This is a genomic window from Erythrobacter sp. S57(2025), from assembly GCF_057365055.1.
The window spans coordinates 2800690-3025354 of the sequence record NZ_CP200299.1 but is presented as its reverse complement, the minus strand read 5'-3'; the positions used below and the strand labels follow the sequence as shown (position 1 = coordinate 3025354).

233 protein-coding genes, 3 tRNA genes and 1 pseudogene (2 of these 237 running past the window's edge) are annotated in these 224665 nt (G+C 56.9%); 110 read left to right on the top strand and 127 right to left on the bottom strand.

Translation table 11 applies throughout. From position 1 onward, the window contains the following. On the bottom strand, positions 1-14 hold the 5' portion of the coding sequence (locus tag AC0V6N_RS14520; protein WP_486172250.1) for a cold-shock protein. Its footprint begins 769 nt before the window's first position; 14 of the gene's 783 nt are visible here — the first part of the coding sequence; it begins with the start codon at positions 12-14; its stop codon lies off the left edge, out of view. Between the two features lie 275 nt (positions 15-289). Between AC0V6N_RS14520 and AC0V6N_RS14515 the strand changes: the two genes are divergently transcribed. Continuing rightward, entirely contained in the window at positions 290-721 is a 432-nt protein-coding gene (locus AC0V6N_RS14515; RefSeq protein WP_486172249.1) for a protein tyrosine phosphatase family protein, read from the top strand. Positions 722-724: 3 nt separating this feature from the next. Here AC0V6N_RS14515 and AC0V6N_RS14510 read toward each other — a convergent pair whose 3' ends face one another. Further along, on the bottom strand, positions 725-2179 hold the full coding sequence (locus tag AC0V6N_RS14510) for an amidohydrolase (RefSeq protein WP_486172248.1): 1455 nt from the start codon (positions 2177-2179) through the stop codon (positions 725-727). A 79-nt stretch (positions 2180-2258) separates the two neighbouring features. On the opposite strand from AC0V6N_RS14510, the gene AC0V6N_RS14505 reads away from it, so the two are divergent. From AC0V6N_RS14505 to AC0V6N_RS14495, 3 genes are read left to right on the top strand one after another with little or no spacing between them, the layout of a single operon-like run. After that, positions 2259-2657: a hypothetical protein gene (locus tag AC0V6N_RS14505; protein WP_486172247.1), complete on the top strand. Its 399-nt coding sequence runs from the start codon at positions 2259-2261 to the stop codon at positions 2655-2657. A gap of 9 nt (positions 2658-2666) precedes the next feature. Beyond that, entirely contained in the window at positions 2667-3629 is a 963-nt protein-coding gene (locus tag AC0V6N_RS14500; protein WP_486172246.1) for a sterol desaturase family protein, read from the top strand. Positions 3630-3665: 36 nt separating this feature from the next. Next, a complete protein-coding gene (locus AC0V6N_RS14495; RefSeq protein ID WP_486172245.1) occupies positions 3666-5261 on the top strand; it encodes a GMC family oxidoreductase in 1596 nt (531 codons plus the stop codon). A gap of 163 nt (positions 5262-5424) precedes the next feature. Here AC0V6N_RS14495 and AC0V6N_RS14490 read toward each other — a convergent pair whose 3' ends face one another. The 15 genes from AC0V6N_RS14490 to AC0V6N_RS14420 all read right to left on the bottom strand — a co-directional run bounded on the left by AC0V6N_RS14490 (position 5425) and on the right by AC0V6N_RS14420 (position 19569). Continuing rightward, positions 5425-6756: an ammonium transporter family protein gene (locus AC0V6N_RS14490; protein ID WP_486172244.1), complete on the bottom strand. Its 1332-nt coding sequence runs from the start codon at positions 6754-6756 to the stop codon at positions 5425-5427. 16 nt (positions 6757-6772) lie between these two features. Continuing rightward, complete coding sequence (locus tag AC0V6N_RS14485) at positions 6773-7111, bottom strand: P-II family nitrogen regulator (protein ID WP_486172243.1); 339 nt, start codon at positions 7109-7111, stop codon at positions 6773-6775. A 222-nt stretch (positions 7112-7333) separates the two neighbouring features. Beyond that, positions 7334-7903, bottom strand: a complete 570-nt coding sequence (locus AC0V6N_RS14480) for a pyridoxamine 5'-phosphate oxidase family protein (RefSeq protein ID WP_486172242.1) — start codon at positions 7901-7903, stop codon at positions 7334-7336. 15 nt (positions 7904-7918) lie between these two features. After that, a complete protein-coding gene (locus tag AC0V6N_RS14475; protein ID WP_486172241.1) occupies positions 7919-8788 on the bottom strand; it encodes an alpha/beta fold hydrolase in 870 nt (289 codons plus the stop codon). A 36-nt stretch (positions 8789-8824) separates the two neighbouring features. Beyond that, positions 8825-10345 (bottom strand): peptide chain release factor 3, encoded by a 1521-nt coding sequence (locus AC0V6N_RS14470; protein WP_486172240.1) that lies wholly within the window; start codon positions 10343-10345, stop codon positions 8825-8827. A 21-nt stretch (positions 10346-10366) separates the two neighbouring features. Beyond that, entirely contained in the window at positions 10367-12781 is a 2415-nt protein-coding gene (pheT, locus tag AC0V6N_RS14465) for a phenylalanine--tRNA ligase subunit beta (protein WP_486172239.1), read from the bottom strand. Next, the gene (gene pheS, locus AC0V6N_RS14460) at positions 12778-13878 is read right to left on the bottom strand and encodes a phenylalanine--tRNA ligase subunit alpha (protein ID WP_486172238.1); all 1101 of its coding nucleotides are present in this window, start codon (positions 13876-13878) and stop codon (positions 12778-12780) included. Before pheS ends, pheT begins: the two co-directional genes overlap by 4 nt. Before the next feature lie 75 nt (positions 13879-13953). Next, positions 13954-14850, bottom strand: coding sequence for a helix-turn-helix domain-containing protein (locus AC0V6N_RS14455; protein WP_486172237.1), 897 nt, complete (start codon positions 14848-14850; stop codon positions 13954-13956). Positions 14851-14939: 89 nt separating this feature from the next. Beyond that, complete coding sequence (locus tag AC0V6N_RS14450; protein ID WP_486172236.1) at positions 14940-15866, bottom strand: helix-turn-helix domain-containing protein; 927 nt, start codon at positions 15864-15866, stop codon at positions 14940-14942. 184 nt (positions 15867-16050) lie between these two features. Continuing rightward, complete coding sequence (rplT, locus tag AC0V6N_RS14445) at positions 16051-16410, bottom strand: 50S ribosomal protein L20 (RefSeq protein ID WP_486172235.1); 360 nt, start codon at positions 16408-16410, stop codon at positions 16051-16053. 23 nt (positions 16411-16433) lie between these two features. After that, a complete protein-coding gene (gene rpmI / locus AC0V6N_RS14440) occupies positions 16434-16637 on the bottom strand; it encodes a 50S ribosomal protein L35 (RefSeq protein ID WP_486172234.1) in 204 nt (67 codons plus the stop codon). Positions 16638-16998: 361 nt separating this feature from the next. Further along, positions 16999-17451 (bottom strand): gamma-glutamylcyclotransferase family protein, encoded by a 453-nt coding sequence (locus AC0V6N_RS14435; protein ID WP_486172233.1) that lies wholly within the window; start codon positions 17449-17451, stop codon positions 16999-17001. Then, positions 17448-17843, bottom strand: coding sequence for a hypothetical protein (locus tag AC0V6N_RS14430; RefSeq protein WP_486172232.1), 396 nt, complete (start codon positions 17841-17843; stop codon positions 17448-17450). The genes AC0V6N_RS14435 and AC0V6N_RS14430 overlap by 4 nt, the downstream gene beginning before the upstream one ends. A 170-nt stretch (positions 17844-18013) precedes the next feature. Then, positions 18014-18775 carry a preprotein translocase subunit SecD gene (locus tag AC0V6N_RS14425; protein ID WP_486172231.1) on the bottom strand — a complete coding sequence of 254 codons (762 nt, stop codon included), beginning with the start codon at positions 18773-18775 and terminating at the stop codon, positions 18014-18016. Next, the gene (locus AC0V6N_RS14420; RefSeq protein WP_486172230.1) at positions 18775-19569 is read right to left on the bottom strand and encodes an inositol monophosphatase family protein; all 795 of its coding nucleotides are present in this window, start codon (positions 19567-19569) and stop codon (positions 18775-18777) included. Before AC0V6N_RS14420 ends, AC0V6N_RS14425 begins: the two co-directional genes overlap by 1 nt. Positions 19570-19691: 122 nt before the next feature. Between AC0V6N_RS14420 and AC0V6N_RS14415 the strand changes: the two genes are divergently transcribed. After that, positions 19692-20669: an AraC family transcriptional regulator gene (locus AC0V6N_RS14415; RefSeq protein ID WP_486172229.1), complete on the top strand. Its 978-nt coding sequence runs from the start codon at positions 19692-19694 to the stop codon at positions 20667-20669. A gap of 5 nt (positions 20670-20674) precedes the next feature. Here AC0V6N_RS14415 and AC0V6N_RS14410 read toward each other — a convergent pair whose 3' ends face one another. From AC0V6N_RS14410 to glpX, 4 genes are all read right to left on the bottom strand, one after another. After that, positions 20675-21610: a ribose-phosphate pyrophosphokinase gene (locus AC0V6N_RS14410; RefSeq protein ID WP_486172228.1), complete on the bottom strand. Its 936-nt coding sequence runs from the start codon at positions 21608-21610 to the stop codon at positions 20675-20677. A gap of 119 nt (positions 21611-21729) precedes the next feature. Next, positions 21730-22173, bottom strand: a complete 444-nt coding sequence (locus AC0V6N_RS14405) for a hypothetical protein (RefSeq protein ID WP_486172227.1) — start codon at positions 22171-22173, stop codon at positions 21730-21732. Positions 22174-22285: 112 nt separating this feature from the next. After that, positions 22286-23074: a hypothetical protein gene (locus tag AC0V6N_RS14400; RefSeq protein ID WP_486172226.1), complete on the bottom strand. Its 789-nt coding sequence runs from the start codon at positions 23072-23074 to the stop codon at positions 22286-22288. A gap of 25 nt (positions 23075-23099) precedes the next feature. After that, complete coding sequence (gene glpX, locus AC0V6N_RS14395; RefSeq protein WP_486172225.1) at positions 23100-24134, bottom strand: class II fructose-bisphosphatase; 1035 nt, start codon at positions 24132-24134, stop codon at positions 23100-23102. 61 nt (positions 24135-24195) lie between these two features. On the opposite strand from glpX, the gene AC0V6N_RS14390 reads away from it, so the two are divergent. From AC0V6N_RS14390 to AC0V6N_RS14380, 3 genes are read left to right on the top strand one after another with little or no spacing between them, the layout of a single operon-like run. Further along, the gene (locus tag AC0V6N_RS14390) at positions 24196-24825 is read left to right on the top strand and encodes a hypothetical protein (RefSeq protein ID WP_486172224.1); all 630 of its coding nucleotides are present in this window, start codon (positions 24196-24198) and stop codon (positions 24823-24825) included. Next, a complete protein-coding gene (locus AC0V6N_RS14385; RefSeq protein ID WP_486172223.1) occupies positions 24822-25406 on the top strand; it encodes a hypothetical protein in 585 nt (194 codons plus the stop codon). The genes AC0V6N_RS14390 and AC0V6N_RS14385 overlap by 4 nt, the downstream gene beginning before the upstream one ends. A 27-nt stretch (positions 25407-25433) precedes the next feature. Continuing rightward, positions 25434-25877 (top strand): hypothetical protein, encoded by a 444-nt coding sequence (locus AC0V6N_RS14380; protein WP_486172222.1) that lies wholly within the window; start codon positions 25434-25436, stop codon positions 25875-25877. A gap of 27 nt (positions 25878-25904) precedes the next feature. On the opposite strand, the gene AC0V6N_RS14375 is transcribed toward AC0V6N_RS14380, so the two are convergent. Then, on the bottom strand, positions 25905-27293 hold the full coding sequence (locus AC0V6N_RS14375; RefSeq protein WP_486172221.1) for a homoserine dehydrogenase: 1389 nt from the start codon (positions 27291-27293) through the stop codon (positions 25905-25907). Between the two features lie 33 nt (positions 27294-27326). Further along, positions 27327-28187: a hypothetical protein gene (locus tag AC0V6N_RS14370; RefSeq protein WP_486172220.1), complete on the bottom strand. Its 861-nt coding sequence runs from the start codon at positions 28185-28187 to the stop codon at positions 27327-27329. Positions 28188-28654: 467 nt separating this feature from the next. Between AC0V6N_RS14370 and AC0V6N_RS14365 the strand changes: the two genes are divergently transcribed. From AC0V6N_RS14365 to AC0V6N_RS14345, 5 genes are all read left to right on the top strand, one after another. Then, on the top strand, positions 28655-29329 hold the full coding sequence (locus tag AC0V6N_RS14365; protein WP_486172219.1) for an energy transducer TonB: 675 nt from the start codon (positions 28655-28657) through the stop codon (positions 29327-29329). A 76-nt stretch (positions 29330-29405) separates the two neighbouring features. Further along, positions 29406-30182 (top strand): MotA/TolQ/ExbB proton channel family protein, encoded by a 777-nt coding sequence (locus AC0V6N_RS14360; protein WP_486172218.1) that lies wholly within the window; start codon positions 29406-29408, stop codon positions 30180-30182. A 157-nt stretch (positions 30183-30339) separates the two neighbouring features. Further along, the gene (locus AC0V6N_RS14355) at positions 30340-30876 is read left to right on the top strand and encodes an ExbD/TolR family protein (protein WP_486172217.1); all 537 of its coding nucleotides are present in this window, start codon (positions 30340-30342) and stop codon (positions 30874-30876) included. A 32-nt stretch (positions 30877-30908) separates the two neighbouring features. Continuing rightward, entirely contained in the window at positions 30909-31346 is a 438-nt protein-coding gene (locus AC0V6N_RS14350) for an ExbD/TolR family protein (RefSeq protein WP_486172216.1), read from the top strand. A gap of 182 nt (positions 31347-31528) precedes the next feature. After that, positions 31529-31969 (top strand): ExbD/TolR family protein, encoded by a 441-nt coding sequence (locus tag AC0V6N_RS14345; protein ID WP_486172215.1) that lies wholly within the window; start codon positions 31529-31531, stop codon positions 31967-31969. 35 nt (positions 31970-32004) lie between these two features. Here the strand turns inward: AC0V6N_RS14345 and AC0V6N_RS14340 are convergent, their stop codons facing one another. The 7 genes from AC0V6N_RS14340 to AC0V6N_RS14310 form a co-directional block, all read right to left on the bottom strand. Next, entirely contained in the window at positions 32005-32712 is a 708-nt protein-coding gene (locus tag AC0V6N_RS14340; RefSeq protein ID WP_486172214.1) for an aminoglycoside adenylyltransferase domain-containing protein, read from the bottom strand. Between the two features lie 62 nt (positions 32713-32774). Continuing rightward, on the bottom strand, positions 32775-35237 hold the full coding sequence (locus AC0V6N_RS14335) for a ligase-associated DNA damage response DEXH box helicase (protein WP_486172213.1): 2463 nt from the start codon (positions 35235-35237) through the stop codon (positions 32775-32777). 5 nt (positions 35238-35242) lie between these two features. Then, positions 35243-36061, bottom strand: coding sequence for a DUF2059 domain-containing protein (locus AC0V6N_RS14330; RefSeq protein WP_486172212.1), 819 nt, complete (start codon positions 36059-36061; stop codon positions 35243-35245). An 86-nt stretch (positions 36062-36147) separates the two neighbouring features. After that, positions 36148-37494 carry a hypothetical protein gene (locus AC0V6N_RS14325; RefSeq protein WP_486172211.1) on the bottom strand — a complete coding sequence of 449 codons (1347 nt, stop codon included), beginning with the start codon at positions 37492-37494 and terminating at the stop codon, positions 36148-36150. After that, positions 37442-38869, bottom strand: coding sequence for a phosphoglucomutase/phosphomannomutase PgmG (gene pgmG, locus AC0V6N_RS14320; RefSeq protein WP_486172210.1), 1428 nt, complete (start codon positions 38867-38869; stop codon positions 37442-37444). Before pgmG ends, AC0V6N_RS14325 begins: the two co-directional genes overlap by 53 nt. A 77-nt stretch (positions 38870-38946) precedes the next feature. Further along, positions 38947-39249: a J domain-containing protein gene (locus tag AC0V6N_RS14315; protein WP_486172209.1), complete on the bottom strand. Its 303-nt coding sequence runs from the start codon at positions 39247-39249 to the stop codon at positions 38947-38949. 16 nt (positions 39250-39265) lie between these two features. Next, complete coding sequence (locus AC0V6N_RS14310) at positions 39266-40078, bottom strand: division plane positioning ATPase MipZ (protein WP_486172208.1); 813 nt, start codon at positions 40076-40078, stop codon at positions 39266-39268. A gap of 106 nt (positions 40079-40184) precedes the next feature. Between AC0V6N_RS14310 and panC the strand changes: the two genes are divergently transcribed. From panC to AC0V6N_RS14280, 6 genes are all read left to right on the top strand, one after another. After that, on the top strand, positions 40185-41045 hold the full coding sequence (panC, locus tag AC0V6N_RS14305; protein ID WP_486172207.1) for a pantoate--beta-alanine ligase: 861 nt from the start codon (positions 40185-40187) through the stop codon (positions 41043-41045). Between the two features lie 14 nt (positions 41046-41059). After that, positions 41060-42109: a DUF475 domain-containing protein gene (locus AC0V6N_RS14300; RefSeq protein WP_486172206.1), complete on the top strand. Its 1050-nt coding sequence runs from the start codon at positions 41060-41062 to the stop codon at positions 42107-42109. Between the two features lie 43 nt (positions 42110-42152). Continuing rightward, a tRNA-Gly gene (locus AC0V6N_RS14295) sits at positions 42153-42226 on the top strand. Between the two features lie 35 nt (positions 42227-42261). Next, the gene (cysD, locus tag AC0V6N_RS14290) at positions 42262-43194 is read left to right on the top strand and encodes a sulfate adenylyltransferase subunit CysD (protein WP_486172205.1); all 933 of its coding nucleotides are present in this window, start codon (positions 42262-42264) and stop codon (positions 43192-43194) included. After that, positions 43194-45110, top strand: coding sequence for a sulfate adenylyltransferase subunit CysN (gene cysN / locus AC0V6N_RS14285; RefSeq protein WP_486172204.1), 1917 nt, complete (start codon positions 43194-43196; stop codon positions 45108-45110). The genes cysD and cysN overlap by 1 nt, the downstream gene beginning before the upstream one ends. A gap of 8 nt (positions 45111-45118) precedes the next feature. Further along, positions 45119-45853: a 3'(2'),5'-bisphosphate nucleotidase CysQ gene (locus AC0V6N_RS14280; protein ID WP_486172203.1), complete on the top strand. Its 735-nt coding sequence runs from the start codon at positions 45119-45121 to the stop codon at positions 45851-45853. Here AC0V6N_RS14280 and AC0V6N_RS14275 read toward each other — a convergent pair. The 8 genes from AC0V6N_RS14275 to pepN form a co-directional block, all read right to left on the bottom strand. Beyond that, a complete protein-coding gene (locus tag AC0V6N_RS14275; protein ID WP_486172202.1) occupies positions 45836-46438 on the bottom strand; it encodes an OmpA family protein in 603 nt (200 codons plus the stop codon). The genes AC0V6N_RS14280 and AC0V6N_RS14275 overlap by 18 nt on opposite strands. A gap of 12 nt (positions 46439-46450) precedes the next feature. Further along, on the bottom strand, positions 46451-48304 hold the full coding sequence (locus tag AC0V6N_RS14270; protein ID WP_486172201.1) for a cation:proton antiporter: 1854 nt from the start codon (positions 48302-48304) through the stop codon (positions 46451-46453). Positions 48305-48372: 68 nt separating this feature from the next. Further along, positions 48373-48909 (bottom strand): adenine phosphoribosyltransferase, encoded by a 537-nt coding sequence (locus AC0V6N_RS14265; protein ID WP_486172507.1) that lies wholly within the window; start codon positions 48907-48909, stop codon positions 48373-48375. Between the two features lie 122 nt (positions 48910-49031). Further along, positions 49032-49886 carry a cytochrome c1 gene (locus AC0V6N_RS14260; RefSeq protein ID WP_486172200.1) on the bottom strand — a complete coding sequence of 285 codons (855 nt, stop codon included), beginning with the start codon at positions 49884-49886 and terminating at the stop codon, positions 49032-49034. A gap of 52 nt (positions 49887-49938) precedes the next feature. Further along, positions 49939-51264 (bottom strand): cytochrome b, encoded by a 1326-nt coding sequence (locus AC0V6N_RS14255; RefSeq protein WP_486172199.1) that lies wholly within the window; start codon positions 51262-51264, stop codon positions 49939-49941. A 62-nt stretch (positions 51265-51326) separates the two neighbouring features. Beyond that, positions 51327-51875 (bottom strand): ubiquinol-cytochrome c reductase iron-sulfur subunit, encoded by a 549-nt coding sequence (gene petA / locus AC0V6N_RS14250; RefSeq protein ID WP_486172198.1) that lies wholly within the window; start codon positions 51873-51875, stop codon positions 51327-51329. Positions 51876-52099: 224 nt separating this feature from the next. Then, a complete protein-coding gene (pgeF, locus tag AC0V6N_RS14245; protein ID WP_486172197.1) occupies positions 52100-52747 on the bottom strand; it encodes a peptidoglycan editing factor PgeF in 648 nt (215 codons plus the stop codon). Positions 52748-52878: 131 nt separating this feature from the next. Beyond that, the gene (gene pepN / locus AC0V6N_RS14240) at positions 52879-55536 is read right to left on the bottom strand and encodes an aminopeptidase N (protein ID WP_486172196.1); all 2658 of its coding nucleotides are present in this window, start codon (positions 55534-55536) and stop codon (positions 52879-52881) included. Positions 55537-55589: 53 nt separating this feature from the next. Between pepN and AC0V6N_RS14235 the strand changes: the two genes are divergently transcribed. Beyond that, complete coding sequence (locus AC0V6N_RS14235; protein WP_486172195.1) at positions 55590-56405, top strand: Rossmann-fold NAD(P)-binding domain-containing protein; 816 nt, start codon at positions 55590-55592, stop codon at positions 56403-56405. On the opposite strand, the gene AC0V6N_RS14230 is transcribed toward AC0V6N_RS14235, so the two are convergent. Together AC0V6N_RS14230 and AC0V6N_RS14225 are read right to left on the bottom strand one after the other, a co-directional pair. Next, entirely contained in the window at positions 56382-57302 is a 921-nt protein-coding gene (locus tag AC0V6N_RS14230; RefSeq protein ID WP_486172194.1) for a DMT family transporter, read from the bottom strand. The genes AC0V6N_RS14235 and AC0V6N_RS14230 overlap by 24 nt on opposite strands. Continuing rightward, the gene (locus AC0V6N_RS14225; RefSeq protein ID WP_486172193.1) at positions 57299-58306 is read right to left on the bottom strand and encodes a threonine aldolase family protein; all 1008 of its coding nucleotides are present in this window, start codon (positions 58304-58306) and stop codon (positions 57299-57301) included. Before AC0V6N_RS14225 ends, AC0V6N_RS14230 begins: the two co-directional genes overlap by 4 nt. Positions 58307-58358: 52 nt before the next feature. Here AC0V6N_RS14225 and AC0V6N_RS14220 point away from each other — a divergent pair, with 52 nt between their 5' ends. Further along, the gene (locus AC0V6N_RS14220) at positions 58359-58664 is read left to right on the top strand and encodes a GNAT family N-acetyltransferase (RefSeq protein ID WP_486172192.1); all 306 of its coding nucleotides are present in this window, start codon (positions 58359-58361) and stop codon (positions 58662-58664) included. Here the strand turns inward: AC0V6N_RS14220 and AC0V6N_RS14215 are convergent. The 3 genes from AC0V6N_RS14215 to AC0V6N_RS14205 all read right to left on the bottom strand — a co-directional run bounded on the left by AC0V6N_RS14215 (position 58661) and on the right by AC0V6N_RS14205 (position 61120). Then, on the bottom strand, positions 58661-60217 hold the full coding sequence (locus AC0V6N_RS14215; RefSeq protein WP_486172191.1) for a PH domain-containing protein: 1557 nt from the start codon (positions 60215-60217) through the stop codon (positions 58661-58663). The two genes, AC0V6N_RS14220 and AC0V6N_RS14215, sit on opposite strands and share 4 nt — an antisense overlap. Positions 60218-60228: 11 nt before the next feature. Further along, positions 60229-60972, bottom strand: coding sequence for a PH domain-containing protein (locus AC0V6N_RS14210; RefSeq protein WP_486172190.1), 744 nt, complete (start codon positions 60970-60972; stop codon positions 60229-60231). Between the two features lie 73 nt (positions 60973-61045). Next, positions 61046-61120: transfer RNA gene (locus AC0V6N_RS14205), tRNA-Thr, on the bottom strand. Positions 61121-61209: 89 nt separating this feature from the next. Here AC0V6N_RS14205 and AC0V6N_RS14200 point away from each other — a divergent pair. From AC0V6N_RS14200 to AC0V6N_RS14160, 9 genes are read left to right on the top strand one after another with little or no spacing between them, the layout of a single operon-like run. Then, positions 61210-61359, top strand: a complete 150-nt coding sequence (locus AC0V6N_RS14200; RefSeq protein ID WP_486172189.1) for a hypothetical protein — start codon at positions 61210-61212, stop codon at positions 61357-61359. Between the two features lie 53 nt (positions 61360-61412). Continuing rightward, the gene (gene gpmA, locus AC0V6N_RS14195) at positions 61413-62099 is read left to right on the top strand and encodes a 2,3-diphosphoglycerate-dependent phosphoglycerate mutase (RefSeq protein WP_486172188.1); all 687 of its coding nucleotides are present in this window, start codon (positions 61413-61415) and stop codon (positions 62097-62099) included. A gap of 13 nt (positions 62100-62112) precedes the next feature. Then, positions 62113-62604 (top strand): 5-(carboxyamino)imidazole ribonucleotide mutase, encoded by a 492-nt coding sequence (gene purE, locus AC0V6N_RS14190; protein ID WP_486172187.1) that lies wholly within the window; start codon positions 62113-62115, stop codon positions 62602-62604. Further along, positions 62601-63683 (top strand): 5-(carboxyamino)imidazole ribonucleotide synthase, encoded by a 1083-nt coding sequence (locus AC0V6N_RS14185; RefSeq protein WP_486172186.1) that lies wholly within the window; start codon positions 62601-62603, stop codon positions 63681-63683. Before purE ends, AC0V6N_RS14185 begins: the two co-directional genes overlap by 4 nt. An 8-nt stretch (positions 63684-63691) precedes the next feature. After that, positions 63692-64207 (top strand): dihydrofolate reductase, encoded by a 516-nt coding sequence (locus AC0V6N_RS14180; RefSeq protein ID WP_486172185.1) that lies wholly within the window; start codon positions 63692-63694, stop codon positions 64205-64207. Continuing rightward, on the top strand, positions 64207-65145 hold the full coding sequence (locus AC0V6N_RS14175; RefSeq protein ID WP_486172184.1) for a bifunctional riboflavin kinase/FAD synthetase: 939 nt from the start codon (positions 64207-64209) through the stop codon (positions 65143-65145). The genes AC0V6N_RS14180 and AC0V6N_RS14175 overlap by 1 nt, the downstream gene beginning before the upstream one ends. Next, positions 65138-68035 (top strand): isoleucine--tRNA ligase, encoded by a 2898-nt coding sequence (ileS, locus tag AC0V6N_RS14170; RefSeq protein ID WP_486172183.1) that lies wholly within the window; start codon positions 65138-65140, stop codon positions 68033-68035. The genes AC0V6N_RS14175 and ileS overlap by 8 nt, the downstream gene beginning before the upstream one ends. Beyond that, entirely contained in the window at positions 68035-68571 is a 537-nt protein-coding gene (lspA, locus tag AC0V6N_RS14165; protein ID WP_486172182.1) for a signal peptidase II, read from the top strand. The genes ileS and lspA overlap by 1 nt, the downstream gene beginning before the upstream one ends. Beyond that, a complete protein-coding gene (locus tag AC0V6N_RS14160; protein WP_486172181.1) occupies positions 68564-68974 on the top strand; it encodes a DUF3035 domain-containing protein in 411 nt (136 codons plus the stop codon). The genes lspA and AC0V6N_RS14160 overlap by 8 nt, the downstream gene beginning before the upstream one ends. Here the strand turns inward: AC0V6N_RS14160 and AC0V6N_RS14155 are convergent. Beyond that, positions 68971-70290, bottom strand: coding sequence for a hemolysin family protein (locus AC0V6N_RS14155; protein WP_486172180.1), 1320 nt, complete (start codon positions 70288-70290; stop codon positions 68971-68973). The two genes, AC0V6N_RS14160 and AC0V6N_RS14155, sit on opposite strands and share 4 nt — an antisense overlap. 193 nt (positions 70291-70483) lie before the next feature. Between AC0V6N_RS14155 and AC0V6N_RS14150 the strand changes: the two genes are divergently transcribed. Beyond that, complete coding sequence (locus tag AC0V6N_RS14150; RefSeq protein ID WP_486172179.1) at positions 70484-71179, top strand: YiaD family glycine zipper/OmpA-like lipoprotein; 696 nt, start codon at positions 70484-70486, stop codon at positions 71177-71179. Between the two features lie 50 nt (positions 71180-71229). Here AC0V6N_RS14150 and AC0V6N_RS14145 read toward each other — a convergent pair whose 3' ends face one another. Then, the gene (locus AC0V6N_RS14145; protein WP_486172178.1) at positions 71230-72006 is read right to left on the bottom strand and encodes a 3'(2'),5'-bisphosphate nucleotidase CysQ; all 777 of its coding nucleotides are present in this window, start codon (positions 72004-72006) and stop codon (positions 71230-71232) included. 149 nt (positions 72007-72155) lie between these two features. On the opposite strand from AC0V6N_RS14145, the gene sucC reads away from it, so the two are divergent. Beyond that, the gene (gene sucC, locus AC0V6N_RS14140) at positions 72156-73370 is read left to right on the top strand and encodes an ADP-forming succinate--CoA ligase subunit beta (RefSeq protein ID WP_486172177.1); all 1215 of its coding nucleotides are present in this window, start codon (positions 72156-72158) and stop codon (positions 73368-73370) included. A gap of 7 nt (positions 73371-73377) precedes the next feature. Here the strand turns inward: sucC and AC0V6N_RS14135 are convergent, their stop codons facing one another. Further along, positions 73378-74283, bottom strand: coding sequence for a DUF6265 family protein (locus AC0V6N_RS14135; protein ID WP_486172176.1), 906 nt, complete (start codon positions 74281-74283; stop codon positions 73378-73380). 196 nt (positions 74284-74479) lie between these two features. Here AC0V6N_RS14135 and AC0V6N_RS14130 point away from each other — a divergent pair, with 196 nt between their 5' ends. The 3 genes from AC0V6N_RS14130 (at position 74480) to AC0V6N_RS14120 (ending at position 77140) form a co-directional block, all read left to right on the top strand. After that, complete coding sequence (locus tag AC0V6N_RS14130; protein WP_486172175.1) at positions 74480-75226, top strand: electron transfer flavoprotein subunit beta/FixA family protein; 747 nt, start codon at positions 74480-74482, stop codon at positions 75224-75226. A 31-nt stretch (positions 75227-75257) separates the two neighbouring features. Next, positions 75258-76190, top strand: a complete 933-nt coding sequence (locus AC0V6N_RS14125; RefSeq protein WP_486172174.1) for an electron transfer flavoprotein subunit alpha/FixB family protein — start codon at positions 75258-75260, stop codon at positions 76188-76190. A 110-nt stretch (positions 76191-76300) separates the two neighbouring features. Then, a complete protein-coding gene (locus AC0V6N_RS14120) occupies positions 76301-77140 on the top strand; it encodes a TonB family protein (RefSeq protein WP_486172173.1) in 840 nt (279 codons plus the stop codon). Between the two features lie 17 nt (positions 77141-77157). Here AC0V6N_RS14120 and AC0V6N_RS14115 read toward each other — a convergent pair whose 3' ends face one another. From AC0V6N_RS14115 to AC0V6N_RS14090, 6 genes are all read right to left on the bottom strand, one after another. Then, positions 77158-78384 (bottom strand): DUF445 domain-containing protein, encoded by a 1227-nt coding sequence (locus AC0V6N_RS14115; RefSeq protein WP_486172506.1) that lies wholly within the window; start codon positions 78382-78384, stop codon positions 77158-77160. Positions 78385-78514: 130 nt separating this feature from the next. Beyond that, a complete protein-coding gene (locus tag AC0V6N_RS14110) occupies positions 78515-82021 on the bottom strand; it encodes an efflux RND transporter permease subunit (RefSeq protein ID WP_486172172.1) in 3507 nt (1168 codons plus the stop codon). Between the two features lie 95 nt (positions 82022-82116). Next, entirely contained in the window at positions 82117-83355 is a 1239-nt protein-coding gene (locus AC0V6N_RS14105) for an efflux RND transporter periplasmic adaptor subunit (protein WP_486172171.1), read from the bottom strand. A gap of 263 nt (positions 83356-83618) precedes the next feature. After that, complete coding sequence (locus AC0V6N_RS14100; protein ID WP_486172170.1) at positions 83619-83885, bottom strand: GlsB/YeaQ/YmgE family stress response membrane protein; 267 nt, start codon at positions 83883-83885, stop codon at positions 83619-83621. 183 nt (positions 83886-84068) lie between these two features. Further along, the gene (sciP, locus tag AC0V6N_RS14095; protein ID WP_218316081.1) at positions 84069-84368 is read right to left on the bottom strand and encodes a CtrA inhibitor SciP; all 300 of its coding nucleotides are present in this window, start codon (positions 84366-84368) and stop codon (positions 84069-84071) included. Continuing rightward, on the bottom strand, positions 84368-84787 hold the full coding sequence (locus tag AC0V6N_RS14090) for a hypothetical protein (protein WP_486172169.1): 420 nt from the start codon (positions 84785-84787) through the stop codon (positions 84368-84370). The genes sciP and AC0V6N_RS14090 overlap by 1 nt, the downstream gene beginning before the upstream one ends. Before the next feature lie 184 nt (positions 84788-84971). Here AC0V6N_RS14090 and mnmA point away from each other — a divergent pair, with 184 nt between their 5' ends. Then, positions 84972-86144: a tRNA 2-thiouridine(34) synthase MnmA gene (gene mnmA, locus AC0V6N_RS14085; RefSeq protein WP_486172168.1), complete on the top strand. Its 1173-nt coding sequence runs from the start codon at positions 84972-84974 to the stop codon at positions 86142-86144. Between the two features lie 21 nt (positions 86145-86165). On the opposite strand, the gene AC0V6N_RS14080 is transcribed toward mnmA, so the two are convergent. Next, the gene (locus tag AC0V6N_RS14080; protein ID WP_486172167.1) at positions 86166-86513 is read right to left on the bottom strand and encodes a hypothetical protein; all 348 of its coding nucleotides are present in this window, start codon (positions 86511-86513) and stop codon (positions 86166-86168) included. 35 nt (positions 86514-86548) lie between these two features. Here AC0V6N_RS14080 and AC0V6N_RS14075 point away from each other — a divergent pair, with 35 nt between their 5' ends. Then, positions 86549-87703, top strand: coding sequence for a serine hydrolase domain-containing protein (locus tag AC0V6N_RS14075; protein WP_486172166.1), 1155 nt, complete (start codon positions 86549-86551; stop codon positions 87701-87703). Positions 87704-87720: 17 nt separating this feature from the next. Here AC0V6N_RS14075 and AC0V6N_RS14070 read toward each other — a convergent pair whose 3' ends face one another. Continuing rightward, the gene (locus AC0V6N_RS14070; RefSeq protein ID WP_486172165.1) at positions 87721-88515 is read right to left on the bottom strand and encodes a PhzF family phenazine biosynthesis protein; all 795 of its coding nucleotides are present in this window, start codon (positions 88513-88515) and stop codon (positions 87721-87723) included. A gap of 7 nt (positions 88516-88522) precedes the next feature. Next, positions 88523-89176 carry a pyridoxamine 5'-phosphate oxidase gene (gene pdxH / locus AC0V6N_RS14065; RefSeq protein WP_486172164.1) on the bottom strand — a complete coding sequence of 218 codons (654 nt, stop codon included), beginning with the start codon at positions 89174-89176 and terminating at the stop codon, positions 88523-88525. 224 nt (positions 89177-89400) lie between these two features. On the opposite strand from pdxH, the gene AC0V6N_RS14060 reads away from it, so the two are divergent. The 3 genes from AC0V6N_RS14060 to fabI are packed head-to-tail and all read left to right on the top strand — an operon-like array spanning position 89401 to position 92299. Continuing rightward, a complete protein-coding gene (locus AC0V6N_RS14060; RefSeq protein ID WP_486172163.1) occupies positions 89401-90390 on the top strand; it encodes a DnaJ C-terminal domain-containing protein in 990 nt (329 codons plus the stop codon). Positions 90391-90416: 26 nt separating this feature from the next. Beyond that, positions 90417-91496, top strand: a complete 1080-nt coding sequence (locus AC0V6N_RS14055; RefSeq protein ID WP_486172162.1) for a YihY/virulence factor BrkB family protein — start codon at positions 90417-90419, stop codon at positions 91494-91496. Continuing rightward, positions 91493-92299, top strand: coding sequence for an enoyl-ACP reductase FabI (gene fabI / locus AC0V6N_RS14050; protein ID WP_486172161.1), 807 nt, complete (start codon positions 91493-91495; stop codon positions 92297-92299). The genes AC0V6N_RS14055 and fabI overlap by 4 nt, the downstream gene beginning before the upstream one ends. A gap of 6 nt (positions 92300-92305) precedes the next feature. Here fabI and AC0V6N_RS14045 read toward each other — a convergent pair whose 3' ends face one another. Continuing rightward, the gene (locus AC0V6N_RS14045) at positions 92306-92668 is read right to left on the bottom strand and encodes a hypothetical protein (protein WP_486172160.1); all 363 of its coding nucleotides are present in this window, start codon (positions 92666-92668) and stop codon (positions 92306-92308) included. Between the two features lie 199 nt (positions 92669-92867). Here AC0V6N_RS14045 and AC0V6N_RS14040 point away from each other — a divergent pair, with 199 nt between their 5' ends. The 8 genes from AC0V6N_RS14040 to AC0V6N_RS14005 are packed head-to-tail and all read left to right on the top strand — an operon-like array spanning position 92868 to position 103444. Further along, positions 92868-94274, top strand: a complete 1407-nt coding sequence (locus tag AC0V6N_RS14040) for an O-antigen ligase family protein (RefSeq protein WP_486172159.1) — start codon at positions 92868-92870, stop codon at positions 94272-94274. A 2-nt stretch (positions 94275-94276) separates the two neighbouring features. Further along, a complete protein-coding gene (locus tag AC0V6N_RS14035) occupies positions 94277-95047 on the top strand; it encodes a polysaccharide biosynthesis/export family protein (protein WP_486172158.1) in 771 nt (256 codons plus the stop codon). 29 nt (positions 95048-95076) lie between these two features. Next, positions 95077-97254 carry a GumC family protein gene (locus tag AC0V6N_RS14030; protein ID WP_486172157.1) on the top strand — a complete coding sequence of 726 codons (2178 nt, stop codon included), beginning with the start codon at positions 95077-95079 and terminating at the stop codon, positions 97252-97254. Between the two features lie 41 nt (positions 97255-97295). Beyond that, a complete protein-coding gene (locus AC0V6N_RS14025) occupies positions 97296-98513 on the top strand; it encodes a hypothetical protein (RefSeq protein WP_486172156.1) in 1218 nt (405 codons plus the stop codon). A gap of 11 nt (positions 98514-98524) precedes the next feature. Then, the gene (locus tag AC0V6N_RS14020; protein ID WP_486172155.1) at positions 98525-99844 is read left to right on the top strand and encodes an oligosaccharide flippase family protein; all 1320 of its coding nucleotides are present in this window, start codon (positions 98525-98527) and stop codon (positions 99842-99844) included. Next, positions 99841-101256, top strand: a complete 1416-nt coding sequence (locus tag AC0V6N_RS14015) for an asparagine synthetase B family protein (RefSeq protein WP_486172154.1) — start codon at positions 99841-99843, stop codon at positions 101254-101256. The genes AC0V6N_RS14020 and AC0V6N_RS14015 overlap by 4 nt, the downstream gene beginning before the upstream one ends. A gap of 35 nt (positions 101257-101291) precedes the next feature. Further along, entirely contained in the window at positions 101292-102347 is a 1056-nt protein-coding gene (locus tag AC0V6N_RS14010) for an EpsG family protein (protein ID WP_486172153.1), read from the top strand. Beyond that, complete coding sequence (locus AC0V6N_RS14005) at positions 102344-103444, top strand: glycosyltransferase family 4 protein (protein WP_486172152.1); 1101 nt, start codon at positions 102344-102346, stop codon at positions 103442-103444. Before AC0V6N_RS14010 ends, AC0V6N_RS14005 begins: the two co-directional genes overlap by 4 nt. A gap of 9 nt (positions 103445-103453) precedes the next feature. On the opposite strand, the gene AC0V6N_RS14000 is transcribed toward AC0V6N_RS14005, so the two are convergent. After that, a complete protein-coding gene (locus tag AC0V6N_RS14000; RefSeq protein ID WP_486172151.1) occupies positions 103454-104686 on the bottom strand; it encodes a sugar transferase in 1233 nt (410 codons plus the stop codon). Positions 104687-105030: 344 nt separating this feature from the next. On the opposite strand from AC0V6N_RS14000, the gene AC0V6N_RS13995 reads away from it, so the two are divergent. Next, positions 105031-106044: an NAD-dependent epimerase/dehydratase family protein gene (locus tag AC0V6N_RS13995; RefSeq protein ID WP_486172150.1), complete on the top strand. Its 1014-nt coding sequence runs from the start codon at positions 105031-105033 to the stop codon at positions 106042-106044. A gap of 3 nt (positions 106045-106047) precedes the next feature. Here the strand turns inward: AC0V6N_RS13995 and AC0V6N_RS13990 are convergent, their stop codons facing one another. From AC0V6N_RS13990 to AC0V6N_RS13950, 9 genes are all read right to left on the bottom strand, one after another. Beyond that, a complete protein-coding gene (locus tag AC0V6N_RS13990) occupies positions 106048-106635 on the bottom strand; it encodes a hypothetical protein (protein WP_486172149.1) in 588 nt (195 codons plus the stop codon). A gap of 103 nt (positions 106636-106738) precedes the next feature. After that, on the bottom strand, positions 106739-107260 hold the full coding sequence (locus AC0V6N_RS13985) for a demethoxyubiquinone hydroxylase family protein (protein ID WP_486172148.1): 522 nt from the start codon (positions 107258-107260) through the stop codon (positions 106739-106741). 32 nt (positions 107261-107292) lie between these two features. Beyond that, positions 107293-107745 (bottom strand): disulfide bond formation protein B, encoded by a 453-nt coding sequence (locus AC0V6N_RS13980; RefSeq protein ID WP_486172505.1) that lies wholly within the window; start codon positions 107743-107745, stop codon positions 107293-107295. A gap of 47 nt (positions 107746-107792) precedes the next feature. After that, complete coding sequence (locus AC0V6N_RS13975) at positions 107793-109136, bottom strand: S41 family peptidase (protein WP_486172147.1); 1344 nt, start codon at positions 109134-109136, stop codon at positions 107793-107795. A gap of 149 nt (positions 109137-109285) precedes the next feature. Further along, on the bottom strand, positions 109286-110521 hold the full coding sequence (locus AC0V6N_RS13970) for a murein hydrolase activator EnvC family protein (protein WP_486172146.1): 1236 nt from the start codon (positions 110519-110521) through the stop codon (positions 109286-109288). Between the two features lie 5 nt (positions 110522-110526). Then, complete coding sequence (locus tag AC0V6N_RS13965) at positions 110527-110949, bottom strand: 23S rRNA (pseudouridine(1915)-N(3))-methyltransferase RlmH (RefSeq protein ID WP_486172504.1); 423 nt, start codon at positions 110947-110949, stop codon at positions 110527-110529. Between the two features lie 65 nt (positions 110950-111014). Next, positions 111015-111377, bottom strand: a complete 363-nt coding sequence (gene rsfS, locus AC0V6N_RS13960) for a ribosome silencing factor (protein ID WP_486172503.1) — start codon at positions 111375-111377, stop codon at positions 111015-111017. A gap of 156 nt (positions 111378-111533) precedes the next feature. Beyond that, positions 111534-112196 (bottom strand): nicotinate-nucleotide adenylyltransferase, encoded by a 663-nt coding sequence (locus AC0V6N_RS13955; protein WP_486172145.1) that lies wholly within the window; start codon positions 112194-112196, stop codon positions 111534-111536. Between the two features lie 15 nt (positions 112197-112211). After that, entirely contained in the window at positions 112212-113501 is a 1290-nt protein-coding gene (locus AC0V6N_RS13950) for a glutamate-5-semialdehyde dehydrogenase (RefSeq protein WP_486172144.1), read from the bottom strand. 317 nt (positions 113502-113818) lie between these two features. Here AC0V6N_RS13950 and AC0V6N_RS13945 point away from each other — a divergent pair, with 317 nt between their 5' ends. Beyond that, positions 113819-114964, top strand: coding sequence for a M23 family metallopeptidase (locus AC0V6N_RS13945; RefSeq protein WP_486172143.1), 1146 nt, complete (start codon positions 113819-113821; stop codon positions 114962-114964). Between the two features lie 16 nt (positions 114965-114980). Next, a complete protein-coding gene (locus tag AC0V6N_RS13940; RefSeq protein WP_486172142.1) occupies positions 114981-115364 on the top strand; it encodes a bactofilin family protein in 384 nt (127 codons plus the stop codon). 62 nt (positions 115365-115426) lie between these two features. Here the strand turns inward: AC0V6N_RS13940 and AC0V6N_RS13935 are convergent, their stop codons facing one another. The 3 genes from AC0V6N_RS13935 to AC0V6N_RS13925 all read right to left on the bottom strand — a co-directional run bounded on the left by AC0V6N_RS13935 (position 115427) and on the right by AC0V6N_RS13925 (position 119175). Then, positions 115427-117103, bottom strand: coding sequence for a long-chain-fatty-acid--CoA ligase (locus AC0V6N_RS13935; RefSeq protein WP_486172141.1), 1677 nt, complete (start codon positions 117101-117103; stop codon positions 115427-115429). 114 nt (positions 117104-117217) lie between these two features. Then, the gene (locus AC0V6N_RS13930) at positions 117218-118018 is read right to left on the bottom strand and encodes a cell cycle transcriptional regulator TrcR (RefSeq protein WP_486172140.1); all 801 of its coding nucleotides are present in this window, start codon (positions 118016-118018) and stop codon (positions 117218-117220) included. Between the two features lie 134 nt (positions 118019-118152). Then, positions 118153-119175 (bottom strand): NAD(P)H-quinone oxidoreductase, encoded by a 1023-nt coding sequence (locus AC0V6N_RS13925; protein ID WP_486172139.1) that lies wholly within the window; start codon positions 119173-119175, stop codon positions 118153-118155. 139 nt (positions 119176-119314) lie between these two features. Between AC0V6N_RS13925 and AC0V6N_RS13920 the strand changes: the two genes are divergently transcribed. From AC0V6N_RS13920 to AC0V6N_RS13910, 3 genes are all read left to right on the top strand, one after another. Continuing rightward, complete coding sequence (locus tag AC0V6N_RS13920) at positions 119315-119515, top strand: DUF1192 domain-containing protein (protein ID WP_486172138.1); 201 nt, start codon at positions 119315-119317, stop codon at positions 119513-119515. A 104-nt stretch (positions 119516-119619) separates the two neighbouring features. Next, on the top strand, positions 119620-122028 hold the full coding sequence (clpA, locus tag AC0V6N_RS13915; RefSeq protein ID WP_486172137.1) for an ATP-dependent Clp protease ATP-binding subunit ClpA: 2409 nt from the start codon (positions 119620-119622) through the stop codon (positions 122026-122028). A 67-nt stretch (positions 122029-122095) separates the two neighbouring features. After that, on the top strand, positions 122096-123127 hold the full coding sequence (locus AC0V6N_RS13910; protein WP_486172136.1) for a ligase-associated DNA damage response exonuclease: 1032 nt from the start codon (positions 122096-122098) through the stop codon (positions 123125-123127). A gap of 25 nt (positions 123128-123152) precedes the next feature. Here AC0V6N_RS13910 and AC0V6N_RS13905 read toward each other — a convergent pair whose 3' ends face one another. Continuing rightward, positions 123153-123455 (bottom strand): hypothetical protein, encoded by a 303-nt coding sequence (locus AC0V6N_RS13905; protein WP_486172135.1) that lies wholly within the window; start codon positions 123453-123455, stop codon positions 123153-123155. Between the two features lie 95 nt (positions 123456-123550). Here AC0V6N_RS13905 and AC0V6N_RS13900 point away from each other — a divergent pair. Next, positions 123551-125169: pseudogene (locus tag AC0V6N_RS13900) on the top strand (cisplatin damage response ATP-dependent DNA ligase). A 51-nt stretch (positions 125170-125220) separates the two neighbouring features. Next, positions 125221-125733, top strand: a complete 513-nt coding sequence (locus AC0V6N_RS13895; protein ID WP_486172134.1) for a DUF1993 domain-containing protein — start codon at positions 125221-125223, stop codon at positions 125731-125733. Between the two features lie 10 nt (positions 125734-125743). Here AC0V6N_RS13895 and AC0V6N_RS13890 read toward each other — a convergent pair whose 3' ends face one another. The 4 genes from AC0V6N_RS13890 to AC0V6N_RS13875 are packed head-to-tail and all read right to left on the bottom strand — an operon-like array spanning position 125744 to position 129499. Continuing rightward, positions 125744-126310 carry a gamma carbonic anhydrase family protein gene (locus tag AC0V6N_RS13890; RefSeq protein ID WP_486172133.1) on the bottom strand — a complete coding sequence of 189 codons (567 nt, stop codon included), beginning with the start codon at positions 126308-126310 and terminating at the stop codon, positions 125744-125746. After that, the gene (locus AC0V6N_RS13885; RefSeq protein ID WP_486172132.1) at positions 126307-126855 is read right to left on the bottom strand and encodes a GNAT family N-acetyltransferase; all 549 of its coding nucleotides are present in this window, start codon (positions 126853-126855) and stop codon (positions 126307-126309) included. The genes AC0V6N_RS13890 and AC0V6N_RS13885 overlap by 4 nt, the downstream gene beginning before the upstream one ends. After that, the gene (gene hemB / locus AC0V6N_RS13880) at positions 126848-127843 is read right to left on the bottom strand and encodes a porphobilinogen synthase (protein ID WP_486172131.1); all 996 of its coding nucleotides are present in this window, start codon (positions 127841-127843) and stop codon (positions 126848-126850) included. The genes AC0V6N_RS13885 and hemB overlap by 8 nt, the downstream gene beginning before the upstream one ends. A 33-nt stretch (positions 127844-127876) precedes the next feature. Continuing rightward, on the bottom strand, positions 127877-129499 hold the full coding sequence (locus AC0V6N_RS13875) for a peptidoglycan DD-metalloendopeptidase family protein (RefSeq protein WP_486172502.1): 1623 nt from the start codon (positions 129497-129499) through the stop codon (positions 127877-127879). A gap of 277 nt (positions 129500-129776) precedes the next feature. On the opposite strand from AC0V6N_RS13875, the gene AC0V6N_RS13870 reads away from it, so the two are divergent. From AC0V6N_RS13870 to AC0V6N_RS13845, 6 genes are all read left to right on the top strand, one after another. Then, a complete protein-coding gene (locus AC0V6N_RS13870; protein ID WP_486172130.1) occupies positions 129777-132437 on the top strand; it encodes a helicase-related protein in 2661 nt (886 codons plus the stop codon). A gap of 29 nt (positions 132438-132466) precedes the next feature. Beyond that, on the top strand, positions 132467-132724 hold the full coding sequence (locus tag AC0V6N_RS13865) for a S4 domain-containing protein (protein WP_486172129.1): 258 nt from the start codon (positions 132467-132469) through the stop codon (positions 132722-132724). A 71-nt stretch (positions 132725-132795) separates the two neighbouring features. Continuing rightward, positions 132796-133134, top strand: coding sequence for a ferredoxin FdxA (gene fdxA, locus AC0V6N_RS13860; protein WP_486172128.1), 339 nt, complete (start codon positions 132796-132798; stop codon positions 133132-133134). 266 nt (positions 133135-133400) lie between these two features. Beyond that, positions 133401-133934 carry a CarD family transcriptional regulator gene (locus AC0V6N_RS13855; RefSeq protein ID WP_486172127.1) on the top strand — a complete coding sequence of 178 codons (534 nt, stop codon included), beginning with the start codon at positions 133401-133403 and terminating at the stop codon, positions 133932-133934. Positions 133935-133974: 40 nt separating this feature from the next. Then, entirely contained in the window at positions 133975-134871 is an 897-nt protein-coding gene (locus AC0V6N_RS13850; RefSeq protein WP_486172126.1) for a head GIN domain-containing protein, read from the top strand. 45 nt (positions 134872-134916) lie between these two features. Beyond that, positions 134917-135261 (top strand): hypothetical protein, encoded by a 345-nt coding sequence (locus tag AC0V6N_RS13845; protein ID WP_486172125.1) that lies wholly within the window; start codon positions 134917-134919, stop codon positions 135259-135261. Here the strand turns inward: AC0V6N_RS13845 and AC0V6N_RS13840 are convergent. Further along, entirely contained in the window at positions 135258-136214 is a 957-nt protein-coding gene (locus AC0V6N_RS13840; RefSeq protein ID WP_486172124.1) for an L-threonylcarbamoyladenylate synthase, read from the bottom strand. The two genes, AC0V6N_RS13845 and AC0V6N_RS13840, sit on opposite strands and share 4 nt — an antisense overlap. 37 nt (positions 136215-136251) lie before the next feature. Between AC0V6N_RS13840 and AC0V6N_RS13835 the strand changes: the two genes are divergently transcribed. Next, positions 136252-138039 carry an acyl-CoA dehydrogenase family protein gene (locus AC0V6N_RS13835; RefSeq protein ID WP_486172501.1) on the top strand — a complete coding sequence of 596 codons (1788 nt, stop codon included), beginning with the start codon at positions 136252-136254 and terminating at the stop codon, positions 138037-138039. Positions 138040-138046: 7 nt separating this feature from the next. After that, complete coding sequence (locus tag AC0V6N_RS13830) at positions 138047-138880, top strand: DUF815 domain-containing protein (RefSeq protein ID WP_486172123.1); 834 nt, start codon at positions 138047-138049, stop codon at positions 138878-138880. Here AC0V6N_RS13830 and AC0V6N_RS13825 read toward each other — a convergent pair. After that, positions 138870-140393: a PQQ-dependent sugar dehydrogenase gene (locus AC0V6N_RS13825; RefSeq protein ID WP_486172122.1), complete on the bottom strand. Its 1524-nt coding sequence runs from the start codon at positions 140391-140393 to the stop codon at positions 138870-138872. The genes AC0V6N_RS13830 and AC0V6N_RS13825 overlap by 11 nt on opposite strands. Here AC0V6N_RS13825 and AC0V6N_RS13820 point away from each other — a divergent pair. After that, positions 140392-140889 (top strand): GAF domain-containing protein, encoded by a 498-nt coding sequence (locus tag AC0V6N_RS13820; RefSeq protein ID WP_486172121.1) that lies wholly within the window; start codon positions 140392-140394, stop codon positions 140887-140889. The two genes, AC0V6N_RS13825 and AC0V6N_RS13820, sit on opposite strands and share 2 nt — an antisense overlap. 158 nt (positions 140890-141047) lie before the next feature. Beyond that, complete coding sequence (locus tag AC0V6N_RS13815) at positions 141048-141965, top strand: glycine zipper 2TM domain-containing protein (RefSeq protein WP_486172120.1); 918 nt, start codon at positions 141048-141050, stop codon at positions 141963-141965. 65 nt (positions 141966-142030) lie between these two features. Here AC0V6N_RS13815 and AC0V6N_RS13810 read toward each other — a convergent pair whose 3' ends face one another. From AC0V6N_RS13810 to AC0V6N_RS13785, 6 genes are all read right to left on the bottom strand, one after another. Continuing rightward, positions 142031-142993: a ParB/RepB/Spo0J family partition protein gene (locus tag AC0V6N_RS13810; RefSeq protein ID WP_486172500.1), complete on the bottom strand. Its 963-nt coding sequence runs from the start codon at positions 142991-142993 to the stop codon at positions 142031-142033. Between the two features lie 26 nt (positions 142994-143019). Next, entirely contained in the window at positions 143020-143796 is a 777-nt protein-coding gene (locus tag AC0V6N_RS13805) for a ParA family protein (protein WP_486172119.1), read from the bottom strand. Positions 143797-143851: 55 nt separating this feature from the next. After that, on the bottom strand, positions 143852-144487 hold the full coding sequence (rsmG, locus tag AC0V6N_RS13800; RefSeq protein ID WP_486172118.1) for a 16S rRNA (guanine(527)-N(7))-methyltransferase RsmG: 636 nt from the start codon (positions 144485-144487) through the stop codon (positions 143852-143854). Continuing rightward, on the bottom strand, positions 144484-146337 hold the full coding sequence (mnmG, locus tag AC0V6N_RS13795; protein ID WP_486172117.1) for a tRNA uridine-5-carboxymethylaminomethyl(34) synthesis enzyme MnmG: 1854 nt from the start codon (positions 146335-146337) through the stop codon (positions 144484-144486). Before mnmG ends, rsmG begins: the two co-directional genes overlap by 4 nt. Positions 146338-146413: 76 nt before the next feature. Next, positions 146414-147697, bottom strand: a complete 1284-nt coding sequence (gene mnmE, locus AC0V6N_RS13790; RefSeq protein ID WP_486172116.1) for a tRNA uridine-5-carboxymethylaminomethyl(34) synthesis GTPase MnmE — start codon at positions 147695-147697, stop codon at positions 146414-146416. Between the two features lie 31 nt (positions 147698-147728). After that, positions 147729-147995, bottom strand: a complete 267-nt coding sequence (locus tag AC0V6N_RS13785; protein ID WP_486172115.1) for a DUF6489 family protein — start codon at positions 147993-147995, stop codon at positions 147729-147731. Between the two features lie 140 nt (positions 147996-148135). Here AC0V6N_RS13785 and AC0V6N_RS13780 point away from each other — a divergent pair, with 140 nt between their 5' ends. Continuing rightward, positions 148136-148558 (top strand): nuclear transport factor 2 family protein, encoded by a 423-nt coding sequence (locus tag AC0V6N_RS13780; protein WP_486172114.1) that lies wholly within the window; start codon positions 148136-148138, stop codon positions 148556-148558. A 47-nt stretch (positions 148559-148605) separates the two neighbouring features. Here the strand turns inward: AC0V6N_RS13780 and rho are convergent, their stop codons facing one another. The 3 genes from rho to hemE all read right to left on the bottom strand — a co-directional run bounded on the left by rho (position 148606) and on the right by hemE (position 151551). Then, the gene (gene rho, locus AC0V6N_RS13775) at positions 148606-149871 is read right to left on the bottom strand and encodes a transcription termination factor Rho (protein WP_486172113.1); all 1266 of its coding nucleotides are present in this window, start codon (positions 149869-149871) and stop codon (positions 148606-148608) included. 215 nt (positions 149872-150086) lie between these two features. Then, positions 150087-150530: a CopD family protein gene (locus AC0V6N_RS13770; RefSeq protein ID WP_486172112.1), complete on the bottom strand. Its 444-nt coding sequence runs from the start codon at positions 150528-150530 to the stop codon at positions 150087-150089. 4 nt (positions 150531-150534) lie between these two features. Then, positions 150535-151551, bottom strand: coding sequence for a uroporphyrinogen decarboxylase (gene hemE / locus AC0V6N_RS13765; protein WP_486172111.1), 1017 nt, complete (start codon positions 151549-151551; stop codon positions 150535-150537). 331 nt (positions 151552-151882) lie between these two features. Here hemE and AC0V6N_RS13760 point away from each other — a divergent pair, with 331 nt between their 5' ends. From AC0V6N_RS13760 to AC0V6N_RS13715, 10 genes are all read left to right on the top strand, one after another. Continuing rightward, positions 151883-152728 (top strand): pyruvate, water dikinase regulatory protein, encoded by an 846-nt coding sequence (locus tag AC0V6N_RS13760; protein ID WP_486172110.1) that lies wholly within the window; start codon positions 151883-151885, stop codon positions 152726-152728. Then, positions 152725-153321, top strand: coding sequence for a Maf family protein (locus AC0V6N_RS13755; RefSeq protein ID WP_486172109.1), 597 nt, complete (start codon positions 152725-152727; stop codon positions 153319-153321). Before AC0V6N_RS13760 ends, AC0V6N_RS13755 begins: the two co-directional genes overlap by 4 nt. Continuing rightward, positions 153318-154181, top strand: coding sequence for a shikimate dehydrogenase (aroE, locus tag AC0V6N_RS13750; RefSeq protein WP_486172108.1), 864 nt, complete (start codon positions 153318-153320; stop codon positions 154179-154181). Before AC0V6N_RS13755 ends, aroE begins: the two co-directional genes overlap by 4 nt. After that, positions 154178-154774, top strand: coding sequence for a dephospho-CoA kinase (gene coaE, locus AC0V6N_RS13745; protein WP_486172107.1), 597 nt, complete (start codon positions 154178-154180; stop codon positions 154772-154774). Before aroE ends, coaE begins: the two co-directional genes overlap by 4 nt. A 41-nt stretch (positions 154775-154815) precedes the next feature. Beyond that, positions 154816-155517, top strand: a complete 702-nt coding sequence (gene dnaQ / locus AC0V6N_RS13740; RefSeq protein WP_486172106.1) for a DNA polymerase III subunit epsilon — start codon at positions 154816-154818, stop codon at positions 155515-155517. 55 nt (positions 155518-155572) lie between these two features. Further along, entirely contained in the window at positions 155573-156136 is a 564-nt protein-coding gene (gene hpf / locus AC0V6N_RS13735; protein WP_486172105.1) for a ribosome hibernation-promoting factor, HPF/YfiA family, read from the top strand. 145 nt (positions 156137-156281) lie between these two features. After that, positions 156282-156743: a PTS sugar transporter subunit IIA gene (locus AC0V6N_RS13730; protein WP_486172104.1), complete on the top strand. Its 462-nt coding sequence runs from the start codon at positions 156282-156284 to the stop codon at positions 156741-156743. After that, complete coding sequence (locus tag AC0V6N_RS13725) at positions 156733-157188, top strand: PaaI family thioesterase (RefSeq protein ID WP_486172103.1); 456 nt, start codon at positions 156733-156735, stop codon at positions 157186-157188. The genes AC0V6N_RS13730 and AC0V6N_RS13725 overlap by 11 nt, the downstream gene beginning before the upstream one ends. A gap of 7 nt (positions 157189-157195) precedes the next feature. After that, the gene (locus AC0V6N_RS13720) at positions 157196-157531 is read left to right on the top strand and encodes a DUF1491 family protein (RefSeq protein ID WP_486172102.1); all 336 of its coding nucleotides are present in this window, start codon (positions 157196-157198) and stop codon (positions 157529-157531) included. Between the two features lie 201 nt (positions 157532-157732). Next, the gene (locus AC0V6N_RS13715) at positions 157733-158404 is read left to right on the top strand and encodes a cell wall hydrolase (RefSeq protein WP_486172101.1); all 672 of its coding nucleotides are present in this window, start codon (positions 157733-157735) and stop codon (positions 158402-158404) included. A 73-nt stretch (positions 158405-158477) separates the two neighbouring features. Here AC0V6N_RS13715 and xth read toward each other — a convergent pair whose 3' ends face one another. The 3 genes from xth to AC0V6N_RS13700 form a co-directional block, all read right to left on the bottom strand. Then, positions 158478-159284, bottom strand: a complete 807-nt coding sequence (gene xth, locus AC0V6N_RS13710; RefSeq protein ID WP_486172100.1) for an exodeoxyribonuclease III — start codon at positions 159282-159284, stop codon at positions 158478-158480. A 70-nt stretch (positions 159285-159354) separates the two neighbouring features. Then, positions 159355-159684 (bottom strand): iron-sulfur cluster insertion protein ErpA, encoded by a 330-nt coding sequence (gene erpA / locus AC0V6N_RS13705; protein ID WP_486172099.1) that lies wholly within the window; start codon positions 159682-159684, stop codon positions 159355-159357. A 39-nt stretch (positions 159685-159723) separates the two neighbouring features. Beyond that, on the bottom strand, positions 159724-160155 hold the full coding sequence (locus AC0V6N_RS13700; protein WP_486172098.1) for a CBS domain-containing protein: 432 nt from the start codon (positions 160153-160155) through the stop codon (positions 159724-159726). A gap of 158 nt (positions 160156-160313) precedes the next feature. Between AC0V6N_RS13700 and AC0V6N_RS13695 the strand changes: the two genes are divergently transcribed. Next, a complete protein-coding gene (locus tag AC0V6N_RS13695) occupies positions 160314-160634 on the top strand; it encodes a hypothetical protein (protein ID WP_486172097.1) in 321 nt (106 codons plus the stop codon). Here AC0V6N_RS13695 and AC0V6N_RS13690 read toward each other — a convergent pair. The 5 genes from AC0V6N_RS13690 to AC0V6N_RS13670 form a co-directional block, all read right to left on the bottom strand. Next, positions 160631-161038 (bottom strand): (2Fe-2S) ferredoxin domain-containing protein, encoded by a 408-nt coding sequence (locus tag AC0V6N_RS13690; protein WP_486172096.1) that lies wholly within the window; start codon positions 161036-161038, stop codon positions 160631-160633. The genes AC0V6N_RS13695 and AC0V6N_RS13690 overlap by 4 nt on opposite strands. Beyond that, the gene (locus tag AC0V6N_RS13685) at positions 161035-163197 is read right to left on the bottom strand and encodes a dipeptidyl-peptidase 5 (protein WP_486172095.1); all 2163 of its coding nucleotides are present in this window, start codon (positions 163195-163197) and stop codon (positions 161035-161037) included. Before AC0V6N_RS13685 ends, AC0V6N_RS13690 begins: the two co-directional genes overlap by 4 nt. Positions 163198-163262: 65 nt before the next feature. Then, positions 163263-163739, bottom strand: a complete 477-nt coding sequence (locus AC0V6N_RS13680; RefSeq protein WP_486172094.1) for a DUF2497 domain-containing protein — start codon at positions 163737-163739, stop codon at positions 163263-163265. Positions 163740-163800: 61 nt separating this feature from the next. Next, on the bottom strand, positions 163801-165285 hold the full coding sequence (locus AC0V6N_RS13675) for a TolC family outer membrane protein (protein WP_486172093.1): 1485 nt from the start codon (positions 165283-165285) through the stop codon (positions 163801-163803). Beyond that, a complete protein-coding gene (locus tag AC0V6N_RS13670) occupies positions 165285-165884 on the bottom strand; it encodes a protein-L-isoaspartate O-methyltransferase family protein (protein ID WP_486172092.1) in 600 nt (199 codons plus the stop codon). The genes AC0V6N_RS13675 and AC0V6N_RS13670 overlap by 1 nt, the downstream gene beginning before the upstream one ends. Positions 165885-166088: 204 nt before the next feature. On the opposite strand from AC0V6N_RS13670, the gene fumC reads away from it, so the two are divergent. The 3 genes from fumC (at position 166089) to AC0V6N_RS13655 (ending at position 169637) form a co-directional block, all read left to right on the top strand. Continuing rightward, positions 166089-167534 (top strand): class II fumarate hydratase, encoded by a 1446-nt coding sequence (fumC, locus tag AC0V6N_RS13665; protein WP_486172091.1) that lies wholly within the window; start codon positions 166089-166091, stop codon positions 167532-167534. Between the two features lie 81 nt (positions 167535-167615). Beyond that, complete coding sequence (locus AC0V6N_RS13660) at positions 167616-168860, top strand: sensor histidine kinase (RefSeq protein ID WP_486172090.1); 1245 nt, start codon at positions 167616-167618, stop codon at positions 168858-168860. A 9-nt stretch (positions 168861-168869) separates the two neighbouring features. Next, a complete protein-coding gene (locus tag AC0V6N_RS13655; RefSeq protein ID WP_486172089.1) occupies positions 168870-169637 on the top strand; it encodes a LytR/AlgR family response regulator transcription factor in 768 nt (255 codons plus the stop codon). A gap of 101 nt (positions 169638-169738) precedes the next feature. Here the strand turns inward: AC0V6N_RS13655 and AC0V6N_RS13650 are convergent, their stop codons facing one another. After that, a complete protein-coding gene (locus AC0V6N_RS13650; RefSeq protein WP_486172088.1) occupies positions 169739-170059 on the bottom strand; it encodes a UrcA family protein in 321 nt (106 codons plus the stop codon). 229 nt (positions 170060-170288) lie between these two features. Here AC0V6N_RS13650 and AC0V6N_RS13645 point away from each other — a divergent pair, with 229 nt between their 5' ends. The 3 genes from AC0V6N_RS13645 to AC0V6N_RS13635 all read left to right on the top strand — a co-directional run bounded on the left by AC0V6N_RS13645 (position 170289) and on the right by AC0V6N_RS13635 (position 171689). Then, positions 170289-170561, top strand: a complete 273-nt coding sequence (locus tag AC0V6N_RS13645; RefSeq protein ID WP_486172087.1) for a hypothetical protein — start codon at positions 170289-170291, stop codon at positions 170559-170561. Between the two features lie 59 nt (positions 170562-170620). Next, on the top strand, positions 170621-171370 hold the full coding sequence (locus AC0V6N_RS13640; RefSeq protein WP_486172086.1) for a metallophosphoesterase family protein: 750 nt from the start codon (positions 170621-170623) through the stop codon (positions 171368-171370). Positions 171371-171491: 121 nt separating this feature from the next. Next, the gene (locus AC0V6N_RS13635) at positions 171492-171689 is read left to right on the top strand and encodes a hypothetical protein (protein WP_486172085.1); all 198 of its coding nucleotides are present in this window, start codon (positions 171492-171494) and stop codon (positions 171687-171689) included. Positions 171690-171773: 84 nt separating this feature from the next. On the opposite strand, the gene rpsI is transcribed toward AC0V6N_RS13635, so the two are convergent. From rpsI to AC0V6N_RS13610, 5 genes are all read right to left on the bottom strand, one after another. Beyond that, the gene (rpsI, locus tag AC0V6N_RS13630) at positions 171774-172292 is read right to left on the bottom strand and encodes a 30S ribosomal protein S9 (RefSeq protein WP_486172084.1); all 519 of its coding nucleotides are present in this window, start codon (positions 172290-172292) and stop codon (positions 171774-171776) included. Next, entirely contained in the window at positions 172292-172771 is a 480-nt protein-coding gene (rplM, locus tag AC0V6N_RS13625; RefSeq protein WP_486172083.1) for a 50S ribosomal protein L13, read from the bottom strand. The genes rpsI and rplM overlap by 1 nt, the downstream gene beginning before the upstream one ends. A 161-nt stretch (positions 172772-172932) precedes the next feature. Continuing rightward, on the bottom strand, positions 172933-173688 hold the full coding sequence (locus tag AC0V6N_RS13620) for a hypothetical protein (RefSeq protein ID WP_486172082.1): 756 nt from the start codon (positions 173686-173688) through the stop codon (positions 172933-172935). A gap of 26 nt (positions 173689-173714) precedes the next feature. Beyond that, on the bottom strand, positions 173715-174047 hold the full coding sequence (gene cutA / locus AC0V6N_RS13615) for a divalent-cation tolerance protein CutA (protein WP_486172081.1): 333 nt from the start codon (positions 174045-174047) through the stop codon (positions 173715-173717). Continuing rightward, entirely contained in the window at positions 174044-175123 is a 1080-nt protein-coding gene (locus tag AC0V6N_RS13610; protein ID WP_486172080.1) for a COX15/CtaA family protein, read from the bottom strand. The genes cutA and AC0V6N_RS13610 overlap by 4 nt, the downstream gene beginning before the upstream one ends. Before the next feature lie 157 nt (positions 175124-175280). Here AC0V6N_RS13610 and AC0V6N_RS13605 point away from each other — a divergent pair, with 157 nt between their 5' ends. The 3 genes from AC0V6N_RS13605 (at position 175281) to AC0V6N_RS13595 (ending at position 177325) form a co-directional block, all read left to right on the top strand. Continuing rightward, positions 175281-175658, top strand: a complete 378-nt coding sequence (locus AC0V6N_RS13605) for a MerC domain-containing protein (RefSeq protein WP_486172079.1) — start codon at positions 175281-175283, stop codon at positions 175656-175658. A 60-nt stretch (positions 175659-175718) separates the two neighbouring features. After that, complete coding sequence (thiS, locus tag AC0V6N_RS13600) at positions 175719-176708, top strand: sulfur carrier protein ThiS (protein WP_486172078.1); 990 nt, start codon at positions 175719-175721, stop codon at positions 176706-176708. 125 nt (positions 176709-176833) lie between these two features. Beyond that, the gene (locus AC0V6N_RS13595) at positions 176834-177325 is read left to right on the top strand and encodes a hypothetical protein (RefSeq protein ID WP_486172499.1); all 492 of its coding nucleotides are present in this window, start codon (positions 176834-176836) and stop codon (positions 177323-177325) included. Between the two features lie 31 nt (positions 177326-177356). On the opposite strand, the gene AC0V6N_RS13590 is transcribed toward AC0V6N_RS13595, so the two are convergent. The 3 genes from AC0V6N_RS13590 to AC0V6N_RS13580 all read right to left on the bottom strand — a co-directional run bounded on the left by AC0V6N_RS13590 (position 177357) and on the right by AC0V6N_RS13580 (position 182155). After that, complete coding sequence (locus AC0V6N_RS13590) at positions 177357-179204, bottom strand: AMP-dependent synthetase/ligase (RefSeq protein ID WP_486172498.1); 1848 nt, start codon at positions 179202-179204, stop codon at positions 177357-177359. Between the two features lie 144 nt (positions 179205-179348). Next, on the bottom strand, positions 179349-181076 hold the full coding sequence (gene ggt / locus AC0V6N_RS13585) for a gamma-glutamyltransferase (protein ID WP_486172497.1): 1728 nt from the start codon (positions 181074-181076) through the stop codon (positions 179349-179351). A gap of 11 nt (positions 181077-181087) precedes the next feature. After that, positions 181088-182155 (bottom strand): quinone-dependent dihydroorotate dehydrogenase, encoded by a 1068-nt coding sequence (locus AC0V6N_RS13580; protein WP_486172077.1) that lies wholly within the window; start codon positions 182153-182155, stop codon positions 181088-181090. A gap of 298 nt (positions 182156-182453) precedes the next feature. Here AC0V6N_RS13580 and AC0V6N_RS13575 point away from each other — a divergent pair, with 298 nt between their 5' ends. From AC0V6N_RS13575 to AC0V6N_RS13525, 11 genes are all read left to right on the top strand, one after another. Then, entirely contained in the window at positions 182454-183380 is a 927-nt protein-coding gene (locus tag AC0V6N_RS13575; RefSeq protein ID WP_486172076.1) for a helix-turn-helix domain-containing protein, read from the top strand. Between the two features lie 302 nt (positions 183381-183682). Further along, the gene (locus tag AC0V6N_RS13570; protein WP_486172075.1) at positions 183683-184684 is read left to right on the top strand and encodes an AraC family transcriptional regulator; all 1002 of its coding nucleotides are present in this window, start codon (positions 183683-183685) and stop codon (positions 184682-184684) included. Positions 184685-184823: 139 nt separating this feature from the next. After that, complete coding sequence (locus AC0V6N_RS13565; protein WP_486172496.1) at positions 184824-185258, top strand: SUF system Fe-S cluster assembly regulator; 435 nt, start codon at positions 184824-184826, stop codon at positions 185256-185258. Beyond that, entirely contained in the window at positions 185255-186745 is a 1491-nt protein-coding gene (gene sufB / locus AC0V6N_RS13560) for a Fe-S cluster assembly protein SufB (protein ID WP_486172074.1), read from the top strand. Before AC0V6N_RS13565 ends, sufB begins: the two co-directional genes overlap by 4 nt. Continuing rightward, positions 186742-187275, top strand: coding sequence for an endonuclease domain-containing protein (locus tag AC0V6N_RS13555; protein ID WP_486172073.1), 534 nt, complete (start codon positions 186742-186744; stop codon positions 187273-187275). The genes sufB and AC0V6N_RS13555 overlap by 4 nt, the downstream gene beginning before the upstream one ends. After that, complete coding sequence (locus AC0V6N_RS13550) at positions 187272-187835, top strand: hypothetical protein (RefSeq protein ID WP_486172072.1); 564 nt, start codon at positions 187272-187274, stop codon at positions 187833-187835. The genes AC0V6N_RS13555 and AC0V6N_RS13550 overlap by 4 nt, the downstream gene beginning before the upstream one ends. Then, entirely contained in the window at positions 187822-188589 is a 768-nt protein-coding gene (gene sufC, locus AC0V6N_RS13545; RefSeq protein WP_486172071.1) for a Fe-S cluster assembly ATPase SufC, read from the top strand. Before AC0V6N_RS13550 ends, sufC begins: the two co-directional genes overlap by 14 nt. Further along, entirely contained in the window at positions 188586-189356 is a 771-nt protein-coding gene (locus AC0V6N_RS13540; RefSeq protein WP_486172070.1) for a SufD family Fe-S cluster assembly protein, read from the top strand. Before sufC ends, AC0V6N_RS13540 begins: the two co-directional genes overlap by 4 nt. Further along, positions 189353-190579 (top strand): aminotransferase class V-fold PLP-dependent enzyme, encoded by a 1227-nt coding sequence (locus AC0V6N_RS13535; protein WP_486172069.1) that lies wholly within the window; start codon positions 189353-189355, stop codon positions 190577-190579. Before AC0V6N_RS13540 ends, AC0V6N_RS13535 begins: the two co-directional genes overlap by 4 nt. A gap of 5 nt (positions 190580-190584) precedes the next feature. Continuing rightward, on the top strand, positions 190585-191043 hold the full coding sequence (locus tag AC0V6N_RS13530; RefSeq protein ID WP_486172068.1) for an SUF system Fe-S cluster assembly protein: 459 nt from the start codon (positions 190585-190587) through the stop codon (positions 191041-191043). Next, the gene (locus AC0V6N_RS13525; protein ID WP_486172067.1) at positions 191043-191399 is read left to right on the top strand and encodes a HesB/IscA family protein; all 357 of its coding nucleotides are present in this window, start codon (positions 191043-191045) and stop codon (positions 191397-191399) included. Before AC0V6N_RS13530 ends, AC0V6N_RS13525 begins: the two co-directional genes overlap by 1 nt. A gap of 18 nt (positions 191400-191417) precedes the next feature. Here the strand turns inward: AC0V6N_RS13525 and AC0V6N_RS13520 are convergent, their stop codons facing one another. The 3 genes from AC0V6N_RS13520 to AC0V6N_RS13510 form a co-directional block, all read right to left on the bottom strand. Then, positions 191418-192368, bottom strand: coding sequence for a hypothetical protein (locus AC0V6N_RS13520; protein ID WP_486172066.1), 951 nt, complete (start codon positions 192366-192368; stop codon positions 191418-191420). A gap of 71 nt (positions 192369-192439) precedes the next feature. After that, positions 192440-192679 (bottom strand): hypothetical protein, encoded by a 240-nt coding sequence (locus AC0V6N_RS13515; protein ID WP_486172065.1) that lies wholly within the window; start codon positions 192677-192679, stop codon positions 192440-192442. 142 nt (positions 192680-192821) lie between these two features. Continuing rightward, entirely contained in the window at positions 192822-193529 is a 708-nt protein-coding gene (locus AC0V6N_RS13510) for an EI24 domain-containing protein (RefSeq protein WP_486172064.1), read from the bottom strand. A 164-nt stretch (positions 193530-193693) separates the two neighbouring features. Between AC0V6N_RS13510 and AC0V6N_RS13505 the strand changes: the two genes are divergently transcribed. Then, complete coding sequence (locus AC0V6N_RS13505) at positions 193694-194701, top strand: adenosine kinase (RefSeq protein ID WP_486172063.1); 1008 nt, start codon at positions 193694-193696, stop codon at positions 194699-194701. A 320-nt stretch (positions 194702-195021) separates the two neighbouring features. On the opposite strand, the gene AC0V6N_RS13500 is transcribed toward AC0V6N_RS13505, so the two are convergent. Both AC0V6N_RS13500 and purD read right to left on the bottom strand, forming a co-directional pair. Then, entirely contained in the window at positions 195022-195366 is a 345-nt protein-coding gene (locus tag AC0V6N_RS13500; RefSeq protein WP_486172062.1) for a c-type cytochrome, read from the bottom strand. 494 nt (positions 195367-195860) lie between these two features. Further along, the gene (gene purD / locus AC0V6N_RS13495; RefSeq protein ID WP_486172061.1) at positions 195861-197129 is read right to left on the bottom strand and encodes a phosphoribosylamine--glycine ligase; all 1269 of its coding nucleotides are present in this window, start codon (positions 197127-197129) and stop codon (positions 195861-195863) included. Between purD and xseA the strand changes: the two genes are divergently transcribed. From xseA to AC0V6N_RS13475, 4 genes are read left to right on the top strand one after another with little or no spacing between them, the layout of a single operon-like run. Then, positions 197128-198612, top strand: a complete 1485-nt coding sequence (gene xseA / locus AC0V6N_RS13490; RefSeq protein WP_486172060.1) for an exodeoxyribonuclease VII large subunit — start codon at positions 197128-197130, stop codon at positions 198610-198612. The two genes, purD and xseA, sit on opposite strands and share 2 nt — an antisense overlap. 23 nt (positions 198613-198635) lie before the next feature. Next, a complete protein-coding gene (locus AC0V6N_RS13485) occupies positions 198636-198839 on the top strand; it encodes a DUF2093 domain-containing protein (RefSeq protein WP_486172059.1) in 204 nt (67 codons plus the stop codon). Positions 198840-198850: 11 nt separating this feature from the next. Continuing rightward, positions 198851-199783, top strand: coding sequence for a M23 family metallopeptidase (locus AC0V6N_RS13480; RefSeq protein WP_486172495.1), 933 nt, complete (start codon positions 198851-198853; stop codon positions 199781-199783). Between the two features lie 9 nt (positions 199784-199792). Then, on the top strand, positions 199793-200818 hold the full coding sequence (locus AC0V6N_RS13475) for an esterase-like activity of phytase family protein (protein ID WP_486172058.1): 1026 nt from the start codon (positions 199793-199795) through the stop codon (positions 200816-200818). 69 nt (positions 200819-200887) lie between these two features. Here AC0V6N_RS13475 and rpmB read toward each other — a convergent pair whose 3' ends face one another. Continuing rightward, positions 200888-201178, bottom strand: a complete 291-nt coding sequence (rpmB, locus tag AC0V6N_RS13470; protein WP_486172057.1) for a 50S ribosomal protein L28 — start codon at positions 201176-201178, stop codon at positions 200888-200890. A 150-nt stretch (positions 201179-201328) separates the two neighbouring features. Here rpmB and AC0V6N_RS13465 point away from each other — a divergent pair, with 150 nt between their 5' ends. Continuing rightward, positions 201329-201784 (top strand): nucleoside deaminase, encoded by a 456-nt coding sequence (locus tag AC0V6N_RS13465; RefSeq protein WP_486172056.1) that lies wholly within the window; start codon positions 201329-201331, stop codon positions 201782-201784. A 10-nt stretch (positions 201785-201794) separates the two neighbouring features. Here AC0V6N_RS13465 and AC0V6N_RS13460 read toward each other — a convergent pair whose 3' ends face one another. The 17 genes from AC0V6N_RS13460 to AC0V6N_RS13380 form a co-directional block, all read right to left on the bottom strand. Continuing rightward, complete coding sequence (locus AC0V6N_RS13460; protein ID WP_486172055.1) at positions 201795-202544, bottom strand: SpoIIAA family protein; 750 nt, start codon at positions 202542-202544, stop codon at positions 201795-201797. A 76-nt stretch (positions 202545-202620) separates the two neighbouring features. Next, complete coding sequence (locus AC0V6N_RS13455) at positions 202621-203133, bottom strand: histidine phosphatase family protein (RefSeq protein ID WP_486172054.1); 513 nt, start codon at positions 203131-203133, stop codon at positions 202621-202623. Positions 203134-203148: 15 nt separating this feature from the next. Then, positions 203149-203850 carry a ribonuclease T2 family protein gene (locus tag AC0V6N_RS13450; protein WP_486172053.1) on the bottom strand — a complete coding sequence of 234 codons (702 nt, stop codon included), beginning with the start codon at positions 203848-203850 and terminating at the stop codon, positions 203149-203151. Beyond that, positions 203847-204287 carry a hypothetical protein gene (locus AC0V6N_RS13445; RefSeq protein WP_486172052.1) on the bottom strand — a complete coding sequence of 147 codons (441 nt, stop codon included), beginning with the start codon at positions 204285-204287 and terminating at the stop codon, positions 203847-203849. Before AC0V6N_RS13445 ends, AC0V6N_RS13450 begins: the two co-directional genes overlap by 4 nt. After that, positions 204284-205150 (bottom strand): carboxylating nicotinate-nucleotide diphosphorylase, encoded by an 867-nt coding sequence (gene nadC, locus AC0V6N_RS13440; protein WP_486172051.1) that lies wholly within the window; start codon positions 205148-205150, stop codon positions 204284-204286. Before nadC ends, AC0V6N_RS13445 begins: the two co-directional genes overlap by 4 nt. Before the next feature lie 115 nt (positions 205151-205265). Further along, a complete protein-coding gene (locus AC0V6N_RS13435; RefSeq protein WP_486172050.1) occupies positions 205266-206063 on the bottom strand; it encodes a LytR/AlgR family response regulator transcription factor in 798 nt (265 codons plus the stop codon). Further along, entirely contained in the window at positions 206060-207331 is a 1272-nt protein-coding gene (locus AC0V6N_RS13430; protein WP_486172049.1) for a sensor histidine kinase, read from the bottom strand. The genes AC0V6N_RS13435 and AC0V6N_RS13430 overlap by 4 nt, the downstream gene beginning before the upstream one ends. Before the next feature lie 105 nt (positions 207332-207436). Then, positions 207437-208447, bottom strand: a complete 1011-nt coding sequence (locus AC0V6N_RS13425) for a M48 family metalloprotease (protein WP_486172048.1) — start codon at positions 208445-208447, stop codon at positions 207437-207439. Positions 208448-208469: 22 nt separating this feature from the next. Continuing rightward, entirely contained in the window at positions 208470-209165 is a 696-nt protein-coding gene (locus AC0V6N_RS13420) for a DsbA family protein (RefSeq protein ID WP_486172047.1), read from the bottom strand. An 11-nt stretch (positions 209166-209176) separates the two neighbouring features. After that, the gene (locus AC0V6N_RS13415; RefSeq protein WP_486172046.1) at positions 209177-210544 is read right to left on the bottom strand and encodes a M48 family metalloprotease; all 1368 of its coding nucleotides are present in this window, start codon (positions 210542-210544) and stop codon (positions 209177-209179) included. 11 nt (positions 210545-210555) lie between these two features. Further along, the gene (locus tag AC0V6N_RS13410; protein WP_486172494.1) at positions 210556-211503 is read right to left on the bottom strand and encodes an alpha/beta hydrolase; all 948 of its coding nucleotides are present in this window, start codon (positions 211501-211503) and stop codon (positions 210556-210558) included. A 9-nt stretch (positions 211504-211512) separates the two neighbouring features. After that, the gene (locus AC0V6N_RS13405) at positions 211513-212619 is read right to left on the bottom strand and encodes a phosphatase domain-containing protein (protein ID WP_486172045.1); all 1107 of its coding nucleotides are present in this window, start codon (positions 212617-212619) and stop codon (positions 211513-211515) included. An 80-nt stretch (positions 212620-212699) separates the two neighbouring features. Beyond that, positions 212700-214481, bottom strand: coding sequence for a PAS domain-containing protein (locus AC0V6N_RS13400; RefSeq protein ID WP_486172044.1), 1782 nt, complete (start codon positions 214479-214481; stop codon positions 212700-212702). A 149-nt stretch (positions 214482-214630) separates the two neighbouring features. Then, a complete protein-coding gene (locus tag AC0V6N_RS13395) occupies positions 214631-215068 on the bottom strand; it encodes a DUF2141 domain-containing protein (protein ID WP_486172043.1) in 438 nt (145 codons plus the stop codon). Beyond that, a complete protein-coding gene (locus tag AC0V6N_RS13390) occupies positions 215065-215835 on the bottom strand; it encodes a sterol desaturase family protein (RefSeq protein WP_486172042.1) in 771 nt (256 codons plus the stop codon). The genes AC0V6N_RS13395 and AC0V6N_RS13390 overlap by 4 nt, the downstream gene beginning before the upstream one ends. 57 nt (positions 215836-215892) lie before the next feature. Then, the gene (locus AC0V6N_RS13385; protein WP_486172041.1) at positions 215893-216387 is read right to left on the bottom strand and encodes an MmcB family DNA repair protein; all 495 of its coding nucleotides are present in this window, start codon (positions 216385-216387) and stop codon (positions 215893-215895) included. Positions 216388-216452: 65 nt separating this feature from the next. Further along, on the bottom strand, positions 216453-216845 hold the full coding sequence (locus tag AC0V6N_RS13380; RefSeq protein ID WP_486172040.1) for a hypothetical protein: 393 nt from the start codon (positions 216843-216845) through the stop codon (positions 216453-216455). A 119-nt stretch (positions 216846-216964) separates the two neighbouring features. On the opposite strand from AC0V6N_RS13380, the gene AC0V6N_RS13375 reads away from it, so the two are divergent. The 4 genes from AC0V6N_RS13375 to AC0V6N_RS13360 all read left to right on the top strand — a co-directional run bounded on the left by AC0V6N_RS13375 (position 216965) and on the right by AC0V6N_RS13360 (position 220080). Beyond that, positions 216965-217041 (top strand) — tRNA-Arg (locus AC0V6N_RS13375). 193 nt (positions 217042-217234) lie between these two features. After that, positions 217235-218110: a hypothetical protein gene (locus AC0V6N_RS13370; protein WP_486172039.1), complete on the top strand. Its 876-nt coding sequence runs from the start codon at positions 217235-217237 to the stop codon at positions 218108-218110. Continuing rightward, positions 218100-219143 carry a 7TM domain-containing protein gene (locus tag AC0V6N_RS13365; protein ID WP_486172038.1) on the top strand — a complete coding sequence of 348 codons (1044 nt, stop codon included), beginning with the start codon at positions 218100-218102 and terminating at the stop codon, positions 219141-219143. Before AC0V6N_RS13370 ends, AC0V6N_RS13365 begins: the two co-directional genes overlap by 11 nt. Position 219144: 1 nt before the next feature. Beyond that, the gene (locus tag AC0V6N_RS13360) at positions 219145-220080 is read left to right on the top strand and encodes a sugar-transfer associated ATP-grasp domain-containing protein (protein ID WP_486172037.1); all 936 of its coding nucleotides are present in this window, start codon (positions 219145-219147) and stop codon (positions 220078-220080) included. A gap of 12 nt (positions 220081-220092) precedes the next feature. On the opposite strand, the gene AC0V6N_RS13355 is transcribed toward AC0V6N_RS13360, so the two are convergent. Together AC0V6N_RS13355 and AC0V6N_RS13350 are read right to left on the bottom strand one after the other, a co-directional pair. Continuing rightward, complete coding sequence (locus AC0V6N_RS13355) at positions 220093-221526, bottom strand: DUF1501 domain-containing protein (protein WP_486172036.1); 1434 nt, start codon at positions 221524-221526, stop codon at positions 220093-220095. A gap of 10 nt (positions 221527-221536) precedes the next feature. Continuing rightward, positions 221537-223396 (bottom strand): DUF1800 domain-containing protein, encoded by a 1860-nt coding sequence (locus tag AC0V6N_RS13350; protein ID WP_486172035.1) that lies wholly within the window; start codon positions 223394-223396, stop codon positions 221537-221539. A gap of 292 nt (positions 223397-223688) precedes the next feature. On the opposite strand from AC0V6N_RS13350, the gene AC0V6N_RS13345 reads away from it, so the two are divergent. Beyond that, the gene (locus AC0V6N_RS13345; protein WP_486172034.1) at positions 223689-224390 is read left to right on the top strand and encodes a response regulator transcription factor; all 702 of its coding nucleotides are present in this window, start codon (positions 223689-223691) and stop codon (positions 224388-224390) included. Positions 224391-224548: 158 nt separating this feature from the next. Next, a protein-coding gene (locus AC0V6N_RS13340; RefSeq protein ID WP_486172033.1) for a hypothetical protein crosses the window boundary here: on the top strand, positions 224549-224665 show its 5' portion. The gene runs 276 nt beyond the window's last position; 117 of the gene's 393 nt are visible here — the first part of the coding sequence; the start codon lies at positions 224549-224551; its stop codon lies off the right edge, out of view.

Sequence of the window (224665 nt, the reverse complement as noted above, 5' to 3'; positions counted from 1 at the left end):
CTATCGTAACCCATAATTCAGTACGTACCTTATAACGATGCCCGAACCTTTGGTGCGATGGTGGTGAGGGCAACAATTTGCCACCAAGCGCAGATGTGTCATCGAAAACGACTCCACGTTCTCAACACAACATAGCGCACAAAAGCGCGCTATGCGAATGATTTAACCTCAACAAGATGAGTGGCGCAAAATTATGACAATTTCGATTGAATGGTTAAGGTCTTGATACTTGCCTCGTAAATCTTCCAAGTCCAAAGCGATGTATGAAATTCAAAGGAGCGTGCGCGCGTTGTCAGATTTCCGAAAACTCTCAAATGTCGTCTTCGCTAGTCCACAAATTGTCATTGACGATTTGGCAGAAGCAAAGTCGCTCGGGGTGACGCTGATTATAAATAATCGCCCTGATGGCGAGGAGCCATCTGCACCGCAAAGTGCAGATATTGAGGCGGCGGCCAAAGCCATGGGCCTCAAATATGTTGCAATCCCAATAGGTCATTCCGGCATGAGCGAAGTGCAGGTCGATGCGATGATTGCTGCATTGGACAGCAACGATGGAGCAGCGCTTGCTTATTGTCGATCAGGCACCCGCTCCACACTGCTTTGGGCGCTCGCGCAGGCGAAAAGTGGTGTGGACCCAGACGGTATTGCTCGTGATGCAATGGCGGCGGGATACGACGTGAGCCCCATCAAGCCCATGATCGACATGCTCGCGTCCCGCTAAAGCCTATCTGCGATAATCAAGTGGAGGGTCACGGTCGCCCAAGAGTGATCGATATTGATAATCCTCCCCGCGTGCTGCTTCAAACTCCGCGCGGGCCTGACTGCGAAGCTGAGGGTTCGCGAAAAGCTCGATCGCCATAAGGGTCATCGCCTTAGCCGCGACCTGTGTGCCTTTATGACCGATTGAGTGTCCGCTGGCCGCTACAGCCTGCCAACTGTGAGCACTCGTGCCCGGCACCCACGTTGCTGTGCGCACGCCTACTGTAGGGGTAGCCCAAGAGACATCACCAACGTCTGTCGAACCATAGCCCAGCCCGACGCCATAGGGTTGGATTTCTGCGGCACTAGAGAGTGGTTTTGCCGCATCTCCTAACGAGGAATGCAGTTCACGTGCCCATGCAAGCTCGGCCGGCGAGTATTCAACTCCGCCGATCATTTCGAGTTTTGCGTGCATCACTCTAGCCAAGGTTTCATTCACGAGAAGCGGGTTGTTCCCGTGGATGACCTCCCACTCAACTTCAGTGCCGGTGCCCAAGGCAGCGCCTCGTGCTGCATTCTCAAGTCGTTCCCAAATCTGCTCAACACCATCGGGATCGGGATGACGCACATAGTAGAATACTTCGGCAAAGTCGGGAACGACATTGGGCGCGTTGCCTCCGCTAGTGATGACATAATGCATTCGCGCATCTTGAGGCATGTGCTCGTGCATCATATTGGCCATCATGTTCATGGCTTCGGCACCATCTAAGGCGCTGCGACCGCGCTCAGGTGCACCAGCAGCATGGGCAGAAACACCAGTAAAGCGAAACTTGGCAGAACGGTTTGCGAGACTAGTGACGGCAGCAGCGCTGTTTTCATCATCGGCGTGCCAGTGAATCGCGATGTCCACATCATCGAACATGCCGGCGCGCGTCATATAGACCTTGCCCGAACCCCCCTCTTCAGCTGGGGTGCCATAGAGCCGTACGCGGCCAGGTGTGCCGGTTGCCTCCAACCAGCTCTTAATCGCAATCGCCGCTGTCAATGAGCCAGCACCGAAAAGGTTGTGGCCACAAGCATGGCCGGCATGCTTGCCATCAATAGGATCACGAGTTGAAGCAGCGGACTGGTTGATCCCGGGCAAGGCATCCATCTCAGCAAGGATAGCGATCACAGGGCCGCCCTCGCCCCATTCAGCAACAAATGCGGTCGGTATCTCCGCTATGCCGGCTTGAATTCGGAAGCCCTCGCTCGCCAACTCGGATTGCATCAGCCCGCTTGACCGAGTTTCGAGGTATCCAAGTTCGGCCAGCGCCCATAGTTCATCTGCCACGCGCGCTGTCCTATCTGACTGAGCGTCCACGGCTGCAATTGGATCGAATTCTGCATGTCCGTCTGCGGACAACGGTGCTGATCCGAGCGCAAGCACTGCCAGGGTAGCAGCGAGGGTTTTTCCGATTGGGTTGAAGGGCAGCTTCATGGGTGGTCTCCTCAAAGCTATGCTTGCCGCAATTCAACTCGCGTGCCAATCCTCACTTCAACCCAGCTTATGAGAGACTATGGAAATCCCCCCTCTGATACTGCAATCTGTAGCCTCACTGTTCGCGATCTTACTGCTTTTTGGGATCGCACGGTGGCTTGGTCTTGGTGTTAAGCCGAAGTTAGCGGAAGTTGCCGACGTAGTGCGCGCAGCTGACGAAGTGGAAGCAGGATTTGAACCAGTACGCGTCTCAATTTCACGAGATGGATCCGGGGCTATCGCACGCGATGAGGCGGGCAGGATCATGGTGATTAAACGTCACGGCAATCATTTTGTAGGCCGCATACTGACAGCCTCTGCAAGAGTGCAGGAAGTAGTCGACGCGATCATTGTTGATGCGAAAGAAACACAATTCAGCGAAGTGCGTCTGGCTCTAAGAGATGCTTCTTTTTGGGCAGACGCCATCAATCGGCTATAGAGTCTTGTGATGCCAGACTTCTCACCCACCCAATATGCCGTGCCATTCTTCGTAATTGCCGTTTTGGCGGAAATGGTTTGGTCGCGCCTGCGCAATCCGCAGGCTTATGAACCAATGGATACGATGATCAGTCTCAGCTTTGGATTGGGCTCCACGATTGCAGGTGCATTGTTTGGTGGAGCAGCTTTGTATGTTTTCATCGAAGCCTACGAATACAGGCTGATTGATTTTGGTGCGCAATGGTGGGCGGTGTGGTGGGCTTGGCCGCTCGCTTTTGCCCTCGATGATCTCAAATACTATTGGGTGCACCGCGCTGGGCATCGCGTTCGGTGGATGTGGGCAGCGCATGTGAACCACCATTCAAGCCAGCACTACAACCTATCGACCGCCTTACGCCAAACATGGACAGGTAGCTTCACCTTTGGCCTGCTTTTCGCCCTTCCCCTGATCTTTTTAGGCTTTCATCCCGCGATGCTGGCGATCGTGGGCGGCTTCAACCTCATTTACCAATTCTGGATCCATACTGAGGCAATAGATAAGATGCCGCGCTGGTTCGAAGCGGTCATGAACACCCCCAGCCACCACCGGGTGCACCATGCCACAAACCCGCGCTATCTTGACCGAAATTACGCGGGCGTTTTCATAATCTGGGACAAATTTTTCGGCACGTTTGAGGCAGAACTCTCGGAACAAGAGACCGGCGAACCGATCCGCTATGGGATCGTCAAACAGCTAGGCAGCTTCAATCTCATCTGGTCCGTTTTTCATGAATGGATCGGAATGTTCACAGACATTTGGCAGGCGCCTTGGACGCATAAGCTCTCCTACTTGTTACGTGAGCCGGGCTGGAGCCACGATAGATCGCGTGACACCTCTGATATGATCCGCGCCCGCTGGGAGGAGCGCACTGCTCAAGGATCAGAGGAGCAATCCAAAAAAGTGGCTGATCGAAACCCGATTGCAGCGAGCTAAGAAGCTGCCTAGTCTCATCTCCCAAGAGGAGAGATCATGGAAAGTTTCGATTACATCGTCATTGGTGGCGGCAGTGGCGGTAGCGCGGTCGCAGGGCGTTTGGCCGTCGATGGTACACGCCGTGTTTGCGTGCTTGAGGCAGGTGGGCGCAATGACAATATTCTCATCAAGACACCGGGCTTCATGCCCTTCATCCGAAATTCCTCGAACTACAAATACGATACCGTACCGCAAAAGGGGCTGAACGGGCGGATTGGCTATCAACCCCGCGGCAAAGGGCTGGGCGGTTCCTCTGCGATCAACGCGATGGTTTATATCAGGGGCAACGCCTGGGACTACGATAACTGGGCGCAAATGGGCTGTGACGGTTGGGCTTACGAAGATGTCCTGCCCTATTTCCGCAAAGCTGAAAGCAATGAGCGCGGAGCCGATGACTTTCACGGCGCCGGTGGCCCGCTATTCGTTTCGAATCAACATTCTCCCAATCCGACAAGCGAAGCGTTCGTCGAAGCGGCGCAACAGCTGCAATTGCGGGCCAATGCCGATTTCAACGGTGCGACACAGGACGGCTTTGGTCTCTATCAGGTAACTCAGCGTGACGGCGAGCGCTGGTCAGCTGCGCGGGCTTATGTTGAGCCGATCCGCGAACAGGGGAACTTTTCGGTCCGCACCAACACTCTGGTGGAAAAGCTGGTCGTCGAGCATGGCAAGGTCACCGGAGTCCTGATCAGGCGGGGCAAGAAGCCGGGTAGCGGCACTGAAATGCTCTATGCCAAACGCGGCGTGATTCTTTCAGCCGGTGCGTTTAACAGCCCGCAGATCATGATGCTTTCTGGCATTGGTCCAGCCGAACATTTGAAGGATCATGGGATCGATGTAGTGCTGGATCGACCAGCAGTCGGTTCAAACCTCCAAGACCATATTGACTATGTCTCTGGTTGGGAGACGGCCAGCGATGTTCCAATCGGTGGGACGTTAAAGGGCACGCTCAAAATGGCGGGCGCCATCTTTGAACATCGGCGCAAGCGCACTGGCGCGATGACGACGCCTTATGCCGAAGCGGGCGGATTTTGGACTGTGAGCGATGATGCGCCCGCTCCTGATATCCAATGGCACTTTGTACCTGCTGTTCTTGAAGACCATGGGCGTGAAAACGTGAAAGGCTACGGCTTCTCACTTCATGCCTGTGTGCTTCGCCCGGAAAGCAAGGGGACTGTACGACTGGGGTCAACGGATGTTGGAGCCGCTCCAGTGATAGATCCCAACTTCCTCGACGATGACCGCGATATTGAGACGCTGCGCGAGGGCATCAGGCTGTCGCACCGCATTGCTGATGCGCCTGCTCTTCAGGCCTTCGGTCCGACCGATCGACATCCAGTAGATCTAAACGATGATGCAGCGCTGGATGAACTGATCCGCAACCGCGCCGATACAGTCTATCACCCTGTCGGCACGTGCCGGATGGGCGCTGACAAAGATGCTGTGGTTGATACTAAGCTCAAGGTGAACGGTCTCGATGGCCTGTGGATCGCTGACGCCAGCGTGATGCCCAAGATTGTCAGCGGCAATACCAATGCACCCAGCATCATGATCGGTGAGCGTTGCGCTGACTTCATCAAAGCCGCCGAGTAAAGCGAACCGAAAAAGCGGGTAGGCCGCCAATCCACTAGAGATAAAAAAGGGGCCGAAGCACAAAGCTTCGGCCCATATGTAGTCTGTTCGTTCGCAGGAGGAACGTCGGTTGGCGGGGAAAGGGAAGAAGAGAGAGCCTTCCCCCACCAAGATGGTTACGCTCTTAAGTTCGAGCGAATTCAGGATAGGCCTCGACACCGATTTCGGCTTTGTCGAGACCGCCGACTTCGTCTTCTTCGGAAGGACGTACGCCGATGGTGTATTTGAGAGCCAGCCAGACGACTGCCGATGCTGCGCTGACCCAAACTGCGGTAAGAAGCACACCAACGAGCTGACCGGTGAAGGTTACACCAGCGTCGGGTGCCGCAGTCCAAGCAACGATCAGCGTACCCCAGATACCAGCCATCAGGTGAACTGGGATCGCGCCTACGACGTCGTCAATCTTGAACTTGTCGAGGAGGGGAACGGCAAAGACCACGATTGCGCCGCCAATGCCACCAATCAAAATCGATTGACCGACGGTTGGCGCAAGAGGCTCTGCTGTAATCGACACGAGGCCGGCCAAAGCACCATTCAGTGCCATCGTTACGTCCGCTTTTTTGTAAAGCACCTGTGTCAAGATGATCGCAACAACTACGCCACCCGCAGCCGCCATGTTGGTGTTTACGAAGATCTTCGACACATCAGAGACGTCGCCGACAGTGCCCATGGCAAGCTGAGATGCGCCATTGAAACCAAACCAGCCGAGCCAAAGGATGAAGGTACCCAAAGTTGCAAGCGGGATGTTAGTGCCTGGGAAGACGTTGACTTTACCATCAGGGCCATAACGACCGGTACGAGCACCAATGATGATCGCACCAACCAGGGCAGCCCAGCCACCAGTTGAGTGCACCAGAGTAGAACCTGCAAAGTCGCTGAAATTATGAACGGTATCAAGGTAGCCACCGCCCCATTCCCAACTAACTACGACCGGATAAATCACACCAGTTAGAACGGTGACAAAGATGAAGAACGGAACGATCTTCACGCGCTCGGCCACGGTGCCTGAAACGATAGATGCGGTAGTTGCACAGAAAACCATCTGGAAGAACCAGTCAGACGCGACAGAATAGCCTGTCTCTGTGTCAGCAGCGCCTACTTCTTGCATTGGGTAGTAGCCAGTAAAGCCGCCGATCAGACCAAGGCTGTCCTCGGCGAATGATGGATAGGCAATGTTATAGCCAATCACCCAGAACATAAGGCCAGCGATTGAATAAAGGCCAATGTTTTTTAGGCATTGCGTTGACGTGTTTTTCGCGCGCACAAGGCCCGCTTCTAGCATGGCGAAACCCGCTGCCATCCACATCACCAAAAAGCCGCCGATCAAAAAGAGCAGCGTGTTGAGAATATATGCGGTCCCGCCTGAAACGGTCTCTGCATCGGGTACAGCCGCCAAAGCTGGCGTGGCTGTAAGACCGGCGCCAAGGGCGGCAAGTGTAAGGATTGAACGCTTCATTTGCTTATCCCCTGAGTTAAAGCGCAGTCTCGCCCGCTTCGCCGGTGCGAATGCGGGTTGCCGATGCGAGATCGAGTACGAAAATTTTGCCATCGCCGATGGCTTCTGTGTTGGCGGTTTGCTGGATCGTCTCGACCACTTGCGCAGCGATTTCGTCGCTTGCGGCAATTTCGAGCTTCACCTTGGGCAGCATATTCGTGGAATATTCCGCGCCGCGATAAATCTCGGTTTGACCTTTTTGACGGCCAAAACCTTTGACTTCAGAAACAGTCATCCCTGCGACCCCGATCGAGCCCAGCGCTTCGCGGACCTCATCGAGCTTAAATGGTTTTATGATGGCGATGATGAACTTCATCCGTGCCCCCTTTGGCTTCCACCGGCTCATCCGGCTGACCAACTGGTCTGCAAGGGGCGTGCCACTTTGTCTTGTTAGGGGTGACGCAGCGTAATTCTGACGTTTACCAGGAACTCACAAACACTACGCGCTCAAGTTTTAACCATCTGATTATTTTTTGTGCAGACCGCGACGTTCTGACTCATTCTGATGGCAAAAATCGCAATTTTCTAACGCAGTGATTCAATCACCCGCAATATAGCGCTGCGTTGGACGCGTTGGCAGGCCGTCAATGCTCTTTGTTCGGCTCGCCATTTTCGCTTCCCATTCCGAAGGATCACTTTGGCGATGGGCCTTCTTGAGCGTATCGCGTTCTTTCTCAAGCGACATGAAGGGAACGCCCCATCCACAACTGGTTTGAACGCTGTCGACATCGATCACAAAGATTTGACGCGTGCCGGGCATCAGAGTGAAGTTGGCCGCCAATTCGTCCCACTCGGCGTCCTGAGGCAGCACGGGTCGCCCCGTACCATAAATGCGCAGGATCAAGGCAGGGCGATCAAAGTTGCAGAACATGATGGTAATCCGGCCGGCATCATCCTGATTGGCGGTTACGTGAGCATGCGTTTCGTTGCCTGACCCGCCCAGATCCAGATAAGCGACACGCTTGGGCGAAAGCGTGCGGAACGCATCATAGCCTTTGGGGCTTAGATTGACCCGGCCATTGGCCGCAGCGGTAGCAACAAAGAAGACCGGCTGCTTTTCAATCATGGCCATGTGCTTGTCGCTCAAGCTATCGAAAAACTCGGCCATAATGTGCTCCTTGGATTAGAGAAACTCGCGCAAGGTTGTGATAAACCGGTCGAACTGATCATGGTGAAGCCAATGCCCCGCTTTCTCAAATTCGATCACTTGAGCCGAATTGAAATGATCGAGCCGCCCGTCCTTTTCGGGATTTGAAGCCCAGCTATCCGCCCCATATAGCAGCAGGGTCGGACAGCTGATTGCGGCCCACATCGCCTCCATGAACTCATCCGCCACATCCTCAACGCCCCACACATTCAGGTGCGGATCAAACTTCCAGCTGTAGGTGCCATCCTCGTTCCGATTAACCCCATGAACGGTGAGGTGACGCGCCTGATCCTCAGTGAGGTAAGAGTTTTCCTCGATCATCCGAGCAAACGCCGCTTCAATGCTTTCATATTTGCGTGGAGAACGGCCAGCAGCTTTGCGCTTCTTCGCGATCCATTCGGCCATTCGCTGAGGATACGGTGTCTTGCGCTGCTCTGCCTTCCATTCTGGCGACGGACCAAGCCCCTCAATCGCGACCAATTTCGTGACCATCACCGGGAACATGCCTGCGTAGCGGAGCGCAACATTGCCTCCCATCGAATGCGAAACAATCGTAACCGGACCGCGCCCCAATTGGTGGATCAGTTGCGCTAGGTCATAGACCATATCGTTTGAAGAATAATTGCCGTCGGAGACCCAATCGCTGTCTCCATGGCCGCGATGATCCATGGCAACGATGTGATAGTCATCGCGCAAAGCCTCAGCAGTCCAGTCCCAGCTGCGCGCATGATCGCGCCCGCCATGAACAAGCACAAGCGGCGGCTTGCCATCATTGCCCCAATCGAAGTAATTGAGCTTGAGGCGCTGTGAGATAAAGCTTTGCGATGTGGGGCCTAAAACGGTCATGCGTTCCCAATGCCGCGAAGCCACTCGCCTCGCAAGCTACCTTTCTTTGGTAGCTGAAAAGGTGAGCTCTGGATTCTTCTCAACCTGATAGTTCACGTCCCATGGGCTCTTGGCCATAAAGACAAGGTCGCCATCACGATCGCGCGCCAGATTGGCGCGATTAAAGCCTTCAAACTGCTCAAGCGCGCCTGCATCCCCTTTGACCCAACGAGCTGTAGCAAAGGGTGCCGCTTCCAATCCAGCTTCCACCTTATATTCAGCCGAAAGTCTTGAGATGAGAACTTCGAGCTGAAGTTGGCCAACAACACCAACAATATGTTGTGCGCCCAGCTCCGGGTAAAACACTTGGATAACCCCTTCCTCAGAAAGGTCATCGAGGGCTTTGCGAAGCTGCTTGGTCTTGGTCGGGTCTTTCAACTGGACGCGGCGCAAAATTTCGGGTGCGAAGTTCGGCAGGCCGGTGAAGCGCACCTGATCCTTTTCACTCAAAGTATCGCCAACACGCAATGTCCCATGATTGGGGATGCCGATAATATCGCCAGCTTCGGCGGTGTCAGCAATCTCGCGGTCCTGCGCAAAAAACAAAATGGGTGAGTGAATTGCAATTGGTTTACCAAGCCCGCTCGGCGTCAACTTCATGCCGCGCTTAAACGTGCCCGAAACCTGCCGCATAAACGCGATCCGGTCACGGTGATTGGGATCCATGTTCGCCTGAACTTTGAAGATGAAACCAGTCACCTCTCCATGGTCAGGCGCAATTGTATCCTCGCCAGCGGGCTGAGGGCGCGGAGGCGGAGCAAACTTCGAAATTGCCTCAATCAGCTCGGTCACGCCAAAGTTCTTAAGTGCCGAGCCGAAGAACACAGGCGTCAGATCGCCGCTGCGATAGGCGTCCATGTCGAACTCAGGATAGCCGACCTGAGCCAGCTCTGCTTCTTCGGCGAATTCATCGGGGATCGTGGGATTGGCATCGCGCGTACCGAGGAATTCCTTGGACGGGCCTTCAGGGCGACTCACTTCGCCGGTCGCAAAATCGAGCACCCCTTCGAATTGCCCACCCATGCCAATTGGCCAGCCTTGCGGAGATACGTCGAGCGCCAGCATGTCGGCGACTTCGTCTAGGGTCTCAAACGGATCGCGGCCTTCGCGATCGACCTTATTCACGAACGTGATGATCGGCAGATTGCGCAAACGGCAGACCTCGAACAGTTTGCGGGTCTGTGGCTCAATTCCTTTAGCGGCGTCGATCACCATAACCGCGGAATCCACCGCCGTTAGCGTACGATAAGTGTCTTCAGAGAAGTCCTCGTGCCCAGGCGTATCCAGCAGATTGAAGGTTACGCCATCGCGCTCAAATGTCATCACGCTGGACGTGACTGAGATACCGCGCTGCTGCTCGATCTTCATCCAGTCTGAGCGCGCACGTCGCTGCTGCCCGCGAGCCTTCACCTCGCCTGCCAAGTGGATTGCGCCACCTTGCAGCAACAGCTTTTCGGTCAGCGTGGTCTTGCCCGCATCGGGGTGCGAGATGATCGCAAAGGTGCGCCTGTTTGACATGACGATCCGGCCTGAGCGGGCTTACCCGCGCAGCTCCGCTCCCCGTTTGGCGGCAGCCGCAACGATGGCATCAGCAATCGCTTTTAGCTCAGCATCCTTGAAGCTCTTTTCCTGCGGTTGCAGCTTCACTTCGATGGCTATCGACTTCTTGCCTTCGGGAACACCTTCGCCCGTAAATACATCAAACACATACGCAGCGGTGATATTTGCTTTATCGGACCCACGCACCGCCTTGAGCAAGTCCTCGGCCGCGAGCTCGGCAGGCACCAAGAATGCAAAGTCGCGTGTAACGGCTTGCAGCGCAGGTGGTGTGAAGCTTGGCCGTGCAAAGCTTACCGGTCCCTTCGCTGCTTTCTTGGCAGGGATAGCGTCGAGATACAGCTCGAGCGCTGCGGCCGGACCATCCATATCGAAAGCTTTCAGCGTTGCCGGATGCAGCATGCCAAAGCGCGCAAGCACCTTTTTAGGACCAAGCCGCAAAGTTGCCGATTGACCAGGGTGGAACTGGGTTCCGGTCCCCTCAGCCACTGGCTCCATCACCATTAGCCTATCCGCTGGAGCGCCCGCAGCACCCAGCAGCGAAATAGCCATTGCCTTGGCATCGTAGGCATCAAAGTGTGCAGCTTTGCCAGAAGCCCAGCTGCGCCCAGTCTTCTCACCAGCAAGCACCACGCCCAAAGTCGGGCGCTCATCGCTCAACCCATCTTTGCCACGAAAGTAACGGCGGCCAAGCTCAAACAGCTTTGTGGAACTGGCGCCGTGATCCGCATTGCGCTTCGCAGCGAATAGCAGGCCGGGAATGAGCGAAGGACGCATTGCCTTCATGTCTTCGCTGATCGGATTGTCGAGCACCCAAAGCTGCTCTCCTTCAGGCGCGAAGTGCTCGGCTGCATCGGTCGGCAGGAATGACCAAGTGACTGCCTCGTCCAAACCGTTGCCAGCCGCCGCGCGGCGCACTTTACGTTCCAACACTTGCTGCGGTGTGGCGGTTGGGCGTGCGACACCGTCCATACGCGGCAAGGCCACGCTTTCAACCTTGTCGAGGCCGTGAATACGCACAACCTCTTCGACCAGATCAGCTTGCCCTTCAATGTCGTGACGGCGCAACGGGCACGTCAGCTGCCAGTTGCCATCGACCGCAAAGCCGAGGCTTTCGAGGATACGGCGCTGCTCATCTTCAGCAACATCCACCCCGCCCAATTTGGCGGTCAGCGTTGTGTCGAAAGCGATGGTCTTAGCAGTATTCGGAGGCGATCCAGCTTGTACCGCTTCCGATGCACTCCCACCTGCCAGCTCGACAATCAGACCGGTGAGAAGGTCCAGACCCTCCTGCAAGAACGCGGGATCAACGCCGCGCTCAAAACGTGTGCGAGCATCAGAGGCAAGGCCAAGTTTGCGGCCTGTCACACCGATGAGTGCAGGGTCGAAATAGGCAATCTCAAGCAGCACATCCGTGGTCTCGTCTTGAACACCTGAATGCTCGCCACCCATGATCCCTGCAATATCGTGAACCTGCGTATCATCCGCGATCACGACCATGCTTTCTTCAAGCGTGTAGGTCTTTTCGTTCAGAGCAATGACTTCTTCACCCGCCTTGGCCCGCCGCGCGACAACCGCTCCAGAGAGCTTAGTGAGGTCATAAACGTGCGCTGGACGGCCAAACGCCAGCATCAGGTAATTGGTGAGGTCCACCAGCAGTGAAATCGGTCGCTGACCGGCACTCTGCAAACGCTGCTGCAGCCAATCGGGTGAAGGTCCGTTTTTCACACCCGTGATCACGCGGCCGTAGAATGCGGGGCATCCTTCGGGATCGTCCGTGCGGATTTCGACAGGGCATGCGCCTTGGCTTTCGAACTTGGGAAAGGCGATAGGTTTGAGCGTTCCAAGGCCCGCTGCCGCCAGATCGCGAGCAATGCCGTAAACGCCCATGCAATCGGGGCGGTTGGGTGTGATTGCCACGTCAATTATCGGCGATGAGCCGTGATAGTTCGCAAAACCGTGACCGACGGGCGCGTCATCGGGAAGCTCAATGATCCCATCATGATCTTCGCCCAGTTCCAGCTCGCGCACAGAGCACATCATTCCGTTGCTTTCGACCCCGCGAATGGCGCTCTTGCGAAGCTCCATGCCATTCGATGGAACGACAGCGCCCGGTTGACCCAGAACACCCTTCATCCCTGCACGCGCATTGGGAGCGCCGCAAACAACCTGCAAAGGATCGCCTTCGCCGGTGTCGACGGTCAGCACTTGCAGCTTGTCTGCATCCGGGTGCTTTTCAGCTGTCAGGACATGAGCAACGGTGAAGCCCGCCAGCCGCTCTGCTGGGTCTTCGACGCCTTCAATCTCAAGTCCAATGGCAGTGAGCGTATCGGTGATTTCTTGCAGGCTCGCCTCAGTTTCGAGGTGGTCTTTCAGCCATGTGATCGAGAACTTCATGGTCGCGCTCCCACACCAGCGGACAGGGTCGGCTGATCATAGGGCGAGAAGCCGTAATGGGTCAGCCAGCGCGGATCACCGTCGAAGAAGGCGCGCAGATCGTTCATTCCGTATTTGAGCATTGCGATCCGGTCGATGCCGAGGCCAAAGGCAAAGCCTTGGAACTCATCAGGATCGATTCCTGCAAATTCAAGCACACGGCGGTTCACCATCCCGCTACCGCCCAGCTCCATCCAATCATGACCCTGCTCTTCACCGTGTCCGCCCACAACGCGGCGACCGCCTTCGTTGGAATAGCCGACATCAACCTCAACCGACGGTTCGGTGAAGGGGAAGTAGGACGGGCGAAGGCGCAGCGTGATGTCCTCACGTTCAAAGAACGCTTTGAAGAAAGTTTCCAACGTCCATTTGAGATGGCCCAAGTGGATGTCGCGGTCGATCACCAAACCTTCAACCTGGTGGAACATCGGGGTGTGCGTCGCATCGCTGTCTGAGCGATAGACACGGCCTGGCGCGATCAGTCGGATTGGAGCGCCCTGCTCTTTCATCGAACGGATCTGGACGGGGCTCGTGTGCGTGCGCAGCAGCATCTGTCCGCCATCGGGCGCCGCATCCGGAAAGTAGAACGTGTCATGCATCGCGCGCGCAGGATGGCTTTCATCCATATTGAGCGCGGTGAAGTTGTGCCAATCGTCTTCAATCTCAGGACCGGTAGCCACAGCAAAACCAAGGTCAGCGAAAATCTCCGCCAGTTCATCCATCACCTGGCTCACTGGGTGAATGGAACCCTGCGGCATGTCTGGTCCGGGCAATGTGAGATCAATCGTCTCGTTTGCCAATTGCGCTTCCAACGCAGCGCTCTCAAGGTCAGCCTTCTTCGCTTCGAGTGCCTCGGCGACTTCCGCACGCACCGCCTGGATCGCGGGAGCTGCGTCTTTGCGCTCGTCCGGGCTCATCTGGCCAAGGGTCTTTAGCGCGAGGCTAACCCAACCCTTTTTGCCCAGCGCCGCAACGCGCTGCTCCTCTATCGTGTCCAGCGATGTTGCAGCAGCGATTGCGTCGAGCGCTTGTTGCTTTTGCGATGTTAGTTCAGTCATGTCCGAGCCTGCTTCACGTGAGCGGGTCCGCTAGCGCCTATTGCGCTCAAGTGCAAAGCTGCAATGGGACTGTGATCACGATTCCATGCGTGATGGTTCATGAAGGCCCTGCACCGCCTCGCCTGCGATCTCCATTCTTGCCCTTGCAGCTGCCATCAGAAACGGCTTGTTCGTTTTGGCATAGGCGGAGGGACTCATGCCCATGAACCGTTTGAAATCACGTACGAAATGCGCCTGATCGTGGTACTGATAGTCCAGTGTGCTCAGCCATTTGAGCGACGGGTCGAGCATGAATTGGGCAAGGCTTCGCAGGAAGCGTTGGCGCCTGAGCAGCAGTTTGGGCGTAAAGCCGAAGGCGCGCTTCGACAATCGTTCTAGAGAGCGAATATTCATGCCAACGCGCTCTGCCAACTCGGCCACGGTGGCCAGCTCGGGGTCGACCAGCGCCGTATTGATTGCGTTTATCGTGTCAAAGGCAGCGCAGGGCTGGGTCGAGAGCTGCGCCATATGCGCCTCTATCAGTGCCAATTCTTGCGCAAAGTCACCGTCACATTGCGCAAGAGCCCGCGCCAATGGTGCAAAGCTGGCGAATGCTGGATCTTTCATGCCGTCTGTCATACGGTCCGCATAGTCGCTTGCATGGACATTAAATAAGCAAGCCCAGCCAAGCGGCATCAGACCAATACCCCAACCTCTACCGGTGCCATTCTGAAAGCGTGCAGCCTTGCTGGTTGGGCCAGAGACGCAGAAGGCGGGAGCTGGTGCCAGCGGCCCATCCCCAATCGCCGTTTGCGACCACCCCTTTTTCATAAAGCGCAAATTTGCCCATTCCGGATGAAGGTAATCCTCCAGAACCGGCTCGTTCGGGGACGTTTGCACATCAGATCGGTAGTAGGTGGTCACATAAGGCGCGAGTTCAGGACTCGGTAGCGCAAAGCGTATGGATACAGCGTTTCCCAGTTCCGATTGCATTACGCCGCTTTGCTTTGCCTGTACCCCATAATCAAAGCGACGTTAGACATGGTGGACTGAGTATGAAACCCGCAAAGTGATGGGATCACTCACGCCCCATCGTCGCGTTTGGGTTCATCAAGCGTTTGTGCAGCGCTCCCCCAAACGCGCGCACGCGCTTCCATAAAGGATGAAAGGATGGGGTGATCGAGCGCGGCATAGGCGCTGGGCGTCATCGTCATGAATTCTGTGAACTCACGCGTGAACTGCGCCTGATCGTGGTATTCCTCATCCATCGCCTCAGTCCACCTTGCGCCGCGCGTGAGCATGAAGCTCGATAGGCTGCGCATAAAGCGTTGGCGGCGCATCAGCAGCTTTGGCGAGAAGCCGAAATAGCGATGGCACATACGTTCCAAAGTGCGGATGCTCATCCCGCATTCGCTGGCCAGATCGCCGACCGCCAAATGCTCCCCGCTCACCAAAGCGGTGTGGATGCGCATGATCTTGGGTTCGTCTCGATTGGGCTGCATCATTGCGCCAAGCTGCTCTTGCGCGAATGCCAATTGCTGTTCGCTGCTGACCGACGGATCGCACAACACATCTGCAAAATGGGCAAAGCGTGAGAAAGCGGGATGCGTTGCCCCATCTGACACCGCATTGGTAAGCTCGGTTGCGGGCACATCCATGAACCGGGCCCAGCCAAGCGGAAGGAAGCCAATCCCCCACATACGCGTTTTGCCGAGCAGGAAGTGGCAGGGGCGCGAACTTGGGCCTGTGGCAGTGAAAGGCGCCCGGTCCGAGACATGTCCATCAATCTCAGCGCGCGGGGCGTTGTGCGCAAAGAACCGGATATTGCCCCATTCGGGCTGCAGATAGTCGTCTACCTGCTGCCCATCCTCACAATCGATCGCGAGCTGGTAAAAAGTCGTGAAGCACCCATCAAACTGAGCTGGCGGCGCATAGAAGCGTGCACGCACTGAAACGCCGGCTTCTTCATCAGCCGACTTCGCCTCCGCTTTCACGACAAAGCTATCCATATGTTCCCCCATGCAATGAACCATGGCGGACTTGACGCAATTGTACAAGTTACTTGGCGGATTTTTACAAGCGAGCCGGACAGATTGAGCCAAATCTGCGACAAGCATGCAAAAAGGGCCTCAGCGCATTCACGCTAAGGCCCTGTTGCACACGCAATCCTGAGTAGGAAAGCGGAGTGTTTGGTTATGCAGGCAGCGCTGACTTTGCCTGAGCGATGATCGCTTTGAACGCTGCTTCTTCATTCATGGCAAGATCAGCCATGACCTTACGGTCAAGCTCGATACCAGCCAGTTTCACGCCGTGCATGAACTGCGAATATGTCAGACCTTCAGCGCGCACTGCTGCGTTGATGCGCTGGATCCAAAGCGCGCGGAAGCTGCGCTTCTTCGCCTTACGGTCGCGGTAGGCGTATTGGCCTGCCTTCTCGACCGCCTGACGGGCGATACGGATGGTGTTCTTACGGCGACCGCGATAGCCCTTGGCTTGATCGAGGATCCGCTTGTGCTTTGCGCGTGTGGTCACGCCGCGTTTAATGCGAGGCATATCTCTATCTCCTGTCTATGCGATCAATCGAGCCCGTAAGGGGCCCATTTCTTGACCGTCTTGGCATCAGGATCTGAGATCACCGAGGTGCCGCGGTTCTGGCGGATATACTTCGCATTGTGGTGGGTCAGACGGTGACGCTTACCAGCGACGCCATGCTTGACCTTACCGGTTGCGGTGATTTTGAAGCGCTTCTTCACACCGCTTTTGGTCTTAAGCTTGGGCATTTTCATCTCCTTTGATCAGAGACACGTTTGACCGGCCCTGGCAGCCCTTGTCGCCAGGCAGGCCTTTCGATTCGTGTCGTTGAAGACGCGCCACATAGGGCCGGGTGCCGCGGTAGGCAAGCGATTTCAGGGGCAAATGCCTCGGGAAAGCCCGCTACGATGGACCGCGCAAGTGTACCCTTTGAAAATATTCGGTTTGCCTGCAAGCTTCTGACAAGAAACGTTTTTCCGCCAAATCGTGAAGCGTAACTGTGACTTTCCGATTTTTGGAGGTCGAGACAAGTAGAGGGAGAAACGGCAAAAGCATCACAGTTTATTGCCAAAAAAACAGCGCAGTAGGAAAATTCTGACGATCGCTCCGTCAGCCTCCCGAATAGGCTTTACGCCCGGTTTCCTTAAGCCACTGCGCAAAATCACCGTTGGCGATCAGCTCAGCGCCCTCGGGCAACTCCGCTGTCCAAATATAAGCGTCTGCCAGCGTGTCGCCATAGCCGTCCCAGCCATCAACCGGGATCGCTTGGCGGGTGTAGTCCGCGCCCTCAAACGCATCTATCGCCGCAATATCGACTGCCCTCGCCTCGTGGATCGCTCCGTGAATAACGGTCGAATAGCGCGCCTGTGTCAGGATCAAGGCCGGATGCCAGCCATGCGGCGTTGGAATGGCATAAAGCGCCCCTTGTACCGTCGCCAGCGCGCCAAGGCCAAGCCCGGTCAAGAACGGCCAATCGCCGTCATCTGGGCCAAGCCCTTCTTGTAAGACGCCATAGAAGAAGAGGTGCGATGGTTGCCCCGCAGATGATTGGGATCGTGTCATCGCGGCTCAAACCCACCGACAACAATGTTCAGCGATGGAATGATCGTCAGCGAATATCGACCGTCCTGTGCGACATAGCCGCCCTCTCGAAAAGCATGGTCGATCAAGCGTTCACCATCGAATTCTCTGGTCTTTAGACAGGTTTGCCCCGCCATTCCCGTGTCACGGCCTTCGCCAAGGTAAGCGAATTCCGGTGCCTCCATCCAGACAACGGTCTCATCGGGGTGAAACCGATATTCGTAATTTAGGAATTCCGGTCCCTCTGACACGATCCGTTCTGAAACCTCAGTTGGGATTCTAATCACAAAACTATAGCCCCCGCTGATCAGACGATCGCAAACGTCGTACGCAACGAAGTCGCCAGCCTGCAGCTCGGCTGGCAGGCTATCCATTATCTTTGAGCGCTCATTGTACCTGACCGCCTGACAGGTCCCCAATAACAGCACTGCCACCAACAGAATGAAGGTAAGACATCCTTTTAGAAAGGACCGGTCACTGGGAAGCTCCAAGCTGTCCGTCATGCCATCCTACCGAGCTCGATTTAAGCCGCCACCCACTCGCCTCAATCCAGCTCGCGCTCTTCGATCAGGGTGACGGGCGCTGGCAGTGCACCGGTTTGCAAAGCAATGGCGAGCCGCTCAGCCTCTTCCCATGTGAAACCGCCAGAGATTTGCACTGCACCACCCACAATCGGTTCATTCACAATTGGAGCGGTCAGTACTTCTCCATCCAAAACAATGGCAATCGGTCGACCGACATTCTCGCGGCTCATCTTTGCAAATCGGCGCGTCCCTTCATCGTCAAACTGAATATTGATCACGGGCTGACTGGAGTTTGGATCAAAATCGGCGCGCGCATCTATGATCAGGTGACCGCGCACTGCGCCCAAACGCCGCACGGCAACTGGCACGCCATCACGTGAAGGGAGAACCTCGCTGCCCGGAGGGGCAATGCCCTCCAGCAATTGATCGTAGGGGACGTCGGGTTCGACCGTGCGGATCGCAATCTCTCCGGTCACGCCGATCGCGGCCTTGATGATCTCAGAGGAATTGGCCCCCGACACATCGAGAACGAACCGGCCCTCGCGCGCGAGACTCGATTTGTGGAGCGTAAGACCCGATCCCTCAATCCGGCGGGCCAGCACCTGGCGTGTGGCTTCATTCAGCTCTTCGAGGTCCGCGTCCTCAGCAATTCGCTCTGGCTCGATTTGCAGCACATATTGATGCGTTGGCCCGGTAAGAGCGGCGACCTGATCACAGGCGACAAGGCCAAGGCTCGCCAGTCCAACCAAGAATGCCGCCAGAATTCGCCCAATCATCTGCATCACCCCATCGCCTCTAATACATCTTCGAGCCGCGCCGGATCGCCTAGCGCGATGACATCTGCTCCGCCTTTGGCTGCGCTTTCGGCGTCGAGTGGGTTGCCCATCCAATCGCTCATCGTGCCGCCTGCTCCTTCGACCACAGGCACCAAAGCGGCGTAATCATAGATCGCTAGGCCAGCTTCGCAAATCACATCGAGATGCCCACCTGCAAGCAGTCCGTAATTGTAGCAATCGCCGCCATAGACGATGGTGCCTTGCCGCTTGTTGCCACCGACCGCTTGGGCCAGCTGCATGTACGGTTCGGCCTGATCAGCAGTGAAGTAATGCGGGCTGCTGGAGGCGAGCACTGCCTCTTCGAGAGAGCGGCAGGTGCGGCTATTTACCGGCTTGCCGTTGAACGTCGTGCCCTCTCCGATCCGGCCTACCCAGCGCTCACTGGCAATCGGCTGGTCAATCACGCCGAGCACCGGCCAACCATCCTGCATCAAGGCGATCAGGGTGCCAAATATCGGGCGTCCGGCCATGAAGCTGATCGTTCCGTCAATCGGGTCGAGCACCCATTGGCGCCCCGCGCTTTCATTGCGGGCGCCATATTCCTCTCCAATGATCCCATCATCGGGGCGATGCTCTTCAATGATCGCGCGCATCGCGGCCTCGGCGGAGCGGTCCGCTTCAGTGACGGGTGAAAGATCAGCCTTTCGCTCATGGCTCCATTCTCCGCGAAACATGGGGCGGATCACCTCGCCCGTCGCATCAGCGAGGGCATTGGCAAGCTTAAGGTCTTCTGGGGTCATGAAAGGCGGTCTCTTTGAGCAGGATTGACGTCACAACCGACTAAAGCGCAATCGGGCTGCAAGCCACCGTTATTACATAAGATAGTGACAGAATGCCGCCATTTGGGCACAGGGTACGGGCAATGGGCAGCACCTCCGACAGCAATAAAACCACAGGCGAGCCGCGTTTGCGCTCCGTCACCGGTGTGACTGAGGACGGAATGCCGCTTGCCATCAATCGGCCAGCCGATGAACGTATTCGTCCGTGGGTGAGCAGAGCCATGGTGGCCTTTGCCTATGACCGTTCGGGCGAACACGTCTATGGCCAGCTTTGCAACGACAGCGCGTATCTGCGCACCGCCGTTGGCGTTGATTGGACGGCAGGGACAGCCGACGGCCCGCTTGAATTGCGCGACGAAACTTTCCTGTGCGGGCAGCACTCGCAAGTTATGCCCCTGCGCCATCGCGGCGGTATCAAAGTCGCAGGGTTGATGCTGCGTCCGGGAGCCTTGCGCGCACTGTTTGGCCTGGACGATGCAGACATGCTGGATCGGATTACATCTGTCGAAACCGCAGGCATCCAAGACCGGGTGGTGACGGGGCTGTTTAATCTGGAGCTTGATCCCGAAGAATGGCTGAACGCGCTCGAGAACTGGCTGGCCGATCACGTCGAGGCCAAAGGCGTCAAACCGCCTGATCCGATAGCTCAGGCTCTGGAATTGCAAGCCTTTGTGGATCCCAATTGCGTACTGAGCGAATTTGCGCAGGAGCAAGGCGTCACTCCGCGAACGGTCGAGAGAATTGCGAAGCGCGATTTCGGCCTAACGCCCAAGCAAATCATGCGGCGTGCACGCATCCTCGATCTGGCAGCGCGACTTTGCGGAGTGGCCGATGATGAGGAAGAGGAGATCATGCTGCGCTTCTTCGATCAGGCGCATCAGATCCGTGAATTTCATGCCTTCTTCGAAATGACGCCGGGTGAGTTTTTGACCAAACGCTCCGGCCTGCTGACGCTCAGTCTGGAAATCAGGCAGGCACGGCGTTTGGAATTGCTTGATCGGATCAGGCCGGGTGCTGTGCGCCCGTGGATGCGCCGCGAATTTCGCGACGCCGCCGAATAATCCAATTAATCAAACAGGCTCGACACGCTGCTTTCATCCGCAATCCGCCGGATCGCTTCGCCAACCAACGGAGCGATAGTGAGCGCGCGGATACGGTCGGATTCAATCGCGGCCTCGGTCAATTGGATCGAGTCTGAGATAACCAGCTCTTCCAGCTTCGAGCCGTCAATTCGCGCCACAGCTCCGCCGGACAGCACGCCATGGGTGATGTAAGCGGCGACCGATTTAGCACCGTTCTCCAGCAAAGCTTCGGCAGCGTTGCACAGGGTGCCGCCGGAATCGACGATATCGTCGATCAGGATACAGTGACGCCCTGCGACCTCACCGATAATGTTCATCACTTCGCTTTCACCGGGGCGATCACGGCGCTTATCGACGATGGCGAGTGGGGCGTTATCAAGCCGCTTCGCAAGAGAGCGAGCGCGGACCACACCGCCCACATCGGGTGAAACCACCATCAACTCTCGCTCACCATAACGCGCCTGAATATCGGCGGCCATGACGGGCGCGGCGTAAAGGTTGTCGGTCGGGATATCGAAGAAGCCCTGAATTTGGCCCGCATGTAGGTCCACCGCCAGCACACGGTCAGCGCCTGCCTCAGTGATGAGATTGGCGACAAGCTTGGCAGAAATCGGCGTGCGCGGGCCGGGCTTCCTGTCCTGGCGGGCATAGCCAAAGTAAGGGACCACTGCTGTAATACGCTTGGCAGACGCGCGGCGCAGCGCATCGATGCAGATCAGCAATTCCATCAGGTTGTCGTTCGCCGGATAGCCTGTAGGCTGAACCAAAAACACGTCTTCGCCGCGCACATTTTCGTGGATCTCGACAAAGATTTCCTCATCCGCAAAGCGTCGCACGCTTGCGTCGGTCAAAGGGATTTCGAGATAGGCTGCGATAGCGCGCGCGAGCGGCAAGTTTGAATTGCCTGACATGATCTTCATGGAAGCGAATCCCCGTCCGTGATGTGATGGAGACTCGCCTAGAGCAGCGTCATGCAAATGCAACAGAAGGAAGGGGGGTTGTCGTCAGCCCAGATCACGCATCGTTCAAATTGCAGGGTTCAAATTGCAGGTCGCGCTTCAACCGAAAGATCGAGCGGGATTTGCGAGATGTTTTTAAGCGCAACATTGATCTTACCGTTCACCGGTTTGAAGCCGACGCCCGCTCCGTGTAGCCCTTCGGCATATGTCCCGCTTGATACAATTCTCGAACCGTCGCTTTGATAAATGCCCGCACAGTTTGGCAATGGGAAAGCCATCGGGTCCTCGCGCTCACCTTGGCAAGCGAGTACTGTATCGTTGTCGCCTTCGTGACGCCAGCTGATCATCATCTGCTCGTCCGCTTCGAAGGTGTAGTTTTTGACCTCCCCCGGCGCGAGGCGGACTGTGCCGTCATTGCTGTCGCTAGCGCTCTGAGAGCCGCCCTCAGGCGCGCCTTGCGAACACGCGGCAACGAGCATGCTTGTGGCCAGCACCAAGGCTGATTTTTTTTGAAGAAACTTCATTCTAGCACCCCCTAAATTCATGGGAGGGGTGTTAGCGCATGGGTTTCTAAGGTGAGGTTAAATTGCGAGCCGCCTAGAATTTGGCGAGGAGCTTTCGAGTTCAACGCTTACATCAACTCGCCTCCGAGCTCAGAACGGACCAAGCGTACAGGAGTATGCTCCGATCTTCGTCATCGACATACTTTGGCGCTCCCAAAGCTAATGCTGCGTCCTGAAGGGCGGAGCTCGCACTTGACCAAGGTTCAACCAACTCAAGACCACCGTCTAGTTCGACAACAGCATTGCTTCCATCGAGCTCTTCAGCCCGATTAAAGATTGCATCATGGATAACTGAAAGACCCATATTAATAGGCGATCTTGGCCAATGCGGTTCCTCACTGGTGACAGGCTTGCTGGCGAGTTCGGCTCGCAGACGTTTGCCGTAACTGGCCGCCCACCTTTTCCTCGTGCGTTCATGCGCTGCAGCTGCGTCGCAATGCTGAGCTTTGGAGAGCAACTCCGCTTGTGCTCTAGTTAACCCGCTCGCCTTAGTGATGATTTGAACAACCTCGCAACCAAGGTCGCCGAAGAGTAATGCTGGATCTTCTTTGGCAAGAATTTCAACCGATATGCAGCGTGTATAGCGCGCATAAGCGCGCGGCGCGCCTCCATGGCTTTTTTGATCTTTCGCATTGGCAGCTTCGACGATCCTCACTTTCCACAATTGGCCTGGCCATTTTGCGACTAGCGCGGTTTCGAGCGCCTCGTCGACAACGATCCATGGCGGCCCTCTCCCCTCGACGCGGACGGTCTCGCCGACCTCAGCCTCACTCATCCCACGGTCATGCTCGTCAGCAACATAAACGTAGCCGACGCGGCCATGAGGCCTTTCGGAGAAGAGGCTATGTAGCCACTTCAACATTCAAGAGGCTCGACTTCTAACCCAATCAACTCCGGTGCGGGGTGATCCTGTGCTCGCCTTTGATCCAGCGCACGGTGCCTGAACTGGCGCGCATTACCACGCTGTCGGTGGTCATAATCGTCGCGCCGGTTGACTTTTTGCGCTTCTTCACACCGTCGAGCAGCGATCCTGAGGTCACGCCTGTCGCAGCAAAGATGCAGTCGCCTTTGGCAAGGTCATCGAGTTTGTAGATGCGATCGAGATCGGTGATGCCCCATTTCTTGGCCCGCGCTTTCTCGTCGTCATTGCGGAAGAGCAAACGACCGTTGAACTGGCCGCCGACACAGCGAAGAGCGGCTGCTGCCAGCACGCCCTCGGGCGCGCCGCCTTGGCCCATATAGATGTCGATCCCGGTGTCTTGGTCGGTCACGGCGATAACGCCTGCAACATCGCCATCACCGATCAAATGCACACCGCAACCCAGCGCGCGCAGCTCCGCGATCAGCGCAGCATGGCGCGGACGGTCGAGCACGCACACATTAATGTCGCCGGGCGCTTTGCCTTTGGCGGCGGCAACCGCCTCGACATTTTCGGTCGCGGTCTTGGCAAGGTCGATAACATCGGCGGGCATGCCTGGGCCAACCGCCAGCTTATCCATGTAGACGTCGGGCGCATTTAAGAGGTCGCCTTCCTCAGCGGCTGCCAGAACGGCCAGCGCATTTGGGCCAGCCTTGGCGGTGATGGTGGTCCCTTCGAGCGGGTCGAGCGCGATATCAATCTTCGGGCCCTTACCCGGCGCGCCGCCAACCTTCTCACCAATATAAAGCATCGGCGCTTCGTCGCGCTCGCCTTCACCGATAACGACGGTGCCATCCATGTAGAGATTGTCGAACGCCCGGCGCATCGCCTCAACGGCGGCGGCATCGGCGGCTTTCTCATCGCCGCGCCCGATCAATTGCGCAGCGGCAACCGCCGCAGCCTCCGTCACGCGGACCATTTCGAGCACGAGCACGCGATCAATCGCGTTCTCTTGGTCCTGGTCTTTCGTTGCCAGAACATCTGTGTCAGAGGGGGTGTTCATGCGAAATTCAGTCCTTTTGGTGTGTGCCTGCGCCCCCGCGCTTAGACTTGGAGGAACGGGCTTGTCGAGCAAAGCTGACACACTGTTCCGGAAAACACCTGTCATTTGGGGAATGGGCGCCTGCCTGCTGGGTGTACAGCCTCTGGCCGCACAGGATGACGCGCCTGTTACAGGTGGCGATAATGCCGATGCGCAAGAGAGCGCTGAGCCCGCACCTCCGCCCTTGCGTCCCTTTGACGGTCTGAACCTGTCCGTGACGGTTCCCAAGAGCGAATCCGATCAGTTGCTCGAAGAGGATTGCGAAGAAGAGGCGGACGCGGCGCGCATCGCAGGTGAGATTATCGTGTGCCGCCGGATCGGTGAGGCAAGCGATGGATCCTGGGATAGCGAGGCATGGGAGCGTCGTTATGCTGAGCGTACGCAGGGCGAGCAGCCTGTCGATGTGGCTGGTGGCGGCATTTTTCGCGGGCCAGCAACGGTAGGCGGGCTGTGTGTGATACCGCCATGCCCTCCCGAAGCGGCCATCATGATTGATGTCGAAGCATTGCCGCAAGCGCCCGAAGGCTCTGACGCAGACCGGATTGCGCGTGGTCTCCCGCCGCTTGGCAGGGACGCCGAATTGACGCCTGAAGAAATCGCCGCACGCCGCCGCGCACTCGGCCTAGATGCGCCGCCGGTACCTGAAGAATGATGCGCTGGGGCGTGCAGATCACGGTCTTGATGGCCGCAAGCATTGCCCCTCTCGCACCGCCCTCCTCGCAAGATGAACCTCAGGCAACTGCGGACGAAGCTCAACGCGAAAGTACCGGCGAAGATGGTCGCCTGATTATCGACCTGACGCAGCCCACTCCTGATGCACCCTATGATGCGCTGGCAGCTGAGCAGTGCGATGAGGAAGCTGATGCCGCACGGATAGCGGGCGAGATTTTGGTTTGCCGGCAATTGGGAGACACCAGCGATGGTGCCTATGATCACGATGAGTTCACTCGCCGCTATGCCGAGGCGACGCAAGGGATGAAGACCCCCGATGTCGATGGCACTGGCTTGCCGCCTGGCATGGCTCCGCTGGTCACGATTAGAGGATGCTTCCTCCCGCCCTGCCCACCGCCGCCTGCTCTGATTATCGACGTGGAAGCTTTGCCCGATGCACCCGCAGGATCCGATGCAGACCGGATTGCACGCGGCCTGCCGCCTTTGGGTGAAGAAGGCGATGAGGGCCGCGGCCCAGCCAGCGAAGATGAGCTTGGCCTGCCACCAGTGCCGGAGCGCTGATGCAAATGCGGGGCGCATGCTGGGTCATTGAACGCTCAAGAAAATGAGCCTCCCTTGGAACCCGAAGGCGGCGTGCTGGTGCTCGATACTGATGCGGCCCGGCGGGAAGCCACCGCCGATCCGGTCCTGATCCAAGAATGCGAGGAGGAGGCAGAAGCTGCACGGATTGCAGGTGAGATTGTGGTCTGCCGCTCAATCGGGGCAACCAGTGATGGCGCATGGAACAGCGCCGACTTTGAACGCCGCTATGCCGAGGCGACGCAAGGGGTGAAGACGCCGGGCGTGGATGGAACAGGAGTGCAATTGCCCGGAGAAGGCTCCCTTATCGCCATCACTGTCACCACAAAACTGGGTGACCCACCGCCGCCGGCTTTGATCATAGATGTGACCGCTCTGCCCGAAGCGCCGCCCGGCTCTGATGCCGACCGAATCGCTCGGGGTTTGCCAGTGCTCACTGTCGAGGCGCCCTAGCCACCCGCTCTCTGCAAACGCGGAAAATCAGTTCGGCAGGATGGGCAGGACCAATGGCTCGCCCGTCAGGCTGTCAGAGCCGTCGAGTAGTTCGAGCGCGCGGCGCACATTCGCCTCTGGCCCTTCATGCGTCACAATCGCAACCAGAACTTCGCCGCCATCATTGGCGCGGCCCTGCTGGATCAGGCTTTCAATCGAAACATCAGCATCGCGCATTGCAGCGGTGATCTCCGCAAGCACGCCGGGGCGATCATTGACGGTGAAGCGCAAATAGGTGCGCTCCATCCGGTGTCCGGGCTCTGCTGGGCCAAGTGGCTCAAGCTGCGCAACCGGCATGGAGAACGGCGCGCCTGCATCGCCGCGGGCAATGTCAATCAAGTCAGCGACAACTGCGCTGGCCGTTGGACCATCGCCTGCCCCTGCGCCTTGGAACAACAGCCTCCCAGAGAAATTGCCTTCTGCGACCACCGCATTGGTTGGTCCATCGACGGGCGCGAGCGGATGATCCTTGGCAACCAAACATGGGCGCACGCGCTGAAGCAGTTTTGAGATGCCTGCCTCATCCTGCACATCGGCCTCTGCGATCAGTCGGATAACAAAGCCTAGCGCATCAGCCTGCGCAATATCGGCGGCGCGGACCTGAACGATCCCCGTCGTTCGCACAGCGCCAAAATCAATCTGCGCGCCAAAGCTGATAGCAGCCAAAATCGCGAGTTTGTGCGCGGCATCCACCCCTTCAATATCAAAGGTCGGATCAGCTTCTGCATACCCAAGCGCCTGCGCCTCGGCGAGCGTCTCTGCAAAGTCTGCTCCGGTCGATTCCATCTCTGACAGGATATAATTGCAGGTGCCGTTGAGAATGCCATAAACCTTGGTCAGCGCATTGGCGGAGGCGCCTTCGCGCAGTCCCTTCACCACTGGAATGCCGCCAGCGACCGCCGCTTCGAATTTCAGAGGCGCGCCATTGCCTTCGGCTTTTTCGGCAAGTTCCTGCCCGTGATGGGCGACCATCGCCTTATTCGCTGTGACCAATCCTTTGCCAAGGTCGAGCGCGGCGCGTGATAAGGCGAGCGCGGGCCCATCAGATCCGCCGACCAGCTCCACCACGACATCAACATGGTCATTGGCTGCAAGCGCCGTCATGTCATCTTCCCAAGCAAGGGCAGAAATATCGACACCGCGATCTTTGAATCGATCACGCGCGCTTACCGCGACCACCTCGATCGCCCGGCCAGCGCGCGCAGTGATGAGATCGCGATTGGTCTCCAGCAAACGCATGACACCAACACCAACTGTCCCAAGTCCGGCGATGGCGATACGCAAGGGTGTAAGGCTGGCTGTTTCAGGCAAGGATGCGCTCCGGTATGTGGGTTGAAATTGCCGGGCAGCGCTGGCGGGCGAGACCATTTCAGTCAAGCCAAAAGCTCTAGGCCTATTTAAATGACAGCTTCACCTGGTGACTGAGGCAATGTCTTGCGTGATGACGCGGTCGCACGCGCCCAGTTCCTGCATCATCAGCGCATAATCGCTTTCGGCCAAGCGCCGAGCGCCCGGATCGCGTGCAAGATTCGCGCTGGAAGGCAGGCGATCAGGCAGTGCGCAAGCAAGGCGATACCAACGCAGCGTACCAGGTTGCGGAGCGCGAGCGGCCGAATCAATGATTTCACCCCACGAAACGCCCCAAACCGCGCGTTGGCCAGGACGGCGCAGCACCGATGCCGATACGGGCGAGCGATCTTGCGTCGCCAAGAAAATCTGCGTCTCCGATTCGCCAACCAGCGTGCCTTGGACTGCAAGCGCATCGCGGATGCCGGTGACCACCGGCGGCACATCGCGTGAAACCAGTGACGTCAGAACCGGGCGCAATCGCGATTCGAGTTCGGGCGAGTAGTCCAGCTGCGCATTCTTGCCGACCAATTGGATCGAACCACGCCGTCCTGGAACAGCATCTGCGAACAGCAAAACCACCCGTTTTCTATGCCTTTCCGGCCTTCCACGCTCATCAAGCGGAACGTCCACCAGATAGGTCAGCTCTTCTCCCACCGCGCTTGAGCCTGCAAGCAGCGCTTGAGTGCGGGCCTCTATGTAAAGGCGCGCGAATCCGGGCGCCAGGCCGGGCGCTCTTTCCGGTTCCAGTTCAATTTGGCGGCGAATCTCTGCCCGGATAACCAGATCACTGGCCTCTGCCAGCGTGACAAGATCGGAATAGGTGGCTTGTTGAGCAATTGTTGGCGGGGCCATATCGGAATCTTGTGCAAAAGCTGGAACCGCCAAAAATGCAGCGCAGACAGCGCCACCAGCAACCGCCATTATTTGCCTGAAATGATTAATTAAATTTGTGTTAACGCGCGCGCTCATTGCGAATTTCCGTTTCTCTTGCCTGATGCCGAGTGGGGCCGTTCTTGTTGCAGAACTTTGCCCGTGAATCAGCCCTGAATAGATAAAGCGTTTGATTGCCTAGGTGTTGACCGTTAAAGCTCCAAGTTCTTGCAACGAGGTTGGGGACAAGATCGGGGCAAGTGGAGCCGTTTTGGAGGTGCTTTGGGAAGAAGTGCTGACAGCGGTGTTCCGGGATCAAATTTCCCTCGAGCGCTCACCGGGTTGACGGGCGTCGTGGACCAAATTTGAGAACCGGACGGGAGATCAAGATCAAGGGATTCACGGCCCGGGGTCTGACTTGAGCGTTTGCGAGCAAATCGCAAGCCTTGATTCGGGCCCTGACGTGAGAGTTGTGTCGGACGTATGGGCCGACGATGTAATGGAGAGTAAACAGCCGCATGGCCTATGCTGACCAACAAGGGATGACCCCGGCCAAATGGACCGCACTTATTGCAGCGCTCGCTGTGGTAGGTGGGATCGGTTTGGCGATGGTTCTCGGTCTGACCATCTCGCGGATCAAAGAAGAGATCCAGCGTGTGACTACGGTCGATATCGAAGAGCCACCGCCACCTGAAGAGCCGGACGAGCCGCCACCCCCACCTGATGAGCCGGTTTCACCGCCGCCTCCGGTCGCGCCTCCGCCGCCGATTAACATCGCGCCGGCACCGCCACCAATTCAAACGCAGCCGAATATTCCACCGCCCGCTCCGCCGGCTTTGGTTATTCCGCCACCTGCACCGCCCGCTCCGCCGGCCGCACCGCCACCACCGCCTTCGCAGGCACGTGGCGCGACGACCCGCAACGAGCGTCGTTGGGCGCAACGGATTCAGGATAACTACCCTTCACGCGCACTGCGTGAAGAAGTTGAAGGAACCGTGGGTGTACGCGTGACCGTAACGGCCGAAGGCCGGGCCAGCGGATGCCAGGTTACTGCCTCGAGCGGTTCCAGCGTTCTTGACCAAGCGGCCTGTCGCGGGATGGAACGTTATGCTCGGTTCAACCCGGCGCTGAATGATGCAGGCAACCCTACGACGGGTTCCTACTCGACACGGATTACATATCGTTTGAACTAAATTTGTCGGACCCTTCCACCTCGGGTTTGGAGGAGGTGGAGGGTTCGGACAGGGATTTTTAAGAGGACTACTCGCAATGAACCTTTATTACCTTGCAGCCGGCGCAGCAGCCGACAACGAGATCCAGAACAAGTTCGGCTTCATGGAAGCCATGAGAGAAGGCGGCCCCGTTGCTTGGTCGATCCTTGCCGTCATGGTCATCATGTCCGTTGGCTCGTTCTACATCCTGTTCACGAAATTGTTCGAACAGAACAAAATCATGAAGCAGTACAAGGCCGTTCAATCATCGTTCTGGCGCACTGGCAGCCTCAAAGAAGGCGCTGCCAAGCTTGAGAAGAACAGCGCATGGCGCCAGCTTGCTGACGACGCGATTGTCGCTCAGGAAAAGCATGAAAAGATGACCGACAGCCTCGAAGCGCATGACTACATGCACGGTTCGCTGCAGCGTTCAGAAGATTCGATCAACGCAGCGCTTGCCGGTGGTCTTCCCTTCCTCGCATCTGTGGGCGCTACCGCACCGTTTATTGGTCTGCTCGGTACCGTGATCGGTATTTACCGCGCGCTGATCAACATCGGTATCGAAGGTTCTGCTTCGATCGATAAGGTTGCTGGCCCAGTTGGTGAAGCCTTGATCATGACCGCGATTGGTCTGCTCGTGGCTGTGCCTGCCGTGCTTGCGTTTAACTGGCTGCAGTCGCGCAACCGCCGCATCGGTGAGCTGCTCGGCAGCTTCTCAACCGACATCCTTGCTTACATCAGCTCGGACGGTGCGGTTAAGCCTGCCGTTACAGCAGCGCCTGCCGCTAAAGCAAAACCAGCTGCTAAGCCAGCTGCTGCGGCGATGAAGAAGTAAGAGTTTGATTTCGGGATTGAGGGGTAGGCAGCATCACGCCGCCGCCCCTCAACTACCCGGAAATTTCACTCTTCACCAATGCGCGCCGGTGCCAGTCACTGCTTGCCTCTGGCGCGAAAGAATAACCGCTCTTCATTGAGCCAATAGGGAATTCACAATGGCGATTTCTTCGGGAGGTGGGGGCGATACCCCGATGTCCGACATCAACACCACGCCGCTCGTGGATGTGATGCTGGTTCTCCTCATCATCTTCCTCATCGCTGTTCCGGTCGCAATTCAGACGATTGAACAGCTCGAGATCCCCGTATTCGAGTCCATCGAAGCGAAGAACAAGGTCGAAAACCTGCAGCTCACCGTCAGCACGACGGATGTGAACGGGCAAACGGCCACTACGGTTCGAGCTGGATTTGAAGGTGCAACGCGCCAGGGCGAATGCCGGGTCTACTTCAACAACATCACCCCTGTTTCTTCTGATGAATTGTATGATCTTGCGTTCAATCGCTTGGATGCAATCGTTCAGCAGGCTGGCGGTCCAGAGGCGTTGATGGAAGATCCAGACCGGATCCCACAGGTCCACATTCGTGCTGACCGTGAGGCTCCATGGCGCTGCGTTGCAGGTACGATCTACAACATTCAGCGTGCGGGCTATCCGACCGTTGGCTTCATCTCGAACCCGGTTGAGCCTGGTATCTAAACCAGCGCGACACGATTTAAGGAGTAACTGACATGGGTATGGCTGGAGGTAAGCTTGACGGCGAACCGATGATCGACATGAACATGACCCCGCTGATCGACGTTTTGCTCGTTCTGCTGATTATGTTCATCATCACCATTCCGGTGGCGACACACTCGGTTGATATCGATCTGCCGCAACCGACACCGAATGATAATCCGCCGCCGGTGGATCCGATCAAAAACAAACTGGTGCTCACACAGGACGGTCAAATCCTGTGGAACGCAACTCCGATCAGCCAAGGTGAGCTTGTGGCTAACCTGCAGGAAAGCCTTCGGTTTGCAGTTGAGCCTGAGCTTCAATTCGAACCAGAAGCGCTCGCCAGCTATGACCTCTCGGTCAAGGTGCTGAACATCATTAAGGCATCGGGCGTCACGAAGTTCGGCTTTGTCGGAAATGAAAAATACCGGGTCTTCAATTCCGGAAGTTAAACTCGTCAGAAATGACAGGTGCATGAAGGGCGGCTCTGCGGAGCTGCCCTTTTTGTTTGAGGGGAACTGCGGCCCGATAAGTCCCAAAACCCATACCGGTACGCGTTAGGCAACTTTTAGGTGACTGTGTATCATCGCTTCCGGGAGCCACCCCTAAGACCTCCCGACAAAAGGAGAGAGAGATGCCAAAAAAAGTCACTCGCCCGAACAAATACGCCCCCAGCAATTCGCGCACGATCGGGGAGATGAACGTCACTCCCTTTATCGATGTATTGCTGGTGCTGCTCGTCATGCTGATCATGGCGGTGCCGATCAAACTGCATGAGACACAGGTCGATCTACCCAATGGCGATTGCGAGAATTGCCCCGTCAATTTGACCGAAAACACCATCGCCATCACCGCTCAGGATGAGCTGTTATGGAACGGCGTGCCTGTCACGACAGAGCAGTTGCGCCAACAGGTCGCTGTCGCTGCTGCGATGTCTGAGCAACCTTTGCTGCGCTTCGAGCCGGAGGCGCTGGCCAGCTACGACAAATCCGCCCGCACGATTGCGCTGATCAAAGAGTCAGGCGCAGAACGCTTCGCCTTTGTCGGCAATCACAAATATGCGGGGCTGGACTGAGCTAAACCTCGCCCAGGTTGAAATGAGGGGAAACCTCAGATTTGCGCAATCGCAAGCTCCACAAAGTTCCGCGCAGATCGCGCAGCGGGTGCCGATCCGCTGCGCTTCATCCTGAATTCGAGCGCCTGTGCCACAAGCTGATCCTCGGCGTGTAAGGCAAGCCACCACTTCCCTCCTTCGGTCTTCGATATGATCCGCCCGGTTTCGATGGCGTTGAGCGACCGCGCCGCGTTCAAGACTGCATTGGTGATCGCCTGATCGGTGGGATCAGTGCGCAAATCTTTACGATGCCAAAGCATTTCGCTCAGCAACGCAGCGCGGAGATCGTTCATCGATACTGGAGCCAGAACATCGCAGGGGTCAGCTCCCCAAAGGGATAGTCCTGATTGCCGACACAATTGCATGTGGATCAAAATGTCGCTGGTCGTACCATCCGTTTCGACCTGTGTGCCCCACTCCCGACCGGTCGACAAAGCGAACTCATACGGCATCTCTACAGGCGGCGCGCGCACAGCATCGGCCGCGCATAGGATCAATTCCAGGCCAAATGCTGGCACAGGTAAGGTCTTGTGGCTCAGGAGAGCCACAAGCTCGTCACGCTGGGCGGATGTAAATGCGCCCGACACGACGCCTAGAATGTCGAGGTCGCTCGAATGCGGCTGAAAATCGCTCTGTACGACAGAGCCATGCAGATAGAGCGCAACCAGATCAGGTCCGAGCACATCTCGATGAATCCTGCTCACAATTCGCAGGTACTCCGGAACAGCAGATCCAGGTTCAAATGCATTTGACAAAGCATCCATCATCAATCGCCTTCGAGCGGCGGATCAATCCGCATCGCCTCACCCACCAAGCTCTCCGCTTCTAGCAGCAGTTCGTCATCCACTGCACCTTGAGGTACGGACTCGCGACCAATCATGGTCATCACCGGCACTGCGAGCGGCGACACGCGGTCCAGCTCAACATGGACCATTTCCGTTTGCGATCGCTCAAGCAAATCCGCGAGCCGCCCCACATCAGTCATCCGTGCGCGGGCGTCGGCCCATGCGGCCTCCAGCAGCACGTGGTCGGGCTCATATTTCTTGAGCACGTCGTAAATCAGGTCGGTTGAGAAGGTGACTTGTTTGCCCGTCTTGCGCTTGCCGGGATGCTGGCGCTCGACAAGTCCGCTGATCACCGCGACCTCGCGGAAAGCGCGGCGCAGCAGGTGGCTTTCGGTCACCCAATCGGTGAATTCATGGGTAAGGATATCAGGCGAGAGCAGCGGCTTGGGGTCTTCCACCGGCTTCAATCCCCATACCGCCAGCGTGTAATCATTCGCGACAAACCCGCCCGGCATCAGCCCGCGATCTTCCATCCGCCGCGTGATCAACATGCCCAGCGACTGGTTCGCGTTCCACCCTTCGAAAGTGTAGTAGGCGGTGTAGTGCTTTTTGTGGTGGGGAAAGCTTTCGACTAGTAGTTCGCCGGGTTTTGGCAAGCGGCTGCGATTATCCTGCACCTCCAACCATTCGCGCACATCATCGGGAAAACGCCCCCAGCCCGCGCGATCATCCAGCATCGCTTGTACGCGAGTGGCGAGGTGCGTGGTGAGTGGTAGGCGCAGACCTCCATAGCTCGGGATAGTCGCGGATTTCTTGGCCGCGCGCACGATCACGTCCATGTCTTTGACGCTCTCAACCTCAACACTCATCCCTGCGAAGAAGAAGGTGTCGCCGGTGGAAAGCTGCGCGGCAAAGCGCTCCTCAACCTTGCCCAGCTTGCGGCCATTCTTGAAGCGCACGGTGAGCATTTCACTATCGACAATGATGCCGGCATTCATGCGGTGGCGCTGGGCCTGGTTAGGGTGAGCGAGCCGCCAAGTGCCATCCTTCGCGCGCACGATCCGCTTGAACTTGTCATAGGCGCGCAGGGCATAGCCGCCATTCTCAACAAAGCTGAGCACGCGCCCAAGCGCCTCCGCATCAAGCCAGGCATAAGCGAGCGAGCTTTGCAGCTCCGCCAGAAGATCATCCTCATGAAACGGTCCTGCGCATGCACAGGCCATCACATGCTGAGCGAGCACATCGAGACCGCCTGCGCGAAACTCTTCGCCATCACGCTGCCCCTCATCAACTGCATCCTTGGCCGCCATCGCTTCGAGGAACTCAAAGCGGTTGCCCGGCACGAGCATTGCTCGCGAAGCCGTGTCGAGCCGGTGGCCTGCACGCCCAATCCGCTGGAGCAGCCGCGATGATCCCTTTGGCGCGCCCATCTGCACTACCAAATCAATATCGCCCCAATCGACCCCCAGATCGAGGCTGGCGGTGGCGACGAGTGCGCGCAGCTTTCCATCGGCCATCGCATCTTCGACCTTGCGCCGCGCCTCTTTCGACAGGCTGCCATGGTGGACGCCGATGGGCAGGTTGTCCTCGTTCACCTCCCACAGACATTGGAAGATAAATTCTGCCAGAAAGCGTGTGTTGGTAAAGACCAGCGTGGTCCGATTGTCCTTTATCGCTTGATACAATTGGTCGACCGCCCAGCGCCCGGCATGCCCGCCCCATGGTACGCGCTCCTCAATAGGGAGCAGGATTTGCAGGTCTGGCTCTGCTCCCGCCTCCCCCAACACCAGATCGGCGGCATGCATCTCGCCCGTGCCATCCGCAGGCTGCGGGGCCAGCCATTCCTGAAAGCTGAGCGGATTGGCGAGGGTCGCTGAGAGGGCGACCCGCTGCATATCGGGCGCAAGCTGTTGCAACCGCGCAAGGCTCAACGCCAGCAAATCGCCCCGCTTACCCGTGGCGAAGGCGTGAACCTCATCAATCACTACGCGTTTAAGCGTGCGAAACAGGTCGAGGCTTTCAGGGTAGGACAGCAGCAGCGAGAGGCTCTCAGGCGTCGTCAGCAGGACATGCGGAGGCTTTGTGCGCTGGCGTTTCTTGCGGTCGGACGAGGTGTCACCACTGCGAGTTTCGACCCGGATAGGAAGCCCGATTTCCTCAACAGGGGTGAGCAGGTTGCGCTTCACATCATGCGCCAGGGCCTTCAATGGCGAGACATAGAGCGTGTGCAGACCGTCTTCGGGCGATTCACCATTCGAAGGTGCAAAATCGCACAATGTCGGCAGGAACCCGGCGAGCGTCTTACCCGCACCCGTATCGGCAACCAGCAACGCGTGCCGCCCTTCGCGCGCTTTGGTAAGCATATCGAGCTGGTGGCGACGCACCCGCCACCCGCGCGCATCGAACCAACCCTGTATTTCAGGAGGGAGAGCAGGCTCACCCATCAATGTCAGAACGCGCTGGGCGTCTCCGCCGGTTCGTTTTGAGCGAGCGTATCGACGCTGACACCCAGCAATTCAGCGAGCCGTTTTTGCTCCGCTTCGCTGAGCTCAGAGTAGCGGCGCCCCTGCGGATATTCCTGCGCAATCGTCTGCGCGTTTTCCATGATCTCTGGCATGCGCTGCATGACTGCAGGCATCATCTCATTCATCGACGACATAACCTGCGGATCAGCAAAGATCAGATAGCTTTCCGCAGCGTATTTCTTGCCCACGGGAGTTTCGAAATAGGTCGCGAGGTCATTCAGTTCAGCCTTGGTGAAACGGACAGCATAGGCGCGCGCAAGACCCGCCCGATAGGCTGGCTCAACATCAACCATGACTTCGCCGATCAGGCCGAACATTGATGTAGTCATTGCAGTGTTGCGCTCTTCAGCGGCCGGATCGAGCAAGGCCGCTGCCTCCTCCAGCCGCTTGTCATCCACCTCAGTCAGATCAAACGGGCTCAATCCAGTCAGTTGCGAGACGGAGAGCGCAGGCGCGGCGCCAAATCCGCCCATCATGCTTTCCATCATGGGCTGCATGCTTTCTTCCATCATCCGCGCCATTGTGCCCTCAGGCATCAATTTTGAGACAACCAGCATGGCTGCGGGCAATCGATCTTGCTGTTCTTCGGTGAGCGGCTCTGCATTGCCGAACATATCGCCAAACATATTGCCCAGCGCTTCATACTGTTCATCGGTCAGCGTTTCGCTTGGGACGGTTTGTGCAGCTGCCGGTGCAGAGATGAGCGAGAGCGCGCAAGCAGCGGCGATGGTGAAGCGTTTCATTTGGGCGATCCTGTTGCAGGTGGTGTTGTGCGATATATGCCTGAGCCGCTCACGAGGTTCCAGTAATAACCTACGTCCAAAACGCATCAAATCGCGGCGAGCATGGCGGGCGTTACATCCTCAGGACGTTCAAGCATGGCTTGCAAGAGAGCAATTTCGATGGCGCAGCGGTTGGGATCACCCGGCGAAGCCATCGCAGATTGCAGCGTCGCATCATCAATCCCATAGCGTTCTGCCGCTGCCTCGACCGCCCATGCGGGAACGCCAACTTCGTCTGCGTCCACGGGAGGATCTGCACTGAACGCGCCGGACGTCAAAAGATCGGCGGCGACACTTTGCTCAAACGTCCCCCAATCTTCGCGCATCTGAGGCACGCCATTATCAAATCGCGCAGCGATCACTTCGCCACACGCAGTCTGTCCTGCGTCCTGCGCGGTTGTGAGCCAAGCTAAATGCAGCTCTGCGATAGCGAGCGCTTGCTCTTGCGATACCGCTGTTCGGACATCCAAAATGCGATTTCGCAGGAAAGCGCGCGCGATTTCGATATCATCCGAATTTGATGGAGTGCGGTTCACCAGATCGAGTGCGAGCGCGCTATCGGCCTGGATCAAGCGCACATAGTCGAACCCGCTGCCAAACAGCGTCGCCGCCATCGCATCAATGCGCGCAGGATCAACAGCACCTGGATCGCGACTTTCTGGGACAGGGCTTGCCGGCGGCTGGCTAGTTACAGAACCAGGTGCGTATTCCGGTTCCTCGCCGCCGAGGCTTACGCAAGTAACAAGCAGCATGAACACGCCTGCAAAGATGAAGGCGCTGTACTTCTTGAACGAATAGCGTTCGACGAATGCGGAGAATGTGCCCGATTGCAGGCCTCCGTCATGGCGCGGTGCCTGCGATGCAATGAAGTCTTCGACCAGTTCGTTGACCGGCTCCGTCGCACCGGTGAAGCGGCCACCATGCTCCCATGCGGGCTCTGGCTCTGGCTCTGGCTCTGGCTCTGGCTCTGGCTCTGGCTCTGGCTCTGGCTCTGGCTCTGGCTCTGGCTCTGGCTCTGGCTCTGGCTCTGGCTCTGGCTCTGGCTCTGGCTCTGGCTCTGGCTCTGGCTCTGGCTCTGGCTCTGGCTCTGGCTCTGCGGGGGAATCTAGTGGCGGCGGCGAAGCGTCAAGCGCTTGCTCATCGCCCCTACGCTCAGCCTCGCGCTGCATTGCGGAGGCGAGGAATAGCGCCTTCTCTCGCGCCTCGGTCAGCTCGGCAAAGGCAGAGATACGCATGGCCTGCGCATCCAGCTCAGCGCGCTTGGCCGCATAGGCCGCAAGGATTGCGTCCCTATCGGTTGTCTCTTCTATGCCTAGAGCGACCCAGGCCCAGTCTGCCCCCTTAGTGCCCAACGCTCTCCCCACGTTCGAGACCGGATAGCGCCAATTGCTCATCGATCTGCGCAATCAGCCGCTCAAGCCCATTCTCGGTGTCACTCTCGGCCCGAGCCACCAGCACATCCTGTGTGTTCGAAGCGCGCAAGAGCCACCAACCATCCGCCGTGTTCACGCGCACGCCGTCGGTTGCGTTGACGCTTTCAACTTCGGGGCCGGGATTGGTGGTAAGCCGTCCGGAAATCTCTTCCATCGCCGGAAATTTGCGCGCTTCATCGACCTGAAACCGCATTTCGGGCGTGTTGAGCATATCCGGCATCGCGCTGCGCAGCTCCGTCACCGATTTGCCGAGCCGGGCGGAGGCCGCCAGCAAACGAATCCCTGCATAAAGAGCGTCGTCAAACCCGTAATAGGTGTCTGCAAAGAAGACATGCCCGCTCATTTCGCCTGCAAGCGGTGAACCAGTTTCCTTCATTTTGGACTTAATCAGCGAGTGGCCAGTCTTCCACATGAGCGGCTTTCCGCCATGCTCGGATACGTGATCAAACAGCGCGCGGCTGGCCTTCACATCGGCGATAATCGTGGCGTCTTGATGGGTTTTGAGCACGTCTTCGGCGTAGATCATCAGCAGCTGATCGCCCCAGATCACCCGGCCTTCACCATCAATTGCGCCGATCCGGTCGCCATCGCCATCAAAAGCCACTCCAAAATCGAGGTTCTTCTCAGCGACGAGCGCGCGAAGGTCGGTCAGGTTCTCTTCAACCGTTGGATCAGGATGGTGGTTTGGAAAATGTCCATCAACGTCAGTAAACAGCAAATGATGCTCGCCCGGCAATTTCGCAGCGAGCATTTCGAGAGCAGGTCCGGCCGCGCCGTTCCCGGCATCCCAGCCGACCTTGAGCGAGGAAAGGCTGGCGGTGTCGATACCGCTGAGACCCTCGAGCATACGCTCGACATACTCGCCCATGATATCGCTCTGCGAAACTGCGCCAGCTCCATCGAGCCAGTCGCCCGCTGCTGCCAATTCCCCCAGCTTCTGGATGTCCGCCCCAAAAAACGGTCGGCCCTGAAATACCATTTTGAAGCCGTTGTAATTGGGGGGATTGTGGCTGCCAGTTATCTGAATGCCGCCCTGTACTTCTTCGTTTGAGGCTTCTGCATAATACAGCATTGGGGTCGCCCCCATGCCGATCCGCACAACATCGCACCCGCTCGCCGTAAGCCCTTCGACCAGCGCGTGTTCGAGCATAGGCGAACTGACCCGGCCATCGTAACCAATCGCAACCGTCGGTGAAGAACCCTCGCCTTCGGCACGGCGCAGCAGTGTCCCGAAACTGCGACCAATCGCGCGCGCATCATCCGCGCCCAGTGTTTCGCCAATAATCCCGCGAATATCATACTCACGAAGAACGGTCTGATCGAATGTGTGAGCCATTTGGGAGAGGCCTTCTCTTAGCTGTGTTTGGCAAGTCGCAAGCCGACTATACCGCAATCATGTCAATCAATTGACGCTCAATCGCTGAGCCTGTCATCACCATCTGGCAGCTCATCCAGCAAAAGATCGCGCGCCGCGTTGGCTTCATGCACTTTGGCGTTGGAACCGCCAACATCGGGGTGCACTTTTGCGATTAAGCGCCTGTGCGCAAGCAGGATTTGATCGCGCGTGGCAGTTTCTTCGACCGCCAACAATTTGCGTGCTTTGAACACTTTTTGCGACCGGGTTGGCTTCGAACTCATCGCTTGCCACGGCCATTGGCCGAACGCCCAGCGAAACAGCAGGCAAACGAGCAGCAAAATGACGGCAATACGAAGCATAGGTGTGAGGACTCTCTTAGGCGACTTTCTTGGGCGGCGTTGATTTTTCGAACTCGGGCAGTTTGAGCGCCATTAACAGCGAACGCAATTCCTGCCGGGCAACCAAATGGCTGGTCCCCAGATCGCCCAGATGACCCTTATCGAGCAAGGTCAGTCCTGATGGGAACAATTCACGGTAAATCACGCGTTCCGAAAGGCCATGGGTCACCCGGAAACCGACCCGCTTCGACATTTCGGTTAGCGCTTTTTCAATACGCGCCATATTGCGCGCCTCGGTATAGCCGGTGCGGTTGCGCACGACGATCCAGTCCATCTCCGGACGCTTTTCAGCAATCGTTGCCCGGCTGCGTTTAACCCGTGCCTCCCAGATAAGCTCTGCGAAGAATGACAATTTCCTGACCTGAAAGCTTTCGGGATCGACCTGGCCGATCAAATCGAAATCGACGAAGCTATCGTTCATTGGTGTGACCAGCGTATCGGCATTTTCAACCGCGCAGCGTGCAAAGGGGTCATCGCGTCCCGGATTGTCGATGATCAGGAAATCGCAATCCTTCTCCAGCCGATCAATCGCCACCAGCAATGCCTGTTCGCTGCGCCCCTTGAATACTTCGCAGGCGGGCGTGGGAAGCTCAATGTTGCGGCGCTGCATCGTGCGGAAACGGTTTTCCATATAGCGATGCGTGGTGCGCTGGCGCGGATCCAGATCGATGACGGTCACGCGCGCACCCAGATAGGACAGCGCCACGGCAATATGCACGGCCGTCGTCGATTTGCCCGTGCCGCCCTTTTCGTTCGCAAAGACGATCCTGTGTGCAGTCTTGCCAGTCATTGTTTTCGCGAGCGATCCTTTAACGAAGCTCTTGCATGTATTGGCTTCAAACGCGTAGCCCGATGCGTGTGGTGATTTAAGACGCTGTATCGGAGGGGTTTGACCCGTGCAAACTGCACATACACTCGATGTGTTGAGAAATGAGGTCTCAAAATTACGCGGAGGCGGGGCTGAGACGATCGGCCTGGTGCCCACTATGGGTGCCTTGCATGATGGGCACCTTACACTGGTACGCCGCGCGCGCGAGAAATGCGACCACGTGGTCGCCTCGATCTTCGTGAACCCCACGCAGTTTGGCCCGAATGAGGACCTGGACGCCTATCCGCGGCAGCTTGAGCAGGATGCCGAGATGCTCGAGCGCGAAGGCTGCGCGCTGCTTTGGGCGCCGACAGTTGGGACGATGTATCCGGACGGGTTCGTTTCCAATATTTCTGTCAGCAAAGTGAGCGAGAGGTTCTGCGGTGCGGACCGCCCAGGCCATTTCGACGGCGTTGCCACGGTGGTTTGCAAGCTCTTCAACCAAGTGCAGCCCGATATGGCGTTCTTTGGCGAAAAAGATTTCCAACAACTCGCGGTGATCCGGGCAATGGCCCGCGATCTCGATCTAACTTTGCCGTCAGCGCATCAAATCATCGGCGTACCAACGGTGCGCGAGGCAGACGGCTTGGCGATGTCGAGCCGCAATCGGTATCTGAGCGGAGACGAGCGAGAGGCTGCTACAACTCTTCCCAACTCGCTTAAGGCTGCAACTAAGGCGGTTGAGGGTGGAGCTTCGATTTCTGACGCGATCGAAGCTGCTAAGCGTGCGCTTACGATTGCCGGATTTGAGGTCGACTATGTTGCGATCGTCGATGCCACTAGCCTTGAGCCGATTGATATGCTCACCGGCAAATCTGCACGCATTCTCGCTGCCGCCAAGCTTGGCAAAACGCGGCTGATCGACAATATGGCGATTGAACAAGCCTAAGGGTCGGCCTTCTTATGTTAAAACACTTCTGGGGCTCGTTCCTCTTTACCGCCATCGGCCTTGCTTTGGGTGCATGGTATGGTTGGTCGTTGCATGGCACTGTTGAAGGTATGCTTTCGATCCTTTGGATCTGCGCAGTGCTTGCCGTGCTCGAAGTGTCGCTTTCGTTCGACAATGCAGCGGTTAACGCTTCGATCTTGAAGGACATGGACCCGGTTTGGCAGCAGCGCTTTCTCACTTGGGGGATTGCGATCGCGGTGTTTGGGATGCGGATTGTCTTCCCGGTGGTGATCGTGATGGTTGCGGCAAAACTTGGCCCCATCGACGCTGTCAGTTTGGCTTTGAGCGAGCCCGCCGAATATCAGCGCATCGTGAGCGACGCGCATATTGGCCTGATGGGCTTTGGCGGCGCGTTTCTGGGCATGGTCGGGCTCAAATTCTTCTTCGATTCCGACAAGGAGCTTAATTGGATTGCTGCCATCGAGCGCCCGCTGGCCAAGGTGGCGGATATTGAAGCTATTTCCATCGGCCTTGTGCTACTCGCCACGTGGGCAACATCGACCATGCTCGCAGAAGCAGATGCACTGACCTTCATCATCGCAGCGATTGGCGGATTGCTCACCTATCTCGTGGTCGAAATCGTCAATCATGTGCTTGAGCCGCCCACACCATCGACCGGCGACGTAGCAAAGGCAGGATTTGGCGCGTTCCTCTATCTCGAAGTGCTCGACGCAAGCTTCTCTTTTGACGGTGTGATCGGAGCCTTTGCGCTCACCAACAATCTGATTATCATCGCAATCGGCCTTGGCATCGGGGCGATGTTTGTGCGCTCCATGACTATCTTCCTAGTACGCAAGGGCACGATGTCCGAATACCGCTATCTCGAACATGGCGCGTTCTATGCGATCCTGGCGCTGGCGACGATCATGTACATCAACACCTTCGCCCATATTCCTGAGGTGATTACCGGACTTATCGGTGCGGTATTGATTGGCCTCGCCTTCTGGGCATCGGTGCGCGCCAACCGTGCCGATGTTGAAAGCGGAGCCGCAATGGAAGCTTGAGTTTTGTTGCCTGTGGTGGCAATGGCGCTGCTTCAAAGAGCGGGCGGGTATAGCATAGTGGTAATGCTCTAGCCTTCCAAGCTAGCTAGAGGGGTTCGATTCCCCTTACCCGCTCCAAAGCTTCACCCCCGACAATCAAATCTTTGTGTTTTTTGCGTCGTCGGGGCACTAGCTGCTCTGCCATGCGAACGCTTACCCATCTCGAACGGCTTGAGGCCGAGAGTATCCATATCTTCCGCGAAGTCGTGGCCGAAGCTGAGAATCCGGTCATGCTCTATTCCGTCGGCAAAGATTCGTCGGTGATGCTGCACCTGGCGCGTAAAGCGTTTTACCCCTCGCCTCCACCGTTCAAGATGCTGCATGTGGCATCCGGCTGGGACTTTCAGGCGCTGCTCGATCACCGCGATAAGACGGTCAAGGAATATGGGCTGGAGCTGATCGTTGCGCAGAACGAAGACGCCGAGGAACAAGGCATCAACCCGTTCGACACAGGCAGCGCGCTTTATTCGCAGGCGCAGCTGACCGACCCGCTGAAACGCGCACTTACCGAACATGGCTTTGACGCTGCTTTTGGCGGTGGGCGGCGTGACGAAGAAAAAGCGCGCGCGAAAGAACGCGTATTCTCATTCCGCACGGCCTCACACCGCTGGGACCCAAAGAACCAACGGCCCGAGCTGTGGAACCTCTACAACGCCAAGAAGAACAAGGATGAGAGCATCCGCGTCTTCCCAATCTCCAATTGGACCGAGCTTGATATCTGGCAGTATATCGCGCTGGAAAAGATCGACATTGTGCCGCTCTACATGTCCCAGAAACGCCCGACCGTTGAGCGTGATGGCATGTTGCTGGTGGTCGATGATGACCGCTTCCGCCTTGAAGAGGGCGAAGAGCCAGTCGAACGCTCGGTTCGTTTCCGCACTTTGGGTTGTTACCCCTTGACCGGCGCGACTGAGAGCGATGCGACCGATATGAGCAAGATCATTCAGGAAATGCTGCTTGCGACCGGATCTGAACGGCAAGGTCGCGCGATCGACAAAGGGCAATCAGCCTCAATGGAAGACAAGAAGCAAGAGGGGTATTTCTGATGACCACTCACGATAGCTCTTTCCAAACAGACGCGCTGATTGCCGAAGACATTGACGCCTATTTGGATCAGCATCAGCATAAAAGCCTGCTGCGTTTCATTACCTGCGGCAGCGTGGATGATGGCAAATCGACCCTGATCGGGCGGCTGCTTTACGACTCCAAAATGATCTTCGAAGATCAGCTCACCGCGCTTCAATCCGATAGCGCGAAGCACGGGACGCAAGGCGAAGAGATCGACTTTGCATTGCTGGTTGATGGCCTTGCCGCAGAGCGCGAACAGGGCATTACCATTGATGTTGCCTACCGCTTCTTCACCACGGAAAAGCGCAAATTCATCGTCGCCGATACGCCGGGGCATGAACAATATACGCGCAATATGGTCACCGGAGCATCCACCGCTGACTTGGCCGTGATCCTGATCGATGCGCGCAAGGGCGTACTCCAACAGACGCGGCGGCACAGCTATCTGGTGCATTTGCTGGGCATCAAACATCTGGTGCTGGCGGTGAACAAGATGGACTTGGTGGACTACGACCAAGCCGCCTTTGACGCGATTGTCGCTGAATACACCGAGTTCGCGCAGGAAGTGGGCATTGAAAGCTTCACCGCGATTCCGATCTCAGGCTTCAAAGGCGACAACATCACAGCGGCCCCCTCAGCGAATACGCCCTGGTATTCTGGGCCTGCACTGATCTCACACCTTGAGAATGTGGAGGTCGCCAACGCCGCTGCGCAAGAACGCTCATTCCGCATGCCGGTACAATGGGTGAACCGCCCGAACCTCGATTTCCGCGGCTTCGCCGGCCAGATCACGGGCGGCACAGTCAAACCGGGCGATCCTGTGCGCGTCGTGCCCGCAGGCAAGACCAGCACGGTCAAAAGCATAGCGACCTTCGACGGCGACTTGGACGAAGCGGTTGCAGGCCAATCGGTCACCATCACCCTTACCGATGAGGTCGATTGCAGCCGGGGCGACGTGCTGACCGCCGCCGATGATCCTGCCGAAGTCTCAGACCAGTTCTGCTCCACTATCGTCTGGATGGACGAGACCGCGATGAAACCGGGGCGCGGATATTGGCTCAAAATCGGCAGCCAGATGGTCACCGCAACGGTGCAGGCGCCGAAATATGAGATCGACGTCAACAGCCTCGATCACTTGGCTGCTAAAACACTTGGCCTCAACGCAATCGGCGTGGCTGAATTTGCGACCGACAAACCGATCGTTTTCGAACCCTATGCCAAGAGCCGCCAGCTCGGCGGGTTCATCCTGATCGACAAGTTTACCAATGCAACCGTTGGTGCGGGCATGATCGAATTCTCGCTCCGCCGCGCGCAAAACGTGCATTGGCAACCGACGACGATTACCCGTGATGATCACGCGCTGCTTAAGAACCAGAAACCGCGTGTGCTGTGGTTCACAGGGCTTTCGGGCTCGGGCAAGTCAACCATCGCGAACGAGGTCGAAAAACAGCTCGCCTTGATGAACCGCCACACCTTCCTGCTCGACGGCGACAATGTGCGTCACGGGTTGAACAAGGATCTCGGCTTTACGGAGACCGACCGGATTGAAAACATCCGTCGCATTGGCGAGGTTGCAAAGCTGATGTCGGATGCGGGCCTGATAGTGCTCACCGCCTTTATCTCTCCCTTCCGTGCAGAGCGGCAGATGGTGCGTGAAATGCTACCCGAAGGTGAGTTTATCGAGATATTCGTCGATACGCCGCTCGAAGTGGCAGAGCAGCGCGATGTAAAAGGTCTCTACAAGAAAGCGCGTGCTGGCGAGCTTGCCAACTTTACAGGCATCGACAGCCCCTATGAAGCGCCTGAGACGCCTGAAATTCGCGTGAACACCGTGGATATGACGCCGACTGAGGCTGCAGAATACATCATCAGTCAGATATTGCCGCTCAAATGAGTGCAACAATGACCGATGCGCAACTAGCCGCCCACTTGGCTGAAGTGGCCGGGCGCTTATTGCTCGATGTGCGCGATGCAAGAGTGTTTGAAGGTAAGGCGCTTGGCTCTGCCGGCGATGCAACAGCCAACCAATTCTTATGCCACGCTCTTCGCGCAGCGCGACCGGAAGATGCGCTGCTTTCCGAAGAGGAAAAGGACGACATCGCGCGCTGCTCTATGAGACGCGTCTGGATTGTCGACCCTGTCGATGGGACGCGCGAATATGGCGAGAAGCGCAGCGATTGGGCGGTACATGTTGGGCTGTCAGTTGACGGCGTTGCGACCACCGGAGCTGTTGCACTGCCTGGCCTCGATGGCGGAGTGGTCCTGCGCACCGACACTGTAAACCCTCTGCCACCAGCAGCCGAGAAACCACGCTTCCTCGTTAGCCGATCACGCCCCGCCAAAGAGGCTGAGGCCGTGTGCGAAGCAATGGGCGGAGAGCTTGTCCCAATGGGCAGCGCCGGCGCAAAGGCGATGGCCGTTGTGCGTGGAGAAGCTGAAATCTATCTTCACTCAGGCGGGCAATATGAATGGGACAGCTGCGCACCGGTCGCGGTCGCGCTTGCTCATGGCCTGCATTGTTCGCGTATTGATGGGTCGCCGCTACGCTACAATCAGACGGACACCTATTTGCCTGACCTCCTGATCTGTCGCCCCGAATATGCGGAAAGAGTGCTCGAACTAGTCGCTGGCCTCTGAGGCACCGGAGTCATCCGGTGAACTTGCGTCAGGCGGAACGATCAAGACCTCGACCCGGCGATTAAGCGCGCGTCCTTCTTCATTCGGTGAACCGTCTGGCAAAGCGTTGGGTTCAATTGGGTTCTGTTCACCAAAGACAATCACGTCGATGCGTGTTTCATCGACGCCGTGATCGATCAGCCACGCTGCGACCGCCAAGCCGCGCATTTCTGCAGCATCAGCGTTGACCCTATCACTGCCTGCCGAATCGCTATGAGCGCGCAAGACAATCGGGCCTCCCAATTCGATTTGCTGCGATCCGATCACCTCTTGCAGGCCAGCTAGACCGGCCTCGTCAATCTCATCGCCCCCATCAGGGAAACCGATCGTGACGTTAAGGGGCTCCAGAACGTCAGCCATCACCTCCTCCTGCTCAGCCTCTACATCAGGGCGCAGAATGGACACGGTTTCCGCCTCTGCCGCAGAGGATGCCTCCCTCGCATCAGGCGCATCTTCCACCGATGTTGGCTCATATTTGCACGCGACCAACGCACCCGTAAGCGCCAAAGCGATACCAATCCGTCCAAGCCTTATATTCGTCCTCATGATCCCATAACCTTAAGCCGTTTGCGGCTTTGCTGTGCCCTCGTTCTTGGGAGAGGGGCGTTTGATTTGCGGCGGCGCAAAGGTGATGATCGTATCGCCTGCGCGCGGCTCTGGCGCAGCAGCGTGGGTGAAGAAGCGCAAAGTGCCATCATTGCGTACAAGCAGCAGCATCGTGGCGCTATCAGGCAGTTTCTCCTGAGCGTCTTCATAGTCGAACTCGTCCGACAATTTGGTCTTTTTGAATATCCAGCCCTCGCGCTGTCGGTCATTCACATCGGTCACGCCAAAACCGCTTTTGAACAAAGCACGCCCGCGAATACTCTCTGGCAATGCGTGGCGGTCATCGCCTTCGCTGTCTTCGCCCAATTGATAGACACTGTCGCGACCCACCTCATGTGCGAACTCATTGCAGACCAGCGCGTTGTAGGCTTCATTCTCGGTGGCAGCGACTAGCACCTGAAACGGCGCGAGGTCGAGATTGTGCTCGGTCGCCTCATTCAGGATTTCACCGTGGTAAAAGGGCAGACCTTCGCGCCGCGCCGCGCCCAGCCTTTGCCAGCTGGGGTCTACGATCATAACGGGGGTCTTGATCGCCTCCATCTGCTTGGCAAGAGCGATAGTCCAAGGCGTTGAGCCAACGATCAGCAATCCGGGTCGCGATGTGCCTTTCACGCCGAGCCATTTGGCTGCGAGATTGATAGTGAAGCCGTGCGCGATCACAGTCATCACCACGACTGCGAAACTGAGACCGATCAGTAGCTGACCACCCTCAATCCCAAGATCTCCAAGGCGAAGCGCGAATAGGCCGCAGATCGCGACCAACACGATCCCGCGCGGAGCGATCCAGGCGACAAACAATCGCTCCTTCCACGGCACATCGGTACCAAGCAGACTGAGGAGAACGGTCGCCGGCCTTACCAAAAACAGCAGCGCGAGCAGGAATAGCAGTGGGCGGATGCTCGTCTGGGGGTTGAGATAGGTCAGCTCCTCCCATTTGAGCGACGCCGACAGCAGGATGAAGATACCTGAAACCAGCAGGATCGCGATGTTTTCCTTGAACGGGTGGATCGAACGGATGCTGGCCACATCGCGGTTTGCAAGCGTGATGCCCATGACGGTCACGGCGACTAAACCCGCCTCATGCTCAATGGAATTGGTCAGCACGAAGACAGCGATCACCGTGGTGAAGAGCACCGGCACTTTAAGAAACTCAGGGATCGCACCGCGGGGGAAGAGATAAGCGATAAGCCGCGCCGCAGCGTAGCCGATCAGACCAGCCAGAATGGCTGCAATGATCAGAGGCGGGACGACATCGATGACAGATGCATCGGGAAATTCCTTTACGCGGCGAAAGTATTCGTAGGCAATCACCGCGCACAATGCGCCGGTGGGATCATTGACGATGCCTTCCCATTTCAGGATCGAGTTGGGACGTGGTTGGATGTTCGCTTGTCGCAGCAAGGGGACAACCACGGTCGGCCCGGTGACGATCAAGATACCGCCAAACAGCACCGCTACCGGCCAGACAAGGCCCGCAATATAATACCCAGCAAGCGCGCCGAGCACCCATCCAATCAGCACGCCAACGGTCGCAAGCCGGATTACCGCTCTGCCCGAATGGCGCAGCTCGCGTAGGTCTAGGCTGAGGCCCCCTTCGAACAATATCAGCGCCACACCGACGCTAATCATCGGATCGAGCATTTCGCCAAAGGTGGCTTCAGGATCGATCAGGCCTGTGATGGGGCCAGCGATAAAACCCGCAGCGAGCATGAGCACAATCGCTGGCCAACCTGTACGCCACGCAATCCACTGCGCCCCTATTCCAAGGGCGCCGACAGTGGCGATGACAAGAGCTTGCGATTCCATAGAAAAGTGTGATCCTTGCTCTTACTACACGCGGGCGAAAGCTATGTTCCAAGGCTGGAACAACGATTCTAGTCGCCTTCGAACTCCATAAGCGTCGCAACATCCACAAGTGCGGCGCGCAATTTCGCAGCGCCGCCAAGGTCAGGCAGGTTTATCACGAACAACGCATTGGAGACCTTGGCTCCCGCTTTGCGCAGCAGTTGTACGGCGGCGAGCGCGGTTCCGCCTGTGGCAATGAGATCATCGACGATCACCACTGTCTCTCCTTTGCTCACAGCGCCGGGATCCATCTCCAGCCGGTCCGTGCCATATTCAAGCGCGTAATCGACCCCGATCGTTTCAATCGGCAGTTTTCCGGGCTTTCGCACCGGCACAAAGCCAATCCCAAGTTCTACTGCAACAGCTGCGCCAAAGATAAAACCGCGCGCTTCCATCCCTGCGATTTTCTGAGCGCCCGCTGCGCGAGCCAGATTGGCGAGGTGATGGACGCTTGCCGCCATGCCTTTCGGGTGGCCGATCAGCGTTGTGATGTCGCGGAACTGAATTCCGGGCTCTGGAAAATCAGGAACTGTCCGGATCAGCTCTTTAAGCGCCTCAGGAGACATGACTTCACCGCTCATCCATTTGATCCTTCGCACATAGTGAAGTCTTAAAGCACAAGCGCCCCATCATCGCCAATGGATGATGGGGCGCTTGTTGAATTGCGTTAGCTGTTGGCGCTTGTGCCTTAGCTCTTCCGTTTCTTACCAGCCCAGATCGACTTGTAAGAAAGGAAGCCGAGCATGGTGGCGAACAGCAGGAAGCCGATCACGAACCAACCGGTTTGCTTACGTTGGATCAGCGATGGTTCGCCGGCCCAAGTGAGGAACGCGGTAACGTCCTGCGCCATCTGCTCTTCGGTTGCTTCAGTGCCATCGGAATAAGTCACAATTCCATCAAGGAGCTGCGGCGGCATCGCGATGTTGATGTTGTAGAAATACTCGTTGAAATACAGGCCCGGAGGCGTTTCGAAGTCTGGTGACTTGGCAACGTCTGCGGGGTCAGGCTCATTGTAGCCCTGCATCAGCGAGTAGACATAGTGGACGCCGTCATTCCGGGCCTTGGTGATCAGCGAAAGATCAGGCGGGATCGCATTGTTGTTAAACGCCCGCGCTTCCACGTCATTGGCATACGGAGCGGGAAAATAGTCGGTCGGCAGGCCGGGACGCTCAATCGCCGAACCGTCTTTCCCGTCAATGCCGGGCACCATCCATGTTGCCGCTTCGGCGCGAACTTCGTCTTCGTTATAACCGATTTCAGCAAGATTGCGGAAAGCGACATATTTCAGGCTGTGACAGGCTGAGCACACTTCTTTGTAGACTTGATAGCCTCGCTGAAGCTGCTGCGTATCCCATGTACCCATCGGGCCGTCGAAAGAGAAGCCGCCTTCAGGCGCAATGTTCTCTTCCTGAAAGGCGTAATAATCGGGCTTTTCCGGAAAACCATCCGATACCAGAGTCGAAACTCCGGGCACGAGCGACCACAGCAGCAGTACTGCTGTCAGGCCTAGGCCAAGGATGATGCCTCCAAGTCGAATTGTCATGACCTAACTCTTTCTCGTTTTCGGGTCAGTGATTGTCGTAATGCTCGATCGCTTACTCTGCGGGAACTGCTGCAGCAGGCGCTGAAGAAGGGGTTGCCGCATCATCCTTCTTTCCAAGCACCGCCTCGGTGATTGAGAAAGGCAGCGCCTTTGGAATTTCGATCTGACTGATGATCGGAAGGATCACCAGGAAGTGAAGGAAGTACCAAGCCGTCGCGATCTGGCTGAGCAGGATGTAAGGCTCTTCGGCCTTTGCACCGCCAAGATAGAACAGCGCCGCCATGTCGATCACGAAGATCCAGAAGAAGATCCGGAACAGTGGGCGGTATGAACCTGAGCGCACGGGGCTCTTATCAAGCCATGGCAGGAAGAACCAGATTAGGATCGAACCGAACATAGCGATCACGCCAAGCAATTTGGCTTCGATCAGAACAATGCCTGTGAACGGGATCGTGAGGTCGCCGGTAAAGGCACGCAGGATCGCGTAGAACGGATAGAAATACCATTCAGGAACGATCAGAGCCGGTGTCGAAAGCGGGTTCGCTTCGATCCAGTTCTCCGCATGGCCCAGCGCATTCGGCGCAAAGAACACGATGGCTGCAAACAGTGTCAGAACCAGACCCAAGAACCAGCCATCCTTGGCGGTGTAATATGGGTGGAACGGCACAGTGTCGCTTTCCTGCTTCACTTCAACACCGGTCGGGTTTGAAGAGCCAGGGATGTGCAGCGACCAGATATGCAGGATCACAACACCTGCGATTACAAACGGCAACAGGAAGTGCAGCGAGAAGAAGCGGTTGAGCGTCGAATCGTTCGGCGCATAGCCACCAACCAACCAGACTTGCAGCGGCTCACCTATGAACGGGATCGCGCCAAACAGGCCGGTGATCACTTTCGCTCCCCAAAAGCTCATCTGACCCCATGGCAAAACGTAGCCCATGAAAGCTGTCGCCATCATCAGCAAGAAGATCACCACACCCAGCAGCCAGATCATTTCACGCGGCGCTTTGTATGATGAGTAATAGAATCCGCGGAAGATATGCAGGTAGATCACCATGAAGAAGAAGCTGGCGCCATTGGCGTGCGCATATTTCATCATCCAGCCGTAATTCACATCGCGCATGATGTGCTCAATCTGGCCAAATGCGACGGCCGTGTTCGCAGCATAATGCATCGCCAGCACAACGCCGGTGATGATCTGGAACATCAAGAAGAAGCCGGCGAGAACGCCGAAATTCCACATGTAGTTGAGGTTGCGCGGAACCGGATATCCTGCACCCACAGCGTTGTAGACGAGGCGCGGCAGCGGCAGCTTCTCATCAATCCACTTGGTGAAATCGTTTTTCGGTTCGTACTGATTGGCCCAGGCGAAGCTCATAATGCTCTCTTGCTCTTTACTCAGCGTGTAACTTTAGGTCGGCTGTATCGAGTTACGTTCGATCACCCGACGCGGATGGTGCTTTCAGACGTGAATTCAAATTCAGGCACCGCAAGGTTAGTTGGCGCAGGGCCTTTGCGGATGCGGCCAGCGGCGTCGTAGTGCGAACCGTGGCAAGGGCAGAAATAGCCGTCAAACTCACCCTTGTCCTCACCCTCACCAGCGCCGAGCGGCACACAGCCGAGGTGCGTACATACGCCAAGCTGTACCAGAATATCGGCATTGCCTTCACCCAAGCGGTCGGCAAGCGTTTCAGGGTCGCGAAGCGTGACCGCGTCATCGGCTTGCGCTTGGGCAATTTCCTCTGGCGTCATGCGCTTAACGAAAAGCGGCTGATCCCGGAATACGCCCTTGATCGATTGACCCGGCTCAATAGCAGACACGTCCACATCGGTGGTCGATGCCGCGAGCACATCTTTGGTCGGAGCCATCTGGCTCACCAATGGAAACAGAACCGATGCCCCGCCTACGCCGGCGGTGCTGACAGCTGCAATATGGATCCAATCGCGGCGACGAACGCCGTCTTCGATACCTTCTGCAGTGGAAGCCATAATCAATTACCCTGCTCGTTTTGCCGCAAGCGGATTTGCCCTCTTGCGGATTTCACTGAATTGCCCTGCCGCAAATCCTGCGTCAGGGGTTTCTTGATTTACCCTGTTGGGAGCCGAACGCACATCTTGCACTTTCGATCCCGGTTTGGCGCGCCATATACTTCAAATCGCCGCGAATCCAACTGTGTTTTGAGCATCCTTCGTTCGCTTGTGTGCAAGCGCGTTTAGGAAACCGCTATCATACTGATTTGCCTGCCATAGTTGGGATCATCATTTTGTGAGGCGCGGCGATAGGAGAAATATCTGTCAGGGTTGGAGAAAGTATCCTGTGCGATATCGGTAACATCCACTAGCCCGTTTTCGCGCAATTTGGTGAGGATGTAGGATGGCAAATCGAAGTGCCAGCGCTCCAATCCGGCCCTCACCGCCGCGGGCGCGAAGTGCGGCTCGTCACTCGCATCGAAGTTCTCGCGAAAGGCTGCATCAACTTCATAACTCGGCTGCGCAATGGTGGGGCCAATCGCAGCGGCAATATTTTCTCGCTTCGCTCCCAATGCTTCCATCGCTTGGATAGTGTTGCAGAGCACGCTGCCATTTTCATCACCAACAGCGCCGCGCCATCCAGCATGAGCGGCACCAACCACTCCCGCTTGGCGATCTGCGAACAGCACTGGCGCGCAATCGGCTGTGACGATGCCAAGGACAATATCCGACCTGTTCGTCACAACGGCATCAGCCACCGGCCTTCCCTCCGGTTCATCAGGCCAGACATTGCCAATGGTCACAACGTCAGGTGAATGGACCTGATGCGGAGCCAAGAGCGGTGCACCTTGCACAATTGCATCGGCTGCCGCTGCACGAAGCGAGCGCACATCTTCAGCTTTTCCAGGGCCCCCAAACCCAAATTGGTGTGCGCCGTCGCATGATCCAAAAAAGCCATGCGGAATCCCGTCCAAAACATCAGCCCGAGCAATATCGAAGGTCGGTTTGGGCTGCACTTGTACTAACCGTTTAGGCTGCGAGACACCTGCTCGAACGTATCGCGAGAGAGGTTCTCGGCCTCTGCAATCCGTTCAAGCTCAGCTTTCATCAAAGCTGCACGTCCCGGTTCAATCCGTCGCCAGCGACCTAGCGGCGAGACAAAGCGCGCCGCCGTTTGCGGATTGATCGGGTCAAGCGCGAGGATCACATCCGCGATCATCCGATAGCCCGCCCCGCTCGCATCATGAAACGCCGAAGGGTTGCTCGCAAAGGCCATGTAAAGGGAGCGCACGCGGTTCGGGTTGCTCATTGTGAAGTCGGCATGCTCAGCCAGCTCGCGCGTTTGCTTTATCACATCCGGATGCAGCGAGATTGCTTGCAAAGTGAACCATTTGTCGATGACCAGATCGTTGCCTTTGAAGCGGTCGTAAAAGGCCGTCAAAGCCTCCTCCCGCTCCAAGGTTTCGAGCGATGCCAAAACCATCAACGCGCCTTGTCGGTCGGTCATATTGTCCGCACCTTTGAATTGCGCAGATGCCAGCAGGTTTGCCGTGCCAGGATCGCCAGCTGCCAACAGGCCGAGGCTTGCAGACTTTACTTTGCGCGCGCCGCGGCCATTGGCATCGCCAAGTGGAACCGCCGCAACCCGATCATACAATTGCCCCAACTCACTGCGCAGGTTAACGCCGATCATTTTCTTGAGGTGCTCTCGCGCATCATGGATCGCGCCGGGATCAGCTTTTTGTCCGTCAGACGCCATTGCTTCGAACAAATAGGTTTCGCTTGGCAGCAACATCAACTCACCGCGCATATTGTCGTCAAGCGCGTCGTCTACGAGGATCGAGCGGAATGCTCCGACGATGGCATCTATTGCGTCGCCAATATCTTCCCCTCGGGCAGCGGACACCAGATGGCCAACCGCCAACTCCTGCAAAGCTTCATAGCGAGCAAAGGGATCGTCATCCCTCGCGGCGAGGAAGACGAGGTCTTCGCGGCTCAGCGCACGCTCGATAATCACGGGCGCCGTGTATCCGCGATTGATAGACACCACGGCATCGGGTCCGGCAAGCGGAAGCTCGAATGTTTGCTCGCCCTCGGTCAATACAATCAGGTTCTCCTCGCCCAGCATCTCACTCTCACGAGAATGCACTGCCACACGCAGCGGGATCGGCATGGGTTGTTTGTCTGATTGACCGGGCGTTGCGGGAACAGTTTGTTTGAGCGTCAGGTTCAGAACACCGCCTTCGATGCTTTGGGTAGCGATGATGTTTGGTGTGCCAGCCTGATGATACCACAGGCGGAATTGTTCAAGATCAAGCCCCGCTCCATCCTCTATTGCTTTGACGAAATCCTCGCAGGTAGCCGCTTCGCCATCGTGGCGGTCAAAATAGAGGTCAGTGCCCGCGCGGAAGCGTTTAACGCCGGCCATTGAGCGCATCATACGGATGACTTCGGCGCCTTTATTGTAAACGGTCGCGGTGTAGAAATTGCTGATCTCGCGATAGCTATCCGGGCGGATTGAATGTGCTAGCGGCCCTGCATCTTCAGGGAATTGCGCAGCACGAAGGATGCGCACATCCTCAATCCGCTTCACCGCTTCGCCGCGCATATCCTGACTGAACAGCTGATCGCGCAGCACGGTAAAGCCCTCTTTTAAGGAGAGCTGGAACCAATCGCGGCACGTAATCCGGTTGCCTGACCAATTGTGGAAGTATTCGTGCGCAATCACGCCTTCGACAGCGTCAAAATCACCATCGGTCGCGGTCTCTACATCGGCGAGAACATATTTGGTGTTGAAGACGTTGAGGCCTTTGTTCTCCATCGCCCCCATGTTGAAATCGCTGACGGCGACGATGTTGTAGAGGTCGAGGTCATATTCGCGTCCAAAGGTCTCTTCATCCCACTTCATGGAACGGTGGAGCGATTCAAGTGCGTGATCAGTGCGTTCAATGTCCTCAGCGCGGACCCAGATATTGCACTCCACTTCGCGGCCAGACATGGTGGCGAACGGCCCGGACTTCGCAACCAGGTCACCAGCCACGAGTGCGAAGAGATAGGACGGCTTAGGCCATGGATCGTGCCACTCAGCATAGTGCCTGTCCCCTGACAAATCACCCTCACCCTCTTTGTTGCCGTTGCAAAGGAGGATCGGGAACAGCGCCTTATCGCCCACCATGCGAACGCTGTAAGTGGAAAGCACGTCAGGGCGGTCTGGGAAGAACGTGATGCGCCTGAAACCTTCAGCCTCACACTGTGTGCAAAGCATTCCATTGGATGCGTAAAGGCCCATCAAAGTGGTGTTGGTGCTGGGATTGATTGTGGTGGCAATCTGGACTTCGTGCGTGCCCTCTGCGTCCGGGATCATGACCACAATATCATCGCCATAAATGCCAACATCTGCAGGCTTGCCGTCAACGCTAACAGATGTCGCCTTCAACCCATCACCGTTCAGCCGCAATTCCTGCGATGGCTCAGCCGCCGGATTACGCTCGATCATGAGGCGCGATGTGACTTGTGTTTCTTCAAGTCCAAGATCGAAATGAAGCGATGTATGCGGAACGAGCCACGGATAGGGCGTGTAATCCTCTCGCCGGATCACCGGCGGCTCTTTTGGGGTAGGGGCGGCGTCAGCAAGAACTGGGGTGCCATCAGCGGTGGTGGGTTTGGCTGCAATATCCATGACGCTATGATTTAGATTGATTTTGCTGCGCGTCTAGCTGCACTAGGCCCAGCATGGCGCGATTATTGATCTTTGGCCTCGGCTACACGGCAAAACGCATCAAATTTGCAGTGGAGGCACTTGGCTGGCAGGTCGATGCGACAGGTAGTGCGGGCAATGTTGATTTTACGGATCGCGCGGCGGTGATTGGTGCGCTTGGGCAGGCAACACATGTCCTTTCCTCGGTTCCACCTGACCGGGAAAGCGGTGGTGATCCAGTGTTAGAGCATTATTCCGAAGAGGTCTTTGGCGTCGAGTTGGAACGAGCGGGGCTGTTTTACCTCTCATCAACCGGTGTCTATGGTGATGCACAGGGCTCTTGGGTCGATGAGAGCACGCCGACAATTGCCGAAACCGGCGAGGGTCGGCGCAATGCCCGAGCTGAGGCGGACAAAGCTTGGCTCGATATGGGCGCGCGCGTCTTCCGCTTGCCCGGCATCTACGGCCCCGGCCGAAGCGCGCTTGACCGGGTTCGCGATGGCCGGGCGCGGCGGATTGATTTGCCGGGGCAAGTTTTCAGCCGTTGCCATGTCGATGATATTGCGAGCGGAGTGGTTGCAGGGATGACGAACAATGCTCCTCCCGGTGCCTACAATCTCGGCGATGACCTCCCCATCAGCGGCAATGCCGTGACAGAGCATGCCTGCGCTTTGCTTGGTGTGGAGCCTCCTAAAATGGAGACGCTGGAGGAAGCCAAGCTCTCCCCCATGGCGCGCGGCTTTTATGGCGAGAACCGCCGTGTTGCGAATAGCAAAGCGAAACGCATGCTAGGCTGGCAGCCACAATATCCGACTTATGCCGAAGGCTTAGCGAGTTTGCTTGGCTCTTAAGGCCAAGACCATCCCAATTACCGCGAGAACCATTCCGCCAGCAGTCAACCAAGTCCATTGATAGCCTTCGAATAAAGTCGAGAGCAGCATCGCGACCGAGATCGTCAGGATCGAATTGTAGGCTGTGCGCCCCGCCCCGATTTCGCGCACCAGATTATAGTGCAGCGGGAAGGTGATGACTGACCCGATTAGCGCCAGATAGACAATCCCCATCCAGTATTTGCTCGAAGTTGGCAAAGGCGGCGGGCCGGCGGTTGCCCAAGCGAAACCAAGGTCAAAGATAGTGCCGTAGAGGATAGCCCATGCGAGCAAGCTCACCATTGGTACAGCGCGGCCCGTGGGGTTGGCTTGTATAACATTGGCAACGGATGCGGCCACGATACCCAGCATCGCAAGCGCAATCCCCCAGCCCGGATCGCCGCCGATCACGCCTGCATCGGGATTTGCATACCATTCGTGGAACAGCAGCGCTGACACACCCGCAATCGCAATCGCGCTGCCGATCAGAAAGCCACCTTGGACGCGCTCACCCAAAAAGAGCCTGCCGAACAGGGCGTTGGGTACCATCAGCAACCCAAACATCATCGCGACAATGCCTGAGGTCACATACAGCTCGGCGTGATAGACAAATAGGAAGTTGCCGCTGAATTGGAATATCCCGACAAACGCCGCGAGCATGTGCTCAGGCCGGGTTAGCTTCAAACGGCGCTTCATCAAGAATGCGACCAAAAACAGCGCAGGGGTTGCTAGCGCGAAACGGTAGAACACCGACCACGCAGCTGGCACGCCGTCAATCTGGCCGGTTATCACCAGCCAAGTGGACCCCCAGATCGTGCCAGTGAGCAGGAATGGTATGATAACGCGGGGTGTCAGCATCCCGCTAGAAGGGGCGCTCATAGAGCAGCAATAGCCTTGCCCAGGGCGCTCGCATCCTCAGCGCGCGTGTCCCACGCCGTCACAAAGCGGGCAGCGTATTCGCCCCAATCATAGAAGGCAAAGTCTTGCGCGCGCAATGCATCGCGCTCTGCTGCGGATAGGCGCACAAACAGCTCGTTCGCTTCGACCGGATGCATCAGGCGATCAGCACAGCCGCTGGCGATATCTTGCGCTGCCGCATTGGCATGGCGCGCATTGCTGAGCCACAGATCACCATCAAGCATCGCGAGGATTTGTGCTGCCAAATAGCGCCCCTTGCATTGCAAATGGCCTGCGCGCTTGCGGCGATATTTGACCTCTGCGGCGCGGTCGGGATCGAACAGGATTACGGCCTCTGCGGACATGCCGCCATTTTTGATGAAGCCGAATGCAAGACTGTCGACGCCGCCCGCTGCTGCTGCCGCATCACCGCCCAGAAACGCTGCGGCATTGGCAAAGCGGGCACCATCCATGTGAAGGCCCAAACCGCGCTGCTCGGCAAAGGCGCTCAGTAAGGCGAGTTCGTCGGCATTGTAACTGCGGCCATATTCACTCGCCTGCGTGATGGCGATGGCATGAGGCTGCACCTGATGCACATCATCACGGATCGGATCGATCAACGCCGCGATATCTTCCGGTGTTAGCTTTGCTCCTTCGCCACCTGCCAGCATCAGCTTTGCTCCGTGGAGATAGAAACCCGGCGCGCCGCCTTCGTCGACTTCGATATGCGCCTCTTCATGGCAAATCACGCCGCCATGGGGTTGAACCATGGTCCCCAGCGCCAGGCAATTGGCCGACGTGCCGGTGGCCGTCCAAAGCGCGGCGCAATCCCGGCCAAACAAAGCACTAAAGCGCGCATCAAGCTCCGCCGACAAAGCATCGCCATCATAGGGATTATCCGCGCTGTCTGCGGCCTTCATCGCCTCCCACACCTTTGGGTGGACGGGGGCGGCATTGTCGGAGAGAAAGGGTTTAAGCTGTGTCATGGCTCATCCGCCTCTAACCGCGCAGCCACCAAGTGCAAGCAGGAGCATGCAAATGACTGATCGCAATTCCGGCGTCACCATTACCCATCTCGACCACGGGAAGGGGGGCAGATATGTCGCGCAGGTGCCCGGCAAAGAGACGGTCGGCTACCTTGAATGGGAACCGCAGACAGAGGGCGTTCGGGTGGCCACACACACTATTGTGCCGCCAGAGATTGGCGGTCGCGGGATTGCCGGTTTGCTGGTCAAGCGCCTGATTGCGGACGCGCGCGAGCAGGGTTTCAAGGTCGCCCCTCAATGCTGGTACGTCGCCAAGAAATTCGACAAGAATCCAGAATGGGGTGACTTAAGGGCCTAAGCGCTTTCCAATTGGGAGAAATCCGTGGCGGCAATTGTCTCCAAAACCTCACGCCGAACCGCGCGCGCGCGTTCCACCGGGATTCCGGGAATTGAAAATTCTCCGCCCGCCTGCCCCAAATGTAGCGTCGCATAGCCACGCCACCTTGAGATTGGTCCCTGCGAAATCTCAACCGAATGCAGTTTTAGCCGGGTCGCAATATGGCTGCGCGGGGCAAGTACACCGCGGCTCGCCATGATCTGTGTTTGATCGAGCGCGTGACGCTGAAACCGCCAAGCTAGAACATTTGCGATGGCCGCAATCCCTGCCAGCACCAACGGTATGCCAGTCGCGAGGGCGGTCCATTCCGGCGAAAAGATCGACGTGGCGACAAACGCTGCAATGGCCGCGACCACGAAAAAGATCGCATCGCCAACTGCGCTATCAAACAAATACTTTTCGGTTGCGCGGTGCCAATCGGCGTCTTCAGCAGGAAGGTGGAAACCAGCCGCTTCGACAATCGGATCAATTTCAGCGAGCTTGGCAAAGGGCGCGACCACATGGTTCGAAGCACCCATATCTTGTGCAAGGCTGACAAAGCTCAAACCGTGCCAGCCGAACCGATATCGCAGAAATCCGGTGCCCAGTTTGACACCTTGAACACGGTGGATGGGCATCACGACATCGGTTTTTGTCAAAAGGCCTCGCCGCCGCCTAAATCCGCGTTCAGTTCGCTCAAGCAAAAAGCCCCATTCGCGCAAGAATACTCGCACCATGCCGGTTGCAGAGCCCACGACGAAGACGAGCGCGAGGCCTGCAAGCGCAGTCAGTGCCTGCACGCCGGGACTTGCAGTGGTGATCTGGTCAGTCAGCCCGCCATCACCAATCGTGAACCAACTCAGCCAGAAATCAGGATCCGCCAGATCAAAATCGACCAGATTGCCAGCATATTGGAACAGACCGAACAACACCGCGAAAACGGCGAGTGAGAATTCAAAAATACCAAATGTGAAAAGCCTGCCCGGCCCCATTGTGAAAAGCGGCTCTCCTTCTTCCTCGTCAGAGGGTCGCGAAGCTTCATCTGTCTGGGTGGTAGCGACTGCTTCAGCATCGCGGCGGGTGCGGACCAATTGACGCAGCTCTTCGCCATCTTCCTCAGTCAGGAAATTTAGGCTGAGATCGTCGCCCCCGCCTGCTCCGGTTTCGAACTTCACCGCGACCAAGCCGAGGAGCCGCGGGATTAGCTTTTGCTCAAGGCTTACATCTTGAATGCGGTCATAGGGCACCGAACGAGCAGAGCGGCTCAGAATGCCGCTTTCGACGCGAATATCAGCCGCGCCAACGGTGTAGGTCAGGCGCTTCCATCCCAGATAGGAAAAGAGCGCAGAGACCACAAAAATCGCAATTCCAACGCCCAATCCGATGAACAGACCCATGCCGCTAATGCCTGTGCTCACAGCCGCTGCGATGGCCGGAAATACGGCATTCTTTAGACCCGCAATCGCCCCCACCAGCACGCTTACAGGCGCGGTATTGCGTGGTTCTGCCGTCGCATTTTCATCAAGAGCGCTCATCGTTTCGACGCTCACATGCTTTCCCGCTTGATATGCTCGCGAATTGCCTCACGCATTTCCACGGCAAGTTCATGCCCCAACCCTGGCAAACGAACAGAGGCGTTGTGGCTACCCGCTGTATGTAGCGTCATGGTGGCGATGCTAAGGGCGCGTTCAATCGGGCCTTGATCAACGTCGATATGCTGCACCCGGCCAAACGGAACGATCGTATCGGAATGCCACATGATCCCGCGCACAACGCGCAGGCGGTCATGGCTGATTTGATACCCTCGCGCATTGAACCGAGCCGTTGGCACGCGAATGATCAGAAACAGCGCGAAGAGCACGCCGATGCCGGTCAAAATGCCCATGGGCGTGCCCAACTGGTCATTAAGAGCTGCGTCAATCACGATGGCACCCGCAGCGATGATCAATCCTAGGATCACCGCGCCGATCCGCATCAATAGCTTGTAATTGGGATGCAGCTTGGTGAGATCTCCCTCATCATCAATGTCGGAGAAGATGTCGCTCTTCACGGGGCTGCTGTCACCCTGCGCATACGAAGCCTTTTTTGGATAGGGCGCAGACGATGTGTCGAGCTGAGTAGCCGTTATCGGCTGCGAGCCTGCGGGATTCTGGCGCCTCTCATCACCCTCCCACGGCGATCCACCACCTTTATGGCCGAACAATTGCCTTGCGCGGTTCCCTTGGGGTTTGTCGCGCGCGTCTTGTGCATCACCAGCCTTGGGCGGTGTGCCTGATCCCTCTGTGCTCATCTCATATAGATGCGGCGCATACGCGACGTGCGCAAGAGCGAATGCGCGCCAATTTCTATGGATGAAAGGGGAATGGTGCCACGAGAGAGAATTGAACTCTCGGCCTCACCCTTACCAAGGGTGCGCTCTACCACTGAGCTACCGCGGCTTATCCGAAGACGCGCGCCTATCACTTCGAAGGCGCATAATGTCAAGCCATGCTTGAAGAGGCAGGCGGTTATCGGCAAGACGTTTCGTATGAGTGAACACAATGACAAGAATATGTCGCGCGAGGAGCGTTTGGCAGCCAAATTGCGCGAGAACCTTCGCCGCCGCAAATCGCAAGGGCGCGAAATGAAGTCCGAATCGCTGGAAGAAGGGGTTCCCAAGGATACTGGGGGCAGCTAACGGAAGTTGGCTGTTATTCGGTGTGGTCTAGCCACCCGCTCCTTGGAGGGAAAATGCCCAAGCTCATCCTTGTTCGTCACGGCCAAAGCCAGTGGAACCTAGAAAATCGCTTCACCGGTTGGTGGGATGTTGATCTTACCGAAAAAGGCGTGGCCGAAGCCAAAGAGGCGGGCACTTTGATGCTGGAAAAGGGCGTTCTGCCCACAACCTGTTTCACAAGTTTCCAAACGCGTGCGATCAAAACACTAAATCTCGCACTAGAAGAGATGAACCGTTTGTGGCTGCCCGTGACCAAAGACTGGCGCCTGAATGAACGGCATTATGGTGGGCTGACCGGCCTCAACAAACAAGAAACGCGCGACAAGCACGGTGATGAGCAGGTGCATATCTGGCGCCGCAGTTTTGATACGCCGCCGCCTGTGATGGAGGCTGGCAGCCAGTATGATCCGGGCGCAGACCCGCGCTATGAAGGAATTGATGTCCCCTACACCGAAAGCCTGAAGCTCACGATTGAGCGGGTGCTGCCCTATTGGGAGAGCGACATTTTGCCGGTGCTTACCAGCGGAGAGACCGTCATCATCTCAGCCCACGGCAATTCCTTGCGCGCCTTGGTCAAGCACCTGTCAAACATCTCCGATGAGGACATCACAGGCCTTGAGATTCCCACGGGCCAGCCGATCATCTATGACTTTGACGAAAATATGGTGCCGGGTGAACGGTACTATCTGAAAGACAGCTGAGGGGCGGCTTTCTATGGCCAAAAGAGACGCAAGCAGAGTTGCAATTGTGATGGGGAGCCAGTCCGACTGGCCGACCATGCGGCTGGCTGCTGACATCTTGAGCGAGTTGGATATCGAGCACGAAGCCCGGATCGTCTCTGCGCATCGCACGCCGGACAGGATGAGCGCGTTTGCCAAAGGGGCAGAGGGCGAAGGCTTTGACGTGGTTATCGCAGGCGCAGGCGGCGCGGCGCATCTGCCCGGCATGATCGCCGCCATGACGCATTTGCCCGTATTAGGCGTACCGGTTCAATCAAAGGCGCTTTCGGGCTGGGACAGCCTTCTCTCTATAGTGCAAATGCCCGCCGGCATTCCGGTCGGAACGCTGGCAATCGGAGAGGCTGGCGCGAAAAACGCTGCTTTAATGGCTGCGGCGATCCTCGCTTTGAGCGACGAGGAGCTTTCGATCCGATTGCAAGATTGGCGCGCTGAACGCAGTGCGGCCGTGGGCGAGGTTCCTGAATGAGCGAGATGACGCCTCTACCCCCCGGCTCAACAATTGGCATTTTGGGCGGAGGACAATTGGGCCGGATGCTGGCAATGGCGGCCAATCAGTTGGGCTATCGCTGCATTGGTTATGCGCCTGCAGGCGATAATGTTGCCGCCGACGTTTGCTCAGATTTTTTTGAGAATGGCTGGGGCGACACCTCCGCCCTCGCCTCGTTCGCTTCGCAATGTGACGTTGTGACTTGGGAGTTTGAAAACGTCCCGCTCAGCGTGGTCGATGCCATGCCGCGCGACCGGCTATTGCCTGGACGTCGCGCTTTGGAGGTCGCGCAGGATCGCCTCAATGAAAAGCGCTTCGTCGAGGAATTGGGCGCGCGCTGTGCACCCTACACCCGCGTTGAAAGCGATGATGATTTCCAACGCGCGCTCGAAAGGATCGGCAATCCCGGCATCCTAAAGACCGCGCGCGATGGCTATGATGGCAAGGGCCAATGGCGCATCACTTCCGATTACGAAGCCAAAGGGGTTCGTTTTCCAGGCCGCACTTGCATTTACGAAGGCATGGTCGACTTTCAGGCGGAATTCTCGGTCATCCTTGTACGCAGCGCTCTTGGGCAAGTGCGGTTTTGGGATTCCTCTGCCAACACCCATCGCGGCGGAATGCTGGTGACGTCAGTTTTGCCAGCGGGCTCTGCGGTTGAGGCGCAGGTCGATGAGGCGCGCACTATCGCTGAAAAAACTGCCAATGCGCTTGGCTATGTTGGAATTTTGACCCTCGAATTCTTTGCAACTGCCCAAGGACCAATTTTCAACGAGATGGCCCCGCGGGTTCACAATTCTGGCCATTGGACTATCGAAGGGGCTGCCACCAGCCAATTTGAAAACCACATTCGCGCCATTTGCGGCCTGCCTTTGGGCGGCACTGAAACTCGCTTTAGCCAGATCGAAATGCGCAATATTGTGGGCAAAGACGCGCTGGAAGCTCACGCAATGCTCAACGAAGAAGGTGAGCCACATCTGCACCTATACGGCAAGCATCAAGCGCTCGAAGGTCGCAAAATGGGCCACGTAACTCGCGTGTCGAATAAGGCCAAGTGAGCGCTGGCGTGAACAACCCTCTATTCCTGATCTATGCCCGCGCTGCCAATGGTACGATCGGCAATAAGGGCCAGCTTCCATGGCGGCTGCCAGCGGACCTCAAACGGTTCAAGGCGCTAACTATGGCCAAACCGATGATCATGGGGCGCAAGACCTTTGAAAGCCTACCGGGGCTTTTGCCGGACCGCCGTCACATCGTGCTCACTCGGCGCGAACAGTGGGACAGCGAAGGGGCCGAAGTCGTCAGTTCCGTTGACGAGGCAATCGCCACTGCGCAACAGGGCAATCAAGAGAACGAAATCGCCGTGGTTGGCGGCGCTGCGATTTACGATGTGTTCCGGCCCTTGGCCCAGCGCATTGAAGTGACCGAGATCCATGCAAACTATGCAGGCGACACTTTCATGAAGCCGCTTGGGTCAGAATGGGAAGTGGCCATGCGAGAAGATCACGCAAGCGAAGGCGACTACCCCGCCTATTCCTTTGTCACCTATCACCGCGCCAACGCAGAAGAGGCCGACGCCTAATGCGCTGGCTCGATCACCGCGAGGCCATTGCTGACCCATTGCGCGGCGCGATCATTGCGCTGGGAAACTTCGATGGCTTTCACCAAGGGCATCAGGCAGTCGCAGGCGAAGCGATCAACTGGGCGCATGAAGAAGGACGCCCTTCTATCATCGCGACGTTCGACCCACATCCCGTACGCTTTTTCAAACCCGATGCGCCTCCCTTTCGCTTAACGACACTTGAGCAGCGGCAGGAATTGTATCTCGCGGCGGGCGCGACCGCGATGCTGGTCTTCCATTTCGACGGAGAGCTCGCAGGCACCAGCGCCGAAGACTTCATCACCCAAATCCTGATCGAACGTTTCGGCGCGCATGGCGTGGTGACAGGCGGCGACTTTACCTTTGGCAAAGGCGCGAAGGGCAATGTCGATCTGCTAAAGGGGTTCGGCGGCGAACACAGCCTGCAATCGCGGGTGGTCGAGGCAGTCACGCAAGAAGGCATCATCTCCTCCAGCCGCGTGCGCGAAGCTTTGCGCGATGGCGATCCACAATTGGCCGCTGAATTGCTCACACGCCCTTTCGCGATCCGGGGCATTGTCGAACACGGCGATAAGAACGGGCGCAAGCTAGGCTATCCCACCGCCAACCTGCATGTCGAAAACTATCTGCGGCCCAAATACGGGGTTTATGCGGTGACCGGCAAAATTCTCAGCTCCGGCCAAGTGCTCAAAGGCGCGGCCAATATGGGCATCCGCCCGCAGTTCGAACCGCCCAAGGAACTGCTCGAACCGCATTTCTTCGACTATTCTGGTGATCTGTACGGACAGGAAATTGAGGTGGCGTTTCACCATTTCTTACGCGGTGAGGCCAAGTTCGATAGCCTTGATGATTTGATCATCCAGATGGAGAAGGATTGCGCAGAGGCCCGGCGCCTACTAAGCGCGGCTCCCGATGACTGAAGAGACAAAACGCGACCTTAAGGACACCGTCTTCCTGCCGAAGACTGCCTTCCCCATGAAAGCCGGCCTTCCAACGAAGGAACCGGGCATTGAGGCACGCTGGCGCGAAATTGATCTGTACACCAAGCTGCGTGAAGCGCGTTTGGGTCGTGAGAAGTTCATCCTCCACGATGGCCCTCCCTATGCGAATGGCGATATGCATATCGGCCATGCGCTCAACCATATCCTCAAAGACATGGTGTGCCGCACACAGAACCTGATGGGCAAAGACGCGCCCTATGTGCCCGGCTGGGATTGCCACGGTCTTCCGATTGAGTGGAAAGTCGAAGAGCAATATCGCAAGAAAAAGAAGAATAAGGACGAAGTCCCGGCACGCGAATTCCGCGCCGAATGCCGCGCTTACGCGCAAAAATGGGTCGACACTCAGCGCGAGCAGCTCAAGCGCCTTGGCATTATGGGCGATTGGGACAATCCCTACCTCACCATGGATTTTCAGGCTGAGGCGACGATTGTCGCTGAGCTGATGAAGTTCGCCGAAGCGGGCAATTTATATCGCGGCTCAAAGCCGGTGATGTGGTCCCCGGTCGAAAAGACCGCGCTGGCCGAAGCTGAGGTCGAATATGAAGACCTGACCGACAGCCCGCAAATCGATGTAGCGTTTGAGATTTCGGAAGCTCCGAATTGCCCAGCAATCACGAGGTCTCGAACTGACGGCCAGGAAGTTAGAGCAATCATCTGGACGACAACCCCTTGGACCATCCCTGTTAATCAGGCTTTGGCTTATGGGTCCGAGATCGAATACGCCCTTGTTCAAGAAGAAGAGCGTATAGACTCCGAAGAGGGCACTTGGGTCGAAACCGGCCGCTATGTTGTAGGGAGCGATTTGGTGGATGCCCTCAATGGCCGAATGAAGGAAAACGAAGACCAAAATCTGCTTAGATTCAAGGTCCGTGAAACATTCTTAGGCAGCGAGCTAAAAGGCGCCAAAGCGGTCCACCCCATGTGGAAGCTCGGCGGGTTCTACGCAACACCGCGCCCGTTCCTCGAAGGCGATTTTGTCACCACCGACAGCGGCACCGGCCTCGTCCATATGTCGCCCGATCACGGCGAGGATGATTTCGACCTGTGCAAGGCGAACGGCATCAATCCGGTCTTCGCGGTGATGGACGATGGCCGATATCGCGATGACTGGGCTTGGCTCGGTGCGGATGACAAAGACGCAGACGGCAAAGAGCGCCGCCGGTCGGTCATCAACAAACCCTTCAATGCGCCGGACGGACCAATCTGTTCGGACCTGCGCGAAGCGGGCGCTTTGCTCTCGGCCAGCGCAGACTACGCGCACTCCTACCCGCATTCTTGGCGCTCCAAAGCCAAAGTCGTCTATCGCTGCACGCCGCAATGGTTTGTGCCGATGGATAAAGACTTGGACGGCGGCGGTACTTTGCGCAGCCGCGCTATGTCCGAGATTGAGCGGGTCGAATTTGTGCCTGAGAAGGGTCAAAACCGCATCGGCTCCATGGTCGAAGGGCGGCCCGATTGGGTGCTTTCCCGCCAGCGCGCATGGGGTGTGCCGATCACGCTGTTCCTGAAAAGCGGCACCAGCGAGTATCTCCAAGACCCTGCCGTCAACGCCCGCGTGGTCGCCGCGATCAGCGAAGAAGGCGTGGATGCATGGGAAGAGGCGCGCAAAGCCGAATTCCTTGGCCCTGATTACAACCCCGACGATTACGACATGGTCACGGACATCCTCGATGTCTGGTTCGATTCGGGCTGCACGCATTCCTTCGTATTGGAATCGGGCCGATGGCCGGACCTGCAATGGCCTGCTGACCTATATCTCGAGGGGTCTGACCAACATCGCGGGTGGTTCCAATCCTCGCTGCTCCAAAGCTGCGCCACACGTGGCCGCGCACCCTATGACGCGGTTCTCACCCACGGCTTCACCATGGATGCCAAGGGTAAGAAGATGTCGAAATCTCTCGGCAATACAGTCAGCCCGCTCAAAATTATGGAGCAGACGGGCGCAGATATTATCCGCCTGTGGGCGCTGAGTGTAGACTTCACCGAAGATCACCGGATCGGCGACGAAATCCTCCAAGGCGTGGGCGATCAATATCGCCGTCTGCGCAACACATTCCGCTATCTGCTGGGCGCGCTGGATGGTTTTATCGGCGATATGTCCGATGCGGGCGAAATCCCTGAGTTGGAGCTGTATGTCCTGTCGCTTCTGAGCGAGCTTGATGGGAAGCTGAAGCAGGCAGCGCTTGAATACGATTTCAACACTTACACCCGCCTATTGGTCGATTTCTGCAACGAAGATCTCAGTGCGTTCTTCTTCGATATTCGCAAGGACGTACTCTATTGCGACGGTCCTGACAGCGTCACTCGCAACGCCTATCGCATAGTGCTCGATCTGCTGTTCCACGCGCTGGTCCGCTATGCCGCGCCAGTGTTGGTCTTCACGACTGAGGAAGTGTGGAAGTCGCGCTATCCCGAAGACGACGAACAAGGCGGCAGCGTCCACCTGCTTGAATGGCCGAGCGTTCCGGCAGTGCCTGCTGACAAGGCGAAGTGGGACGCTCTGCGCGCGCTTCGCGAACGTGTGACCGAAGCGATTGAGCCATTGCGCCGTGACAAAGTCATCCGGTCTAGCAACGAGGCGGTCGTCAGCGTCCCTGCCTCAGCCGTTCCCGAAGGCGTCAGCGATGCACAATTGGCCGAGCTGTTCATCACCGGGACAGTGACGCGCGTTGATGGGGATGAAGTGATTGTTACCAAATCCACCGACCACAAATGCGGCCGCTGCTGGCGCTTGCTTCCCGACGTGTCCGAAGACGGCGCACTGTGCGGGCGGTGCGATGATGCCGTTGCGCGGTTGGACGCTGCCTAATGGGTAAGCTCTTCACCACGCCGCGCCTAATCGGCCTTGGCTTTGCGATCTTTCTTTTCGCAATCGACCAATGGGTGAAGTCCTATGTCGTCGGCCCACTGGCATTGCGCGAAGTGCGCAATATCGAGATCCTGTCTTTCTTCGATCTGACCTATGTCGAAAATCGCGGCATTTCGCTCGGCATGTTCGAGGCGACAAGCATGGAGATGCGTTGGGCACTGGTGGGTGTGACGGCTCTGATCGGGCTGGTCGTGCTGATCTGGATGATGCGCGAGAAGCTCTTGGGCGATATCCTTGGCCTTGCGATGATCCTTGGCGGCGCGCTCGGCAATATTCGTGATCGGTTCAATCTTGGCTATGTGATCGACTATGCAGATTTGCATATTGGCGATTTCAGGCCCTTCCTTGTGTTCAATATCGCCGATGCGGCTATCACCATCGGTGTTGTTATCATCCTTGCGCGCAGCCTTTTCATGAGCGACAAGGGACCAGAATCTGACGGCGAGACCGTCAATGCGGAGAATTCTAATGCGTAACCTCAAAACCGCCATCCTGCTCACATCAGGCTGTGCCGTGCTTGCTGCATGCGGCGGCAATGGCGTCTTCAACCGTGATCGCCCTGATGAGTTTGCTGTGCAGCGTCAGGCACCGCTTGTGGTTCCACCTGATTTTACTCTCACCCCACCAGCCCCGGGCGCGCCGCGTCCAGCAGAGGGCACTGCATCTGAGCAAGCTCTCGAAGCATTGTTCGGTGGTCCTGCACCGCGCAGTTCGGTTGAAACCAGCGCGCTCGACCGCGCTGGCAGCGCTGCCCCCGGCATCCGCAGCCAGGTTGGTGATCCTGCCACAAACACTGTGGCCAAAGGCAGCGTAACGCGCGACATTATCGCCGCACCCGAAGGTGACGGTCAATCAGCGCAAACGCTCATTCCGGGCTAATCCTGACCCTCAGAAGCACTTGCTTCAAGCTTGGTGATAAGGATCTTGTCGATCCGGCGATTGTCCATCTCGACAATTTTGAAAAGCCAGCCCTGATCTTCAAAGCTCTCGCCTTCTAGCGGGAGCTTTTTCATGACTGACAGGGCGTATCCGGCCGCCGTGCCAAATTCGCGATCCTCCGAATAGGAGAGGCTCAAACGGTCTGCAAGACCATCGGCTGACAAGGCACCGGCGACCAAAAGTGAACCATCGCTGCATTCGATGATCTGCGGCGTATCGCCTTCATCCTGGTCGCTCACAAAGTTGCCGGCAATTGCGGTGAGTAGATCAACCGGGGTCACAACACCTTCAAAGTGTCCATATTCATCATGCACGACCGCCATTGCGATATCGGCGGATTGAAGAACGCGTAGTGCGTCCATGGCATCTAGTTGATCGGGCACGACTTCAGCCTTGCGCATCATGTCACGGATCACAATGGGGTCGCCAGCGACCAACGCCGCGAGCACTTCGCGCACTTTAACAATGCCAAGGATGGCGTCAGGGGACCCTTCGGCAACCGGCAATAGAGAATGCGGGCTCTCGTCAATCCGCGCCTTGATCTGCGCTTCGTCTGCATCAATGTCGATCCAGTCGAGCTCAGTGCGCGGCGTCATCATATCACGCACCGGACGCTCAGCCAGCCGGACGACGCCGGTCAGAATTTGGTGCTGATCAGCCTCGATCACGCCGGAGCGCGTCGCATCTGCAAAGATCATTTGCAGCTCTTCTGCCGTGACCGATGATTGTCCCTTGGACCGAATGCCGAACAAACGGATCAAAGTTGCCGAAGACCGGTCCAATAGCCAAACAAGCGGCGCCGCGATCTGTGCCAGTGTCGCCATCGGGCGAGCCATGACCAGCGATATTGGGACAGCCGCGCGCAACGCAAGCTGTTTAGGCACCAGTTCACCGATGACCACGCTGAAATAGGTTGTGAGCGCTATCACGATAGTGAAAGCGACATCGCCGGAAATTTCAGCCGGCACGCCAATCGCAGCAAGCCTCTCACCCACAGGCGTTTCTAAGCTCGCGCCTGAAAACGCACCGGTAATGATGGCAATCAATGTTATGCCAATCTGAACTGTAGAGAGAAACTTGCCAGGTTCCGCTGCCAGCTGGATCGCCGTTCGAGCGGCCGCAGAGCCCTCCTCAGCTTTGGCTTTCAGCGAAGCAGTCTTAGCCGAAACAATCGCAAGCTCAGACATGGCAAAAACGCCATTGAGCACGATAAGCCCAGCTATGATGAGCAAGTCTGACCAGGGAAAGGGTGTCACAACACTTTCGCTAGCACAAATGACGCAGTATTCCAGTCACCTCATCGTTATTGTGCAATCACTCGCCTTCGCGTTACACATGCTTACGGATCGTTCATGAACGACAAACGTTTGAAGTTGGAAGCAAACGGTCCTTGCCATGACATTCGTTTTGAGCGCGTGGCCAAACGGGATTCCCAAGGAGGATTGGAATATGAAAACATCTCGCATTCTTTTGTCGAGCACAGCTGCGCTTGCGATGCTGGGCACCAGCGCCTGTGTGACAGACCCGAACACCGGTGAGCAAAAAATCTCGCGCACAGCAATCGGCGCAGGGCTTGGCGGAACATTGGGTTACCTCCTTGGGGGAGTTGTTGGCGGCGATACGGCTCGCATCATCGGTGCGGGCATCGGCGGTTCAGCTGGCGCAGTGGTCGGCAAGCAATTCGACGATCAAATCCGCGAACTGGATGAAGAACTTGAAGGTTCAGGCGTCGATGTCGAAGAAATCGGTGATCAGGACGCAATCCTCGTGCGCTTGCCCGATGGCGTAACCTTTGCGCGCGGTTCGGCCAACATCAATCCTGGCTTTTCCGATTCGCTCAATGCGGTGGCAGACAGCTTGATTCAATATCCAAACAGCCTGATCGATGTGTATGGCTTTACAGACACGACCGGCTCTGATGCGCTCAACCAGCGCCTTTCAGAGCAACGTGCGTCCGCAGTGCTCGATTACCTTGCGGCACGTGGTGTTGCTCGCAGCCGGATGGAGGCTCGCGGCTTTGGTGAAAGCTACGATTATCTGCGAGTAAAGACGGCTGATGGAGTGGACGAGCCGCTCAACCGCCGGGTTGAGATCAAGATTATCCCGATTAGCGAGGACGACGTGAACGCGGCTCGCGCGCAGTAAGGTCGACGCATTGTGGTTTTTGGGAGGGCGGGGCTTAGGCGCCGCCCTTTCTATTTGAGCGCTTCAGCCCGGTCCGCCAGCCTTGCAACTGCTTCTGCGTGAATCGCCGATGCGCACACCAAGACGCCGAAATCACGCGGATCGTGCTTGTTGTAGGCAAGCGGATTGCCGAAAGCGTCTGACACTTGCGCCCCTGCTTCGCGCGCGATCAAGGTTGCAGCAGCGACATCCCATTCAAATCCCCACCGCAGAGTCGCAACCAAGTCTGCTCGGTCATCTGCAACCATCGCGATCCTGAGCGCGATCGAATTAGGCTTCTCGACAATGGTGAGATCCGAATCGGCAGAGGGCAATTGATCGACAGGTACACGCGCACCGGAAAAGGTTGTGCGAGTGCTGGCGGTTAGCGGCGCGCCATTCAATGTCGCGCCTTGTCCTGCCACCGAAAACCACTCCTCCTCGCGGGCCGGAGCAGCAAGCATCCCGATCAACGGCTTGCCCGAGCTGATAAGGGCCACTGACACCGCCCAACCTTTACGGCCCCGCACAAAGTCGCGCGTGCCATCGATTGGGTCGACCAACCAAATCAGGTCGCTTTTCGTACGCACTTTGTCGTCCGCGGTCTCTTCCGAAAGCCATGATGCAGCTGGCAGCAATCGCCCCAATTCACGCCGCAAGAACACGTCAACTGCCAAGTCGGCTTCGCTCACCGGATTGCCGGGCGTTTTGTCCCAGCTTTTCAACGCATGCCCTTCGCCAGGCCAACGCGCATGCGCAATCCGGCCCGCTTCGCGCACAATCTCTTTAAACAGACCCTGATCTATCATTTTTGAGCATTCCTGCGGTCGATGCGAGCGTTTGTTCGAAGATTGTCTGGTGAAGGGTGCCTACGGACTTTTCAAGTGCCGCCATACGTGCTTAGGCGCTTTGCGAACAACCTCTCCCCGGGACACAACATGTAAGGGATCAAACAGTCATGAACGTCCATGAATACCAGGCCAAGGAACTGCTTAAAGAACACGGCATCGCAGTGCCTAATGGCCACGCGGCCTTGACAGTTGAAGAAGCCGTCGCTGGCGCGAAGCAGCTGCCTGGACCGCTCTATGTGGTGAAAGCTCAAATTCACGCTGGTGGCCGCGGTAAAGGCAAGTTCAAGGAATTGCCCGAAGATGCCAAGGGCGGCGTGCGCCTCGCATTCTCACTCGACGAAGTGGAAAGCCACGCACGTGAGATGCTCGGCAACACTTTGGTGACGATCCAGACCGGCGCAGAAGGCAAGCAAGTCAATCGCCTCTACGTCACAGACGGCGTTGATATCGAGAGCGAATATTACCTCGCAATGCTGGTAGATCGCGCAAGTGGACGTGTGGCCATGGTTGCCTCCACCGAAGGCGGCATGGACATTGAAGACGTTGCCCATGAAACGCCTGAGAAGATCACCACGATCACGATCGACCCAGCACAAGGCTTCATGCCGCATCACGCGCGCTCCGTTGCGTTTGCGCTGGGCCTGTCGGGTGACCTCAACAAGCAGTGCCAGAAATTGGCTAAGCAACTCTACGGCGCCTTCGTCGCGAGCGATTGCGACATGCTTGAGATTAACCCGCTGGTCGAGACCAAGCCTGATGCCGATGGCAATGCCGCGCTCCTCGTGCTCGACACCAAGATGAGCTTCGATTCCAACGCGCTTTATCGCCACCCCGCAATTGAAAAGATGCGCGATGAGACTGAGGAAGACCCAGCCGAGGTTGAAGCGAGCGAATACGACCTCGCTTACATCAAGCTGGACGGCAATATTGGCTGCATGGTCAATGGCGCAGGCCTTGCCATGGCGACAATGGACATCATCAAGCTAAACGGCGCGTTCCCAGCCAACTTCCTCGACGTGGGCGGCGGCGCGACCACTGAAAAAGTGACAGCGGCGTTCAAGATCATCCTCAAAGACCCCGCAGTTGAAGGCATTCTCGTCAATATCTTCGGCGGCATTATGAAATGCGACATCATCGCAAATGGCGTTGTTCAAGCCGCGAAAGACGTGAACCTTCAGGTTCCGCTGGTCGTGCGCCTTGAGGGCACCAATGTCGAAGCGGGCAAAGAAATCCTTGCCAACTCAGGCCTCGCTATTGTTCCAGCAGACGACCTTGGCGATGCGGCGAAAAAAATCGTCGCTGAGGTGAAAAAGGCAGCGTAAGCTTACCCTACCGCGTTGGTCCTGGCTCTGGCAGGATCGGCGCGGTGTGGTCTTGATGGATGAGCCAATTGCGCCAAATGTCGTGGGTGCGTCGATCGACTAATCTGATGGAGCATCGCAATGTCATGGCGTTGCGAATGGTTCCGTCTTTCCAAAGTTCATAGACTGCATTGCACTCGTTTTCCCGGTACTCGTCCATCGCCGCTTGACCATCCCGCATCATATTGGCCAAATCAGATTGGTTGTCGGACGAACCCATTGCTGCCTCTAAATATCGGCCTTCGCGTTCTACAGCTCGACCCAGAACATCTCCCAGGCATGCGTTGATTTCGTAAGTCGTACCATCGCAGCCATATGATTGATCATCGTTCACGCCTGCCTTGCGAAAGCGAAAGAGCAACTCATCACCTGATTGCATTCGCACAGCCGCGACAAGCCCTTCGCCCGGCCTGTCACGGTTGGCACATCTGAGCGTGAGCGCATTGAAATAAGCAGCGCAGTCTTCAATCGCGACAAGGCGGAAGGTGAGCATGCCGTCCTTTTCCTCCCAACCAGTAAGGTCCGCGTTGAAGTGCTTAAGACGCAGGACGAGTGTGTCGTCTTCCTCCGTCAAGTAGAGATGCTCGGTGAACATAATCTCACCTTCGGCGGTTTGCTGGACGAAGGTGCCGACCATCGTAGGCCCTGTCGGCGGCAACCAGCTTTCCATTGCTGGAGCCCCGCCTATTCCGGTCCCCGCCCACTGACCAACCAGCCAGTTCATCTGTTCCAAGGTCGCTGCAGGAGAATCGAATCCCTCTTCTCCCAGCATTGTTTCACTCTCCGGCTCCTGCGCCCAAGCTGCCGTAGCCCCTGCTCCCAACAGGGCAATCGAACACGAAATCGCCCCAAATGCTCGTCTGATTGCAAACATTGCACCTCTCCTGTCCAATCCGTCTACCCGAGTGCAACTCCGATGACCAATGCATCAAAGCAGAGGGTTGACGTAACTAAGACGGATCGCGAGACCGACATTCGACAAAAGTAATAGAAGCACTCGCCTCCAACTTGACGTTTACGTAAACGCAAGCTAGGGCGGGAACAAATTTGTTCGACAGGAAGGAATCCCCATGAAAATCCTCGTCCCCGTCAAACGGGTGATCGACTACAACGTGAAACCGCGGGTAAAAGCGGATGGTTCAGGCGTCGATCTTGCAAACGTCAAAATGAGTATGAACCCCTTTGATGAAATCGCTGTTGAAGAGGCGATCCGCATCAAGGAAGCCGGCAAAGCGGAAGAAATCATTGCGGTTTCGGTCGGCCCTGCGAAAGCTCAGGAAACGCTTCGCACAGCGCTCGCTATGGGTGCTGATCGTGCGATTTTGGTTGAAACAGATGAGGAAGTCGAACCGCTTGCCGTGGCGAAAATTCTCAAGGCAATCGCTGACGAAGAGCAGCCGGGTCTTGTGCTGCTTGGCAAGCAGTCCATCAGCGACGATTCGAACCAAACCGGTCAAATGCTCGCTGCTCTCATGGGCCGTCCGCAGGGCACATTCGCCAACACGGTCGAAGTCGACGGTGACAGCGTTGCAGTGAAGCGTGAGATTGATGGTGGTCTTGAGACCGTAAAGCTGACACTTCCCGCGATCGTCACCACTGACCTTCGTTTGAATGAGCCACGCTATGCTTCACTGCCCAATATCATGAAGGCCAAGAAAAAGCCGCTCGACACGAAAGCGCCCGCCGATTTCGGTGTCGATATCGCACCGCGCCTTACCACCACCAATGTCAGCGAACCGCCGGTTCGTCAGGCCGGTGAAAAGGTCGAAGACGTCGCCGCGCTCGTCGCCAAGATCAAGGAGCTGGGGATCGCTTAAGCGGCCCAGCTAAAGAGAAGGACACAAACACATGAACACTCTGGTTCTGGTTGAACACGACAATAACAGCGTAAACGATGCGACCCTCGCCGTGGTCACCGCAGCAGGCAAGCTGGGTGAAGTGACTGCGCTGGTTGCAGGCCACAATTGCGGCGGCGCGGCAGATGCCGCAGCGAAAATTGCAGGCGTTTCAAAAGTACTGAAAGCCGATGATGCAGCCTACGGTGACTTCCTCGCTGAAAACGTTGCGCCATTGGTCGCTGGCTTGATGGAAGGCTATGACGCATTCCTTGCTCCTGCCACCACGTCAGGCAAGAACATCGCACCGCGCGTTGCAGCCCACTTGGATGTGATGCAGATCTCGGACATTCTTTCGGTCGAAGGACCTAAGACCTTCACCCGCCCGATCTATGCTGGCAACGCGATTGCAACCGTTGAAAGCTCGGATGCTAAGCTCGTTATCACCGTTCGCGGCACCGCTTTCGCGAAAGCAGAAAGTGAAGGCGGTTCAGCCAGCGTTGAGGACGCCAGCGGACCAGGCGACTCAGGCCTCTCCAGCTTTGTCAGCCGTGAAGTTGCCGATGGCGGCGATCGCCCAGAGCTCGCAAGCGCCAAGGTCATTGTTTCCGGCGGCCGTGCGCTGAAAGACAGCGAAACCTTCGAACAGGTTATCAACCCGCTGGCAGATAAGCTGGGTGCAGCGATCGGTGCATCGCGCGCGGCGGTTGATGCAGGTTATGTGCCCAACGATTATCAGGTCGGTCAAACCGGCAAGATCGTAGCCCCAGAAGTCTATATCGCCATCGGCATTTCCGGCGCGATCCAGCATTTGGCGGGCATGAAAGACTCCAAAGTGATCATCGCGATCAACAAAGATGAAGACGCGCCGATCTTCCAAGTTGCAGATATCGGCCTTGTTGCTGACCTTTACAATGCAGTGCCGGAACTGACCGGAGCGCTGTAAACCTTCAGGTTTTTGTAAGGTTGCCAAAGACCTCCGCCGGGTTATCAAGCTGGGCGGAGGTCTTTTTTATGCGTCGGATTTGTGTCCTGCTTGGAACATACACTCTCATTGTGGCTGCTATTTCCGCACCCGAACCCGTGGGAGCTGATGATGGATTGACCCTCGCACCCACCACCGAATGGCGCTTTCGAGAGTATGGAGACCGTTGCCGCGCTAGCCGCGTCTTTGGAGAAGGCGAGGACCGCACCACTTTATGGATTGAACAGGGCGGGAAAAAGAGCAGGTATAACCTCACGCTGATCGGGCGACCTCTCCGTCACCCCTATGGCCGAGGTGTGCACATTCAATTTGGGCAACAAGAAGAGATTGTGCGAAGTTATATTTCTGCCACTTCGAGCAGAGACCGACCGGTCATGCGAATGTATGGCGTCACGATTACACAGCCAGAGCTTGAGCGCGACGAGGAGGTCGCCGCACCAGAAATCGCCATCGACCGAGAAATCGCGTCTCAGATCAGCACTTTGCATTTGCGCACCGCACTGGTTGAACCGCTGACACTTGAGCTAGAATCGCTTGCCGACGCTTATTCGTACCTCAATCTGTGTGGCGCCAAATTATCGGTGTTTTTGTCTGAAGCCGGGCGACCTCTATCAGGCGAAGCCACACCGCCCATACCAATTGGTGACGGCAATTGGCTAAGCGACTCCGACTACCCCGCTTACCTTGCTCGTGCGCAAATGGAGGGATACCTCACAGTTCGCCTTACGGTGAACCAATCGGGCAAGGCGAGCTCTTGCTTCGTTGTCGAATCGAACAAGCCACAAGTGTTTGACGATGCTGTGTGCTTTGCCCTCTTAAAGCGCGCGGAATTCGAACCTGCCCGCAATATCGAAGGTGAGGCAGTGGCCTCATACTATTTTCAGCGCGTCACTTTTCAGATGCGGCGATAGTTAAGCAATCTGCGCGTCTACATAAAGCTCACGACGAAATGCAGCGTCATACCCACTAGCCCGCCAACTAGCGTGCCATTGATGCGGATGAACTGAAGGTCGCGGCCAACGGCGTTTTCAATGCGGCCAGTTATAGTGGTCGCATCCCAGCGCTTGACTGTTTCTGACACCAGCTTGACGATACCAGCACCGTAGCGGGTCGCAATGCCAACGGCAGTGCGCCGGGCAAACCGATTGATCTGGGTTTGCAAGCGCTCATCCTGCTTCAACGCCCCGCCAAGATCAGACAGGCTTTTGCGCATGTCACTGCCAAGCTCAGTATCAGCCTCTCGTGCACGGCGAATCATGGATCGGCGAATTCGCTCCCACACGCCCATCCACCACTCCGCCACGGCCGGATTTTCCAGCAAATCGCGCTTCATTTCTTCGACGCGTTCACGGGTTTCGGGGTCGTGTTGGAGGTCTTGGCTAAGTTTTTGCAGGCCCTCTTCGACCTTACTGCGCAGAGGATGGTCGGGATCGACCAGAACTTCGGCAAGCAATTTATAGAGGCCATCCAGCACATTGCTGGATATCGTCTTGTCGATGCCAGCCCAGCGCAGAACGCCGCGCACTCGCTCGTGGATGATTGTGCGAACGGTCTCTTCATTGTCCTCTAGCGTCAGACCTGCCCAGCGGATGAACCCATCGATCAAAGGCAAGTGACGCCGGTCGGTCATCGCGCTTTCCAACATACGACCAACGAGCGGCGACACATCGATCTTGGCCAGCTGCGAACCGAGGCCGGACTGTACTTGATTGCCGAGCCGGTCGGGGTCGAGCGATTCGAGGACTTCGGCAAGCATCTCCGCTGCTCCGCTGGTGATGCGCGAACGCGCATCTTCGTTGCCAGTCTTGTCAGGGCTTGCGACGAGGAAGTCTCCAACCGCGCCCGCAATGTTCATGCTCGACATGCGCCGCGCCACGACGGCCGGTGTCAGGAAGTTTTCGCGCAGAAACTGCGCCATCGTATCGGCGATCCGATCCTTGTTCATTGGGATGATCGCGGTGTGCGGAATTGGCAGGCCGAGCGGATGGCGGAACAGGGCTGTGACTGCAAACCAATCGGCAAGTCCGCCGACCATTGCTGCTTCAGCAAAGGCGTTCACATAGCCCCAGGCCGGATGGCCGCCCTCCGCCAAAGCATGCGTCGAAAAGAACACGACGGCCATCACTGCGAGCATGCCCGTTGCGGTCCAGCGCATACGCCGCGCACGGTCTGCGGTCAGCGGCTCACCGCCATATTTGAGAGCTGAAGGCTGCGTGTGCTCCATAACCATGCCTTCCTGCCCGATCTGGCGCTTTGCGTCACGCCTTTGGGACAGAGAAGTCACGCTATTCCGCAGGCTCAGCGCCCGGTGGCAAACGGGTCGCAGGGGAAGCCGCGGGCTTAACCGCCGGACCGCCTATGCCGGGATACGGAGGCACAGGGTCCGGCTCGGGCTCTGGTGGGATGGGATTGCCATCATCGCCCGGCTTGTATGTCAGCATACGCTCTCGCAGCCATGGGCCTAGGCGTCGTTCAATACCATCTGCGAGGCTGAAGCCTGCCGGGACGATCAGCAAGGTGAGCAGCGTTGAGGCAATCAGGCCGCCGATCACCATGGTGCCCATAGGTGCGCGCCATGCGCCATCGCCTGATCCCAAAACACCCGAAAGCGCGGTGGGAACCATCCCTGCAGTCATCGCCACAGTCGTCATGACAATTGGCTGCGCCCGTTTGTGACCGGCCTCCATGATTGCTTCGAATTTGCGAGTACCTTCGGCCATTTCCTCGATCGCAAAGTCAATCAAGAGGATCGAGTTCTTGGACACGATACCAAGCAGAAGGAGTACCCCAATATAGACAGGCATGGATTGCGGCTGGCCAACAATCCAGACGAGGAAGATGCCGCCCAATGGCGCCAGCAACAGCGATGTCATATTAACGAGCGGGCTCATCAAACGCTTATAGAGCAGCACGAGCACCGCAAAGACGAGGAAGAAGCCGGCAAGGATCGCAATAAACAGACTTTCCATAAGCTCAGCCTGCCATTCAGCCTCACCCACCACGGCGCGAGTTACGCCTTGTGGGAGGTCCTGCAAGATCGGCAGCTGGTCAATCTCAGCATTGGCCTCACCACTGACAACACCTTGTGCAAGGTCGGCACCGATTAGTACGCGACGATTTTGATTGTAGCGCTGGATGGCCGTTGGGCCGGAGCCAAAGGTGATGTCGGCAACACGCGCCAGCGGGACCGTCGAACCAAATCGTGTGGGGACAGGCAAGTTCTCAATCGTGCTCATATCCTCGCGCGATTGCGCTGGCAGTTTTACCCGGATTGGGATCTGGCGATCCGACAGCGAGAAGCGCGCAGCATTTTGCTCAATTTCACCAAGGGTCGCGATCCGGATCGTTTGACTGAGTGCAGCGGTGGTTACACCCAGCTCAGCCGCAACGGCGGGGCGCGGCGTGATAATCAGCTCAGGCCGATTGAGGTCAGCGCTGATACGCGGCGCGACAAGCGTATCAAGCCCGCGCATCTGTTCAACCACGCTGGTCGCCGTTTGCTCTAGCAATGCAGGATCTGAGCCTGCGAGCATGATAGTGATATCGCGCCCGCTGCCAAAGCCGCCGCTTTGCGACGCAAACCGGACGCGCGCATCAGGCCATTGTGCGAGTTGCGGAGCCAAGTCGCGCTCAAATTCAATCGAAGTTTTTTCGCGATCTGAATCAAGGGTGATGTAGATCGTGCCCGCCCCTTCGCGAATGCGTTCGAGCGCACGTTCGACCTCAGGTTGCTCATAGAGTAGCGCCGCAACGCCAGCCGATACTTCTTCGGTCGCCTCCAGGGTCGTGCCCGGCACCATCTCAATCTCGATCTGGCTGTTGTCGCTGTCGACCAAGGGTTGGAACTGTGCAGGCGTGATCGCGAAAAGCACAACGGTCAAAACCAGTGCCAAAACGCCGAGGCCAAGCATCCAAACACGGTGGTCAAACATTCGCGCCCAAAGCCGCTTCATCATGAATTTAGACCAAGCAAGGAAGCCGGTGGTGGCATCTGAAAACAGGCCGATCAAGCCACCGATAGAAGCCGTAATCAATAGGCCGATATAGAAGGCCGCGGGGACACCCAGAAGCAATGCCATGAAGCCCAGCAAGATCATGATCATATTGCCATCTGCAGACATCAGCATGCCCGTGATGATCTGGAACGTCATGCCAGCGGCAGCAATAAAGGAAAGTGCGTAATACCATGGCCGTGACGCTACTTCATCGTAGCTCGCTCGCATTGCCTTGGCTTTGCCGTTTTCCATCGTCCAACCAAGGATGCTCATATAGCGGTCCATGATCGGGCCTTCGCCGTGAGCAGCGTGACCCTCTGCACGCAAGAAGTATGCAGCCAGCATAGGCGTGATCATCCGCGCGACCGCGAGGCTCATGAGCACGGCGATAACCACAGTGATGCCGAAGTTTTTGAAGAACTGGCCAGAAATTCCGGGCATCAGGCCCACAGGCAGGAAGACGGCAACGATGCAGAAACTGGTCGCGACCACCGGCAGGCCAATTTCATCTGCGGCATCAATACTTGCCTGATAGGCGGTTTTGCCCATGCGCATGTGTCTGACGATATTCTCAATCTCCACAATAGCATCATCGACCAACACGCCAGCCACCAGCGCGAGTGCCAACAACGACAATTGATTGAGGTTGAAGCCCAGCAGATCCATGAACCAGAAGGTCGGGATCGCTGAGAGGGGGATCGCGACCGAAGAAATCAGCGTCGCGCGCCAATCGCGAAGGAAGAAAAACACCACGATCACCGCCAACACGGCGCCTTCGATCATGGCGGCCATCGAGGAAGTATATTGCTCTTCGGTGTACTTTACCGTGTTGAACAGCGGGATGAAGCGGACACCGGGGTTTTCGGCCTCGATCTCCTCAATCTGCGAGAGCGCCTCTTCAAAAACGGCGAGGTCCGACGCGCCTTTTGCACGGCTCATGAAGAAGTTGACGACTTCTTTGTCTTCAACCTTGCTGATTGATGTCCGCTCCGAAAAGCCATCACGGACAGTGGCCACATCGGTGAGGCGAATTGTCCGGCCATCACCCAACTGAATCTGACGCTGGGCAAGTTCAAAAGCCGTATCGGAATTGCCCAATACGCGGACAGACTGGCGTGTACCGCCAATCTCTGCGACGCCGCCTGCGGCATCGATGTTTGACTGCCGTAGCACGGAGTTAATCTGGCTAGCTGTCACACCGATGGCCTGCATGCGCGGCAGATCGAGAATCACTTCTATCTCACGATCAACACCCGCAAAGCGGCCCACTTCAGCCATTCCTTGAATGCCGAGCAGGCGCTTGGCCACCGAATCGTCAATGAACCAGCTAAGCTGCTCGATCGTCATGTCGTCGGCTTCGACGGCATAAATGCCCAGGAAACCGCCAGAAATCTCTTCCTTAGAAATCCGTGGCTCAAGGATTCCGTCGGGGAGGCTGCCGCGAATACTATCGATCGCGTTCTTGACCTCAGCGGTCGCATCATTGGGATCAATGCCAATCTCAAACTCGATAAAGGTGTTTGAGAAGCCTTCACTGGCGGTTGAGTTGATAGAGTTCACGCCATTGATCGAACGTACAGCGCTTTCGACCCGCTGCGTAATTTGGTTCTCGATCTCAGTTGGGGCTGCACCCGGCTGCGAGATACCGACGCTGACAGCTGGAAATTCCACATCGGGATTGTTGACCACATCCATGCGGCCAAAGCTGAGCAAGCCAGCAAGCGTAAGCGCAGTGAAAATCACCAAAGGGATGACGGGGTTGCGGATCGACCAAGCTGAAATGTTGCGGAAATTCATGAGCGTTCTTGCCTGCCTTGGTCCTGTACGTCGCCGATTGCGCCTGATGCGCGGCCATTATGGCCAGATACGTGTTTCGCGGTCACGAGGATGGGTTAGCCCTCCTCGCCTTCATCTGATCCCTCATTCGCCTGAGGCATCGGTTCACCTTCACGGCGAGGTTTCACGGTTTCACCCGGATTGAGGAAGCCACCAGCACGCAAAACCACCAATTCTGTTCCTGAAAGTCCGCCGGTGATCGCGATGCCATCGGATGTAACCATGCCAGTATCCACCGACGTGCGCGTGGCTTGATTCTCATCATTCACGACATAGACAAAGCTGCCCTCAGAATCGGCTAATACCGCGCTTTCCGGCAACACGGTCGCCTCCAAAGTGCCGCTATTGATTGTTGCGGTCGCAAATCCACCTGGGCGCAGTTCTGGGGCGAAAGAAAGCGCAATGCGCGCTGTTCCCTGGCGGGTTTGCGCATCAATCGTTGGCGCCAATTGCCAAATCTGCCCTTCGAAGCTTTTAGCCGAACCAGTCGGAGTGACCGTCGCGGTTACCCCTTGCGATAACCCGGCAAGTTGCGATTCGCTAAGCTGAGCAAGCAGCTCCATCTCACCGCCGCGAGCCACGACAAACAGCGAAGGCGTGCCAGCACTAACGGTCTGCCCCGGTTCAATATTGCGCTCAAGAACATAACCGGACGCGGGCGCGACGATATTGAGCCGCGCATTACGCGCACGAAGTTCGGCCAATTGCGCCTCTGCTACGCGCACACGCGCAACTGCGGCATCGCGTGTGGAAGTCAAACGGTCGACATCTGCTTTGCTGACAAATCCACGCTCCACCAATTGCAATGAACGGTCGAGATTGGCCTGTGCCAATTGCGCGTCGGCCCGCGCGACCTCAATCTGTGCAGCTTGCGCTGCAGCTTGCTGGGTTTGAACCGAGCGATCAATGACTGCGAGCACTTGCCCTTGCTGAACCCAATCACCTGCATCCACCCGCACGGATAGAACCTGGCCGCCTTCACCCACTACGCCCACCGGCATCGGACGACGCGCGGCAAGTGTACCAGGAGCGGTCATCTCACCTGTAATAAGCGTTTTGCCTGGCGCGATAACCGTAACCACCGGAGCCTGTGCATCTTCATCAGCGGCAGGTGCTGGATCGCCGCCCGCAAAAGCATAGTATGCAGCAATAGCGCCGATCAGCCCCAACAGAGCAATAAGCCCCCATATCAATCCCTTGGGAACCGAACGTGTGGCCAACGGATCATACTTGCTGCCAACATCAGCAGGGATATCGTCCTGCGTTTCTGCCGTGATTGTCGTTTCGTAGTTCATCGCAGTTCTCTTATCCCGGGCGGTTATAGTAAGGGGCCGCCCATCGGCCTGAGGGGTGAGCTTTGTGCAGTGTATTATAGATATAAGTCACCGTCCGCAAGTTCATTAATCTGCGATGACTCATGCGGCAATCCGCGCTTCGACTGATGTCATTAGTGTCTAGACGAATGGCGAAAGCTGCTGTTCCGCTCTGACGACACAAAAACGGCGCGGCCCCCAACAGAGGAGCCGCGCCGCCGATGCAATTCTAGATTGCGAAAGCGTTAGCGAACGCGCCCGCGCTGGATCAAATTCACCACGCCAAGCAACACAACCGCGCCCACAATGGCGACAACCAACCCGATAATCGAAAATTCCTGCACGCTGCCGCTGATGCCGAGTAGCGGTCCGACGATCATATTTCCTACGATTGAGCCGACACAGCCAACAACAATGTTCCAAAAAATGCCCATAGAAGCATCACGGTTCATAACCTTGCTTGCCAACCAGCCAGCAACGCCGCCAACGATCAATGCGATGATCCAACCCATGTTATATTCTCCCTTTTCACAGCCAGGCAGCCCTCTGTTAAGTGGGGCATGCGCTGTTGTCGAAGAGGGCTTTAGCGGTTTTTTGAGCCAAACGACAAGGTGCCCGGACACGCTAATGTCCGGGCACCTTTGTTCAATGCGATATGGATGACGGTAAGGCCCATCCAACCCATGGCCGAAGAATCAGTATTTTAGCTGGCGCTCATACAGATCGCGATAATGCTGAATGCGGGTCACGCGCAGGCCCTGCATTCCAGAGCGATCGACAGCGCGCTGCCAAGACGCAAACTCTTCAAGAGTTAGGCCATAGCGCTCTAGCACTTCGTCAATAGTCAGCAATCCGCCATTCACGGCTGCAACCACTTCAGCTTTGCGACGCACAACCCAGCGCTTCGTCTTTGGCGAAGGCAAATCGTCTATCGTGAGCGGCTCACCGAGCGGCCCGATGACTTGTGCGGGGCGGATATCTTGGTTCTCAATCATTATTTTGTCTCTCGCATCGCCTGTGCTGCATGACCCTGTTTGCTTTGTATATTCATGCATGACGAGCCTTTGCCCTGCTCTAAAGCAACAAGGTTAACGTCCCGTTTGTCAGTGTCTTTGGTCCGAAAATAACGAGCAGCCGCATCAGCAAACCCACCCGAATGGCTCGCAAATTTGCGACCCGCCTCGCGTTGAAGGACGCGGCGCAGATCGCGTGCAGCGCTTAGCCGGGCGGTCAATTCACTCCAGTCCATCGGGCGCAGTTCACCCTCATCATCGCTGATTACATCCGGAAGAGGATCGCGAGCAGCACTGGCAACCACCGAATCGATGGGGGCAGCCGGCGGCGCTTTTGCAGGGACGATCCCTGAAAAACGCGCATTGTGCGCATAGAAAATAGGCTTGGTATTCTCGAACATGCAGCAGTGTATAATCGCCACTGGTCAAGATGAGGTAAAACAGGCCTTTACCTTCGCTTAGGATTAGCGCTTGCCCTTCTGATAAGGCCAAAGCGAGGTTTTGGGCCACTTTTCCTATTGTTTTCAGATGTATATTTGCAAGCCTAGCGCAAATGCGCTCGCCTCACTATATCCGCGCACGATCATGACAAGTGTTGCATCCCTTAACGCCAGCTCGAAATTCGGGCTTGATACCGCCGCATTGTTCGACTTGCCGCGGCCCGCAAAAGACTGCCGAATTGTCGTTGCGATGAGCGGCGGGGTCGATTCGTCAGTGGTCGCAGCGCTTGCGGCAGATACGGGCGCGGAAGTCATCGGTATCACGCTCCAGCTTTATGATTACGGAGCGGCGACAGGCCGTAAGGGCGCTTGCTGTGCGGGCGATGACATTGCGGATGCGCGTGCCGTGTCAGACCGCCTTGGCATTGCGCATTATGTCTTCGACCATGAAAGTGCTTTCCGTGAAGATGTGGTTGAGCAGTTTGCCGATGAATATCTCGCTGGACGCACGCCTGTTCCCTGCATTCGCTGCAATATGGGCCCCAAATTCACCGACCTATTCCGCATGGCGCATGAGTTGGGTGCGGATTGCTTGGCAACTGGGCACTATGTTCGGCGCGAGCCAGCTGAGCGAGGCCCGCACCTCTACCGCGCAGTCGATCCATCGCGTGACCAGTCCTACTTCCTTTATGCAACCACTCAGGAACAACTGGACTACATCCGCTTTCCATTAGGTGGCTTGCCTAAGACCAAGGTGCGCGAACTGGCTGAGGCGGCCGAGCTTCGCAATGCCATGAAGCCCGATAGCCAGGACATCTGCTTCGTTCCCGACGGCAATTACGCAGGGATCGTCAAGAAGCTGCGCCCCGAAGGCGGCATCCCTGGCGCGATCGTCCATGCCTCCACCGGAAAGACGCTGGGTGAACACAAGGGCATCGTCCATTACACCGTAGGCCAGCGCAAAGGGCTTGAGATCGGGGGGCAACCCGAACCGCTCTATGTCATCTCGCTTCATGCTGAGACGCGCGAAGTGCGTGTCGGGCCTAAGCGAATGCTAGGGATTGAGAGTGCCACTGTGATCGAGACCAATTCAATCGGCGATCTACCCGCTGGCGAGCCTCTGACCGCCAAGGTTCGCAGCCTGTCAAAGCCTGTGCCGATCACTCTGAAGGGGCCGTTCGGTGACAACGCGACCACCACCATCCGCTTTGCGCAGCCTGAGTTCGGCGTTGCTCCGGGACAGGCCGCGGTGATCTATGCAGGCGAGCGCGTTGTCGGCGGTGGCTGGATCGACTCAACAGAGGCTGTCAGCGAGTAACCCCGTCTGCTGGGAAGACGCTTAGCTATCCCACTCTTCAAGCACGCAGCCATAGCCATCGCGATAGGAGGCTGTTGTCGTGGTGACCAACGGGAAGCTTGCGGTTACACTTTGCGCTTCGACATCTTCGCTAAGCGATACCAGCTCCATGCCGCCAAGCTTGTCCTTGGTGCAGTCCTCAAGATCGCGTCCGGCGACGAAGCGACACGAGCACGCCACGCGCGCCGCATAGGACGTGCCGACTTCAGCGTAACCCTGCACCGCCACTCGGTTCGACCAAAGCGTCGCTGCCACCGCAATCACTCCCACCGCCAACAGCGCCAATATGACGCGTCCTGCGAGACTGCGCTTGTTTGCCGATTTTGCCATTGATTTGGCCGATCCCTTGCTTGATTGGGTGAGCGATGATGCTCCGTATGCCTCCCCATATCGCTGCCTGCACGGCTCTGCCAAGCTTTGCTTTGCTCCTTGCCTCTTGCGGCGATGCCGCGCCGCCTCCTCCGCCGCCGTTGACCGAGGAGGCTTTGGCTGCGGTGTCTGAGGATGCTGGCGCGCCCAAGGATCAGCTTGCCCGGCAGGTCGATGACCTATTTGCAGTCGAAGGGATCGGTGAGACCCGCGCCGTTGTCCTGTTCAAGGATGGCAAACTTGCAGCCGAGCGATACGGCGAAGGATATGATGCTGAAACCCGCTTTATCAGCTGGTCGATGGCCAAGACCATCACCGCTGTGCTCACCGGCATGTTGGTTGCCGATGGGCTGCTGAGCGTCGATGCACCCGCCCCTGTCCCCTTGTGGCAGCGAAGCGGCGATCCGCGCGCCGACATCACGCTTCGCCACCTCCTCCAAATGCGCAGCGGCCTTCGCCATACCGAGGCGGGCGATCCGCCCTACGATTCATCCGAAGTGCGCATGCTGTTCCTCGACGGGCGCGATGACATGGCGCGCTGGGCTAAGGAGCAACCGCTTGAAGCAGAGCCGGGTGAACGCTTCGAATACTCGTCCAACACCACCGTCATCCTTGCCGATATCGCCGCAACCGCGCTGACCGATAGCGACGATCCCGATGCGCGTCGCAAGGCTGTGAGCGACTACCTTGAGGAGCGCCTGTTCGTTCCGCTTGGCATGACCTCTATGGTCCCCGAATTCGACGCGTCGGGCACACTCATAGGTGGCAGCTTGATGCACGCAACCGCGCTCGACTACGCCAAGTTTGGGGAGTTTATGCGCAAAGGCGGACGCGCGCCGGGTGGAGAGCAATTGGTGCCCCTTCGCTGGATTGAGGCGATGGTCGATCCCAGCCCCGCATCTGAGCATTACGGCTACCAGACCTGGCTCAACCGCCCTGAACCTGATCTACAAGGCGGCCACCCGCTCTTCCCTGACCGCGCACCCACCAGCATGTTCGCGCTGATCGGGCATATGGGCCAATATGTGCTCGTTTCCCCGGACCAGGGCCTGACGATGGTGCGGCTCGGCCATTCGTCAAGCGAAGAGCGACCCGCCATGTTGCAGCAAGCTGCCGATGTGATGGCGCTGTATCCGGTGGATAATGAGTAGGAAAGTGATTTGAGAGGCTAAGGCTTCGCGACCGTCACACAACACCCGCCAACCCAAACCCGCGTCCCGTCTAGCCTGAGCGCAAGGTCACCACCGCGCGCACTTGCCTGATGTGCGCTCAAAACGTCACGACCCAGCTTAGCCGCCCAATAGGGTGCGAGCACGGCGTGGGCAGAGCCAGTGACGCTGTCCTCGCCCGCGCCAATACCGCCATTGAAGACGCGGCTGACGATGTCGGTAGCCTCCCCTGATGCAGTGACGATGAACTGGTCGTTGGGCAGCTTAGCCAATCCCTCGAAGTCTGGCTCAAGGCTGCGTAGCTCAGCCTCTGTTTCAAGCTCGAAGACGATGTAGCCCGACGGCGATCGCCAGCACTCAGGCGAGCTAAGCCCAATCAGAGTCGCCGCTTGTGAGTGCTCGGCAGGCCGCGTTGCGATAGCGGGTAGCGCGACCTCGACGCTCTCCCCCGCTCGCTGCACGGTGATCACTCCCGACCGCCGTGAGAGCAGCCTGACCGCATCACCACCATCTCGCCCGAGCAGCGCATGGCCCGCTGCCAGCGAGGCATGGCCGCAAAGCGCTATCTCAGCGTTGGGGGAGAACCACGTGATGGAGTAGTCCGCTTCGCCTGAGCCTGCATCGTGCCTTTCTGGCACCACGAAGGCCGTGGCAGGTAGGCCAAGCTCCTTGGCCATTCCCGCAAGCACCGCATCACCGGGCCATTCCTCCAGCAGCATCACTCCTGCCGGGTTGCCGCCATCGGGTGAGCGCGTGAAGGCGTTGATCTGCCAGAAGGGCGAGTTGCCGTTCACCTAGAGCTCAAGGGTAGAGCAGACTGCTCGACCAACCGCCTTCTCCATGGCTCACGAACTGGCGGCGATCATGCAGGCGGTTGTCGCGGTCCATCCAGAACTCGATTTGAGCGGGGCGCAGCGTGAAGCCGGTCCAATGCGCAGGTCGGGGCACTTGGCCTGCGGCCTGATGCTCCGCCCGCAGCGCCTCCACCCGGTCGAGGTAGTCCTGCCGCGTTTCCATCGGGCGCGACTGGTCGCTTGCCGCTGACCCCACTTGGCTCATGAAGGCACGCGAGTGGAAGTAGGCGTCAGCGCGTTCGGTCGTCACTTCCTCCAAGGGGCCATCAATGCGGATTTGGCGATTGAGGCTCTTCCAGTGGAACAGCAGTGAGGCGTGCATGTTGGCGCGGATCTCCCCGCCTTTGCGGCTTTCGGCATTGGTGAAGAAGGTGAAGCCTCCTGCTCCGCTCTCATCTGGCCCATGCCCTTTGAGCAGCACCATGCGCACAGAAGGGCGCCCATCGGGCGTCGCGGTTGCCAGCGCCATGGCATTGGGGTCGTTGGGTTCGCTCGCTTTCGCCTCCACCATCCATGCATCGAACAGCGCATACGGATCGGCATCCGCAGCGATCATGCTGTCCGCCAGATGGGCCGAATTGAGCGCTTTTTGTGAATCCATTGTTTTCAAAGCCTTAGTCGAGACATGGACCGCATGTTACACGGTCCTAGAGAGAAAAACTGCGGTGCATCTGCAGACCTGTCAAATAGGTGCGGAAAGAGGTGAGAAAAGGATGCCATCGCACCTGCTTTAAGGCTCCGCCTTTCTGTAGGAAAGCACCGACTCATCCGCCTTTTAGCACGACCAAGCTTGCACGGCGGGACTGCCTCACCTAGCTAACACACATGGCCGATCCTTACAGCACCCTTGGCGTTGCGCGCACTGCTTCTGAAAAGGAGATCAAAAGCGCCTATCGCAAACTCGCCAAGGAGCTTCATCCAGACCGAAACACAGACAACCCCAAAGCGGCGGAGAAATTCTCTGACGCGACAAAGGCCTATGATCTGTTGTCTGACAAAGACAAACGCGCACAATTTGATCGCGGGGAGATTGATGCTGAAGGCAATCCGCTAAACCCGTTTATGGGCGGCGGCTTTGGCAGAGGCGGCCCGCGTCCCAGCGGTTTTGGTGGCGGCCGGCCCGGTGGCGGCTTTCGGGATGCCGAGTTTAACGGCTTTGGCACAGATGATATGGATCTGGGCGACCTGTTCGAAGGGCTGTTTGGTGGCCGTTCGCGCCAGAATGAAACGCGTTCACGCGGGTTTGGCGGGCGTACCCAGCCCCCTCCGCAAAAGCGCGGCGCGGATATTCAATACCGGCTTGCCGTACCCTTCGTTGATGCAGCCTCTGGTGAAGATCAACGGATCACTTTGGCTGATGGCAAGGCGATCAACTTAAAACTGCCCGCAGGCGTCGAAGATGGCACGCAGATGCGGCTTAAAGGCAAAGGGCATAGCGGGCCGGGCGGTCACGGCGATGGGATCGTGATGGTCGAGGTCGCAGCGCACCCATTTTTCCGCCGTGATGGCGACCATATTCGCATGGACCTGCCGATCACGCTTGATGAGGCGGTGAACGGCGGCAAGGTGAAATGCCCAACCGTCGATGGCCCGGTTATGCTGACGCTCAAACCCGGCGTGCATGGCGGCACCGTCATGCGGCTAACGGGCAAAGGCTGGACCAAGAAATCGGGCAAAACCAAAAACGGAAAGCCTGCGCGCGGTGATCAACTGGTCACGCTAGAAATCCAGATGCCCGAAGACCTCGATGCGCTCAAAGAAAAGCTCGGCGATTGGACCGACCCTGCCAAGCCCCGCGAAAAGTTCGGGCTTTGAGCGGGCGTTAGGCGAAGAGCGGCACCGTGCCTAAGCCTTCCACCTCGAGCTCGCTCGGCCTTTCACAAGTGGGCCCTGAATTCCGCTCGCTCTCCCCTGAGGCGCGCCGTTTGCGCGCGATGGATCAACCCAATTTCTTTGCAGTCGGATTGGCATCTGGTGGCGCGGGCGAGGATGGGAATGGGTACGGGAGCGACGCCAAACCCAGCGGGCTCTTCTCCGCGATCCTATGGCATATTGGCCCCGGTACGCGAGCCTATGAGGTGATCCGGCGGACTTTTGTGGGCACGTATCAGGATGGCTTTATTCATGCGGGAAACCTTGCCTATCTCGCGATGCTGGCGATCTTTCCCTTCTTCATCGTCGGCGCGGCTCTGTTTGAGCTGATCGGCGGGCGCGAGCAGGCAAGCGAGCTTATCAGCACGGTTCTTATCGCCATGCCCCCCACGGTTGAGCGCGCGATCCGGCCTGTGGCGGAAGAGATCATCTATGCGCGCGATGGCTGGCTGTTGTGGTTTGGTGCAGGCGTTGCGCTGTGGACCGTGTCGAGCTTGATTGAGACCATTCGCGATATCCTGCGCCGCGCCTATGGCACCACGGCGCGCCATGCATTTTGGAAATACCGGCTGTTCTCAGCAGGCCTGATCATCGCCGCCGTCGCTGTGCTGATGATCTCCCTGTTTGCCACCGTTGCCATCGGTGCGGCTCAGCAAGTGATCCTCGCAGAATTCCCCAGCCTGAGCAGCGCGGTCGACACTTTGCGAGTGTCGCGCATTGTGCCTGCGCTTGGCCTCGCGCTGTCGCTTTATCTGCTGTTTTACACGCTAACGCCCGCGGAATATCGCACCAAAGCCTATCCCAAATGGCCCGGCGCAGCTTTCACGACTTTGTGGTGGATCGGGGTGACAACCGCGATGCCAGCCGTGCTCAGCGGCTTTTTCACCTATAACCTCACCTATGGCAGCATGGCCGGGATCATCATCGCCTTGCTGTTTTTCTGGCTCGTAGGGCTGGGCCTCGTTATCGGGGCGGAATTGAATGCAGGGTTGGCAGAACCCGAGAATGCCGTAAGGGCAAATGAGAATTCACAGGAGACGAGCACGTGACCCAATTGATGGCAGGCAAGCGCGGATTGATCATGGGGCTGGCCAATGACAAATCACTGGCATGGGGTATTGCCAAGCAGCTGGCAGAGCAGGGGGCGGAGCTCGCCTTCTCCTATCAGGGCGATGCTTTGGCAAAGCGGGTGAAGCCTCTGGCCGAGCAATTGGGCAGTGACTTCACGTTCGAATGCGACGTTTCTGATATGGCCTCGCTCGATGCAGGCTTTGACGCGATTAAAGAGCGTTGGGGCAGGCTCGATTTTGTGGTCCACGCGATCGGCTTTTCCGATAAGAGCGAGCTGCGCGGCAAATATGTCGACACCAGCCTCGAAAATTTCCTGATGACGATGAACATCTCGGCCTATTCGTTGGTCGCCGTGACCAAGCGTGCAGCCGAGCTGATGCCCGAAGAAGGCGGGTCGATCCTGACGCTGACATATTATGGCGCAGAGAAAGTCATGCCGCACTACAATGTGATGGGTGTCGCAAAGGCCGCGCTTGAGACCAGCGTGCGTTATCTCGCCAATGATCTGGGTCCGCAAAATATTCGCATAAATGCGATCAGCGCCGGGCCGGTTAAGACGCTCGCGGCGAGTGGGATTGGCGACTTTCGCTATATCCTTAAATGGAACGAATATAACTCGCCGCTGCGCCGTACCACTACACTCGAAGATGTCGGCGGCTCAGGGCTCTATCTCTTGTCGCACCTTTCTTCCGGCGTGACTGGAGAGGTGCACCATGTCGATAGCGGCTATCACACCGTGGGCATGAAACAGATAGACGCGCCCGACATCACGCTGGGGTAAGGCGCGCTATTCGGCGCCAGTCTGCTCATCTGGGGCAAACTCATCCTCTCGGCCAAAGAGCCAAGTGGGGCCAAAGCGGCTGAATATGAAAAGCAGGACGGGGATTGATAGAGTGAGAACAATATCGCGCATAATCGCTGCGAATTGCGGTTCGCCCAGCACCGACGGCCCTCCAATATAGACGACATCGAGAATTTCGTTGGCGAACTCCAACACACTCAGCACAATGAGTGGTCGCCAATGGCCGATTGAGCTTTTCAGCGCTATTGCTGCGGTAAAGAATATTGCGAGCCCGACATAGATATGTGCGAGATCGGGCGTAAGTCCGCTCAGGTCGAGAAACGCCAATTTCAGGTCATCAAGAGGCATGGATTAGTGATACTCGTAGGGGCAATGGGGGTGATGTTGCATACAGTTTGTGGAAAGCCCACCTTGGATTCACCGGTCCTTCACCGCGTAAAACTTGAATTTGCAAAGTGTTTCGCGCAAAGAGCCGTCGAGTCGCGCTGAATCGATCAGCATTTTCGCAGAATGCAGGATCTCCCCTATTTTGAAAAATTCCTGGCCCATGCCGCTGCTAATACTCTGCGGCTTCTTGTTGCTTGTATTTATGACTGGCGGCAGTTCCCGCGATGATATTGCATCGCTTATGATCCTGCGCCCTGTATCGGCGCTGGTCTTGGCCTATGGATTGGTCACGCTGACCACGGAAACGCGCAAAGCCTATCGCGCTTTGTTCGGTATCGCGGTCGCGATAGTCGGGCTTACGGTGCTTCACCTGATCCCGTTGCCATCGGTCATTTGGCAGGCGCTGCCCGGACGTGAGTTGATCGCGGAGATAGACCAACTCGCTGGTATCGATGGCACATGGCGGCCGCTGACCATGGATCCCTCGCTTGGCTGGGACAGTTTCTGGTCGCTGCTAACCCCGCTGGCAGTGCTGGTTTTGGCTGTGCAGCTTGATCGCAAACAACACTTTCGCCTCGCTCTATTTGTGCTGGCAATGGCAGCGATCAGCGCGGTTGTGGCAGTTTTGCAGCTGATCGGGGACCCAAACGGCCCCCTTTATCTCTACCGCATTACCAATTCAGGTTCTGCCGTTGGCCTGTTGGCCAATCGCAACCATCAATCCGTCTTTATCGCCGCGATGCTCCCGCTATTGGCTGGCGTGATCAAGGCCTCCCCTCAGGCCTTTGGCAAAAGCGATCACACCGCTTTGTTCCAATTTGCGGCTTTTCTGGTGGGTGTTGCTTTCATCGCGACTTTGATCGTAGTGACCGGATCGCGCGCGGGTCTTTTGACTCTGATCGTGGCGTTTGCGCTGGCTATATGGATCAATCTGAGCGCACCTGCGGTTGGGAAAGGAAAAAGCACTGTGCGCCAACGCACCAAGCCTGGCGCATTCCAAATTTCCGACCGATGGCGTGCTGGCTTGGCATTGGGAATTCTTGGATCCATTTTCGGCGTCACCTTCGCGCTTGATCGCTCTTTGGCGGTCGACCGATTGATTGGCCGTCAGGCGTCGGACAATCTGCGCGTCGAAATCCTTCCTCAAATGTTTGAGATGATCTGGCAGTATGCACCGCTTGGATCAGGCGTTGGCAGCTTTGTTGCCGTGTTCAAGATTGATGAAAGTGATGCGCTTCTTGCCCCGCAATACGTCAATCATGCGCATAACGACTATCTCGAACTGCTGATGACGACTGGGCTGCCAGGCGTGCTGATATTGTTGGCTGCCGCAATACTTGTGCTAAGAGCATTTTTTGGAACGTGGCGGTCTGACTTGACTGATGCAAAAGTGATTAACTTGGCCAAAGCAGGCTTTGGGATCGTGCTGTTATTCGCGATTGCCTCAGCCGGTGACTACCCCTTGCGCGTGCCAAGCATGCAAGCGGTTTTGGTGATCGGTGCCATTTGGCTCGCAAATGCAGGGCGACCTAATTTTGCGAAGACACAACAAGGAATGGGACAATGAGAATGAGCCTGAAACAGGCCTCCTGCGCAGCTCCAAAACTGTCAAAGAAACAGGTTTTGGCGCTCACGCTTTCTCCAGCCGCTTTGGCGCTATCTGGTTGCTTTGGCGGTCCGCCAGAGATCGGCACGGCTGCAGATGTGATGTTGGTTGAAGACAGCGTTTTGCCTCAGCCCGCAACGCTCGCCGATTTTTCCGCGCCGACATCGGTCAGCGTGCTTGGTCCAGCTGATTTGCTGAACATATCGGTCGTTGGGATCGAATTCCTTTCTGACCGCGAGATCCGCGTAGATGCTGCGGGACGGATTTCCTTTCCGCTTGCGGGCACCGTGCAGGCAGCCGGGATGACGCCAGACCAGCTGGAACAGCAGATCGCACAGCAGTTGGTTTCGCGCGGACAAATGGTCGACCCACTGGTGTCCGTGAACATCACCGAAGCGGTAAGTCGGACATTCACCGTCGATGGCCAGGTCAACAAAGCAGGCATTTACCCGCTCAACGGCCGCATGACTTTGATGAGGGCTGTCGCGACAGCAGAGAGCACCAACGATTTTTCACGTTTGAGCGAAGTCGTAATCTTCCGCACGGTTGATGGTCAACGCTATGCCGCATTGTATGATTTGCGCGCCATTCGCCGTGGCAATTACGCCGATCCTGAGATTTTCCCGAATGACATTGTCATGGTCGGCGACAACCAATCGCGGCGCCTGTTCCAAGACCTTCTGCGGCTTGTCCCACTGATCACGACACCGCTTGTTGTAGCCCTGCAGAACTGATGACGGCTGAGAGTTTGAAAAGAAGCACCATGCTAAACACGACATCATCCAACGTCTCGCCATACAGTGACGCGTCATCTTCAACACCGACGCCGGTTGGCGAGGAATCGACAATTGGCCACTACATTCAACGAGCATGGTCGGCGATGCTTCGGCGGCGCTGGCTGGTCGCGTCGATTGTTACAGGGGTTTTGATTTTGGGCGTGATTGCGACTTTGTTGATGTCGCCCCATTACACAGCGCGCGCGCAAATCGAGATCAGCCGTGATCAAAAGAACGTCACCAATGTCGAAGGGCTCGATGGGGCGGTCGATACACGTGATCTTGAGTTTTATCAGACCCAGTATTCTTTGCTTCAGGCAGAATCGCTGGCCGAACGCGTCGCGAAACGGCTGCGTTTGCCGCAGAGTGAGACCTTTTACGCCTCCCATAGCGAAGAGATCCTGACGCTAGAAGATCTCGAAGTGCAACCCGCTAATGAGCGCACTTTGCGAGATCGTCAGACCGAAGAAACGATTGAAATCCTGCTGGAGAATGTTGGCATCAGCCCCATCCGGGATTCTCGCCTAGTCAACATTACCTACACTGGACAAGACCCGGAGCTTTCTGCGCGGATTGCAAATGTCTGGACCGAAGAGTTCATCAGCGCGACGATGGATCGTCAGTTCGATTCCACCGCCGATGCCCGCACCTTTCTTGAGCAGCGTCTAAGCCAACTTCGCGTCAGGCTGGAACAGTCAGAACGCGACGCGGTGAACTTTGCCGCATCGAACAATATCGTCGCGGTCGACGTCAACTCAGCGGACGGACGCACCACGTCGAGAGAAACTCTGGCAACAATAGATATCGAGGCGTTGAATGCTGCGCTTGCGCAGGCGCGAGCGGACCGGATCACCGCACAAGCGAAAGTGGGTAGCGGCCCGGTTGAAAGCAGCGCGGAATATCTGGAAAACAACGCGGTTTCGGCACTGCTTTCAAAACGGGCCGAAATCGCCGCGCGGTATGAGGCTCTGCTGGTCAATTTCCAGCCGGGATATCCCGGTGCCGAAGCGCTGAAGGGTGAACTGGATGCGCTCGACCGGGCATTGGCGATGGAAGCGCGCAAGTTCTCCACTGCGCGCCGTGCCGCTCTAAACGAAGCGCAAGCCCGCGAGAGCGAGCTTGAAGCGCGGTTGAATGGCTTGAAAGGCGATTATAACGCTGAGCAACAGGCCAATATCCAGCTCAACATCTATCAGCGCGAAGCAGACACCAATCGCGAACTCTATGACGCGCTCTTGCAGCGATACAAAGAGATCGGCGTCGCCGGCGCTGTGGGGGCAAACAACATTTCAATCGTTGATGAAGCAAAGGTTCCGCGCCTGCCATCATCGCCGAACCTGCCGCTCAACCTTGTGATCTCGCTGGCTGCTGGCCTCGCTTTGGCCGGAGCAGGCGTGTTCCTGATGGAACAGATGGATGACAGCGTTCGCTCTGCTGATGATGTGAAGGACCGCGTGGGTCTTTCTGTCCTAAGCAGCGTTCCGCGTGAAGATGGCGACATTCGCGATGAATTGAGCGATCCGAAATCCTCGTTCTCCGAAGCCTATTTTGCGCTCAGGTCCAGCCTCGCCTTGTCCACCAATGAAGGGCTTCCCGGCTCTGTGTTGATGACAAGTACGGCTCCGACAGAGGGCAAATCCACGTCTGCTTACTCATTGGCGCGCACAATCCAGCGTATCGGGCGGTCAGTCGTGCTGATCGACGCCGATATGCGCTCACCGAGCCTTCAAGATTTTGAGAAAGTCACGCTCGATATCGGATTGAGCAGTTATCTCACCAATGATGCGCCGGTCGATACGATCCTGCAGTCCGGTGAGCTTGAAGGCATTGCCTTCGTTTCTAGCGGCCCGATCCCGCCGAACCCGTCTGAACTGTTGAGCGGCGATGCATTTGCAACACTGATTGCGCAGCTCCAAGAGCGGTTTGACCATGTTGTTATTGATGCACCGCCGGTTCTGGGGCTGTCAGATGCTCCGCTGATGGGCCGCGTGGTGGATGGCGCGATTTACGTCATTGAAGCAGGCTCCACTGGTCAACGGGCAGCCCGGCGTTCGATCGAGCGGCTTCAGGCCATGCAGGTGCGCATCTTCGGCGCGCTCGTCACCAAGGTCGAATCCAGCGATCAGTCTTATGGCTATGGCTATGGCTACGGCATCACCGGCTGAACGACGCACGTTCGGGCATAGGAGCGAAAGCAGGACAAAGCATGGCGTTTGAACACCGCGATACTGCGCGTCAAAAGCGCCGCATGCTGCCCCTTATGGCCATCGGGCTGGTGGCGGCTTGCTTTGCCTATCTGCAAACGGCAACGAATTATTACGGCCGCGTCGCACCGCGCATTGCGCCCGCGTTTCTTGCAAGCGACCCTAAGATCACTCTGCGCCAACAGCAATTTGCGCTGGCAGAACAGGGGGCAGATGGGTTCGATGCCGATCAAGCTTATGTCGAAGCGGTGCAGATACTGCGCAAAGAACCGCTAAACGCGATGGCGATCCGTTTCTTGCGGCCCGGCTCGATGGTCGGAACCGATGGTGACGGCGCAGAAGAATTAGCAGCATTGCTGCTCGCAGAACGCGTCACTCGCCGGGACAGTTTGGGTCAGCTCAGCCTTGTTTTGAGCAAAGCCGAAAGCGCTGATGCCGAAGGCGCGATCTCGAATATTGATCGGCTGTTCACGGTCAATCCCGAGCTGGTCGATCCAGTGACTCCGGAATTGCTGCCGCTGGTGGAAACTGATGATGGGCGCGACATCATGGTGCAAAAAGCGGATCGCCCATGGTTCGTTCCGTTTCTGCGTGCGGCCAATCGCGAAACCGAAAATCCGGGCGCATTGGCAGACTTCATTCTCAAGCTTGAGAACGCCCCTGCAGAATTTGACAAAGCCAACCCCGGCCGCCTGGCGGCCAAACTGGTGCGCGCCGCCGAATATGACAAAGCGCAAGCGATCGCCCAGTTCAGCGGCATTGAACAGGGCTCATTCGATCAGTTTGAACCCACTGCGGAAAACACGCAGCCTGATTTTGAACCGCTTTCCTGGCGACTGGCTGACAATGAAGACGGTTTCGCGACGTTGCTGGGTGAGGGGCGAGTTTCCTTCGATCTCGAAGCTGGGCGCAGGCTCTCTGCCATGGAGCGCATTACGCGGCTGCGATCAGGTGATTACAGTTTCGAGGTAAGCCTGAGCGACAATGCTGGCGCGGGAATGCTTTGGGAATGGCGGTTGTTCTGCCGCGAAAACACCGAAGATTGGCGCCTGCAATGGGCATCACAACTGCAACCGCCCGCAGAGCAATTGAGCGCGTTTGCCATCGCTATTCCGGCAGGCGAAAGCTGCCAATTCCAGCGTTGGAACCTGATCTTGCAATCAGATTCTGGCCAGCGCGGCTCAAGCGCAGAGATGCTCTTGCGGTTGTACCGCAATTGATGAGCTGAACGATGGAAGGCGGCCACCAAACACGCATGAAGGGCCTGAAAGTGATCGCTCTAAAAGGGGGCGAGGCCTTGGTTGCAGCCGCCCTTGCGATTGTATTTGCGCGCTTCCTTGGACCAGAACAATTCGGCATCTTTGCCTTTGGCCTTGCGGCGACGACCTTGCTGATCATTCCGATCAAGAATGGCGCATCGACCCTATTGACCAAGCATTTCGCCGCAGGTGGCGATGCTGAAGGGCCTGCTCCGTTTCCCCTATTTGTCGCGAGCCTTAAGGTAACCTTGCTCTACACCTTGCTGCTGATCGCAGGGTTCTGGATCGCCGCAAGCGCGCTCGGCGGATCATTCGGCCTGCTGGATGGCGTCGCCCTGTTCGCACTTTCTCTGCCTCTATTGGGACTGATCGGATTATGTGAGGGTGCGCTGAGGGGCGCGTTCAAACCCAATCTTGCAATTGTGATCGGCACGATTTCAATCCCGGCAATAGCGCTGACAATGGGCGTTTGGAGCCACTTTCAAATCGCGCCGCTCACTGCCCAACCAGCCATTGCATATTATGTCGCCGCAGCCGTCATCACCGCTGTTCTTGGCCTCATATTCGCTCTGCCAATTCTTAGTGCCGCTCGGCGGGGTGCGCCGCCTGAACCAAAAGTTAGTATGCGCAAATGGTGGGTGCTGGCGCTCCCGTTCATTGGCGTTACCGGATTGCTCGTGCTCAACCGTCAGATTGATGTGCTGCTCTTGGGTGTGATTGCCGACGAAGAAAGCGCGGGGATTTTCCGCCTCGCAGCGCAGGCGGCAATTTTGACGACATTCGGCGTGCAAGCTCTCAATCACCTCTACGCTCCCTATCTTGCGAAAGCTGGAGCTGACGATGCGTTGAGCATTTCGCAGACACTGCGAAAGAGTGTCGAACTATCGGTTGTAGTAGCGCTTGGAGCATTTGTCTTTTTGGCGCTGTTTGGCCACTGGATCATCGAATTTTTGGCAGGTGAGGCGTTTCTTCCTGCCTATTCGATTATGTTGGTCCTAAGCGGGGCAAACCTGTTCGTCGCTATTAATGGCGCAGCGCAACAGGCATTGATTATGCAAAATAGAGAACATGCATTGATCCGCATTTTAATCAGTTCCGCCTGCATTGCCTTTATCGCGCATCTGGTTCTCATCCCAATGTTCGGGATCTACGGCGCTGCTGCAGCGAGCGCTGGGGCGATTGCTTTTTGGTCGCTCGCAATCCGGCATACGGCCTGCTCGCAATGGCGGCTTAACTTTCTCACCCTCGCGCCATCGCAAAACGGCGCCAGTCAAGGAGCTAAAGCAGAATGAGTGCGCTTTCGCTTGAGACCATTTCTCTGGCGCAACCCGGATCGCAGGAACGCGATTTGTCACGCGTCGGCATGGCGCATTACTTGCGAATGGGCTTTCTGCCAGCCCCGCATTCTGTGTTTGCCGACACTGCAGTGATCAACTCATACGGCGGCGAATTCACTGATGAATTCGACGTGACGTCCGCAGAATTTCACCGCGACCTGCGCCAATTTGTCGGCCATATGCCCAAGCAATCCAACCCTGACTTTCCAGTTCAGGATGCCATTGATGAAATGGAGACATTGCTGCTCGATGCAACGGCACGCGCTATCGAAGGCTTTGACCATGTCTTCTTGATGGCGAGTGGCGGCAAGGATTCGCTCGCTGTCGCATGGGCCTTGCGCAAATTGGGATGTGATGCGGTTCTGCTCCACTGCACCAATCGCGGGCGCGAGGACGAAAGCGAACATGTCAGCGCAGTTGCGAAATCATTGGGCATGGAATGCGTGCTTTTGCCCGACGATATTCATGCAGTTGATGCCTTTATTGCAGAGCGAAAACACCACTTGCCGATACCGATCGCAGACCCTGCGTTCTTCGGTTACGTGCGCGCGGTCAAAGAGATCAGCGACCGGTTGGGTAATGGCGATACGTCGCGTGTGCGATTGCTCGATGGGATGGGCAATGACAGCTATATGGGGCACATATCCCCCATGCGAGAGCGGCGACTGACAGAATTGCCGCATCTTGGTTTTTTGAATGAGAAACTGATCTCCGCTGTCTCGTTCAATCAGGTGCTGCATTACGGCCTCGAAACGCTTTTTGCGCCGCGACCAGAACGGCATTTCTCCGGTGTCTATTTCGCGGTCGATGAAGGATCGATTTCTCCCGACGTGGACCGGATCTTTGACCAATATGCGCCTTGTGTTTGGGAACGACGTTCGCTGCTGCGCGGCGGTATTCTCGACATTGATGCTTGCATGCGCAAAGGCATGATTGCCGCCGCGCTCGATCCTCGTATTGAGATGGCCTACCCCTTCTTGGACCCTGGTCTTGTGAAGCTGTTTGAAACGGTTCCCGCGCCCACTGCCTTTGATTTCGAGAATGTCGTCAACAAGCAGCTGCTGCGCCGCTGGCTTTCGCAAAAGGACGTGAATTCTAAATTTGTCGCCTCGGCCAAAGGTTCGTTCCGGTTCAATCTCGACCAACTGCCAAAGATCTACCAGCCGTCGACCTCTTTAATGCAAATGATCGATCATTTGGGCATTAGTTCACAGGTCGTGCAAACGCTTCACAACCGGTCCAAGACAAGCTTTGTCGCCGCCCAAAAGCTTGCCGTCCTCTATTGTCTCGATAGGTTTTTTGAAGCGAACCCGAATTCGGGGAATTTCTCGACCGACCGACCGCTCTCCGTCCGGTATTCCGATTAACCGCCGCTAGCCAAAGGGACAGCCCTCAACCCGTCATGCTACCTTATCTGACAACTGGACTGATTGCGTATTTGGCGGCGATCCTATCGGTGTTCAATTTTCGCCAAGGCCTTGTTGAAAAGGCAGGTATTTTCCTGTTCGCAGTGGCGATCATCCTCTTCATTGGCTTTCGCTATGAAGTGGGGAAGGATTGGGACCAGTATGGCTTTATCCTCCGCTCAATCCGCAATCTTCCCGCCTATGAAGCGGTAGTTTTCACAGACCCAGGATACAGCTTCATCAACATTGTCAGCGGTTGGCTGAATTTTGAGGTGAGTTTCGTCTTCCTTGTCTGCGCCGCCATATTGGTGGTCGGAATTGTCATGACGGCGCTGCGCACGCCATTCGCTTGGCTCGCGATTGCAGCAACGATGCCTCACATCGTCACAGTCATGTCGATGGACCATGTGCGACAGGCCACCGCGCTCGGCTGTATTCTAATTGGGCTCAGCTACTTGATGCGAGAGCGCAATGTCTATTTCCTCTTCTGGGTGGCGGTCGCGATATTGTTCCACCGGACCTCGATCATCGTTTTGGCATTGGGCGTCATTTCGATCTCGCGGAACCGCTATGTCATCATCCCAATGGTGCTGGTTGCACTGCTGGTCATGGCGCAGAGCATCTATGCGGAGCGGCTTGAGATCTATGCAGAGCGCTATTTGGAAGGCGGGATGGAATCGCGCGGGGCACTGTTCAGGCTGGGTATCGCCGCTTTGCCGGGAGTGGGCTATTTGTTGATGCGGCGTCGGTTCGATTTGCCTGACGCCGTGGACCGATTGATCACCTTTATGGCGATTGGCACGATTGCCGCGCTGTTCATATTGCCGCTGTCGCCATCCGCTGTGATCATCGACCGGGTTGCCAAGTACTTTTTGCCTCTTCAAATGATCTTTTGGCCCTACTTAATCGCGTCTTTCTCAAAGATCGCAGATCGGATTGTGGTGGCCATTCTCGCGGTGGCATTTCTTGCGGCCACTCACGCATTTTGGCTTTTGCAAAGCGAGCTGGCTGAATTGTATTGGATTCCGTACCGATCGGTGCTGTTGCCGTGAAAGTTCTCCTCGTTGCCAATTCCAGTTTCAAGTTAGTCAACTTTCGGCGCAATCTTATGCAGCGACTGGTGCAGCGCGGTGATGAAGTGATTGCTCTGGCACCACCTGACGAATTCACTGATGACTTTGCCAAGTTGGGCGTCCGCTATCTGGAGTTGCCAATGCAGGCGACGGGCACCTCGCCCATTCAAGAAGCGCGCACGTTTCTACACACCATCAAAACCGTTCGCGCTCTGCGCCCCGATGCAGTGCTGGGCTATACGATCAAGGCCAATATCTATGGCGGGATCGCAGCAAGGCTAAGCTCGGCGCGCTTTGTGCCCAACGTGACGGGTCTAGGCTCAGTCTTCGACAGCAATGGGCCAAGGCGCTGGCTGATCAACCTTCTTTACCGTATCGCTTTTGGCAATTGCACTCAGATCTTCTTCCAAAACGACGCTGATCAAGCTGCTTTCTTGCAAGAGCGATTGGCCACGCCAGAACAAGCCCATTTGTTGCCTGGCTCAGGTGTCGATCTTGATCTGTTTCCTGTGACCCCCCTGCCAAGCTCAAACGACGATATCACATTCCTGCTTGTCGCTCGCATGCTCGAAGACAAGGGCGTGCGCTTATTTGCGGAAGCCGCTGGGCAACTTCGATCGGATTTCCCTGCGGCGCGCTTTCAACTGCTTGGGCCCTTGTTTGAAGGCAAAGCCACATCGCTTAGCGCTGAGCAGATCGCGGCTTTGGAACAGCAATATGGGGTCAAATATCTGGGATCCTCGCGATCAGTCAGCGCGTACCTTAAGCAGGCCGACTGCATCGTTTTGCCTAGCTATTATCGCGAAGGGACGCCGCGCTCTCTGTTGGAAGCAGGAGCAATGGGTCGCCCGATCATTACGACCTCAATCCCCGGATGCCGCGACGTGGTCGATCACGGGGAGACCGGATTTGTTTGCGAACCCCGCGACCTAGGCAGCTTGGTTGAAGCTATGCGATCGTTTTTGGACTTAGACAAAGGCCAACGTGCAGAAATGGGCAGCGCTTCGGCGCATAAGATCCGCAGCTCTTACGACGAGGAAATCGTGATCGAGGCGTATCTCGACGCGCTCGCCTAAGGCCAATCGCTACTTGGCGCCGAAACCGCTTGAAATGATCCGCAGCGTTTTGAGGCAGATCAACGTATCGATCCACAGCGACAAGTGGCGGATATAGTAGAAATCAAAGCGCAGCTTTTCCGCAACCTGTTCAATCGAAGCGACGTGGCCCTGATTGACCTGCGCCCAGCCCGTGATGCCAGGGCGCACGATATGACGATAGCGATAGAATGGGATCTCAGCTTGATAAAGCTCTGACAGGCTCACCGCTTCAGGCCGCGGGCCAATCCAACTCATGTCGCCTTTCAAAATATTGATCAGTTGCGGCAGTTCATCAATTCGATAACGACGAATGAAAGAGCCGACCTTGGTAATTCGATCATCTGCATCACGTGTGATCGCCTGATCAACACTTTCTGGGTCAGCATCAGCCGGGCGCATAGAGCGCAGTTTATACATCGAAAAGACGCGCCCTCGATGGCCCATACGCGGTTGAACGAAGAGTATCGGCCCGGGCGAATCCAGCTTGATCGCAATCGCGGCAATCGCGATCAGCGTGCCGACGATCGGCAACAGGATTAAGGTGCCAGCGATATCGATCAGACGTTTAAGGCCCATATAGCCAAGGTTCGGAATAAGGGATCCGAACTCGTTTTCGCGCAGATGGGCTATCCTGACTTGGCCAAGCTGCGCCTCAAGCACTTGCCTGTAATGATACACCGGCAGGCCATTGATCGCGGCCTCTGCGATCAGACTTTCCCATTCGGGCTGATGCGAATGGTGTAGATCAGCAACGAAGGTAAAGTTGCCCGCACCCGCTTGGCCAAGCTCTTTAAACTCAGCAATTGAAACGGTTTGATAGTCGGACAAGACCGCTTGCAATTCGACGATATTGCCACCGGGTATCAGCAGCAGTGGTACCTTTTGATTGCGCTGCTTTGCCGCAAAGACGTAGCTGATAGCCATCACCGTTGCCGCGCTGATCAATGCAATTGTGCCTGAATAGGGCAGGCGGAGCAGGCCAACAGCAACAAAAATCATGCCGAACGTAAAAAAGCTAATCGGCATCACATAAGAAATCTGCCGAACACGCGCGAATGAGCGCAAACGATCTAAGGCATACCATGTCAACACAATCGCGAGGGCACAGCATGCCAGTGTCACGGCCGTGTTTGGTGCATAGACCGATGTCGGGTCCGCCAAAACGACGAACGCGAAAGGCATCAACAGGCCAACGGCAAGGGTTGCCACAAGCTGAGTCAAAGGTGACTCAAACCAGCGATTCGATTTACGCGCGTAAACCGGGGGAGAATTTTGCATCATAGCGCTAGAACGACCAAGCTAAGACTAGAATAGGAGGCCTATAGGCAGTTTGTCGGCCATATCAAAGCGATAACGCTGCCAATTGGGCGGGGCTTCACTGTTGACTTGCAACAAGCTGTAACGGCCCGCGCTGCAGTTTCCCTTCGCAGTATTTTCGCATCACTTTCCATCACGTCGCAGCCATAGCCATGCTTGTGGCCACTTGCCAAACGCCGATCTGTCGAATAGCCGCACTGCTCGATGGCCTAGTTTCGGAGCCATTTTGACCTTGATTGAAGGCACTTATGCGCACGGTCCTAATCACAGGCTCCGCCGGTTTTATCGGCTTCCATCTGGCCCAATTGCTGCTGGACGAAGGGTTTCGAGTTGTCGGCTTTGACGGGCTGACCGACTATTACGATGTCAGGCTGAAAGAGCGACGGCATCAAATGCTTCTGCAAAATGCGAACTTCACTTGCACCGAGGCGATGCTTGAAGATCATGACGCGCTGCATGCTTTGGCGATGCGCGAGAAACCCGACATTATCGTCCATCTCGCCGCACAAGCAGGCGTCAGATACAGCCTTGAAAACCCGCGCGCCTATGTCGACGCCAATTTGGTCGGCACATTCAATGTGATGGAATGCGCGCGTGAATTGGGGGTTGATCACCTGCTAATGGCCTCCACCAGTTCGGTTTATGGCGCGAATGAAGAGATGCCGTTTGATGAGCGGGAGAAGTGCGACACGCCGCTCACGCTCTACGCGGCGACCAAGAAAGCCAATGAGGCGATGGCGCATTCCTATGCGCATTTGTGGAACCTGCCGACCACGATGTTCCGCTTTTTCACGGTATATGGCCCGTGGGGCCGCCCGGATATGGCCTTGTTCAAATTCACCCGCGGCATCCTCGAAGGGTCACCGATCGACATTTACAACAATGGCGATATGTTCCGCGACTTCACATATGTGACTGACCTTGTGCGCGGCATCCGGCTGCTAATCGATGCTGCACCTGTGCGCCCGGAAAGCGCCGAAGATATTGCCGAGTGGGATTCGCTTTCCCCCGCTGCACCATGGCGCGTTGCGAATATCGGCAATAGTGACAAGGTGCGCCTGATGGACTTTGTCGAAGCGATCGAAGCGGAATGCGGCCGCGAGGCGATCAAAAACTTCATGCCGATGCAAAAAGGCGATGTGCCAGCAACTTGGGCCGATGCAACTTTGCTGCGCGAGCTGACAGGCTATTCCCCGCAGACCAATGTGCGCGAAGGGATTAAGCAATTCGTCGCGTGGTACCGCGATTACTACAACGTCTAAGCGTTATTCGCTCGGCCCATCGGCCTCAGGAGAAGGCGCAGGAGGAGGAAGCTCTTCTTCTCCAGGCAGCGGCGCATTGCGCTCACGCTCCAACCGCTCGAGATATTCGCGCTCGATCTGCTCAACGCGCGATTGCTCAGCAGCAGCATCTTCGTCGATGGTGGAAAGACGTTCCTGACGCGCTTCTTCGATCAATTGGCCAAAGCGGATGTTCTCCCCTTCGGCACGGTCAGCATAGGCAGCATCAATCAGCTTTTGCGTGCAGCCGGTAAAGCCGCCTGCGCCTGCAGGATCGCATGAAAAAGCACCAAATTCACCAACATAGCGGATCGATTCTACTCTGCGGGTCCAAGCGGTGTTGTCAGGTGAGCCACTGTGGCGCAGGTTTGAAGGGATGCGATAGCGATCCGCTTCGACGAGGATTTCGCACACCACAATCTCGCCCTCTTGCGTGGCTTCGGGACATTCGTCTTCGCTGTAAGCAATGACCATATTGACGCGTTCACCGGTCGCCTCTTGAGCAGCGGCAGGGCTCGCAAAGGCCGTTGCGGCAAGCGGAGCAAAAATTGCGAGGTGCGAAAGTTGCGACATTGGTATTTCCTTACCCTGAGGGCGTTTGATCAGATGCAGTTGGTATATAGCACTCGCTGAACAGGTTCTGAAAGGAAGTTGTTTTGGTCGCTAAGACTAGCGCCTAAACCCGCTCGCTGACCTTAATCGCGATCTTGCAGCCCAAGCGGATAGCGCCTGACAGCAATGGATAGGCCGGCGCATTCTCCGCGCCATTGGCCAAGGCTGCATCACGGTGCTCGCGTTCATCCTCGCGGAACTCCTCAATCATCGCGGCAAGCTCTGGTTCGCTATTGGTTTCAGCCAAACGATCCAATTGCTCCGAATAATGCTTGTCGATCTCTTCTTCGACTGCGGCCGTGCAGGCCATCGCCGCCTCTGGCCCCAGCAAAGCGGTGCCCGCGCCCAGTGCATAGCCTGCCACTGACCAGAACGGGTGCAATGCCGTAGGACGCACACCTTTTTTGGCGAGCATTTCATCAAAGCGCGCGCGGTGGCCCTCTTCTTGCTCAGCCATGTGGCGGATTTCAGCGCTATGCGGCCCGCGATCACCCATGACGGCAAGTTGGCCCTCATAGATACGTGTCGCGCCAAATTCCCCGGCTTGATCGACCCGGATCATGCGGTGCAGTTCGTCGCGTTCCATTGTGAAAGCTCCTTGAGAGAGTTTTTATGTGCCTACTTCTTATACGCAGCGAGTGCCAAAACGGCCGCGCCGCCGATGCAAGAAATCAAGAAATTCCAACCCGCTAGCGAAATTCCAAACAGGCTCCACGGAGCCACATCGCAGCGTACGATTGGCGCGGCTGAGACATCCATTACGTCAATGCTGCTTGGAAGGCTGCTGCAACCGGTGATGCCTTCCCACCAGGCATATTCGACACCCGCATGAAAGCCGCCAATCAGGCCAGAAGTGATGATCGCAAGTCCCGCAAGCGCAGTCCAGACCCGCGCAGGCATGATGACAAAGGACATGGCGGCAAAGGCAATCGCTGCAAAATGCGGCCAGCGCTGCCACCAGCACATCTCACACGGAAACAGGCCAAAACCATATTCCGATATGTATGCGCCGCCCAGCAGCGCAGCGGGAATGGCGAGCGCCAATGCGCGGGCTTGCTGCAAACCTGTCATACCGCCCATTTAGGAGCGCGCCCAGCATTTGGCTAGGCGCTGATCGATCAACGACGCGTGCTTAGCGCAACCGAGCTGGCCGTGGTCCGGCGCAGAGTTTCGAGTGCGTAGTGCAGTTGGAAATCTTCGATGCCTTGCGCCTCAAGCTCTTCAGACGTCTGCTGGAAACGAGGATCCTCGATGTTGTCGTCCTCCATATCCTTATCATCGATGCCAAGCTCGTTGATCAGGTGGCCGCGCAGATCGCTTTCGCGGGTCTGATAGCGTTCGCGTAAGGCAAAATCGGGATCAGACAGTTGCGGCACACGAATGTCAGGGGCGATGCCGCCTTCCTGCACTGACTTGCCAGAAGGCGTGAAATAGCGCGCCGTTGTCAGCTTAAGCGCCGCGTCACGACCCAGTGGCAGCAACGATTGGACTGAGCCTTTGCCAAAGCTGCGCTGGCCCATGACCAATGCGCGGCGATGATCTTGCAATGCGCCTGCGACAATTTCTGACGCCGATGCAGACCCTGCATCGATCAGCACGATGATCGGCAGACCCTCTGCCATGTCGCCGCGGAACACCGTTTCTGCATCATACAGAATGGTTTCACCGCGAGCGCGCCCGCGCTGCGACACGATGCGTCCTTCGTCGAGGAACAGGTCAGACAAGGCCACCGCCTCGTCTAGCGAACCGCCTGGATTGGAGCGCAGATCAAGCACCAAGCCACCCATGCGGCCGCTTGCTTCGCTCTTTAGCTCTTCCCAAGCGCGATAAACGTCAGCGCCCACATCGGCAGAAAATTCATTCACCGAAATCACGCCAATATTGCCGGACTGCAATTCGTGTGTGACTGGTTCCAGCTCGATAACACCGCGGGTCACGTCAACCTCAATCGGCTCATCACGGCCGGGACGGAAAATCGTCAGGCGAATGGATGTGCCAGCTTTGCCGCGCATCCGGGCGACTGCGTCGTCCAGCTCTCCGCCATAGATCAGCTCACCGTCAAGATGCGTTATGTAGTCGCCTGCCTTGATACCCTGCTGATCGGCAGGGCTGCCCTTGAACGGAGAGATCACTTTGACCGCGCCATCTTCCTGCACGACCGAAAGGCCAAGACCCGAATAATTACCATCAATCATGGTCTCAAGCCGCTGCAGATCGCTGCCATCGAGATAGCCTGAATGCGGGTCAAGCGCAGAAAGCATCCCGTCGATCATGCCGCGCACCAGCACTTCGTCTTCAACCGGCTCAACATAATTTGCCTGAATACGCTGATAGACCGCAAAGACCTTGGCAAGTTCAGGGCCAGCACGGCCGTCAACTTGCGCCATGGAGGCTGTGGTTGCTGGGATCAGGGCGACGGCGGTTACAAGCGCTGCGCTGCGGAGTAGAGCGGCAAATTTCATAAGGCGACAAAGGCTCCTTTCGAGACACACATGCGTATAGGTTTGCGGGGCTGAACGCCAGATGAGAAGCGTATCATGCAAAAACACGTCCCGGCGCGGGGCAGTTGTGCTCGGGATTGTTTAATGTCGAGGTCGCGAAGCTCTGCAAATTAACCGAGAAAATTGAGTGGGTTAACCGGATCACCCTCACGCCGCAGCTCAATCGTCACTGTCGGGTCTTCATTGCCCGCAACACCCATCGGTCCGCCGCCAATGACGCTATCACCCACTTCAACACTCACCCGCTCCAGCCCGGTAACAAGGCTGGTCCAGCCGCCAGGATGCTCAATAATAACGATTCGCCCAAAGCCGCGATATGGCCCCGCAAAAGCAATGCGGCCCGATGCAGGCGCGACGACTTGCGCACCCGGCGAGGGCGCAAGATCAAGGCTGGTAGAACGCAAACCGCTGTCCTTCAGCTGGCCGAAACCGGCGATGGTGCGCCCCTGAACAGGCAGCTGAAATCCGGCAATACGCTTGGCCGCTGCGCTGGGCGTTGGGGAAGGTTCAATAGGAGTACCCGCGCCGACATTAGAACCAATATCCCTCGGCCGCATGACCGGGCCAGGCAATGCGGCAAGCTCGCGGCGCAATTCAGCCGCATCATCAATCCGTCCCATCAACCCGTCGAGATCGCGTGCTTCTTCGGCCAAGGCCAAAGCACGCTCTCCTTCACGTGAAGCGGCCCCGCGCGCTTCACGCGAGGCAAGGCGTTGGCGGGTTTCAAGCTGCGCTAATTCCGCGCGGCGAGTGCGCAATTCTTCTTCGCTCGATTGCAAAGACGCCAAAGCCTGAGCGGCGCGCTGTTCAATTCGGCGGCCTTCCTCAAGCTCCCCGCGTAAAGCAGCGGTGCGATTGCGAATTTCCGGCACGGCGGCGTCAAGCACCGCGCGAACATAGACCAAATCTTTAAGCGAACCGGGCTGCAAAGCTGACAGCGCCAAAGGTCGGCGCGCGCTTGTTTGCAGGGCTCCAGTAAGGCGCACCAGCGGGCGCTGGCGGACAGCCAATCGCTCAGACAAAGCAGCGCGTTCAGATTGCGCGAGTGAATACCGCGCGCGCGCAGCAATAATATTCGCCTCTGCCGCTTGAATTTGTGCGGCGACGCTGGCCGCTTCGCGTGCGGTGCGTTCCGCGGCCTCTTCCGCTTGCCCCGCCTCGTTCGCCAAACGGTCCGCGCGCGATTGCGCAGCCTCGCTTTCGCGGGTTGCACGCTCCAATTCTTCTTGCGCTTCCTCGGGTTCGAGCAGCACGACATCGCGCTGCGCCCAGCTATCAGGCGCCGTTAAAACCAGCGTGAGCGCGCAGGCCGCGCCGATTGTCGCAAGAGGCAATAGCTTTCGCATGGTCCCTATCCTGCCCGATGATAGGGATGACCTGCAAGGATGCTTGTCGCGCGGTAGAGTTGTTCCATCAACATCGCGCGCGCCAGCAGATGGGGCCAAGTGGCGGGGCCAAAGGCAAGTAGCAGGTCAGCCTCGGCCCGTTCTTCGCGGGAATGGCCATCAGCTGCACCCAAGACAAACCGAGCCTCACGCATGCCATCATCGCGCCACCGCTCGAGCACGCTGGCAAGCTCTTCAGACGCCATTGCCTTGCCGCGCTCATCCAACAGCACGGTCTTGTAAGGGGTCTGCGGATCGGGAATTTTACCGCCAGTCTCGGGCAATTCGGTCAGTTTAACCGGCCAAGTCAGTCGCTTTTCATACCGCGCAACCAGCTCCGCCTCGGGCGAGCGAGCGATCTTTCCGCGAGCGATGACGTGGAGAAGGATTTGAAATCTCCAATGACCCAAAGCAAATCGGACGGCGGAGCGATGCGACCTTTAGGCCGCCTGAATTACGCTCGGCCCTGCCGTGGCTCTCCGCCTTCAAACGACCACATGCGCTCAAGATTGTAGAAAGTGCGCACTTCGGGGCGGAATAGGTGAATGACAACGTCGCCCGCATCGACCAGCACCCAATCTGCCGCTGGCAGACCTTCGACACGCGCGGGGCCAAAGCCAGCTTGCTTGACCTTTTCAGCCAATTTCTGCGCCATCGAGGCAACTTGGCGTGACGAGCGGCCACTGGCGACGACCATGTGATCAGCAACCGAGCTTTTGCCTTCAAGCGGGATCGACACGACTTCTTGCGCCTGATCATCATCAAGCTGCTTTAGCACCAGATCGTGCAGATCATTGTCGTTAGAGTCAGAGGGCATAATTGGTGGAACCGATTTGTGTGAGGCCGAGCTTGAAGCATCGGCCATTGGGGTATTCGCCTGTGTCATAGGCTTTGGTGAGTCTCCGATATGTGGTGAGAAGATGGGCGTTTGCCTTTAGGAAGGCAAGGTTGTGAGTGAAGGCGCCGATGCGCTTCATCCAATGCCACCTGTTTCAAAATGTTCAGGGATAGTTCGAAAGGTTAGCCGGTCTCTGGCAGGGGCTCCGCGGTAATCTTTAACCCAATCGGCATTGCCCCGGCGGATGGCCGTGGCAGAGCGCTGGTCTGGATCAAAACGCAAAAACACCAGTGCTGGCGTGCTCCTCAAACTTCTTTGCCCTCTTTTACGAAAACTGGCGGCAGACACCTGATAACGTCTGAGCCAGGCCATGGCTGGGCTTGTCATTGCATCCGCATCATAGCCGGGACGGGCAATGACTGCAATCGGCATGGTTCTCGCGATTTCCCGCCACGCTTTCCAGTGATGGAACTGAGCAAGATTGTCAGACCCCATGAGCCATACAAATTTGCGCTTGGGATAGTGGCATTTGAGCTTTTTGAGCGTGTTTACAGTGTAGCGCGTCCCCAATCTGCGCTCGATCGCAGTCGGAGTGATGCGCGCGCGCCGGGCCTGCTTTTGCGCGGACTTGAGGCGGGCTGATAACGGCGCCATTCCGGCTTTGGGCTTTAATGGGTTGCCGGGCGATACCAGCCACCACGCCTCATCCAGCCCAAGCGCATCTATCGCAAACAGCGTGATTCGACGATGCCCACCATGTGCGGGGTTGAAACTGCCACCAAGCAATCCCGTCAACATATCAGCATCTCACCACTAAGGCCGCGCCTGACCGCTACCGCGCACCAGCCATTTGTAGGTGGTGAGCCCTTCGAGAGCGACGGGCCCGCGCGCGTGCAATCGTCCCGTCGCAATCCCAATCTCCGCTCCCAATCCGAACTCGGCGCCATCGGCAAATTGCGTCGAGGCATTGTGTATCACAATCGCGCTATCGACCCTTGCAAAAAAGGCCTGCGCCGCGCTTTCGTCCTGGGTGATGATTGCGTCGGTATGGTCGGAGGAATGTCGGTCAATATGCGCGAGCGCGGCGTCCAGATCATCGACCATCGCGGCTGCCACTATCGCATCGAGATATTCGGTGTCCCAATCTTCGGCGTTTGCCGAGACAACGCGCGCATCCAGCGCCGCAATCCGTTCGTCACCGCGCACTTCGCATTCTGCATCAATCAGAGCTGCAATAATCTCCTGAGCATTGGGGTAGGCAGCGTCGATCAAAACAGTTTCAGTCGCTCCGCAAATGCCAGTGCGGCGCAACTTGGCGTTGAGCACAATTCGCAGGGCCATTTCAGGATCTGCGCCAGCGTGAACATAGGTGTGACACACCCCGTCCAGATGCGCGAGCACAGGAACGCGCGCATCATTTTGCACCCGCTCGACAAGCGAGCGCCCGCCACGCGGGATGATCATGTCGATTAGACCCGCAGCCCGCAGCATTGCCCCCACCGCATCGCGATCTTGTGTAGGCATCAGCTGAACGGCAGCCTCTGGGACGCCAGCCTTGGCAAGTCCGCGAACGAAAGCGGCATGGATGGCCCGGTTGGAATGCACCGCTTCGCTACCTCCGCGCAGCAAAACGGCATTGCCCGACCGCACGCACAAAGCGGCGGTATCAGCGGTCACATTGGGCCGGCTCTCATAGATGATCCCAATCAAACCGATGGGCACGCGGACACGGGCAAGGTTGAGGCCATTGGCAGGCTGCGTCTCATCTATGACTTGTCCGACGGGATCGGGCAGCTCGGCAACCGCTTCAACGCCGCTACAAATCCCTTCGAGCCGCGCCTCATCAAGAGCCAAACGGTCGAGCATTGCAGGCGCCAGACCATTGGCCTTGCCCGCTTCTTGATCGCACAGATTGGCCTCGAGGATTTGGGGTGCATCAGCGCGCATCTCGGAAGCAGCAGACATGAGCGCTAGGGCGCGCTGTTCACTCGACAGAGAAGCAAGCGCCCGTTGTGCTGCACGGCCCTGCTTCGCAAGGTCGTTCACAAGCTCGGTGGTCGCCGGTTTGCCAGCGAATTCTCGCGTCGTTGCGGGGTGATTCATGACCTAGCTATTAGCAGCGCAGACACGAGGTGTCAGCGCCTGCCAGACAAGCTTTTCTGTGCTGCGATAAAGCGCGCGATTCGCGCCAAACTTACCGATTGGTGAGTTTGTACGTTTGCGACACATTCGCAGTACTATGGTTAATTACTCCCATATGAACGACTCATCGCGATTCCCTATCAACTCACCCCTTAGCCTGTTTGCGGGATTCGATTCTTTACCGGTTGGTTGGTAGCTCTTCGCGCGAACCGAAAAACCAAAAACCGATCGGGGTCGTCTTGTCTAATATTGAAAACTCACGTTCTTGGGGGGAACGATTGCGTGAGTGGTTTCCAGACCGTGAGTTCTTTATGCGCTCGCAAGGTCAGGTCCGCTTCATCAAAGTGTCTTCCAAAGTGCAAATCGGCGCTGCCGTTGCCGTGAGTGTGCTCGCCATTGGCTGGGCCGGTTCAATGGGCGTGATGGCCTGGAACAAGTCTGCTGCCGAAGCCGATCTTGCGTCTTTCCAAGACGAGAAAGTGAAGGTTGAGACGGCTCAAGCGCGGTTAGATGACTATAGTGGGAACATCGACCGGGTCGTCGGCGACCTGAACGCTAGGCAGGAAGCGTTGGACGCAATGGTTGAGATGCTGCCTGACGATATTCAGACAGTCGATACGAATGTAACGGATTCATCCGAAGAGACTGCCGAAACGATTGAAAAGGTCGGTCAACACTTCCCACAATTGCGCGGCCTTGCAGAGATCGAAGCGCGCCAGCTTGCATTTGTTGAGAATATGACGCGCTATGCCGATTGGCGTGCGCAGCGCGCTGCCGAAGCGCTTCGCAAACTTAATCTGGACCCCCGAGTGATGGAACGCGCAGCTGTGGCCGATGCGCGCACCGCAGTTGGTGGTCCTCTCGAGATTCTTGCAACGTCTGCGGATGGGTCAATGGATCCCCGTTTCGAACGTCTTGGCCTCAGCCTCGCGCGCATGTCTGCACTGGAACGTGCGCTTGACGGTGTGCCGCGCGTTGTTCCTGCAGCTGACCAGCGCATCACATCGGCCTTTGGCTATCGTCGCGACCCATTCAATGGCGGTGGCGCGATGCATAACGGTATTGATTTCAAGGGCGCCTATGGTTCGTCCATCTTTGCAGCAGCCACCGGCGAGGTGACGTTCGCTGGATGGAAAGGCGGCTATGGCAAGACTGTTGAGATCACGCATCCCAATGGGATTGTAACTCGGTACGCACATCTTTCACGGATCGACGTGGCAGTGGGGCAGTCCATCCTTGCTGGCGGTACCTTGGGTGGCCTTGGCAGCACAGGTCGGTCTACAGGTCCTCATCTGCACTTTGAAGTGCGAATCAACGGCAATGCGGTCAATCCGCGCCCATTTTTGGAGACAGCTCCCGATGTTCTCGAAGAAGCCCGAACAGCCGGACCAGCCAGCCGTCCCGCAACCGGCACCCGCCCCTAAATCCCGAGGAAAAAATATGGCTCAAGGCAACTCCACCTTTTCGGTGATCGGATCAGACGTGACGATCAAAGGTGATGTAAGCGCCTCGGTGGACCTTCACATTGACGGCAAGATCGAAGGCGACATCAAATGCGCCTCGCTTGTTCAAGGCGATGGCAGCGTTATCAAAGGTGGAGTGACCTCTGACACTGCACGCATGTCCGGCAAGGTTGTAGGTTCAATCACCGCGAAAGAGTTGGTCATTCTAAAGAGCGCCCAGATCGAAGGCGATGTGCATTACGATGCTCTCACCATCGAACAAGGCGCGCAGGTTGATGGCCGTTTTGCACCTAATGCGCGTAAGCAAGTCGCAAAGCCTGCCCCTCAGACCAAGGACCCGCAGCTTCAGGTCGCCAGCTAGTCAGCTGAAATAGAATTTTCGGAAAGCGCCGCGGCCCAGTTGGGTGCGCGGCGTTTTTCGTTTTAGAGGACTTCAGCGCGAAGAGCTTTGCGGTCGAGCTTGCCAATAATGGTCTTGGGCAATTCTTCGCGGATCACGACCTGATCGACCCGCTCGTGCTTTCCGATCTTATCATTGAGCCATGATTTGAGCGCATCACCCGTATTATCCGCGCCGGTTTCCAGTGTGACATAGGCGCGCGGCACTTCACCGCGATATTCCTCAGGCACGCCAATCACGAGCGCTTCTTTCACCGCTTCATGTTTAAGGATAACGTCTTCGACCACACTTGGAAAAACCTTGAAACCGCCCACCGCGATCATGTCTTTGATCCGGTCAACAATGCTCAAAAAGCCATCCTCATCCATGATGGCGACATCGCCGGTGCGCAAATATTGCTTGTTACCGCGCGTCACGAATGTTTCGGCGGCTGCTTCGGGCTTGTTCCAATAGCCGCGCATGATTTGTGGGCCATGGATGGCAAGTTCGCCCGGTTCGCCCTCAGGGGCAAGCTTGGTGGGGTCTTCCTTGTCGAGCAATACAATCTCGGTACCCGCCACCAATTGGCCGATAGTCCCTTTTTTGCGGGTGCCTTCGTATGGATTGACCGCGACCACGCCTGAACTCTCTGTCAGGCCATAGCCCTCAACCAGTCGAACCCCTGTTGTGGTTTCGAACTTCTCGTGAACCACGGCGGGCATGGGAGCACCGCCCGAGATACAAACCTTAAGCGAAGATAGGTCCGTTTTGCCAAGGTTTGGATGGTCCAGCAGCGCCTGAAACATCGTCGGCACCCCTGGAAAGCCGGTCGTCTTGTATTTCTGGATAGTCTGCAAGACTTGGCCTGCATCAAAACGCGGGACCATCGCAATCGACGCACCAGCAGCCACCGCGTGATTGAGGAGCGATGTGTTGGCAAAGACATGAAAGAACGGAAGCGCGCCCATGAACACTTCTTGGCGCGGATTATCAGCCGGGTTGATCGCTGCGGTTTGCTGCGCGTTTTGCGAGAGCTGACTGTGCCCCAGCATCGCGCCTTTAGGCCTGCCCGTCGTCCCGCCAGTATATTGCAGCAGCGCCAAGTCTTCGTGAGTGACCTTGGGCAAATCGCCAGCCGGATCCGTAAGCACATCAGACCAGTGCTTTGTGGTCTCGTTCCAATTGACCTTGGCGATCTGACTGCGCTTTAGAAGTTTGAGCGCCGTGCCCTTGATCCGTGGCAGCATCTCGGAAAGCGCGCCGACCACAAGAGTTTCAAGCTCGGAAGCTTCAAGAACCTCTGCGGCCGTCGAATACAGCTCTGGCACATCAAGCGTCACCAGCACGCGAGTGCCGCTATCCGCGACCTGCCAACTCAATTCCTCAACCGAATACAGCGGTGAGAAATTGACGACCACCGCGCCCGCCATCATCGCGCCATAATAGGCAGAAGCGTAGATAGGCACATTGGGGAGGAACAATCCAACCCTGTCGCCCGGCTTGATACCCATCGCGATCAAGCCGCCAGCAAAACGCTGCGCTTCATCAAACATCTCTTGATACGAATAGGTGCGCCCTAGGAAATGCAGAAACGGTGCAGATGGGTCGTGCGCAACCGTGCGCGCCATCATTTCAGGCAGGCTCAAGGATTCGAACTGCGTATCCCATGGCGTCGGGTGGTGATACGGGGTCTGGCTACTTACACTCATGTCAATAGACATGACCGATCCCAATGCTGCGCGCAAGCGAAAGCACCGCCAAAAAGGCGCAATTGAGGCCAGTATTTGCAAGGTCGGGCAAGGGCACTCTGATTTTGGGAGCGCCCTTTAGACAAATCAGTCCGCCTTCGGCTCTTCGGGAGCCTGCTCTTCGGCAGGCTCTTCCTCTGGCGGCGGCTCCGCAAAACCGGTGTTCGGCGCAGCGACTTCGCCTGCTTCTTCAGCTTCGCGTTTCTTGGCGAGCCATGCTTCGGCTTCGGCTTCTTGCGCGGCTTCAGCAGCAGCCTTCACATTGGCATCGCGTTCAGCGCGCAATTCTTCGATCAGCTTGTCCTTATCGGAACGGCCATCAACCACTTCCGCGGTTTCAGCATCTTCCGTAACACCCGCGCGTTTGGCAGCTTTGGCCACCACGGCGTCCAGCTCACGTTGTGAGCACAGGCCAAGGGTCACAGGGTCTTTTGGCTGAATGTTCTGGATGTTCCAGTGCGAACGCTCACGAATCGCGCCGATTGTGTTGCGCGTCGTGCCGATCAGCTTGGAGATTTGCGCGTCAGACACTTCGGGGTGGCTGCGCAAAATCCATGCGATGCCGTCGGGCTTATCCTGACGCTTGGACACTGGTGTGTAGCGCGGGCCCTTGGTGCGAGTGACCTCGACCGGGGCTTTGTGCATTTTGAGCGAATACTCGGTGTCTGCCTGACCTTTTTCGATCTCTTCCAGCGTCAATTCACCTGCATGAACAGGGTCGCGGCCAGTATATTTGCTGCCCGCAAGGTCATCCGCCATCGCTTGCACTTCGAGAATGTGCAGCCCGCAAAATTCCGCAATCTGTTCAAATGACAAGCCGGTGTGATCGACCAGCCAGGTTGCGGTCGCGTGCGGCATCAGCGGCTTTGGCTGATCCTTGGTCGCCATGGGGAAATCTCCAGACAAAAAATACGTCGAAAAAGAAAGGGCCGCCCCTTATCGGAGCGGCCGCGTGTTGGGCCTTAGATAGGCCAAAGCTTGCGATTGGGCAAGATATTGTGTCGTAGGCGCGCTTTTGGCGATTACTCGCCTGCAACCTTTAGCATAATCTTGCCCACATGCTGGCCCGCTTCCATGCGCGCATGGGCGCTGCTCGCCTCAGCCAAAGGCATCGTTTGATCCATAACCGGTGAAAGCTCACCTAAAGTGAAAAGTGGCCACGCATTTGCTGCAATCTCATCGGCCAAGGCTGACTTGAATGCATCGGAACGGGGACGCAGAGTGGAGCCGGTGAGTGTCAAACGGCGCATCATCACCATCGGCATGAACAGGTCAGCCTTCGCGCCGCCCAGAACTGCAATCGTCACATGGCGACCATCTTCGGCGAGGCATTTGAGGTTGCGCGGCACATAATCGCCGGAGACCATATCGAGCACGATATTGACGCCTTCACCGCCCGTGTGCGTTTTGATCGCCTCGACAAAATCTTCCTCGCGGTAATTGATCGCAAGGTCAGCGCCCACTTTGCGCGCCGCTTCACATTTCGCCTCATCACCGCAGGTGACGATCACTTCGATATCAAAAGCCTTGGCGAGCATGATCGCCATCGTGCCAATGCCAGACGTTCCACCATGGACAAGCAACCGCTCACCATCGCGGGCCATGCCCCGCTCGAAGACGTTGTGCCACACGGTGAAAAGCGTCTCTGGCAAGGCAGCCGCTGTCAAAAGCGACATGTCATCGGGAACTGGCAAGCAATGTTGCCAAGGTGCTGTGCAATATTCAGCGTAACCGCCGCCTGGCGTTAGCGCAGCAACGCGCGCGCCCAGCATCTCGGACGGGACATCGGAACCAATCGCTACGACTTCGCCCGCCACCTCAAGCCCCAAAACGGGTGAAGCGCCAGGAGGGGCCGGATAATGCCCAGCTCTTTGAACGCAGTCAGGGCGGTTCACGCCCGCAAAAGCCACTTTGATCAAAAGGTCGCCTGTGCCCACTTTCGGAAGAGCGATTGTTTCGATCGCCAACACCTCAGGACCGCCCGGATCAGCGAAACCAATTGCTTGCATTGCTTCAGGAAGATCAGGCGCGCTCGCGTCAACCATATGAACCCCTATTGTGATGCTCTGCCAAGCATCGTTGCGCCCCAAATCGCGTTAAGGGGCCAAATCCTTAACGCATGGCAAGCAATTAACCCCCAAGCGCATTGACAGCAAGCGGTCTTAATTGCGATGTTCGTAATCAATGGACGATTCCGATCTTCCGCGCCCAAAAGGCGATGCTGCTGAGAAACTGGCGGCAGAGGATTTGTCCCCCTATTCGCAAGATGAGCTGGGGGACCGTATCGCTCTACTCGAAGCCGAAATCACCCGTGTAAAAGCGCACCGCGACAAGGCCAGCGCCCACCGCGCGGCAGCCGATGCTCTGTTTAAGAGCGGTGGGTGACAAGATGATCGACACTACGCAACATCCGGTCTCGCAATTGCTGCGATGCGCCCCATATACCTTCCAATTCCTCCTATCCGCCCCCTGCAAAAAGACACACATCCATGCCTAGTTTTGCCCAAAATCTCGAACGCACGCTACACAATGCGCTGTCGCATGCCTCGGAACGTCGCCATGAATACGCAACGCTTGAGCATTTGCTGCTCGCGTTGATTGATGATGAGGATGGCGCCGCTGTGATGGCGGCGTGCGGCGTTGACCTTGCTGAACTGGGCGAGGTGGTGAAGCAATATCTCGATCAGGAATATCAGAGCCTAAAAACCGAAGAAGACGCTGATCCGCAGCCAACCGCTGGCTTCCAAAGGGTGATCCAGCGCGCAATTCTGCATGTGCAATCATCGGGCAAGGATACAGTGACCGGCGCGAATGTGCTGGTAGCGCTGTTCTCTGAGCGGGACAGCTATGCCGTCTACTTCTTGCAACAACAGGATATGAGCCGCCTGGATGCTGTCAGCTACATCAGCCACGGCATTGGCAAGGGTGGTCGCCAGCTTGAATCGAAATCACCCGAAGGCGGTGAAGAAGGTGCGCCCGCCGAAGCGGAGGCAAGCAAAGATGGCGGCAACAAGAAAGAGACCGCGCTCGACCAGTTCACAGTAAATCTCAATGCGAAAGCGGAAGCCGGCAAAGTTGATCCGCTGATCGGTCGCGGGCCAGAAGTGGACCGCACGGTCCAAATCTTGTGCCGGCGGTCAAAGAACAACCCGCTTTACGTTGGTGACCCCGGCGTCGGTAAAACCGCTATTGCCGAAGGTCTTGCCCGCAAGATCGTTGAAGGTGATGTGCCAGAAGTGCTCGAGGAGGCAGTGATCTACTCGCTCGATATGGGCGCGTTGTTGGCAGGCACACGCTATCGCGGCGATTTCGAAGAGCGGCTCAAGCAGGTCGTTTCCGAACTCGAAGGGATGCCTGACGCAGTCCTGTTTATTGATGAAATTCACACGGTGATTGGCGCAGGCGCGACCAGCGGTGGGGCGATGGATGCCTCAAACTTGCTCAAGCCTGCTCTTTCAGGCGGTACGATCCGTTGCATCGGTTCGACCACTTACAAAGAGTTCCGCAATCACTTCGAAAAAGACCGCGCGCTGCTGCGTCGCTTCCAGAAAATCGACGTGAATGAGCCGACTATCGAAGACACCGTAAAGATCCTTAAAGGTCTGCGCACAGCCTTCGAAGAGCATCACAATGTGAAATACACGCCAGACGCATTGAAAACGGCTGTTGAGCTGTCGGCGCGCTACATCAATGACCGCAAATTGCCCGACAAGGCGATCGACGTGATTGATGAAGTGGGCGCAATGCAGATGTTGGTCCCGCCCAGCCGTCGCAAAAAGAAGATCACTGCGAAAGAGATCGAGCAAGTCATCGCGACTATGGCGCGTATCCCGCCAAAATCGGTCAGCAAGGACGATAAGAAAGCGCTCGAAAACCTCGACCGCGATCTGAAGCATGTCGTGTTCGGTCAGGATGAAGCCATCACCCGCCTTGCCACCGCGATGAAGCTTTCACGCGCTGGCTTGCGTGATCCGGATAAGCCAATTGGCTCGTTCCTGTTCTCGGGTCCAACCGGCGTTGGTAAAACCGAGGTCGCGCGGCAGCTTTCGAGCATAATGGGCATCGAACTCAAACGCTTCGACATGTCCGAATATATGGAGCGTCACTCGGTCAGCCGCTTGATCGGCGCGCCTCCGGGTTATGTTGGTTACGATCAGGGCGGTTTGCTCACTGACGCTGTCGACCAGAACCCACATTGCGTGTTGCTGCTCGATGAGATCGAGAAAGCTCATCCCGATCTGTTCAACATCTTGCTGCAAGTCATGGATAATGGTCGCTTGACTGATCACCACGGCAAAACGGTCGATTTCCGCAATGTCGTGCTGATTATGACGACCAATGCGGGTGCTGCGGCGATGGCAACACAGGGTATCGGCTTTGGCGATGTGTCCAAAGAAGACGCAGGTTCCGAAGCGGTGAAGAAGATGTTCACCCCGGAATTCCGCAACCGCTTGGATGCGATTGTGCCGTTTGCCTATCTTGGCCGGAACACCGTTGCGCGCGTGGTCGACAAGTTCATCCTTGAGCTTGAACTGCAGCTCGCCGAACAAAACGTCCACATCCAGTTCGATGGCGATGCCCGCGATTGGCTTGCGGAAAAAGGCTATGACAAACTGTATGGCGCGCGTCCGATGGGCCGCCTCATTCAGGATAAGATCAAGCAGCCGCTCGCCGAAGAACTGCTATTTGGTAAGCTGGCCGATGGCGGCGAAGTGCATGTCACGGTCAAAGACGGCAAGCCAAGCTTTGAGCTGACACCGGCCCCGCCCAAGACAAAGCCCAAGCGAAAGGCTCCGGCGCGTAAGAAGCCAGCGGCCAAGAAAGCAACGCCGCCGACGAAGGATGGTCCGGCAAAGGACAACAAGCCGGAACAATCGGGTAGCGATAAAGAAGGCTGATCCAGAGGACAGGCATTGAAAGAGCGCGGGCCGGGAAACCGTCTCGCGCTCTTTTCGTTGAGAGCACATGAGCGCGCCTTTTTCCTGGATCCGGCCTGAGCCATGGGGCGTGCATGTGGTGCCTGCCGATTGCTGGATTGATCCGGGACGCGCGGTCGACAAGGCGCTCGTCACCCATGGCCATGCTGATCACGCGCGCGGTGGCCATGGTGAGACCATTGCAACCCCTGAAACGCTGGCCATAATGGAGTTGCGCTATCGAACTGGCGCACAGGATGATGAGGGGCAAATCCCGCATAAAGCTGTGCCAGTGCAATATGGCGAGACGATCCGATTGGCGGGCGGGGTCGATGCGACCTACATTCCAGCAGGGCACGTGCTGGGTTCAGCGCAAATTTTGCTTGAACACGCAGGCGAGCGGGTGGTGATCACCGGTGACTACAAACGCCGCGCCGACCCGACCTGTGCGCCGTTTGAAGTGACGCCCTGCGATATCTTTATCACGGAGGCGACTTTCGGCCTTCCCGTGTTTCAGCATCCCCCGATTGCAGACGAGATGGCGAAGCTCTTAGTCGCTCTTGGTAATAATCCCGATGGTAGCGTTTTGGTCGGGGCCTATGCCTTAGGCAAAGCGCAAAGGGTGATAGCCGAACTGCGCGCAGCCGGTCACAAGGACCCAATCTACCTCCACGGTGCGATGGAGAAGATGTGCCGATTATACGAAGGATTTGGCGTTGATCTGGGCGAGCTTCGGCTCGTCAGCGACCATGCCAAAGTGGATATGCGCGGCTCCATAATCATTGCCCCGCCATCTGCTATGAATGATCGTTGGTCTCGCCGATTGCCTGATCCCATCACCGCTATGGCCAGCGGTTGGATGCGGGTTCGCGGCCGGGCGCGTCAACGCGGCGTTGAACTGCCGCTGATTATCTCAGACCACGCCGATTGGGATGAACTGACACAGACCATTCGCGAAGTGAACCCCGCTGAAACATGGATTACCCATGGGCGGGAGGCCGCTTTGCTGCGCTGGTGCGAGCTAAACCAGCGCCGTGCAAGGGCACTGGCCCTTGTCGGTAGGGAGGAAGAGGATGACTAAAGCCGCCATCCCCTATCCCGAACAATCAGCTCAGAGCGGAAAGCTCAGTGGTGATCGAGGTAATGATCTCATCGGTGATCTGACCTTGCGACCATGGCTTAAGCGCGACCAAGCTCATCGTCTTGAACTCTTCATAGGCAGGGTGCTGATCAAGGCCCGGCAGATGCTTGAGCACAACGGCTTTCGCGCCATCGTCAGCCATCAGAGTGGCAATTGGGCTGTTTATCGTCAGCGTGGCCTGCGCCGAGGCTTCGGCGTGAGCGTCAGCAAATGCAGGAGTGGCAGCGCCAGCAACAAGCAAAAGGGCGGCAAAAGGCATGAATTTCATCGGTCGATCGTCCTCTATCTGATCCGGTTCCGCGCGTTTAACGCACGCACATGTCTCCCATATGAAGCCCGCTGCGCATGGCAAGGGATCATTCGATGAAAGCCTTTGCCGCTCTACTGGATACTTTGGTCTACACGACCAGCCGCAATCGCAAACTTGCGCTGATCGCCGAGTATTTGCGCGAAACCCCTGATCCCGATCGCGGGTGGGCTTTAGCGGCGCTGACGGGAGAACTCGACTTTCCCGCAGTCAAAAGCTCAACCATCCGTAATCTGATGAAAGACCGCGTTGACCCCGTGCTTTGGACGCTCAGCCGAGATTTCGTCGGCGATACGGCGGAAACGGCGAGCCTGTTGTGGCCAGAAGGCGAGGTCGCAGAGAATCCACCCAGCGTCGCGCAAGTTGTGGAGCTGCTTTCCAGCGTCAACCGCAACACCGCCCCCAAAGAGCTTCCCAAACTCCTCGATCAATTGGACGCCAATGGCCGTTTCGCGCTCATCAAACTGGCCACCGGCGGTATGCGGATCGGCGTGTCCGCGCGGCTTGCCAAGACCGCTTTTGCGCAAGCCTTTGATGTGGCGCTGGATGAAGTGGAAGAATACTGGCACGCGCTGGAGGCTCCTTATGAGAGCCTGTTTGCATGGGCTGCAAATGGGGGAAATCCGCCCGACGTTTCTAACGTACCGCGCTTTCGTCCCTTCATGCTCGCGCATCCGCTAGAAGAGATAGAAGTCGATCTGGCGGATTATGCGGCGGAGTGGAAGTGGGACGGCATCCGCGTTCAGATTGTGCGGGTGAGCAAAGAGGACGGAAGCAGCGAAACCCGGCTCTATTCGCGCAGCGGCGATGACATTTCGGCGACCTTCCCCGAATTGCTCGATACGCTGCCTGTGGATGCGGTGCTTGATGGCGAATTGCTGGTGCGCGGCGTGTCTCAGGGGGAGAAGAAGGAGGCGCCGCTAGTTTCAATGCGCTTCAACAAAGGCTGGGGCGGAAGACGGTTTCGAAGAAGATGCTGGCCGAAGCGCCCGCCTTTATTCGGCTCTATGATGCGCTTGTGATCGCAGGTGAGGATTTGCGCGAAAAGCCTTGGGCGGAGCGGCGCACCTCACTTGAGAGGCTGATGCCGCAATTGCCCATCAGCCATTTCGATATTTCGCAGATCGTGGAAGCGCGTGACTTCGCGCACCTCGCCGACATTCGCGAGGGCGCGCGCGAGGATGCGATTGAAGGGCTAATGCTCAAACGCCGCGACAGCCCCTACATTGCCGGTCGCAAAGTGGGCCTTTGGTATAAATGGAAGCGCGATCCGCTGCTGATCGATTGTGTGTTGATGTATGCGCAGCGCGGCAGCGGGAAACGGTCGAGCTTTTACTCCGACTACACCTTTGGCTGCTGGGACGGCGAACCGGATGCCGATGGACTTGCCGGCGCAGAATTACTGCCCGTGGGCAAAGCCTATTCCGGGTTCACCGATGCTGAACTGAAGAAGCTCGACAAATTGGTGCGTCAGACCACGCTCAACAGATTTGGCCCGGTTCGCGAAGTCGAACGCACGCTCGTCTTCGAGGTCGCCTTTGACAGCGTGCACACTTCCAAGCGTCACAAAAGCGGTCTCGCCATGCGTTTCCCCCGCATCCACCGCATCCGCTGGGACAAGCCAGTGCATGAAGCGGACCGGATTGAGAGCCTGAAGGCCCTTATTCGAGATTGAGTTGCAAAATAAAACTGGTGTGCTTAGATTGGCTCCAAAGAGGAGACATTCATGACCCTGTATGACCAATCTATCGCCGTTTATCGCAGCCGCCTCGACACACTCATCGGTTTGCTCACCAAGGCCGAAGCGCATCCCAAAGGTGACGCGCTGCTCGACGCTAAGCTCGCTGACGACATGCATCCTTTTGCCACACAAGTGCGCTTTGTCGCGAACTTGCCCGGCGAAGCGCTGCCGCGATTGACCAGCCGGGAATTCACTTCGAGCGATGACAATGCAACCACACTTTCCGGTGCAAAGGCAGCTTTGGCAGACACGGCTGCGCTGCTGGATTCAATCGAAGCCTCTGAGTTGGTGGCACAAGATGCGAAACTCGTGGTCGCCATTCCCAATGGCATGGAATTCACCATGAGCGCGGAAGAATATGTGCGCGATTGGTCGCTGCCCAACTTTTATTTCCACCTCACCACCGCCTATGCGATTTTGCGTTCAGAAGGCCTTGAGATCGGGAAAGCAGATTTTGTGCCGCATATGATGCGCTACGTGACCAAAGGGCCGTCGTAACCGGGAGACGCTAACCCATCGCCTCCTTCACCGCATCAGCATGATGCTTGGCATTCTCGGCATAGTGCGCCGTGCCCACCTTCATGCCCATGATGGCTGCATCGGAGAGGTCTTTGAGTTTTTTCGCGGGGCGACCCGCCCATAGCTCGCGGGGGCCCATGACTTTGCGTTCGGTCAGCATGGCGCCTGCAGCCAGCATCGCGTCCGAGCCGATCACCGCCTTGTTCATCACAATCGCGCCAAGGCCGACAAAGCCGCGGGTCTCGATCGTGCAACCGTGAACCATCGCCATATGGCCTATCAGTACCTCATCCCCGATGATGAGGGGTGAGCCTTCTTCGTCGCCCGGACGCGGGGGATCACAGTGAAGAACACTGCCATCTTGCACATTGCTGCGCTCTCCAATGCGGATTTTGAAGACATCTGCACGCACAACGCAATTGTACCAAACTGAGCTGCCCGCGCCGATTTCGACATCGCCAATGATCGTCGCCCCCGGAGCGATAAAGGCGGTTTCATGGATTTTGGGCGTTTTGCCATGGATCGGGATGATGTTGGCGCCCGGATGTGCGTTCATAAGGTGGCTTCCCATTCTTCGCGGGAGATTGAGTAAGCGATAATGCTCTCAGACCCGAATTCGGTGCTTTCAAAGTCGAGATCTTCACGGCGGCGCATGCCAAGCCGCTTCATAAGCCCCCAGCTTGGCCCGTTTTCATGCACGGTGAAGGCGATGATATGAGGCATGTCGAATTGCTCAAATCCGACCTTGAGCGAGGCAGCAGCGGCTTCGCGCGCATACCCCTGGCCCCATGCATCTTCGCGCAGGCGCCAGCCGATTTCAGGTTCATCCATCGGTCCACCTTGCTGGTTTGAGCGCTTAAGCCCGCAAAAGCCCAAGATCTCGCCATCATCGCGGCGTTCCACTACCCAGAATGTGTGGCCATGGTCGCGCGTATAACCATCAATCCGGTCGCGCATCCAACGATGTTTTTCCGGGGGCAATACCCCGCCCAGCCATTCCATAACCGCAGGTGTATTGGTGTGCTGGAAAAACGGCTCCCAGTCCTCCTCACGCCAATCGCGCAGGATCAGCCGCTCGGTTTCGTAGCGAAAGTCAGCCATTCAAAATTCGTGCGGCCACAGGCGCATGATAGGTGAGTATTCCAGAACAGCCTGCGCGTTTAAATGCGAGCAGTTTCTCCATCAGCAATGCGTCGCGGTCGCCTGCACCCACGCTGGCAGCAGCTTCGAGCATCGCGTACTCACCGCTCACCTGATAGGCGAAGACCGGCACGCCAAACCGGTCTTTCACGCGGTAGATGATGTCGAGATAGGCAAGGCCAGGCTTTACCATCACGCTGTCTGCGCCCTCAGCAATGTCCAACTCCACTTCGCGAAGCGCCTCGTCCGAATTGGCAGGGTCCATCTGATAGCTTTTCTTGTCGCCTTTCAGCAGTCCCCCAGAACCAACAGCATCACGGAATGGCCCATAAAAGGCGCTCGCATATTTGGCAGCGTAGCTCATGATCTGAACATTTGGATGATTGCCCATTTCCAGCGCCATGCGGATCGCGTGGATACGGCCATCCATCATATCTGACGGGGCAATGATATCCGCGCCCGCCTCTGCCTGATTGAGCGCCTGATCCACCAACATCGCCACGGTTTCGTCGTTGACGACATAGCCAGCATCATTGAGCAAGCCGTCTTGGCCGTGGCTGGTATAGGGGTCGAGCGCGACGTCGGTAAGCACGCCGATATCATCGCCGCACGCATCTTTAATGGCGCGGATCACGCGGCACATCAGATTATCTGGGTTATGCGCTTCGGCCCCGTCATCGGACCTGCGGTCTGGCTGGGTATTGGGGAAGAGCGCAATAACCGGAATGCCAAGGTCCACTGCCTCTTTCGCGCGGGCGACGATGCCATCAACAGACCAGCGCGATACGCCCGGCAAGGAAGTCACCGGCTCCTCCACACCCGATCCATCGGTCACGAAAAGCGGCCAGATGAGGTCCGCTGGTGTGATCAGGGTTTCGCGGTGAAGCGTGCGGCTCCAGGCGGAAGCACGGGTGCGACGAAGGCGGGTGTTTGGATATCTACCGGTCATGGCGGCAGGTGTTGCCGCAAATAAGACCTGCGATCAATCCACCTCTTGCGTGAGGTCGATCTTCTCAATCTCGCGCTCAGGCTCATCAATCTCGCTCGGAAGCGGCTCCAGATCAGCCAATGCAGCGCCCGCTGGGATTTCCTTCAGCTGAATAAGGCGACGTTGGAAATCAATCAGTTCAGTGCCTGACAGGACAGAGCGGGTGACAAAGTCAACGCTCGCCGGGTTGATCGCACGACCGCCCCGATACATTTCGTAGTGGAGGTGCGGGCCGGTAGAAAGCCCGGTGGAACCGACATATCCGATCACCTGACCACGCCGTACGCTCTGTCCGCGCCGCACAGCCATTCGGCTCATATGGCAGTATCGTGTTGACAGCCCGCCACCATGATCAAGCCGCACAGCATTGCCGCAACCGCCTGCGCGCCCAGCCGACGTTACGCGGCCATCGGTGACCGCGACAATCGGCGTGCCATGGCGAGCGCGGAAATCCATACCCGCATGGAGGCGACGATAACCCAGGATCGGGTGGCGGCGCATTCCGAAGTTTGAGGAGACAGCACCCGGTACTGGACGGACCAATCCGCGTTTTTGCTCACCCACGCCCGACGCTTCGTAGAATCGGCCATCTGATCCCCAACGCATCAATTGCGTCTTGGCTGCACCAGCACGTTCGACACCAGCATAGAGGAGCTGGCCCGCTTGCCTTTCGCCCGTCGCCGCCCGGCGATAGGCGATAATGACGTCAAACTCGTCAGTTGAGCGGACCTCGCGATCCATATCAATCTGCTCATTAAGGGTGCGCAGATAGTCTTGCACCGCGCTCGCTGGGACGCCCGCTGCGCGCATGGACCGGTACAGGCTTTCGCCCACTGTGCCGCGCACCCGCAAAGGCGTGTCGTCAACACGGATGACATTGCGCGCTAATGAAAGCTCTCCGCTCTCGCCGGTTTCAGCGCTGGCGTTAAGACGTCCGATTTCAAGCTCTAGGTCAAAACGTGCGCGGAATTTCAAAGCGTCAAGTGGGCGCGATGCTCCCGGTTCCGGGCGACGACCAAGGACGATGTCGATCTGGGTGCCCGGTTCAATTTCCGATAGCGGCATGGCGTCACCGATCAGCGCACTCACTCGGCCAATATCACCCGAAGCCACACCTGCGCGGCGTAGCATGCTTGCGAAACTGTCACCTGCAGCAAGCGTCGCGATCAGTTCGATCCGAGGCCGCTCAGGCGCATTTTCGAGCGGAATGACGTTTGCAGTTGGCCCCATCCGGCGCCCGCTATCCGCGCCCAACGCCAGTGGCATAATCATCTGGCTGCGGAACTCATCACGAATTTCTTCGCTTTCCGGCATGGCTGCGCGGGCGGCCAGCGGGGTGAAGCTCGGCCAGAAAGCGACCGCGACTGCGCCCATGACAACCATCGTGCCAACCCCGCGGAACCAGCGACGGCTGCCAATGTTCTCAGCAAGGTTGGGAGCCATATCAAGCCCACGAAACCATTCGCCCGCCTTCAGTTTCCATTCGTCATAGCGTTCAGCGAGGCCGCCGACGCGTGACAAAACCTGACGTTTGACGCGCTGCGATGTCGTTGGCACCGCCAAAGCTCGCGAGCTTTGGAAGTAGGGTGCAAACTCACGCGCGGTCTCTGCGTCCATCTGCGGCTCGCGCACCTCCTCTGGCGGCTGACGGATAAAATCGTCCGAGCCGGGCGCTTGGAGACCATCAGGGTCACCATTGTCAGGAAGGTCGCTTGCGTGTTCCACTGCGTGCCTCTTTGGCAAAACAAGGTAAATCTGCACTTAACCAGCGATCAGCTGAGTCCCGTTTGCGATAAGGTGTTCTGCGTATATGCCAAGAGGCACGCTGCATCAGTCCCAAACTGACGCGTAGCCGCTTGTTGCCCCAACCGATCAAGCCTGACAAAACAGCACAGTGACCTTCTCCGCCCTTTCCAATATCTCTGTCCGCCCCAAAAGTGACAGCCGCGTGCGCGCAGTTCTGGGACCAACCAACACCGGAAAAACGCATCTCGCGATTGAGCGGATGTGTGCCCATTCCTCTGGGATGATGGGTTTCCCACTGCGATTGCTTGCGCGCGAGGTTTACGACCGGGTGCGGGCGATCAAGGGCGATGACGCGGTGGCCCTGATCACTGGCGAACAGCGAATTGAACCACCCAATGCGCGCTATTTCTGCTGCACGGCAGAGGCGATGGACCGGCTGGGCGGTGGCCATGCTTTCGTTGCGATTGACGAGGCACAAATCGGAGCTGACCCCGAACGCGGCCACATCTTTACGGACCGGCTCTTGAATGCGCGCGGGCGTGAGGAGACCATGATCCTTGGTTCAGCCACGCTAGAGCCACTGGTCAAACGATTGATACCCGGCGCTGAAATGGTTGAGCGTCCGCGCTTCTCGACGCTCAGCCACACCGGTACGGCCAAGCTGTCTCGCTTGCCCCCACGCAGCGCGGTCGTCGCATTCTCGGTTGAGCAGGTTTACGCCATGGCAGAAGCTTTGCGGCGGTTTCGCGGCGGGGCGGCTGTGGTGATGGGAGCCCTTTCGCCGGAAACCCGCAACAAACAGGTCGAACTGTTTCAAAACGGGGAGGTCGACTACATCGTCGCCACCGATGCAATTGGCATGGGGCTTAATCTCGATCTGCATCATGTCGCATTCGCCGCTCTTTCAAAATTCGATGGTTTGCGCAAACGCCGCCTTACCCCTTCAGAAATGGCGCAAATTGCGGGCCGCGCCGGACGGCACCAGCGCGATGGGAGTTTTGGCACGCTGACGGGCGGCGGCAGTCGCACAGGTGCGCCGCTTGAATTTAGCGATGAAGAAATCTTTGCTATTGAAGAGCACCAATTCCAGCCGCTCACCAAACTCTATTGGCGCGAGGCGGAGCCGCGCTTTGACACACTCAAAGTGCTGATCGGTGATCTGGAATCCAAACCACAAAACGATGCCCTTCGCCGTGCACCCGAAGCGATAGATGTTGCCGTCCTGAAGCGTCTGGCTGAGGAACAGTTGGGCAAAGACGTAAAAGGATCGGGCAGTGTACGGCGTTTTTGGGAGGCGTGTTCGCTCCCCGATTTCCGGCAAGTCGGCGTTGACCCGCATGCCCGCTTTGTCGCGCGGCTTTGGCAAGACCTTCGCGAAGGATATCTGGGCGCTGATTTTGTGGCCGCGCGTATTGCAGAGCTTGACCGGACGGGCGGCGACATCGACACGCTGCAAGGAAGGATAGCCGCAATCCGATCTTGGGCCTATATCTGTCAGCGGCCCGATTGGGTGCTGGCGCGCGACGAGATGGCCGCGCGGGCACGCGGGGTCGAAGCAAAACTCTCCGACGCTCTGCATGCGCGGCTTACAGAGAGATTTGTCAATCGAAGGACGACAATTTTGATGAAATCACTGGGACAGGATGGCAGCGCCTTGCCTGTGACACTTGAAGCTGACGGCAGAGTAAGCGTTGAAAGCGAGACGATTGGCCACCTGGATGGGTTCCGCTTTGCGGTTGATCCCAATGCCGGGGTTGCTGATCGCAAAATGCTGCTTTCGGCGGGCGAAAAAGCGCTTCCGGGTATTTTGGCACAGCGCGCCGAATGGCTTTTGTCAGAAGGGTTGGCAGAATTGTCGATCGCGCACGGTGCGATTGAGTGGCAGGGCCGCGCAATCGCGCAAATTGCGCTGTCGGAGGATTTTTCCGAAGCGCGCCTGACTTTCCCGCGCGAACTTTCGCTGCTGCCAGATGCAGCCAGGGCGAAGTTTGAAGCCGGTCTGCTCGAATGGCTGAATGCCCAGCTCGAACCGCTTATGCCGCTGCGCAAGCTCGCCGAAGCCGCCCGCGATCCTTCTGCAGGCAGCGAAGCGCGCGCTTTGTTGATCACTTTGATCGATGCGCGCGGCGCGATCAGCAGGGAGAAAGCCGGGCTTGAACACCTGCCCAAGGAAATGCGACCGTTCTTGCGGAAGCTTGGCGTGACTTTTGGCGCATTGGACATTTTTGCTGGCCCGCTGCTCAAACCTGCACCGCGCAGGCTGCTTCACGCGCTGGGCCTTGATAAAAGACCTCTCCAAGAGATGATGCTGCCGGTGCTGGCTGAGAACAAGACGGTTCCTGCTGGATACAGGTTGGCAGGGGGGCAACTGATCCGGGTTGATCTGGCAGAGAAGATCCTGCGCGCGGCGTTTGAGGCGCGAGGTAAGGCCACAGCCGCAAACCCAAAGGATCGCAATGTAAGATTTGCGATCGACCTCGCGCTGCCGATTTCGATTGGGCTCGAAGAAGAGAATGCGCGCAGGCTGCTTGGCAGTGCGGGCTTTCGCTTGCAGCGAGCGCGATCATTGACCGAAGGGGCACACGGCCCACCCGCTCCCGATTGTTGGACGTGGAGACCGCGGCGCCCTGGTGACAAATCGCATGGTAGGAAGGGAGCGCCCGCCAAGGGTGCGAAAGGCAAGCCCGACCAAAACAAGGGCAAGAAACCACGCGGTGGCCACGAGAAAAGGCCGCGCCCCGCTTCCGATACCGGCCCTGCGCGCGCGGGTGGAGCGTTTGATAAGCTCGCGGATTTGCTGGGCGGATGACGGAAAGTTCGCAGGAGGAAAGGTGCACAATGCGCCTCGACAGACTTCTGGTTTACCTGCGCTTTGCCCGTACCCGCTCCGCCGCCCGCGCCATGATCGAAGGCCGCGCTTTGCGGGTGAACAGAAAACATGTGCAGCGCATCAGCGAAAACATTTCTATCGGGGATGTACTTACCGTGATGGTCGCAGACCAAGTGCGAGTTGTTGAGGTTTTGTCGCTACCTGTCCGGCGGGCATCGCCTGCTCTGGCAAAGTCACATTATCGAGAGCTTGACCCTCAAGGCTAATTACCTTTAGCAGCGCGCAAACTAAAAATTCGCTGATCGTTTCGGTCACTTGCCAAGATGAAAGACGCTCAATGACTTACGTCGTCACCGATGACTGTATCAAATGCAAATATACCGACTGCGTGGAAGTGTGCCCGGTCGATTGCTTTTACGAAGGCGAGAACATGCTGGTTATCAATCCCAGCGAATGCATTGATTGCGGTGTGTGTGAGCCTGAATGCCCTGCGGAAGCCATTCTGCCTGACACCGAAGATGGGCTTGAAAAATGGCTTGAGCTGAACACGAAATTCTCCGCCGAATGGCCCAATATTACAGGCCAAAAAGACCCTCCTGCTGATGCTGATGAGCACAAGGGCGAGAAGGGCAAATTTGAGAAATACTTCAGCGCCGAGCCAGGCGAAGGCGACTGATTCGCACGATTGAAACTGCGCCAGAACAACGCCTTTCATTGCAGGAAATTCTGCGACTCGCAATTTTGTTGCGAGTGTGCTATATAATGATGCAACCGCGCTGGTTGGTCCCAGCGATGGCGACGAAAACCAGAAAGGCCACAACCCAGCTCATACGTTTTTGAACGGCACCAGTTTCGGTTCGAGCTCCACCCATCGGGGCTGAACCGAGAAGCTTGTTTGCCCGTCCAAATACCGCCGGGAAGGCCCTTGAGAAAGGAACTCGCATGGCAAGCAAGGCACCCGCCTTTACCGTTGGCGACTACGTTGTTTACCCAAAGCATGGCGTTGGCCGTGTCACTGAAATTCAGAACGAAGAGATCGCTGGTATGCAGCTTGAGCTCTATGTTCTGCGGTTTGAAAAAGAGCGCATGACGCTGCGCGTGCCCATCAACAAAGTCGAATCGATCGGGATGCGCAAATTGTCTTCGGACAAAACGCTGAAAGAGGCGATGGACACGCTCAAGGGCAAGCCCAAGGTAAAGCGTACCATGTGGTCGCGCCGCGCCCAGGAATACGAAGCGAAGATCAACTCAGGTGAAATTGTCCTTATCGCAGAGGTCACACGCGATCTCTTCCGTCCGGACGATCAGCCAGAGCAGAGCTATTCAGAGCGCCAAATCTTCGAAGCCGCCTCCAGCCGTCTCGCCCGTGAGCTTGGCGCGATGGAAGAGACCGACGAAGCGACAGCGCTTGAGAAAATTCTCGAAGTCCTGCGTGAGCACGCTCCCCAATATTACGAGAGCGAAGAAGAGAGCTAAAACGCATTCTCGTCGCTAGAAGTAAAAAAGGGCTGCCCTGATGGGTGGCCCTTTTTCATTGGTGCTTGCAACGCTCCCATGGGTGTATTATGTAAACAATACACATTGGGATTTGGAGTTTGAGATAATGAGCTTTTCAGCGAAAAAAGCGGCGCCGATCGCCATATTGGCAATGAGCACGATGGTATCGGGATGCGCCTATATTGTGGGTGACTTTAACGAAGTTGAAGGTGTCGCTTTGGCGGAGCTCGACGTGTCAGCCCCTGCGCCGGACGATGTGCAGCTCGCAGGGCCGGACAATGTAATCATCACGCTGAGCGATGATTTCGTCATCACGGTGGAAGGGGACTCTAGCGCTACCGAGGCCCTTAGGTTCGATAGGGATGGTGACAGGCTCACCATCGCCCGCGACCAGAACGTTTATGATGGCTCAGCCAAAGCAACTGTTCGCATCGCCATGCCAGCCCCTGACGAATTGGGTGTCGCAGGAAGCGGCCGTATCGAATCCGAAACAATGGCCGACGACGCTGAGCTTTCCGTAGCTGGATCGGGAAATATCGTCGTTACTGCGATGGAATCAAACGAGCTTGAGGTTGGCATTGCGGGCAGCGGCAATGTCGCTGCCACCGGCACCGTCCAACAGCTCGAAATCAGCATCGCGGGGTCAGGCAATGTCGACTTTCGTGAATTGAACGCTGAGACAGTCTCAGTCGACATTGCGGGATCGGGCGACGTAGACCTCGCATCAGACGGAACGGTCGCTGCCAGTATCGCCGGATCGGGCGATGTGAACGTAACAGGTTCGGCCACCTGCACCGTCAGTGCAGCAGGATCAGGATCGGTCACCTGCCGTCCAGCAGCGATCGCCGCTGACGACCCCGGCACTGATGCGGCGGCCACTGTTGACGAAGAACAGGACACATCCGCCGCAGAATAAGCCGCTTCGGACGAAGCCTTGCTTGCATTCTATTGAGGAGCGCGCATGATGCTGGTCATGCGCGCTCCTTCCCTTTTGGCCCTTTCTGCAATGTCGCTGGTGCTTTCCGGTTGCCTTGCCAAAGCGGCAGCCGACGTCGTGACAGCCCCCGTTCGAATTGGGAGCCGCGCCGTTGATCTTGCCACAACCAGCCAGTCTGAGGCCGACCAGGCGCGAGGGCGCGAAATCCGCCGCCGCGAAGAGCGCTTGGGTAAGCTGGAACGCGAATACGAGAAACAAAGCGAAGATTGCCGCGATGGCGATCAGGAATCTTGCCGGGATGCGGTCGAGACGCGCGCCGAAATTGAGGAATTGCTGCCGTCCATCCCGGTTGAACCCGAGGACGACTAGTCCGCAGCAGCTCTGCGCAACCGATCGTTGATCGCCCGCCCGATCCCTCCTGACGGAATAGGGGCGACAGCAATGCGCGGCTTTGATGACGCGGCCCCCATGTGAAGACATTCGTATAGCCACGCTGCCGCCTCAGTCAGATCTGCAGTCACGGACAAGTTGCAATCCCCCTCGCCCGTACCGAACGCGATGAAGAACTCATCAGAATGCGCGCTATCGGCGTTCAGCCGGACCGGCTTTCCAGGCGCATAATGGCTAGCAAGCTGGCCAGGCGCTTCAATCGCGCCTTTGCCGGTCGCGGAAGGCAATGATGTGCCGAAATGCTGACGGTGCAGCGCGTCCAGATCGACAGGTCCGGGTCGCAGCTCTTCCCACACACCGCCCTCTCGGATTGCGAGAATGCTGGATTCGACGCCCGCCTTAGTGGCCCCTGCATCGAGCACCAGATCGATCCGACCATCTAGCGATTGCATCACGTGCTCTGCCCGCGTTGGGCTGATAAACCCGCTGCGATTGGCGGATGGCGCAGCGATGGGGAAGTCGACCGCTTCTAGCAATGCTTGCATCACGGGATGCGCGGGCGCGCGGATGGCGAGCGTATCCAGGCCCGCCGTCACTGCCTTTGCAAGGTTCGCATTGGGCCTTGCGGGAACAACCAGTGTGAGCGGCCCGGGCCAATGCTGCGAAACGGCAAGCTGCGCCGCTTCAGGCCACTCAGCATAGAGCGCCGCCTGCTCTTCATCTTGAACATGGACGATAAGCGGGTTGAAACTGGGGCGCCCTTTTGCTGCGTAAATTTTGGCAACTGCCTCAGCGCTATCGGCCCGCGCGGCAAGGCCATAGACCGTCTCGGTTGGTACAGCGACCAGACCACCTTCGCCAAGGATTCGCGCAGCTTTTGCGATTCCCTGGGCGTCTGCCTGCATCACTTCCGTAACGTTCTTGCCGCTCATGGCCGGGTCGCTATATTCTTATGGTCCGCCTGCCAAGATGCAGGCCAATATCAAGCAATCGAATTCCAAACGAGTATCACCCGTGACACCTTACACACCCCCTACCCAAGACCAGCTCCTTGCCATCCGGATCAATGCCGGAATTGAAGAGATTGCCTCTAGTGAGAAGTTCTCTCACGCAGAGCCCGACCTCGTCGAAGCCATCGTCGAAGGCGTGGGGCAGTTTGCCGCTGGTGAGTTCGCTCCGCTTAACCGAGTTGGCGATTTGGAAGGTGCAAAGCTCGAAAACGGTGTGGTCCGCCTGCCTGAGGGGTTCAAAGAGGCTTACGAGGCCTATGTCGAGCAAGGGTGGAACTCGATTGCAAGCTCGGTCGATCATGGCGGACAAGGCCTGCCCTTTACCTTGTCATGCAATGTGTTGGAAAACCTCGGCGCTGCCAACATGGCTTTCAATCTGCTCCCAATGCTTTCCGTTGGCGCGATTGAGGCGCTGGAACATCATGGCAGCAAAGACCAACAGGCGAAGTATCTGCCTGATCTTATAAGCGGCAAATGGTCAGGCACAATGAACCTGACCGAACCAGCCGCCGGCAGCGACGTTGGCGCGCTTCGCTCTACTGCAGAACCCATCACGGAAGGCCCGCATGCTGGCAAGTACAAGATCGTGGGCCAGAAGATCTACATCACATGGGGCGATCATGAGCTGGCCGAGAACATCATTCACCTCGTCCTTGCTCGCTTGCCCGGTGCACCGGAGGGGTCGCGCGGTATCTCGCTCTTTGTTGTGCCTAAGTACCACGTAAATGACGATGGTTCGCTCGGTCCGCATAACGATCTTCGCCCTGTGAGCCTAGAGCACAAGCTTGGGATCAACGCCTCACCCACTTGCGTCATGAGCTATGGCGACAATGATGAGTGTATTGGTGAACTGGTCGGCGCGGAGAACCGCGGATTGATGGCGATGTTCACGATGATGAACAATGCGCGGATCAATGTCGGCAACCAGGGCACGCAAATTGCCGAACGCGCGACGCAGCAGGCGATTGCCTATGCGATGGATCGGGTGCAGTCTGCTCGCGCTGGCTCCCCTGACAAAAACCCTGTTGCCATTATTGAGCATCCCGACGTGCGGCGGATGGTGTTGCGGATGAAGGCGCTGACCGAAGGTGTCCGCGCGCTCCTTTATTACTGCGCAGGACAAGTCGATCGCGGAACGATTGGCGATTCTGATGCCAAAACTCGAGCCGAAATCCTCGTTCCCCTGCTCAAAGCATGGGGAACCGATGTCGGCGTCGAGGTGTCAGGGATTGGCATCCAGATTCACGGCGGCATGGGCTTTGTCGAAGAAACCGGCGCGGCACAGCATTGGCGGGATTCGCGCATCGCTCCGATTTATGAAGGGACCAACGGGATTCAGGCTGCCGACCTTGTGACGCGCAAGCTGGGCCTCGAAGGCGGCGATGCGATGATCACGATGTTCGATGCAATTGCCCACGATGCTGGCGAAGAAGCAGGGCTAGCACTGCTGGCCAAAGAATGTGCTGGGATCGTGCGCTGGATGCGCGATGAAGCAAGCCTCGATGATCGTCTGGCTGGCAGTGTGCCATTCTGCACGATGGCTGCTGTCGCAGTTGCGGGCTCTGAAATGCTCAAACAAGCACGCGCAGTGGAAGCTGGCGCTGCGCCTTCTTTGGCGGAGAGTAAGCCGGTCACAGTGCGTTTCTTCCTCGACCGCATAGTGCCAGAGGCTATGGGGCTAAAGGCGGGCGCGACCGCCGGCGCCGATCTGCTCTACTCAATCCCCGCCGCGAAATTGGCTGGGTAAGCCCCTTATGACGGAGCGGGATGTTCTTGAGCGGATGGCCAACGCACTGGAACGGATTGCACCGCCAGAACAAGTCGCCAATGACTGGCTTAGCCACCCGGCCTATGTGTGGGAACAGCACGAAGCGCGACCAATTGCGCAAATAGGCGCTGTTGGACTGGATCATTTGCGCGGAATCGACGTGCAGAAGTCTGGGGTGCTGGAAAATTTGAAGCGCCTATCCCAAGGAGCCGCTGCTCACGACATGCTGCTCTGGGGCGCGCGGGGTATGGGAAAGTCGGCGCTGATCCGTGCATCAGTTCAGACACTGAACGAGAGCAGCACCAGCAATCTAGCACTAATTCAAATAAGCACTGACGCGCTAAGCGGTATTGCCCAATTGATTGAAACACTGGCCGGTATTGATCGCAGTTTCCTGCTCTTCATCGATGATCTCGGTTTCGATGCACAGGATGCGCAGGGAAACCTTTCGCTTCGCAGCGTTCTGGACGGAGGAGCGATTACGAGGCCTCCCCATATTCGTCTTGCTGTTACATCAAACAGGCGCGCAATTGTGCAAAGAGACATGCCATCATCCGACACGCTGCATGAGCGTGATGAGCGCGACAATGCGTTCGCGCTTGCTGATCGGTTTGGCCTGACGTTGGCATTCCACCCCTGCAATCAAGAAACCTATCTTGAAATTGTCGGGGCCTATGTCGCCCCTCTCGGCCTCGAATTCGACGAAGAGGAAGCGTGCGCATGGGCAATTGGGCGCGGCAATCGATCAGGGCGCACCGCCTATCAATTTGCATGTGAGCTGGCCGGACGAGCCGGGCTACCGCTTCAAATTACTGACTGACGCTGCGCCGCAGATAGTCTTCTTCAAACGACGCCTGCGGATCAATCAACTCATTCTGCGGGCGCAATGGCTCGCCTGTAAGCCTGGCGATGCCCGCACCTGCTTCACTTTCGGGAGCGTAGGTCCGCCAGATGATCCCAGCCGTGTCATCTGATACAAGCAAGGATCCATCCCCTGCCCACTCAACCCAAGTTGGACGGCCCTTGGTCGTGCCATCTTCGTTCAAGAAATCGGTGAGAACCGGAATGGGCTTGCCCATCGGATTGCCCCGCTCATCAAACGCGACATAGACCACGTCGTAGCCAGATGGCGGTTTGCGGTTCCACGAACCATGCCGCGCGATAAACGCACCGCTTGCCATATCGTCACCCATCCGGTGACCTTCTGCTGTGAAAACCAAGCCCAAGGCGGCAACGTGTGGTCCCAGTGCGAATTCGGGGTTGCGCGTGTAATTGTCGAGGAAGCGCGGCATCGGCTCATCAACACGCCTGTCAAAATTGTCGCGATAATAAATCCACGGCCAGCCATAATGCGCACCAACTGGTACATTGGTCAGGTAATCGGGCACCAGGTCCGATCCGAGCATATCGCGTTCGTTCACCGTGGTCCAAAGCTCACCCGACCAAGGGCTGAAATCGAGCCCATTGGGATTGCGCAGACCCGCCGCATACTGGCGAGCGGAGCCATCGGCGATGTTGTATTCCCAGATCATTGCGCGGCCTTCTTCGACCGCCATTCCGGATTCGCCGATATTGCTGACAGAGCCAACCGCAATGTAGATCCGGTCGCCATCAGGGTGGATTTCCATATTCCGCATCCAATGGCCGCCGCCCGCGGGCAAATCCATCAGCTTGCGTCCTTCCCCAGTGACTGCATCGCTACCCAACTCATAGTCGAACGCCAAAACGGCGTTGTGATTTGCGACGTAGAGCGTGCCATCCGCCCAGCTCATGCCAGAGGGGGAATCGAGCCCCTCTGAAAGAATGACATTCTGGCTTTCGGCCACGCCATCCCCATCCGCATCACGGAGTAAAACGATTTCATTGGGAGATTCGCCCGCAGCGCCAGCTTGCGAGAACAAATAGCTCGCCACCCAGCCGCGAATGGTGGCCATGATGCCGCCATCACCGTCCCCGCTTAAAGGCGAGCGGGTCAGCGTGACCAGAACATCGCCATTGGGCAGCGCATAGAGAACACGCGGGTGATCGAGCCCCTCAGCAAAGCGATTAACCGCCATACCGTCTGCCGCGGTAGGAATTTGACCATCCTCCCAACCGACAGGCTCAGCGATCTGAACCGTAGGGAAGCTCTCGGCCGCTGGTTCCTGCAAGGTGGGTTCAGTGCCAGCAACGGCATCGACCGAAAGATCCGCCGTGTCACCGCGCGAAAGATAGAACAAGGCTGCGCCAACGACGACAGCGAAGACGAGCACAAAGATTGCGAGTTTGCGTAGAATTCCCATGCGAAGAGGAATAGGGGAGCCATTCGATCCCGACAACAGGATAACGCGCATGTTCGATTTCAAACCTGACGACACTCTGGATACGCCAGAGCGCTATCGCCAATTGTGCGACGCGGCCGATGCTTTGACGAGCGGTGAGGTCGATCCGGTGGCGAATATGGCGAATGTCGCCGCGTTGCTCTGGGAATTTGTGCCCGATCTTAATTGGGCCGGATTTTATCGTATGGGTGAGAATGCAGAGGGCGAAGCGGAGTTGATTCTCGGCCCGTTTGTCGGGCGCCCGGCCTGTATTCGCATTCCGATCGGTAGAGGGGTTTGCGGGTTGGCAGCCTCTGAAGGGCAAACACAGCTCGTCGAGGACGTCCATTCCTTCCCCGGCCACATCGCCTGCGATGCAGCAAGCCAGTCGGAGCTCGTGGTTCCGGTCATTGAGAAAGGCAGAGTTATCGCCGTGATCGATTTGGACAGCCCGAATGTCTCACGCTTCTCAGGCGAAGACGCTGAAGGGCTCGAGAAGCTCGCCAAATTGCTTGCCGGTCGAATTTAAGCGCTTTCGTTACAAATTCTTACCGGCATAACCGCCCCGAAACGAGACAACGCCGCCTGTGCGGCTTGGCGCGCCGCTTAGCGCGATGGTAAACCTCTTGGTAACTAACAAAACTGTTACGCATCGCGCGAGTCGCGCGTCTCTTTTGGGGAAACACTATGACTTTGACTGTTCACACCCGCCGGACTGCGACCGCGATGGGTCTTGCTGCGGCGGCTTTTGCGCTGCCAACAGCTGCGAATGCGCAGGCCCTTCCGCCAATGAGTGACAGCGAAGTGCAAACGCTTCCACCTGAGTTGCAATCTGCGCCGGTTGTCGAAGATTATAGCGAAACCTCGATCGATGCAGACGGCGTTGAGACTATCACGCGTACCCGTCGCATCGAAACGCGCTATCCCGAAACGACTGAATATGTAGAGCAATCGCCTCACACTGGGTATAATCAGAGCTACACACAGGGCTACGCACCGGTGCATGGCTATGCTCCTGCCGCAGCCGTGTTTCAGCGCGATCAATGGATTGATGAATGTGAAGCCCGCACCAATGGTCGCGGCGACCGTGAAAAAGGCGGGATCATTGGCGGCCTTCTGGGAGCGCTCGCCGGCGGCCTGATAGGCAACCGCGTTTCGGATAGTGAACGCCTAGGCGGAACACTGATTGGCGCTGGTGTCGGTGGTCTCGGTGGTCTGGTGCTCGGCAATCTGATCGGTGGCGGGCGAAACAGCGATGGCGATTATGATTGTGAAGCTGCTCTCGACAGTTACCTTTCGCAACCTGGTTATTATGGTGCGCCGGCGGCCCGCGTCGCCTCACGCACTATCCCGGCGCCGGTTTATCAGGCTCCAGCCTACCCCACCTACGCGCAACCGGTGCAGTACAGCTATGCGCCGGCATACAGCTACACTTACGCGCCGCCGCAGCAGATTGTTTACGTGCCCGTTGAATACCAACAGCAGCAGCGAGTAATCGTGCGTGAAACGGTTCGCGAAGAAGTGGTGCCAGGTGCGGCCCGCACGATTCCTGCGCCACAGCCGGTTCCGCTTCCACAGCGCCCGCGCTACATCAAAGGCAATTGATCGGGGTGTCGCGGCGACAAGTTGCGCCGCGCAACTTCACTGGTGGGGGGTGGTAGGCTTTTGGCCTAGATGTCTCCGCCAGTTAGACGCTGACACACTAGGTCAAGCTGGTCCAGAGTCCCATATCGTATTGTAATTTCACCAGATTTTGGATCTTGATCAGCTTTGATGCGAACCCTTAATCCGAGAAATTCTTCAAGGTGATTTTGCACAGCCACGATGTCGGCGTTGGCCTGTGCGCTGCCCATGGTTGCGGCGTGCGGCTGCATCTCAACAACGCCGCCCTTAGCACTCTTGCGAACAAGTTTTTCGACTTCGCGCACTGAAAGGTTGTCTTTCACAGCCTTCTTCGCAAGTTTGGCCGCGTCGTCATGCCCGATCAGCGCACGCGCATGCCCCATTGAGAGCTGGCTCGTTTCAACCAGATCAAGAACTGCATTAGGCAAAGCCAGTAACCGCTGGATATTCGCGACATGGCTGCGGGATTTCTCGACCATCCTGGCGATTTCCGCCTGCGTCATCCCTTCCGCATCGGATAGCTTTTGATAAGCCCGCGCTTCTTCGACGGGGTTGAGATCTTCACGCTGCAAGTTCTCGATCAGAGCAAGGGCAACCACCTCGCGATCGCTCAAATCGCGTACAAGCGCCGGAATCTCGTGCAACCGCGCCCGTTGCGCGGCACGCCAGCGGCGCTCACCTGCAACCAGCTGATACTTTCCACCTGGTCGCGGGCACACAATAATCGGCTGAATAACACCGCGGCTCGCTATCGAAGCCGCCAGCTCATCGAGTGCGTTTTCATCGAAGTGCTTGCGCGGATTGCCTGCCAACGGCTCAATCGACGCGATTGGGAGCGATTTGAGGGGGGATTCAGCAGCATTCTGAGCGGATGCCACAGTATCGCCAGAGCTGCCGCTGACGGCCGCTTGCACCAAAGGCTCTTCGCGCTTGGTCTCACCCAAAAGCGCACCCAAACCCTTACCTAGCTTCTTTTTGCGCGCGGCGGCGCTCTTAGCGGAGTTCTCCATGGTTCCGATATTGCCTAGTTTCTTACTCACGCGGCTTGCCTCTCTGCAGGAAATCGACCGATCAGTTCACGAGCCAACGCCATATAGGCGCGACTGCCAACGCACGTGTTGTCATAGATTAGAGCTGGCATTCCATGGCTTGGGGCCTCGGAAAGCCTGACATTGCGCGGAATTACGGTCTCAAACACCAAATCGCCCAAGCACTCTCGCACATCATCCGACACCTGATCGGTAAGCCGATTGCGCCGGTCAAACATGGTGAGCGCTACGCCAATAATGTCCAATGATGGGTTGAATCGTTGCTGCACACGCTCAACGGTCTGCAAAAGCTGGCTGAGACCTTCAAGCGCAAAGAACTCGCATTGGAGGGGAACGAGCAGGGTATCCGCCGCACAGAGCGCATTGAGCGTCAGCAAACCAAGCGATGGCGGACAGTCAATAAAGCAGATATCGTAATCATCACAGCGGTTTAGGGCAGTCCGCAACCGATTAGCGCGGTCATCTACCGAGACTAGCTCAACCTCGGCTCCACTCAAGTCAACGGTCGCAGGGACGAGATCCAGCCGTGGAATGTCTGTACCGACCGCTGCTTCGGCGAGTGGGACCTCATCAACGAGCATATCATAGCTCGAAAGCTCTCGAATATCTGCACCCACTCCTAGGCCAGTCGACGCGTTTCCTTGCGGGTCAAGATCGATCAGCAGAGTGCGCCAACCGGTGGCAGCCATCGCCGTCGCCATGTTGATTGCCGTGGTGGTCTTCCCCACCCCGCCCTTTTGGTTGGCAATCGCAATCGTCAGCATAGCACTTCCCATCTATATTTCGGGGTCAAAACTGGCCTCCAAAAGGCCACGAGCTCTATTTGCTCACGATGATCCCTGCTTCGGCATCGGTCAATGAGTGTTTCACGTGAAACATGTTCCGAATCGAAGCTTTCGACTGAGACAGTTCGTGCGCCGCTGAACGCCCCTTGGGCAAGAGGTAGCGCGTGCGCTTTGTGGAGAAGGGTGCGGATAAGCGGAGGAGTTTATCCAACGGAGCAAAGGCCCGTGCCGAAATGATCCAAGCATCAAATGGATCAACCAGCTCCAAACGCTGGCCCTCTACCTTGCAATTGGTGAGCTCCAGCTTTGCAATGCAACGCTCCAGAAACTCTACACGCCGCCCTCGAGATTCGACCAAAACGCAAGGAATTCTGGGGACTGCAATCGCGATCACCAGCCCCGGTAGGCCTGGTCCGGAACCCAGATCAAGCCATGGCCCAATCGGCACTCGATCCATATATGTTTCACGTGGAACATGCTCGAGCAGTTGCGCGCTATCGGCAATATGTCGAACCCACAGATTTTCTTCAGAACTCTTGCTGATCAAGTTCTGTTTTTGATTTTCCTCAATCAAAAGCTCAGCATATAGCTGCAGCCGCTCAATCGCAGCCGTGTCCGCCCACCGCTCAATATAGGCTCTTGCTTGGTCTTCGCTCGAAAGAAGTGTCACGCCGCGCGCTGCCACCGACGTGCGTGGACTAGCAACGCTGACAATGCCGCTGGGGTTACACCCGGCACCCTGCCCGCGGCTGCAAGGCTGCTTGGGGCAGCACTCGACAAGCGTTCAACCATTTCATTCGAAAGGCCCGGAACCTCACCATAAGGAAAATCAAACGCGAGTGGCAGCTCCTCGCTCGCCCTCAAATCACGAAGTTCAGCCTCCTGACGGGCTAGATAGGGTGCATAGGCCGCATCCTCAGCCATCTCTTCGGCAAGCTGGTGGTCGATGGACAATGCCTCACCCAACCAAGGAGACAGCGCCTCAAGGCCGATTCCGTCATGCCGAAGCCACTCCTCCAATGGCTTCTCCCCACCATCACGGCGAACATTGAGCCCTGCATCAGCCAATTCCTTGGCATGCACCTTTGCTGCAAACGCTTCACTGAGCTGTGAGCGGGTTTCTTCGCGAGCCCTGAACCAATCAGCCCTCTTCTGTCCAATACAGCCTGCTGCCAGGCCAAGCGGAGTAAGCCTCGTGGAGGCATTGTTGGCCCGCAGGCGCAACCTATATTCGGCGCGTGAGGTGAGCATGCGATAGGGCTCGGTAACGCCCTGCAAGGTCAGATCATCGATCATGACCGCAATGTAGGAATTGGCACGATCGAGCTTGGGACCCTCTTTGCCAAGTACGGCTGCTGCCGCTTCAAGCCCTGCGATGAGGCCTTGCGCGGCGGCCTCTTCATACCCGGTGGTACCGTTAATCTGCCCAGCGCAATACAGGCCCGGGATCGCGCGAAGCTGCAGATCTATGGTCAATGCCCGCGGATCAATGTGATCGTATTCTACGGCATAACCAGGCACCGCCATCTCAACTGCATCCAAGCCGGGCATAGCGCGAAGCATCGTCAGCTGCACATCAACCGGAAGCGATGTGCTGATCCCATTAGGATAGACTAGATGTGTGCTCAGCCCCTCAGGCTCGAGAAAAACCAAGTGGCCATCACGGTCGCCAAACCGGTGAATCTTGTCCTCAATCGAAGGGCAATAGCGAGGCCCAGCCGCGTCAATTGCGCCTGAGAATAGCGGCGAGCGGTGAAGATTGGCGCGGATAACATCGTGTGCTGACTGTGTGGTGCGTGTGATTGCACAGAACACTTCGGCGTTCACACGCCGCTCTACCATCGGCGACATAGTCCAATTCTCATCATCGGAGGGCTGCTCATCAAGCGCCGCCCAATCAATGGTACGCCCATCGATCCTTGGTGGTGTGCCGGTCTTAAGCCGCGCCATTGGCAGGTCAGACTCGCGCAACTGCTCTGCGAGGCGCCTCGCGGCATTCTCCCCAATGCGTCCGCCTTCAAAGCGCTCTTCACCCCGGAAAAGCACGCCACCGAGGAACGTGCCAGTGCATAAGACCACTCGCGACGCATCTAACTGAGTGCCATCGGCAAGCTTCAATCCGGCCAGCCTGCCACCGCTCAGCATCAGCTCTGCAGCTTCGCCTTCGATCAAGGTGAGGTTGTCTTGGGACTTTACAATTTGCTGCACCGCCGCCTTGAACAATCTGCGATCAGCCTGCACGCGGGGGCCCCAAACGGCGCTACCCTTAGAACGATTGAGCATCCTGTAGTGAATTGCGCCGGCATCAGCGGCTCGGCCGATCACGCCATCAAGCGCGTCGACCTCGCGAACCAGATGCCCCTTCCCCAGCCCACCAATCGCTGGATTGCAGCTCATTGCACCCACAGCATCAAGATCAAAGCTGACAAGGGCGGTGCGCGCGCCCATCCGCGCTGACGCACAGGCCGCTTCGACACCGGCATGGCCACCGCCGATTACAAGAACATCAAACTCATGCATGCCGTGGCAAATAGGGGTTCAAACACCCTTCGTCAAAGCTGTTTCACGTGAAACATCTCGCAGGAGAGATTGATGACTATTTGCCAATGCAAAACCGTCCAAACAAAGCGTCCAGCATATCTTCAGTCGTCGCTCGTCCGATTAACTGGTCAAAGGCCAGTCGTGCTTGTCGCAGAGCCTCCGCCCTTAGGAGCAAGTCGCGCTCATTTTTCGAAACACTCAGCGCAGTATGTACTTGGTCAAGTTTGGAATGCTGACGTGCATTCATCGCCACCTCTCCCGGTTTGGGCAAAGTGCGACTGGCAGCATCGACCAACGCAGTCTTCAGGGCATCCACTCCCTCACCTGAGATCGCCGACACTCGGTAGTGCGAGCCAGTTTTAGGAGCGAAGCCGGGCCCATCACAGCGTGCCGCAACCTCCCACGACCCTTGTGGGCCCTCGCCCTGCTCTCCAAGCCAAAGGACGATATCAGCCTTCAACAGTTCGGCCTCAGCGCGCTCAATACCCATGCCTTCAATCTCTTCGGCAACGTCATCACGCAAACCAGCAGTATCTACAAAGGAAAAGGGCACGCCAGAAATCGCAACCGATCGTTCGATCACATCGCGAGTAGTTCCAGCAATCGGCGAGGTTATGGCTGCTTCACTTTCAACCAAAGCATTGAAAAGTGTAGATTTCCCGGTGTTTGGTGGGCCTGCCAATACTACTCGAAAACCCTCTTTCAACTTTTCCGACCGAGGGCGAGATAGATGCTCGGCGAGTTCAGCCGACAAAGCTTCAAGGTTAGTCGTGAAAGCTTCGGGAAGATCAGTAACATCGTCTTCATCAGAAAAATCCAGCGCCGCCTCAACATAGGCCGAAAGCTGGAGGACTTGCTCGCGCCAAGCGGCGACTTTGGACGACAACGCCCCTCCAAACTGTGCCGTCGCAGCCTGTCGCTGCAATTCGGTTTCAGCCTCAAGCAGGTCCGCAAGCCCCTCAGCCTCAGCTAGGTCTAAGCGGCCATTGGCAAAGGCCCGGCGGGTAAACTCCCCGGCCTCCGCCGCTCTGCAACCGTCGATTTGGCTGAGTTCGGCACACAAAGCGGCAATTACCGCCCGCCCCCCATGGCAGTGCAACTCTGCGCAATCCTCTCCGGTGGCCGTATTGGGCGCTGGAAACCACAAAACAAGTGCCTCATCCAGCATTTCGTCTGAAGCAGATTTGAGTGTAGCGAGGCTCGCTCGCCTTGGTTCGAAGTGCTTACCTGCAAGCTGCAATAGCGCTTCACCGGCTTGCGCGCCGCTGATGCGAATTATCGCAATCGCCGCAGGGGGAGACCCGCTCGATACTGCAAAAATGGTCGAACCCTGCGCCATGCTTAGATCGGTTGCGCTAAGTCAGCTCAGCTTAGTCATCCGAACTCTTTTTCTTCGAACTGGAAGAACCAGCACTACGGATCCCGCCTTCCACAAAGTTCTGGAACATTTTGAGCCCCACCTGCCCCATCGGAGCAAGTGCCTGCGCGTACTCGCGCAATTGGTCAGGGTTGCTCACCCCTTTCATCGCCTTGGTGACATTGTCGACATAGACGCTGTTTGCCTGGCTAACATCGGGGAGCCCCATAAAGCTGCGCGCCTCTTCAGGAGTGCAATCAATCTCGATGTTCACTTTCACGGGCTCTCTCCACATTGCCCCCGGTCAACCGGGAAAACTCAACCTGTGTCTAGCAATGTGGGGCTGCAAAAGCCAAACCGCAACAAGCGCGCAGAATTGTGCTTTGCATATCGTCGGTTTCAGACGTAGCTCTATCGAATATGACGCAAACCAATCTAACGCCCGTTCCCATCAAAACATGCTTGAACGATTGGCACAAAGTGGCCGAAGGTGGCAGCAAAGCCGACGACCTTGTTGCAATCCTGCATGAAGATGCAGTGTTTCATTCCCCCGTCGTGCACACACCCCAGCGCGGAAGGCCTATCGTCGTGGCTTATTTGTCAGCTGCGGGAGCAACCCTTGGTAACACCACATTCCGTTACGTCCGTGAAATAGCGAGCGGGCGTTCAATAATCCTTGAGTTTGAGACCGAAATGGAAGGAATCGACGTCAATGGGGTCGATATGATGACCTTTGACGATGATGGCCTAATCACCGACTTCAAAGTGATGATCCGCCCGCTGAAAGCCGTGAACAAGGTTTGGGAAATGATGGGTGCTCAACTCGTAAAGAGCAAAAGCTAGCGAATTGAAGCAGCCGCAACCGCTTCAATCCCCGTCATACATCGCCCTTATTGATTCATCGTGTCGAAGAAGTCTTCGTTGGTCTTGGAATCTTTCATCTTGTCGAGCAGGAACTCCATCGCATCGACAGTGCCCATCTGCATGAGAATACGACGCAGGACCCACATCTTGGACAGCTTGTCCTTCTCGACAAGCAATTCTTCCTTACGTGTGCCAGACTTACCTACATCAAGCGCAGGGAAAATTCGCTTGTCTGAGACCTTGCGATCAAGGACAATTTCCGAGTTGCCGGTGCCTTTGAACTCTTCGAAGATCACCTCATCCATCCGGCTGCCTGTGTCGATCAAGGCGGTAGCAATGATGGAAAGCGAGCCGCCCTCTTCAATGTTACGAGCGGCACCAAAGAAGCGCTTTGGACGCTGGAGGGCGTTCGCATCAACACCGCCGGTGAGGACTTTACCAGAGCTAGGAACAACGGTGTTGTAAGCACGGCCCAGACGCGTGATTGAGTCGAGAAGGATCACTACGTCCTTCTTATGTTCAACCAAACGTTTCGCTTTTTCAATCACCATTTCAGCGACTTGAACGTGGCGATTGGCAGGTTCGTCAAAGGTTGAGGAGATCACCTCTCCATTCACACTGCGCTGCATATCGGTCACTTCTTCAGGCCGCTCATCGACCAGAAGGACCAACAGGAACACCTCTGGATGGTTGTCGGTAATAGCCTTTGCGATGTTTTGCAGCAGCACCGTCTTACCGGTGCGCGGCGGTGCAACGATCAGCGCACGTTGGCCCTTACCTTGAGGTGATACGATATCGATCACACGCGCCGACTTGTCTTTAACCGTGGGATCAAGCGTATCCAGGTTGAGCTTCTGGTCGGGATAAAGCGGCGTAAGGTTATCGAAATTGGTCCGCATACGCACTTGCGCCGGGTCTTCGAAGTTGACCGTGGTCAGCCCGGTAAGAGCAAAATAGCGCTCGCCCTCTTTTGGCGCGCGGATCTCGCCTTCTACGGTGTCGCCAGTGCGCAGACCCCATTTGCGAATCTGGTTGGGCGAGACATAAATATCGTCTGGTCCAGCAAGATAATTCGCCTCTGGGCTACGAAGGAAGCCAAAACCATCTTGCAGCACTTCGATAGTGCCGATGCCCATGATCTTTTCTTCGTATTCCTCATCTTCGGCGAGTTCGCGAAGGATGCTGAAGAACAAATCTTGGCGGCGCATAGTCGACGCGCCTTCTACGCCCAGCTCTTCTGCCATCTGAACCAGATCAGCCGGCGTGCGTTCTTTTAAGTCTTTGAGATGCATTGTTTATTTGTCCAATTCAGGCCGTAATTAGGCCAATACGCAGATGTGCCGGCGGGTCAGTACCTCTTTGGACGAGGCGCTCCTTTATCGGAGCATGGGCTTGGAGAAAGCAGACCTAGCCTTGCGCGGTGCAACGCCGATGCCGATTTGATGTTCGCGAAAATATGGGTGGTTGGGCTCTAGGTCAATCGTTGATTGATCGAAGACGAAAGAATTCAGAACGGTTTCAACACCACAAGAACGACGATCAAAAGCAGGAGAAGGCCGGGGACCTCGCCCACCATCCGCAATGTCTTTTCGGAAAGAGGTCGTTCGCCGCGCGCCATCTTCTTTGTCTGGCCGACCAACCAACCGTGATAGCCGGTCAAGATAAGGACCAATGTAAGTTTGGCATGCAGCCAACCATTGGAGAAATACCCAAACGCATAAGCGAGCAGCAATCCAAACACCCAGACAAGCAACATGCTGGGCGTAAGAATAATCTTGCGCAGTTTGCCCATGCGTACTGCCCATTTCGCCTCACCCTCAGATCCGGCTGCGTGATCGAGCATGTAGATGCATTGGCGCGGCAGCATGAAGAGCCCTGCCAGCCAGAACACCATGAAGATGATATGGCCTATACGAAGCCATGGGGAGATAGAGAGCAGAGCGTCTTGCATCGCGTCAGCCTCTCACCGCGCGTAGCAATTCTTCGACATGCTCAATCGGCGTGAATTGGCCAATACCATGTCCAAGATTGAAAACATGCGGACGGTCTTCAAACGCGTCCAAAACCGTTCTGACGCGCTTTGGTAGAGCGGGACCACCGGCTTCCACCAATAGTGGATCAAGATTGCCCTGCACAGGCATGCCCTCTGGCAAAACTGAATGCGCCCAGGCTGGATCAAGCGTTTCATCAAGGCCAACTGCATCAACACCTGTTTCGCGGGCGTATGCAGGCAGTTTGGCTCCTGCCCCCTTTGGGAAGCCAATTACAGGCGTATCAGGATGCGATTCCTTGATGGCCGCGGTGATTTTGGAATTTGGGGCAATAACCCAGCGTTCAAATTCATTAGGAGCAAGGCTCCCTGCCCAGCTGTCAAACAATTGCACGGCCTCTGCACCTGCATCAATTTGACCGCGCAAATAACCAATCGAAACCTCGATAATGGCATCACAGATCGCCTGGAGCCGCGCTGGATCATGATAAGCAAGCAAACGCGCAGGGCCCTGATCCTTCGATCCTTCACCAGCGATCATGTAGGTTGCAACCGTCCAAGGCGAACCTGCAAAGCCCAGCATTGTTACCGCTTCGCCAATTTGCTGCCGGGTCAGTCGCACCGTCTCATAGATTGGATCGAAACGCTCAGGTTGCGCAGTAAAATCAGCCAGTTCGCTTTCGAGCAATGTGGGACTAAGCTTTGGCCCTTCGCCTGCAAGAAATTCGAGACCCTGACCCATTGCATGCGGGACGATCAAGATATCTGAGAACAGAATTGCTCCATCGAAGGCAAATCGACGGATCGGCTGAACCGTAATCTCGGCAGCCGCTTCGCTGTCATAGACGAGCTCGAGAAAGCCGCCTTTTTCAGCGCGCAATTCACGATATTCAGGGAGATAGCGACCAGCTTGGCGCATGAGCCAAACGGGAGCAATATCTTGGGCGGAACCCTTCAGGGTGTCGAGCAAAGGACCAGGCATGGCGTACCTCTAATCAAATAAATTATAGTTTTAAAAGGATTGATGGAGTCTGTTGGCCCTGTGGATAGTGGGAATTACCGGTCACTGCCTGATTTCTCCAAAGACACAAGGGGTTTTGCGTAGGCTGCGAATCTGCGGGAGCCTTGAGTCAAGCGAGAACTATCCCCACTCTCCCCAGCCTGTCGACATCCGCTATCCCGTGTAGAGAAGCTTTTAGAGGAAATACGTGATTATGCGCATGGAATCTCCTCCCATGCTTGTCGACGGTCCTCTCCCGTGGTTTATGCCCGCAACTGTCCACAAACGTTAAAGAGACTACGCGAATCGCCTTATGAACCGCCTGAATCTGCACCTTGTCTCGGATTCCACCGGTGAAACGCTTGAGATGATAGCGAAAGCGGCGCTGGCCCAATTCGATGATCCGACCGTTAGCAGGCATTTTTGGCCAATGGTAAGGTCGCGCCAGCATCTCGACCGGATTGTCCCGGATTTGGCAACCAACCCAGGGCTTGTGCTTTTCACTTTGGTCAATCCAGAGACGCGTGCCCGGCTTGAAGAACACTGCCGCCAGCTCGGTTTACCCGCTGTCCCCGTCCTTGATCAGGTCACAGCCGCCTTAGAGGCGCAATTAGGGCAAGAGGCACATGGCCGCCCCGGACGTCAGCACGCGATGGATGCAGACTATTTCAAGCGCGTGGATGCGATTCAATACACAATCGCCCATGACGATGGCATCGCGCATGAGGATTGGGAAGAAGCCGATATCGTTCTTGCGGGCGTGTCTCGCAGCTCCAAGACTCCGACCAGCATCTACCTCGCCAATCGCGGGTACAAGGTCGCAAATATTCCGCTGGTGGTGGAAAGCCCCCCACCCAAGGCATTGTTTGGATTACGGCATCCTTTGATTGTCGGTCTTACAACCGCGCCAGAGCGGCTTGTCCAAATTCGTCGCAATCGCCTGCTTTCTTTGAACGAGGGCACTGAGACCTCCTATGTCGACAATGACAAGGTGAGGTCGGAGATCCAATTCGCCCGCCGGATGTTTGCCGACAATGGCTGGCCGGTGATTGACGTAACGCGCCGCTCGATTGAGGAAAGCGCAGCTGCGATTATTCGCCTGGCACAGGAACGCGAACGCAAAGATCGCACAGTTGGCGGGGTGTCTAAGCCGATATGAGCGCTCCGCAATTGATCCTTGCTTCAAAGTCCGCGTCGCGAAGAGCTATGCTTGATGCCGCTGGCGTTACTTATGACGCTATGCCCGCGGATGTGGATGAGCGGGCAATCGAAGAAGAGTTGCGCGGCGCAACCCCTCCCGAGATCGCAGAGGCTTTGAGTGTCGCCAAGGCGGCAGCCATTGCTGAATCCCACCGCGATAAACTGGTTTTGGGAAGCGACTCCCTCGTGGTCGTCGAAGGCAAACGTTTCGACAAACCTGCCTCGCGTGAAGATGCCGCCGAGCATTTGCGGTTCTTCTCAGGCAAAGCGATTGAATTGCATAGCGCGGCCGCTTTGGTCCGCGGGGACACATGCGAATGGAGCCACACCGATCGTGCCATGCTGCATGTTAGGGACTTGTCTGACAGATTTATTGAGCACTACCTCGAAGCGGAATGGCCGGATATCGGATACACCGTGGGATGTTTTCGGATCGAGGCCATGGGGGTGCAGCTGTTTGAACAGATTGAAGGGGACCAGTTCACCGTATTGGGTATGCCATTGATTTCAGTCCTGGGTGCTCTGCGTGAACACGGTGTGTTGCTCTCATGAGTTCGGATGTTCCCCTTGCCCACGTGATTGGCGATCCGATTGCACAGTCCAAATCCCCCTTGATCCATCAGTTTTGGTTGGAAAAACTTGACATCAAAGGCCGGTATGAAACGCAGCTTGTCGAGGCAGGATCGCTTGGCAGCTACATCAAAGATGCAAAGGCAATCCCGGATTGGCGCGGGTGCAATGTCACCATGCCGCACAAACAAGCCGTGATGGCGCAGCTCGATTCAGTTGAGGATCTGGCCAAGCGCGTTGGCGCAGTGAACACCATTTTTCGATCCTCCGATGGACAGTTAACCGGTGCAAACACCGATATGGGTGGATTTCTCGAACCACTTAGACCTGAGCTAGAAAAGCAGCACTATTTTCGCATGGCTCGCATTTTGGGCACTGGTGGGGCCGCCCGGGCCATTATCGTTGCCCTTGCCGATCAGGGCTTCACATTGGTTGTTGCTGGCCGCGATGCTCAAAAGGCGCGAACATTGCTGGATGAATTAGCGCCCAAGGGTGAGCATCACGCAGTGCACCTCTCACACTTTGCTGACCCCACCGACTTCGCATTTGATGATAGAGAAGGCTGCCTCGATCTGGTCATCAACGCCTCACCTCTCGGAATGACAGGCAGTGCACCGCTCGAGTTCGATTGGAGCCACGCACCACCAGGCGCGATCGCCTATGACATTGTGTATAGTCCTATCGACACGCAATTCTTGAGGAACGCGCATAAAGCAGGCCACCAGACCATTGATGGGCTCACTATGTTGATTGGTCAGGCCGCAATAGCCTTCGAACGCTTCTTTGGTGCGCCACCGCCCCGGCAATATGATGCAGAACTTAGAAAGTTGCTGCTGCGATGAAAGGTCCCAAGATAATTGGCCTCACCGGCTCAATAGGTATGGGCAAATCCACCGTTGCCGCCATGTTCGAAGCCGCCGGAGTTCCTGTTTTCGACGCCGATGCAGAAGTGCGGGCGATGCAAGGGCCAGAGGGCGAATTGCTTGAGGCGATAGAGGCGGCCTTTCCGGGGTCAACGGGCGTAGATGGAGTAGACCGGGACGCGTTGGGTAAACTCGTTTTTGGCGACAAGCAAAAGCTCGCCAAGCTTGAGTCAATTGTGCACCCCGCCGTTGGCGAAAAGCGCGCGAAGTTTCTTGCCGACAATACTGATGCAAAACTCATTGTGTTCGACATACCCCTGTTGTTTGAGCGTGGTGGTGACGCCGCTGTTGATGTGGTTGTGGTGGTCTCTGCTCCGCAGGACGTGCAGCGCGAAAGGGTCTTGGCCCGTCCTGGCATGACTGCTGAAAAATTTGCGCATATCCTTGGTCTACAGACGCCCGATGCTGAAAAGCGCAAAAGAGCCCATCATGTGATCGATACCTCCACCAGTCTTGATCAGACCAATGCGCAAGTTCGGGCTTTGATCGATCTGCTCAGCGAAGTTGAATAGAGCACTTGCGCACTGGTGTGAGAGGGTGAATAACATGCCAAATGCGTGAAGTGATATTCGACACAGAAACCACCGGTTTGGACCCCAAAACCGGGGATCGGATGGTTGAAATTGGCTGTGTCGAGATGATTGGCCGGGTTGAGACGGGCAATTCCTATCACGCCTATTATAATCCTGAGCGCGACATGCCTTCTGCCGCCGAAGCGGTTCATGGTCTTTCCATCAGCTTTCTATCTAGCAAGCCACTCTTTGCAGATACGGCTGATGAACTGCTCGAATTCCTAGGTGATGCGCCACTGGTCGCGCATAATGCGGGTTTCGATTTTGGCTTTTTGAATTCTGAGCTGGAGCGGATTGGCCGTGATCCTATCGGATTGGATCGCATGGTTGATACGGTGGCGATCGCGCGCAAAAAGCACCCGGGGGCCAAGCTTTCGCTTGATGCCCTTTGCTCACGCTATGGCGTTGATCGCAGTCACCGCGTGAAACATGGAGCCTTGCTGGACGCCGAACTGCTCGCGCAAGTCTATGTAGAGCTCACTGGTGGACGGCAAATCGGATTGGAGCTTGCAGCAGAAGCGGCTCCTGTAGCTGCTAAATCAGAGACTGCCCAATCTGTTGTTACAAAATCGCCAATAACACGAGAGCGTCGCGAACCGCGCCCACATGTTGCGACGGCTGCTGAATTGCAACGTCACGCCGATTTCATATCCGGATTGGAAGGCGCAATCTGGAACCGTTGAACTTTGGACCAATGCAGTTTTTCCGGTTGGCCTGAGCTTTGAGGAGAGACAAGAAATGGATATCCGAATTTCAGGACATCAGGTTGAGACCGGAGCCGCACTTCAAGAACATGCATCGGACAGACTGACCGATATTGTTGGCAAGTATTTCGACCGTGCGATCTCCTCTCACATCACCTTTGGCAAAGGCCCAGGCGGTTCATTCAGCTGCGATATTGTGACGCACGTAACACAAGGCTTGATTCTAAAGGCACAGGGATCCGCGCATGATGCGCATGTTGCGCTCGACGAATCGGCTGGCAAAATTGAAAAGCAGCTTCGCCGCTACAAAAGGCGGCTAAAAGATCGGCACGAGCGCGCACTTCAAGTTCGCGCCGAGGAAGAGGCGGCCTACACGATTTTTGCAGGCGAGGAGCCTGAAGAAGAGGTTGTTGCACAGGCCCCTCCTATCATTGCTGAAACAAGCGTCGATATCCCTGAGGCCAGTGTCGCAGATGCGGTTATGATGCTCGACTTGAGGCATACTCCAGCGCTGTTTTTCAAAAATGCTGGAACTGGCAGGCATAATATGGTTTATCGCCGCGAAGACGGATCGATCGGATGGGTTGAACCGCGTTAGGACCAAAAAATCTGGGTTCGGTAGGGAGCCGTAACGACACCAGAAGGGTCCAGCCCTAGACATAGACGAGCATGCTTGCGCCCCGAACGCGATCACGCTTGTCACTTGTTGGGTTCACGGGAACTATGGGAATTAAGTAGTTACAATGGACGTTAGTATCGCAATCGTGCCGGAGGCTGTCGCCTTGGCCCACCCCCAAAATAGCACTGAGATTTTGCAGCACGTCGCTGATCTCTTCGCGAATGCCTATGGATTGGAGTCCGGGGCTGTTTTGGAAGGATTGGAACAGCGTGAAGCCCTAGGCAGCACGGGTTTCGGCCGCGGTGTTGCGATCCCTCATTGCCGGAGCACATCGGTTAAGCGCCCGACAATGGTGCTCCTCAAGCTGAAAGAGGCGGTCGATTTCAAGGCTGCTGATGCGATACCCGTGACGTTGGCGTTTGGCCTTGTTTCTCCAGAAAATGCTGGCGCGTCTCATCTTCATGCCCTTGCGGCAATTTCAAGGCTCGTGCGTGACGAGGCAATGTTGAAATCCTTGTCTGATGCGGCAGACGAAGAAGCCCTGTTCGCCCTCCTCACCAATCAATTTTTGCGCGATGCGGCCTGATAACGAAGGCGCCGATCTCCACTATCGGGCGTTGGAGCGGCTTTACGCTTCTGCGCCGGTGAATGGAGTTTTTCAGTCTAAGCTCGCGATCAAAGGTGAGGGGCGGTCGCGGCTGACATTTACCGTGACCAACGACGTCTACCATGCGGCTGGTGCGGCGCATGGGACAATATACTTCAAAATGCTCGATGATGCGGCGTTCTACGCTGCGAATACACTGGCGACCGATCGGTTTTTGCTGACGACCAGTTTCAACCTACATTTCACAAAGCCCGTGCGCGAGGGCGAAGTCGTCGCCGAAGGGCGCTGGGTAAGCGGCAAGCGCAGGGTTTTGGTCGCCGAATCGCGTTTGATCGATGCTGAAGGTGACGAAATCGGCCGCGGAACAGGCACGTTCATGCGATCACGCATAGCTCTCTCCAGCCTCCCCGGATATGCGGCTTAAGGCGCTGATGAGCGAAAGGCTTCCTGCCCATCTTGAAATCTCCGGCCTGATTCGACTTGTCGAATCGAATGGCGGCAGTGCGATGGTCCTACACAAAGGCGAGCGCGATGCTGGAACGATCCTCTTGGTAACTATGTGTCGCGGTGAAGATACCCGCCTCTACGAAAGGATGCCTGATCTTGACGGTTCACGCAGCTTCGTAATCACGAAATCACAAAACACTGAAAATCCATTGGAATTTCCAGAATACGTACAGAGACGATCTCAGCAAGACCCCGATATTTGGGTTTTGGAGGTGGATATCGACGATCCAGAACGGTTCATCGGACTTTTGCCGCGTTAACTTGACATAGTATCAATTGAGACTATTTCGCCTCCAGCTTCCAGGTGCGTAGGCCACGGAAACGACATTACGGTCGTTGAATTGGCGCGCAGACGGGGGGCAGCCGGCAGGCAAACACGGACCACCCTCTTAACCAACGCGAACACTCGCAACAGGTCCCACCTGCGACGGAGCTTGCTCACCGCATAGATTGTAGATTTCATGAGTCGTAAGACTTATTCATTGAGTGCTGCCGCAATAGTCGCGACAGCTGGATTGAGCTTCTCGAGTGCCGACGGCGCTGTAGCGATTGCTCAAGATTCAGGCGTGATTTCGCCAGAACAAGACGAAGCAGAGACCACTGCTGTTCAACCAATTGAGATCGTGCCGGAGCAATCCCGCTTTGTCTCCCAGGAAGTTGTTCAACCCATCCCCGAACCGAGTGAGACTGAAGCTGACGCGACTGGCGTTGAAGCATCTTCGCTTCGTGAACTCGTTGGATTGGTCAATCGCGACGCCCCCCTTAGCGAACAGATGCGTTGCCTTGCAGGCGCTGTTTATTTCGAATCACGCGGTGAGCCGCTGGCAGGCCAACTCGCCGTTGCGCAAGTTGTTATCAACCGCTCCGAAGATCGCCGGTGGCCCGCAAGCTATTGCGGCGTAGTCTACCAGCGTTCGCAATTCTCCTTTGTTCGTGGCGGCCGTATGCCCCAGATCAACACGTCTTCGGCCGCTTGGACGCGCGCCAAAGCGGTAGCGCGAATTGCGCATGATGGATTGTGGGAATCAGAGGCTGCTGAAGCGGTTTACTTCCACGCCAATTATGTTCGTCCGCGTTGGAGCCGGTCAAAGACTCGCCTCACACAGATCGACACTCACGTATTTTATCGTTGAGAAAGCGTGTTTTGGAAAAGAGCTCTCGCCCGTTTGGGCGGGAGCTCTTTTCGACTCTCAAATATCGAGAATGCTAGCCGTTTAAGATCGCCCAAGTGGGTGCGTGGTCGCTCGCTTTTTCCCGTCCGCGATGTTCGCGGTCTACACCGACGCTTTGCAGGCGGTCAGCGAGTTCCGGAGACAGCAGAATGTGGTCGATCCTAAACCCGTGATCACGTTGCCATGCACCGGCTTGATAATCCCAATAGGTCCAGACACCACCATTCGGATTTAAAGTGCGCACCGCATCAGTCCAGCCGTCAGCGAGCAGTCGGTTATAGGCGGCGCGGGACTCAGGCTGCATCAAAGCATCATTTTGCATCGCCTTGACCGCATAGACATCATCATCTTCGGGAATGACATTGTAGTCGCCCAAAACCGCTGCAGGTACTTCTTCCGCCCAAATCTGCTTCATACGACCGCGAAGCTTTTCCATCCACGCGATTTTGTAGTCGAATTTTGGTCCCGGCTGAGGGTTACCGTTGGGAAGGTAAATGCACACGATTCGTGCGCGCTCACCATCTTTGATCAGATCAGCCTCTAGGTAGCGAGCCTGCTCGCCCTCCCCTTCTTTCGGACCGTCAATCCCTAGGCCGCGCTGCACTTCTTCAATGGAATATCCCGCCTGGGTATCTGCAAGAATGGCAACACCATTGAAGCTCTTTTGACCATACCAAATCGGCTGATATCCAAGCTCTTCAAACTCGCCTGCTGGGAAGTCTTTGTCTTGGCTTTTGACCTCTTGCAGGCACGCTACCGATGGCCGTGTTTCACTAAGCCATTCCTTAAGCCGAGGTAGGCGCGCTTTGATACCGTTGATGTTGTAAGTCGCAATTTTCATCGTTCTGTCCATGCAGCAACGAATTGCGTGCGTCTATTGGAGAGTGAACGATATGCGAGGCATTGTAGGATCAGATGCCAAAGCTTGAACCGCATCCGCATCCAGCTGCGGCATTGGGGTTCTCTACGCGAAACGCCGCCCCGCCCAATGACTCAACGAAGTCGACGACGCTGCCTTCGACGAGGTCAAGGCTAACCGGATCCACGATCAATCGCACACCATCTGTTTCGCTGACGCTATCATCACCGTCGGCCGCTTCTGCGAGGTCAAACTTGTATTGAAAACCTGAGCAGCCCCCACCTTCGACAGAGAGCCTCAAAATCGCAGGCTTTGTCTGCTTTTCAGCAATCCAAGCCACGCGCTTTGCAGCAGCTGGTGTAAGGGTAAGTGTTTGGGCCATGCCTATAACTTAAGGACCCACGGTCCGATGCTCAAGGTGTCAGACTGTTTGAATATAATCGCGCAGTGCCGCGGCTTCGTGCTCAACCTCATCGATTTTGCTTTTCACAAGATCACCGATCGAGATGAATGCGACGAGCGCGCCATTCTCAACTACCGGGAAGTGACGGAAGCGACGCTTTGTCATCAACGCAAGAGCATCATCGATACGTGTACTAGGCTCCACAGTGACAGCTGGCGAGGTCATGATCGCTTCAACCGGTAGATTTAGGCAGGCGCTGCCTTTTTCCGCCAGTCGGTAGATAATATCGCGCTCAGACAAAATCCCCGCAACCTGCCCTGCGCGCATGACAGGCACAGCACCGATCCGTTTTCCAGCGAGGATAGAGACGGCTTCGACAACCGGGGTCGTAACATCGCAAGAAACAATGTCCGATGCGTCCCGGTCGCCAATAATCTTGGCAATTGTCATGTTGGGACTCCTTCTAGTTGTTCCAAAATGCCACGAATCCGGTGAAAAAGCGAATCGGTGTTTGTGCTTAGGGGCAGACGGGATGGTTGCTAGATGCCGAACCAGTGTTGCGCATTGTCAGCTTGCAATGCTGCGAACCACGCCGCATTGGGTTGGGAATGGTCAAGAAGTCCCCTCTCGACGATCCCGAAAACGCGGCGCATGCCTGGGCGCGATATCGCCAGATCATGAAGCTGCTGTTGGGCGTAACAATTGCGACTGTCCTCGTGGCTGTCGGCATACTTTATGCTTTTAATGGCATGATTTCCGTACATTTTTACATCGCGGTTGCGTTGGGGATTAGCTTCACGATGCTGCTAGCGGGCGGGCTTATGGGGCTCGCCTTTCTATCGAATGGGACCGGACATGACGAATCGGTCGATAATCGTTTGCCTGATAGCGATGAGCTATGGGCGCCTAAGGATGACGACGACCGCTAAGCAGGAGGGCTAAGTTGATAATCCTCAACCGGCTGCCCACCAATCAAGTGTTCCTGAATAATCCGTTCCAACACGTCAGGCCCGCATGAATGGTACCAAACACCATCGGGCCAAACGACAGCGATGGGGCCGTTTGCACAAATCTGTAAGCAATCTGCTTTGGTGCGTTGAACCCCACCACCCTCTCCGCGCGGACTTTCCGATGTGCGTTTTGGACCGGCAAGGGCAAGCTCTTTCAATCGATCCTTGAGATACTGCCAAGCGACTGCACCTTGTGCCGGGGCACAACACTTTTGCTTTTCTGACAGAGCACACAGGAAGATGTGTCGCTCAATTTCGCGCCCTGCCCTGCCATATTGTTTAGCCAGCGCAGTTTGAGCGGCTAGCAAACCGTCTTCACTCATTCCTCGCTCTCGCTTTGCGGTTTGAGCCACCGATCAAGCCAAGCGAACACCGTATTATGCCACTGCAGCGAGTTTTCAGCGCCGAGCACCCAGTGATTTTCATCTGGGTAGACAAGCAGTTGCGAAGGAATGCCCCGTTCTTGCAGTGCTGTGAAGCTTTGTAGACCTTGTGTGTATGGCACTCGAAAGTCACGCTCGCCCGCGATCACAAGCATTGGTGTTTGCCAATTGTCGACATGGTTCACAGGATTCCAGCGCTCATAGGTTTCTTGCGCTTCAGAATAGGAACCACCGAAATCCCAACGCGGGAACCACAATTCTTCGGTCGAATAGTAAAAGCTGCGCATGTCGAACAGGCCATCATGTTGGACCAGACAATCAAAACGGTCAGGCCAATTGCCCGCGATCCAATTCACCATATAGCCGCCGTAACTTGCGCCCATTGCACAAGCGCGGGACCCGTCAATTTGAGGATCGAGTTCAAGCGCAGCGGCAAGCCCCTTTTGCAGATCGACTAGCGGTTTTCCGCCCCAATCCTGATTGATGGAGTCCATGAATTCCTGTCCGTATCCGGCAGATCCATGGAAATCGACCGAGACCACCGCGTAGCCTTGGCTCGCCACGACACGCGGATTCCAGCGGCTTGACCAACCATCGCGGAATGAGCCCTGCGGCCCGCCATGGATGTAGAGGATGACGGGAATTGGCCCCTCTTGTTCTTCCAGACGAGTAATCTGGCCCCAGACGGTATCCCCTTCGGCGCCTTCGAAGCTGAACCGAGTTGTGACGGTGGAGGCCTTTTGCCCCATGGCACTGGTCACTTCGTCCGTTATGGGGCGCGCCGTCCTCCCGGCATCTGCCACAAAAAGCTCGCTAGGCGCGCCGATCGAATCCCTGGTGAATAACAACCTATCACCGGGCAAAGCCACCACATTTCCGATATGCGCTTCGTGGCCCGCCATTAGGTTGAGCTCAGTTACGGCTCCAGTCTTTGGATCAATGCTGAATACGGGCGTGTCGAGTACATCTGCAGCAGTCGCAAATAGGCGCGAGCTATCGGTGCTCCAGCTTAGCGAGCCAAAAGACAGGTCAGTGTCTTGCGTGAGCGCTCTTGTTTCTCCGCTCTCAAGGTCGCGCAAATGCACCACCAGCCGATCGGATTCGTATCCAGGCCGTTCCATCGCAAGATACGCAAGTGTCTTGCCATCTGGAGAGGGTGCCGGGGAGCTGTCATGCGCTCGATTGCTTTGGGTCACTTCTGTTGGAGCTGTACCGGACAGATCCGACCAGTAAATGTCGAGATCAGTGGATGTAGGTTCTGCCGCGCCAGCTTCTCGCGCTACGAAATACAATCCTGATCCGTCGGGAGCCCATGCAACGTCGCTGCTGCCGCCAAAGGGCATGGTTGGTGTGTTTCCGGTCAAACCACCAATCGACGATCCACCATCGACCGCCATCCCATCACCGGATAGCTCGCCATTTTCCAATCCGAAGACGAACACTCGATTAAGAACGCCTGGCTCGATCCACCGGTCCCAATGGCGGTAGAAACCGTCGGCTCCGTCATAGAGGCGGCCTGTTCCAAGCGACTCCTCTCCTGGTTCGCAGCCGAATGTTTCGCAATCGCGATTCATTTCCGACCAAAGGGCAATTTTGTCGGCGCTCGGCGCTAGGCTGAATCCGGCTATATCGGCATCTGGAATGTCAGCGACCAGCATGGGGCCTGTCACATTGCCATTGGCCTCCAACGCAACGCGCCAGACCCGTGCACGCTCTACTTCCTCTTCGTCAGTGTGCTGAAAGCTCACAAAATAGAGAAAGTCATCTGGGCCGAATGCCAGGCCATAACCTTCAAGGCCTAAGTCGAACGCGATTGGGGTCGCACCAGCTTCCTGCAAATCGAGCACGTAGTGCGAGGCGGCTCTGTCAAAGGTATCTGCGTCGGTATTGGTAACGGAGTAAACCGCGTAACGACCCGACTGGGTCACTGTCGGACCACCTAGGCGAGGCATGGTGACGAGGTCTAATGCTGACATAGGAGGCTTGGTCACGCCCTCTATGTCAGTAGATCGCTCAGAATGGCTTTCCGCATGTACTGTAGTAGAGAAAAGCGCGATAGCGGCGGCGCAAGTTGCGGCCTTCAAAAGTGATTGTCCCATAGGCGAATAGCCTAACGACAGCGTCGTTTAGATACCAGCGAAACCAGCACTAGTCAGGTGTAGGATCAACCGCGCTTGCCAGCGATCCGTGCTATCTCAGCCTGAACCAACTTCTCGACCATGCCCGGAAGGTGCTGGTCAAGCCATTCTGCAAGCATCGGGCGCAACAATTCGCGTGTCAGCCCCTCAAGAGAAGTCTCTCCTGAGCGGACGATCTGCGGTTTGGCACCCGGTTCTGCAAGCATGGCCAAAGCAGCGAGATTTTCCTGCATCGCGCCGCGCACTTCTTCAGTGATTAGCGGCGCATCTGGGTCTTGCTCTTGTCCATCGTGCTCATCAGTGTCGACCACTTCAGAAAGCTCCATCTCAGACAGATCCAAGATGCCTTCTTCGTCCTGGCTGTGAGCAAGCTCATCGGCGGGCTCAACTGTATCGGATTTCAGTTTGCGCGCAGGCAGGGTGGTTTCATTCGCATCGCGTGCGATCACTTTCTTGATCGACTCCAAGATCTCTTCGACCGATGCTTCGTTTTCGTTCGCCACGAGAATGCCCCTATATTGGCGCGAGTGAATTCGCATTAACCATACGAATCACCGAAAACCGCTATTCGTCTGGCTCTAAAACTGGCCCTATGAATGCATTTGCTGCTTCAATGTCAACGGTTCTGGTCGAATTTGGGGAAGGTTCTGGATCGCGGTCCCAATCGATAAAGCGGCCTGAGACGCGATCATAATTGACCTGAGGATCGTAGAGCGGACCGCCTGTATCTAGGTTCAGATCACGCGCTTCTGCTTTGCCCATCGCCGCCAGCAGGCTGAATCCTGCGACATATGCGTTGCGCCGAGCGGTGACCAATTGTGCGCGCGCCGAAAGCAATTCTTGCTCTGCGTTGAGCACATCAATGATTGTGCGGTTTCCGATCGAATTTTCCGCACGCACGCCTTCAAGGCTCAGCTCCGCGGCCTCCACGGCGGCTTGAGAGCTGCGGATTACGGCGTTGGACGCGTCCCAGCTTGAATAGGCCGACCGGGTTTGTTGGATAATGCTTCGCTCAGTGACGATGACTTGTTCCAGTGCGGCGCTTTCGCGTGCTCCAGCTTGGCGCTGGAGGGCAGCGGGGCGCCCACCTTGAAACAGTGGGATCGTGATACGCACACCGGCATTCGCTGTCGTTTCGCTTTGTTGAAACGTATTGGCGACGGGCCCGCCGAGCGTTCCGAAGAAATCGCTGTAATCGTAATTTGCAAAGAGAGAGACAGTCGGCAGCCGCGATGATCCGGCGACCTCGGTGTCATAACCCGCTGCCTCAGCCCGTTCTTTGGCAGCGATCAAGTCGGGATTGTTGTCAAGCGCAGTGACCACAGCTTCGCCCACGGTTTCTGGCAGTCCAGGCAGTGGAGGAGGAGCTTCGAGGCCCATCGGCGATCGTCCGACCAATTGAATATAGACTTCGCGCGCATTGACGAGATTTGCCAAGGATGTTTGCAGGTCACCTTGAGCCACTGCCAAGCGCGACTGCGCTTGGGCTACGTCCGTCCGGGTGAGGTCCCCGATTTCAAACCGGTCGCTGGTCGATTCGAAAGTGACGCGCAGGACTTCCACCTGATTTGTCGCAAGTTGAGCGAGTGCCTCGGTCCGCAAAACATCCATGTAAGCGGCTACCGTTTGGCTGAATATTGAGCTTTCAGTGCCGCGTAGGTCTGCTTGCCCAGCTGCGACGCGTTCCCGCGCGGCAGAGATGCCATTGCGAACCGCGCCACCTGAATAGATCGGCACACTAAGCAAGGCGTTTACACCGAGGTTTCGCTCTGGGGCGGTAAACGAGTTTGAAGACTGTTGCAGAAACTCGATATGTGTAGCGGTGACAGTGGCGCTGGGCAGACCGGGCGCTCTTTGAATCGGCACATCTTCGTCCGTTGCACGCTGGCTTGCCCGAGCTGCTTCGAGGGTTGGGTTAGTATTGTAAACCGCGACAAGTGCATCGCGCAGTGTTTCTGCCTGCGCCGAAACCGCAGAACCGGCTAGGGCCAGAACCGTTAAGCTCGAGGCAGCCTTTGCAAAGTGTTTCAAGCGAAAGCGTTGTGGCATTAAAAGGTCCAGTTCTTGGGCTTGTCGAATGCGTGGATCACCGGAATGCCAAGATCTTCAATTGGCTCCAACGGGAGATGATTTGCAACTTTCTTACCTGAAGCGAGCCGCGTCACGCCTCGCAACAAAAGGCCGCTGACCACGCGTCCGCCATCTTCAAGCTCATTGGCGAGCGCCGGCGTCAATTGTTCAATTGCTCCATCAATCAAGACCAGAGAATAGGGGCCCTTGGGCACCTCTCCTGCGGCAGCTTGAGCAGCGGTCACAATCGTCAGATCTGACACCAGCGGCGCGATTAGATCAGCGCAGTAGCCAGTGCCGCCGTCAACGAGCAATACTTTGTCTTGCGCGGTTGGAGCCGCTTCCAAAAGCAGTTTGCCGTAAAAGAGAGGTGAGGCAAGATGGCCACCATCTTCAAGGTGGATGGCGCGATCGATATAGGCAAGGCTGGCCTTATCGGCTGGCAAGAAATCTTCGCGCGGCACTGCAAGCATGCGGCCAAGAACGAACTCCTCATTTACGCCGCTAGTGCGTAATTGGCTGTCGATCATTGCTTTGCGAGCTTTAGTGGTATCGCGCGTCATAGTGGTGGTGCTCATAACTACTCCGAATAACTGTATTAGTACTACAATACAGTCCGTCAACCCTTCCTAGCCCTCACGCGCGTCAGTTCCAAGCAATTTGGACAAGCGCAAACCGCACCTTCCCTTTGACCTGCTTAGGCAGGGCGGCATATGGGGGCTGCAATATTCACGAACCGGCACAAAACGGACCCGGATTCGACCGATACCAGGAGACATTCGATGAGTGACATTGGCAAGACTACGCATAATGACGGGACGATCTTCGGAGCCATCGGCGATGTGCGTATCGAAAGTGACTCTCTGGGAGACGTCGCCGTTCCGAAAGACGCGCATTGGGGAGCACAGAGCCAGCGCAGTCTCGCCAACTTTGATATCGGCACTGAGACCATGCCTGCACCGCTTGTCAAAGCGTTGGGTATCCAAAAGCGATCTGCGGCCAAGGCAAATATGGACTTAGGCGTGCTTGATGCCAAACTAGGTGATGCAATTGTCGCTGCCGCTGGCGAAGTGATTGACGGAACGCTTTCGGACCAGTTTCCTCTTAGCGTTTGGCAAACTGGATCTGGCACCCAATCGAATATGAATGCCAATGAAGTCATCGCCAGCCGCGCCAACGAAATCCTGACCGGTCAACATGGTGGCAAAGAGCCTGTTCATCCCAACGACCATTGCAATATGGGCCAGAGCTCAAATGACACGTTCCCAACGGCTATGCATATTGCCGCTGCGAGCGAAACAATCGCACAATTAATCCCTGCTCTAACCCATCTCCATAGTGCGCTAGACGCCAAAGCGACCGCGTTTGCAGATATCGTGAAGATTGGTCGCACCCATCTTCAGGACGCCACACCCCTCACGCTGGGCCAAGAGTTTTCTGGATATGTCAAACAGGTTGAATACGGGATAGCGCGGCTTGAGAACGCATTGCCGCGTGTGCTTGAGCTTGCTCAAGGCGGAACCGCTGTTGGCACTGGCATAAATTCCAAAGCGGGTTTTGCCGAAAAGTTTGCAGAACACGTTGCGGCCTCAACCGGCCATGCATTCGTAACGGCAGCCAACAAGTTTGAAGCACTGGCCGCTCATGATGCGCTGGTAGAGCTTTCCGGGGCACTCAACACAATCGCCGTTAGCCTTATGAAAGTGGCGAATGATATTCGCCTACTGGGATCAGGCCCGCGCTCTGGATTGGGTGAGATTGCACTGCCCGCGAATGAGCCAGGCTCCTCAATTATGCCGGGCAAGGTGAACCCGACGCAATGTGAGGCGCTGACAATGGTATGCGCGCAAGTGATGGGTAACAACACAACCGTCAGCGTGGCAGGCTCGCACGGACATTTGGAACTCAATGTCTTCAAACCAGTGATGATCTACAACGTGCTGCAGTCGATCCGATTGCTGACCGATGCGTCGCGCAGCTTCACCGACAATTGCGTAACGGGAATCGAAGCAAACACTGCGCGGATCGATCAACTCATGAATGAAAGCCTGATGTTGGTGACGGCGCTCAATCCGCATATTGGCTATGACAATGCAGCTAAGATCGCGAAAAAGGCCCATGCGGATGGCACCACGCTCAAGCAATCAGCGCTTGAGCTTGGTCTGCTCACCGAAGAGCAGTTTGCGCAATGGGTGGTTCCTGCGGAAATGATCAAGCCACGGGCCTGATCCAGCATTCGACCAAGTGAAGACTCAGACCGACGACTGGTTGGCGCTTTTGTTGGCTGATCGCTATGTGACAATTTCGTTATGGATCTGAGCAACACACCTGCGCGTTCAAAAGACGCCCGCCCCAGCGTGCCGTTTCGAACGGTGCTGCTTTCGATGGTCGTGCTGTGGGCGACCTATTTCATATTGATCACACTGCGCAGTTACATCTTTGACCTGGACATGCAGGTCGAAATGGCCGTGCGCCGTGGATTGGTCGCGATTGCCGGCGTCATTCTCACCATAGGTCTTTGGCTGCTGCTGCGGTTGGTAGACCGTCAGGCGCTGTGGGCTAAGATCGGGGCTTCTATTGTATTTGCCATACCGGTTGCGGTCGCGATTGGTCAGATCAATCACTTTGCGTTTCAAGATATTCAGGAAGAGCTTGAGCAGCAGTTTGCCGAAGATCGTGGTTTCCGCTTTGATGATGAAGGCAATCTGCTGTATGATTTGCCTGACGGGATCAAGGTGAAGGCCCCCGACCCAAGCGGATCAGAGCGACCGCAATTATCGGAATCTTTGATAGTCGCCCCGGCTTCCATGCGCGAGGAGACTTGGAAAGCGGTGCTTGAGATAGCTCTGGGTCGTTACTTCTTGCTGCTTGCTTGGGCATCGACCTACTTTGCCATGTTGGCCGGGTTCCAGGCGCGCGCGGCTGAGCGGCGAGAGCAGGAATTTCGCTCAGCGGCGAAGGCAGCTGAATTGCGCAGTTTGCGCTATCAAGTGAACCCCCACTTCCTCTTCAACACCCTCAATTCGCTTTCTGCTCTTGTGATGACAGGCAAGGCGGAACGGGCAGAGAGGATGATCCAGACAATCAGTCGTTTCTACCGCCACAGTCTTGCTGATGAGCCGACGAGCGATGTGTATTTAAAGGACGAGTTTGACCTCCAATCGCTGTATTTAGATATTGAAGCGGTTCGCTTCCCTGACCGGCTGAACCCTGTTTTCGACCTGCCTCCTGAATTGGAAAAGGCCCGCGTGCCGGGTATGATCCTTCAGCCTTTGGTTGAGAATTCGGTCAAGTATGCCGTGTCCGCTGTCGCGCGGCCAGTGACCATTACGGTTGCGGCACGCGAGGAATTTGACCGGTTAGTCGTAACGGTTAGCGATGACGGTCCAGGCGTGCCCGAAGGCGCCGCGCATGGATTTGGCATTGGCCTTGCCAATGTGCGCGACCGGTTGGAAGCGCGGTTTGGACCAGACATTGCGTTTACATCTGCGCCAATGCCTGATGGCTACAAGACCGAGATACGCATCCCCCTCTCGCGCCCCTCAAAGCAGTGATCAAGAATTATGGCTGATACCGAAAATCAAACAGACGCTCTGCGCACGCTGATCGTCGATGACGAGCCACTTGCGGTCGAGCGCATCCAAGTGATTTGCGCCGAGCTGCCCGCGATTAGTGTGGTTGGCACAGCCAGCGATGGCGCCGCGGCATTGCGGCTCACGGAAAAGCTGAACCCGGACCTTGTATTGCTCGACATGACGATGCCGGAGCTCGATGGACTTGGCGTTGCGCGCAAACTGACTGAGAGCGATGAGCCACCCGCGGTGATCTTCGTGACTGCGCATGATCACTTCGCGGTCGAAGCGTTCGATTTGGAAGCCATCGATTATGTGCTTAAGCCAGTGTCTGCCGACAGGTTGGAGCGCGCGATCGAGCGCGCCGTCGCGCGCCGCGGTGAGCGTAAGGAAACACCCAGCGAATGGCTCGAAGAGCTATGGGTGCCCCATCGTTCCGAACTCCTGCGCATCGCGGTGAGCGAAGTCCATCAGATCGATGCTGAGCGCGACTATGTAAGGTTGCATGTGGGCAATCCAGACGAGAATGAAGCGGACTCGCGCTCTTATCTTCTTTTGCAAACCATCGCGGGGCTGGAAGCGCGCCTCAACCCAGATGAGTTCATCCGAATTCACCGGTCTACGATATTGCGCCGCGACAACATTCGGGGTCTGCGTCACGATGGATTGGGTGTGTGGTCGGCAGAGCTGCAGAACGGCGAAGCTCTTCGAATTGGCCGGACATACCTCTCCAAGGTAAAGGCAATGGCTGGCCGCTAGGATTTCTAGGAAGCAAAAAAGAAGCGACCCGAACCCCGGGACTGATAGGGTTCGAGCCGCAATTGCTGCGCTTTCGGATCGCGCAGAGTGAGGTTCACGGTTCAACCGCCGCGTTGTTGGCTTGCTACAATTGAAGCGACTTGGCGCTGCGCGCTTGCTCGCGCTTTGGTAAGGCATTCGCGTGCGGCGAAAGACGCAATGCGTGTACCTACTTGCGGGCGATCAACCTGACATACTTGCCGTGCGGCACGCTCAATTCGCTGATCGAGAAGGCGTTGTCCTTCAGCGGTGCTCAGGTCTAGCCCAGCAGTACTGATTTCCTGTGTGTGTACATCTTCTTCGCCAGCGAATGCGGGCGTTGCGGTGAAAGCCAGACCGATGGAAGCGGCGGTAAGTGTCAAAAGACGATTAGGGGTCTTCATCTATTCTCTCCTGTCAGCAGAGGCGTTCGTGTTCGAGCGGGGGTTCGAACTGGGGATACGACCGCTCTGCTGATTGGAAGAATTACGCCTATGCGCATCGCCCGTCATTCGATCGTCGATCAAACCATCATCCGCGCTTGATTGGCGGCGAGCAAATTGTCGGAAGTTTGATCAGGCCCGACCAAAGGTGATTTTCCATCGACTGGCGTTTACGCCATATTGTCATGCCATGATTCTCTCACTTGCTCTTATGTTCCTTTTGGGAATCGGAAACTTTGCGCTGCATCGTGCGGTCCTTGAAAGCGGCCACCCGCTGGTCGGACAAATGCCGAGCTTTGTTCAATTGCTGGGTATCCGCCTAACTCTGGTCGCGGAATTTCTGGTTTTGGTGGCTGCGATGTTGCTCGCTGCGAATGGTTGGTCTGGACTTGTGTGGGCCTATGCTGGGTACTCCAGCCTCAATGCATTTTCGGCATGGCTGATATTAAGCGGCAGAGTATAGGGTGAACATCGATTGGCGCTTGTGCCCAAACACCAATCGCGATTCATGCTGGGACCACTATGACCGCTCGCCTTTTTCATTTTAGCGATGTGCACTTTGGGGTTGAAGATCGGCGCGCGCTCGATTTGGTGGCGCGGGCGATTGTGGAAGAGCAGCCCGATCTGGTGGTATGTACGGGCGATTTGACCCAGCGTGCTAAGCATTCGGAATATGAAGCCGCTGCACGGTGGTTTGCTCAGTTTGACATGCCGGTCGTTTTAGATCCCGGCAATCATGACATGCCGTACTATAATCTATTTGAGCGGTTTACCGATCCATACCGACGGTATCGCAAGCTTGTTCACCGTGTAGGCGGTGAATTTGCGAGCGAAGATATTGTACTCATTCCCTTGAAGACGACAGTGCGCGCGCAGCCACGTTTTCCGTGGTCGGACGGTATTGTTACTTCAAGCGCATTGGCGCAAACGCTAGAGCGTCTGCGTTCACTTGAAGGAGATGGGCGGACCAAACTCATTACCGCGCACCATCCGTTGCTTGGCCCGGCGGTTGGCTCTGGAAACCCGACAATCGGTGGCACGAAGGCGTTCGAGGCATTGGCGAGAGCAGGCGCTGATGCTGTGCTTTCTGGACATATCCATCGGCCCTTTGATGAGGTGCGTGAGGTGTCCGGATCCAAGATGCGCATGATCGGGATTGGCACCCTGTCCACCAGGCTGCGACATGGCGCGCCGCCCTGTTACCGAGTGCTGACTTGTGAAGCAGGCGGCCATATCCACTCTGAACTGCGCAATCTGACTGCGGCCACGTAGTAACCTGAGCCAGTCAATTCTTAACCGCCTTTGGCGCAGCGATGTTAACGCATTCTTTGGGATAATTGGTGTAGCGCCGCGGCTTATCGAGCTGAATTCGGCGCAGCAATGGAGTGACGTGATGGAGCTTTTGAAAGCGATGATCTTTGGCGCGGTCGTTTCAGGCTGCGTTGCAGTGGTGATCGGTTCGCAAGGTACTGCCGGTGGTCAACTGGCCATTGAGGCTGTGCGTGTGGATGATTTTACCCTCTATTGGTCTTGGCCAATGTTCCTCGCCGGGACCGGCCTGTTCTGGGGTCTGCTATTGCTCCAGCGCTAAGGTTTCGATCCAAGACCACATATAGAAAGGGCGGCACTTCCAATGGGAAGGCCGCCCTTTCTCGTTTCGAGAAGTTCGAGAACTTTAACGCTTCGAGAACTGGAAGCTACGACGGGCTTTCGCGCGGCCGTATTTCTTACGCTCAACAACGCGGCTATCGCGAGTGAGGAAGCCAGCGGCTTTAACCGCAGCGCGAAGCTCTGGCTCGTACTTGGCGAGTGCTTGGCTGATGCCGTGCTTAACCGCACCAGCTTGGCCTGAAAGTCCGCCGCCCTTTACGGTTGCCACAACGTCATACTGACCTTGACGATCAGTGATCGTGAACGGCTGGTCAATGATAAGACGAAGCGTAGGACGTGCAAAATACACTTCCTGATCCTTGCCGTTCACAGTGACCTTGCCTGTGCCAGGCTTTACCCAAACGCGAGCCTTTGCGTCCTTGCGGCGGCCGGTTGCATAAGCGCGGCCCTGCGCGTCCAATTCTTGCTCGCGGAGCGGTGCTGCAGGGTTCTGAGCGATTTCAGCCGCGTCAGCTGCAGGCGCATCGCCAGCAATGTCCTTTAAATCCGACAGGTCGGAGACGGTGTTCGTTTCGTCAGCCATTATGCGGAAACCTTGTTCTTGCGGTTCATAGAAGCAACGTCGAGCACAGTTGGGTTCTGCCCATCATGTGGATGCTCGGTGCCATTATAAAGGTGGAGTGCGCGCATCTGATCGCGGCCCAGAGGACCACGAGGGATCATACGGAACACTGCTTTTTCAATCACACGCTCTGGGAAACGACCTTCGAGAACTTTCGCAGGCGTTGTTTCCTTGATGCCGCCGGGGTGGCCAGTGTGCTTGTAATAGATCTTGTCGGTCGACTTGTTGCCGGTGAACTTAACCTTGTCAGCATTGATGATGATCACGTGATCACCGCAATCGACATGCGGAGTGAAGCTTGGCTTGTGCTTGCCGCGCAAGATGTTGGCGACGATTGATGCGAGGCGACCGACCACAAGGCCGTCGGCATCGATCAAGTGCCATTTTTTCTCGACCTCGGCCGGCTTGATTGACCGGGTCTGTTTGCTGAGCGCCTTCATGGCTGATGTGTCCTTAAAACAAAGGGGTGAATTCGAATCACGGCCGTGCCGAATGGCCGAACCGCAAAGAAGCGCGCGTTTGTCGCTTCACAGCTCGTAAGTCAACCAAAACCGGGGGTTTCAGGGGAGGTAAAATAATACCGCGAAAATATTTAGCGGAATTAGATCGACGAAAGAGACCATTCTTCAAGCGCGTATTTCTCGGTCTGCCCAATGCGTGTGGTCACCCGCCGCACGGCATTCTTCAGCCAGGCCCCCTTTATCGATGGCCGCGCATCATAAGAAACTTCAAACTGCCCGGTCAGGCCCCCAGGCAATTCGACCTCACGTTGTGATCGCTGTGGTGATCCGGTTGGATAGAAGAGATCACTAGGCAATTGATCAAGGAGTGATGAGCCGACATTTTGCAATCGGTTCAGATATTCGAGCCGTGTTGCGTGATCGGATGCCGCACTAACATCATTTCGGATAATTTCTTCTGCCTGCTTTACTGCGGCAGCAAAGTCACCTGGGCGAACATCACTGCCCGCGCTCAAGATCCTGCCATTGGCCGTCAGCACGATGGGCCACATGCCATCAGTGGAGCGCGATCCTTCAATATCCGCGAGTGGTTCAAGCGCAACAGGCGCATCAACCGACACACTCAACTGCGTACCTGAAATCACAATTCCATCGCTATTGCGTTCGAATTGAACCTGCCAACTGCGCGAAACTCGGATTAACTCACCGTCATGCAATGAGCGTTCCTGGCGGCGTGAAAGCACCATTGGAGTTGGCGGCAGAGCCACTTGTGCGGGATTGGCCGCCGCTCGTGCAGCAAAGGCAGGCCCACCAAAACAACTCAATCCCAAAACTGCTCCCACCACGCTACGGCGAGAAGCGGTCAATTTCTTCACATCCATTGATTGCTCACGCATTCAGTCTTGCATCCACTCACTGGAACCTACGTGTCCTTTTGAACTGTTGACCCCAACCATTGTAAAGTTGTCGGCAGAGCCTCGTCACAACGCCAAGCCACGACCGCAGGTATATCATAGGGATGAATGTCTCCCAAACGCGCAATGACTTTTTCCATTTGTTCACAAGTTGTTTTGAATAGCACGCCAGTTTCACTAGAGGTCATCACTTCGCCCTCCCAATAAAACATGGAATCGATATTGGGAATTATATTTGCGCAAGCGATACATCTTTCGCTGAGTAGTGTCTTTGCCGCCTGATGCGCTGCATCCGAGCTTGGAAATGGGCACCAAACTAATGCTGCGCTAGCGGAGCTCATGCGAAACCTGCGGTAGTCCGCTTTCTTTGCGTCCTGACCCCATCGCTATGCATGGCCCAGGCCGCTGCGGCGACCAACAGAGCGCCATTGAGTTGGTGTGCTGCTGCGATCCAGAGTTCGACCTGAGATAAAACCGTAGCAATGCCAAGCAGCACCATCGTCCCAAAGGTTGTGTGAACCGCGATTGACGCAAACCTGTCAGTCTGACGCACGCGTCTCGCAAGAACGATCAGCGCTGCAACCGCAATCCAGGCCCACCAGCGATGCAGAAAGTGAAGTAGGTTGGGGTCATGCGTTACGGCCCAAATTATACCGCGTGGCGTCTCCAAATCAGGGATGAGTGCGCCGTTCATGGTAGGCCAATCATACGCAGCATGCCCGGCATTCAATCCGGCGACCCAGGAGCCAAGCAAAAGCTGGATGAATAAGATGCCCGCAATGATGGCAGAGCCGAGTGTAAACGGCGCGGCACCTGCGCTTGGCTCACGAGCCACACGCCGCATATCTCTTGCCGTCCAAACCAATAATGCGAGCAGCAAGAGGGCGGTCAGCAAATGCAGCGATAAACGAAAATGGCTAACGTCCGTCATGTCGCCGACCAGACCCGACTGCACCATCAGCCATCCAAACAATCCTTGCAATCCGCCAAGTGCGAGCAATGCAACCAGCCGTCCTTTGAATCCTTCGGGGATCGCACCTTTTACCCAAAACCAGACCAGCGGGAGAAAATAAATCAGGCCCACCATCCGGGCGAGCAGACGATGAAACCATTCCCAAAAATAGATAAATTTGAAATCGGCCAGGCTCATTCCGCCCAAGCTGGCTTCAAGCTTGTATTCCGGCGTCGCCTGATATTTGGCAAACTCGGCTACCCAGGCTTCTTGGGTTAAGGGCGGCAATATACCCGTGGCCAGCTCCCATTCCGTGATCGAAAGACCACTTTCAGTGAGCCGGGTAATCCCACCGACCAAAACGATGAGCACAACAAACGCAGCAACAACCTCAAGCCAGCGCGCGATCGCCAATGGCCGGGCAAGGGGGGCTGCGCCCTGAAAGGATATGGATTGGCTCGCCATAGGAGTGTTGGCCGTAGATGTACGGTGCCTGCCTCGCTTGCAAGCCTGATCAGCGCGGGTTTTGATGCGAAAATCGAAACCCTTGTCCGATTTGGTTGATTTGAAGACGGGATTGGGCTTGCACAATGTTATACTATTACATATGTGCACACCCAGCATGTACGAATCTCCCGCGCCTTCCAAATTGCGTCGAAATCTCGACAAGACCGGCATCGCCGTGTCTGCGCTATGCGCCATGCATTGCGTCGCGACGATCGCGCTTGTTTCGGGATTGGGTGTTGGTGGAAATCTGTTCCTAGCCGAAGAGTTCCACCGCATTGCATTGCTCGCCGCTCTTCTGATCGCAGCTGTGGCCATTGGCTGGGGTGCGATGCTGCATCGTAAGCGCGAACCGTTTTTGGTGGCAGCTGCAGGCCTGGTTATGATGGGCGGAGCGCTCGCGTCACCACATGGCGTTCAAGAGGCAGTCTTGACGATCGTTGGCGTCGCGCTCGTCTCTCTGGGTCATATCTGGAACTTGCGCGCCTCGAGTTAAGTAGACTTTTCGACAAAACTCACAGTTGCGCATGCGCGTATTCTGCCTATTCAGACCCGCATGACCGAAATCAAAACCATTACCCTGAATGGCGACACACGTCAGACCACCGCGTCGACAATTGCGCAACTCGTCCGCGAACTTGAGCTTGAGCCGCAAAAGGTCGCAGTTGAGCGCAATGCAGTGATAGTGCCGCGCTCAACCCTTGAAGAAGCTGCGCTCAACTCAGGCGACACGCTGGAAATCGTTCATTTTGTCGGAGGCGGGGACCATGCAAGCTCTGATGACACTTGGACGGTTGCTGGCCGGACATTCAATTCGCGGCTGATCGTGGGTACTGGCAAATACAAAGACTTCGAACAAAACGCCGCCGCGTTGGAAGCGAGCGGGGCGGAGATCGTCACGGTCGCGGTGCGCCGGGTAAATGTCTCTGACCCAAAATCTCCAATGCTGACTGACTATATCGACCCCAAAAAGATCACCTACCTGCCCAATACTGCCGGGTGCTTTACGGGCGAAGAGGCTGTGCGCACCCTTCGATTGGCGCGTGAAGCGGGCGGATGGGATTTGGTGAAGCTCGAAGTCTTGGGAGAGGCTCGGACGCTGTATCCTGACATGAGAGAAACCCTGAGTGCGTGCGAAACACTCGCCAAAGAAGGTTTCCACCCGATGGTCTATTGCGTCGATGATCCGATTGCGGCCAAGCAACTGGAAGACGCAGGCGCGGTCGCGATTATGCCGCTTGGCGCTCCCATCGGCTCGGGTCTTGGCATTCAAAACCAAGTGACAATTCGACTTATCGTCGAAGGGGCGAGCGTCCCTGTTCTGGTTGATGCTGGCGTAGGCACCGCGTCTGACGCGGCCGTTGGCATGGAGCTTGGCTGTGATGGCATCTTGATGAACACCGCTATTGCTGAGGCGAAAGACCCCATTCGCATGGCTCGCGCAATGAAATATGCGGTTGAGGCAGGGCGTGAGGCCTATCTTGCTGGCCGGATGGGCCGCCGCAAATATGCCGACCCTTCGAGCCCGCTTGCGGGCCTTATTTGAGCAGATACGGATCAAATTGATTTGACCTCACTTACGTAGTGTTAACCATGTTGGCGCACACCGTCTCCTGAAACAGGAGATCAAAAGTGACACTTGCGAGCACTGCCACCCTTTCGATTGGTGAAATGCGCGAATTTGCGGGCTTCAGCCCAATTGAGCAGCGTTATATCAAGCGCAGCTTAGACGTGGGTCTTTCGCGCTGCGATGCGTTCAAGCTTTGGGGCGCGAGCGAAAGCGAGAACGCGGCCATTCGGCGTCAATATGTGGCGTATCAAGATCTAAAAGTGCTGCGCGAACGCATTCCGCAAGAAGGCACCATGAACGAAGTGGAGCGCTTTATTGGTAAGCTGGTGCGTGTTGCGGCTTTCGATCTGGAGCAAGAGGCAATTGCCAGCTTCTCCGCATTTCGCTTCCTTTATGAGCGTTTGCTCGGTGCTGATGTACGCCCCTATTTGCCGGCCGCATTCTGTGGGGCCGCAGCTCTGCCAAACATTCGGCCCCTACAACGAAAAACCTTGCTACAAAGCCTTAGCGAAGCAGCAGCCACTGCCCCGGGTTGGTCCAAAAAAGCGCCGAACTTCTACCCCGAATTCGTCGAGGATGTTGAGGTCGCCTGAAGATTGGCGTTTGGAACCGAAGCTGTTTTAATCAGCTGCGATAAAGCCCATTGATGTAATCCGCGTACCGATCTCTGATCTTGTGGCGACGGATTTTCATGCTCGGCGTCATTTCTTCATTCTCAATCGAGAACGCTTCATCCGCAAAGGCGAACTGGCGCACTTTCTCGATCACGGAAAGGTCCTTATTCGTGCGGTCCACTGCAGCGCGCACAGCATTCTTAAATGCAGGTAGGTCTTGCAGGCGTTTCAGGTCGAATTTCTCATCATTGGCCCGCGCCCATTCGAGCGCCCATTCCGCATCCGGCACGATCAAGCCAACCACATAAGGCCGTTGATCACCGCTCACCATCGCCTGCGCAATTTCGGGCTGTAGCGTCAGCATGCCTTCGATCTTTTGCGGGGCAACATTGTCGCCTTTGTCGTTGACGATCATGTCTTTCTTGCGGTCGGTTATGACGATGCGGCCTTTATCGTCCAGATGGCCGATATCGCCGGTGTGTAGCCAGCCATCGACAATGGTGCGTGCGGTTTCGGCATCATTTTGCCAATATCCGTGCATTACCAGTTCGCCGCGGCATAGGATTTCTCCATCATCGGCGATCTTGATTTCCACCCCGCGCATGGGCGGGCCGACCGTATCCATTTTCAAGCCGACCGCCGGCCGATTGCAGCTCATCACTGGGCCAGCTTCCGTTTGGCCATAGCCTTGCAGCATGGTGAGACCCATGGCTTCGAAGAAATTGCCAACTTCGGGGTTTAGGGGCGCACCGCCAGAAACCATTGCTTTGATCCGACCGCCGAAGCGTTGCCGGATTTTAGGGCGCAGTGTTTTTTCGACCAGGAAATCAAGCGGCTTGTCGCGTTTGCGCTTCTTGCCGTCTGTTGCCTTGTCACTGATCTTGAGCGCGGTATCCATCATGAAATTGGCCACACGGCCCTGCTTTTCGACCTGCTTCATGATGCGCGTGCGCAAAACTTCGAACAGACGCGGCACTACCACCATAATGGTCGGCTGCGTCTCTTCGATGTTGGAGGCCAATTTTTCGAGACCTTCAGAATAGTAGATTTCAGCGCCGACTGCGATTGGCAGATACTGCCCGCCAGTATGCTCATAGGCGTGGCTTAGAGGTAGGAAGGACAGGAAACGTTCATCCTGAATCCCGAAATCATTGATCAGAATTTCAGCCGCGCCAGCGGCATTGCAAAGGATCGATCCATGATGCTGCTTTACACCGCGCGGAGCGCCGCCTGTGCCGCTGGTGTAGATGAGGCAGGCTGTGTCATCGCGTCCAATCTCAGCGCATCGCGCTTCGACTGCCAATCGCGCTGCAGCGGCATCTCCATCAAGCATGGATTCCCAGCTGTGGTATTCGAAGCTTCCCGATTGCTTGCGTTTCAAATCGTCAATGCCGATCACAAAGTCGACATTGCCGGTGCGACCTATCGCTCCGACCAGAGGGACGAGGAGTTTTTCAGAGGAGACAAAGACGGCGCGCGCACCGGAATTGTCGAGAATATGCGCATGGTCGCGTTCTGTGTTGGTGGTGTAGGTTGGCACAGAAACGCAGCCTGCGGCCATGATAGCCAAGTCCGCGATGCACCATTCCGGGCGGTTTTCTGAAACAAGCGCCACGCGATCACCGGGATTAAGCCCAATGCGCCGCAAACCCTCTGCCAATAGGCACACATGTTCCGCCACTTCGCGCCAGCTTTGAGTGCGCCATTCCCCGTCGATTTTGCGGCCAAGGAATGCAGCCTCACCTTTTTCATCGGCGCGTTCTAGAAACAGCTCGACAAGGTTTTTGGCGGTGTCCACATCCTGAAGGAGTTGGTCATCAGCTGGATTCGCCACTGGGGGCAAAGTGGGGGCGTGCACGGACAATGGCTCCTCTTTTCCGCATTGCTGTGGGTGCGCGTGATGCATCCCTCGCAAGGCGTTTAATCATTCATCCAATAGGGAAAGTAAGCGCTCTCAGCCGTAGCAGCAAGTTTTGCAGTATTGAGCGCCTTACTCTTCGCCTTACTCTTCGTATGTCAGCAAGGGGGCCACACGCGGATCGCCGGCCGCTTCCCAACCTTCGCTGGCTCTCAGCAGAGCATTGGCTTTGCCACGTGGAGAAAGCAGCCGAATATTGGTGTGGCCAAGCGCATTCAGCTCATCAGTCATACCCGCAACAATGCTGCCTTCTTCGGTGATGACGACGGAGCCGAACGCCATGATCAGCGGCAGGCTGAGCGATTCTTCCGCGCTCATCCCGAAATCAAGCACCCCGATGATTGATCGTGCCACCTGTACTGGAATGGTGGGGCCACCCGCCGCACCGATTACCAGCACCACTTCGCCATCTTCATCGAGCACAATGGTCGGCGCCATTGATGAGCGGGGGCGTTTTCCGCCTTCGACGCGGTTTGCAACCGGTACACCGTCGACATCAGGGCGTGAGCTGAAATCGGTCAGTTCATTGTTGAGGTAAAACCCGCCCCAATGCAGGCCCGAACCAAACGCGCCTTCTACGGTGGATGTGTAGCTCACCGCATTGCCTTCTCCATCGACAACGGAGAAATGGGTGGTGCCATTTTCAGGGGGTTCATTCCCGTCAGCGCGCGCAAGTGGAGCGCCGGGGGGCGTACCAGCTTCGACAGCCTCGTTGGCGCGCGTTGGATCAATCAACGCGCTACGAGAAGCGATGTAGTTGCGGTCAACCAGCCCATCGACAGGCACGGCGACGAAATCGGCATCACCGATATAGAGCTCGCGGTCAGCATAGGCGATGCGCTGCGATTCAACGAATAGGTGCCAGAAAACAGGGCTGTGAGGGCCCATCTCGGCCAAGTCAAAGCGTTCAAGCTGACCCAGCATCTGCGAAACGGCGACGCCACCGGAACTTGGCGGGCCCATGCCGCAAATTTTGTAGCTGCGATAATCACTGCAAACCGCTTCGCGCTCTTTGGCCTGATATGAGCGGATGTCTTGGGCTGTCATCACGCCATCTTGAGGGGTTTCAGCAGCGACATAGGCGCTTAGCTGGTCAGCACCGGCATCATAGAAGGCGCTTGGACCTTCGCTTGCGATCCTCTCAAATGTGTCCGCAAGATCGGGTACTGTGATGCGGGAGCCAACAGGCAAGGGCTCGCCGTCCTCGCCAAAAAAGATCGCGCGTGCCGCTTCAGTCTTGCCCGCTCTATCTTTTCGGCTTTCTATCGACTGGTTGAGGCGGCGATTCATCACAAATCCATCGCGGGCCAACTCAATAGCGGGCGCAAACAGGTCTGCCCAAGGCAGCCTGCCGTGTTGCTGATGCGCTTTGGCCGCGAGCGCGATGTTTCCGGGCACGCCGACGCTGAGGCCGGATGTCACACGAGTTTCTGCGGGAAGCCGCTTGCCTTCGCTGTCTAAGAATCGGTTGCCAGTGGCGCTTGCAGGAGCGATCTCGCGGCCATCAAAAGTGGTGATGCCGTCGGAGTTGGCGTGCACCATGAAGCCACCACCCCCGATCCCGGAGCTTTGCGGCTCGACCACTGTAAGCGCCAACATGACCGCGATCGAAGCATCGGTTGCAGAGCCGCCTTTCGCCAGAATGGCTTCACCTGCGGCCTGCGCCCGAGGATCTGCGGCGCTGACGGCACCGATCAATTGCACTTGTGGTGTCTGCGCTGAATCACTCGCCGACAACGTCGAGGTCGAATATCCCGAACAGGCCGAAAGGGTCAGAACAAGCGATGTGAGCAATGCAATGGGTTTGATCATAGGTGTCACAGCTATTCGCTTCCCACGGCCTCTGCAATGCCGGAAAAGCCATCCCGAGCCATCAGCTTCGGTAGTCCTTTGGCGATCTGAGCGCCCAAAGACGGCCCGTGAAACACCATCGCTGAATACAGCTGCACAAGCGATGCACCTGCGCGAATGCGTTCCCAGGCATCTTCTGCACTCGCAATTCCGCCGACCCCGATCAAGGGAATGGCGCCGCCTGTGGCCTTGCGAAAATCGCGCACTCTTTCAAGCGCGAGGGTTCTGAGCGGCGCACCGGACAATCCGCCTGTTTCACCCTTGTGGTGAGAACGAAGTTCGGGCCGCGATATTGTTGTGTTCGAAACGATCAATGCGCCTAGTTTCTTGGCGAGCGCGATGCGGGCAATCGCATCGATGTCTGTTGGTTCAAGGTCTGGCGCTACTTTCAGAAAGATCGGCGGCAGCTTGTCGGTGTCCGTTTCATCTCGTGCTTCGATGACCGCGTCGATCAGGGCTGTGAGCGCCCCCTCATCCTGAAGCGTGCGCAGACCCGGCGTGTTTGGACTGGACACATTGACCGCCAAATAGCTGGCAAGGGGCGTCATAATACGCGTCATTTTCGCATAATCGGCAATTCGGTCGTCTGAATCTTTGTTGGCGCCGATATTCACGCCAACAATGCCCGGCCTACCCAGCCGCGTTTGCAAACGAGTGCGAGCAGCTTCGGCTCCGCTATTGTTGAATCCCATGCGATTGATAACCGCTTCATCCTCGACAAGACGGAAGAGCCGCGGCTTGGGGTTCCCGGCTTGAGGGCGCGGTGTGATCGAACCAACCTCGGAAAATCCGAAACCAAGGCGCAAAAGTGCGTCTGGCACTTCAGCGTCTTTGTCGAAGCCCGCCGCGACACCGACTGGATTGGGAAAGCGTAAGCCTGCGACCTCGACGCTCAGCTTGTCCGAACCGGCGTTAGAGCTTCGGTGGCCTCTGGTCGGCAATGCCTTCAACCCGGCGATGGCCATGCGATGCGCCGTTTCCGAATCGAGCGCGAAGATTGCGGGCTTGAAAAGATCGAACAGGCGCAAGGAAAAGGTCATGGGCGCGAAGCCTAAGCCAGCAAATTTGTGCGCTGTCGAGCATTCTTGTGCCGACTGAATGCATCAATCGAGGCGTTGAGCGGCAATATCCTTGCAACGGACATGGGTATTTTCACCTTGTCGTTTGCATACAATTCATTCTGGTACACCTGAGTTACATCATCTCCTGCGACCCGAAGGGCTCGGAGCAGTATTGCGAAGAGTTCCTCAACTTAAATGGGCGGTCCTTCGCGGGCCGCCCTTTTTTTGTGTCTTTTCAGGATCAAATTCGCTACGCGCCTGTTTACGGGGCGTATCAATGGTGAACTTTCAAGAACCGATTATCGCCGATCAAGGCGTAGATACCGATGAGATGGGGTACGAGCTTACATCAAGCTCCCTCATCAATGTCGATTACATCGCGCCGCCTGCTGCGATTAGCGATTACGTGACCACCCTCTACCACTTTCGGTGCGATGAGCAGAAGATTCGCGACATCCAGCCTTCATCCGTCGGGCATTTGGCAATATTCCCCCGCGGAACCGGAGAAATGCACTTCAGCGCTGGCCATCGAGACCCCAATCACGAGGTCGCGATCATGACGCCACTGTCAAATGCTACGCCTATCGTTGTCGACGGTCCGTTCCATGTCGTTGGTGCGGCGCTCACTCCGCTTGGTTGGGCTTCGTTGACGCGATTGCACGCGGGCGAGCATCGTGACCGTTTGCGTGACGCGCGCGAAATTTTGGGCGACGACATCGCTGAGCTCGGCGATGATCTGAATGCGTGTTACCGCAACGGCAGCAAGTCGGGCAAAGAATGTGCGCTTCTCATTGGCGAGTATATCGGTCGCAAGGTTAAACCGATCAATTCTCGCCACGCTGACCTCATCAAGGTCGTCAACACATGGCTGGGTTCGTCGATGAACCCGGACTTGGGCGACCTTCTGGAGATGGCCGCCTATTCCGAGCGGCAAGTGCAGCGTCTGACGGAGCGTTATTTTGGCCTTTCACCTCAAGCGCTTGCAAGAAAGTATCGCGCCCTAAGGGCAGCCGCCTATCTTTCTTTCCCGCAGCTCACGCCTGAGTTTGAAGCTGAGTTAGGCGATGCTTTCTTCGATCAGTCCCATATGATTCGCGAGATCAATCGCTTCGTCGGGCGAACGCCTGCGCGATTGAAAGATCCTGACAGCCCGTATCTGTCAGAAATGATCGCGCCCAAGAATTTGCGAGAGCTTGGGTCTTAGCGACGCTTTTTGTTCGGAAGTCGCTCAAATACAAGGTGCTAAGACGAAGGCGGACTATCGCTTTGCATGACAGCTGTATCTTTGCGGCTTTCGCAGCCTCACTCCAGGGCTTTAGGGATGGCGCGCCCGGAATGCTCCCCAACATTTCGTCGTGCGCCATCCCTTTTTCGTTCCGAAATGTCCGTCTCTATTCGAGAATCGTTGGTGAGCTTCCGATGTCGCGCAAATACAATGGCACAGCGATGGCGCTCAGATACAATGTGCCGTGATCAAAGGTCCGTATGATGTCCAATAGGCCGCAAGTGAGCGGTTCTTCAGAGCCGGTCGCAGAGGCTTTGGAGGCGGCTCGGCCGCCGAGTTCTGCTCGGCTGGCCGGGCCGCCCAAACTGCGTGCAATCGACAAAAGCACCGATACCTTCCATCTGACATATTTCGATCCGCCTGAAGGGTTGGAGCGGTATGTCTTGGCGCTGTTCGAGCTGAGGTATTTCAACGATCCCGCAACAGATCGTCACGCTGGCGCGCTTGGGCAGTTGTTCTTGACTGTACGTGGCAATTTGACGGCTGACTTCGGTGATCGCATCGACACCATAAAAGGCGGCCCTGTCATTTTTAACGCCTTTGACGTCGCTGCTCCTATCCGAGGAGAAGGTCCATGGTGGTGCTTTGGTGCTTCGCTATCACCGTTCGGCTGGGCCGCATTGACGCAAGCCTCTGTCAAAGACTTTCGCAATCGGTTTTTGCCAGCAAGCGTCCTGTTAGGTGAGGATATCGAGCGTCTTTCTAAACGACTCGTCCCGCTGCGGAGATCGGGTGAGATTTCGAGTGAGCAGGCCTGTTTGGAGGTCGCGAACTGGATCCGGCCAAGATTGGCACCCATCCCGCCAGCGCATGAAGATGTGATCGAAAGAACGCTGGCCTGGCTTGGCTCATCGCTTTGCCCGCCGGTTGAGCAGCTATTCGAGGATGCTGCTTATTCGCGGCGGCAAATGGAGCGATTGGTGCAAAGGTATTTTGGTTTTGCACCAAGAGGCCTTGCGCGAAAGTTCCGGGCCATTCGAGCAGCCAATCTGTTGGCGCAGCCCGATCTGACTGATGAGGGTGAGGCTGAGATTGCAGCGGCGTTTGTCGATCAACCGCATATGATCCGGGAAATTCGCCGCTTTTGCGGCTATACTCCTTCACGCTTGGGTGGACCGGCCGACCCCCTGTTTATGCAATTGACAAATATGCAGAACCTCGATCGTTTTCGACCATACAAAGCGATAGGGACGGATGGAAAAACGGATGGACCGCCGCTTTGATTGATCTGCCCGCGTTACATTGAGTGCAAGCACCTATCGCTCGGCCCTTGAAATCGGAGCGTTCTGTGCGTATTTGAAATCCGACTCATTTAGTCCGATTTAAGAATCGCTCGCAATAGCGGGTGAATAGATGGTATTTATGCGCCTCTCCAACCTTGCCGACTATGCCGTTATCACAATGTCTCAGGCCGCAACGCATTGCGGTGATGGGCGCGTGAGTGCAGCTGAGTTGGCGAGCGAAACTGGCCTTCCGGTCCCGACGGTTCAGCGTTTGGTATCAAAACTCACAGCAGCGGGCCTTTTGCGATCAATGCGCGGCGTTGGTGGCGGTCTGCAGCTCGGTCGCCCAGCGGCGGCGATCACCGTTGCTGACATAATCGAGGCCGTGGAAGGACCAATCGCACTGACGGCATGCATTGAAGACGGTGCGTGCGACCACGAAGCGGGCTGTACGATGAAGCCTCACTGGCCCATCATTAACGCCAAAATGCGCGGCGCTCTCGCTGAGATAACCCTGGAACAATTGCGTCGCTCACCCGCAAGCCCCCCTACACATGAAGAAGAATTGGCATGACTGACAATCTCGACCTGCAACCTGAAATGGATCAGGACGCAAAAGATGCAGCGGCTGCGGCGGCTGAATACGAGCATGGCTGGTCAGCGGATATCGATACCGAGTTTGCGGAAAAAGGCCTCAATGAAGATACCGTTCGCTTCATTTCTGGTAAGAAGGGTGAACCTGAATGGATGCTCGATTGGCGGCTGAAAGCTTTCCGCCTGTGGGAGCAGATGGAAGAGCCGGACTGGGCCAAGGTCGGCTACCCGAAGATCGACTATCAAGACGCCTATTACTACGCCGCCCCAACCAAGAAGGTAGAGCTGGATTCGCTCGATGACCTCGATCCAGAGATCAAGGCGGTCTACGACAAGCTCGGCATTCCTTTGGGCGAGCAGGAAGTGTTGGCCGGGGTCAAAGGCGCTAAGAAAGTCGCCGTAGATGCGGTCTTCGACAGCGTAAGCGTTGCGACGACTTTCCGCGAGGAATTGAAGAAGGCAGGCGTGATCTTTCTGTCCATTTCCGAAGCGATCAAGGAATATCCAGAGCTTGTCAAAAAGTGGCTGGGCCGCGTTGTGCCCGTGCGCGACAATTACTTTGCAGCGCTCAATTGCGCGGTCTTTTCGGATGGAACATTCGTGTATGTGCCCGAAGGCGTGCGCTGTCCGATGGAGCTTTCGACCTACTTCCGCATCAATGCCGAGAACACCGGCCAGTTTGAGCGAACGCTGATCGTCGCTGAGAAGGGATCATACGTGTCCTATCTCGAAGGTTGTACCGCGCCGATGCGCGACGAAAACCAGCTGCATGCTGCCGTGGTCGAATTGGTCGCAATGGAAGATGCGGAGATTAAATATTCGACCGTGCAGAACTGGTATCCGGGCAATTCCGAAGGCGTGGGCGGGATCTACAATTTCGTGACCAAAAGGGGCCTGTGCCAAGGTGATCGCTCCAAGATCAGCTGGACGCAGGTGGAAACTGGCTCTGCCGTTACGTGGAAGTATCCATCATGTGTCTTGAACGGCGAAGACAGCGTGGGCGAGTTCTACTCAGTCGCCGTCACCAACAATTTCCAACAGGCCGATACCGGCACGAAGATGATCCACAATGGCAAGGGCTCGCGCTCAACCATCATCTCCAAGGGTATTTCAGCAGGCAAATCGAACAACACCTATCGCGGGCTTGTTCGCGTTGGCCCGACTGCGGAAGGCGTGCGCAACTTCACCCAGTGCGACAGCCTTCTGCTCGGCGATGAATGCGGCGCGCACACCGTGCCCTACATCGAAGCAAAGAATCCGGGCGCACAGATCGAACACGAAGCAACAACTTCCAAAATCTCTGACGAACAAATGTTCTACGCTCAACAGCGCGGCTTGGATGAGGAAGAGGCCGTTGCCTTAATTGTGAATGGCTTCGCTAAGGATGTACTTAAGGAACTTCCGATGGAGTTCGCAGTCGAAGCGCAGAAACTTCTGGCGATCTCGCTTGAGGGGAGCGTGGGATGACCGACCGCAAGACCCTTGGTCTCAAAGACACATCCGACGACGCGTCAGCCCTCAACAAAAAGGGCCGCGGTTGGAAGATCTCGGACAAGCGCTTGGACGAGCTTCACGACCGTGCGCGGGAGATGAAGCGATTTGCGTCGCCTGCGCACAAAGCGTTGGCGGCGAAGTTCGCGAGCGCCAATCTGGGCCGCTATACATTCAAGCGCTTTGCGGTCGTCGGCTCTGCCATCGTTGATTTTAACTGCCACAATCTCGGCATGGCGATCATGATCGAAGAAGATGGCGACGATGAAACTCTCTCCAAGCGCCGCGACAAAAGCCTTGAGACAGTAGGCATCCGTGTCATGCGGATCAAAGCTGAGCACATCCTCGAAAATATGGACGCCGTGCTGGAACGCATCACGCTCGGCATGCGTATGCGGATCGAAGACAAGCGCAATGCGCGCTACGAAGCCAGACAACAAGAAGCTCGCGAACAAGCGGGTTCGACCTATCAACCAGGCACAACCGAACGGGAAGACACCCAATGACCAGCCTATCACTGATTATTGCCCCATTGATGGCGCTTCAGAGCGCCGGCGAGACGCCGATTGCGATTGAGAATGATGCCCCGGAAACTTGGACGCTCGAATATCCACGCATCATTCAGCCATTCGTTGAGGATTACCGCCGGTGCTTGAGCGGCCGCCTGCGCACTGTTCGAGGCCAGGCCGATTTTGAGGAGCAGCATCGAAGCGACATTCCAGGCTGCGCAGATGTCTCCGCTGAAGCGCAGGAAGCATCAAATGCGGCGCTGTCGAGGCGAGGCGAGTTCGCAGAATATACCGCGAAAGATGTGGGCGAAATCTTCGAGCATATTGGCCGTATTCACATTGCGCGCGGTGCTGATTTGGACAACCAATTCACTTTCGCGCTCCGCTCAATGGAGGCTAGCCGAACGCAATATGAAGCAGATAAGCCTGCAGGGCTTGTGCTCGAATTGCGTGATGCATCGGTTGTAAAGGCACGCACTGACGCCACAGCAGCGGCCGCTGAGGCTGCCTATCGTGAGCGTGAAGAAGAATTGGAGGCACGCGGTGCTTCAGATTGAAAATCTACACGCCGAAGTCGAAAATGGCGGCAATGCTAAGCCCATTCTCAAAGGCCTTTCGCTTGAAGTGAATGCTGGCGAGATTCACGCCATCATGGGGCCCAATGGAGCAGGCAAGTCGACCTTAGCAAATGTGCTGGGGGGGAAGCCCGGCTATGAAGTGACGGCAGGATCGGTGAATTTCCGTGGGCAGGATCTGTTTGATCTTGAACCTCATGAGCGCGCTGCCAGCGGCCTGTTTCTAGGGTTTCAATATCCGGTTGAGATTCCTGGCGTTTCTAACGTGCAATTCCTGCGCGAGGCATTGAACGCACAGCGTAAGTATCGCGATGAAGAAGCGCTGTCGGGCGGCGAGTTCTTGAAGCTTGCTAAGGAAAAAGCGGCGTTGCTTGGCATGGATATGGAAATGCTCAAACGGCAGGTGAATGTCGGCTTTTCTGGCGGTGAGAAGAAACGCGCTGAGATGGTTCAGATGGGCATTCTCGACCCCAAGTTTGCCGTGTTGGATGAGACCGATTCAGGCCTTGATATCGACGCGCTGCGGATTGTTGGTGAGGGCATTAATGCAATCATGCGCTCTGGTGACAAAGGCGTGCTCCTCATCACCCACTATCAACGCCTGCTCGACGTTGTGAAGCCTGACCGGGTGAGCATTCTAGCTGATGGCCGCATTGTTCAAACCGGTGGGCCAGACCTTGCACTGCGCCTTGAAGATGAGGGCTATGATGCAGTGATGGCTGAGGCGCTCGCATGAGCGAAGTCGCCACCCTTCCCACGCCCCTTCCAACGCGACGCGATGAGGCTTGGCGCTATGCCGATATAGACGCCGTCCAGAAGCTGGGCGCGTCGGGCATTGCTAATTGGCAAGACATCGTTGTTGCTAATGGCGAGACCAAGCGCATTTGCACGGTCGTTGGAAGCGATGCACCGGAAGTTACCCGCCTGCGTCTCACTGTCGGTGATGGCGCACGCGCAGAGGTTTTTGCAACAAGTGCTGGCTCCGATTATACCCGCCTTGAGATTGAGGTAACTCTTGGTCGGGGTGCGCATTTTGAGTTTGGCGGCGTGACCATTGGCGGCGGCGAAGCAGTACGCGAATTTGTGACTCAAACCATCCACGCTGAGCCCGATGCAACCAGCAACCAAACGGTGCGAGCGGTTCATTGGGACACGGCGACGGGTAATTTCTTGGGCGAGATCAAGGTCGCTCGTAATGCGCAAAAAACCGATGCCGCGCAGGACTTTAAGGGCCTGTTGCTCGAAGCAGGCGCGAGCGCAAACGCCGTTCCACAACTCGAAATCTTTGCTGATGACGTGAAATGCGCGCACGGGGCGACCGTTGGACAGCTTGATGAGAACGCTAGGTTTTACATGGCTGCGCGCGGACTTTCACCCTCTCAAGCTCAGCGCCTTTTAGTTCAAGCCTTTATCGGCGATGCTTTTGTCGAACTGGACGATGAAATAGAGCGCGACGAGTTGCTACAGGCGGCTCTTAATGCGCTGGAGGGAGCCTCGCTTTGAATGCTCCTACCGCTTTGACCCGTGACCTGCGTGCTGACTTTCCCGGCCTTTTGACCGCCGAAGGCAAGCCTTGGTATTATCTTGATACCGCTGCGACCGCGCAGAAGCCGCGCCATGTGATTGAGGCGATGGCCCAGGCAATGGGCGAGGATTATGCGACGGTCCATCGGGGGGTTTACTCGCGCTCGGCTGACATGACGCTTGCCTATGAGGCGGCACGACGGCGCATCGCGGCGTTTGTGGGTGGTCAGGAAGACGAGATTGTCTTCACCCGCGGCGCGACCGAAGCGATCAATCTGGTTGCGAAAAGCTGGGGGCGGGCAAACCTCAAGCCTGGCGACCGCATTTTGCTTTCGCAGCTAGAGCATCATTCCAATATCGTCCCCTGGCAGATGTTGGCCGAAGAAATTGGCGCGCATATTGACGTAGTGCCTCTTACGGCGGACCATCAAATCGACCTTGATTCTGCCGAGACGATAATCACGGAACGGCACAAGCTTGTGGCTTTCGGCCATGTCTCAAACGTCTTGGGCAGTGTGCTGGATGCAAAGCGCGCCGCAAGGATGGCGCATTCGGTTGGGGCAAAATTGCTGCTGGATGGCTGTCAGGCGGTCCCGCATATGCCGGTGAATGTCGCTGAGCTTGATTGTGACTTTTACGTCTTCTCCGCTCATAAGCTCTATGGGCCGACCGGTATCGGAGCTCTCTGGGCACGCAGCGATTTGCTTGAAGCGATGCCACCGTGGGAAGGCGGCGGGTCAATGATTGACCGCGTGACCTTTGAAAAGACCACTTACGCGCCTGCTCCTCAGCGTTTTGAGGCGGGTACCCCTGCCATAACGGAGGCTGTCGCCTTTGCTGCTGCTGCGGAATATGTCGCAGAAATCGACCTTGCCAAAATGCAGGCGGCAGAGGCGAAATTGGTCGCGAAACTGCGCCGCGAGCTGGTTGCGATGAATGATGTGACTGTATTCGGCCGCGAGGACAGCGCTGGGATCGTCAGCTTTGCAATTGACGATATTCACCCGCACGATCTGGGCACAATCCTCGACGAAGCCAACGTCGCGATCCGTGCCGGGCACCATTGCGCGCAGCCTTTGATGGATTATCTCAATGTGCCGGCGACAGCGCGTGCGAGCTTTGGTCTTTATTCCACCGAAGATGATGTCGATGCGCTGCTCGAGGGGATTTCGAGGACGCGCCGGATTTTTGGAAAAGCATGATGAGCATGGATGCAAACGAAACCAACACCGCGGACAAACCACCGCGCGCCCGCGTAACTGATGCGGTTGAAGCCGAGGCCGCGCCGGTTAAGCGCGAGCGCGATTATCTAGAGGGCTTCCTTGCGGCAAAGCCTGCGGAAGGCGCCGTTGGCGGTGCTGGTGGCGAACTGCAGCAGGCAGTGATCGATGCGCTGAAAGAGATTTACGATCCGGAGATTCCGGTCAACATCTATGATCTTGGCCTGATCTATGGTGTCGAAGTCGACGACGAAGCCGATGCCACGATCACTATGACGCTGACCACGCCTCATTGTCCTGTAGCCGAGACTATGCCTGGCGAGGTGGAGCTTCGCGCGGCTTCCGTGCCCGGCATTCGTGATGCAGAAGTTGATCTTGTGTGGGATCCGCCTTGGTCGCCTGAGAAGATGAGTGATGAAGCGCGCCTTGAACTGGGGATGCTGTGATGACGACCACCACGACTCGCGAACGGCCCGCCGCTGTTATTCTGACCAAAGGTGCGGAGGCACGCGTCGCTGACCTAATGTGCCAAGCTCCTGAAGACGCAATTGGCGTAAAGCTCTCAACCCCGCGCAGAGGCTGCTCGGGTCTCGCCTATTCCGTCGATTACGTCACTGAAGAGGCGAAATTTGACGAGAAAATCGAAACTCCCGGCGGAACATTCTACATCGACGGCGCAAGCGTTCTCTACCTCGTCGGTTCAACCATGGATTGGGTTGAAGACGATTTCACAGCAGGTTTTGTCTTTGAAAACCCTAATGCGAAGGGTGCTTGCGGTTGCGGTGAGAGCTTTATGGTCTGAGCCGGCTCAGGATCGAACTTACTCTTCCTCGAGCCGCTCAAGCAAACGACGCTCAAGTTCATCAACCTGACTGTCTTTACCGATCTGTGCATCGACCCATGATTGTTCGGTGTCTGTCACGGCGTCGCCTGCGGCCGCATCGCCGAAATAGTCATTTTGTGGGCCGTCTGTGCCAGCCAGGTGCTCACGCGCCCAGCGTACATTGCGACCAAAATGCTTGGCATTCCCCGCCATCGCCCGTCCAAACGCTGTCGAACCGCTATTCTTACTTTCGATGAACTTCACCAATTCCAGTTTGCGCGAATGGCTAAGTTGCGCGTTGTCGAGCGCAAAGCCGCGCAAGAAGTTGGCCACGCCATCAACAAACAGGTCATCCCATTCAGGGGCATTTTCATCCTGCAGTGTCGCGTCTTTCAGCCGGAACAATAGCTCAGCATCGAACCGGGAAACAGCCGCCGGGCCATAGCCACCACTAGAGAAGATCACGCGGCGCAACATCCGGCATTCAGCGGTGCTGATATGCGTTGCGGACAGATCACCGCCGCAGCGTGTAGGGCCAACGCCGGTCATCACTTCGCGCTCAATCTGAGCCAGTACATAGTCTTTGAGGATAGTCGGGACATTCTCGGCTCGCTCAAGGATACGGACAATGCATTCCAATTCAGCAAAGCTCTCTACCACGCCATCATGGTCGACCTGTGCGATCAACCAATTGGCTTCTTCATCGTCGCATTGGAGGCGAGGTTTCGTGCCGTTTAATACGAATTCACCGACAGCCTCTACGAAGAAGTCGCACCATTCATCGCTACGCTCATCAAGCGAATTGTTGACGGCGAACAGAGCTTCGGCCTCTTCGCGAGTGATTATGCCATCACCCCAGCCCTGACGGCGCAGCGCGAGGATTTCTTGCGAAGTGACTTGCCCGTCAGCAGCGGCGCGCTGGGCAAGCTCGGTAAAATGCGTAGTCATGGTGTCAAAAACCCCTTTTTCTCAGGGAAGGGCATGACACAATGTGCTTAAGACCCGGTTACTTTTGGGCTTTAGTCTGCGGCTTGTTCGACCTCAGCAATGCAATTTTCCCGGTCAATCTCGCCACCACTGGGTCGCCGCCGCGCTTCCACATGGGTGGCCACTGGCACTGAACTAGCTGCCGGTGGATAGAGGTAGATATCCAGGACGCAGGTCGAACTGACGAATTGCAATTTGCGCGCATCGCCTTCGGCAAGGTCAATTCGTGCAGTGCCAAACCGCGCCATGAGTGTGGATGCATTGTGACCCATGATGCCCCCGATCCCGCTTCCCCGCGCCTGAGGTAGTGCGATATTTGGCGTCAGTGGGGACGCGGTTCGAGCCGCGGGGATGTTTGCGGTTCCTGCTGAGCAAGCCGAAACTGCCATCAACGCGGCGATGCTCACCAACGACCTAAGCACCCGTCGCCTCCGGCTGCTTGCTCTGGCCTATGGCGCGGTGGGTGAGATGCGCTCCTGCTGCCGCTCCGATGATTGGGGCGATAAAGCCAGCGATCGGCACGATCATGATCAGAGCGACCGCTCCGCCCAGCATGAAGCGGTCCTTCTGAGACACCGGATTGCCTTTTGTGTCGCCTTCGCAATGCCGCAGCCAGGTCATATCCGTCAGTTCGCGGCCCAAGAGCCAAGCGTTTGCGGCGATGAAGACAGCTGCTGCTCCAATGCCCGTAACCAGCAAAATGAGCGCAAAGGGCAGTGCGAGCAGGTTTATAGCCAAGGCTCTTCCGATGCCGCGCAGCGAGTTCGCCAGGTCCTTGGCAAATGGCAGCGGAACAGCGCAATCCGCGGCCTCGGGATAGTGCATCAGTTCAACCGCTGCGACGATTTCATCTGCGAAGAACTGCAGTACGGCCACTGCAATCACGCGGAACAGGAACCACGCGGCAAGCGCCGAGAGCAGCACCGCCGCCGCAGCGCTCATATAGCCGCCATCTGCAAAGCCCAACCAAGCAAACAGCCATGTGAGGCCAGCATAGAGCACTGTGCCAAAGGCGATCAGAATCACTAGTGTGACAAGCACCGATTTCACAAGCACCCGTACCACCTTTGCATCGCCAAGCTGGGCGATGGCTTTGGTCAGGGCTGCTAGGACGGGTTCCATAGGTGTAATCCCGAATGCTGTGGCTGCCCAGCCAAGTCAACGCGCGTTACCACGACACTGCACGGCTTTGTTGTGCGTCCTCCCCATTGGCTCTTTCCCCTTGGCTCTCTGCGCTATCGCGGCTAGGCGCGCTGGCAATCCACCCACCACAGGACACATTCACCTTGACCGACACCGCAACCGCGCCTCGTTTTGACGTTATCGCCATCGGCAACGCCATCGTCGACATCATCGCATCATGCTCTGATGACGACATCGCCAAGCTTGGCCTCAATCGCGGCGGGATGACGCTAGTCGATGCTGCGGGAGCTGACGCCCTCTATGCCGCCATGGGCCCTGCGAAGGAGACGTCAGGCGGCTCTGCGGCCAACACACTGGCTGGTCTTGCTGAGCTTGGCATCAATTGCGCCTTTATCGGGCAAGTGGCTGACGACCAGTTCGGTGAGGTCTTCGCGCATGACATCCGCGCGACCGGCATCGACTTTGAGACGCCGATGAGAGAGGGCGAGCCGCCAACCGGGCGCTGCCTCATCTTCGTAACGCCTGATGGCGAGCGCACCATGAACACCTTCCTTGGTGCAGGCCAGTTCCTGCCTGCTGCTGCCTTGGACGAAGAGCTGATCGCCAGCGCCTCCATACTCTATCTCGAAGGCTATTTGTGGGACCCCGAAGAGCCCCGCCGCGCCATGCGCCGCGCTATCGAGGTTGCCCGCGCTGCGGGCCGCAAAGTGGCCTTCACCGCGAGTGAGAGCTTCGTGATTGACCGTCATGGCGACGACTTCCGTGCTATGATCGAGAGCGGCTTGATCGACATCCTGTTCGTCAATGAGAGCGAGCTTGCGACACTCACAGGCGAGGATGACTTTGACGCGGGTATCGCCAAGGTGGCTGGCAAGGTCCCGGTTCTTGTTGCCACCAGGAGCGAGAAGGGCGCAGTCGCGGTTGCCCATGGCGAGCGCGCTGAGGTTGCCGCAGAGGCAGTTGCCAAGGTGATCGATACGACCGGCGCAGGCGACCAGTTCGCAGCGGGCTTCCTCTCAGGCTATGCGCGCGGCGCTTCGCTGGAGACCTGCCTCAAGCGCGGCGCCATTGCCGCCGCCGAGGTGATTGCGCATTACGGCCCGCGTCCAGAGGCCGATATGAAGGCTCTGATGGCTGAGAAGCTGGGTTAGTAGGGTTGAACCCGGCGCCGTTGGGCGTCGCAAGGACGACTGCCCGCCCGCAGCGTGTCCGGAGCGAAGCGAAGGACGTCTAGCGAGGACGCAGCCGCGGCTGCGGCTGCGCAAGGCAAGGCGCGTTATCAAGCACTTAGTTGAGACATGGACCGCATGTTACACGGTCCTAGGGCTAAAAACTTTGCTTGGCGTGCGAAGGCTGGTTTGACCGGGTATTCCGGCCAATGCGCATGCTAAAAATGCGTGGTGCTGACGATGTGAAAGAGCCGCGCAATCTGTAGCCAAAAGCGGCGCTGTAGGAAAACCGAAGATCGCACTTACGGCATCGGCACATAATCCGCACGCCGCAGCGTGATCATATAGTCCGCGACCTCGTCCACATGCTCGCGCTCCAGATCAAAATCCATCACTTCGGGATAATTATGCGCGTTGACGAGCCATGCGCGGATCGTCGATTTGGTCACGCCGGGCCGATTGGCGACCGCTTCAAATGTGGGAGCGTGCGGATTGGGCGATTCGTACGGAGGCTCCACCGCATGGCACCCTCCACAAGCCGCCTCGACAAAGGCAGGTGGCTGAGGGCTGGCCTGCGGAGTGGTCGCGCAGGCAGAAAGTCCAAGGGCCGCGAGCGCGGTGGCGAGAATGGTGGGGCTGTGTGTCATGCCCATGTTAGAGCATGGGGTGATGTGTCCGCGCATTGATCTGGATCAACTAAGACCAGTTAGGTGAAGGCATGTGTGGGGGGCGTTAAACCCACGTCCTTTCAGACGTTTGTCTGTGGACAAAGCATTCGCGCAGGGTCGCGAATCGCACCGATCTCTGGATTCATAGTCGCGGCGGCTGCCGCCTTTTTCTGATCTGAGTGATCAACGTACCCAATGGCAGGGGGTGCAATGATGCGCTTCAGAGCGTGAGGCTTTCACCTCACACAGAGATAGGAGGTCGTGATGGCTTGTAAGAAGGTGACCCGTAGGGTTCGTCCAACCAAAAAGCCTGGGCCGAAGACGGTGACGGTTAAACCGCATCGCCGTTCGAAGCCCAAGCCTTGTAAGTAAACTTCCAGGTGCACTTACAGCGGCAGTCGCCACCTCACTCTTAGAATCAGAATCCAATTCTCGCGTCAAGTTTCGAGTGTCAGCGGTTTGTGAAAAGACATTCACCCCTCCCGCGCGATCTCTTTCCAGCCGATATCGCGCCTGCAAAATCCGCTCGCAAAGTCCACTTTATCCAGCGCTTCGTAAGCCGTCTTTTGCGCCTCGGTTACATTGCCGCCGCTTGCCGTGACGTTCAGCACGCGGCCTCCATTGGCCACCAGAGCGCCGTTCACCAGCTTGGTGCCCGCGTGGAAGACCTTAGCGCCTGCGCTTTCTGCTTCGCCCAAATCAATCGCGCCGCCTTTTTCTGGCGTGCCGGGATAGCCGTTTGCAGCCATGACCACGGTGAGCGCGGTTTCGTTCGCAAAGCTCGCCTCTGCCGAGGTCAATTCGCCTTTGGCGCAGGCGAGCATGATTGCTGTCAGATCGCCTTGCAATCGCATCATCAGCACTTGGCATTCCGGATCGCCGAAGCGGCAATTGTATTCGATCAGCTGCGGGCCGCTTTTGGTCAGCATCAGACCAGCATAGAGCACGCCAGAATAGGGCATGCCCTCGGCGCGCATCGTGTCCACGGTGGGCTGGATAATCTCGGCCATCACGCGCGTTTGCAATTCTGGCGTCAGCACCGGGGCTGGAGAATAGGCTCCCATGCCGCCAGTGTTGGGGCCAACATCGCCTTCGCCAACCTGTTTGTGGTCTTGCGCTGTGCCAAAGGGGATGACGTGGGTGCCGTCGGTCAGCGCGAAGAAGCTTGCCTCTTCGCCTGCGAGGAACTCTTCGATCACGACCTCTGCGCCCGCTTCGCCGAATTGCCCGCCAAACATGTCAGCTAGCGCCGCTTCGGCTTCGGAGCGGTCGGCCGCAATCACCACGCCTTTGCCTGCCGCCAAACCATCGGCCTTGAGCACATAGGGTGCGGTGAACCCGTCCAACGATTTTAAAGCCTCATCAAGCGAGGTCGTGCGGACATAGCCTCCGGTGGGGATATTCGCCCTGGCGCAAAGATCCTTGGTAAAGCCCTTTGACCCTTCGAGCTGGGCGGCTGCTTTGGAAGGGCCGAACGTGGGGATCTCGGCGGCGCGCAGACTATCGGCGAGGCCGTCCACTAATGGCGCCTCGGGGCCGATCACAACGATGCCTATGGTGTTGGCTTCACAGAATGACACCACGGCGGCGTGATCGCTGGCATCAAGCGTCACCAGCTCGGCCTCCTCAGCGATGCCGGGATTTCCGGGGGCGGCGTAGAGTTTCGTCAGCGAAGGGGATTGCGCCAATTTCCACGCTAGCGCATGTTCGCGCCCTCCCGATCCCAGCAGCAGGACATTCATGGCGCGCGCTCCTTCTTCCTCATCAAATCCAGACGGGCTGTTAGCGCGCGTGTCGTCGGGCGACAACGCGCAACCGCTTTCGATCACCGAGATTTCGCAGGCTTTGAAGCGCACGGTTGAGGATCAGTTTGGCCATGTGCGCTTGCGGGGTGAATTGTCTGGGGTGAAGCGGGCGGCATCGGGGCATCTCTATTGCGCGCTCAAAGACGACAAAGCGGTGCTCGACGGGGTGATGTGGCGAGGGAGCACCAATCGGCTGGCATTCAATCCAGAGGACGGTTTGGAGGTGATCGCTACCGGAAAGCTGACTACCTATGCCGGGCGCTCCAAATATCAGGTGGTGATTGAGAGCCTGGAGCTGGCGGGTGAGGGCGCTTTGCTTGCTCTGCTTGAGAAAACGCGGGCTCGGCTGGAGGCTGAGGGAATGTTTGCGCGCGAGCGAAAGCGGCGTTTACCCTATTTGCCCAAGACCATCGGTGTTGTGACATCACCAACCGGATCGGTTATTCGCGATATCCTGCACAGGCTCGCAGATCGCTTTCCCAGCCATGTCGTCGTATGGCCAGTGCTGGTTCAGGGACAGGGCGCTGCTGAGCAAGTGGCGGGGGCGATCCGGGGTTTCTCCTCGATGGGGCCCGGTGGATCGGTTGCGCGGCCCGATGTGGTGATCGTTGCACGCGGGGGCGGCTCGATTGAAGATCTGTGGAGCTTCAATGAAGAGGCGGTGGTGCGCGCGATTGCCGAATGTACCATTCCGGTTATTTCTGCTGTAGGCCACGAGACCGATACAACCCTCGCAGACTACGCCGCAGACCGCCGCGCGCCCACCCCGACTGCTGCTGCCGAGATGGTGGTTCCGGTGCGCACGGATTTGCAGGCAACGCTCGCCGATTTTGCCGCTCGCCAGCGCCGTGCAGTGCATCGCCCGGTTGAGCTGGGCCGCGAGCGGCTGGAAGCGCGGGTGCGGCGAATGCCTAAGGTGGAGAACTTGCTCCAACCCCAAGCACAAAAGCTCGATGATCTGGCAGAGCGCTTGCGCCGAGGCCTTCGCGACCGTGCGGGCAAGGGCCGTGAGGAATTGGCAGGCAAGGCTGCGCGCCTTAGTCCGAGATTGCTCACTCGGGCTCTATCGGATGGCCGAAAGGAGTTGGCAGGGGTGCGGCTCGCCCCAGAACTTGTCCAGCGTCCTCTCGCCAATTCACGCGAAAAGCTCGCTTCGCTCGCTCGCCTTGCCAGTCAATTGCACCCCAAGAAGCCGCTCGAACGCGGCTATGCGATTGTGCGAGGCGGGAATAGCAATGTGCTGACCTCGAAGTCTGAGGCCAAGACCGAGACCACGCTAACTCTGGAATTCAAGGATGGTGAGCTGGGTGTTGGCGTTGGCGATGCGCCACCTCCTGTTCAGGCGCCTCCTGCTAAGTCAAACCGCAAATCCGCTCCAAAATCGAAACCTAATCCTCGCCAAGATGATTTGTTCGGATAAGGAACCATGTTAAGGGCAGCCTCATGTTGATGTCGACCAGCGATAAAGCCGCCAAGCTCTATTACGGAGCCTCTACCTTCCGCGTTCTGCGCCCCGGCCAGCATGTCATTTGCGCGGTGTCCGGCGATGTAATCCCGCTTGAGGAATTGCGTTATTGGAGCGCGGTCCATCAAGAGGCCTATGCCACTTGCGAGATTGCGACGCGTCGCCTGCTCGGTGAAGCTTGAGCGTGCGGGTTATGGGCTGGCCGCTGGCACTTCCCGCACTGTTTAGCATCGGCGCTCTCGCGAGCTGCATGGGCAGCGGTTCGGCAGTTGCAGAAGCGGCGCCTGAGGTGGTCGAAGAGGCACCGGAAGTGGTTGCGGTCGATGAAACGGCTCCAACCTCAGCGCCAGAACCAGCCTCCTATCAGAATACCCGCTTTTCCTATTCGGGTGAGATGACGCAAGGCGGCTATATTCGCGGCCTAGCGCCTGATGGCGTCGTGAGTGTGAATTTGGGTGATCAGGCGCTCGATATCGCTGAAGACGGGTCCTTCTTCGCGGCTTTCGACCGGGACAGCCCCGCTCAGCTCGCACTGACGGCGAATTTGCGCACCGGACAGAGCGTGCGCGAAACGCTCACTATCTCTCCGCGCGAATGGAACATCCAGCGCGTCAATGTCGCCAAACGTCCCAGCGGATCGTCAGAGGCATGGTGGGCGCGGCGTGAGCCCGAATACAACGCGATCAACGAAGCGCGCCGTCAGGTCACAGGGGCTGAAGGGTGGAAGCAGGATTTTATCTGGCCGGTTAAGGGCCGCATTTCGGGACTGTTCGGTCGCCAGCGCATCTATCGCGGCGGAGAGGCCGGCAGCTATCATTCCGGCATCGACATCGCTCCGGGCAATGGCGTGCCTTATGTTGCGCCTGCTGATGGAGTGGTGGTGCTGGCGCGGACAGGTTTCAGCCTTGAAGGCGGGCTGATCATTATCGACCATGGCGGCGGGCTTAACAGCGCGTTCCTACATTCCTCTCGCATTGTCGTGGAGGAGGGGCAGGCAGTGCGCCAGGGGCAGCATATCGGCAATGTCGGTTCTACCGGGCGCTCTAGCGGACCGCACCTTCACTGGGGCCTGAAATGGAACAATGCACGGCTTGACCCGCTGCTGTTTGTCGGACCGATGAATTAGGTCGCTCAGTTGCGTTCCAGATCACGATTGGCAGTGGTGGCGGCGATTGCGCTTGGCCTTGCGCCGGGCACCTTTGTGCGCACACCAGTGGTAACGGAGGGTACACAGGCTCCGATCACGATCACCGAACTAGGCGACTATAGCGGCATCACCGGCGAATTCACGGTTCTGGGCGCGTGGCAGATGACTGCGCCTCATCCGCTGTTCGGCGGGTTCTCTGCCTTGGTGGATGCAGGCGATGACGGGCTTTATGTCGGCACAGATCGCGGCTGGTTGCTTACCTTGCCGCTAAAGGAGCACGAGCCAAGCGCTGATGGGGCGCAGTTCACCAATTACGCGGACCCGCCGCCCGGCCTTTTCCCGCTGATTGATCTGGAATCGATGACCCGCGATCCAGAAAGCGGCACTTTGTGGACGGGCTATGAAAGCCTCAACACATTGCAACGTGATACGCCGGGGGCAGAGACCCGTTGGACCCGCCGCCGCCCCAACCAGATGCGCGAATGGAGCGCCAATTCCGGCGCCGAGACATTTGAGCGGCTACTCGATGGCCGATTTCTGATCCTTGCAGAGGCGCCGGTCGGTGACGAATGGCCCAATCGCCCTGGCCTGATCTATCCCAGCGATCCTGTTGAGAATGTGGAGCCGATCGAATTCGTGATCGACACCCCGCCCAAATTCTCGCCCGTCGACGCGACCGCTTTGCCCAATGGTAGTGCTCTAATTCTGCTGCGCCGGGTTGAAATGAGCCTGCCAGCCAAGTTCGACGCCGCGATCATGCATGCCGACCCTGCAACAATCGAGGAAGACGGCGTGTGGAGCGGCGATATCGTCGCCGAGTTTCAGGGTGGCGTTTATGGCGAGAACTTTGAAGGCATCGCCTATGTGCCTCGCGAGGGCGGTGAAAGCGGCGACATCTACCTTGTCTCAGACGACAACTTCTCAGTGTTTCAGCGCAGTCTAATTGTGCGGCTGGCATGGCCACCTAAGCCCGCCAAGGAGCCCGAGCCAGCAGAGCCTGAATCGGCCGATTAAGCACGCAAAAAGGGCGCGGGGCATAACCCTCACGCCCTTTTGAATATCTATGGGGCGAACCCCAAAGACTTAAGCAGCAGGTGCAGCTGCTTTTTTCAGCTCACGCTTCACTTTAAGAGCGCGTGACGAAAGCTTGTCGTCTTTGGTCTTGAGCAACCAATTGTCGAGGCCGCCATTATGCTCAACAGAGCGCAGACCGTGGGTCGAAACGCGGAATTTGAAGCTGCGCTCGAGCTTTTCGCTCAGCAGCGTAACGTTCTGCAGGTTAGGCAGAAAAACGCGCTTGGTACGGTTCTTGGCGTGGCTGACATTGTTGCCGACCTGACGGCCTTTGCCGGTAAGTTCGCAGATGCGCGACATGATATCTCTCGTCTTGTTTACAGTGCTGGGAGTTTGCCGCAAAACTTGCGGACCGATTGCACGGTTATCCCGGAAAGCGCGCCGCATAGCGGGCCACTTGCGAATCGTCAATTGATTCGTCGCCATTCGCGGACTAGCGCTACGCACATAATGACCGCTTGGCCGATCCCTAAACCCATGATGCTCGCATTGGAAGCCGCTCGCGAAGCCGCTGAGGCAGGTGAGGTGCCCGTGGGCGCGGCCGTGATGCGCGGCGAAGAAGTGGTCGCGGTTGCCGCAAATGCAACGCGCTCTCCGCCCGATCCGACGGGCCACGCAGAGGTAAGGGCCTTGCGCGCGGCGGCGCAGATGCTCGGGCAAGACCGGCTGACGGGCTGCGACCTTTACGTGACGTTGGAGCCATGCCCGATGTGCGCAGGTGCGATAAGTCATGCGCGGATTGATCGGCTCTATTACGCCGCCAGCGACCCCAAAGGCGGCGCGGTGGAGCACGGCGCGCGGGTGTTCGAACAAGACCAATGTTTGCACCGGCCAGAGGTCTATTCCGGCATGGGCGAGACAGAGGCGGCGGACCTGCTGCGAGGCTTTTTTAAGGAGCGGCGTTAGGCCAGCACTTCTATTCGCTAAGCCATGCCAGTGCTGCATCGAATTCGTGCAGTTCGAATGTGCGGATCTCGGGCTTCAACAGCTTGTCTATCACCCCGCTCATCCCTCTGATCCAGCCCGGCCCACCCAAGATGGCATATCGGTCCAGCTTCCCGATCAGTTTTAGCTTTGCTGACATCACATGCTCATTGAACATCGCGTCTATGTCAAAGCCGTGCCAGTTTTTTATGACCATCATCATGCGTGAACAGCCCGGTTGTTCAAGCCGGTACCGGACGAGGTCGACCCCGTCTTCGGCCTCCTGCGCGCTGAGGCGGCCAGAGAGCTCAAAAGCCACAACGCCGGGTGTATGAACCTCGATTTCGCTAAACGCGCCCTCATGCGGCTGGTCGCTTTTTTCAAGAATCCATGCGCGGGCGGCATCGCCTTCATCTTCTGCATAGACCTGATAGACAATGCCGGGCAGCAGGGCGCTTTCGAACCTCGCAGCTGTCCTGATCCAATCCTCATCCGAGATGATTGCAATCCGGTCGAGGCTGTAAAGATACTTCAAGAACATGCCCATATGAGCCAGTTCCTCGACCACCGCCGACATCGAAAAGTCTGAAAGGGACGTCACGTCGATTAAGAGGTTGCCGCCGTCGCCATCGTCGATCCGCTTTTTGACGAACTCGATTAGCGACTTTACGTCTGCTTGCCGAAATTCTGCAATCGCTACGATGCGATGTGCATGAGGGGCGATTTGTTCAATGTCGATCATGCGATGTGCCTACCGTTTGGGTTAGGGCTTAGTCATTGACCCAGATCAATCCATGGGCGCAAAACCTACCGGTGCCTCATTCCACCTCAAGCTCACTCACATTGCCTGCCTGATCGACGATGAAAACAGTCCCGTAATCCTGCTCAGTCAACTCCGGCGCAGTGTTCCCGCCGAAACGCGTCACCAAGTCGCCGACCGTGTTGCTGTGGCCGACCACCAGCACCGATCCTTCGCCCGCAGCGACCTCAGCGACCAGAGCAGCGGGATTGCGCGGATCGTATGGCGTGATTTCGACGCCGATCTGGCTTGCAAGCGGGGCACCGGTTTCCATCGCGCGGCGCGTGCGGGTGGCGTAGATTGCGGTGATATTCTTGTCGGCGAGCATGGCGGCAAGGCGTTGAGCGTTCGCAGCACCCTCGCTCGTGAGCACGGGATCATCGCCTGTCGCTTTTTGCAGATGCCTGATGATGAAGACCGTGTCTCCATCTGTGTTTGAAGCACCCGCATTGACACTGCTCGATGGAGCTGACGCCATGCACGCTCCCAGCGAGAGCGCCAAAAGCAGTACCATTGCCCGCAATTTCGTCATAGCTTGTCCCCGTCTTTATAATCCGCGCCAAATCTTCGCGCGAACCTGATCGCGCGCGCCGTAGCGCCGGTCGTCGCAGCGCGTTGGCCGGAACCTTGGGCCATAGCACAGCCGCAATTCTTGCAGCCATCCATCGCGGTTTAGCTTCACGCCGATTTGAGCCTCGCTCCAGCCCGGATTGGCCTCGGCAAATGCCTGTCGGATGCGGCCAGCGGTAAGGTTATCTTCGCGGCTGATCCGGTCATAATCGGGGATGCGATAGGAATTCCAAAGGACGCGTGTGACAGCGAAATAGGTTTCCGGACGGCGCGTCATGCAGCTGCCATGTTTGGCCCATTGGCGTGCTACCAGACGTTCGGAGGGCATCATGCACAGATTGCGGCGCAGCTCTGCCGGAGTGAGCGGTTCGTTTGCTGGGCACCATTGTGGCCAAGTGCGCGCACCTTGGGGCCACAGACCGTGCACGATCAGCCCAAAGCGGCCATTTCGCCCAGAGCATTGGGTTGCGTGTCGACTGTCCCCTTCACGCGTTCGGCAAAAGCCCGGCGACCAGCTGAGCGCCATTGTGTAGCCTGTGACTGGCACAACGCGGCGGTTCTGATCGGGTGAAATGCGCGGGACAGATGAGACCTGCGGCGCCCGGCATTGATACGCTTGGGCGTGGGCAATGGAGGACAGAGCCATGACGGCAAAAGCAAGGAGCGAAAAGATCCTCATCCGAATACGGCCTCCTCATCCGGCTGTTGCGGTACGAACCATGCCCTGGCCGATGGAGCGTATAGCATCACGCATCCAGCAACCAGAAGCCCGCCTCCAATCATCGCATCCCAGGTCAATGCATCCAATCCTTCGTCAAGCTGTCTGATTATGCCCATAAGCGGGATGAGCGTGAATGCGCAGACCAGAACTCGCGCGATGACGCTGCGAAACCCCCAGATCGCGATTACCGGGATGCACACGATCGAAAAGCGGGCTGAAAGTGCGACGATGACCCAGTCACGATCCCAAGGGAGTTGCGGCAGGATTTCGCGATACTGAAGCAGCCAACCGTCAATATCGTTGAGACCGCCAATCAGTGCCCAAAGACCAACGCCAAGAAAGATCGCAGCAAAGCAGTGGATTGGCCATGGCCGCAATCGAATGTGTTCGATCACAGCGGTCTAAAATCCAGCCCAACATCTGCCGCGGGCGCGCTTTGGGTGAGGCGTCCCACGGAGCAGTAGTCGACCCCGCTTGCGGCTTTGGCGGCGATGGTATCGAGGTTGATGCCCCCGCTCGCTTCCGTCTTGGTGCGGCCAGCGACCATGGTCACGGCCTCGCGCAGCACTTCAGGGGACATGTTGTCGAGTAGCAGGTGGTGTGCGCCCGCTTCGATAGCGGGTTCGATCTGGTCCAAGCGGTCGACTTCGCAAATGATCGGTTCGACGCCTGCATCCCTCGCGCGGCGCACGGCCTCGCCCACACTGCCTGCGACCGCGACGTGGTTGTCCTTGATCATGGCAGCGTCATACAGGCCCATGCGGTGGTTCTGCGCGCCGCCTTGGCGAGTGGCGTACTTTTCGAGCACGCGTAGGCCGGGGAGGGTCTTGCGGGTGTCGAGAAGTGTGCAAGTGTCTGAGCCATTACGCATCGCCTCGACATAGGTGCGCGCCATGGTGGCGATGCCGGAAAGGTGCTGGACGATATTCAATGCGCTGCGTTCTGCAGTGAGGAGCGCCCGCGCGTTCCCCTCGAGCCGCATGAGGTCCGCACCGGGCTCTACCGCATCGCCATCGCTGACTAGGCTTTCAATAACGCAATCAGGGTCGAGATGCCGGAAAAACGCCTCAGCCAGAGGCAAACCCGCCACCACAATCGCATCACGGCTGTCCATGACACCCGCAAAGCGCGCATCAGCGGGGATCACGCTCTCCGAGGTGACGTCCTTGCCGCCGCCGGGAAGCCCTACACCGAGGTCTTCGTCAAGGGTGCTGCGGATGAATGCGTCGAGGTCGAAGCCGGGCAGGGTAAGAGTCATGAGACACCCATAAACGGACCCTCAAGGTCCGCAAGCCCGACCGGGCGTCCGCAGCGGGCGCAGCTTTGCTGCGCGTCTAGCGAGGAGGAGAGCGCGGATGCGCTCTCCCACGCCATCAATGCACGAAACGCGCAACCACATCCCTGTAAGACCGGCTTACCTTCACCTCTGCACCCGAATCGAGAACCAAGAAGCACTCACCATTGGTGTGCGGCTTAACCTGACGGACTTGGTCGAGGTTCACGATTGTGCTGCGGTGGACGCGTTGGAATTTGCGTGGGTCCAGGCGGCGTTCCAGATCCTTCATCGTTTCGCGCAGGATCAGCGAATTGTCGCCGGTATAGATGCACATATAGTCGCCAGCGGCTTCGATATGCTCGATGCTTTCGACCTCAACGCGGAAGATTTGCCCGCGGTCTTTGACGTTAATGAGCTTTTCAAAGCGCTCAGCGCTTTCGCCTTCATCTGTGCCAAATTGCGCGGCGCGATCAGGCGCGACTTCCGCCAACACGTCGAGTAGGTGTTCGGCATCCTCTGCGCTCTTCTTCTCAGACAGACGCTGGCGCACGCGTTCGATTGTGTCGGCCAGCTTGTCTTCGTCGACCGGCTTCATCAGGTAATTGACCGCATTGGTCTCAAACGCGCGGATCGCGTGTTCTTCGTATGCGGTGACAAAAACGAACAAAGGCGGTTCGATTTCCATTACGCCTTTCACAACAGAAAACCCGTCAAATCCGGGCATCTGGATGTCGAGAAAGACGAGGTCGGGTTTTTGTGTTTTGATCTTGCGGATCGCCTCGCGCCCGTTTGAGCATGTGTCGATGATCTCGACATCGTCAAAGGGTTGAAGGCGCAATTGCAGGCCTTGAATGGCGAGTTTCTCATCATCGACGAGGATAGTGCGGATGGTCATGAAGAATTTCCGATAGCACGTTGGGGGTTGAGGTTTATCACATTGCCATGCGTTTCGTCTTCTTGGGCACCTGCGGGGGTAGGTGCCTCTGGCTCTGTGAGCGGGGGGTTGGAGAGAGATTTTTGAGCCGTTGCAGAGTTCTGCTCGGGCGCAAGTTCTTCAGCAGCGATCAATTCAGCATCGCGCTCAAAAGGAATTTCAATAAGGACGGTGAAGCCGCCACCGGGCTGGGAGCTTGTTTCGAACAGGTGATCCTCGCCATAGCCTTGCATCAAACGATTGCGGATATTGGCAAGGCCCACGCCCGTCGAAACCGGCTGTTCGATCATCGAGAGCTGAACCGGCCCATCTGCGCCCGGCCCAGTGTCTTCGACCGTAATCCTGAGGCGTTGGCCGATCACGCGTGCGGTGAGCGCGATGCGCGCGCCTTCCTCTTGCGGGCTGACCGCGTATTTCACCGCGTTCTCAACCAGTGGTTGGAGCAGCATGGAGGGTAGCTGCGCGTCCATTGCGGCGTCCTCGACTTCAAACTGAGTGCGCAAACGCTCTTCAAACCGCATGCGTTCAATGTCGAGATAGAGCTGCAAGGTCTCAATTTCCTGGGCAAGCGTGACCTGACTGCCCGGCTCCGTGATGAGCGTATGGCGCAGGAACTTTGACAAGCGCGTCAGCATCGCATTGGCGGGGTCGGTCTGTTTGAGCAGCACCAGCGTGCTGATCGAGTTGAGCGTGTTGAACAGGAAATGCGGGTTGAGCTGATAGCGCAGCATGGCGAGTTGCGCAGATGTTGCCTGCGCCTCCAACCTTTCCAATCGGTCCGCCTGTTTCTCAACCGTTAGGAAGAAATTGATCGCGTAATAAAGCGCGCTCCATGCACCCAGAAGGGTGAGCGGAATAACCGAAAGCCCGATGAAGCGCTGCGCAAAGCTCGTCTCGCGCACGCCTGCCAGATACAGTCCCTGAACCCAGGCATCGATACTGGCATGGACGAAAACCGCCGAAGCGAGAATGATCGCTGTGCCGCCCCATGTGACGATGGGTTTGCGATCGATTAACTGGCGATAGGCAACGGAAAGAACAAGACTGAGCGAAAAGCCCGAAATCGTTGTGACCAGGATCAAGACCAGCTGGTTATAGGGCAGGCCGTTGGCAAAGGCATTCACTGCGCGCAGCAGGAAATAGCCACCCCAGCCCGCGAACTGGAGGTTCCAGAACGCGCGGTTTTTGCTCGCAAAAAACGGCGCTGGCTGGATGTGCATCATCGCCATACTCCGCTTATGTAGCGCAATTTTCGCGAAGGTGGAGGGGCAAACGGCTCACCGTGAGTTGAATGGGCGCATGCGATGAACCGTTGAGCGCAGAAAATGGCGAAGTTATTGCTGGCCATCCTTGCCCTGATCGGGGTCAATCTCACGCTCAAAATGGGTGCGCCAGTCCGCTTTGCCGGTAGTTTCCATTAGCTCGCGGATTTTGGGGAGTTCGGCAGCGATAAATTCGGCGCGTTCGTCCCAGCCATCGTGGCTGCGGTCGCGAAACAGGCCGCCATCATGGCGCGGGCCCCATTCTTCCATAAAACGCTGAGCATAGATCGGATCGTAGCCCGCATTGGCCATGATCCACGGCATTAGCCGGTCCGCCTCTTTCTCTGTGCGGCGAATATTGCGGCGCCCGCGGCCATTGCGATCAAGCCATGCGCTATGTCCAAGCAAGTTGTGTGCGAGCTCATGCGCTACGACGCCTGCAAACACCTCCTCCTCATAAGCAAAGCCGGGGAATTTGATGCCGATCACCACCCGGTCCCCATCGGCAACCGCGCGGCTGCCCTCGCCCGAAAGCTCAAACCGGGTGGCGCATACGGGCACAGAGCGGACAAATTGCGCGCCCCCATCAGCAAAGCCAACCTCAACCGCGCCTGTGATGCGGAGCAGGGCGTCTATATGATCATGCACCCGCTTGAGACGCCGCCAATCGAGCCGCTCCCCTGCCACCAGATTGTTGGGATTAAGTCTGACCAGCCGTGTCACTTCGCGGTTGTGCGGGAAAGCCCCGCTTTCCCATGCAGGAGAATTGCGCGCAGCGGTCTGCACCGCGAAATCTCCCTGCATATTCAGCGCGCGGCGGGCGATCTCCGGCGATCCATAACTCGCCAAATCTTGCAATTGTAGCCCGACAGAGGGGATCACCCGGTCGCAAAACTCCGCATTGCCACGCACCATTTTCCAGCCGACATTTTGCAGGCGCTGGTCGAAGGATTGGAAGTGCTCAATCGCCGCGCGTTCCTCAGAAAGGTTAACGCGGTCCCAATTCACATCCGCACTCGCGCCTATGCCCGTGGGCATGGCGAGCATGATCGAAAGGGCAGTTAGGGTGGCAGCGCGGCGCATGGTTGAAGTATGCAGCAGCGGCTCAAGAATTGTCGAGAGCTTCCTTAAGCGCCTCATAACCAACTGCACCTGCAAGCGGGGTTTCTTCGGCGATAAAGGCGGGCGTGCCGCTAAAGCCGAGCGATTGCGCGAAAGTCAGGTTGCGCACCAACTCGACCGAGACCGCTTCGGATGCAGCGTCTGCGCGGGCGCGTTCCATATCAAGGCCAATGGCGCGTGCGGCGGCTTCGACGCTTTCAGGGGATGCCGGGCCAAGCTCGAACATCTTTTCATGAAATTCGCGGTATTTGCCCTGCATTCCTGCGGCCAAAGCCATCCGGGCAGCCCCTTCGCTGCCTTGGAAAATCGGCCATTCGCGCATGACGACTTTCAAATCAGGGTCTTCGGCGACGAGTTTTTGCACGTCGGCAAGGCTCGCTTCGCAGTAAGGGCAATTGTAGTCGGTAAACTCGATCAGCACCCTTGACCCTTCGGGATTGCCGATCACTGCGCCGGGGAAGGGTTCGTAAAGCTCATCACCCAATGAAGCGAGCCGTTCGCGCGATTCCTGTTTGGCAAGGGCTTCGGCGACTTCTTTGAGAATCTCGGGCCGCTCAAGCAGGTAGGCGCGTGTGCGATTGTCCGCAAAGCCAAAGGTCGACCAGCTCGCAGCCCCCAAAAAGCCAAAGGCAAGCGCAAGCAGCGCGGTCAGCAATGTGTTTTTCAAACTCGGTTCCATCTTGTTGGCGCTTAGCGTCTCTCGTCGAGACGTTCCAGCTCTGCGCGCGCTTGCAAGGCCACGTCTTGGGCGCGAATCCAATCGGGTGAGCCAAAGGGCAGGCCAGCCTCAGCCGCCTCTGCATTGCGCAATGCTTCGATATAGCGGCGGTTCATCACTTGCTGCTCAGCGCTGGCGAGCCGCGCGCGCGGAATGTCGCCGCGGGCGGCGTAGACCACGCCCAGCTGATACCAGGCGAAGGGGTTGAAGCGGTCTTTGGACACAGCGGCGCGCAGCACGCGCTCTGCCTCTTCGTAATTGCTCTCATCCTCGGTTGCGATCAGCGCATGGCCAAAGATGCCCGCGATCAATGGCTGGTTGAGCGTGATATCCGTTGCGCGGCGCAAGGGCGCGAGCGCTTCTTGCGGACGGCCCGATTCGAGCAGAACCTGACCCTTCAGCTCAAGGAAATAGGGGTTGTTCGGCTCATCAGCGAGCAGCGCATCCGCTTCTGCCAAGGCGCGCTCAACCTGAGCATCCTTGTGAAAAGCATAGGCGCGGGCATAGCGCGCGGGCACGCTTTGATCGGTTTCGGGATATTGCGTGAAGGTGCGCTGCGGCTCTGCCAGATAGCCATAAAGCTTTGCGCGAACCGCAAGGAACCGCTCCTGCATTTCAGGATCAGGCGGGGTTTCCCAAGCCGCATCTTCCTGCAGCAATCCGCGAAGGATCTGGATACGATCGCCTGCAAGCGGGTGGGTGCGGGTGTAGGATGCTTCGGCAGTTTGGCTAAAGCCGCGGCGAATTTCGAGGTTTCTAAGCCGTTCGAAGAAGGCGATCATACCTTTGCCGGTGATGCCAGCGCCAGAAAGATAACGTGCGCCTGCAAGATCGGTGGCGGCTTCTTGGTTGCGGTTGAAAGCTAGGAAGCTGCCAACGGCCGCCTGTTGTCCGGCGAGGATGGTCCCGATGGCCGCATCGCCTGCTCCTGCCAAAGCCGCGCCTACACCCAGCAGCAGCGAGAGAAGCGTGATGCCCTGTGCCGAGCGAGTGCGTTCGTTGAAGCGCACGACATGGCCTGCTGTGATGTGGCCCAGCTCGTGCGCAAGGACGCCCTGTACTTCGTTGGCGGTTTCAGCCGCATTGATCAGACCCGCATGGACATAAACAACCTGACCGCCTGCAACAAAAGCGTTGATCGATGGGTCGTTGATCAGGACGATTTCAACATTTTCCGGCTCAAGCTCGGAAGCCTCGATCAGCGGATAGGCCATGTCGCGCAGCAGTGCCTCGGTCTCTGCATCGCGCAGGATCGATTGCGCCGCGACCGGCTGGAAAGCAAAGGCCATCGCTGCAAACAGCGCCAGCGTAAAAGCGATAAGGGAACGATAAACGCGCATTTGCAGGCGTGCTAACGCGTTTCGCCCTGAACAGGAACTGAAGTTTCGCTTAGCTGCATGTCATCAGATGTAACGGCGTGCGCAAAATCAGCGGTGAAACGGATCATTTGGCTGTTGCCGCGCCATGGTGCGGCGTGTTGAATCAAAGGATCATTATGCTCCAGACCGGACATCGGCGTGTGGATCACATTGCCGCCTGCCTCCTCGATTAAACTGGCGAGATTGAGCGAGTGATAGGGGCCAACCAGCGTGTCTTCCTGCCCATGGATCAGCAACATTGGCGGAGCATCTTTGCGCACATGGTTCACCGGCTGCGTTTTCTCGAGCGGCTCAACATGGCCAAAGCTTGCCTTGGTCGAATCGCTATCAAGCGGCAGAAAGTCATAGGGTCCGGACAGGCCAATCACGCCCTTAATCGCATCGTTGGGTAGCCCGCGCCGCCCAAGCCATTGCTCTTCCAATGCGACCATCACCGAATTGTATGCACCTGCCGAATGGCCCGCGAGGACAATTTTGTCAGGGTCGCCGCCATAGGCCGCGATCTCTTCATGCGTCCATGCGACCGCGCGCGCTTTATCTTCGAGCATGGCGGGATACTTGCCATCTTCACCCAGCCGATATCCAACAAGAACCACAATGAACCCTTCGCCAGCAAAAGCGCGGCCAATAAATCCATAATCGACCGGATCACCCGAGCGCCACGAGCCACCATGGGTAAACACCAGCACGGGGAGCGGGGCAGTCACCGGGTCGCGTTGTGCCGGTCCCCACACGACCAGTTTTTGTTGTTCGTGCTGCCCGGTTGAAATCGTCGCTTTCAACTCTGCGCCTTGTGATCCGCCAGTCATGCGATCGACTGTATTGAGCACTGCAGGCCCATTTTGCGCAATCGCATATTGCAGCCCTGCACCGCCAACAATCACGACCGCCACCAGCCCGCCGAGCACCCACATCAACATTTTCAAGTCCTAGTCTCCTTCGCTGGCGGTTCGCACCAGCTTTTTAACGCCGCCCTCAAGGTCCAGTCCCGCGCCGCGCAAGAATGCCTTAGCCTGCGCGTAATCGCTCCCCGACCAGAATGGCACCCCTGCTTTTTCAATAATGTCGCGCGCATGTTCTGCCTCATCAGGCAAGGGTTTGCCTGAAACTGCGCGAATGAACACGGCGGCAATGCGTCCGGGAAACTCAGCCGCAATCGCGCCGAATGCAGCCAGATCCTTTTGTGTGTCATCACCGATCAAAGCGAATTGCAGGTCGGGGAAGGTTGTCAGGATATGGCGCAGAGCATCGCGCTTATGCGATCCATGCCCTTCTTTTCCCAAAGTACGCCGGTTTAACCCCCAATCGCGCAGCATCACTGGGCCGAGTGGCAATTTGCGCGCCCGCTTGAATGTGACGAGATAGGAAAACAGGTTCCACGGGCTAGATGAGACGTAAAAGACCGGGCGCACCCGTGCCTCAGGCGCTTCGGGATCAATGGGGGAGAAGCGCGGCTTTTGGGTGTCGCCGCCGATTGCCTCGAAAAAGGCCGATGCGCCGGGCACCACAACGCGCTCGCTTGGCATTTGCGCCATGACGCGTTTCCAATTGCGGGCAATGGCGCGCAAATTTCCAGTGATCCCCGTCTCGAGGATCGTGTCGTCAATATCAGATATGATACCGACCTTGGTGTGTGTGCCCGGTGTGAGAATATGCGCGGGGACCTCTTGCTGGAACCCATCATCGCCCTCCCACCGCAGCATCGCGGTTTCCCAGCGTGTGCGCTCAGCAGGAGGGCTATGATTATTCAGCTTGAGCTTGAAACGCGCATAGCCCTCCGGTCCGGTCTCGGCAGTTAGGGTCTGCGTCTCGCCATCAGCAAAAATGTAAGCCAGCTCCACCGCAAGTCCTGGCACTTCTCGCGAAGCATAGAGCGAGGCCATGGTTCTAAACCCGCGCCAAAAACTGCGCTTTTCAAACACGGGTTCGCGCGTGCGCAGCGCTCTGGCTGTAAGGAACACGGTGTCGGCGCTGCGAAAGCCGTAAAAGGGCTGCACGCGCAGGGGTTCGCGCCGATAGAGGAGGGGGAGCGCCATTACGCGAAAACGCCTAGCCTTGTCTTTCGTCAAGGCCAAGCGTCTAGCGTGGTGGCGTTAGATTTTGCGGGTTTTGATGGTCAACCGACCAGCTTTTTGGCCACCCGCTCGATCAATTTCATGTCGTCATCGACTTCACCGATCACACCGACATTACCCGATCCATCACGGCGAACCATGACGAGTGAAAACTCGGGACCTTCGCCAGATACAGCGGCCAGCGTGAGTTCTTCGAGTTCGCGCAGTTTTTCGGCCAGCTGTTCGCGAACCTCATCGGCAGACAACACCTCTTTGCCGCTTTCTTCGCGGCGCAAACGGCGTTCGGCTGCGACCACACCTTTAAGACCACCATCAGCATCGCTGAGGAAATCTGCGAGGCTGCCGCGCTCAAGGGCGTAGCGGTGGGCGTGGTTTAGTACGGCGGCATATTCTGTGAGGCGTGTCTTGTCGTAATCATGGCCAAAGACCAGCTTCACAATCGGCGTCATCGGAGCGCGATCCTGAACGGTCAGGCCATTGTCTTCGATCAGCTCGGCATAGGCTTCCGGCTCATCCTTTGCCGCGAGCGAGAAGTCATACGCACGGCTGACCGCGGCATATAGCGCATGGCGGCTGCGATCTTCTGATGCGCGGGCTGTTTCGGCCAGTTCGCGGGCAACAGCGAGGCAATCATGCATGCCAGCGTCATCTGCAAGGTCGAGCACCTGTGTCAGCTCAACCACGTCATCGACGTCGTCAGAGGGGCTATCAGTTGCGGACGCTTCTTGTGCGCTCGGCTCTACGACGACAGGTTCATCGACAACCGGTTCTTCAACCGCATCTTCAACAGGCTCGGCAGGCTGCTCAGGCTCAGTGCCTTCAACCTGATAATCCTCTGGATCAAAATGCTCTGCATCAAGATCGACAGCCTTTTTCTCAGGCGCTTCGATGTAGTCGGTCAGCGAGGCGAAGCTGTAAGAGCCACCATCCTCTTCACCTTCGATGATTTCTTCGCCAAACTCGTCTACTTCGGGTTCGTCGAGGTGGTATTGGCCAAAATCTGGTAGCGGAATGCCATCTTCGTCGGTTGGCGAAGCTTCTGCATCCGCATCGTCATCAAAGTCAGACCATTTGGCAGTAGGTTCCACCATCGGGTTGGTCTGCTCAACGCCCATTGCGGTTGGTTCATGCGCAGGCGAATCTGCCCATTCCGTTACTGGATCGGCGTGATGTTTGTGCGCGACATCTTCGTCGGCTTCTTCGGTCTCGGTGTCACCTTCAAGCGCCTGATCAATCTCAAGCAGCAATTCGTCAGCGGTCGCGGCGTCCGCCATCTCTTTCCAGTTGATGACGCCATAGATGAAATCGATGGTCTCATCATCGCTTGAGAATGGCAGCAAGATGCCGCGATACAGGATCGAGACGTCGCGCTGGTTCACAAATTCAGCCTCAAACCCGATCGGGGCCTGATTGGCGAGAATTTGCATGTAATGATCAGTAATCCGGCTCAAGAGGGAGCGCGCAGGAACATCCGAAAGCCGCTCAATCGAATCGTCGGTGCCGCATTCTTCGCCGATCTTTGTGCCGAGATACTGCACCACAGGATCATCAATGCCGGCCGAAAAATCGAGCAGCACGCTATTCGGGCCAAAATCATGCAGATTTTCAGGCTCTAAATCTTCGATGGACGGGAAAGTCGCATCACCAAGCAGGCTCGCCCAGTGATTATAGGCGCGCACCTGCATGCGGCGTTCATCCTGGCCGATTGCCTCAGGAGGCAATTCACGCACATTTTCCTCTTCGGGCGCGTCATTGACCGCGTCCCAGCCCTGACTTTCGTCAGCTGGTAGTCCTGTATCGAAACTGCCCCGCAAATTATCCATGGCCGGCCCGAAGCCCCTTTTATAAAACCTGTTTGGGAAGGTTTTGCCGCGACGTAGTAAACATCGCGTTAAGCTCTGGCCGAAAGTTGAAAGAGTTTTGAAGCGGTGACGTCAGCGCGCCGGTTTTGCCTGCGTGGACCGATGCATTTTTACAGGAAGTAGCGCATTTTGATCGTCAGATTTTGCGAAGCAGGGCCGACGGTGAAGACCGCGTCATCCCAATCTGGCGGCGCCATTCGCACCGGCGCATCGCGGGAAAAGCCATAGCCTTCCTTTGGCGCCATGCCGAGCACACGGTTGGCTTTGCCGTCCTCATTTTCATCATGCAGCAGTGCGATTGCGTATTCGCCCGGCGTGACATTGGGAAAGCGGAACGTGACCGTGCCATTGGCATTCACAACACTACGGCGCGCATTGGGATCACGATTGCAGCGCGGAAACGCGTTCTCAACCGCTGTGATGCAAGCACGCACGACACCGTCGGAATTGCGAATGTCTGTCACCGTAATGGTGATGGTGCCTGCCATGGCAGGAGTGGAGAGACCCATAAGACCCGCTGTCAGTGCGAGCATTGCGATCCGATTCATGAACTTGCTTCCTTAGTCGCTTGAGGCGCGATGCGTTTCGAAAGCCCTTTATCAGTGCCGCAGACGCGGTCCCAAAACCGGAAATAGAGCCCGAAATTGCATCCATAATCCTCATGGTGCTTTTCGTGATGACTGGCGCTTATCAGGCCGCGTCCCAACGTTGAATGAACAAAGCGGCGCGGGAAAACCTCCCAGCCCATATGATTGATAACGCCCATAATGGTCGCAACTGTCAGCACGATGCCCAGCATGGCCAGATGGATCGGCACAACGAAGACGAGCACAGGGATGACGATGGCGCCGCTGATCGATTCAATCGGGTGAAAGCTCATCGCGGTCCATGCGGTGGGCGGGCGGCTTTTGTGATGCACCGCATGCGCTGCGCGAAACAGAGCCGGTGAGGCGTGCATTGCGCGGTGGGTCCAATAAAACCAGCTGTCCTGCGCAAACAGATAGATCAGCACCGATAGCGGCAAGTACCAAGCGGGATAGGCGTTCCAATCGGTGTAGAGCTGCGAGTAGCCGTGATGGTTCCACAACCAGAACACTGCACCAGCGGGTAGGCCATAGATAAAGGTCGCGATCAGCGAATAGCGTATTTCCATGCGGATCTGCTTCGATTGGCCTGCGTAAAGTCCAGGCCTGATCGCCTTTGTCAGCCATGCAAAGAGCCCGCTCGCAAGAAAATAGCGCAGGGCCACCATTACCGTCATTGCGGTGCCAGCCAGCAAGAATGCGAGCATGATCGGCGTATCAGCAGGGATCATCGTGGAAGGTTATGGCGCACATTTCAGATCCGGGACAGTCCCGTTCGTTCCAAAGCGCTAACCTTCGCCGCCAATATCGGCACATTGCGGATCAAGCAGCGCGGTGTGCCGTCGCATCGCAATGCGCGCCAGATGCTCAAATTGCGCCTTTCGCCGGGCAGCAGCAAGCGAGGCCAGCGGTGCAGGTCGCAGGATTTCGCCATCATAGGCATCGGCAACAATCACACCGCACGCGTCAGGCAGATAGGCCTCACTTTGGAGCGGTGCGCGATCCAGCTGGGGTGGCACGCCCCAGTAAAACCGATCGCAATATTCGAGATAGTCAGGCCATTTATTGTCGCCCAGCAAATCACCGCGCGCGACCTTGATCTCAACAATGACCACCAAACCTTTGGCGTCGACACCCATCAGATCAGCACGGCGCCCATTTTTGAGCGGCACCTCGCCAAGACACCAGATATTATTGCGCGCAAACAGCCGCATGATCCCGCGTGTGACATCACTGGCGGTGCTTGTTTGCGAATCAAGTGTGGTGAGGTCAGCTGTTTCCATGCCCCAAGCCTGGAACATACAGCGAACACAGTCAAGCGACCGCTTGCTGTTTGTCAGGCCCTATATCAGGCTTTGTCGGCGACCGGATCAACCAGCGAAACAACCGCTTCGCGCGCCCTGTAGAATTCGCGCCAAAGGGCAAGCGCAGGCGCAGTGGCGTCGTTGCCGCGTTCGCTGAGCGTGTTGAGCGCAGCCAAACCAGGACGCATCATGGCATCAATGTCTTCCAGCCCTTGTGAGGCCAGGTCCTGCTGCCAGTCTTGCGCATTGCCAAGCATCGCGGGAAAGCCAGCGATCCGCGGATTGGGCCGTTCAGGCGCAAGGTCTGCCGCTTTGGCGAGTAGCGAGGCTGCCATGTGCAGGTCTTCCCATCGCTGAGCGAGAGAGCCCGCATTTTCACCGCTGCGCTGCGCGGTTTGCCGCATGGAGCGCGCTTGATCTGGTTGAAGCATCGACATGGACTCCACTAGTATCGGCCTTAACTTGCCAATGCGTTAAATCTGGGCGCTCGAACTGTCGGGAAAAGACAGGACTTGCCAAACGCCGCGCTGCTCGCGATAGGCGACGTGGCCTATCAGCACCCGTAGCTCAGCTGGATAGAGCGCTGCCCTCCGAAGGCAGAGGCCAGAGGTTCGAATCCTCTCGGGTGCGCCAGCTTTCTCTTACATTTTGAACTATCGCTGCGTGTGGGGCTGCCGCGCTGTGAGTACGGCTGATATCGAGTTGATGGACATGCTTAAGAACTTCTAAACCATCCCTACGTATTGCCCGAAATGTGTTAGGGGCTAATCATCTTTCGCGGGCACTTTTCAGCTTCGCTGTCGCACTGGGTTTTCTTGCAGTTCCCATGGGTTCTGACGTTGCATTTGCGCAGGCAAATGGCACGGCTGACACAGGTTGGACGTTTGACCCTGAGGCTCGCATTGAGCTGGGCGTCGTCAGCGCTGAAACCGTGGCGCGTGATGAGGAATTTATCGTCGATGGCGATGGTTTCACTTTGCGCGCGCAGATTAGCGCTGAATTCGCGGATAGTGACACGCGCTTTCGCTTCGAAGCTGACCGGATTGAGGTCGAACGCATTGATGATGAGCGGCGCGACTATAACCGAGACCGACTAACGCTTACCGCCGAGCAGGATTTTGGCGACGATTGGTCAATTCAACTTCGCGCACGCATGTATGATGATCTGGCAACGGTTGAATCGGCAGACACAGATGAATTGCAGGCTTCTGCTCGGGTGCAATACGAGCCTGAGCGAGCGCACCGTTTCCGGCTTCGTGCGACTTGGCGTGAGCGTGAGTATGACAATGGCTCTGCCCCGCAAACCGAGGGCTCTGGCCCACGCGTCGATGCGCAATATCGCCATCGTCTGGGTCGCTACAACTACATAAATTTTGATCTTCGCGCAGAATCGATCTCTTCTGACGATCCCGAGCGCGGGTTTGATCGGCAGTCTGCCAAAGCATCCTACACCCAGCCGATCACCCCTGATCTTCGCATTCGTCCTGCCATTACATACATTCGGACCGAATTTGACGACCGATTGACGCCAAGCGGCGCGCGGCGGGAAGATCACCAGATCGCACCAGAAGTTAAGGCCATGTATTGGCCGGACAATTGGCGGATCGAGGCGCAAGCCAAATACATATTCACTGACAGCAACCTGCCTTCGCGTGATCGCGAAGGCTACAGGCTGACCTTGGCGATCGGGTATGTTTTCTGAGCTGATCGCCCGCTTCCAGCGCGCTCGTGAGCGCGCAACGCCGCAAGTAAAGCGGCCCTTTTACATAGGCGTCGCCGTTGCCCTCGGGCTCGGCCTTTTGGTGCTGCTCGGTCTCCTTAACACCGAATACTTCTTTGCTTCGCCTGATGCATTTGGAGACGTCGCGGCATCACAAGCGATTTGGGGTCTGAAGCCATCCAACCTTATGATGGTGCTGCCACTTGGCGCTTTCCTCGTGGTGCTTGCGCGTAGCTTTGTAGGCATGAGCGCGTTTGGTCTCTTCACTCCTATGCTCATCACGCTGGCCTTCCTTCAGGTGGGTCCGATTATGGGCCCGATTGTGCTTTCATCAGCTATCTTGGTTGGAATGTTGGCCGCGCCGCTTCTGCTGAAACTGCGCATGACCCGCGTCGGCTTTCTGGGTGTTCTGATATCGGTTGTGGTTCTGGTTCTGGCCGCACTCCAGACCTTCCTTGGCCGAGAACTTCAGGTTGACGCATTCCCAGTCGTCGTTGTGGCACTCGTGGTCGAACGCTGGGGGCGTTTGTGGGAGAAAGACGGGCCTTGGGTTGCCGCGAAAACGGCGTTTAACACCTTCTTCCTCGCAATCGTAATTCAGTTTGTGATGGTGTCGCACTTTGCGCTGATGCTGATTGAAGCGTCACCATTGTTGATGCCGGCTTGTATGGCGGTCGCGATTGCCATCCTTGGCCGCTACCGCGGCTTGCGGCTTTCCGAGATTGGTAGATTTGCCCCGATCTGGTTAGAGCGAAGGCGCATCGCGCGCGAAGGGGAGGAAAAGATCCTCACGCGTGCGGATACGGATGAGGAATTCATCGCGGCCTGGGAGCGCGCACCGCCCCTTGAAGGCATGTGGGTGATCAACTCCCCCGAAGACCTTGACCCCAAGAAACGAAGACAGGTTCCTCAACCACGTCCTAATAGCGAGGCGCAGTTTGCGTCTCGCATTGGTGCATCCAAGCGACCGATGAAGCACAATGCGTGGATCATCCGGTCGCAGGAGGACGTGTAAGATGTTCATGGACCTAAAGCGCAAATGGTTTGGCACTCCCGCCAAGGCATCCGGCATCCCTTCGCCGGATAATCCGATCGATGAGATTTTGGGCATCAATCTGCGCAATGCTCTGATTGCAAAATACAATCCGCGCAAAGCCATTGAACGTGCGCGTGATAAAGTGGCGGCGAAAGTCGCGCTTGAGGCAGCGGGCATTTCCTGCACGCGGACGGTGGCCGTGATCGATGATTACAACACCCTGATGCGCTACAAGCCGTCCAAGGAATTTCCTGATGCTTGGGCAATTAAGCCTGCGCGCGGATCGCAAGGCGATGGCATCTTGCTGGCGGTGAGACGTGAGGGGAACACGTGGTATAAAGGGTCTGGCACCCCGCTTACCGAAGAAGATGTCATGAATCATCTGCGCAAAGTGGTTGATGGGCATTTCTCTGGCGATTCCGAACCGCAAGATGCAGCCCTGATTGAACCGCTAATCGTTGCAGATCCGGGTCTAGCCAATCTCGTGCCCGAGGGGTTGCCTGATTTGCGTGTGATTTGTCTGCATGACCAACCGCTTATGGGTATGGTCCGGCTGCCCACGAACCAATCCGATGGCAAAGCAAACTTGCACCAAGGCGCGATTGGTGCAGGCGTTTCGCTTGAGACAGGGCGGATCACGAACGCCTTGCAAAAGGGCAAGCCGATCACGCACCACCCTGATACCGGATCGCGGCTGGTTGGTTTCGAGATTCCGAAGTGGGACGAGGTTCTCTACATGGCCAGCAAGTGTGGCCCTGCTGTTGGCCTGGGCTATAGCGGCGCCGACATTGTTTTGGATGAGAATGACGGCCCATTGGTGCTTGAGGTGAATGCTCACCCTGGGATTGAAATTCAGAACATCAATCTGCTCGGTCTCAAGGCGCAAATGCACCATGCTGGCGAAGATTTTAAGTGATGTATCAGATGCCTATGCGCGTTGAGCGCTGGCTGTTTGATCGCTGCGCATAAAACCAAGATCGGGTGAATTGAAATTGCCGATATTGGGTGAAACGATTGGTATCTCACCGGGAGAAACGCCCAGCCAGCTTGCCAAGGTGGCCGAATATTCATCGACCGATGTCGTCGGCAGCAACCGCCCTCGACCCACCTGATCGTCGCTATCGACCGATATTTGCGGTGCGGTGCCGTAAAAACGCCCGCCATCGACGCGCCCACCCAAGATCAAGTGGTGCCCACCCCAACCATGGTCTGAGCCGTCGCCGTTTGAAGCCAATGTCCGTCCGAAATCGGACGCTGTGAAAGTGGTTACGCGGTCAGCAACGCCCGCCTCCTCCATCGCGCGGTAGAATGCATCGAGCGCGAAATCGACGCCACCCAGCAGCCCTTCGTGTGTGCCGATTAAACCATCATGGTTGTCGAAACCGCCGGTCGCTACAAGAAAGACCTGCCGCGTCACGCCCAGCTGATTGCGTGCGGCAATTAACCGCGCGACGATCTCCAATTGCTCAGCGAGCGAATTGCCTTCTCCAAAATCTGTTGAGAGGTTGGCGCTTTCCAGCGCGTCATTCACGAAACCAGAAAACTGGATTGAGCGCGCATTGGCCATGGAATAATCATTCTCAAAGATGTGGCCGGTGCTGTTGGTGAGCAAATCGTTCAGCGCCTGACTGGCAGCACCTGAACCATATAGGTTACGTTGAATCGCTCTTATCTCAATCGCGCCGCCCGTTCCGATGGCGTAGGGTTGTGCGGTCTCGCCGGAGAGGAACACCGCGTTACCGGTGGCGTTAATGGCGGTGAACATCGAGTTTGTATTGCTGCTCATCGCCAGATCGGCAATCCGGCCACCCCAGCCCGCAACGGACCCTTCTGGTGAACCTGATTGCCATGTCGATTGCTGGTCATTGTGAGAAAACAGCTTCGCCGGACGTGGAAAGCTGGTGACATTGCCGCTTTCAAATTGCTGCCGGGTAAGCGGTGCAATCAGCGGGCCGACATTGAGCAATGGTGCCATCACCCCTTGGTCAAACCGAGCCTTTAGGCGCGGCATTGTCGGCGCTAGGGCCAATTGCATATCGTCTGTCAGCACCTGGTCATCGCGCGGCACCAGCACTTGATTGGTTAGGTCTCCGCGATCAATGGCGATTGTGTCGCGAATCTCACTGTAGCGGTTGTAATTCGCGCTATCGAAGGGGATCAGCGTGTTGGCATGGTCATTCCCGCCTAGCAGGAATACACAAACCAGCGCCTTATACCCGCCGCCGCTGTCGAACGCTGCCGCATCCGCAAGACCAGCAAGCCCCATAGCGTATCCCGATGCGGCCCCCATGACAGCAAGCTGGCTAGACCGGTGCATGAAGGTGCGACGAGAGATTTCGTTCGCTTTTCCAATATGAAACATTTGCCGGTCCTTACTTCTGGATGAGGTAATCGTTGGAGGCCATCACCAGCAGAACAGCACGGTGAACCTGGCGAAGTTTGTCTTCTTCCGCGGCGCTTTGCGCGGGCACAGTCGCATTGAGCGCTCCGCTGATCGTATCGCGTGCAAATTGCGACAGCTGATTGGCGGTCAGCAGCAGATCGAGCCGCTCCAAGAGTGCAACCGTGTCATGCGCGATCGCAATCTCATCGCGATAGGTGGCTTTGACGTCGCGAACCCAAAAACCGCGCCCGTCAATCGTGCGTTCCATAAAGTTGATATATCCGGCCGCCGTGGTCTCGTTCACCAGCTGGAATTCGGGCGCGAGCAGGTCATTTTCTGCAGCTTGCGAATTGGCGGGCGTGTAGCCGGGCCTGAAAAAGTTGAAAACCGAGGGTGAGCGCAAAGGCGACTGGCCAAGCCTGTTTGAGCGTTCCGAAAGGTCAGGAACTAGCCACACGGTGCTTTCTGATTCGGCTCCGAACGTCTGCCCCCATTGAGCAAAGCGCAACATAGGCTCGCGCAGTTTGCCAAAGCGCGGATCGTTTAAAGTGGCGTCAGACAAAGCCTCTTCATCGAGCAGAACTGCCTTGAACACGGCCCGCAAATCGCCGCGCACGCCAGCACCATTGTTGTTGAACGTATCTGCGACTCTGTGAACATAGGCAGGTGAGGGATTGCTGGTAACCAGCCGCTGGATCATCTGCTTGCCAAAGAACGGGCCGACATTGGGATGATTGAACAGAGTATCCATCGCAATGCGCAACGAATCCTGAGCATTGGTGCCGGCAGGAATGGTCGTGCCAAGGAAGCTTTTTTCCTCTATCGAATGCTGGTCACCGCGATTGCGAATGTGCAGCGCAGGATTGGCAGTCATCGGATTGCGCAGCAGGCGTGCTTCGGGAATGTTGAGATTGGGCCGTGAAGGCGGCGACGAAAACGTGATGTTGCCCGAATAATTATAGTCATATCCGGTGAAGACCTTGGCAATGCCGGTCACGTCATCATTGTCATAGGTCTCTAGCGGAGCGCCCGAACCGTCAGTGCGAACGCTGCCATCAATATTGAGCTCAAACAGCCCGATTGAGAAAAGCTGCATCACTTCGCGGCCGAAATTTTCATCCGGTACGCGGCCGCTGTCAGGATCAGCCTTTCTGTTGCCGAGCGTGTTCAAGAACACACCCATGGCCGCGTTTAGGGTGATGTCTTCGAGCAAGTCGCGGAAATTGCCAAAGGCGCGCTCCTTTAGAATATCCCAATAGGCACCGATGGCTGTGCTGGGCCAAAACGTGATCGGATTAAGCGATACGACGAAGAATTCACTGAGCGCCAGCGCTGCCCGTTTGCGCACCGAATTGCGCCCGGTAAGCAGCTGGTTCCAGATCATGTAATCGGCCAGATCGCGGCGGAAGAAGAATTGCTCGTCATTCACCGCTTCAAAGTCGAAGCCAGTTAAAAATTGCTCCGCTGTGCGCTCTATCGGCTGGCTCATTTCACGCTCAAGCCAAGTTTCGTAGCCCTCTGAGCGCATTTCCATAATGTCGCTGGTGGTGACGGATAATCCTGCGCGAAGGCCGAAGCGCGCCGCCTGGGCATCGGTATCTGGGGTGATGACGGTAGGGCCTCCACCGCCAATGATCGGGCCTCCACCTGCTCCTGTTCCACCATTATCGCCGCCTCCGCCGCAAGCCGCCGTGGCAAGCGCGAGAGTAGATACTGCGGCTAGGGCGCCGGGTGAGGATGTGGGTTTGGTGTCTTCGGTTTGATCGACATTGGCGACAGCTTCGCCGGGAGGATCGTCTTCATGAGCGTGTGCGAAGTCTTCACTCTGCGGCGAGTCGTAACGGTCCAATGTTCCCCTCCGTGCGGCCCTTTTGGGATTGGGCGAGAGTGGTAAGAACGCGCTGGCAAGTCAAACCCTTCGCATTAAGCATAGATCGGGATCGGATGGTTCGCCGCTCGCATGCGACTGACTGCCGCATAATGCGCCGTTTTTGGTCCAAACGGAGGCCAAAGACGTAATTTCTTGTAAGCTAAGGCCCTCTTTTGGATCGAAAGGCTTGCTCAAATGTCCTTTCTAAGTTGTATCACGGCCGGGAAAACGTGGCTCAACTAGTCAAAAAGTATGAGAGAGCGGGTGAAAAATGAGGATCGCAATTGCTGATGATGACCCCGAGCTGCTCGAACAGCTTGGTAATGCCATAGACCGTACCGCGCATCATTGTGAACGTTTCCGTTCGGGCACGGAGCTGAACACGTTTTTGAAGCGTGAGACTTGCGATGTGGTTCTGGTTGACTGGAACATGCCGGGAAAAACCGGCCTTGAGCTAGTGAAATGGGCCACGTCGACACTTCAAAACCCACCTGCTTTCATCATGCTCACCAGCCGCGCGGACAAATCCGACGTGGTGAAGGGGTTAGAGGCTGGCGCGATCGATTATGTCGTCAAGCCAGAGAGCGAAGAAGTCATCCTTGCTCGGCTTGAAGCTGCGCATCGCCGCATGAATACCGGCGGACCGGAGCGCTATGGCAAATTCGGGTCTTACGAGATCGACCGCGTCACAAAACAGCTTTCTCGCGATGGAGAGCCGCTTAAGCTTACCAACAAGGAAGCCGATTTGGCGATCCTGTTTTTCGACAATCTCAACCGCCCACTTTCGCGTGCATACATCTTTGGTGAGGTTTGGGGCAGTGTTCCCGAAGTCGAGAGCCGGACGCTCGATCTGCATGTGTCGCGCATTCGTTCAAAACTCGAACTTCGCCCAAAACACGGATTTGCAATTCAAACCGTCTTCGGTTTCGGCTATCGGATGGACAAGATAGTCGACAATATCGAGGACGCGTAATCAGCAAGCACCCAATCAAGCTCGCTACATCATGGGGCAAAGTCGCAGCGCTTGCAGGCGTATTGGCGAGTATGTCTGCGTGTTCTGTCGCGGATCCATTGACGGTGCGGTCCACCTTGGGTTCGCCTTCGCCGTCCTCCACGCAAATTGCGCTGACTATGCCTGACCAGGCCAATGGCGGACCTGTTGCTCAAATGGCCACTGCGCTGAAGGCATCATTTGAAAATCGCAGAATGAGCATTGCCCCGCAGGGCGCACTGATTGCCGATTACGCG

Bases quoted from the DNA above. Each gene is read 5' to 3' on its own strand.
- AC0V6N_RS14510 (WP_486172248.1), bottom strand. From the start codon at position 2,179: ATGAAGCTGCCCTTCAACCCAATCGGAAAAACCCTCGCTGCTACCCTG.
- AC0V6N_RS14505 (WP_486172247.1), top strand. From the start codon at position 2,259: ATGGAAATCCCCCCTCTGATACTGCAATCTGTAGCCTCACTGTTCGCG.
- AC0V6N_RS14500 (WP_486172246.1), top strand. From the start codon at position 2,667: ATGCCAGACTTCTCACCCACCCAATATGCCGTGCCATTCTTCGTAATT.
- AC0V6N_RS14495 (WP_486172245.1), top strand. From the start codon at position 3,666: ATGGAAAGTTTCGATTACATCGTCATTGGTGGCGGCAGTGGCGGTAGC.
- AC0V6N_RS14490 (WP_486172244.1), bottom strand. From the start codon at position 6,756: ATGAAGCGTTCAATCCTTACACTTGCCGCCCTTGGCGCCGGTCTTACA.
- AC0V6N_RS14485 (WP_486172243.1), bottom strand. From the start codon at position 7,111: ATGAAGTTCATCATCGCCATCATAAAACCATTTAAGCTCGATGAGGTC.
- AC0V6N_RS14480 (WP_486172242.1), bottom strand. From the start codon at position 7,903: ATGGCCGAGTTTTTCGATAGCTTGAGCGACAAGCACATGGCCATGATT.
- AC0V6N_RS14475 (WP_486172241.1), bottom strand. From the start codon at position 8,788: ATGACCGTTTTAGGCCCCACATCGCAAAGCTTTATCTCACAGCGCCTC.
- AC0V6N_RS14470 (WP_486172240.1), bottom strand. From the start codon at position 10,345: ATGTCAAACAGGCGCACCTTTGCGATCATCTCGCACCCCGATGCGGGC.
- pheT (WP_486172239.1), bottom strand. From the start codon at position 12,781: ATGAAGTTCTCGATCACATGGCTGAAAGACCACCTCGAAACTGAGGCG.
- pheS (WP_486172238.1), bottom strand. From the start codon at position 13,878: ATGACTGAACTAACATCGCAAAAGCAACAAGCGCTCGACGCAATCGCT.
- AC0V6N_RS14455 (WP_486172237.1), bottom strand. From the start codon at position 14,850: ATGCAATCGGAACTGGGAAACGCTGTATCCATACGCTTTGCGCTACCG.
- AC0V6N_RS14450 (WP_486172236.1), bottom strand. From the start codon at position 15,866: ATGGATAGCTTTGTCGTGAAAGCGGAGGCGAAGTCGGCTGATGAAGAA.
- rplT (WP_486172235.1), bottom strand. From the start codon at position 16,410: ATGCCTCGCATTAAACGCGGCGTGACCACACGCGCAAAGCACAAGCGG.
- rpmI (WP_486172234.1), bottom strand. From the start codon at position 16,637: ATGCCCAAGCTTAAGACCAAAAGCGGTGTGAAGAAGCGCTTCAAAATC.
- AC0V6N_RS14435 (WP_486172233.1), bottom strand. From the start codon at position 17,451: ATGACACGATCCCAATCATCTGCGGGGCAACCATCGCACCTCTTCTTC.
- AC0V6N_RS14430 (WP_486172232.1), bottom strand. From the start codon at position 17,843: ATGGATAGCCTGCCAGCCGAGCTGCAGGCTGGCGACTTCGTTGCGTAC.
- AC0V6N_RS14425 (WP_486172231.1), bottom strand. From the start codon at position 18,775: ATGCAGATGATTGGGCGAATTCTGGCGGCATTCTTGGTTGGACTGGCG.
- AC0V6N_RS14420 (WP_486172230.1), bottom strand. From the start codon at position 19,569: ATGACCCCAGAAGACCTTAAGCTTGCCAATGCCCTCGCTGATGCGACG.
- AC0V6N_RS14415 (WP_486172229.1), top strand. From the start codon at position 19,692: ATGGGCAGCACCTCCGACAGCAATAAAACCACAGGCGAGCCGCGTTTG.
- AC0V6N_RS14410 (WP_486172228.1), bottom strand. From the start codon at position 21,610: ATGAAGATCATGTCAGGCAATTCAAACTTGCCGCTCGCGCGCGCTATC.
- AC0V6N_RS14405 (WP_486172227.1), bottom strand. From the start codon at position 22,173: ATGAAGTTTCTTCAAAAAAAATCAGCCTTGGTGCTGGCCACAAGCATG.
- AC0V6N_RS14400 (WP_486172226.1), bottom strand. From the start codon at position 23,074: ATGTTGAAGTGGCTACATAGCCTCTTCTCCGAAAGGCCTCATGGCCGC.
- glpX (WP_486172225.1), bottom strand. From the start codon at position 24,134: ATGAACACCCCCTCTGACACAGATGTTCTGGCAACGAAAGACCAGGAC.
- AC0V6N_RS14385 (WP_486172223.1), top strand. From the start codon at position 24,822: ATGATGCGCTGGGGCGTGCAGATCACGGTCTTGATGGCCGCAAGCATT.
- AC0V6N_RS14370 (WP_486172220.1), bottom strand. From the start codon at position 28,187: ATGGCGGTTGCTGGTGGCGCTGTCTGCGCTGCATTTTTGGCGGTTCCA.
- AC0V6N_RS14365 (WP_486172219.1), top strand. From the start codon at position 28,655: ATGGCCTATGCTGACCAACAAGGGATGACCCCGGCCAAATGGACCGCA.
- AC0V6N_RS14360 (WP_486172218.1), top strand. From the start codon at position 29,406: ATGAACCTTTATTACCTTGCAGCCGGCGCAGCAGCCGACAACGAGATC.
- AC0V6N_RS14355 (WP_486172217.1), top strand. From the start codon at position 30,340: ATGGCGATTTCTTCGGGAGGTGGGGGCGATACCCCGATGTCCGACATC.
- AC0V6N_RS14350 (WP_486172216.1), top strand. From the start codon at position 30,909: ATGGGTATGGCTGGAGGTAAGCTTGACGGCGAACCGATGATCGACATG.
- AC0V6N_RS14345 (WP_486172215.1), top strand. From the start codon at position 31,529: ATGCCAAAAAAAGTCACTCGCCCGAACAAATACGCCCCCAGCAATTCG.
- AC0V6N_RS14335 (WP_486172213.1), bottom strand. From the start codon at position 35,237: ATGGGTGAGCCTGCTCTCCCTCCTGAAATACAGGGTTGGTTCGATGCG.
- AC0V6N_RS14330 (WP_486172212.1), bottom strand. From the start codon at position 36,061: ATGAAACGCTTCACCATCGCCGCTGCTTGCGCGCTCTCGCTCATCTCT.
- AC0V6N_RS14325 (WP_486172211.1), bottom strand. From the start codon at position 37,494: ATGAGCAATTGGCGCTATCCGGTCTCGAACGTGGGGAGAGCGTTGGGC.
- pgmG (WP_486172210.1), bottom strand. From the start codon at position 38,869: ATGGCTCACACATTCGATCAGACCGTTCTTCGTGAGTATGATATTCGC.
- AC0V6N_RS14315 (WP_486172209.1), bottom strand. From the start codon at position 39,249: ATGCTTCGTATTGCCGTCATTTTGCTGCTCGTTTGCCTGCTGTTTCGC.
- AC0V6N_RS14310 (WP_486172208.1), bottom strand. From the start codon at position 40,078: ATGACTGGCAAGACTGCACACAGGATCGTCTTTGCGAACGAAAAGGGC.
- AC0V6N_RS14300 (WP_486172206.1), top strand. From the start codon at position 41,060: ATGTTAAAACACTTCTGGGGCTCGTTCCTCTTTACCGCCATCGGCCTT.
- cysN (WP_486172204.1), top strand. From the start codon at position 43,194: ATGACCACTCACGATAGCTCTTTCCAAACAGACGCGCTGATTGCCGAA.
- AC0V6N_RS14280 (WP_486172203.1), top strand. From the start codon at position 45,119: ATGACCGATGCGCAACTAGCCGCCCACTTGGCTGAAGTGGCCGGGCGC.
- AC0V6N_RS14275 (WP_486172202.1), bottom strand. From the start codon at position 46,438: ATGAGGACGAATATAAGGCTTGGACGGATTGGTATCGCTTTGGCGCTT.
- AC0V6N_RS14270 (WP_486172201.1), bottom strand. From the start codon at position 48,304: ATGGAATCGCAAGCTCTTGTCATCGCCACTGTCGGCGCCCTTGGAATA.
- AC0V6N_RS14265 (WP_486172507.1), bottom strand. From the start codon at position 48,909: ATGTCTCCTGAGGCGCTTAAAGAGCTGATCCGGACAGTTCCTGATTTT.
- AC0V6N_RS14260 (WP_486172200.1), bottom strand. From the start codon at position 49,886: ATGACAATTCGACTTGGAGGCATCATCCTTGGCCTAGGCCTGACAGCA.
- AC0V6N_RS14255 (WP_486172199.1), bottom strand. From the start codon at position 51,264: ATGAGCTTCGCCTGGGCCAATCAGTACGAACCGAAAAACGATTTCACC.
- petA (WP_486172198.1), bottom strand. From the start codon at position 51,875: ATGGCTTCCACTGCAGAAGGTATCGAAGACGGCGTTCGTCGCCGCGAT.
- pepN (WP_486172196.1), bottom strand. From the start codon at position 55,536: ATGGATATTGCAGCCAAACCCACCACCGCTGATGGCACCCCAGTTCTT.
- AC0V6N_RS14235 (WP_486172195.1), top strand. From the start codon at position 55,590: ATGGCGCGATTATTGATCTTTGGCCTCGGCTACACGGCAAAACGCATC.
- AC0V6N_RS14230 (WP_486172194.1), bottom strand. From the start codon at position 57,302: ATGAGCGCCCCTTCTAGCGGGATGCTGACACCCCGCGTTATCATACCA.
- AC0V6N_RS14225 (WP_486172193.1), bottom strand. From the start codon at position 58,306: ATGACACAGCTTAAACCCTTTCTCTCCGACAATGCCGCCCCCGTCCAC.
- AC0V6N_RS14220 (WP_486172192.1), top strand. From the start codon at position 58,359: ATGACTGATCGCAATTCCGGCGTCACCATTACCCATCTCGACCACGGG.
- AC0V6N_RS14215 (WP_486172191.1), bottom strand. From the start codon at position 60,217: ATGAGCGCTCTTGATGAAAATGCGACGGCAGAACCACGCAATACCGCG.
- AC0V6N_RS14210 (WP_486172190.1), bottom strand. From the start codon at position 60,972: ATGAGCACAGAGGGATCAGGCACACCGCCCAAGGCTGGTGATGCACAA.
- AC0V6N_RS14200 (WP_486172189.1), top strand. From the start codon at position 61,210: ATGAGTGAACACAATGACAAGAATATGTCGCGCGAGGAGCGTTTGGCA.
- gpmA (WP_486172188.1), top strand. From the start codon at position 61,413: ATGCCCAAGCTCATCCTTGTTCGTCACGGCCAAAGCCAGTGGAACCTA.
- purE (WP_486172187.1), top strand. From the start codon at position 62,113: ATGGCCAAAAGAGACGCAAGCAGAGTTGCAATTGTGATGGGGAGCCAG.
- AC0V6N_RS14185 (WP_486172186.1), top strand. From the start codon at position 62,601: ATGAGCGAGATGACGCCTCTACCCCCCGGCTCAACAATTGGCATTTTG.
- AC0V6N_RS14175 (WP_486172184.1), top strand. From the start codon at position 64,207: ATGCGCTGGCTCGATCACCGCGAGGCCATTGCTGACCCATTGCGCGGC.
- ileS (WP_486172183.1), top strand. From the start codon at position 65,138: ATGACTGAAGAGACAAAACGCGACCTTAAGGACACCGTCTTCCTGCCG.
- lspA (WP_486172182.1), top strand. From the start codon at position 68,035: ATGGGTAAGCTCTTCACCACGCCGCGCCTAATCGGCCTTGGCTTTGCG.
- AC0V6N_RS14160 (WP_486172181.1), top strand. From the start codon at position 68,564: ATGCGTAACCTCAAAACCGCCATCCTGCTCACATCAGGCTGTGCCGTG.
- AC0V6N_RS14150 (WP_486172179.1), top strand. From the start codon at position 70,484: ATGAAAACATCTCGCATTCTTTTGTCGAGCACAGCTGCGCTTGCGATG.
- AC0V6N_RS14145 (WP_486172178.1), bottom strand. From the start codon at position 72,006: ATGATAGATCAGGGTCTGTTTAAAGAGATTGTGCGCGAAGCGGGCCGG.
- sucC (WP_486172177.1), top strand. From the start codon at position 72,156: ATGAACGTCCATGAATACCAGGCCAAGGAACTGCTTAAAGAACACGGC.
- AC0V6N_RS14135 (WP_486172176.1), bottom strand. From the start codon at position 74,283: ATGTTTGCAATCAGACGAGCATTTGGGGCGATTTCGTGTTCGATTGCC.
- AC0V6N_RS14130 (WP_486172175.1), top strand. From the start codon at position 74,480: ATGAAAATCCTCGTCCCCGTCAAACGGGTGATCGACTACAACGTGAAA.
- AC0V6N_RS14125 (WP_486172174.1), top strand. From the start codon at position 75,258: ATGAACACTCTGGTTCTGGTTGAACACGACAATAACAGCGTAAACGAT.
- AC0V6N_RS14115 (WP_486172506.1), bottom strand. From the start codon at position 78,384: ATGCGCTGGACCGCAACGGGCATGCTCGCAGTGATGGCCGTCGTGTTC.
- AC0V6N_RS14110 (WP_486172172.1), bottom strand. From the start codon at position 82,021: ATGAATTTCCGCAACATTTCAGCTTGGTCGATCCGCAACCCCGTCATC.
- AC0V6N_RS14105 (WP_486172171.1), bottom strand. From the start codon at position 83,355: ATGAACTACGAAACGACAATCACGGCAGAAACGCAGGACGATATCCCT.
- AC0V6N_RS14100 (WP_486172170.1), bottom strand. From the start codon at position 83,885: ATGGGTTGGATCATCGCATTGATCGTTGGCGGCGTTGCTGGCTGGTTG.
- sciP (WP_218316081.1), bottom strand. From the start codon at position 84,368: ATGATTGAGAACCAAGATATCCGCCCCGCACAAGTCATCGGGCCGCTC.
- AC0V6N_RS14090 (WP_486172169.1), bottom strand. From the start codon at position 84,787: ATGTTCGAGAATACCAAGCCTATTTTCTATGCGCACAATGCGCGTTTT.
- mnmA (WP_486172168.1), top strand. From the start codon at position 84,972: ATGACAAGTGTTGCATCCCTTAACGCCAGCTCGAAATTCGGGCTTGAT.
- AC0V6N_RS14080 (WP_486172167.1), bottom strand. From the start codon at position 86,513: ATGGCAAAATCGGCAAACAAGCGCAGTCTCGCAGGACGCGTCATATTG.
- AC0V6N_RS14075 (WP_486172166.1), top strand. From the start codon at position 86,549: ATGATGCTCCGTATGCCTCCCCATATCGCTGCCTGCACGGCTCTGCCA.
- pdxH (WP_486172164.1), bottom strand. From the start codon at position 89,176: ATGGATTCACAAAAAGCGCTCAATTCGGCCCATCTGGCGGACAGCATG.
- AC0V6N_RS14060 (WP_486172163.1), top strand. From the start codon at position 89,401: ATGGCCGATCCTTACAGCACCCTTGGCGTTGCGCGCACTGCTTCTGAA.
- AC0V6N_RS14045 (WP_486172160.1), bottom strand. From the start codon at position 92,668: ATGCCTCTTGATGACCTGAAATTGGCGTTTCTCGACCTGAGCGGACTT.
- AC0V6N_RS14040 (WP_486172159.1), top strand. From the start codon at position 92,868: ATGCCGCTGCTAATACTCTGCGGCTTCTTGTTGCTTGTATTTATGACT.
- AC0V6N_RS14035 (WP_486172158.1), top strand. From the start codon at position 94,277: ATGAGCCTGAAACAGGCCTCCTGCGCAGCTCCAAAACTGTCAAAGAAA.
- AC0V6N_RS14030 (WP_486172157.1), top strand. From the start codon at position 95,077: ATGCTAAACACGACATCATCCAACGTCTCGCCATACAGTGACGCGTCA.
- AC0V6N_RS14025 (WP_486172156.1), top strand. From the start codon at position 97,296: ATGGCGTTTGAACACCGCGATACTGCGCGTCAAAAGCGCCGCATGCTG.
- AC0V6N_RS14020 (WP_486172155.1), top strand. From the start codon at position 98,525: ATGGAAGGCGGCCACCAAACACGCATGAAGGGCCTGAAAGTGATCGCT.
- AC0V6N_RS14015 (WP_486172154.1), top strand. From the start codon at position 99,841: ATGAGTGCGCTTTCGCTTGAGACCATTTCTCTGGCGCAACCCGGATCG.
- AC0V6N_RS14010 (WP_486172153.1), top strand. From the start codon at position 101,292: ATGCTACCTTATCTGACAACTGGACTGATTGCGTATTTGGCGGCGATC.
- AC0V6N_RS13995 (WP_486172150.1), top strand. From the start codon at position 105,031: ATGCGCACGGTCCTAATCACAGGCTCCGCCGGTTTTATCGGCTTCCAT.
- AC0V6N_RS13990 (WP_486172149.1), bottom strand. From the start codon at position 106,635: ATGTCGCAACTTTCGCACCTCGCAATTTTTGCTCCGCTTGCCGCAACG.
- AC0V6N_RS13985 (WP_486172148.1), bottom strand. From the start codon at position 107,260: ATGGAACGCGACGAACTGCACCGCATGATCCGGGTCGATCAAGCCGGG.
- AC0V6N_RS13980 (WP_486172505.1), bottom strand. From the start codon at position 107,745: ATGACAGGTTTGCAGCAAGCCCGCGCATTGGCGCTCGCCATTCCCGCT.
- AC0V6N_RS13975 (WP_486172147.1), bottom strand. From the start codon at position 109,136: ATGAAATTTGCCGCTCTACTCCGCAGCGCAGCGCTTGTAACCGCCGTC.
- AC0V6N_RS13970 (WP_486172146.1), bottom strand. From the start codon at position 110,521: ATGCGAAAGCTATTGCCTCTTGCGACAATCGGCGCGGCCTGCGCGCTC.
- rsfS (WP_486172503.1), bottom strand. From the start codon at position 111,377: ATGCCCTCTGACTCTAACGACAATGATCTGCACGATCTGGTGCTAAAG.
- AC0V6N_RS13955 (WP_486172145.1), bottom strand. From the start codon at position 112,196: ATGTTGACGGGATTGCTTGGTGGCAGTTTCAACCCCGCACATGGTGGG.
- AC0V6N_RS13950 (WP_486172144.1), bottom strand. From the start codon at position 113,501: ATGAATCACCCCGCAACGACGCGAGAATTCGCTGGCAAACCGGCGACC.
- AC0V6N_RS13940 (WP_486172142.1), top strand. From the start codon at position 114,981: ATGGCTCAAGGCAACTCCACCTTTTCGGTGATCGGATCAGACGTGACG.
- AC0V6N_RS13935 (WP_486172141.1), bottom strand. From the start codon at position 117,103: ATGTCTATTGACATGAGTGTAAGTAGCCAGACCCCGTATCACCACCCG.
- AC0V6N_RS13930 (WP_486172140.1), bottom strand. From the start codon at position 118,018: ATGGCGACCAAGGATCAGCCAAAGCCGCTGATGCCGCACGCGACCGCA.
- AC0V6N_RS13925 (WP_486172139.1), bottom strand. From the start codon at position 119,175: ATGGTTGACGCGAGCGCGCCTGATCTTCCTGAAGCAATGCAAGCAATT.
- AC0V6N_RS13920 (WP_486172138.1), top strand. From the start codon at position 119,315: ATGGACGATTCCGATCTTCCGCGCCCAAAAGGCGATGCTGCTGAGAAA.
- clpA (WP_486172137.1), top strand. From the start codon at position 119,620: ATGCCTAGTTTTGCCCAAAATCTCGAACGCACGCTACACAATGCGCTG.
- AC0V6N_RS13910 (WP_486172136.1), top strand. From the start codon at position 122,096: ATGAGCGCGCCTTTTTCCTGGATCCGGCCTGAGCCATGGGGCGTGCAT.
- AC0V6N_RS13905 (WP_486172135.1), bottom strand. From the start codon at position 123,455: ATGAAATTCATGCCTTTTGCCGCCCTTTTGCTTGTTGCTGGCGCTGCC.
- AC0V6N_RS13895 (WP_486172134.1), top strand. From the start codon at position 125,221: ATGACCCTGTATGACCAATCTATCGCCGTTTATCGCAGCCGCCTCGAC.
- AC0V6N_RS13890 (WP_486172133.1), bottom strand. From the start codon at position 126,310: ATGAACGCACATCCGGGCGCCAACATCATCCCGATCCATGGCAAAACG.
- AC0V6N_RS13885 (WP_486172132.1), bottom strand. From the start codon at position 126,855: ATGGCTGACTTTCGCTACGAAACCGAGCGGCTGATCCTGCGCGATTGG.
- hemB (WP_486172131.1), bottom strand. From the start codon at position 127,843: ATGACCGGTAGATATCCAAACACCCGCCTTCGTCGCACCCGTGCTTCC.
- AC0V6N_RS13875 (WP_486172502.1), bottom strand. From the start codon at position 129,499: ATGGACGCAGAGACCGCGCGTGAGTTTGCACCCTACTTCCAAAGCTCG.
- AC0V6N_RS13865 (WP_486172129.1), top strand. From the start codon at position 132,467: ATGCGCCTCGACAGACTTCTGGTTTACCTGCGCTTTGCCCGTACCCGC.
- fdxA (WP_486172128.1), top strand. From the start codon at position 132,796: ATGACTTACGTCGTCACCGATGACTGTATCAAATGCAAATATACCGAC.
- AC0V6N_RS13855 (WP_486172127.1), top strand. From the start codon at position 133,401: ATGGCAAGCAAGGCACCCGCCTTTACCGTTGGCGACTACGTTGTTTAC.
- AC0V6N_RS13850 (WP_486172126.1), top strand. From the start codon at position 133,975: ATGGGTGGCCCTTTTTCATTGGTGCTTGCAACGCTCCCATGGGTGTAT.
- AC0V6N_RS13845 (WP_486172125.1), top strand. From the start codon at position 134,917: ATGATGCTGGTCATGCGCGCTCCTTCCCTTTTGGCCCTTTCTGCAATG.
- AC0V6N_RS13840 (WP_486172124.1), bottom strand. From the start codon at position 136,214: ATGAGCGGCAAGAACGTTACGGAAGTGATGCAGGCAGACGCCCAGGGA.
- AC0V6N_RS13835 (WP_486172501.1), top strand. From the start codon at position 136,252: ATGCAGGCCAATATCAAGCAATCGAATTCCAAACGAGTATCACCCGTG.
- AC0V6N_RS13830 (WP_486172123.1), top strand. From the start codon at position 138,047: ATGACGGAGCGGGATGTTCTTGAGCGGATGGCCAACGCACTGGAACGG.
- AC0V6N_RS13820 (WP_486172121.1), top strand. From the start codon at position 140,392: ATGTTCGATTTCAAACCTGACGACACTCTGGATACGCCAGAGCGCTAT.
- AC0V6N_RS13825 (WP_486172122.1), bottom strand. From the start codon at position 140,393: ATGCGCGTTATCCTGTTGTCGGGATCGAATGGCTCCCCTATTCCTCTT.
- AC0V6N_RS13815 (WP_486172120.1), top strand. From the start codon at position 141,048: ATGACTTTGACTGTTCACACCCGCCGGACTGCGACCGCGATGGGTCTT.
- AC0V6N_RS13810 (WP_486172500.1), bottom strand. From the start codon at position 142,993: ATGGAGAACTCCGCTAAGAGCGCCGCCGCGCGCAAAAAGAAGCTAGGT.
- AC0V6N_RS13805 (WP_486172119.1), bottom strand. From the start codon at position 143,796: ATGCTGACGATTGCGATTGCCAACCAAAAGGGCGGGGTGGGGAAGACC.
- mnmG (WP_486172117.1), bottom strand. From the start codon at position 146,337: ATGCATGAGTTTGATGTTCTTGTAATCGGCGGTGGCCATGCCGGTGTC.
- mnmE (WP_486172116.1), bottom strand. From the start codon at position 147,697: ATGGCGCAGGGTTCGACCATTTTTGCAGTATCGAGCGGGTCTCCCCCT.
- AC0V6N_RS13780 (WP_486172114.1), top strand. From the start codon at position 148,136: ATGACGCAAACCAATCTAACGCCCGTTCCCATCAAAACATGCTTGAAC.
- rho (WP_486172113.1), bottom strand. From the start codon at position 149,871: ATGCATCTCAAAGACTTAAAAGAACGCACGCCGGCTGATCTGGTTCAG.
- AC0V6N_RS13770 (WP_486172112.1), bottom strand. From the start codon at position 150,530: ATGCAAGACGCTCTGCTCTCTATCTCCCCATGGCTTCGTATAGGCCAT.
- hemE (WP_486172111.1), bottom strand. From the start codon at position 151,551: ATGCCTGGTCCTTTGCTCGACACCCTGAAGGGTTCCGCCCAAGATATT.
- AC0V6N_RS13760 (WP_486172110.1), top strand. From the start codon at position 151,883: ATGAACCGCCTGAATCTGCACCTTGTCTCGGATTCCACCGGTGAAACG.
- AC0V6N_RS13755 (WP_486172109.1), top strand. From the start codon at position 152,725: ATGAGCGCTCCGCAATTGATCCTTGCTTCAAAGTCCGCGTCGCGAAGA.
- aroE (WP_486172108.1), top strand. From the start codon at position 153,318: ATGAGTTCGGATGTTCCCCTTGCCCACGTGATTGGCGATCCGATTGCA.
- coaE (WP_486172107.1), top strand. From the start codon at position 154,178: ATGAAAGGTCCCAAGATAATTGGCCTCACCGGCTCAATAGGTATGGGC.
- dnaQ (WP_486172106.1), top strand. From the start codon at position 154,816: ATGCGTGAAGTGATATTCGACACAGAAACCACCGGTTTGGACCCCAAA.
- hpf (WP_486172105.1), top strand. From the start codon at position 155,573: ATGGATATCCGAATTTCAGGACATCAGGTTGAGACCGGAGCCGCACTT.
- AC0V6N_RS13730 (WP_486172104.1), top strand. From the start codon at position 156,282: ATGGACGTTAGTATCGCAATCGTGCCGGAGGCTGTCGCCTTGGCCCAC.
- AC0V6N_RS13725 (WP_486172103.1), top strand. From the start codon at position 156,733: ATGCGGCCTGATAACGAAGGCGCCGATCTCCACTATCGGGCGTTGGAG.
- AC0V6N_RS13720 (WP_486172102.1), top strand. From the start codon at position 157,196: ATGAGCGAAAGGCTTCCTGCCCATCTTGAAATCTCCGGCCTGATTCGA.
- AC0V6N_RS13715 (WP_486172101.1), top strand. From the start codon at position 157,733: ATGAGTCGTAAGACTTATTCATTGAGTGCTGCCGCAATAGTCGCGACA.
- xth (WP_486172100.1), bottom strand. From the start codon at position 159,284: ATGAAAATTGCGACTTACAACATCAACGGTATCAAAGCGCGCCTACCT.
- erpA (WP_486172099.1), bottom strand. From the start codon at position 159,684: ATGGCCCAAACACTTACCCTTACACCAGCTGCTGCAAAGCGCGTGGCT.
- AC0V6N_RS13700 (WP_486172098.1), bottom strand. From the start codon at position 160,155: ATGACAATTGCCAAGATTATTGGCGACCGGGACGCATCGGACATTGTT.
- AC0V6N_RS13695 (WP_486172097.1), top strand. From the start codon at position 160,314: ATGGTCAAGAAGTCCCCTCTCGACGATCCCGAAAACGCGGCGCATGCC.
- AC0V6N_RS13690 (WP_486172096.1), bottom strand. From the start codon at position 161,038: ATGAGTGAAGACGGTTTGCTAGCCGCTCAAACTGCGCTGGCTAAACAA.
- AC0V6N_RS13685 (WP_486172095.1), bottom strand. From the start codon at position 163,197: ATGGGACAATCACTTTTGAAGGCCGCAACTTGCGCCGCCGCTATCGCG.
- AC0V6N_RS13675 (WP_486172093.1), bottom strand. From the start codon at position 165,285: ATGCCACAACGCTTTCGCTTGAAACACTTTGCAAAGGCTGCCTCGAGC.
- AC0V6N_RS13670 (WP_486172092.1), bottom strand. From the start codon at position 165,884: ATGAGCACCACCACTATGACGCGCGATACCACTAAAGCTCGCAAAGCA.
- fumC (WP_486172091.1), top strand. From the start codon at position 166,089: ATGAGTGACATTGGCAAGACTACGCATAATGACGGGACGATCTTCGGA.
- AC0V6N_RS13660 (WP_486172090.1), top strand. From the start codon at position 167,616: ATGGATCTGAGCAACACACCTGCGCGTTCAAAAGACGCCCGCCCCAGC.
- AC0V6N_RS13655 (WP_486172089.1), top strand. From the start codon at position 168,870: ATGGCTGATACCGAAAATCAAACAGACGCTCTGCGCACGCTGATCGTC.
- AC0V6N_RS13650 (WP_486172088.1), bottom strand. From the start codon at position 170,059: ATGAAGACCCCTAATCGTCTTTTGACACTTACCGCCGCTTCCATCGGT.
- AC0V6N_RS13645 (WP_486172087.1), top strand. From the start codon at position 170,289: ATGATTCTCTCACTTGCTCTTATGTTCCTTTTGGGAATCGGAAACTTT.
- AC0V6N_RS13640 (WP_486172086.1), top strand. From the start codon at position 170,621: ATGACCGCTCGCCTTTTTCATTTTAGCGATGTGCACTTTGGGGTTGAA.
- AC0V6N_RS13635 (WP_486172085.1), top strand. From the start codon at position 171,492: ATGGAGCTTTTGAAAGCGATGATCTTTGGCGCGGTCGTTTCAGGCTGC.
- rpsI (WP_486172084.1), bottom strand. From the start codon at position 172,292: ATGGCTGACGAAACGAACACCGTCTCCGACCTGTCGGATTTAAAGGAC.
- rplM (WP_486172083.1), bottom strand. From the start codon at position 172,771: ATGAAGGCGCTCAGCAAACAGACCCGGTCAATCAAGCCGGCCGAGGTC.
- AC0V6N_RS13620 (WP_486172082.1), bottom strand. From the start codon at position 173,688: ATGCGTGAGCAATCAATGGATGTGAAGAAATTGACCGCTTCTCGCCGT.
- cutA (WP_486172081.1), bottom strand. From the start codon at position 174,047: ATGAGCTCCGCTAGCGCAGCATTAGTTTGGTGCCCATTTCCAAGCTCG.
- AC0V6N_RS13610 (WP_486172080.1), bottom strand. From the start codon at position 175,123: ATGGCGAGCCAATCCATATCCTTTCAGGGCGCAGCCCCCCTTGCCCGG.
- AC0V6N_RS13605 (WP_486172079.1), top strand. From the start codon at position 175,281: ATGTACGAATCTCCCGCGCCTTCCAAATTGCGTCGAAATCTCGACAAG.
- thiS (WP_486172078.1), top strand. From the start codon at position 175,719: ATGACCGAAATCAAAACCATTACCCTGAATGGCGACACACGTCAGACC.
- AC0V6N_RS13595 (WP_486172499.1), top strand. From the start codon at position 176,834: ATGCGCGAATTTGCGGGCTTCAGCCCAATTGAGCAGCGTTATATCAAG.
- ggt (WP_486172497.1), bottom strand. From the start codon at position 181,076: ATGATCAAACCCATTGCATTGCTCACATCGCTTGTTCTGACCCTTTCG.
- AC0V6N_RS13580 (WP_486172077.1), bottom strand. From the start codon at position 182,155: ATGACCTTTTCCTTGCGCCTGTTCGATCTTTTCAAGCCCGCAATCTTC.
- AC0V6N_RS13575 (WP_486172076.1), top strand. From the start codon at position 182,454: ATGGTGAACTTTCAAGAACCGATTATCGCCGATCAAGGCGTAGATACC.
- AC0V6N_RS13565 (WP_486172496.1), top strand. From the start codon at position 184,824: ATGCGCCTCTCCAACCTTGCCGACTATGCCGTTATCACAATGTCTCAG.
- sufB (WP_486172074.1), top strand. From the start codon at position 185,255: ATGACTGACAATCTCGACCTGCAACCTGAAATGGATCAGGACGCAAAA.
- AC0V6N_RS13555 (WP_486172073.1), top strand. From the start codon at position 186,742: ATGACCGACCGCAAGACCCTTGGTCTCAAAGACACATCCGACGACGCG.
- AC0V6N_RS13550 (WP_486172072.1), top strand. From the start codon at position 187,272: ATGACCAGCCTATCACTGATTATTGCCCCATTGATGGCGCTTCAGAGC.
- AC0V6N_RS13540 (WP_486172070.1), top strand. From the start codon at position 188,586: ATGAGCGAAGTCGCCACCCTTCCCACGCCCCTTCCAACGCGACGCGAT.
- AC0V6N_RS13530 (WP_486172068.1), top strand. From the start codon at position 190,585: ATGGATGCAAACGAAACCAACACCGCGGACAAACCACCGCGCGCCCGC.
- AC0V6N_RS13525 (WP_486172067.1), top strand. From the start codon at position 191,043: ATGACGACCACCACGACTCGCGAACGGCCCGCCGCTGTTATTCTGACC.
- AC0V6N_RS13520 (WP_486172066.1), bottom strand. From the start codon at position 192,368: ATGACTACGCATTTTACCGAGCTTGCCCAGCGCGCCGCTGCTGACGGG.
- AC0V6N_RS13515 (WP_486172065.1), bottom strand. From the start codon at position 192,679: ATGGGTCACAATGCATCCACACTCATGGCGCGGTTTGGCACTGCACGA.
- AC0V6N_RS13510 (WP_486172064.1), bottom strand. From the start codon at position 193,529: ATGGAACCCGTCCTAGCAGCCCTGACCAAAGCCATCGCCCAGCTTGGC.
- AC0V6N_RS13500 (WP_486172062.1), bottom strand. From the start codon at position 195,366: ATGACACACAGCCCCACCATTCTCGCCACCGCGCTCGCGGCCCTTGGA.
- xseA (WP_486172060.1), top strand. From the start codon at position 197,128: ATGGCGCGCGCTCCTTCTTCCTCATCAAATCCAGACGGGCTGTTAGCG.
- purD (WP_486172061.1), bottom strand. From the start codon at position 197,129: ATGAATGTCCTGCTGCTGGGATCGGGAGGGCGCGAACATGCGCTAGCG.
- AC0V6N_RS13485 (WP_486172059.1), top strand. From the start codon at position 198,636: ATGTTGATGTCGACCAGCGATAAAGCCGCCAAGCTCTATTACGGAGCC.
- AC0V6N_RS13480 (WP_486172495.1), top strand. From the start codon at position 198,851: ATGGGCTGGCCGCTGGCACTTCCCGCACTGTTTAGCATCGGCGCTCTC.
- rpmB (WP_486172057.1), bottom strand. From the start codon at position 201,178: ATGTCGCGCATCTGCGAACTTACCGGCAAAGGCCGTCAGGTCGGCAAC.
- AC0V6N_RS13465 (WP_486172056.1), top strand. From the start codon at position 201,329: ATGACCGCTTGGCCGATCCCTAAACCCATGATGCTCGCATTGGAAGCC.
- AC0V6N_RS13460 (WP_486172055.1), bottom strand. From the start codon at position 202,544: ATGATCGACATTGAACAAATCGCCCCTCATGCACATCGCATCGTAGCG.
- AC0V6N_RS13455 (WP_486172054.1), bottom strand. From the start codon at position 203,133: ATGACGAAATTGCGGGCAATGGTACTGCTTTTGGCGCTCTCGCTGGGA.
- AC0V6N_RS13450 (WP_486172053.1), bottom strand. From the start codon at position 203,850: ATGAGGATCTTTTCGCTCCTTGCTTTTGCCGTCATGGCTCTGTCCTCC.
- nadC (WP_486172051.1), bottom strand. From the start codon at position 205,150: ATGACTCTTACCCTGCCCGGCTTCGACCTCGACGCATTCATCCGCAGC.
- AC0V6N_RS13435 (WP_486172050.1), bottom strand. From the start codon at position 206,063: ATGACCATCCGCACTATCCTCGTCGATGATGAGAAACTCGCCATTCAA.
- AC0V6N_RS13430 (WP_486172049.1), bottom strand. From the start codon at position 207,331: ATGGCGATGATGCACATCCAGCCAGCGCCGTTTTTTGCGAGCAAAAAC.
- AC0V6N_RS13425 (WP_486172048.1), bottom strand. From the start codon at position 208,447: ATGCGCCGCGCTGCCACCCTAACTGCCCTTTCGATCATGCTCGCCATG.
- AC0V6N_RS13420 (WP_486172047.1), bottom strand. From the start codon at position 209,165: ATGGAACCGAGTTTGAAAAACACATTGCTGACCGCGCTGCTTGCGCTT.
- AC0V6N_RS13415 (WP_486172046.1), bottom strand. From the start codon at position 210,544: ATGCGCGTTTATCGTTCCCTTATCGCTTTTACGCTGGCGCTGTTTGCA.
- AC0V6N_RS13410 (WP_486172494.1), bottom strand. From the start codon at position 211,503: ATGTTGATGTGGGTGCTCGGCGGGCTGGTGGCGGTCGTGATTGTTGGC.
- AC0V6N_RS13405 (WP_486172045.1), bottom strand. From the start codon at position 212,619: ATGGCGCTCCCCCTCCTCTATCGGCGCGAACCCCTGCGCGTGCAGCCC.
- AC0V6N_RS13400 (WP_486172044.1), bottom strand. From the start codon at position 214,481: ATGGATAATTTGCGGGGCAGTTTCGATACAGGACTACCAGCTGACGAA.
- AC0V6N_RS13395 (WP_486172043.1), bottom strand. From the start codon at position 215,068: ATGAATCGGATCGCAATGCTCGCACTGACAGCGGGTCTTATGGGTCTC.
- AC0V6N_RS13390 (WP_486172042.1), bottom strand. From the start codon at position 215,835: ATGATCCCTGCTGATACGCCGATCATGCTCGCATTCTTGCTGGCTGGC.
- AC0V6N_RS13385 (WP_486172041.1), bottom strand. From the start codon at position 216,387: ATGGAAACAGCTGACCTCACCACACTTGATTCGCAAACAAGCACCGCC.
- AC0V6N_RS13380 (WP_486172040.1), bottom strand. From the start codon at position 216,845: ATGTCGATGCTTCAACCAGATCAAGCGCGCTCCATGCGGCAAACCGCG.
- AC0V6N_RS13370 (WP_486172039.1), top strand. From the start codon at position 217,235: ATGGGTTCTGACGTTGCATTTGCGCAGGCAAATGGCACGGCTGACACA.
- AC0V6N_RS13365 (WP_486172038.1), top strand. From the start codon at position 218,100: ATGTTTTCTGAGCTGATCGCCCGCTTCCAGCGCGCTCGTGAGCGCGCA.
- AC0V6N_RS13360 (WP_486172037.1), top strand. From the start codon at position 219,145: ATGTTCATGGACCTAAAGCGCAAATGGTTTGGCACTCCCGCCAAGGCA.
- AC0V6N_RS13355 (WP_486172036.1), bottom strand. From the start codon at position 221,526: ATGTTTCATATTGGAAAAGCGAACGAAATCTCTCGTCGCACCTTCATG.
- AC0V6N_RS13345 (WP_486172034.1), top strand. From the start codon at position 223,689: ATGAGGATCGCAATTGCTGATGATGACCCCGAGCTGCTCGAACAGCTT.